A 228,931-nucleotide genomic window follows, 5' to 3' on the forward strand; every position below is an offset into this window, starting at 1 on the left:
CGCCGGGCTGGGCCAGATAGACAAATCGCTGGACGAAGCCTCGCTCAGCCTGCGCGCCGGCTCGCTGCGCACCATCACGCACATTCTGCTGCCGCTGCTGCGCCCGGCGATCCTGTCGGCGCTGATCTACAGCTTCGTGCGCGCCATCACCACCGTCAGCGCCATCGTCTTCCTGGTCACTCCCGATACCCGCGTGGCCACCGCCTACATCCTCAACCGCGTGGAAGACGGCGAATACGGCGTGGCGATCGCCTACGGTTCAATTCTGATCGTGGTGATGCTGGCGATTATTTTCCTCTTTGACTGGCTGATCGGTGAGGCACGCATCTCCCGTTCAAAAGCCAAAAACCAGGCGTAATGGAGCCCATGATGAGCCAGAAAAATTTCGTTGAACTGCGTAATGTCTCCAAACGGTTCGGCAGCAACACGGTAATCGATAACATCACGCTCACCATCCCACGGGGGCAGATGGTGACGCTGCTCGGCCCTTCCGGCTGCGGCAAGACCACCATTTTGCGCCTGGTCGCCGGGCTGGAGAAACCGAGCGACGGGCAGATATTCATTGATGGTGAAGACGTCACCCATCGTTCTATCCAGCAGCGTGATATCTGCATGGTATTCCAGTCTTATGCCCTGTTCCCGCACATGTCGCTGGGGGAGAACGTCGGCTATGGCCTGAAGATGCTCGGCATTCCGCGCGCCGAAGTGAAAGCGCGCGTGCAGGAAGCGCTGGCGATGGTGGATCTGGCGGGGTTCGACGATCGCTATGTCGATCAGATCTCCGGCGGCCAACAGCAGCGCGTGGCGCTGGCGCGCGCGCTGATCCTCAAGCCGAAAGTGCTGCTGTTCGACGAGCCGTTGAGCAATCTCGACGCCAACCTGCGCCGCAGCATGCGCGAAAAGATCCGCGAGCTGCAAAAGCAGTTTGATATCACGTCGCTGTACGTCACCCACGATCAGAGCGAGGCCTTTGCGGTCTCAGACACCGTGCTGGTGATGAACAAAGGGCATATCATGCAGATGGGTTCGCCGCAGGATCTCTATCGGCAGCCCGCTTCGCGCTTTATGGCGAGCTTTATGGGGGACGCCAACCTGTTCCCGGCCAGTTTCAGCGCGGAACATGTCGATATCAGCGGCTATCGCCTGCCGCGCCCCGCGCACTTTGCCGCCCAGGGCGCCGGCATGGTGGGCGTGCGCCCGGAGGCGATCACGCTGAGCGGGCATGGCGATGAAAGCCAGCGCTGCGTGATCGAACATGTCGCCTACATGGGGCCGCAGTATGAGGTGACGGTGGCATGGCACGGACAGCAGATTTTGCTGCAGGTTAACGCCACCCGCCTGCAGCCGAACGTCGGCGAGCAGTATTATCTGGAAATTCATCCCTACGGCATGTTTATGCTGGCGGATGCGGCATAATAAGCATCACTCTTAAGCGTTAGAATAACGGCCATCCCGAACGGGATGGCCGAAAATAATCGCCAAAAACACCGTATTTATCTATTTTTACAATTCCACCCAAGTCCTTGTTCAGCCGAAAAATAAACATAACCACACCCACTAAAAAATAACCACCCAGTTCACTCAGGGTGATATTTTTATTTAAATAGGGTAAGCTTAATCCCGCAGTCGAAATTATTTAACGGCCAACTCAAGGAGAAATTCATGAGCAACAATGCAAACGCACAGGCGCAGCTGGATAATTTACGCAACGTCGCTTCCCAGCTGAAGGAAATGCGCCACTATGCGCAGGCGAATACCGAGACGCTCTCCGCACACTGGCTGGCCTTCGATCAGGGGGAATGCAAAAATAAGGCATTCGCCGAAGCCATTAACGACCTGTTGAATAAACAGGGCGCCTGTCTGGAAGGACTGGAAAAAACCATTCAGGATATCGAGATAGAATTGAACCGTCTCGACAAAGCCGCCTGATAATACCATTTTAAATAAACCCGCCGCGCGCGGGTTTATTTTTAGCTGCGGCAGATGACGCGCGCAATATCCCCAGACGTCGTCAGCGCGCGTATTTCGCTGAACAGTTCGGTGGCTTCGTCATATTCTTTACGCAAATAACCCAGCCACTGTTTGATGCGCGCCACGTGATACAGACCGGTGTCGCCCTGCTTTTCCAGATGGACATATTTTTGCAGCAGCTCAACCACCTGCGGCCAGGGCATGCGCGGCTCGTTATACTTCACCACCCGGCTCAGGTTCGGCACGTTGAGCGCGCCGCGCCCCAGCATGACGGCGTCGCAGCCGGTCGCCTGCAGGCAATCCTGCGCGCTCTGGTGATCCCAGATCTCGCCGTTGGCGATCACCGGGATGCTCAGCCGCTGACGGATCTCGCCGATCGCCGCCCAATTGATGCGATCCGCTTTGTAGCCGTCCTCTTTGGTGCGGCCGTGCACCGTCAGCTCGCTGGCGCCGGCCTGCTGCACCGCATCGGCGATTTCAAAGCTGCGGCTGGAGGAATCCCAGCCCAGACGCACCTTCACCGTGACCGGCAGATGGGCCGGCACCGCCGCGCGCATCGCCTTGGCGCCCTGGTAGATCAATTCCGGATCTTTGAGCAGCGTCGCCCCGCCGCCGCTGCCGTTCACCAGCTTGGACGGGCAGCCGCAGTTGAGATCGACGCCGTAAGAGCCCAGCTCCACCGCACGCGCGGCGTTCTCCGCCAGCCATTGCGGGTACTGCCCCAGCAGCTGTACCCGCACCAGCGTGCCCGATGGCGTGCGGCTGGCGTGACGTAGCTCCGGGCACAGCCGGTAGAACGACTTGGCCGGCAGCAGTTGATCGACCACGCGCAAAAATTCGGTGATGCACAGATCGTAGTCGTTCACTTCGGTGAGCAACTCACGCACCAAAGAGTCGAGAACGCCCTCCATCGGAGCCAATAATACGCGCATGACCAATCCCAGCTAAAAAAAGACCCGCAATGATACGGGTGAATGCCCGCGCCAGACAAGCCTCTGCGGGCATTAAAAATGCCGTCAGCCCAGCCGGCGGATCGGTTGGCCGGCGAGGAACGCCGCAATGTCCTCGACCGCCTCGGTGAAGTAGGCGCGGTAGTTGTCGTCCGCCACATAACCCACATGCGGCGTCGCCAGCACGTTGGGCAGTTGGCGAAACACATCGTCGGCCGGCAGCGGCTCCGTCTCGAACACGTCCAGCCCGGCGCCGGCGATCTTCCGCTGTTGCAGCACGTCCACCAACGCCGCCCGATCGACGATGCCCGCGCGCGAGGTGTTGATCAGGTAAGCGGTGGGCTTCATTACCGCCAATTCATCACGCCCCACCAACCCGCGGCTGCGGTCGCTCAGCACCAGGTGAATGGAGACAAAATCGCTCTGCTCAAACAGCGCCCGTTTGGATGACGCCAGCTCAGCGCCCTCCTGCGCCGCCCGTTCCGCCGTCAGGTTCTGGCTCCAGGCCAGCACCCGCATGCCGAACGCCTGCGCCACCCGGGCCATCTGGCCGCCGATCTTGCCTAACCCCAGCAGCCCCAGCGTTTTCCCCTGCAGCGTGACGCCTAAGCCCAGCTGCCACGGACCGTTGTTTTGCAGCCCGACGCTTTCCGGTACGATATGCTTCGCCAGCCCGAGCAGCAGCGCCCAGGTCAACTCCATCGGCGCCGCCGACCCGCTGCGGGTGCCGCACACGACTACGCCACGCTCGGCGGCGGCGGCCAAATCGATAGCGGCGTTGCGCATGCCGGAGGTGATCAGCAGCTTCAGCTTCGGCAGCCGCGCCAGCAGCGAGGCGGTCATCGGCGTGCGCTCGCGCATGATGACCAAAATGTCGCACTCCTGCAGATGCACCGCCAGTTCCGCTTCATCGGTAAAGTGCGCGCTGATGGCGGACACCTCCACCCGATCGGCCAGCGCCGACCAATCCGCCATCTTGAGCGCCACCTGCTGGTAATCATCGAGAATTGCGCACTTCAATTTCATCTCCGTCTCCTGGAATGTAGGGGTAGCCACCGTCCAGCCTAGTACGAAAATGGCGTTCCGCCAGGCAAAAAAAAGCCGCCCGTATCGGCGGCTTACTCTTTGAGCAATCAGGCTTATTCAGCCGGTTTGCGATTGCGCGGGCGGCGCGAAGACGGCGCGCCGGAACGGCGCTGGCCGTCACCCTGCGGGCGAGCGTTGCCGTTACCGTTGCCACGGTTTTCACGCTGGCCGCCGTTGGCGTTACCGCTGCGCTGACCGCCGCCGTTACCGGAACGCTGGCCACCGCCGTTGCCGCGCGGCGCGCCGCGTCCGCCGCCCTGGCGGCCGTTGATGATCGGCTCGGCCTTGATGGTCGGATCCGGCTCGTAGCCCGGCAGCGCAATGCGCGGAATTTCACGCTTCAGCAGACGCTCGATGTCGCGCAGCAGCTTGTGTTCATCCACGCACACCAGCGAGATAGCTTCACCGGTGCGTTCCGCGCGGCCGGTACGGCCGATACGGTGCACATAGTCTTCCGGCACGTTAGGCAACTCATAGTTCACCACGTGCGGCAGCTGGTCGATATCCAGACCGCGCGCCGCGATATCGGTCGCCACCAGCACGCGGATGCGGCCATCTTTGAAATCGGCCAACGCACGGGTACGGGCGCCCTGGCTCTTGTTGCCGTGGATCGCCGCAGCGGTGATGCCGTCTTTGTTCAACTGTTCCGCCAGGTGGTTGGCGCCGTGCTTGGTGCGGGTAAACACCAGCACCTGTTTCCAGTCGCCTTCGCCGATCATCTGCGACAGCAGTTCCCGCTTACGCTTCTTGTCGACGAAGTGCACGCTCTGCTCGATCTGCTCGGACGCAGTGTTGCGGCGCGCCACTTCCACCGAGGCCGGGTTGTGCAGCAGCTTGTTGGCCAGCGCCTTGATGTCGTCGGAGAAGGTCGCGGAGAACAGCAGGTTCTGGCGCTTGGCCGGCAGCTTGGCCAGCACGCGGCGGATGTCGTGGATAAAGCCCATGTCCAGCATGCGGTCCGCTTCGTCCAACACCAGAATTTCGATTTTGGACAGGTCAACCGCGTTCTGATGTTCCAGATCCAGCAGACGGCCCGGCGTCGCCACCAGGATATCGACGCCGCCGCGCAGCTTCATCATCTGCGGGTTGATGCTCACGCCGCCAAACACCACCAGCGAACGCAGGCGCAGGTGTTTGCTGTAGGCTTCGACGTTTTCGCCGATCTGCGCCGCCAGCTCACGGGTTGGCGTCAGGATCAGCGCGCGCACCGGGCGACGGCCTTTGACCGGATGGTCATGCTTGCTCAGCAGCTGCAACAGCGGCAGGGTAAAACCGGCGGTTTTACCGGTGCCGGTCTGGGCGCTGGCCATCAGGTCACGACCTTCCAGCACGACAGGGATAGCCTGACGCTGGATTGGCGTCGGTTCGCGATAGCCCTGTTCTTCAACAGCGCGCACAATTTCAGCACTTAAGCCGAGGGTTTCAAATGACATAAAGAGAAAAACTCCAGATCCCCCCTAACCTAACGGTGTTCGGTGCAGTTTCCTGGGAGGATGATCAGACGGGGCATTAAGCATGACCACGAGGGATTGGCACAAACTGCAGTGCACCAGGCGCCGATTGTAACAGAAGTCGCGCAATAAAAAGCACTTTTACGCACCTAGAGCACAATCTGCCGTAAATTCAGCATTGTCTGAAGCCGATCATATAACTCATTGTGGTTAGCGGTTGCGTTTTAGACAATCTGGCATAAAGTTAATCATATGATTGATTAACTTCGAGCGTGACCCATGCCAGCTTCCGTCCCTCATCAGGCCGCCGGCCGGGCGCGCGGCGAGCAAACGCGCAGGCAGCTGCTCGCCGCGGCGACCGAACTGTTCGGTGAATTCGGCCTGCAGGGCGCCACCACGCGCGATATCGCCCAGCGCGCCGGCCAGAACATCGCCGCCATTACCTACTACTTCAGCTCCAAAGAGGGGCTGTATCTGGCCGTGGCGCAGTCGCTCGCCGATTTCATCCAGCAGGCGTTCGCCCCGTTGGCCGAAGAGGTCGATCGCTTTGGGCAAGAAGCGCCCGAACAACGCTCACCCGACGCGGCGCTACGCTTGCTGCAGCGTGGCCTGCTGGCCTTCAGCGAGCTGATGACCCAGCCGCACACGCTGAACCTGAGCAAAATCATGTCACGCGAACAGCTCGCCCCGACCGAGGCCTACCCGCTGATCCACCGCCAGGTAATCGCGCCGATGCACGAGCGGCTGTGCCGCCTGCTGTCGGCCGCCACCGGCATCGACGAACACGCTCCCCGCCTCGTATTGCATACCCATGCGCTGATCGGCGAGGTGCTGTCGTTCCGCGTGGCGCGCGAAACCATCCGCCGTCAGGCCGGCTGGCAAGAGATTGGCGAGGGCGAAGCGGCGCAAATCGCGGCGGTGCTGAGCGAACATATTGAAATTCTGGTTACTGGGCTGCGCCAACGTCATGGCGCGTAAATTCAGGCAGGGAGTGTTATGAACAAAAAACGCAGTGCCTTGATCGTGTTGTTAATTCTGCTGATCGCGGCCGCCGCTTACGGGGTCTGGCATTACCAACAGCAGCAGGATAAGCCGCTGACGCTGTACGGCAACGTCGATATCCGCACGGTCAACCTCGGCTTTCGCGTCGACGGCCGCCTGGCGTCGCTGACGGTGGATGAAGGCGATGCCGTTCAGCCGGGCCAGCTGCTCGGCAAGCTGGACGACGCCCCCTACCGCAACGCGCTGCAGCAGGCCGAAGCCAACGTCGGCAGCGCGCGCGCCAAACTGTCGCTGCTGCAGGCCGGCTATCGCAGCGAAGAGATAGCCCAGGTGCAGTCAGAAATGGCGCAGCGCCAGTCCGCCTTCACCTATGCCGACAGCTTCCTGAAACGCCAGCAGGGGCTGTGGGCGAAAAACGCCACCTCCGCCGACGCGCTGGAGGATGCGCGCACCGCCCGCAATCAGGCGCAGGCCAATCTGCAGGCGGCAAAGGACAAGCTGTCGCAATACCGCAGCGGCAATCGCCCGCAAGAGATTGAACAGGCCAAGGCCGACGTGGCGCAAAGCGAAGCGGCGCTGGCGCAGGCGCAGTTGAACCTGCAAGACGCCACGCTGATCTCCCCTTCCGCCGGCACGGTGCTGACCCGCGCGGTGGAGCCGGGCACCATGCTCGGCGCCGGCGGCACGGTATTCACCCTGTCGCTGACCCGGCCGGTGTGGGTGCGCGCCTACGTCAACGAAACCAGCCTGAATCAGGCGGTGCCCGGCACCGAGTTGGAAATTTACACCGACGGCCGCCCCGGCAAGCCTTACCACGGCAAGATCGGTTTCGTCTCGCCGACTGCAGAGTTCACGCCGAAAAGCGTTGAAACGCCGGATCTGCGCACCGATCTGGTGTATCGCCTGCGGGTGATCGTCACCGACGCCGACGACGCACTGCGCCAGGGCATGCCGGTCACCCTGCGCTTCGCCAAACCCTGAGGCCGGCCATGGAACAGGCGCACACCATCGAGCTGGAAGGGCTGGAAAAACGCTTCCCGTCGCTTGAGAAACCGGCGGTCGCCAGCCTGACCACCACCCTGCGCAGCGGCGCGGTGATCGGGCTGGTCGGCCCGGACGGCGCCGGCAAAACCACCCTGCTGCGCATGCTGGCCGGGCTGCTGCAGCCGAGCAGCGGCAAGCTGCGGGTCGCCGGGCTGGATCCGATCGGCCAGGATCGTCAACTGCACGCCATCCTCGGCTACATGCCGCAGAAGTTCGGACTGTATGAGGATCTGACGGTGATGGAGAACCTGACGCTGTACGCCGATCTGCGCGGCGTCACCGGCGATCTGCGGCGTCAGACCTTCGAACGGCTGCTGAAATTCACCGACCTGACCCGCTTCACCGAGCGCCTGGCGGGCAAGCTGTCCGGCGGCATGAAGCAAAAACTGGGACTGGCCTGCACGCTGGTGGGCGCCCCCCAGGTGCTGCTGCTGGATGAACCGGGCGTCGGCGTCGATCCTATCTCGCGCCGCGAACTGTGGCGCATGGTGCACGAGCTGGCCAACGACGGCATGTTGATCCTGTGGAGCACCTCTTATCTCGACGAAGCCGAGCAGTGCCGCGAAGTGCTGCTGCTCAACGAGGGCGAGCTGCTGTTCAGCGGCGCGCCGCAGGATCTGACTCGCCGTATGGCCGGGCGCACGGTGTTGATCGCCGCGCCGCCGGGCAGCCATCGATCGTTGCTGCAGCGGGCGATCTGCCTGCCGGCGGTCACCGACGGCGTGATCCAGGGCAAGTACCTGCGCCTGATCCTGAAAGAAGGCGAAGATCACCGGCAGCTGCTGCAGGCGCTGGATCTGCCGGACGCCGAACTGAACGAAGCGGATCCGCGCTTCGAGGATGCGTTTATCGATCTGCTCGGCGGCGGCCCCAACCATCGCTCGGCGCTGGCGGAGATCATGCCGACCGTCAACGGCGAAAGTGGCGAAACGGTGATCGAAGCGGTGCAGTTGACCAAGAAATTCGGCGATTTCGCCGCCACCGATCACGTCGATTTTCAGGTGCGGCGCGGCGAAATCTTCGGCCTGCTCGGCCCGAACGGCGCCGGCAAGTCCACCACCTTCAAAATGATGTGCGGCCTGCTGGTGCCGTCCGGCGGCAAGGCGCTGGTGCTGGGGATGGATCTGAAGACCAGTTCCGGCAAGGCGCGCCAACGCCTCGGCTACATGGCACAAAAATTCTCGCTGTACGGCAACCTGACGGTGGCGCAGAACCTGAAATTCTTCTCCGGCGTCTACGGCCTGAGCGGCAAGGCGCAGCGCGACAAAATCGACGAGATGTCGCGCGCCTTCAACTTCGCGCCGATCCTCGATCAGACGCCGGACGCGTTGCCGCTCGGCTTCAAACAGCGCCTGGCGCTGGCCTGCGCGCTGATGCACGAACCGGATATTCTGTTCCTCGACGAACCGACTTCCGGCGTCGATCCGCTGACGCGGCGCGAGTTCTGGCTGCACATCAACGGCATGGTCGACAAGGGCGTGACGGTGATGGTGACCACCCACTTTATGGACGAGGCGGAATACTGCGACCGCATCGGCCTGGTGTATCGCGGCAAGATCATCGCCGCCGGCACGCCGGACGATCTCAAACAGCAGGTGGCGCGCGACGACAATCCCAGCCCTTCGATGGAGCAGGCGTTTATTGAGTTGGTGCAAGGCTACGACGAGGAGGAAACGCGGTGAGCGATAACCGAACCCCAATCGACGAGAGCGGCTTCTCCTGGCGCCGGCTGCGCGCGCTGTGCCTGAAGGAAACGCGGCAGATACTGCGCGATCCCAGCAGCGGCCTGATCGCCTTCGTCATCCCGCTGATGCTGCTTTTCATCTTCGGCTACGGCATCAACCTGGACTCCAGCAAGCTGCATCTGGGCATTCTGATGGAGCAACAGAGCGAAGACGCGCGCGATCTGGCCCACGCCTTCGCCGGTTCGCCCTATATCGAACCGACCATCAGCGACAACCGCCAACAGCTGATCCAGCAGATGCAGGCCGGCACGATCCGCGGCCTGGTGGTGATCCCGGTGGATTTCGACCAGCGCATGGCGCGCCCGCACGACAGCGCCCCTATCCAGGTGATCACCGACGGCAGCGAGCCGAACACCGCCAACTTCGTGCAGGGCTATGCCCAGGGCGTATGGCAAATTTGGCAGCAGCAGCGCGCCGCCGATCGGGGGAACAACGACAAACCGCTGATTGACGTACAGATGCGCTACTGGTTCAACCCGGCGGCCATCAGCCGGCACTACATCATTCCCGGCGCCATCACCATCATCATGACGGTGATCGGCGCCATTCTCACCTCGCTGGTGATCGCCCGCGAATGGGAGCGCGGCACCATGGAGGCTCTGCTGTCCACCCAGGTGACGCGCAGCGAGCTGCTGCTCTCCAAACTGATCCCTTATTACTTCCTCGGCATGATCGCCATGGCGCTGTGCATGGCGGTGGCGGTGTGGGTGCTCGGCGTGCCCTATCGCGGTTCGCTGCCGATCCTGCTGCTGATCAGCAGCCTGTTCCTCGCCAGCACCCTCGGCATGGGCCTGCTGATCTCCACCCTCACCCGCAACCAGTTCAACGCGGCGATGGTGGCGCTTAACGCCGCCTTTCTGCCGTCGATCATGCTGTCCGGCTTCATTTTCCAGATCGACAGCATGCCGGCGATCGTGCGCGCGGTGACCTACATCATTCCGGCGCGTTACTTCGTCAGCACGCTGCAAACGCTGTTCCTGGCGGGCAACGTCGGCACCGTGCTAGCGATCAATCTGCTGTTCCTGATCGCTTCCGCCGTGGTGTTCATCGGCCTGACGGCCTGGAAAACCCAGCGTCGGCTGGATTGAGGAGAAAGAGCGATGTTTCATCGTCTGTTGACGCTCATCATCAAGGAAATGCAGGCGCTGCTGCGCGATCCGCAAACCCGCGCCATCCTGATCATGCCGGTGATCCTGCAGGTGCTGCTGTTCCCGTTCGCCGCGACGCTGGAGGTGACCAACGCCACCATCGCGGTCTACAGCGAGGACAGCGGCCAGGCTTCGGTGGAGCTGACCCAACGCTTCGCCAAGGCTAAAGCTTTCTCCCATGTGCTGCTGCTGCGCAACCCGCAGGAGATAAAGACCACCATTGATAACCAACGGGCGCTGCTGCTGATCCGCTTCCCGGCGCAGTTCTCGCGCGATATCGCCGCCAGCAATACCGCGCCGCTGCAGCTGCTGCTCGACGGGCGCAACTCCAACAGCGCGCAGATCGCCGCCAACTACGTGCAGCAGATCGTGCAGGAATATCAGAACGAGCTGCTCGGCAACCGCGCCAAACCCAACAACAGCGAACTGGTGGTGCGCAACTGGTATAACCCGAATCTGGACTACAAATGGTTCGTGGTGCCGTCGCTGATCGCCATGATCACCACCATCGGCGTGCTGATCGTCACCTCGCTGTCGGTGGCGCGCGAACGCGAACAGGGCACGCTGGAACAGCTGCTGGTCTCGCCGCTCACCACCTGGCAGATCTTTATCGGCAAGGCGGTGCCGGCGCTGATCGTCGCCAGTTTCCAGTCCAGCATCGTGCTGTTGATCGGCATCTTCCTGTACCAGATCCCGTTCGCCGGATCTCTGCTGCTGTTCTATGCCACCATGCTGCTCTACGGGCTGTCGCTGGTCGGTTTCGGCCTGCTGATCTCGTCGCTGTGCGCCACTCAGCAGCAGGCGTTTATCGGCGTGTTCGTGTTCATGATGCCGGCGATCCTGCTCTCGGGTTACGTCTCGCCGGTGGAGAATATGCCGGTGTGGCTGCAGGATCTGACCTGGGTGAACCCGATACGCCACTTCACCGACATCACCAAGCAGATCTACCTGAAGGACGCCAGCTTCAGCATCATCTGGCGCAGCCTGTGGCCGCTGCTGGTGATCACCGCCACCACCGGCAGCGCCGCCTACGCGCTGTTTCGCCGCAAAATCGCATAAAAAAAGCTCTGCATGTCACATGCAGAGCCTGTTAAGTCCTTTGGATTTCAAGCGACTGCTTGAAAGACGACGGATTTAGCGGCGGTTGCCGAAGATACGCAGCAACATCAGGAACAGGTTGATGAAGTCGAGATACAGCGTCAGCGCACCGACGATGGCGTACTTGCGGAAGCCGTCTTTATCATCGGCGTTCAGCTGCTCGCCCATCGCCTTGAGTTTTTGCGTGTCGTACGCGGTCAGACCGACGAACACCACCACCCCGATGTAGGTAATCGCCCACATCAGCGCGGTGCTTTTCAGCCAGATGTTCACCAACGAGGCAAGCACGATGCCGATCAGCGCCATGAACAGCATGCTGCCGAAGCCGCTCAGATCGCGCTTGGTGGTGTAGCCGTACAGGCTCATCGCGCCGAACATGCCGGCGGTGACCACGAAGGTGCTGGCGATCGAGCTGTAGGTATAAGCGATGAAGATGCTCGACAGCGTCAGCCCGGTCAGCGCCGAGTACAGCATGAACAGCGAGGTGGCCACCGCGCCGCTCAGGCGGTTGACCATGCCGGAAATCACGAACACCAGCGCCAACTGGGCGATGATCAGACCGAAGAAGGTGATCTGGCTGGAGAAGATGAAGTTGAGGATCGCGGGCGTATTGGCCGCATACCAGGAAACGAACGCCGTCAGCAGCAGACCGCAGGTCATCCAGCCGTAAACCTGCGCCATGTAGGCCTGAATGCCGCTGTTGGCACGTTCGACGATTGAACCATTAGAGCGTGGATATCGGTCCATGACGGTTACCTTTTGCGTTGTAAACAAGATTCCGAAGCCCCGCGAACGGGGCTTCGCCTGCTATAAGCGTACCACAGAATAGGCCGCGCGAAAGCGGCAAAGGTCTTGATTTGTTTCCGCTGTTGAGGCGTTATTTAGCCGCGTCGTGCCAGCGCTGCGCGGCCTGACGATCGCTGTCGCGAGCGTCCACCCAACGATCGCCCTGGCCGGTCGCTTCGCGCTTCCAGAACGGCGCCCGGGTCTTCAGGTAGTCCATGATGAACTCGCTGGCGGCGAACGCCATGCCGCGGTGCGCGCCGGTCACGCCGACGAACACGATCTCGTCGCCGGGATACAGCGCGCCGATGCGGTGGATCACCGTCACGCGCTGCAGCGGCCAACGGCTGCGCGCCTCGGCCACGATCTCCGCCAGCGCCTTCTCGGTCATGCCGGGATAGTGTTCCAGCGTCAGCGCGCTGACGTCGTCCCCGAGGTTATGGTTACGCACCTTGCCGGTGAAGGTCACCACCGCGCCGTCGGCGTCGCACTGCGCCAGCCACTGATACTCGTCGCCGACGTTGAACGGCGCTTCGCCCACGCGAATGCGGGTGTTTTCCATGCTTACCCCCCGGTAACCGGCGGGAAGAAGGCCACTTCATCACCGGCGCGCAGCGGGTGATCCGCCGCCACCAGCGACTGATTGACCGCCGCCAACAGCTTGCCGGACTCCAGCGCCAGCGCCCAGCGATCGCCGCGCGCGCACAACGCCTGGCGCAGCGCCTCGACGGTCGGGTAATCCGCCGGCATCGACAGCGCGCCGGTGCCCACCAGTTCGCGCACCTGCGCGAAGAAAAGAATATCGATCATGCGTTCACCTTAAAATCGCCGGATTTGCCGCCGCTTTTCGCCAGCAGGCGCACCGGGCCGATCACCATATCTTTCTGTACCGCTTTGCACATGTCATAGATGGTCAATGCCGCCACCGAGGCGGCGGTCAGCGCCTCCATCTCGACGCCGGTTTTGCCGGTCAGCCGGCAGCAGGTTTCGATGCGCACCCGGCTGTGCTGCGTCTGCGCCTCCAGCTGCACTTCGACTTTGCTCAGCATCAGCGGGTGGCACAGCGGGATCAGCTCCCAGGTGCGTTTGGCCGCCTGAATGCCGGCGATGCGCGCCGTGGCGAACACGTCGCCCTTGTGATGGCTGCCGTCGACGATCATCGCCAACGTGGCGGGCAGCATCTCGACGAAGGCTTCGGCGCGCGCCTCGCGCACCGTTTCGGCCTTGGCGGAAACGTCGACCATATGGGCTTCGCCGGCGGCGTTAATGTGGGTTAGCTGTGTCATGACTCAGGGCTTCTTCAAATGAGGTTGGAAGTTGCACGGGCGATGGCGCGCGTCCAACTGCTCTTCGATAATCCGCTCCCAGGCGGTGCGGCAGGCGCGGGTGGAACCCGGCATGGCGAAAATCACCGTGCGGTTGGCCAGGCCGGCCAGCGCGCGCGACTGGATCGTCGCGGTGCCGATCTCTTCGTACGACACCATGCGGAACAGTTCGCCGAACCCTTCCACCTCTCTGTCGAACAGCGGCAACAGCGCTTCCGGCGTGTTGTCGCGCGCGGTAAATCCGGTGCCGCCGGTGATCAGCACCGCCTGCACGTTGTCATCGGCAATCCACGCGGAAACCCGCGCGCGGATCTGGTAAATGTCATCTTTGACGATGGCGCGATCCACCACCTGATGGCCGGCTTCCCGCGCCGCGTCCTGCAGATATTGGCCGGAGGTGTCTTCCGCCTCGCCGCGGCTGTCGGACACGGTCAGGATGGCGATATGCGCCGGAATAAACTCGCTGCTCGCATGGCTCATGATTCAATAAGCTCCTATTGGCTGTCAGCCGCCGATAAACGACAGGTTCTGGGTGATCCCGCTGTTGCCCTGATGCAGGAAATGGGTCTGCTTCTTGCTCAGCAGCCCGCTCTGAATGCGCGCCTTCAGCGCGTCGAGCTGGCCGTCGTCCGCCAGCAGATCGCGCAGGGGCACCCCCTGCTCGCCGAACAGGCACAGATGCAGATTGCCGATGGAAGAAACGCGCAGCCGGTTGCAGCTGGCGCAGAAGTCTTTTTCATACGGCATGATAAGACCCACCTCACCCTGGTAGTCCGGGTGGCTGAACACCTGCGCCGGGCCGTCGCTGCGGCCACGCGCCTGGCGCTGCCAACCCTGCTGCTCCAGCTGCAGGCGAATCACTTCGCCGGAAACGTGGTGTTTGCGAAACAGTTCGCCCCCCTCGCCGGTTTCCATCAGTTCGATAAAACGCAGTTGGATCGGCCGATCCTTGATCCAGGCGAGAAACGCGCCGAGCTGCTGGTGATTGACGTCGCGCATCAGCACGGCGTTGACCTTGACCTTGCTGAAACCGGCGCTGAAGGCGGCGTCGATGCCGTCCATCACCTGGCGGAACTTGTCCTGACCGGTAATGGCGTGAAACTGACGGGGATCCAGGCTGTCGATGCTGACGTTGATCGCCGTCAGACCGGCGTCACGCCAGGCGGCGACGTCGCGCGCCAGACGGTAGCCGTTGGTGGTGACCGCCAGCGTGCGAATGGCCGGATTTTCCCGCACGGCGGCGATGATCTCGGTAAAATCACGGCGCAGCGAAGGCTCGCCGCCGGTCAGGCGCACCTTTTCGGTGCCCAGTTCGGCGAACGCGCGGCTGACGCGGCGGATTTCATCCAGCGACAGGAAGCTTTTCGGGCTGCCGCTCGGCTTGTAGCCGTCGGGCAGACAATAGGTGCAACGAAAGTTGCACACGTCGGTGATCGACAAGCGCAGGTAATAGAACTTGCGCTCATAAGCATCAATGAGTTGCGGTACCATAACACCTTTCCAAAGTCGGGAGATGCGAGCGTTTCCCCTCTGCACCCTGGTGGCTGACTTCGCCACGGCCCAGGCGCCATATCGTTCCGGATGAACAACGTAGGCGCAGGGGCTAGGAGTTTGATTTCTCTTCCCGCTACCTTGAGTAGCCGGAATGAAACCGTGGTTTTCAGCAGAATTCTAGCGCTAATCGGCAACGATAGCCAACGCGTTAATTCGCTATATAATTGTCTATACAGCGTTTTTAGACGCCGTCTATTCGGGTAAACCATGATAAACATCGCTTGCGTGGACGAATTGACCAGAATCACGCAAATGACACTCTTTATCGCGTTTTTATGCCGGATCCGCTACCTTATGCGGGCAGTTCAGCCCCTTTGTAAGGAAATTTATGCGTAATCGTACCCTGGCCGATCTCGACCGCGTGGTGGCGTTGGGCGGCGGACACGGCCTAGGCCGTGTGATGTCGGCCCTGTCGTCCTTAGGCTCCCGCCTGACCGGCATCGTCACCACCACCGACAACGGCGGTTCCACCGGCCGCATCCGCCGTTCGGAAGGCGGCATTGCCTGGGGCGATACCCGCAACTGTCTCAACCAGCTGATCACCGAACCGAGCGTCGCCTCGGCGATGTTCGAATACCGTTTCAGCGGCAACGGTGAGCTGGCCGGCCATAACCTGGGCAACCTGATGCTGAAAGCGCTGGATCACCTGAGCGTGCGCCCGCTGGAAGCGATCAATCTGGTGCGCAGCTTGCTGAAGGTGGATGCGGCGCTGATCCCGATGTCGGAGCAGCCGGTGGATTTGATGGCGCACGATCACGAAGGCAATCACGTTTACGGTGAAGTGAATGTCGATCAACTGGCCCACATGCCGCAGGAGCTGATGCTGTCGCCCCCGGTCAACGCCACGCGCGAAGCGCTGGACGCCATCGCGCAAGCCGACGTGATCCTGATCGGGCCGGGCAGCTTTCTCACCAGCCTGATGCCGCTGCTGCTGCTGGACGATCTCACCCAGGCGCTGCGCCGCAGCAGCGCCAGCATGATCTATATCGGCAACCTCGGCCGCGAGCTGAGCGTGGCCGCCGCGGCGCTGTCGTTAAAGGATAAGCTGACGCTGATGGAAGAGAAGATCGGCCGCCGGATGATCGATGCGCTGATCGTCGGCCCGGCGGTGGACACCAGTGAAGTGCAGGATCGGGTGGTGATTCAACAGCCGCTGGAAGCGAGCGACATCCCCTACCGCCACGATCGCCAACTGCTGCGCCAGGCGCTGGATCACGCGCTGGTGGGGCTGGCCGCCCGCCGCTGACCGAATTTAACCGTCTCGCCCGCGCAGCCAGGGATTATCGCTGGCCGGGGCGGGATGGCTGACCATATCGATATACAGATCTTCCACCTCTTTGCGCGCCCAGGGCGTGCGACGCAAAAACTTCAGGCTGGACTTGATGCTCGGATCGCTGCGGAAGCAGTTGATGCGAATGCGCGCGCCCAGTTCGGACCAACCGTAGTGATCCACCAGTTTATTCAGCAGTTGCTCCAGCGTCACGCCGTGCAGCGGGTCTTTAGACTGGTGTTGGCTCATGTTCGGTACTCTTCGTGGTCAAATCGGGCCGCACACCATAACAGCTTTGGCGCGGCCGACAAGGAATTTTGACGCCCACGGCGCGGGCGCCGTCCAACGGTCAGGAAATCGCGATGAACTGCTCGCGCAGCTGGTGGATCTCGTCGCGCAGCGCAGCCGCCTGCTCGAACTCCAGGTTTTGCGCGTGGGTGTACATCTGCGCTTCCAGATCGCGGATTTTCTGATCCAGCGCTTTCGGCGTGAGGTTCTGAAGCTGAGCGCCGCCGTCCACGGCCTTGCTCCTGCCTTTACCCTTGGCGCGGTTGACCGGCTGACCGATCTGCAGAATGTCGCCGATCTTCTTGTTCAGCCCCTGCGGCACGATGCCGTTGGCTTCGTTATAGGCCTGCTGCTTGGCGCGGCGCCGCTCGGTTTCACCGATCGCCTTGGCCATCGAATCGGTAATGCGATCGCCATACAGGATCGCCTTGCCGTTCAGGTTACGCGCCGCGCGGCCGATGGTCTGGATCAGCGAACGTTCGGAACGCAGGAAGCCTTCCTTGTCGGCGTCCAGAATCGCCACCAGCGACACCTCAGGCATGTCGAGCCCCTCACGCAACAGGTTGATGCCCACCAGCACGTCGAACTCGCCCAGACGCAGGTCACGAATGATTTCGACCCGTTCCACGGTATCGATATCCGAGTGCAGGTAGCGCACGCGCTCGCCATGCTCTTCCAGGTATTCGGTCAGGTCTTCCGCCATGCGTTTGGTCAGGGTGGTCACCAGCACGCGCTCGTTGATCGCCGCGCGCTTGCGGATCTCGGAGAGCAGATCGTCCACCTGGGTGGCGACCGGCCGCACTTCCACGATCGGATCCAGCAACCCGGTCGGCCGCACCACCTGATCGATCAGATCGCCGCCGGATTTCTCCAGCTCATATTTGCCCGGCGTGGCGGAAACATAGATGGTCTGCGGCGCCAGCGCCTCGAACTCCTCGAAGCGCAAGGGGCGGTTGTCCAGCGCCGACGGCAGACGAAAGCCGTACTCCACCAGCGTTTCCTTGCGCGCGCGGTCGCCCTTGAACATCGCGCCAATCTGCGGAATGGTCACGTGGGATTCGTCGACCACCAGCAGGCCGTCCGCCGGCAGGTAGTCGAACAGCGTCGGCGGCGGCTCGCCCTCGGCGCGCCCGGAAAGGTAGCGCGAGTAGTTTTCGATGCCCGAGCAGTAGCCCAGCTCGTTCATCATCTCCAGATCGAACTGGGTGCGCTGCGTCAGGCGCTGCTCTTCCAGCAGCTTGTTGTTGGCCAGCAGCACCTTGCGGCGGTCCGCCAGATCGACCTTGATCTCTTCCATCGCCTGCATGATCCGCTCGCGCGGCGTCACGTAGTGCGATTTCGGGTAGATGGTAAAACGCGGCACCACCTGTTCAATCTGGCCGGTCAGCGGATCGAACAGCGACAACCGCTCCACTTCTTCGTCGAACAGCTCGACGCGCAACGCCAGCTCGTCCGATTCCGCCGGGAAGATATCGATCACCTCACCGCGCACGCGGAAGGTGGCGCGCTGGAAAGCCTGATCGTTGCGGGAATACTGCAGCTCCGCCAGGCGGCGCAAAATGGAGCGCTGATCGATGATCATCCCCTGGGTCAGATGCAGCATCATCTTCAGGTAAAGATCCGGATCGCCCAGGCCGTAGATCGCCGACACCGACGCCACCACCACCACGTCGCGCCGCTCCAGCAGCGCCTTGGTGGCGGAAAGACGCATCTGCTCGATGTGCTCGTTCACCGAAGCGTCTTTTTCAATGAAGGTGTCGGAGCTGGGCACGTAGGCTTCCGGCTGGTAGTAGTCGTAGTAGGAGACGAAGTACTCCACCGCATTCTCCGGGAAAAACGCTTTCATCTCGCCGTACAGCTGCGCCGCCAGCGTCTTGTTCGGCGCCAGCACCATGGTCGGCCGATTCAGATCGGCTATCACGTTGGCGATGGTGAACGTCTTGCCCGAACCGGTGACCCCCAGCAGCGTCTGGTGCGCCAGGCCGTCTTCCAGCCCCTCTTCCAGCTTGCGGATGGCTTCCGGCTGATCGCCGGCCGGTTTGAACTCGGAATGCAGTTTGAAAAGTTTACTCATTGCTCGGCTACCCTGTGGAGATGCGCGCGCTCAGGCGGCCAGCCGGCTCTGCGCCGAACATGGCCCCTAATTATGGAAAGTGTCGGCGATTTGCGCCAGTGCCCATGATACTGGATATAAAACCAGCTTCAAGCGGATTCGTCGCCGCGCCCGGCACTGCGGCAATGCCGTTGCACCGTGACGTTACAGCGGGGTGACATTTTTATTGTCAATAACAGATTTATCCCCAGAACTTGCCGCGAATTAACTTATTGATAGCACCGCGTCGAAAAATCATACATAGAGACCTGATCAATACCCCTGCGTCTTGATTTTAATTAATCTATTGATATATAAAACATTTAATAAAAAGACGAGAATGCGGGCAAAGCGAACAGAACCCGCGTCCGCTCTCGCTTTACAGCGTTTTTCTAAATCTAATGCACAAGGTTATCCACAGGAATAGTGGATAACTCTCACCGCCCCGCCCGGGGCGGGAGTTACAGAAAGAAAGCTTTTCGCCCTTTACACTCGCCAAAATGGCTTTTTTAGTTATTTTTTCATAAAAATATCGCTTTGTTTATGCCGATTAATACTAAAAATCCCCATTGCCAAAATCGCATCGGCCCCTTTCTCGCGGATCACGCTTGACGGCGGCGCAATGCCTTGCACCATGCCCTCACCGAAGAGCACCACAAGAGTGCAAAAAACGTCCGGGTTAACTTCCCCGCGTATTTTCAGGCTGTCACGGCAGCGCACGTCAGGCCTGACCAGCGGTTAACAAGGCGATAACAATCCCCGTTTTCACCCGGCGGTAAAACTGGCCTGAGAGTTGCTTTATCTTCCTGCGTATAAATGCGGTTCGACAGCGTGATGCGCTGCCAGCCGCAGCGTGTACCCCTCGCGGTGCTATCGCCTGTAAAAGCGCAAGAACGACACCAAGTCGTCACAAGCGTCGTTTTTAACGACATATTGACTGTCATTCCGTCCACCGCAGACCTTGCTCTGGCTCATTGGACGGACGGCATCTTGTTCCAGACATTGCCACACTCGGGAAATTCGCCGCGCATGCGGCCTTTGCTGTCCCCCGCCAACGAGTGAAACGAGCGTCTATGAGGAGAATGCCAAATGCTGAGCCTGAGATCGGTCAATCAATTCTACGGTCAAAACCACACCCTGTGGGACATCAACCTGGAGCTGCCGCGCGGCCAGTGCACCGTGCTGCTCGGGCGCAACGGCGTGGGCAAGACCACGCTGGTCAACTGCATCATGGGGCATTTGCCGGTGGTGAGCGGCAGCATGACCTGGCAGCCGGCGGATCAACCGCCGCAAAACCTGCTGCTGCAACCGATGGAGCGCCGCGCGGCACTGGGCATCAGCCACGTCCCGCAAGGGCGGCAACTCTTCTCGCAGCTGAGCGTGGAAGAGAATCTGCAGGTGGCGCAGATGGCCGTGCGCGGCGCCCCTCGCCGCATTCCGCCGCTGATCTACAGCCTGTTTCCCAATTTGCGCCAGATGCGTACCCGCCGCGCCGGCGATCTGTGCGAAGGCGCCCAGCGCCAGTTGGCGATCGGTCGTGCGCTGGCGCAGGAGCCGGCGCTGCTGATCCTCGACGAACCCACGGCGGGCGTGCCTCCCTCGATCGCCGCCGACATCGGCAACGTGATCCGCAGGCTCAACTATGAGTTGGGCATGACCATTTTGCTGGTAGAGCATCAGTTGCCGTTCGTGCGCCGGGTGGCGGACCGCTTTTGCCTGTTGGATAGCGGGCGCACCGTGGCGCACGGCGCGCTGGCGCAGCTGGATGAGGCGCTGATCGGCGCCGGGCTGGCGGGACAGGAAGGAAGATGAGGGGGAATCCCCCTCATGGGGCGTTTGTTTATAGCAGGCTGATGTCCAGATACTGCCCCAACCGCGCCCGTTCGGCCTGCGGCAGGTGCGGGATTTCGCCCAGCAGCGGCGCCGGCAGCATGCGGCGCAGCGTGGCCAGGTATTCCTGATGCCGCCGCCCCGGCGGCGTCACGTCGTTGGCGATCCAACCGGCCAGCGTCAGCCCCGCCTGTTGCACCGCCTGCGCCGTCAGCACCGCGTGGTTGATGCACCCCAGTTTGATGCCCACCACCAGGATCACCGGCAGTTGCTCCTGACGTACCCAGTCGGCGAAGGTGTACTCCGCCGACAGCGGAGTAAACCACCCGCCGGCGCCCTCGACCAGCACCCAGTCGGCGCGCTGCTCCAGCCGGCGCAGGCCGTCGGACAGCCGCGCCGCGTCGATCGGCCGGCCTTCATCGGCGCTGACGATATGCGGCGAGGTCGGTTCGGCAAAAACGTAAGGGTTCACTTCGTCGTAATCCAGCGCCACGCCGCTGTTGGCCTGCAGCGCCAGCGCGTCGCCGTTGCGCAGCCCCTCGGCGGTCATCTCGCTGCCGGAGGCCACCGGCTTATAGCCGGCGCTGCGGTAGCCCGCCCGGTTGGCGGCCTGCAGCAAGGCGCTGCTGGCGACGGTTTTCCCCACTTCGGTGTCGGTGCCGGTCACGAACCAACGTTTAATCACGATAAATCACTCCATAAGCCAGATGATAGCTGAGCGGGAACTGCCCCTGCCGGCACGGGTAAGCCGCCTGCAACGCGGCGAGACGGCCGCGCGACATCAGGCCGCCCTCTCGCCCCTGATGCAAATGCGTCGCCCCGATGCCCTTGAGCGAACGCATCAGCGTCATCACGTCCGGGTAGTTCAGGGTGCGTAATTCCGTCACCAGCTCGTGTCGATAGGCAGCGCAGGCGGCGCGGATCTGCGTCAACGGCAAAAAGGCGTTCACGTGACGTTCGCCGTCCACCTGTTGCCAGGCGTCCCCCAATTCCTGCAGCGAGCCCGCCGCCAGCGTGGAAAACAGGATCACGCCGCCGGGACGGGTCACGCGATACAGCTCCGCCAGCGCGGCGGGCAGATCGCTGCACCACTGCACTACCAGGCTGCTGAAACAGATGTCCATCGCCCCGTCGGGCAGTGGCACCTGTTCGATATCGCCCAGCAGATAATGGTGCGCCGCCTGTTGCTGACGGGCGAACGCCAACATCCCCGGCGCCAGATCGAGCGCGGTCACCTGCTTGCCGCGCTCACGCCACATACGGCTGAAATAGCCTGTGCCGCAGCCGGCGTCCAGCAGCCGTTCGCCCGGGTGGGAACTCCCCATCCCCAGTAAGCGCTCGCCAACGTCACGCTGCAGCGCGGCGGCGGCGTCGTAGCTGCCGGCCGCGCGGCTGAAGGCCGAGGCGACCGCCTGTTTGTTCACCCTGTCATTGGCTGACGTCATGCAATACCTCCAGCAGGCGATCGATGTCCTGCGGCTGGTGCGCCGCCGTCAGGGTAATGCGCAGCCGCGCGCCGCCCGGCGGCACCGTCGGCGGACGGATGGCGCTCACCCACAGCCCCCGCTCGCGCAGGCGGGTCGCCAGATCGAGCGCGCGTTGATTGTCACCCACCAGCAGCGGCTGGATGGCGGTGTCGGAGTCCGTCAGGGTCAGCGCCAACGGCGCCGCGCCCTGGCGGAAACGGCGAATATTGTCCTGCAGCCGGGCGCGCAGTTCATCGCCCTCTTGAATGCAGGCCAGCGCCGCCTGCAGCGCGCAGGCCTGCGCCGGCGGCATCGCGGTGCTGTAAATCAGATGGCGGGCGAACTGCAGCAGATACTCGGCGGTCGCCTCATCGCACAGCACCGCCGCGCCGCTGACGCCGAACGCCTTGCCGAAGGTCGCCACCAGCAGTTCAGGGCGCACGCCCTGCTGCCAGCAGCTGCCGCGGCCTTGCTCGCCGCGCACGCCGACGCCGTGGGCATCGTCCACCATCAGCCAGGCGCCCGCCGCGCGGGTTAAGCGGTACAGTTCCGCCAATGGCGCGCCGTCGCCGTCCATGCTGAACACCCCTTCGGTCACCGCCAGCCGCTGCCCGTCGCAGGGTTTGGCCAGCAAATCCGCCAAAGCCTGCGGCTGATTGTGCTGGAACCGGCGCAGCTCGGCCGGCGACTGCGCCGCCGCCTCCAGCAGCGAAGCGTGGCTGAGGCGATCGGCCAAAATGCGATCGCCCTTCTGCATCAACGCCGCCAGCACCGCCTGGTTGGCGGCGTAACCGGAGATGAACAGCAGCGCGCGCGGATAGCCGAGCCACGCCGCCAGTTGCTCTTCCAGCGCCTGATGCGCCACGCTAAAGCCGGTGACGTGGCCCGAACCGCCGCTGCCGACGCCGTAACGCTGCGCGCCCTGCTGCCAGGCGGCGATCACCCGCGCATCCTGGCTCAGCCCCAGGTAGTCGTTGCCCGAGAAGTTCAGATAGAGACGATCGCCGAGCCGGATCTGGCGGCCGTTGCCGCCCTCGGTGGCCTGTCGCCGACGGTAGGCGGCGTTGAAGCGCCGCTCCGCCAGCGCCTGCTCGATGCGTTGTGGCCAGCTCATCACGGCGCCGCGTTGTAAAACTCGGCGGTATCGGCGTTCAGCAGTTGCTTGGCCAGCACCTGCTGTTGCTGGTTGTCGCCGTGTTCGGTGGCGGTCTGCTGCGGGTTCAATCCCAGCTTGCGGAACAGCTGCAGATCCTTATCTTCTTCCGGATTCGGCGTGGTCAGCAGCTTGCAACCGTAGAAGATGGAGTTGGCGCCGGCCATGAAGCACATCGCCTGCGTCTGTTCGTTCATCTGTTCACGGCCGGCGGAAAGGCGGACATAAGAGGATGGCATCATGATGCGCGCCACCGCGATGGTGCGGATGAAGTCAAACGGATCGACGTCGTCGTTATCCGCCAGCGGCGTGCCTTTCACCTTCACCAGCATGTTGATCGGCACGCTCTCCGGCGGTTTCGGCAGGTTGGCCAGCTGCACCAGCAGCCCAGCGCGGTCGCGCACCGTTTCACCCAGCCCGACGATGCCGCCGGAGCACACTTTGATGCCGGCGTCGCGCACCTTGTCGAGCGTATCCAGACGCTCCTGGTAGCTGCGGGTGGTGATGATGTTGCCGTAGAACTCCGGCGAGGTGTCGAGGTTATGGTTGTAGTAATCCAATCCGGCTTCCGCCAGCCGCTCGGCCTGAGTGCCGTCCAGCGTGCCCAGCGTCATGCAGGTTTCCATGCCCATCGCTTTCACGCCCTGCACCATCTGCTGCAAATAAGGCATATCGCGCTCGTGCGGGTTCTTCCAGGCCGCGCCCATGCAAAAACGGGTCGAGCCGTTCGCTTTGGCTTTGCGCGCCGATTCCAGCACCTGCTCGACCTGCATCAGTCGCTCCGACTCCAGGCCGGTCTTGTAGCGTGAGCTCTGCGGGCAGTATTTACAGTCTTCCGGGCAAGCGCCGGTTTTGATCGACAGCAGCGTACTGACCTGCACCTGACGCGGGTCGAAGTGCCGGCGGTGTACGGTTTGCGCTTCGAACAGCAGTTCAAGCAGCGGTTTATCAAACAGGGCCTGGGCTTGCCCTACTGTCCAGTGAATGCGATCGGCCATCATGGCGTCTCCAAAACGAAAAAGTGTCGCCAGTTTAAATATTGTGGATATACTGTCAACCAATCTTAATTCAATTCGGTTTACAAGTATGTCTGTCACCGCTTCCGACCTGGCGTTTGACCAACGCCATATCTGGCACCCCTACACCTCCATGAGCCGCCCGTTGCCCTGTTACCCGATCGAGTCGGCCAGCGGCGTCGAGCTGCAGCTGGCGGATGGCCGGCGTCTGGTGGACGGCATGTCCTCCTGGTGGGCGGCGATCCACGGGTACAACCATCCGAGTCTGAATCAGGCCGCCAGTCAGCAACTGGAGAAGATGTCGCACGTGATGTTCGGCGGCATCACCCATCCGGCCGCCATCTCGCTGTGCCGTCGGCTGGTGGCGATGACGCCGGAAGCACTGCAGTGCGTGTTCCTGGCGGATTCCGGTTCGGTGGCGGTGGAAGTGTCGCTGAAGATGGCGCTGCAGTATTGGCAGGCGCGCGGCGAGCGCCGGCAGCGCATCCTGACGCTGCGCCACGGCTATCACGGCGATACCTTCGGCGCGATGTCGGTCTGCGATCCGGACAACTCGATGCACAGCCTCTATCAGGGCTATCTGGCGCCGCACCTGTTCGCCACCGCGCCGCAGTGCCGCTTCGATGAGGAATGGCGCGAAGAGGACATTGCGCCGTTCGCCGCGCTGCTGGAGCAGCACGCCGGTGAAGTGGCGGCGGTGATCCTGGAACCGGTGGTGCAAGGCGCCGGCGGCATGCGCATCTACCACCCAACCTACCTCAAGCGGGTGCGCGAGCTGTGCGATCGCCATCAGGTGCTGCTGATCGCCGACGAGATCGCCACCGGCTTCGGCCGCACCGGCAAGCTGTTCGCCTGCGAACACGCGCAGGTGGTGCCGGACATTCTCTGCCTGGGCAAGGCGCTGACCGGCGGCTACATGACGCTGTCCGCTACCCTGACCACCCGCCACGTAGCGGAGACCATCAGCAACGGCGCGGCCGGCTGCTTTATGCACGGGCCGACCTTTATGGGCAACCCGCTGGCCTGTGCGGTGGCGGACGCCAGCCTGGCGCTGCTGGCGGAAAATCGCTGGCAGGCGCAGGTGAGCGCCATCGAAGCCCAGTTGAAGCGGGAACTGCTGCCGTTGGCGGCGCTGCCGAAGGTGGCGGACGTGCGGGTGCTGGGGGCGATTGGGGTGGTGGAGATGCGCGAACCGGTGAATGTCGCCGAGCTGCAGCGCGGGTTCGTCGAGCGCGGGGTGTGGATCCGGCCATTCGGCAAACTGATTTACCTGATGCCGCCTTACATCATCGAAGCGGAACAGCTCAGCCGCCTGACCGCCGCCGTGGCCGCCGCCGCGCGTTAATGCCTTACCAATGCTGGTCCAGATAGCGGGCCAGCAATCCCAGACACAGTAGCCAGAGTAAAATGATCATCACCGCCGCCATGCGGCCGGTGGGGTTATCGACGCGCTTTTGCGCCTTCTCGCGCAGCTCGGCCATCAGCGGTTTGGGGATCAGGCGCACCGCCAGCATGATGCCCAACGGCACGATGATCACATCGTCCAGATAGCCCAGCACCGGAATGAAATCCGGGATCAAATCGATTGGCGAGATCGCATAGCCGGCCACCAGCAGCGCGATCAACTTGGCGTACCACGGGGTGCGCTTATCACGGGCGGCCAGCCACAGCGCGTAGATATCGCGTTTGATGCCTTTGGCCCAACGGCGCAACCAGCCGAACCACGGCGTGCGTTTTTTCAGTGAAATCATGATTACTTCATATAAGAACGTAAAACGGTCATCAATTGCTCGATGTCCTGCTCACGCTGCTGCGGCGTAGCGTCCGCGGCAGCCAGATGTTCGCGCACATGCCCTTCCAGCACCTGCGCCATTAAACCGTTGACCGCGCCGCGCACCGCCGCGATCTGCTGCAGAACAGCAGAACATTCGCCGCCGCTCTCCAGCGCGCGCTCCAGCGCTTCGGCCTGCCCTTTAATGCGGCGCACCCGCGCCAACAGCTTCTTTTGATCTCTGAGGGTATGGCTCATTATTTCCGCCCGATTGTTATTTACTATACTGGGGTATAGTATATTCCAGCACACTGCCTTTTGCTGAGGAACTTCACCATGACGTCTCACGCGCCCGCTTTGCACCGCGAGCACAGCCACGTTTTTGACGATGGTAACCCATTGGCCGAAAGAAACACCAGATGGGCGGTGATACTCACCGCCAGCATGATGGTCATCGAGATCGCCGGCGGTTGGCTGTTTAACTCGATGGCATTGCTGGCCGACGGCTGGCACATGAGCTCGCATGCGCTGGCTCTGGGCTTGTCGCTGCTGGCTTACGGCGCCGCACGCCGGTTGGCCAAGGATCGCCGTTTCAGCCTCGGCACCTGGAAAATAGAAGTGCTGGCCGGTTACACCAGCGCGGTGTTGTTGGTGCTGGTGGCGGCGCTGATGCTGTTCCAGTCAGCGCAGCGGCTGCTGAATCCCAGCCCGATTCATTACAACGAAGCCATCACCATCGGTACGATCGGGCTGGCCGTCAATCTGCTTTGCGCCTGGCTGTTGCGCGGCGGCGGCCACCATCACCACCACGGGGATAACCACGATGACCCTCATCATGACCTCAACCTGCGCTCCGCCTATATCCACGTCATCGCCGACGCCGCCACCTCGGTGTTGGCCCTCGTCGCGCTGTTTGGCGGCAAGCTTTGGGGCGCCGCTTGGCTCGATCCGTTGATGGGCATCGTCGGCGCGATGATGGTGGCCGCCTGGGCCTATAGCCTGATGCGCGATAGCGGGAAGATTTTGCTGGATGCCGAAATGGACGCCCCCGTGGCGCAAGAGATTCGTCAGACCCTGGCCACTTCCGGCCACCCACTCACGCTGACCGATTTGCACGTAGGCCGCATCGGTAAAGGAAAATATCATTGCGTCATCGCCCTGAGCAGCGCCGATCGCGCCCTCACCGCCGATCGGGTGCGCCAACTGTTGGCCGCGCATCCCGAACTGGTGCATGTCACCGTCGAGATCAACCGTCCGCCGTTGGCGCAAGGGGTTGTATTGTTCCACCGAAAAGATCTAGCTTAGGGGTCCGCGTTTATCGATAACTGGGAGTCATTATGGCTTTTCGTTTGTACAGCAACGATCTGCAGGACGGCGGCACAATGCCGCAGACGCAGGTCTTCAACGGCATGGGCTACCACGGCGATAACCTGTCGCCGCACCTGGCCTGGGACAGCGTGCCCGAGGGCACCAAGAGCTTCGTCGTCACCCTGTACGATCCCGACGCCCCAACCGGCTCCGGCTGGTGGCACTGGGTGGTGGCCAATATTCCGGCCGACGTGCGTGAGCTGCCGCAGGGCGCAGGCTCCGGCAAAGCGCCGCTGCCGAGCGCCGCGCTGCAAACCCGTACCGACTTCGGTTCGGCCGGTTACGGCGGCGCCGCGCCGCCGAATGGCGAAAGCCACCGCTATCAGTTCACCGTGCACGCGCTGGACGTGGAAAGCATTGAGGTGGATGAAGGGTCCAGCGGCGCACTGGTGGGCTTTAACGTGCATTTCCACAGCCTCGGCAGCGCCACGCTGACGGTGATGTTCAACTGATCCCCCGCCCATAAAAAAGCGCGGCTCAACCGAACCGCGCTTTTTCCATACTCCTCTGACCGACGAATTACTTCGCCAGCACGCTGACCCACATCGGGCCTTTGCCCACCGGATAACGCGCCAGCGTGGTCAGCTCGCCGCTGGCCTGATCAATTTCATGCACCGCGATATGATCGGACTTCTGGCCGGACGAAATCACGAAGCGGCCGCTGTGATCGATATTGAAACCGCGCGGCTGCGTTTCGGTCGGATAATAGCCGACCACGCTCAACGTGCCGCCGTCTTCGGAGACGCTGAAGAGGGTCAGAATGCTGGCGGTGCGATCGCTGGTGTAGAGGAAACGGCCGTTCGGCGTGATATGAATGTCCGCCGCCCAGCGGGTGCCGTCGAAGTCGTCCGGCATGATATCCAGCGTTTGCGTCACGGTGTATTTGCCGCCGTTTTCCGAAATCGCCAGCACGTCCACCGTGCCGTTCAACTCATTGACGCAGTAGGCGAACTTGTCGTTATGGTGGAACGCCATATGGCGCGGGCCGGCGCCGGCGGCGATATCCACCGCCTCCTGCGCGTGCGGCGTCAGCTGGCCCGCCAGGCTCAGGTTGAACAGACGGATGCGGTCTTCTTTCAGACACGGCACCAGCACCAGCTGGTTGGTCGGATCGATGTTCGCCGAGTGCGGCGCGCTCAGGCCGTCGATCTGTTGGATCGGCGCCGTCACCACGCCGTCGTGGCCGATCGGGCTGATGCTGGCGCAGTTGCCGCTGTAGGAGGCGGAGAACAGATAACGCCCCTGCAAATCGGTGGAGATATGGGTCGGGCTGCCCGGCAGCGGCGCCATGCCGGCCTGCTGCAGCGTGCCGTCCGCCTCGATGCGGTAGCTAACGATGCCGAACGCCGGACGCACGCCGACGTACAGGTGGGTCTTGTCCGGATGAAGGGTCATCGGCTGTACCTGGCCCGGCACGTCAACGGTTTGCAGCAGCGCCAGCGCGCCGGCGTCGTCCAACTGCCAGACGTGGATCTGCTGGCTCTCCGGGCTGGCGACATAAACGATTTGCTTCATGTGTTCTCCTTGCAAAGGGTAAAAGAGGAACCGGTTTCAGGCCGTTCGATTGCTCCTAGCTTACCGCACATCCGTCGCATGGCAACCCTGCTTAGCACCGGAAGCTCACGCGGTTTTCTCCATAGGCTATCCGGTGTACCATCGGATTAATTTTATGGCTAACGATAACGAGAACCCTATGAGCTACCGCGTCATCGCCCTCGATCTTGACGGCACCCTGCTGGACAATCAAAAACGCATCTTACCGCAGTCGCTGGAAGCGCTGGCGCAGGCGCGCGCCGCCGGCGTCCAGGTGGTGGTGGTCACCGGCCGCCATCACGTCGCCATCCATCCGTTTTACCAGGCGCTGCAGATAGATACCCCGGCCATCTGCTGCAACGGCACCTACCTGTATGATTTTCAGCAGAAAAAGGTGCTGGCTGCCGATCCCTTGGCGAAGGAGCAAGCCAAGCAGGTGCTGCAGATGCTCAAACAGACCGACATTCACGGGCTGATGTACGTTGACGATGCCATGCTGTATCAAGAGCCGAGCGGCCATGTGATTCGCTCGCTGGCCTGGGCCGAAACCCTGCCGGCGTCGCAGCGCCCGACGCTGCTGCAGGTCGGCAGCCTGGCGCAGGCGGCCGACGACGCGCAGGCGATCTGGAAATTCGCCACCTCGCACGCCGATATTCCGGCGCTGCGCGAGTTTGCCGACACGGTGGAAAAAGAGCTGGGGTTGGCGTGCGAATGGTCCTGGCACGATCAGGTAGATATCGCCAAAGGCGGCAACAGCAAAGGCAAACGCCTGCGCCAATGGGTGGAGTCGCAGGGGCTGAGCATGGATCAGGTGGTGGCGTTCGGCGACAACTACAATGACATCAGCATGCTGGAAGCGGTCGGGTTGGGCGTGGCGATGGGCAACGCCGATGACGCGATCAAGGAATGCGCCGATCTGGTGATCGCCGATAACCTGCAGCCGGGCATCGCCGAGGTGATCCGCACCCGCATACTCTAGTTTTTTCGCCCTCCCGCCGGGAGGGCCTGCCTTAGCGGCTCTCGCGGCTGATCGACACGCTCTTCACCTGCGCGTACAGCCACTGCCCGGGGCGGATCGCCAGTTCATCGCGCGCCCACGGCGTGATCCGCGCCCACAGCACGTGTTCCCCGACCGCCAGCTTCACTTCCACCTGCCCGTCCACGTCCAGACACTCGCTGACCTTGGCCGGCAAGACGTTGCGAATGCTGCTGTTGACCGGCGGTTGCAGCACCAGCGAGACGTCGGCGGCGTTGATGCGAATGCGCAGTTGGGTGCCCAATTCGGCGTCGATGCCGCTGACCCACAGCCGTTGATCGCCGAGCGCCAGCGCGGTCATGGCATAGCGTTGATGATGCTCAATCACGCTGACGCGCAGCACGCTGCTCTGATCTTCACGTTGCAGCCACGGCCGCAGCGCGCTGCTGGCCCAGACGGCTTCCAGCCCGCCGAACGCGCGCACCTCACCGCGATCCAGCACCATCACCTGCTCGGCCAGCCGCAGGATCTCGTCCAGGCTATGGCTGACGTAGAGGATAGGGATGTTCACGTCCTGCGCCAACCGCTCCAGATACGGCAGCAGCTCGCGTTTGCGCGGCAGATCGAGCGAGGCCAACGGTTCGTCCATCAGCAGCAGTTCCGGCGCCGTCAGCAGCGCGCGGCCGATCGCCACCCGCTGTTTTTCACCGCCGGAGAGCGTCAACGGCAGCCGATTAAGCAGCGGCCCGATGCCCAGCAGCTCGACAATGGTATTGAACTGCGCGCGCATGCCGGCCGCCATGCCGTACTGCAGGTTGCCGCGCACCCGATAATGCGGGAACAGCCGCGCATCCTGAAACACGTAGCCGATTCGGCGCTTTTCCGGCGGCAGGCAGAGGCCCGCGGCGGTATCCACCAGCGTGCGGCCATTGAGCGCGATGCGCCCCTGCTGTAAACGGGTCAGGCCGCCGATGGCGTTGATCAGGGAGGTTTTTCCCGCGCCGGACAGGCCGAAAATCGCGGTGATGCCCTTCGCCGGCAAATCGGCGCGGACGTTGAGATTAAGGTCGCCCAGCTGCTGCGAGAAGTCCAGCTCCAGCATTTACGCCCCCATCCGTTTGCGGCCCCAGCGGGCCAGCCATTCGGACACCATCAGCGAAGCCAGCGACAGCACGATGGCGATCGCGCACAGACGCGCGGCGGCGGCCTCCGCCCCCGGCGTTTCAATCAGCGTATACATCGCCAGCGGAATGGTGCGGGTTTCACCGGGAATGTTGGAGACGAAGGTGATGGTGGCGCCGAACTCCCCCAGCGAGCGGGCGAAGGCCAGTACCACGCCGACAATGACGCCGGGCAGCGACAGCGGCAGCGTGATGGTGAAAAACACCCGCCATGGGTTGGCGCCCAGCGTGCGCGCCGCCAGCTCCAGCCGAGTGTCCACCGCCTCCAGCGCCAGCCGGATAGCGCGCACCATCAGCGGAAACGCCACCACCGCCGACGCCAGCGCGGCGCCGCGCCAGCTAAAGCTGAAGCTGAAGCCAAACCAGTCGTACAGCCGCTCGCCGATGACGCCGCGCCGCCCCATGGCGATCAGCAGCAAATAGCCGACCACCACCGGCGGCAGCACCAGCGGCAGGTGAATGACGCCATCCAGCAGCGCCTTGCCGGGAAAACGGCAACGCACCAGCACCCAGGCCATCAGAATGCCGAACGGCAGGCTGCAGACCACCGCCAAACCGGAGACTTTCAGGCTCAGCTCAACCGCCTGCCACTCATACTCGCTCAGAATCATTTACGCGGGGTGAATCCATAATGTTCGAAAATAGCGGCCGCTTCCGGACTCTTCAGATAGGTATAGAAAGCGCTGACCGTCGGAGTTTGACGATCTTTCACTATCGCCATCGGATATTCAACCGGTTTGTGGCTGTCTTCCGGGAACACGCCCACCACTTTCACCTTGTCGCTGGCGACCGCATCGGAGCCGTAGACGATGCCGAGCGGCGCTTCACCGCGCTCCACCAACGCCATCGCGCTGCGCACGTTGTTGGCGCGCGCCAGTTTCGGTTCCAGCGCGCGCCAGGCGCCCAGATGCTCCAGCGCCTCTTTGGCGTAGATGCCGGCCGGCACGTGATCCGGATCGCCCACCGCCAGGCGGCCGCCGCTGAGCAGCTTGGCCCAGTCGGTCTGCTTGTCGATGGCGATCTTGTCTTGTTTATCGTTCTTGGCGGCGATCAGCACCAGTTCGTTGCCCAGCAGCGTGTAACGGGTGTCTTTCACCATCTGCTGCTTGTCGATGGCGTAATCCATCCACTGCTGATCGGCGGAGATAAACAGATCGGCCGGAGCGCCCTGCTCAATTTGGCGCGCCAGCGTCGAGGACGACGCAAAGGAGGAAACCACCTGCACGTCCTTGCCTTTTTGATATTGGGTGGCGATGTCCTGCAGCGCGTTGGTCAGCGACGCGGCGGCGAACACGGTGATCTTTTCCGCCGCCGAAGCCTGAGCCACCAGGCCCGATGCCAGAACGATCCCGCCAACCCATTTGGTCCATTGCTGTTTCATTGTTTTTCTCCGCAAGTTAACGTGCATTATCACTCTTCGTTATATAAAAAATAATATAACGTTGCGCGAAAGCTTGTCATGCGGTTTATCGGCAAAGCGTGAGATAACTTGAGGAATGCCCGCCGGGGGATGCCGGCGGATATCGGGATGGGGAACGGTCAGTGCTGGGTGCGGTTTTCTTTCGAACGGCCAACTTTGGAGAAGACGTTGAACACTTCGCCAAAACCGTAGATCAGGCCGAGAATGAGCGCCATGACCACCGGCACCATCACCACGGCGAATAACAGACTTTTCAATAATTCCAACATGATAGCCTCGCTTAACTGCCCATTGAGCGGCAAATGCCTTTCACCGCATATCGGGTTATTCTAACCCAAAAAAATCGCTAAAACCGGAGTTATTTTAGCCAGCGAGGCGAAATTGTGATCGGCCAAACGTGCCCTTTCAGCCTCCCTCATCCCGGCGCGGGGTAATAGATCAATGGCGGCGCATAGCCGGCGGGCGCCGCCAGCTTGGCCTCCACACCATATACCGCGTGAATGTTCTCCGGCGTCAGCGCCTGCCGCGGCGCGCCCGCCGCACAGATCCCGCCCCGCTGCAGCAGCGCGATCCGATCGCAATAACAGGCCGCCAGATTCAGATCGTGCAGCGTCACCACCACGCTGAGTTTCAGCCGCCGCAGCAAGGCCATAAACTGCTGCTGATGGGCGATATCCAGATGATTGGCGGGTTCGTCCAGCAGCAGCCACGGCGTTTGCTGCGCCAGCGCGCGCGCCAGATGCACCCGCTGTCGTTCACCGCCGGACAGCCGCTGCCAATCGCGATCGGCCAGGTGGCTGATGCCCACTTGCTCCATCGCCAGCCCGGCGAGGCGGCGATCCTCGGAACCAAAACCACGCCAGCGGCCGACATGGGCCAGACGCCCCAACAATACCGCCTCCTTCACCGGCAGCGCGAAGGCGCCGGGGGCAGATTGCTCGAGAAAAGCGATGCGCCTGGCGCGTTCCCGCCCGGAAAATGCGGCGATTTCGCGCCCTTCCAGCCAAACGCGGCCGCCGGCGGCGGGCTGCAGCCCAGCCAGCAGCTTAAGCAGCGTCGATTTACCGCTGCCGTTGACGCCGAGCACGCCGGTGATCTCACCGGGCAAGGCGCAGAAACTGAGATTTTCCAGCACCGTGCGCGCCCCCGCTCGCCAGCTCACCGCTTCGGCGCACAGGCCGGATCGCGCTTTTTCAATCGTCATGCATTGACCTTTCGATACAGCAACAGCAGGAATATCGGCACCCCCAGCAGCGCCGTCAGCACGCCGACCGGCAGCTCGCGCGGCGCAAACAGCGTTCTGGCCAGCGTGTCTGCCGCCACGGCGAACAGGGCGCCGCACAGCGCGCTGGCCGGCAACAGCAGCCGATGCCGCGAGCCCACCAGCCGCCGGGCGACATGCGGCACCGTCAGCCCGATAAACCCCACCGCGCCGCTGAACGCGACGATCGCCGCCGTCAGCGCGGTGGTCACCACATACAGCAGCAGCTTCAGCGGGGCCACCGCCACCCCCAGCGAAGCGGCGGTCACGCCGCCAAACGCCAGCGCGTCCAGTTCGCCCGCCCGCAGCCAGCAAAGCAGCAGCGTCGCCGCCAGCGCCAGCCCGCACAGCCCGACCTGCGGCCAGCGCGCGTCGCTGAACGATCCCAGCAGCCAGAACATCACGCCGCGCGTGGTGTTGGCGTCCGCCTGCCAAAGTGTGATCAGCGAAGTCAGCGCGGAGAGCAGCTGCGTCACCGCCACCCCGGCCAGAATAAACAGCGTGGACTCCCCCTCCAGCGAACGTCCGGCCAGCAGCATCACCAATGCAAACGCCGCCAGCGCGCCGATAAACGCCCCGCCGGACACCGACAATAGGCCGCCCCCCAGCCCCAACACCAACACCGTCACCGCCCCCACGCCGGCGCCGGAGGAGATCCCCAGCACCCAGGGATCGGCCAGCGGGTTGCGGGTCAGCGACTGCAGCACGGTGCCCGCCAGCGCCAGCCCGGCGCCGGCCAGCGCCGCCAGCAGCGCGCGCGGCATCCGCAGCGACCAGATGATGCGCTGATACACCTCGGTATCGGTCTGCGCACCGCCGCTGACGCCGAGCACGATGCGCCAGGCGTCGTGCCACGCGATCGGCGCGGGCCCCGACAAGGTGGCGCCCAGCAGGGCCAGCGGCAGCGCCGCCGCCAGCAGCAACAACCCGCCGGCCTCACGGCCGGGCAGTAACCGCCGGCTCATGCTATTTCCAGCCTGCGATCACATAGTCGTCCAACAGTTGCCATACCGTCCCCGCCTCGCTGAAACCGGCTTGTCTGAGGGCCGCGAGCTGGAAATCCACCGGCGTCGGCGGCGGTACCGGCCGGCCGGCGAACAGCGCTTCGCGCTCGGCCTGATAAGCGGCCAAGGCCGGCGATTGCAGAGCGCCGGCGAACCAACGATCCCAATCCTCAACGCCGCTGTCCCAGGCGTGTTGTTGGGTCTGCTCGTCGTGCCGTTCGGCCAACGCTTTCAGCCGTGGCTGACGGTGGTCATAGCGCTGATGATCGGCATTGAGGAATACGCCGCCGGCGGCCAGCAGCCCGGCGACGTTACGGTACAACGCCAGCTGCTGCTCCGGCATCAGCCAGTGCAGCGCCGTGCTGGACACCGCCGCTTGCGGCGTGGGGCCGGACAGCACGGAAAAACAGGCAGGATCCGCCAGATCGGCCTGCAGAATGCGGATCCGATCGCCGTACGCCGCCAGCGCGCCGCGCGCCACCGCCAGCAGCAGCGGATCGAGATCGATGGCGGTCACCCTGGCCTGCGGAAAGCGCTGCAAAATACGCAGGCTCAGCGATCCCGGGCCACAGGCCAGATCCAGCACGTGAAAATCCTGGCCGACGGCCAGCGCCAGCACGTCCAGCTGGGCGTTAAAACGCGCTTCGCGTTCGGCGATGTAAGCCGCCTGCTGGCGATCCCAGGAGTCCAGCAGCGAAGAGAATGAAACGGCAGTCATATCAAGGTTCCTTGTTGGAAAGCGTCGGAGTCTGCGGCGGCAAGGCCGCCAGGCCCCGAATCAAACGGCCCAGCGCCGCCACGGTGCGGGCGGAAGGGTCCATGTCGTAACCGGGGAGGATCACGTAGCGCCGCTGACGTACGGCGCGCAGCGTAGCGGTCAGCGGGTGATGCTCCAGAAAGGCGATCTTGTCGGCCGCGCTGTCCCCGAAGCCACCGCGCGGCAGATCGCCAAGCACGATCGCATCCGGATCGCGGGCGGCGATAATCTCCCAGGATACCGTCGGCCACAGCTCGGGCAGATCGCCGAACAGGTTCTCGCTGCCGACGCTGCGGCTCAGCAAACCTGGCGCGCCGCAGCAACCCGCCACGTAGGGCGTCTGCGTGCCGGCATACCACCACAGCAGACGCCGATGCGGCAATGGCGCGCGCTGCGGTTCGAGCGCCTTCAGCTGCTCGCGCAGCCGCGCGATCAGCACTTCACCGGCGCGGCCAGCGTTAAAAATGCGCGCCAGCTCCCGCAGCTCGGTGAAAATGTCTTCGAACGTCAGCGCGGCGGCGATCGCGCTTTGCTGGCCGCTGCAGGCGCCGGGGGAGAGATAAGTGTCGATGCCCCATTCCGCCAACCGCGCCCGATCGGGCGTTTCCGGGCTGTGCAGCCAGTAATAGCTGGCCGAATAGACAAAATCCGGCCGCATCAGCAGCAACGCTTCCGCCGTGGGCGGCGCCGGGCCGGCGGGCGCCCGCAGCGTATCGGCCGACGCCGTCGGCGCGGGATCGCGCGTGCGGTCATACCCGACCACGCCGATCGCACGGCCAGCCAGCCCCAGCGCCAGCAGGTTTTCCAGCGCCGGATTGGCGTAGACCAGCACCCGCTGCGGCGGCTGCGGGTAATCGCGCATTGCCCCGCAATTGTGCAGGCTGACAGCATAGGCGTGCAGCGGCACGCCCCAGCCCAATCCCAGGGCGCACAACAACAGGTAAAGCGAACGTTTCACGACGTCAGAACCTGACCGACACGAAGGTTTCATAGCTGCGCGGCGGCGCGATCAGCGCCTGATCCGGGTAGGTGCGCTGATAGGCGTACAGCTGGTTGGTGGCGTTGCGAATGCGGAAACCGACATCGACGATCGGCGTCAGCTGATAATCCGCCGCCAGATCAAGCGTGGTGTACGCACGCATCTTGCGCTGGTTGGCGTCGTCGTTGTAACTGCTGCCGACATAGCGCAGCGAAGAAGCCAGCCCCAAACGTTCCGTCGCCTGATAATGCACGCTGAGGTTGGCGGTCCAGTCCGGGATATAGGCCGGGCGATTGCCGTTGTAGCTGCGCAGCGGGCTGCCGCCGCGATAGTCGTCGTAGCGGGCGTGCGTATAGGCGGCGTTGCCGGCCAGCTCCCAACGATCGTCGGGACGCAGCACCACGCCAAGCTCGATGCCGCGCGACGTCTGCCTGCCTACCGCGTTCAACGCATCCGGCCGCTGCGCATCGGGCACAAACAGGTTGTCCTTGCGCAGTTCATACAGCGCCAGCGTCGCCTCGCCCTTGTGATCCCAAAATTGCCCTTTGGCGCCGGCCTCCCACTGGCGCGCTCGCGTCAGCGGCAGATCGGTCTGCGTCGGGCTGAGGAAGAACAGATCGTTGCCCGGCTCCTGGCCGGTGGTGTAGTTGGCGTAAAGCGTGAGGTTATCGGTCAGCGCATAGCTGGGGCCCAGGCTCCAGGTGCTGAAAACATAGGTGCGCGCGCGGCTGTCTTCCTGCGGCCCCTGGAAGCGCCAGTCCATGTCCATATGGTTGTAGCGCAGTTGGCCCAGCAACGCTAAACGCTCGGTCAGGCTGAAGCGATCTTCAAGAAAAGCGGCGTACTGATTCTGAGTAACGTGGCGCACCGGCGCGCGTTGACTGGCGGTGCCCTGAGCGAACGGTTCTCTGGGCGGCGCGCCGAGCGGCACGTCCTCGGAGCCGGGGAAACCGTTGGAGTAGTACTGAAAATGCCGCTTGCTCAGATCGAAGCCGACCAGCAACCGGTTATCGAAACCGGCGATAACGCGATCGAACACCAGCGAACTGCGGTTGCCGATCAGATCGTCGTCGTGCGCCAGAGCGCCGAAAGAGTCGCGGTTGACGTCGCCGGGCCGAGCCGCCGCCGCGACGCGGAAACGTTCGACGTTGCGCCATTCGCGAAAGCCGCTGTAGTAATAGAATTGGTTATGCCACTCCACTTCGGGCGTCATAAACCAGTCCAGACTGGCCTGAAACGCGGTGGCGTTGCTCTGGATGCGGCTGTCGGTCAGGTTGTTGTAATTGATGTCGCGCAGCTCGCCGGCAATGCGCCCATTCAGCAGCGGCGTGCCGTAGTAAGGGTTGTTGGTGCGGTTGAGCATGCGGTCCAGGCTCAGCGTCAGCAACGCATCGTCCGTCAATTTAAACAGCAGCGAGCCGGAAACCCGCTTCTGCCGATCGCGTTCATACTGCACGTTGCTGCCGCTGTCGTTGCCACTGACGTCTAACCGGTACGCCACCGCATCGTCCACCAGCGCGCCGCCGGCCCCCAGATGCAGACGCTGGCTGCGGTAGCTGCCGAAGCCATAGTCGAGTTCAACCGGCTGGCGGCTGAAGGTCGGCCGCCGCGAGATCAGGTTGACGCTGCCGCCTGCGGCGCTCAGTCCGTTCAATGCCGACCCCGGCCCGCGCAGCACCTCGATGCTGTCGTAATGCGCCGGATCGCCCAGCTGCAGCGTGCTGCCGGGCATCTCTACGCCGTTATACAGCCAGGCGATCGGCCGAAAACCGCGCGCGGAAAAGTTGTTGGACAACGTTGGCGAAGCGACGCCGGACAGACCGGTGGCGTGCTCGACGGCGGCGGCCAGCGAGCGATCGCCCCGCTGTTGGATCGCCCGCGCGCGGATGATATCGACGCTGCGCGGCGTCTCCCGAGCGCTCAGCCCGAGCTGTGACGCGCTGCGGCTCAGGGCGTTCAACGCATCGTAACGCCCGGCGGAGGCCGCCGCCTCCACGGTGAGATGTTCTTCACATCCCGTGGCATTGCGGGCTTTATCGCAGTCGGCGGCGAAAGCCAGCGGCGCCGTCAGTGCGCCGCCGACCCAGGCGGCAAGGCATAAAGATTTTCTGGGCGTGCCAAGACGCCGGCGTGTCGTACTCATGTGGTGCATCCCTGTGGTGAAATAAAAACCGGCCGCAGCCGGCGTAAAGCCTTATTGTTTTTCTGTTATGTTATATTATAACAATAAAGCAATACCAGTCTTTATTACCCCCGCTCTCCAGCGCACTGCGTTTGGCGCTTTGTCGCCAAATCGGCGACAATAAGATTTTTGCCGCCGACAGGATGCGCTATGCAGGCCGAAATTCTTCTGACTCTCAAACTCCAGCAAAAGCTGTTCGCCGATCCGCGCCGCATCGCGCTGCTGAAACAGGTACAGCACACCGGCTCCATCAGCCAGGGCGCCAAACTGGCGGGCATCAGCTACAAAAGCGCCTGGGACGCCATCAATGAGATGAACCAACTGGCGGAACACACGGTGGTGGACCGCGCCACCGGCGGAAAAGGCGGCGGCGGCGCGCAGCTGACGCACTACGGCCAACGGCTGATCCAGCTGTATGACCTGCTGGGCCAGGTGCAGCAAAAGGCCTTCGATGTGTTGCAGCAGGACGATCTGCCGCTCGACAGTCTGCTGGCGGCCATCTCGCGCTTCTCGCTGCAAACCAGCGCGCGCAATCAATTTTTCGGCACCGTCATCGAGCGCGATCATCAGCAGGTGCAGCAGCATCTGGCGATCTTGTTGAACGACGGCAGCACTCGCCTGACGGCGGCCATCACCCAGCAAAGCGCCGACCGGCTGCAACTGACGCCGGGCAAAGAGGTGCTGGCGCTGATCAAGGCGCCCTGGGTGCGGTTAAGCGTCGAGACGGCGGAACATGCCGACGCGGATAACGCGCTGGCGGGCGTGGTGGCCGGCATTCAGCCGGGCGCCGAACACAGCGAGGTGCTGGTGACGCTGGCGGGGGGCGAAACCCTGTGCGCCACGCTGACGACGGCGGAGTTGCAGCGCCTGCAGCTGAGCGTCGGCGCCGCCGTACACGCCCTGTTCAACGCCGACCACGTGATTGTCGCCACGTTGTGTTAAGCGCAACGTAACGTTGCATTTTTGTTGATTGACATCCCCCTGCAATACGCCTATTTCTAAGGCAAATAATTGCAAAAAAAGGAACAGGTGATGTCGTCGTTGCATATTTCGCAAGGTTCATTCCGCTTAAGCGATACCCGCACCCTGACGCTGGACGCGCTGGAAATCCAGGCCGGCGACAGCTGGGCCTTCGTCGGCGCCAACGGCAGTGGCAAATCCGCCCTGGCGCGCGCGCTGGCCGACGAACTGGTTCTGTTGAGCGGCGAGCGCCGCAGCGACTTTCAGCACGCGGTGCGCATCTCCTTCGAACAGCTGCAAAAAATGGTCAGCGACGAGTGGCAACGCAACAATACAGATCTGCTCAGCGCGGACGAAGACGACACCGGCCGCACCGCGGCGGAGATCATTCAGGAAGAGGTGAAAGACGCCGCGCGCTGTGAGCGGCTGGCCGCGCAGTTCGGCATCACCGCCCTGCTGACGCGCCGCTTCAAATACCTCTCCACCGGCGAAACGCGCAAGACCCTGCTGTGCCGGGCGCTGATGCCCGAGCCCGACCTGCTGATCCTCGACGAACCCTTCGACGGGCTGGACGTGCACTCGCGCGCGCAGCTCGCCGCGTTGCTGAGCGAGCTTTCCGCCCAGGGCCAAACCGTGGTGCTGGTGCTCAACCGGTTCGACGAAATACCGGATTTTGTCCGCCAGGTGGGCGTGCTGGCGGACTGCACCCTGACCAGCCGCGGGCCGCGCAGCCAGGTAATGGCGGACGCGCTGGTGGCGCAGTTGGCGCACAGCGAAAACCTCAGCGGGCTGGCGCTGCCGGAAACCGAGGATCCGACGCAAAAAGTGGCCCTGCCGGCGGATAGGCCGCTGATCGTCCTGCGCGACGGCGTGGTCAGCTATAACGATCGGCCGATCCTCAATCATCTCGACTGGCAGGTTAACCCCGGCGAGCACTGGCAGATCGTCGGCCCGAACGGCGCCGGCAAATCCACGCTGCTCAGCTTGATCACCGGCGATCATCCACAGGGCTACAGCAACGATCTGACGCTGTTCGGCCGCCGCCGCGGCAGCGGGGAAACCATCTGGGAAATCAAACGCCATATCGGCTACGTCAGCAGCAGCCTGCATCTGGATTATCGCGTCAACACCAGCGTGCGCAACGTGGTGCTGTCAGGGTTCTTCGATTCGATCGGCATTTATCAGGCGGTCTCGGATCGTCAGCGGCAGCTGACAGAGCAATGGCTGGCGCTGCTCGGGCTCAACGGCGCGCGCGGTGACGCCCCGTTCCACAGCCTTTCCTGGGGCCAACAGCGGCTGGCGCTGATCGCCCGCGCGCTGGTGAAACACCCGGCGCTGCTGATCCTCGACGAGCCGCTGCAGGGGCTGGATCCGCTCAATCGCCAGCTGGTGCGCCGCTTTATCGACGTGCTGATCGGCCAGGGCGCCACCCAGTTGCTGTTTGTCTCGCACCATGCCGAAGATGCGCCGCAGTGCATCACTCACCGCCTCAGCTTCGTGCCCGACGGCGAAGGCGGCTATGGTTACCAACAGCAACGGCTGGAGGCGGCCTCCGCCTGAAACGCGGCGTAAACATATCCGGCAACACTTCACCGCAGCACATCACATTTGGCCTTTTATCATAGAAAGGAAGAAGGCCATTTTTGGAGACGCCATGTCCGCTGCGTTGATTATCATCGACCTGATCGAAGATCTGATCGGGCCCAAAGGGCGCGCCAACCACTGCCGCGAACAGGTGATGACGACCCACCTGCTTGCCAACGTCAATGCCGCCGCGGCCTATGCCCGGGTGCGAAAAATCCCGGTGATTTGGGTGCGGGTGGGATTCGCCGACGATTATCATGACATCCCGCCCCATTCGCCGCTGTTCAACCATCTCAAGCAGATCGGCGCGCTGCGGCTAAATGGCCCGGGCTGCCGCTGGATGCCCGAACTGCATCAGGAAGAGACCGATCTGCAGTTTGAAAAAACGGCAGTCAGCGCTTTCTCCGGTAACAATTTGTTAGCCTGGCTGCGGCAACATCGGTGCCACCATCTGCTGCTGGCGGGCATCAGCACGCCGCTCGCCATCGAGAGCACCGCGCGGCAGGCGCACGACGCCGGCTTTCAGGTGACCGTGCTGCACGATCTGTGCGCGGCCCCCACGCAGGAGATCCACCAGCAGAGCCTGGATACCCTGCAAAACCTGGCCGAAATCACCCGTTCGCAGGCATGGATGAAAGGCTAACCCTCCTCGCCGCCGGTCGTGTGGGCCGGCATCATGCACAAATGCATCACTGCCCCGACCTTTAGCGTCATCCTGGTGTGCTACTATCCGCTCTAGCGCTCAATTTTGCCATCATCGCACGCCGCAAAGGCGCTGAGCGCCGTGTACATATTTAAAGGGACATATCATGTGGGGCGTACTGGCTGCTTCGTTATTTTTCTTGCCGTTTAATCGGCTGATAGCCTGGGTGATCCTGGCCGCCTCGGCGGGCATGGGGCTTTATCATGGGGTACTGACGCCGCTCAGCCTGAGTTATCTGCTGGCGATCGTAGCGCTGGCGGGGTTGCGCCACCATTTTCGCGCGCAGCGTAATCTGGCGATTGCGCTCGAAGGGCTGGTGGTCGCCGGCTGCGTGGCGCTGTTCTTGCACCTGGTGCCCGGCATCCACAATCAACTGATGATCGACGGCGAAAAAGCCGGTCCGCTCAGCGCGCCGTTCACCATGTATTACAACTTCGATAAGGCGATGGTGCCCTTCCTGCTGTTCGCCTGCTTGCCCACGCTGTTTTCCGCCGAACGCGGCGGCAACGCCAGCAGAGCGGGCTGGATTGCGCTGCTGCTGGCCGTGCCGGCGCTGTTGCTGCTGGCCGTCGCGCTGGGCGGCTTAAAAATTGAGTGGCATGCGCCCGCCTGGATCCTGCCTTTCGTGATGGCGAACCTGTTCTTTGTCTGCATGGCCGAGGAAGCGCTGTTTCGCGGCTACCTGCAACAGCGCCTCAGCCAGTGGCTGGGCGCGTGGCCGGCGCTGATCGTCGCCTCCCTGGTGTTCGGCGCCGCGCATCTGGCGGGCGGTACGCTGATGGTGATCTTCGCGACCCTCGCCGGGGTGATCTACGGCCTGGCGTGGATGTGGAGCGGCCGTCTGTGGGTGCCGATTCTGTTCCATTTCGGGCTTAATCTGACCCATCTGCTGTTCTTCACCTATCCGCTGTACCAGCATTCTTAACGGCTGAAGCCGGCAGAGAGCCCCTCTCTGCCGGCTGGTCGGGTGAAAACGCTATCACCGGCACTTCACCGCAATGCCCTCAATCACGTTGCCGCCTGCTTTTCTTCGCCCCTCCTGCGCTTTGCAATGAAGTGTAAACGATTCCATTTTTCGCGTTAGATCACCTTTTTACCGCCGCGGGCGTGCTATCTTTCTGCGCAACAGCCTCTCCCTGTTCAGCAACGGGCGTCTCAAGACGGTAATTGGAAGCGATTACACTTTCGTCGGCGCCAAGAAAGGAACCGTATGACGGAATTTAACCCTATCGATCATCCGCACCGCCGCTACAATCCGCTGAGCGGCCAGTGGGTGCTGGTCTCACCGCACCGCGCCAAGCGCCCCTGGCAGGGCCAGCAGGAGGCCGTCCCCACAGAAACGCTGCCGGCGCACGATCCCGACTGTTTCCTGTGCCCGGGCAACGCGCGCGTCACCGGCGATCGCAATCCGGATTATCGCGGTACCTATGTTTTCACCAACGATTTCGCCGCGCTGATGAGCGATACGCCGCCGGCGCCCGACAGCCAGGATCCGCTGATGCGCAGCCAAAGCGCGCGCGGCGTCAGCCGGGTGATCTGCTTCTCTCCCGATCACAGCAAGACCCTGCCCGAACTGACGCTGCCGGCGCTGGAGCAGGTGGTTGCCGCCTGGCAGGCGCAAACCGATGAGCTGGGCAAGCACTACCCCTGGGTACAGCTGTTCGAAAACAAAGGCGCGGCGATGGGCTGCTCCAACCCGCACCCGCACGGGCAGGTCTGGGCCAACAGTTTTCTGCCGAACGAGGCCGAACGCGAAGATCGCCTGCAGCACGACTATTTCCGGGAATATGCCTCCCCGCTGCTGCTGGATTATGCACAGCGCGAGCTGGCCGCAGGCGAACGCATCGTGGTGAACACCGAACACTGGCTGGCGGTGGTGCCCTACTGGGCCGCCTGGCCGTTTGAAACGCTGCTGCTGCCGAAAACGGCGGTGCAGCGCATCACCGAACTCGGCGCGGCGCAGAGCCGCGATCTGGCGCTGGCGCTGAAGAAGCTGACCAGCCGCTACGACAACCTGTTCCAGTGCTCCTTCCCCTATTCGATGGGATGGCACGGCGCGCCGTTCAACGGCGCCGACAACCGGCACTGGCAGCTGCACGCCCATTTCTATCCGCCGCTGCTGCGTTCAGCCAGCGTGCGCAAATTTATGGTCGGTTACGAGATGCTGGCGGAAACCCAGCGCGACCTGACCGCCGAACAGGCCGCAGAGCGTCTGCGCGCCGTCAGCGATATTCATTACCGTGAAGCCGGAGCCCAAGCATGAGCCTGAAACCGCTTACCCATTCCCTGTTTACCGAGCACTTCGGCTACGCGCCGGCGTTGACCATCCAGGCGCCGGGGCGGGTGAACCTGATCGGCGAGCATACCGATTACAACGACGGCTTCGTGCTGCCCTGCGCCATCGATTACCAAACCGTCATCGCCTGCGCCAAGCGCGACGACCGCCAGATCCGCGTGCTGGCCGCCGATTATCAGAATCAGCAGGATCAATTCTCGCTCGACGAGCCGATCGTCAGCCACCCCGATCAGCGCTGGTCCGACTATGTGCGCGGCGTGGTGAAACATCTTCAGCGCCGCAACGCCGACTTCGGCGGCGCGGATCTGGTGATCGCCGGCAATGTGCCGCAAGGGGCGGGGCTCAGCTCCTCCGCCGCGCTGGAGGTGGCGGTGGGCCAGGCGCTGCAGGCGCTCTATCAGCTGCCGCTGGACGGCGTGGCGCTGGCGCTGAACGGCCAGGAGGCGGAGAACCAGTTCGTCGGCTGCAACTGCGGCATCATGGACCAGTTGATCTCCGCGCTCGGCCGGCGCGACAGCGCTCTGCTGATCGACTGCCGCTCGCTGGAGACCCGTGCGGTGCCGATGCCGGACAGCGTCGCGGTGGTGATCATCAACTCCAATGTGCAGCGCGGGCTGGTGGACAGCGAGTACAACACCCGCCGCACACAGTGCGAAGAAGCGGCGCGGTTCTTCGGCGTCAAGGCGCTGCGCGACGTCAGCCCGGAACAGTTTGCAGCGCGTCAACATCAGTTGGATCCGTTGGTGGCCAAACGCGCGCGCCATGTCATCAGCGAGAACGCCCGCACGCTGGCGGCGGCCGACGCGCTGGCGGCAGGCGACCTGCAGCGCATGGGCCGGCTGATGGCGGAGTCCCACGCCTCGATGCGCGATGATTTTGAAATCACCGTGCCGCCGATCGATCGGTTGGTCGAGATCGTCAAAGCGACGATCGGCCCGCGCGGTGGCGTGCGCATGACCGGCGGCGGCTTTGGCGGCTGCATCGTCGCGCTGATGCCGCAGGATCTCGTGGAGTCGGTGCGTGCCGCCGTGGCGCACGAGTATCCGCGGCAAACCGGCGGATTGCAGGAAACCTTCTATGTCTGCCAGGCTTCGCAGGGGGCCGGTACATGCTGACGGCAACCACGGCAGCGGCGCCCGATGGGCAGCCTTACCAGCTGACACAGCTGCAAAACGCCGACGGCATGACGGTGACGCTGATGGACTGGGGCGCCACCTGGCTGTCCGCCGTCTTGCCGCTCAAATCCGGTGAAAAACGCGAACTGCTGCTCGGCTGCCGCAGCCCGGCGGACTACCCGCATCAAGGCGCCTATCTGGGCGCCACCGTCGGCCGTTACGCCAACCGCATCGCCAACGCCAGTTTGCCCATCGACGGGAAACCCCATGCGCTGGCCGCCAATCAGGGTGCCCACCAGCTGCACGGCGGCCCCGACGGTTTCCATGCCCGCCGCTGGCGCCGGGTACAGCACGAGGCGCAACAGGTTTGCTATGCGCTGCACTCGGCGGAGGGCGATCAGGGTTTCCCCGGCAATCTCGACGTGCAGGTTTGTTACCGCCTGACCTCGGATAATCGTCTGGAAATCAACTACCTGGCGCAGGTCGATCGCCCCTGCCCGGTCAATCTGACCAACCACGCCTATTTCAATCTCGACGGCGCCGGCACCGACGCCCGCGCCCAACGGCTGCAGCTGTTCGCCGATCGCTATCTGCCCGTTGACGCCGAGGGCATTCCCTGCGCCGGGCTGACGCCCGTGGACGGCAGCGGCATGGATTTCCGCCAGCCGAAAACGCTGCTGCAGGATTTCCTGCGCGATTGCGATCAGCAGCGGGTAAAAGGCTACGATCACGCCTTTCTGCTGCATCGTACCTGCGGGGCGCTGGAGAGCCCGGCGGCGCATTTGTGGTCCGCCGATGGGCAAGTGCAAATGAGCGTGTTCACCGACGCGCCTGCGCTGCAGCTCTACAGCGGCAATTATCTGGCCGGCACGCCGGCGCGCGATGGCGGCAGCTACGCCAACCATGCCGGCGTGGCGCTGGAGAGCGAGTTTTTGCCGGACAGCCCGCACCATCCCGAGTGGCCGCAGCCGGACTGTTGGCTGCAACCGGGGAGGCGCTACCGCAGCGCCACGCATTATCAGTTTTATCCTATCTGACCCGCGACGCCCCTCGCCGTGCGGCCGGGGGCAATTTGTTATAAATGCTTACCTTTTAGCGCCATCCCCCCACCGGCGCCCACCTTCCCTTATTCCAAAGCGCGCACTACACTCAGGCTACCGTGATAAGCACAACGCCTTGTGCAACGTCACCATTTTCGGCCGATGGCGGCCAATCAATAGCTGAAGGAACACCTATGCGTCTGATTACTGCACTTCCATTGCTGGCGGGCTTAATGCTGAGCACCAATCTGATGGCGGCCGACGCGACGACGGCGACGAAAACGCCTTCGCCGGCGCAGGCGGCCCAACAGAAACGCATGACCGATTGCAACCAGCAGGCATCCACCAAGTCGCTGAAAGGCGCCGATCGCTCCACCTTTATGAGCACCTGTCTGAAGTCCGAAGGCGCCGCTGCGTCCGGCAAAACCCTGACGCCGCAGCAGCAGAAAATGAAAAGCTGCAATGCCGACGCCAAGACCAAGGATCTGAAGGGCGACGCGCGTAAAACCTTCATGAGCAACTGCCTGAAAAAATCGGCCTGATTTCCCCTCTGCCACGGCGCGTCCGGAGCGATTCCGACGTGCCGTTTCTCCCCCTTCCGCATCAGCCTGAACGATTCAGCTTTTTCCTTTCGCCAGCCCTTACTTTGCGGCAAGAAATTGGCTATGGTTAGACACTATCGATTGCCGAGCCCCGGCCCGCGGCAATATAATGATTTTCGTTATCATTGAAATGTCAGATTATTAAGGAGTTAAGCTATGGCTGTAACTAAGCTGGTTCTGGTGCGTCACGGCGAAAGCCAGTGGAACCAAGAAAACCGCTTCACCGGTTGGTATGATGTTGATCTGTCCGACAAGGGCCGCACCGAAGCGAAAGCAGCAGGCAAGCTGTTGAAAGAGGAAGGTTTCACTTTTGACTTCGCTTACACCTCCGTACTGAAGCGCGCGATCCACACCCTGTGGAACATCCTCGACGAGCTGGATCAAGCCTGGTTGCCAACCGAAAAATCCTGGAAGCTGAACGAACGTCACTACGGCGCGCTGCAGGGTCTGAACAAAGCGGAAACCGCGGAAAAATACGGCGACGAGCAGGTGAAACAATGGCGTCGCGGCTTCGCGGTGACCCCACCTGAGCTGACCAAAGAAGACGAACGTTACCCTGGCCACGATCCGCGCTACGCCTCGCTTAGCGAGCAAGAGCTGCCGCTGACCGAAAGCCTGGCGCTGACCATCGATCGCGTTATCCCTTACTGGGACGAAGAGATCCTGCCACGCATCAAGAGCGGCGAGCGCGTGATCGTTGCGGCGCACGGCAACTCCCTACGCGCGCTGGTGAAATACCTGGATAACCTGAGCGAAGATGAAATCCTCGAGCTGAACATCCCAACCGGCGTGCCGTTGGTGTATGAGTTCGACGAGAACTTCAAGCCAACCAAACGTTACTACCTGGGTAACGCCGACGAGATCGCAGCAAAAGCGGCGGCCGTAGCGAACCAGGGTAAAGCGAAGTAATTTCGCCCGTTCACGAAAAAGCCCCCGGTTTTCACCGGGGGCTTTTTTATTGCTGCTGCGCCATCGCCTCGTTCACCGCGTCCAGCCGTTCCTGCATCGCCGGATGGGTGCTGAGCCAGGCAGGCAGCGCCCAGTCATCGGCCTTTTCTCGTTCAGGCGCCTGCGCCAACGCGCGGTAGATCGCCGCCATTTCCGCCAACGAACGCCCCTGGCGCTGCATTTCCGCTATCGCAAACGCATCCGCCTCACGCTCCATCCCGCGAGAAAACTGCATCTCATTCACGAAGGATGCGGACTGCAGCAGCGTGTCGCCGATGCCGCTGACGTCACCCGTCATCCACATCAGCGTCAACGCCACCAGTGACGAACGCACCAACATGCGCATCGGGTGACGATGGGCGTGATGCCCCATCTCATGCAGCATCACCGCCGCCAAGCCATCGTCGTTTTTTGACAAGGTGACCAGGCTATCGCTGAGCACCAGCGTGCCGTCCGGCAACATAAAGGCGTTCGGCGCACCGGGCGCCGCCATCAGCTTCAGCGAGAGCGGCGTGCGCTCCTGGCGCATCTCGGCCGGCATCACCTGCCGGAACAACTGCTGCAGCGCCCGTTGCCGTTCGGCCGGCAGTGCGGAGGGCGCGAAGCCGCTCTGGTCCAAAAACGTCTGCGTATGTTCGCCCAGCGTCTGTTCCACCGAGGTGGGGATGCGCATGGCGATCTCGCTGCTCGCCCACGGCAGCACCACGTAAACGTAAGCCACTACCGCCAGCAGCGTCATCAGCAGCGCCAGGGCGACGCCGCGTTTATGGCGTTCCAGGCGATGCACCCACCCCGGCGAACGGCGTTGATAGAACCAGCGGCGAAAGGCCGCGTCGTCGTCAGGCACAAAGCGCCCGCCGCCCTTGAAGGTGAGCGTCAGCGGAATATTGCCCAGCGCGGCAGAAACGGTGATGTCCGTCAGCGGGATGTAACGCTGTTCATCCTGCCGCTGCAACGTCACGCCTTCGCCGCTTTCGTTCACCAGCAGACGAGCCGCCTCACGTGCGGCCCGTCCCGGCAACTGATAAGCGCCTTCAAGGATCATCGGCGCCTCAGAAGTTGCCGCCCAGATCCAGCGCCTGCAGCGCTTCTTCGGCCACCGCGCTGTTGGCGGTTTCCTGATGCGCCGTAATGTCCAGCAGCGCCAGATCGCCTTCAACCGCCGTGCAGGCCGCCAGATAACGGGCATGACGCACTTCCGCCACCGGCGCCGCCAAACCGAGCGAGAACAGGGTAATCAGGGTATTGGTGATCAACAGTCCCATATACGGCAGCGTTTTCATTGAGGAATGCAGCTTGATGTCGCCGTTCAGCCTTGCCTGGTTAAACAGATAGTTGCGCTGGGCAACGACCTGGTAGCTGCTGGCCACCAGCGCGCCAATTAGCAGCACCACCATCATCAGCAGAAGGCTGCTGATATTATCCAGCACCAGCACATCAATGGCTTCATTGGTTAACATGCCCATCAACACCATCTGATAGAGGGTAAGGAAGAACGAACCGATGCACACCAGCGCGACCAACATGAACGGCAGGAATATGAGCAGGCCAATCAAGGCAAATTTGATAAAGGCCGATTTCTTCAGTTCGGCAATAAACGGTGTCTTTCCGAAAAACAGGTTATTAACGTACAAATCATGCTGCAGTGCGCTAATAATGCCGTTTACCGCCGCAAATGCCGGCACGGCCAAAATCAGCGTCAGCACCAGCATAAAAGCGATGGCGTTGATGCTGCCAAGACCGCTGCCAATGCCGAGCAAGATGATCAGACCGACATACAGCCCGATAATCAGCAATAACGGGCAGAACAGTAAAGCCCAATAGGCGCGCCCGGTGCGGCAGACATAATTAAAACGCACGCCGCGATAGCTCGACATAATCGCATTGTAGCGCCAGCTGCGGATAACGATCCACGGCAGCAGGGCAAGCAACACCAGCAAAGCCAGCAGCCCCAGCAGGGGTGTTATCATCAGCAAGATATAAAACACGATGATGCCGCCGATCACCAACAGCCGCCCTTTCAGAATTTGCAGCGGTTGTGCATGGTAGTCGAAACGATCGCCGTCCAATTCCGTGTTGCCGTAAAAATAGCGGCGACGGCGCACCGTCGCCCAGGCGGAATAGATGCCCAGGGTCAGGGCGGTCAATAATGCATTGACTAACCAAATAGCGAAGTACTCACCACCTTTCCCATGGAATTTAATCCGGTGCAGCCCCAGCGGCTGCGAGGTATTGTTTGTCATAATTCTTTCATCCTGAAAGGAATAAGGTCATACCACTCCCCACTTATTAGGCCTGCGGGGTTTATGGAATAAAAAAAGCGTCTTATATAAGCACAATGCCGCGAGTAGTGACAATTATTCTTTTCTTAAATAGGAATAATGCGAAGAGGGTCGCTTAAGGACTTAATTGGCCTATTAACTGTAAGCCTTAAAGTCGTGGAATATAGAGAAGTGTAATGGCAAGGATAAAACAAGGGCCCGTTATCGGGCCCTTGTCATTGTTTGCGGTTATCCGCGGCGCGCTTTCACCGCCGCCGCCAGATCGCGCAGCACGGTTTCGGTGTCCTGCCAGCCGATGCAGCCGTCGGTCACGCTCTTGCCGTAAACCAGCGGTTCGCCGCTTTCGAGGTTCTGGTTACCTTCCACCAGGTGACTTTCGATCATCACGCCGATGATCGCTTTTTCACCGCCGCTAATCTGCCCGCAAACGTCAGCGCTCACGTCCATCTGCTTTTTGAACTGTTTGCTGCTGTTGGCGTGGCTGAAGTCGATCATCACCTGCGCAGGCAGCCCGGCTTTGCTCAGGCCGGCTTTGACGTCCTTCACGTGCGCCGCGCTGTAGTTCGGCTCTTTGCCGCCGCGCAGAATAATGTGGCAGTCGCCGTTGCCGCTGGTATTAACGATCGCCGAGTGACCCCACTTGGTCACCGACAGGAAGCAGTGAGGCGCGCCGGCGGCGTTGATGGCGTCGATCGCCACCTTGATGGTGCCGTCGGTGCCATTCTTGAAACCGACCGGGCACGAGAGGCCGGAGGCCAGCTCGCGGTGCACCTGCGATTCCGTGGTGCGCGCGCCGATGGCGCCCCAGCTCATCAGATCCGCCAGGTACTGCGGCGTGATCATGTCGAGGAATTCGCCGGCGGCCGGCAGACCGCTGTCGTTGATCTCCACCAGCAGTTTGCGCGCCAGGCGCAGGCCGTCGTTGATGTTGAAGCTGTTGTCCATCTGCGGATCGTTGATCAGGCCTTTCCAGCCCACGGTGGTGCGCGGTTTTTCGAAGTATACGCGCATCACCACTTCCAGCTCGCCGCTCAGTTCTTCACGCAGCGCCAGCAGGCGCCCCGCGTATTCTTTGGCGGCTTGGGTATCGTGGATGGAGCAAGGGCCAATCACCACCAGCAGGCGATCGTCGCTGCCGCGGAGGATATTGTGAATCGCGCTGCGGGCCTGGGACACCGTCTTTGCCGCGCGTTCGGTAGCCGGGAATTTCTCCAGCAGAGCCACCGGCGGCAGGAGTTCCTTAATATCATTAATGCGTAAATCGTCGTTTTGGTAATTCATAGCTTTTCCATTCGGTATCGAGGGGTATTTCGCAGTGCGTAACGGTGTAGATCCCAACAATCTAGCCTGTGGGAATGGCGCTGTAAATCACCTTTGCCCCCCTCCGCTGGAACCGCCAAATTAACAGCAGATTGTGCTGTTTCATCAGGGGAGCGCAGAGCCTCCTTTTTCGCTATGCTAGCGATCGGAATATAAAGCGACCCGAGTTGAACATGCCTTCTCTGTTATTAGTTGATGACCACCCGGTGGTTCATGTCGCACTGGAAGCGGCGCTAATGAAATCATCCCGCCCCTACCGCCTGCAGGCGGCGCAGGACGACGTCCAGGCGTTGGCTCTGCTGGCCGAGGCCGCTTTCGGCCTGGTGATCCTGGATATCGGCCTGCCGCAGGTCGATGGGCTGCAGCTGTTGAAAAAAATCCGCCGCCGCTACCCGCAACAAAAGATCCTGATCTATACCGCGCAAGAGGCCGATGTGTATGCGCGCATGGCGCATGCCGCCGGCGCCGACGGTTTCGTCAATAAAGGCAGCTCGCTGGCGGAGTTGGTGCTGGCGATCGAGCAGGTGCTGGACGGTGAAGCCAGTTTCCCCGCCGCCGCGCTGGCCGAAGAAGCGCCGACGGCGGACGGCGGGCTGCTCACGCCCAAGGAGCTCGAGGTGCTGGGTTTGCTGAGCCAGGGGCTGTCCAACCTGCAGATCGCCGACCGGCTGCACATCAGCAACAAGACCGTCAGCACGCATAAGAAAAACATCCAGCGCAAAACCGGCGCCGGTAATCTGCTGGAGCTGGTGGCGGTATTTAAAGAGCTGGCGCCATGATGCGCCGCGCCCTGCTGCTGCTGATCCTGTGGTGCGGCCTGGCGCAGGCGGGGGAGCCGGTGCGCTATCAGCTGGTCAGCAATCTGAATACCCCCGAGAACATGCTGATCGTCGGCGAGAAAAACCCCTGGCGCGACCACACGCTGCGCGTCGGCATCATCAGTGAGAACACCAGCCCGTACAACATCATTGTGGATGACGATCTGTATGGGCTGAACGCCGACTACCTCGGCTATATCCAGCAGGTAACCGGCATTCGCTTCGCCATTTACGGCTTCGCCGATCTGACGCAGCTGGAGCAGGCGCTGCACGACGGCAAAATCGATCTGCTGTATGGCATCCCGCAAAGTGAAGCGCTGCACGGATTGGCGATCTCTCAGCCCTATTACGTCAGCAACCTGCGCGTATTGCGCGACCGCAGCAACGATCGGCCGGTGATGCTCAACTCCGCCAATGCCCGCGTCGCGATCGGCGCGCTGACCGACATGCAGTCCGGCGGCGCCCTGCAGGCGGTGGCGTCGCAGATCCAGCGCTACGACAACAACCTGCAGGCGGTCTATTCGCTGCTCAACGGCAGCAGCGACTACTTTATCGCCGACGAGGCCAGCGCCAGCTTTATCATCGACCAGTTGCAGCTCGGCCAGCTCTATCAGATTGAAAGCAACGAGAACCTGGGCAACCTGTCCTTCGTGTTCGCCGCCGCCGACCCGCGGCTGATAGATACGCTGGACACCGCCATCGCCGACGCGCCGATGGAGCTGATGAATGCCCTGCAGAGCCGCTGGAGCAAAAAGATCCCCAGCTACCTCGATACCGGCAATGCCGATCTGACGACGATGGAGAAGAATTGGGTGGCGAGCCACCGCGTGGTTTACTACGCCGCCATCGAGAACAATTTCCCGTTCGCCTACCGCGGCTCCGACGGCCAGCCGCGCGGCTACGCCATCGATATTCTCAACATCATCGCGCAAAACACCGGGCTGCGTTTCGCGCCGCTGTGGGCGCGCAACGCCGAGCAGGCCGATCAGCTGGTGCAATCCGGCCAGGCCAGCTTCCGCGCCGCCCTGCCGCTGGCGCGCGGCGTCAAGGCGCGCTACAGCGCCAGCATGCCGATCCACCGTTCGCTGTGGGGCGTTTACGTCGGCCAGTATGCCAACGGCGTCTCGACCTGGGGCGATCTGGCCGGCAAGCGCATCGGCGTGCTGCAGGGCGATTTGGCGCAGGGGCTGGTGCCGGAGCAGGAACAGACCGTCAGCTTCGCCGACAGCAAGTCGATGTACGACGCGCTGGCCAACGGCCAGCTGGATGCGCTGGTGGATAACGTCATCTCCGCCAACTTTTTGGCGCTGTCGCGCTATTCCGGCGCCATCAAGCTGGCCTTCGCCGCCAACAACATCCCCTATCCGGTGGCTTTCGGCGTGCGCCGCGATCAGCCGCTGCTGCTGGCGATCCTCGATAAGAACCTGATGCAGATCCCGGCGGATACCCTGCAATCGCTGCGCGACGAGTGGATCGTCGATCGCAGCAACCTGATCGACGCGGTGAACGACAACCGCATGCCGCCGCAGACCACCTGGCTGCTGGCGCTGTTGGCCGCCGCTACCGTGCTGCTGTTGGCGCTGACTCTGCGCCGTTTCATGCTGCAGCGCCGTGAAAAACGCGAACGCGAAGAGCTCGAGCAGGCGCGCCGCCGCGCCGAAGCGGAAAATCGCATGAAGAGCAAATTCCTCGCCACCGTCAGCCATGAACTGCGCACGCCGATGCACGCCATCCTCGGCCTGCTGGAACTGGAGCTCAAACGCCAACCTGCGCCGGAAGGCCTGCCGGTGATTTACAGTTCGGCCTCATCGCTGCTCAACCTGCTCAACGACCTGCAGGATCACGCGCGGTTGGAAACCGGGTCGTTGACGTTGGCGCCAAAACCGGTGGCGCTGCGCCCCTGGGTCGCGCGCATCGACGCCCTTTACCGACCGCTGATCGGCGATCGGCCGTTGACGCTGAGCGTGGTGGCGGATCTGGCGCTGCCGGAGGCGGTGGTCATTGATGGTGAGCGTTTACTTCAGGTGGCTAACAACCTGATAAACAACGCGATAAAGTTCACGCCGCGCGGTGCCATTCAGGTCGAAGTCGGCTGGCGCGCGCAGGATGAACGGCAGGGGGAATTGCATCTGACAGTGAACGACAGCGGCTGCGGCATCGCCGCCGATGAGGTAGGCAAGCTGTTTCAACCGTTTTACCGCGCGCGCGGCGCGCAACGCATCTCGGTGCAAGGAACCGGTTTGGGCCTGTCGATCTGCAAAGAAATCGTCGAACAGATGGGCGGCCGCATCGCGTTGCACTCGCAGCCGGGCGTCGGTACACGCGTCGAGGTCGCGATACCGGTCGAGCTGAGCGGCGCGCCGCCGGCTGTCGCCCCGGCAGAGCGTAGCTTTGATCTGCCGTCTTCCGCCATGCGTACCGCGCTGATCGACGATCATCCCACCAATCTGTTGCTGCTGGAACGCCAGCTGCGCCACTTCGGGCTGCAGCCGGCCCGCTTTGAACAAGGCTATGCGCTGCTGCAGGCCCAGCGCCGGCAGCCGTTCGATCTGCTGTTTATCGACTATAACATGCCGCGCCCGGACGGACTGACGCTGGCCAGGCTGATCCGGCGCGACGAACAGCGGCTGCAGCGCCCGCCTTGCCGCATCGTGCTCTGCTCGGCAGACGTGCAGGAGTTTACCCGCATCCCGCCGGGCCTGGTGGCGATCGACCACTTCCTGACCAAGCCGATTTCACTGGCGGCAATCGGCCAGGTATTGACTCAGCAACCGCAGGCTCAGGAAGAAAAGTCAGTCCTTACTGACCTACGGCAAACGCTGGCTGAGATGGCGGGCGGCGATCGCGCCATGATGCAGCGGCTGGCGCAGACGCTCAACGACACGCTGCGGCAAGACCGGCAGCGGCTCGCGGATGCCGTCGCCGCGAGCGACTGGCCACGCCTGGAACAGGCGGCACACCGCATCAAGGGCAGCCTGCTGATGCTGCAGTTGCCGGAAGCCGCGCGGCTGTGCCAGCAACTGGTGGAAACCGCACGTCGGGGCGAACTTGCCGCCGCCGCTTATACTAAATTAAAGGCGTCAGTGGCGCAGATAGAACCGGAGCTGGACGCTCTGCTCGCCGCCGCCCCCACTTTCGCTATGCATAAGGATGAATAATGTCGGACACTCCACACGTACACCTGCCGAAAGACAGTAATAGTAAACGCCTACTGACCGCTTTTTTAGTCACCGCCGTCTTTATGGTGGCCGAAGTGGCCGGCGGCCTATTGTCCGGCTCGCTGGCGCTGTTGGCCGACGCCGGGCACATGCTGACCGATGCCGCCGCGCTGTTGGTGGCGCTGATGGCGGTGCACTTTTCCCAGCGCAAGCCCAACGCGCGCCACACCTTCGGCTATCTGCGCCTGACCACCCTGGCGGCCTTCCTCAACGCCGCGGCGCTACTGGTGATCGTGGTATTCATCCTGTGGGAGGCGATACGGCGTTTCTTCGAACCACAGCCGGTGATGGGTACTCCGATGCTGATCATCGCCATAGCGGGGCTGCTGGCGAACCTGTTCGCCTTCTGGCTGCTGCATCGCGGCAGCGAAGAGAAAAATATCAACGTGAGGGCGGCCGCGCTGCATGTGTTGGGCGACCTGCTCGGCTCGGTGGGCGCCATCGTCGCCGCCATCGTCATTCTCGCCACCGGCTGGACGCCGATTGACCCGATCCTGTCGGTGCTGGTCTCCTGTCTGGTGCTGCGCAGCGCCTGGCGGCTGCTGAAGGAGAGCTTCCACGAGCTGCTGGAAGGCACGCCGCAGGAGGTCGACATCGCCAAGCTGCAAAAAGACCTGTGCCTGAACATCCCGGAAGTGCGCAATATCCACCACGTACACGTCTGGCAGATCGGCGAACAGAAGCTGATGACGCTGCATGCGCAGGTGATCCCGCCGCATGACCACGATGGGCTGTTGCAACGTATCCAGGCTTATCTGTTGGAACACTACAAGATCGGCCACGTGACCATTCAGATGGAGTACCGGCACTGCGAGACGCCGGACTGCGGTATCAACCGGGCACCGGAGCCGAGTGAACACTCACATGCCGAAGCGCATTCCCATCTGGGGCATCACCACTAAGCCACGAGGGCGCCATCACGGCGCCCTCTGCGTTGTTACGGTGCGGAAGAGAGCGGATTGGAACGGTTGCGCCCGGCGCTCTTGATCCACAGCCAGGAGCCGTTCAGGGCGATCAGCGTCAGAATGACATACTCCAGCGCCATCGCGTACACGCCCTGGTAGGCGAAGATCGCCACGCTGATGACATCGATAACCACCCACAGCAGCCAGTTTTCCACGTACTTGCGCGTCATCAGGATCATCGCCACGATGGAGAGCACCATCATCGCCGAATCCCAGAACGGGAACGCGTCCGGCTGCAGCGTCGGCATCTGCACGTTCAGCCCCAGCCCTTGCATCACCGCCACCGCAATCTGCGTCAGCCAGGCGAACACGCGGTCGATGTTGAAGGTCATCAGGCCGATGCCGATGACGCAAACCGCCGCCCAGGCCAACGCTTTCGGCAGCGGCAGCCAGCGGATCTGCAGCTCGGCCTGATTATCCTGGGTTTGGCGGCTCCAGGCATACCAACCGTAAATATTGGCGCCGAAGAAAAACAGCTGCAGCAGCAGGCTGGCGTACAGCTGGATCTGGAAGAAAATCACCGCGAACAGCGTGACGTTGATCAGGCCGAACAGGTAGTTGATGATTTTTTCCTTGCTGGCGTACCAGATGCACAGCAACCCGAACAGTGTGCCGATGGCTTCGATCCACGACAGATCGTAACCGCCCGCGCCAAGCGGAATATGCACCAGAATATTGCTGGTACTGAAGAAGCTCATGAGGTCATCCTTTTAAACGGTTAAGCGTTGCCTTTAACCTGCATCTTAAGCTGAGCGGCGAAATCCAGCATGCGGTTCAGCGGCACCAGCGCCTTTTCACGCAGCGCGGCGTCCACGTGGATCTCATGCTGCGCGCCCCCCTGCTCCAGCCCTTCGGCAATCGCCTTCAGGCCATTCATCGCCATCCACGGGCAATGCGCGCAGCTGCGGCAGGTCGCGCCTTCCCCGGCGGTCGGCGCTTCGAACAGCTCCTTGTCCGGACAAGCCTGCTGCATCTTGTAAAAGATACCGCGATCGGTGGCGACGATCAGCTGTTGATGCGGCAATGTTTTCGCCGCCTGAATCAGTTGGCTGGTCGATCCCACCGCATCCGCCAGCTCGACCACCGCCTGAGGCGATTCGGGATGTACCAGGATGGCCGCCTGCGGATAGAGCGCCTTCATGCGCCGCAGCGCCTGGGTCTTAAACTCGTCATGGACAATGCAGGCGCCTTGCCAACACAACACGTCAGCGCCGGTCTGCTTCTGCACGTAGCTGCCGAGATGACGATCCGGCGCCCAGATAATTTTCTCGCCCAGGCTATCCAGATGCTCGATCAGTTCGACGGCGATGCTGGAGGTCACCACCCAGTCAGCGCGCGCTTTGACCGCCGCCGAGGTATTCGCATAGACCACCACAGTGCGATCGGGATGGCTGTCGCAAAACGCATGAAATTCCTCTTCCGGGCAGCCCAGATCCAGCGAACATTCGGCAAACAGCGTCGGCATCAGCACCTGCTTTTCCGGGCTGAGGATCTTGGCGGTTTCCCCCATGAAACGCACGCCGGCCACCAACAGCGTGGAAGCCGGATGCGCGCTGCCGAAGCGTGCCATTTCCAGCGAATCCGCCACGCAGCCGCCGGTTTCTTCCGCCAGCGCCTGGATTTCCGGATCGGTATAATAGTGGGCGACCATCACCGCGTTGCGCTGCTTGAGCAGGGTTTTGATCTTTTCGCGATAAAAGGCTTTTTCGGCTACGTCCAGCGGTACCGGTTTAGGCGGGAAGGGATACACCGCCGCATTGACATCAAACATTTCACTCATCGCTGCAATCTCATGCTAGGCTGGGCGCCTGCCGCTTGAATATTGCCTGCCGCAACGCCCTTCGTTTTATATACTAAACAAAATACCTAAATCAGCGCGAAAAGTCCGCTGATATTTTCAATTTTGCGCACCTATTGTTTAATAGATTAAAAACACAGGCATTGCCCGCGCAGTTCACAGCGGATAACCGCTTGGCGAGAACGTATAGCCGTTCAGAAAAGCGCGGGATGACGATCGGTGTGTTGTTGAAACGAGAAAGCAGCGGATTCAGATTGCGGTGATGCGGATGCGATAAAAGGCGCTTTTTCTGAATGGGTGGGTCGTGCAGGATTGATTCGGCCTGTGGCCTCACCCTGCGGGCAACGCTGCGCGTTGTCGTATCTCTGAACCTGAGCGCAGGATCTCACCCGCACGACTCGGTGACCATGTTAGCGAGAAGATGAGGTCAGGTTTGGATGTTACAGAAACGAAAAAAGCGCCCAAAGGCGCTTTTTTCTGAATTGGTGGGTCGTGCAGGATTCGAACCTGCGACCAATTGATTAAAAGTCAACTGCTCTACCAACTGAGCTAACGACCCGCAGTGTGGTGGGTGATGACGGGCTCGAACCGCCGACCCCCTCCGTGTAAAGGAGATGCTCTACCAACTGAGCTAATCACCCACTGCTGTGGTACTGCTATTTTTCACATCTTGTCCACTCAAAGCGTGGTGGATCGTGCAGGATAACTCGGCCTTTGGCCTCGCCCTTCGGGCCATCACCGGAGTGATGTTGTCTCGCTTCGCGAGACTCGAACCTTTACGGTTCTCATCCTGACGATTTAACACCTTGCTCTATTAAAGAGTGGTGGGTCGTGCAGGATTCGAACCTGCGACCAATTGATTAAAAGTCAACTGCTCTACCAACTGAGCTAACGACCCACTGATGTGGTTTACTGCTGATGGCGAATAGGTTATTGGAACCGACTCGCGGAAAACAAGGATGGGGATGTTCAGGACAACTCGACGGGTACTCGACTCGGACCTTTACTTTGCCACATCAAACCGATTCTGAAGCTGCCATTCTTAAAGAATGGTGGGTCGTGCAGGATAACTCGGCCTTTGGCCTCGCCCTTGCGGGCCATCACCGGAGTGATGTTGTCTCGCTTCGCGAGACTCGAACCTTTACGGTTCTCATCCTTTACGATTCTCTGTCGCAGCCATTCTTAAAGAATGGTGGGTCGTGCAGGATTCGAACCTGCGACCAATTGATTAAAAGTCAACTGCTCTACCAACTGAGCTAACGACCCATAACAGTGGTGGGTGATGACGGGCTCGAACCGCCGACCCCCTCCGTGTAAAGGAGATGCTCTACCAACTGAGCTAATCACCCACTGTTGTGGTTACTGCTACTTCAGAAATTGGTGGGTCGTGCAGGATGACTCGGCCTTTGGCCTCGCCCTGACGGGCCATCACTTCGTGATGTTATCCTTCCCGATTCCACTTCATTTCTTGCTTCAAAATTGGTGGGTCGTGCAGGATTCGAACCTGCGACCAATTGATTAAAAGTCAACTGCTCTACCAACTGAGCTAACGACCCAATTTCCCTGCCGCTTTAACATCTTGCAAGATGTCTTGGCAACGGCGGCATATATTACTAATTTATCTTGGCAGCGCAACCTAAATTTTTTACCGATGCGTTCAACTGCTTGTTCTTCACGCGAATGAGCCCAGAAATCGGTCAAATCGACTAACTTCTGGGCTCATTTTTCTAGCCGTTAACCGCCTACGCGACTTTTCGCCTGCTTGGCCGCCGCACTGGTTGGGTATTGTTTAATCACCTGCTGGAACACGGCCTTGGCTTTATCAGCCTGCCCTTTTTCCTGCATGATGATACCCACCTTGTACATGGCGTCCGGCGCCTTCGGTGATTTAGCATAATTCTTCACCACCACCGCAAAATAGTAGGCCGCATCGTCTTTTTTACCCTTGTTGTAGAACAACTGGCCCAGCCAATAGTTGGCATTGGGCTGGTAAGTAGACTTCGGGTACTGTTTTACGAAGGACTGAAAGGCGGAAATCGCCTGGTCATACTGTTTTTTTTCCAGCGCCAGAGAAACAGCGGCGTTGTAGTCGCTGTTCTCATCACCGCCGCTCGGCGTTGCAGAAGCGGCTGCAGGCGCGCTGCTGCCCGCATCGGAAGATGCGCCTGCGGCTGCCCCGCCGGCAGCGCCCGCTGCCGCAGAGGCGCTCTGAGCGCCGCCCTGGCTGAGGCTATCCATCTGTTGATAGATTTGCTTCTGGCGTTCAACGACCTGATTCAACTGATACTGGCTTTCCTGGATTTGCCCACGGAGAGAATCAATGTCGCGTTGATTGTCAGAGAGTTGCTGCTGGAGTTGGTTTAAAAGCTGGCCTTGAGCATTGCTGATGCGCTCAAGCGAGGTGACACGGTCTTCGACCGAGCCGGAGCCGACATTACTGATTGGCGCTTGGGCAGTAGCGGCCCAAGGGGCCGCTACGCCAACCAGTAACGACAGACTCAACAGGTGACGTCTGAAGTTACTGTTCATGCGATTCTCTTAGTAAACCAGAACGGCACGACGGTTTTTAGCATAAGCCGCTTCGTCGTGGCCCAGTACTGCTGGTTTTTCTTTACCGTAAGAAACGATAGAGATCTGGTCAGCGGAAACGCCTTTACCCTGCAGGTACATTTTAACGGCGTTAGCACGACGCTCACCCAGAGCGATGTTGTATTCCGGCGTGCCGCGTTCGTCAGCGTGGCCTTCAACGGTCACTTTGTAAGACGGGTTGTTACGCAGGAATGCAGCGTGCGCGTCCAGCATCTGAGCGAATTCGGAGCTTACGTCATACTTGTCCAGGCCGAAGTAAACGATGTTGTTCTTCTGCAGTTCTTGCATCTGCAGACGAGCTTGTTCTTCGGAAGACAGGTTGCTGCTGCCGTTTTCCATACCAGTGCCGGCGCCAGCGCCCATACCAGATTGGTCGTTGTTCGCGCTTTTGTTAGAACTACAAGCTGCTACAGCCAGAACTGGCAGTGCCAGCAGAAGCCCTTTCAGCACTTTGTTCAGTTGCATTTCTTTGATCCTTTTATAGTTTGCCATACATATTTACACATGCATCACAGATACGGCGACCAGGCAGGGAATTTGACCTGTCCATCAGTTGCCGGAAGACGCGCTTTGAAACGCCCATCAGTTGACACCAACTGCAGCACGGAGCCCATACCTTGCGTGGAGCTATAGATCACCATGGTGCCGTTTGGCGCAATACTAGGCGTTTCATCCAGGAAGGTGCCGGTCAAAACCTGAACGGCGCCCGATCCAAGATCTTGTTTGGCGATGTGTTGTGCACCACTGTTGGTGCTCACCATCACCAGGAATTTACCGTCGGAGCTGACTTCAGAATCCTGGTTCTGAGAGCCTTCCCATGTCAGACGCTGTGCGGCACCGCCGCTGGCGCTGATTTTATAAATCTGCGGACGCCCGCCCTGGTCGGAGGTAAACGCCAGAGACTGGCCATCCGGGAACCAGGTCGGTTCGGTGTTGTTGTTGCGGCCATCGGTCAGCTGCGTGATCTGGCCGGAGCCGAGGTTCATCACGTACAGGTTCAGGCTGCCGCTCTTGGACAGCGCGAAGGCCAGCTTGCTGCCGTCCGGCGAGAACGCCGGCGCACCGTTGTGGCGCGGGAACGAAGCGATCTGGCGGATGGCGCCGTTAGCCAGGGTTTGCACCACCAGCGCGGAACGGCCGCTCTCGAAGGTCACGTAAGCCAGTTTGCTGCCGTCCGGCGACCAGGCCGGCGACATCAGCGGCTCAGGCGAACGGTGCACCGTGAACTGGTTGTAACCGTCGTAATCCGCTACGCGCAGCTCGTACGGGAATTTCCCGCCGTTGGTCTGCACCACGTAGGCGATACGGGTGCGGAACGCGCCCTTGATGCCGGTCAGCTTCTCGAACACTTCGTCGCTGGCGGTATGCGCAGAATAACGCAACCACTGTTTGGTCACTTTATACTGGTTCTGCGCCAATACGGTGCCCGGCGAACCCGAGGTGTCCACCAACTGGTAGGAGATCAGGTAGCTGCCGTCGGCGCCAGGCTGAACCTGGCCGACAACCACGGCGTCGATGCCCAATGCAGTCCAGGCCGCCGGCGTCACTTCAGACGCGGAAGTCGGTTGCTGCGGCATGCGCGCCACGTCGATCGGGTTGAATTTGCCGCTGTTGCGCAGATCCGCGCCGACAATCTTGCCGATATCTTCCGGCGGCGTGCCTGGACCCGCCCACTTAAACGGCACCACGCCAATCGGACGAGCGGAGTCGACCCCTTGGGTGATTTCAATGCGAACTTCCGCGTGCAACACGGACGCCCACAGAATTAAAAAACCTAGCGCTACTCGAAATGCCTGCTTCATCTCATCTCCCTTATCCAGGCGGGATGCCTGCGATAAATTAGCAGAATTTTAACAAACCAACTCACGTAAAACTACATAATCCCTGTTGGTTACCTTAGTACATCCCTGTGATCTTACTCAGCTCAAACAACCATTATTCCGGCCTGAACGTAAGGGGAGCATTCTTAAACACCTCATACACCGCCTGGCTTGGCGGTTTCGGGATCTTCGCCTGTTTCGCCGCGGCTATCGCCGCCTGACACAGTGCCGGATCGCCCCCTTCAGATTTAACGTCTACCAGAAAACCGTCCGGCGCCAGCTTGATTCGCAGGTCACATTTACGGCCCTTGTACAGATCCGCATCGTAGAACTTGCTTTGAATCGCAGCGGTAATCTGGCCAAGATAGCCATTGATTTCCGCCCCGCTGGCGCCAGCCGTTTTGGCATTGCCCTGGCCAGCCGGTTTACCGTCACCCTTCTGCTTGCTGCCACCTTTCGGCGCGTTCTTGCCGTCCGCCAGGCCACCAAACAGGTCATCAACTTCCGCCGATTGCTTCGCAGCCTCGGCGGCGGCTTTTTTCTTCTCTGCAGCAGCTTTCTTGGCTGCCGCAGCTTTCTCAGCGGCGGCCGCTTTCTTCTCTGCCTCGGCGGCAGCCTTCTTCTCGGCTTCCGCTGCGGCTTTTTTCTCGGCTTCAGCAGCCGCTTTCTTCTCCGCAGCCTCTGCAGCTTTTTGCTCTGCGGCAGCGGCTGCGGCTTTCTTCGCCTCTTCCGCCTGTTTCTTGGCGGCGGCGGCAGCGGCCGCTTCTTTCTTGGCTTCCGCTTCGGCTTTCTTCTGCGCGTCCGCCTGCGCCTTGGCGACCTTGTCCGCTTCGGCCTTCGCCTTGGCGGCGGCGGCTTCGGCGACCTTCTGTTGCTCTTTGGCTTTCGCTGCAGCGGCTTCCGCCGCTTTTTGCTGCTCGGCGGCCTGCTTCTGCTGCTCCGCCGCCTTCTGCTGTTGCTCAGCCTGCGCTTTGGCGTCCTGCGCGGCTTTCTCCTGCGCCGCCAAACGCTCTTTCTCCAGCTCTTTCAGGCGCTGCTGTTGCTCCGCCTGCTTCTGCTGAAGCTCTTCGGCCTGTTGCTCCGCTTTTTTCTGGCGCTGCTTCTCGGCACGCTGCGCATCGTTGCTCTGCTGCTGCTGGCGGTTGTACTGCTCCACCACCGCGCCGGGATCGACCATTACCGCGCCCACTACAGAACCATCGCCGCCGCCGCCGGCGCTCATGTCGACCTTTTCCTGCAGCGATCCCCAAATCAGCAGGGCAATCAGTATGAAGTGCAGAACGACCGAAACAATAACGGCGCGGTTCAGCTTATCGTTTTGCTCAGTTGCCTTTACCAAAATAGATTCCCAAAAACTGGTGTTGCTTATACGGGGTTCCTGGGCCGCAGCGCAGGAACCGGGTTGCCGTTCGCCTTACGGTCAGATCGGCTGGGTCATCAGCCCCACGGAAGCTACGCCCGCCTGATGGAGAATATTCAATGCCTTGATAATCTCATCGTAAGGGACTTCCTTCGCACCGCCGATCAAAAAGACCGTTTTCGGGTTAGCCGCCAAACGCGACTTGGCTTCGGCCGCGACTTGTTCAGGCGGCAGCAGCTCCATACGGTTGTGATCCACCACCAGGGTGTATTGACCTACGCCGGAAACCTCAAGGATCACCGGCGGATTGTCATCGCTGGACACCGTTTTGGAATCGGTGGCGTCCGGCAGGTCAACCTCCACGCTCTGCGTGATGATTGGCGCGGTTGCCATAAAGATCAGCAGCAGCACCAGCAACACGTCGAGCAGCGGAACGATGTTAATTTCGGACTTCAGCTCGCGCCGACTACGTCCACGTACTCTCGCCATGCTACCTCCTACTTATTTGCTGTCGCTGGAGAAGGCCTGACGATGCAGAATAGCGGTGAACTCTTCCATAAAGTTGTCGTAATTCTGCTCAAGCTTGTTGACGCGCTGGTTGAGACGGTTATAGGCCATTACCGCCGGGATGGCGGCGAACAGACCGATCGCGGTGGCGATCAACGCTTCGGCGATACCCGGCGCCACCATCTGCAGCGTGGCTTGCTTCACCGCGCCCAGCGCGATAAAGGCGTGCATGATCCCCCACACGGTGCCGAACAGACCGATGTACGGACTGATCGAACCGACGGTGCCGAGGAACGGAATATGGGTTTCCAGCGTTTCCAGCTCGCGGTTCATCGAAATGCGCATCGCACGCGACGCCCCTTCGATCACCGACTCCGGCGCATGGTTGTTGGCGCGGTGCAGGCGGGCGAACTCTTTGAAACCGGAATGGAAGATCTGCTCGGAACCGGTCAGGCTATCGCGACGCGCCTGACTTTCCTGGTACAGACGGGAAAGCTCGATACCGGACCAGAATTTGTCTTCAAAGGCTTCGGCGTCGCGCGTCGCCGCATTGAGGATGCGGGTGCGCTGAATGATGATCGCCCAGGAGGCTACCGAGAAGCATATCAAAATCAACATGATAAGCTTAACCAGCAGGCTCGCCTTCAAGAATAAATCTAGGATGTTCATGTCAGTCACTGCTTAAACTCCGCGACAATAGACTTAGGAAGCGCTCTTGGCTTCATTTGGTGTGGATCAATACAGGCAATCAGGACATCTGCCTGGCTCAGTAGGGCCCCGTCAGAATTGACAATGCGTTGAGCAAACGTGAGAGAAGCCCCGCGCAGAGAGGTGATTTCACTCTGGACCTCCAGTTGCTCGTCGAGACGAGCCGGAGCCAGATAATCCACCGTCATGCGCCGGACGACAAAAGCGACTTGTTCACTGAGCAGCTGCTGTTGATGAAAGTTGTGCTGACGCAGCATCTCTGTGCGCGCTCTTTCAAAAAAGGCGACGTAGCGGGCGTGATAGACCACACCACTGGCATCGGTATCCTCGTAGTAAACGCGAACCGGCCATCGAAACAACGTATTACTCACTCTACTTCCCAGCAATGCAATTTAACGCTGCTACTATACGCAAGACGGATCGGGTTGGGAATGGGTTACAAGATGGGAATGAAAATAATTATGGGCCGTGAGGGCCCATAACGTGGGGACATCGGGGAGATTATAAAGAAACGTAAAGTAATCCTGCGCACAAGATCACAATTGCGGGAAGCGGCGCGAAAAAAGCGCGCCAGACGCTGCGCTGCGGGCGGAATCCGAAACCGTGGATCACCCCGGCGCATACGGCCCAAATCAGCAACAGCCCTTCCCAAATCTCCAGCGAGCTGGTTTTGGCGGCGAAACGCGTCGGATCCCAGAACACGCACCCCGCCAAAATCAACGCCAGCACCAGGGAAAGGGCCCGAACGGGGCCCTTGTCGGTGACAGCGTACAGCTTGTCAATCACGGACGAGCTCATCACTTACCGTCTTGCTGAGCTTTGGTCGCTTCGCTCTGCTCAAGCGCCAGCGCCGTGATGATGCCGAAGGCGCAGGCAAGAAGCGTTCCGAGAATCCAGGCAAAATACCACATGGTTTAGCTCCTTATCCTTAGTACAGCGAATGCTTGTTGTTTTCGATGTAATTCTTGTCGAGGCGACCGAACATTTTGTAGTACGACCAGCTGGTGTACGCCAAAACGATAGGCACGAAGATCGCCGCCACGACGGTCATCACTTTCAGCGTCAACAGGCTCGAGGTCGCGTCCCACATGGTCAGGCTGACGTTAGGCACGGTGCTGGACGGCATCACGAACGGGAACATGGTGACCCCGGCAGTGAGGATGACGCAGGCGATGGTCAGCGACGAGGTGACGAACGCCAGCGCGCCTTTCTCCAGACGCGAGAACAGGATGGTGAACAACGGCAGCACCACGCCCAGCGCAGGCAACGCCCACAGCAGCGGATACTTGTTGAAGTTGATCAGCCATGCGCCGGCCTGATGCGCCACTTCTTTACGCAGCGGGTTGGATTCCGCCATGGTGTCCAGCGCCGAAGTGATCACGTAGCCGTCGATGCCTTTCACCAGCCACACGCCCGCCAGCAGGAAGCATACCGCCATGATCAGCGTCGCGATCTGCGCTGCGGCGCGTGACCGCAGGTGGATCTCGCCGGTGGTGCGCATCTGCAGGTAAGTCGCGCCCTGAGTGACCAGCATGGTCAGACTGACCACGCCTGCCAACAGACCGAACGGATTCAGCAGTTGGAAGAAGTTGCCGGTGTAGAACAGACGCAGGTACTCGTCCACATGGAACGGCACGCCCTGCAGCAGGTTGCCGAACGCCACGCCGAACACCAATGCAGGCACGAAGGAACCGATGAAGATGCCCCAGTCCCACATGTTGCGCCAGCGGGTGCTCTCCAGCTTGGAACGGTAGTCAAAACCGACCGGGCGGAAGAACAAGGCCGCCAGCACCAGGATCATGGCGACGTAGAAGCCCGAGAAGGCCGCTGCGTAAACCATCGGCCAGGCGGCGAACAGCGCGCCGCCGGCGGTGATCAGCCACACCTGGTTACCGTCCCAGTGCGGAGCGATGGAGTTGATCATCACCCGGCGCTCTGTATCGGTTTTACCGATGATGCGCACCAGGATGCCGACGCCCATGTCGAAACCGTCGGTGACGGCGAAGCCGATCAGCAGTACGCCAACCAGCACCCACCAGATAAATCGCAGTACTTCATAGTCAAACATACGTGGACTCCTGTTTAGCGCGCTTCCTGCACGGCGGCAGTCGGTTGTTCAAAGTGGTAGCGGCCGGTTTTCAGGCTGCTTGGACCCAGACGCGCAAACTTGAACATCAGGTACATTTCAGCCACCAGGAACAGGGTGTACAAGCCGCAAATCAGCCCCATCGAGAACAGAATGTCGCCCGCGGTCAGCGAAGAGTTGGCGACTGCGGTCGGCAGCACCTCACCAATCGCCCACGGTTGACGGCCGTATTCCGCCACGAACCAGCCAGCTTCCACCGCGATCCACGGCAGCGGCAGGCCATACAGCGCCGCACGCAACAGCCATTTTTTCTGGCCGATGCGGCCGCGCACCACGCTCAGGAAGGACAGGCCGATAATCAGCAGCATCAGCACGCCACAGGCCACCATGATGCGGAAGGCGAAGTACAGCGGCGCCACGCGTGGAATGGAGTCCTTGGTCGCCTGCTGGATCTGCGCTTCCGTCGCGTCGCTGACGTTCGGGGTATAACGCTTCAGCAGCATGCCGTAGCCCAGGTCTTGCTTGGTTTTGTTGAATTCCGCACGCACCGCAGGATCGGTATTGCCGCCGCGCAGCTCTTCCAGCAGCTGGTAGGCTTTCATGCCGTTGCGGATGCGCACTTCATGTTGCGCCAGCAGATCTTTCAGGCCGGTGACCTGCGTGTCGGTGGAACGCGTGGCGATCAGGCCAAGCGCATACGGGATCTGAATAGAGAAGGAGTTTTCCATCTTGTCCTGATCGGGAATGCCGAACAGGGTGAAGGACGCCGGCGCCGGCTGGGTATCCCACTCCGCTTCAATGGCGGCCAGTTTGGTTTTCTGTACGTCGCCCATTTCGTAACCGGATTCGTCACCCAGCACGATCACCGACAGCACCGCAGCCATGCCGAAGCTGGCGGCGATGGCGAAGGAGCGCTTGGCGAAAGCGATGTCGCGGCCCTTCAGCAGATAGTAGGAGCTGATGCCCAGCACGAACATGGCGCCGGTGGTGTAACCTGCAGCCACGGTGTGAACGAATTTCACCTGCGCAACCGGGTTAAGCACCAGCTCGGAGAAGCTGACCATCTCCATGCGCATGGTTTCGAAGTTGAAATCCGACGCGATCGGGTTCTGCATCCAGCCGTTGGCGACCAGGATCCACAGCGCGGACAGGTTGGAGCCGAGGGCCACGAACCAGGTTACCGCCATGTGCTGCACCTTGCTCAGACGATCCCAGCCGAAGAAGAACAGGCCGACCAGCGTCGATTCAAGGAAGAACGCCATCAGACCTTCGATAGCCAGTGGGGCCCCGAAGATATCGCCGACGTAATGAGAGAAATACGACCAGTTGGTCCCGAACTGGAACTCCATGGTCAAACCGGTGGCCACACCCAGAGCAAAGTTAATCGCAAATAACTTTCCCCAGAATTTGGTCATGTCTTTATAGATTTGTTTGCCAGACAGGACATATACCGTTTCCATAATTGCCAGCAAGAACGCCATACCGAGCGTTAATGGGACAAATAAGAAATGGTACATCGCCGTTAAAGCAAACTGTAAGCGCGACAGTTCGACAATATCAAACATCTTGACTCCTTGCTCCTCGCAGGAAGACTCCGACACGCGGTTATCGGCATGCTTCTTTCAAAGCCGCCAGTAACGCCCCGCAGTGAATGCCCTTAAACACAACAAATTTGATCCAGCTTCTCCGCTTTCAACCGCACACTCGCCAATAGCCTCTCGGGCCGTCGACAAGCACGCCACTGAAAACCGACAACGGGTAACAAATGCAACAAGATCAACCATCCATAATCACAACATGGATGATACTCGCCCAATCCCACACAATAAATAGGTTTTTACGTGACGTGGGTTGGACTTTTGGTTACAGGTCAAATCTTAGCCGAAAGAGGTACTTCGGGCTAATTTGATCTGAGACAATTTAAGCCTATCCGCATATTATTTCCATATTCATCAGCACATTTCGCCTATTTTTCTTGAGGGCATGTTGCGCAATGGTTTAATTGTTTTTTAATGATATTTTTGTGTTAAATAAATGTAATTTAAAAGAGCCGCCATTGTATTATTACGCGCTTATTCTGCGACATAATTAACCTTTTATTTCCATTAAGCCGTGACAGTGATTGCAGTCACAAAACAACAAATCTCTCTCCAATATTAGTCTATTTCTCGCGATGGGATCGTAAAGGTTGCGATTTTGTAGCAAAATGACCACTTATGTTAAAATTGCATTGAGTGACAATAAGTTATGAAAAAAATCATCTTTGCCTCTGTCTTGGGACTCTCGGGAAACGCCATGGCCGCCGAAACGGTAAACATCACCCTGCTGGGCACCTCCGATCTGCACGGTACCTTCGTGCCTTGGGACTACGCCAGCGACACGGAAAACCTGGCGGGCAGCCTGAGCCAGATAGCCACTCAGGTCAAAAAGGTACGCGCCGAGCAGCCTAACCTGATCCTGGTGGACGCCGGCGACACTATTCAGGGCAACTTCGTTGAAACCTTCAAGCATGAGGCCGTCAGCCCGATGATGCTGGGCCTCAACGCGCTCAACTACGACGTCTGGGTGATGGGCAATCACGAGTTCGACTTCGGCCTGCCGGTGCTGGGCACCCCGCTCAAACAGTTCAAGGGCGCGGCGCTGGCGGGCAACATCGTCTGGGACAACGGCAAGCCTTATCTGCCGGCCTACACCACCCTCGAACGCCAGGGCGTGAAGATCGGCATTATCGGCATGGACACGCCGATGACCGCTGAATTCGCCAAGGGCACCGATCGTATCAAAGGACTGAACTTCACCGATCCGGTGCAGGCGGTGAAACAGGTCATCAAACAAATCGACGGTCAGGTCGATGCCATCGTGCTGGTGGCGCATATGGGCATCGACAACGAGAACCAGCGCCCGGGCACCGGCGTGGCCGACATTGCCAACGCCAACCCGGAACTGGCGGCGATCGTCGCCGGCCACATGCATGTGAAGATCGACAAGGCGGTGGTCAACGGCGTCATCATCACCGAACCGGACAAATACGGCCGCGCGCTGTCACGCATCGATCTGCAATTTGAACGCCGCGACGGCAAATTCACGCTGATCGACAAAAACAGCTACACCTACCCGATCAAAGGGCTGACGCCGGACAGCGCCATGCAGGCTCTCTACCAGCCGTATCATGACATTTTGCGCGCCAACGCCAACCGGGTGGTGGCGAAGCTGAGCGGCAGCGATCTGGTGCCTGCCGACGAGTTCCGCGGCATTCCTCAGGTGCACGTGCAGGATACCGGCATCAGCGCGCTGTTCCAGCAGGCCGCCCGTCACTACGCACCGCTGGCGCAGGTGATCGCTCTGCAGATCGACAACGATCGCGCCAAACTGGACGTCGGCGACATCAAGGCCAAGGACATCGCCTTCAACTACCAATACGCCGGCGGCGAGATCACCGTTTATCAGCTTACCGGTAAAGCGCTTAAACGCTATATGGAGTGGTCCGCCGGCTACTTCAATCAGCTGCAGCCGGGCGACGTCACCTACAGCTTTAACCCGGCGCGGCGTTCGTCCAAATATTCCACCAACGATTTCTTCGATGGCGTCACCTATACCATCGATCTGCGCCAACCCGCCGGTTCGCGCATCGTCGATCTGCGCCTGGCAGACGGCACGCCGGTCACCGACGACATGCCGATCCGTCTGGGCATGAACAGTTACCGCATGGGCCACCTGACGCAAAAGGGCGGCGCGCTGGAAGGGCAATCCTTCCCGGTGCTGTTCGACAGCAAAGCGCAATACGGTGAAGAAGAAGGCACCATTCGCCACCTGGCCCTGCGCTACCTGACGGAAGTGAAACACGGCCAATACCAGGGCGTGCCGCCGCAGCGCTGGAAACTGGTTGGCATGGAAGGATACGAACCGCAGCGGGCGATCGTCAAACGGCTGCTTAATGAAGGCGTTATCCAGGTACCGACCACCGACGACGGGCGCTACACCAACGTCGCCTCGATCAACGTCAAAGACGCGCTGTTCAGCAACGCCGACGATTACCGCGCCGCCCTCACCTCGCTGGATCAACAGCGGCAAACTGCCGTGGATCCGGTACAACAGCGCCGCCTGCAGGATCGGATCGCGCTGATCAAAGCACTCAACGATTTCTGATCTTCGCCCATAAAAAAGGCCACCCAATGGGTGGCCAAACATGTCGAGATATTATTATTTCGTACTAAGATCTTAGCGCTTCAGCACCGCTTTTACCGCGTCGCCGATGTCCGCCAGGCTGCGAACGGTTTTCACGCCCGCCGCTTCCAGCGCAGCAAACTTCTCGTCCGCCGTGCCCTTGCCGCCTGCGATGATGGCGCCCGCGTGGCCCATACGCTTGCCTTTCGGCGCGGTCACGCCGGCGATGTAACCGACAACCGGTTTGGTGACGTGTTCTTTGATGTAAGCTGCCGCTTCTTCTTCAGCGCTGCCGCCGATCTCACCGATCATCACGATCGCTTCGGTCTGCGGATCCTGCTGGAACATCTTCAGGATATCGATGAAGTTGGAGCCCGGGATCGGGTCGCCGCCGATGCCCACACAGGTGGACTGGCCCAGACCGGCATCGGTGGTTTGTTTCACCGCTTCATAGGTCAGGGTACCGGAACGGGAAACGATGCCCACTTTGCCCGGCAGGTGGATGTGGCCAGGCATGATGCCGATTTTGCACTCGCCCGGGGTGATCACGCCAGGGCAGTTCGGCCCAATCATGCGCACGCCGGCTTCATCCAGCTTCACTTTCACGGTCAGCATGTCCAGGGTCGGGATGCCTTCGGTGATGGTGATGATCAATTTGATGCCGGCATCGATCGCTTCCAGAATGGAGTCTTTGCAGAACGGCGCTGGAACGTAAATGACGGAGGCCGTCGCGCCGGTCGCTTCAACCGCTTCGCGCACGGTGTTGAACACCGGCAGACCCAGGTGCTGAGTGCCGCCTTTGCCTGGGGTGACGCCGCCAACCATTTTGGTGCCGTAAGCGATAGCTTGTTCGGAGTGGAAAGTCCCCTGGCTACCGGTGAAGCCCTGGCAAATTACTTTGGTGTTTTTATCGATTAAGATGGACATTATTTACCCTCCACTGCTGCAACAACTTGCTGAGCCGCATCAGTCAGGCTGGTCGCAGCAATGATATTCAGGCCGCTGTCCGCCAGTTTCTTGGCGCCCAGTTCGGCGTTGTTCCCTTCCAGGCGCACCACGACCGGGACGTTAACGCCCACTTCAGCCACTGCGCCGATGATGCCGTCGGCGATCAGATCGCAACGAACGATACCACCGAAGATGTTAACCAGAACCGCTTTCACCTTGTCGTCGGACAGGATGATTTTGAACGCTTCGGTCACGCGCTCTTTGGTCGCGCCGCCGCCTACGTCCAGGAAGTTGGCCGGCTCGCCGCCGTGCAGTTTAACGATGTCCATGGTGCCCATCGCCAGACCTGCGCCGTTCACCATGCAGCCGATGTTGCCGTCGAGGGCAACGTAGTTCAGCTCCCACTGGGCCGCACGGGATTCACGCTCATCTTCCTGAGAAGGGTCACGCATTTCACGCAGTTCAGGCTGACGGAACAGGGCGTTGCCGTCGGCGCCCAGTTTGCCGTCCAGGCACACCAGATCGCCCTGCTTGGTGATCACCAGCGGGTTGATCTCAACCATCGCCAGGTCGCGCTCCAGGAACAGCGTCGCCAGGCCCATGAAGATCTTGGCGAACTGGCTGACTTGCTTGCCGGTCAGGCCCAGTTTGAAAGCCAGCTCACGGCCCTGATAAGGCTGTGGACCCGCCAGCGGATCGATGGTCATTTTGTGGATCAGTTCAGGGGTTTCTTCCGCCACTTTCTCGATTTCCACGCCGCCTTCGGTAGACGCCATGAATACGATGCGACGGGTCGCGCGGTCTACGACGGCGCCCAGGTACAGTTCTTTATCGATGTCGGTCGCCGCTTCAACCAGGATCTGGTTAACCGGCTGGCCCAGCGCGTCAGTCTGGTAAGTCACCAGACGCTTGCCCAACCAGGCTTCCGCGAAAGCACGGATATCTTCTTTGCTGTTGACGACTTTAACGCCGCCCGCTTTACCGCGGCCGCCAGCATGAACCTGACATTTCACCACCCACGGGCCGGAGCCGATTTTGGATGCGGCTTCTTCTGCTTCACGCGGAGTGGTACAGGCGTAACCGGTCGGTGCCGGCATGCCATACCGAGCAAACAGCTGTTTTGCCTGATATTCGTGTAAATTCATGATGTTCTATCCATTCAGTTCTGAAGGTTTTTAGCCGGACCATTATTACGCGGTAAACCGCATGGTTTTCCGGCCACATAGCACAGAGTGCGGGCGCGGCACGCCGCGCCCGGCAAGGGTTACTAGACGTCCAGCAGCAGACGAGCCGGATCTTCCAGCATCTCTTTGACCGTCACCAGATAACCGACGGATTCTTTACCGTCGATCAGGCGGTGGTCATAAGACAGCGCCAGATACATCATCGGCTGGATCACCACCTGACCATTGACCGCCATTGGGCGATCTTTGATGGCGTGCATGCCCAGGATGGCGCTCTGCGGCGGGTTGATGATCGGAGTGGACATCAGGGAGCCGAATACGCCGCCGTTGGTAATGGTGAAGTTACCGCCGGTCAGCTCTTCCACGGTCAGTTTGCCGTCGCGGCCCTTAACGGCCAGCTCTTTGATTTTCTTCTCGATGTCAGCCATGCTCATGGCGTCCACATCGCGCAGTACCGGCGTCACCAGGCCGCGCGGGGTAGAAACCGCGATGCTGATGTCGAAGTAGTTGTGGTAAACCACGTCGGAACCGTCGATCGACGCGTTCACTTCCGGGAAGCGCTTCAGCGCTTCAACCACCGCCTTAATGTAGAAGGACATGAAGCCCAGACGCACGCCGTGACGCTTCTCGAAGGCTTCGCCGTACTGCTTGCGCAGATCCATGATCGGCTGCATGTTGATTTCGTTGAAGGTGGTCAGCATCGCGGTGCTGTTCTTCGCTTCCAGCAGACGCTCAGCGACGCGTTTGCGCAGGCGAGTCATCGGCACGCGTTTTTCGCTACGGCCGGCCAGAGCAGGCTGCGGTGCGGCTTCAGCGGCGGCGGCCGGTTTGGCGGCGGCGCCGCCTTTGGCCAGGTGCGCTTCCACGTCTTCACGCGTGATGCGGCCACCCACGCCGGTGCCTTTGATGGCGCCGGCATCGAGGTCGTGTTCGGCGATCAGGCGGCGAATCGCCGGGCTGAGCGCGTCATTGCTTTCTTCTTCCAGGCTCGCGGTCGCGCGCTGTGCAGGCGTGGACTCTTTCTCCTGGCTCTTCTCGGCGGTCGGTTTGCCGGAGCTGTCGCCTGGGCGGATGCGGCCGAGCAGCTGGCGAGACAGTACGGTCGCGCCCTCTTCTTCCACGATAGCATCGAGAATGCCCGCTTCACTGGCCGGCACTTCCAACACCACTTTGTCGGTTTCGATTTCAACCAGGACTTCATCACGCTGCACGCTGTCGCCCGGCTTTTTGTGCCAGGTGGCTACGGTCGCATCGGCAACCGATTCAGGAAGGTCAGGAACCAGAATATCTACGCTACTCATTTAGCTTTCCCTTAAGTTTTTTATCATCTGCTTGCCGGCCCCACGGCCGGCAAGCGAGCGAACATTAGTCAATATTCAGCGCGTCGTTCACCAGAGCCTGCTGCTGCTTCTGGTGTACGGACATATAGCCCACCGCCGGAGAGGCGGAGGCCGGACGTCCTGCGTAACGTAAAGAAGCCCCGAACGGCACCACTTCACGGAAGTTGTGCTGGCTGCAGTACCAGGCGCCCTGGTTCAGCGGCTCTTCCTGACACCAGACGAAATCATGCACGTGCGAGTATTGCTCCAGCACGGCCTGCACGGCCTGATGCGGGAACGGATACAGCTGCTCGATGCGCACGATGGCCACGTCTTTCTGCTCGTTCTTGCGACGCTGTTCCAGCAGGTCGTAGTAGACCTTGCCGGAGCACAGCACGACGCGCTTGACCGCTTTCGGATCCAAGTCGTCGATCTCGCCGATCGCCGGCAGGAAGGTGCCGTTGGCCAGCTCGTCCAGCGAAGAAATCGCCAGCGGATGACGCAGCAGCGACTTCGGCGACATCACCACCAACGGACGGCGCATACCGCGCAGCGCCTGACGACGCAGCATATGGTAAACCTGCGCCGGCGTAGACGGGACGCACACCTGCATGTTCTGCTCTGCGCACAGCTGCAGATAGCGTTCCAGACGCGCGGAAGAGTGCTCAGGGCCCTGGCCTTCATAGCCGTGCGGCAGCAGCATCACCAGGCCGCACATACGGCCCCATTTTTGCTCGCCGGAGCTGATGAACTGGTCGATAACGACCTGCGCGCCGTTGGCGAAGTCGCCGAACTGCGCTTCCCAGATGGTCAGCGTACGCGGTTCCGCCGTGGCGTAGCCGTATTCGAACGCCAGCACCGCTTCTTCAGACAGCACGGAGTCCCAAACCTTGAATTCGCCCTGGCCGCTGTGGATATTCGCCAGCGGAACGTAGACCGAACCGTTTTTCTGGTTGTGCACCACCGCGTGACGGTGGAAGAAGGTGCCGCGGCCGGCGTCTTCGCCGGAGATGCGGATTGGAATGCCTTCATCCGCCATGGTGGCGTAGGCCAGCGTTTCGGCGGCGCCCCAGTCGAACGGCTTGTTGCCTGCGGCCATCTCGGCGCGGTCAGCGTAGATTTTCGCCACGCGCGACTGCATTTCGATCGCTTCCGGCACGGTGCTGATGCGGCGTGCCAGCTCCTGCAGGCGCTTCATCTCAACCTTGCTCGGGTACTCTTCGTCCCACTCGTGGTTCAGGTACGGTGACCAGGTGAAGGAGTGCAGGTTCATCGGACGCCACTCTTCAACCACGCAATCGCCGCGGTCGAGCGCGTCGCGGTACAGGTTGACCATTTCCGTGGCATCTTCCAGGCTGGCCACTTTCTGCTCGGTCAGCACGTCAGCATAGATTTTGCGCGGCGTAGGGTGTTTCTTGATCTTCTGATACATCACCGGCTGGGTGGCGCTCGGCTCGTCGGCCTCGTTGTGCCCATGGCGACGGTAGCAGACCAGATCGATCATCACGTCACGCTTAAAGGTGTTACGGAAATCCAACGCCAGGCGGGTGACGAAGGCCACGGCCTCCGGATCGTCCGCATTAACGTGGAAGATCGGCGACTGAACCATTTTGGCGATGTCGGTGCAGTATTCGGTAGAGCGCGCATCCAGCGGGTTGGAGGTGGTGAAGCCAACCTGGTTGTTGATGACGATACGCACGGTGCCGCCCACTTCGTAGCCGCGGGCCTGAGACATGTTCAGGGTTTCCTGAACCACGCCCTGGCCGGTGATGGCGGCGTCGCCGTGGATGGTGATCGGCAGCACCATGTTGCTGCGCGCTTCGTCCAGACGATCGCGACGGGCGCGAACCGACCCCATGACCACCGGGCTGACGATCTCCAGGTGCGACGGGTTGAACGCCAGCGCCAGGTGAACCATGCCGCCTTCGGTTTCCACGTCGGAAGAGAAGCCCTGGTGATATTTCACGTCACCGGTGCCGAGGTGTTCTTTATGCTTGCCGGCGAATTCGTCGAACAGATCGGCCGGCTTTTTGCCCAGCACGTTGATCAGCACGTTCAGACGGCCGCGGTGGGCCATGCCCAACACCACTTCGCGCGTGCCGTTCTTGCCGGCGTGGCGCACCATCTCTTTCAGCATCGGCACCAGCGCGTCGCCGCCTTCCAGCGAGAAGCGTTTGGCGCCCGGGAATTTGGCGCCCAGGTAACGTTCCAGACCTTCCGCTGCGGTCAGCTCGTTCAGGAAACGGCGTTTTTCGTCGGCGGTAAAGCTGGCGCGCCCCACCACCGACTCGATACGCTGCTGGATCCAGCGTTTCTCTTCGGTGTTGGTGATGTGCATGTACTCAGCACCGATCGACCCGCAATAGGTCTGCTTCAGCGCGGCGTACAGATCGCCCAGCTTCATGGTTTCTTTGCCGATGGCGAAAGAGCCCACGTTGAAGGTTTCCTGGAAATCGGCTTCGGTCAGGTTGTGGTAAGCGGGATCAAGGTCAGGAACTTGCTCGCGCTGCCACAGGCCAAGCGGATCGAGGTTGGCATGCTGATGCCCGCGGAAGCGGAAGGCGTTGATCAGCTGCAGTACCTTGACCTGTTTGGCGTCGGTTTCCGGATCGGTGATGGTGGTGTTGTAGCGCGCGGAGTCTTTCGCCAAGCGGCGGAAGTAATCGCGCGTTTGAGAGTGAAGCTGATCGGGTTTGACACCCGCGGTTGGTAGCTGTTGAAAAATGGAACGCCAGCTATCTTCAACGGAACCCGGATCGGTTAAGAAGTCTTCATAGAGCTGCTCTATGTAAGACTGGTTCGCGCCCGCCAGATAGGAGGAATCCAGCCAGGCCTTCATTGCGCCGTTCTGCATCATGATCCCTTAAGCTTTGAAGCTTTAGTTTTCGCCGTGGTTAACATAATTACCGTGATGAATACGGTTTGCCGTAAAACGGTTCACTCGACGTACTTGCGGCCATGACGGCCCGATACGTTCTGTTATGGACCTTGCGGTCCCTTACAAGGAACCTCTAAAAACCGGCGGAAGAACCAGGCTGCATAGCGCCGCAGCCGCGGGTCAGTTTTTAGAGGTTCCCTCCCCTATGGGATGTGCGCCGGAAAAGAGCCCGGCGCAGCATCTCATTCCGTTTATGCGCCGCGTTGCAGCAGCATGGACTTGATATGCCCGATCGCACGCGTCGGGTTCAAGCCTTTAGGGCATACACTGACACAATTCATAATGCTATGGCAGCGGAAAACACTAAAAGCGTCGTCCAGATCATCTAAACGTTCTTGCGTTTCCGTGTCACGGCTGTCGATCAGGAAGCGATACGCCGCCAACAGACCGGCTGGGCCGATGAACTTGTCCGGGTTCCACCAGAACGATGGGCAAGAGGTTGAACAGCAGGCGCACAGGATGCACTCGTACAGACCGTCCAACTTGGCGCGCTGCTCCGGCGATTGCAGGTGCTCGCGCGCCGGCGGGTTCTTGCCGTCGTTCAGCAGGTATGGCTTGATCTTTTCATATTGGGTATAGAACTGGCCCATATCCACCACCAGATCGCGCACCACCGGCAGGCCCGGCAGCGGACGGATCACGATCTTGCCGTTGCCTTTGCGCAGCGACGAAACCGGAGTGATGCACGCGAGGCCGTTTTTACCGTTCATGTTCAGGCCGTCGGAACCGCACACGCCTTCGCGGCATGAGCGACGGAACGACAGGGTCGGGTCTTTTTCTTTCAGCTGGATCAACGCATCCAGCAGCATCATGTCGCGACCTTCTTCCGCTTCCAGGGTGTAATCCTGCATGTGCGGCGCGTCGTCGACATCCGGATTGTAGCGATAAATGGAAAATTCGAGTTTCATCTGTCGATCTCCGCAATTAGTAAGAACGCACTTTCGGCGGGAATGCCGGGCGCAGCTTCGGTTGCATGTTCACTTCACGACGCGTCATGCTTTCCGATTGCGGCAGATACAGCGAATGGCACAGCCAGTTGGCGTCATCGCGTTCCGGATAGTCGAAGCGGCTGTGCGCGCCACGGCTCTCGGTACGGAAGTTGGCCGACACGGCGGTGGAATACGCGGTCTCCATCAGGTTATCCAACTCCAGACATTCGATGCGCTGGGTGTTGAACTCGCTGGAGGTATCGTCCAGGCGTGCGTTCTTCAGACGTTCACGGATCACTTTCAGTTCTTCCAGGCCCTTGGCCATCGCATCGCCTTCGCGGAATACCGAGAAGTTGTGCTGCATGCAAGACTGCAGCGCTTTGCGAATTTCGACCGGGTCTTCGCCGGAACGGGTGTTGTTCCAACGATTCAGACGGTCCAGCGAGGCTTCCACGTCGGAGTCGCTGGCGTCACGGCTCACGCCCTGCTCTTCCAGCGATTCCTGCAGGTGCATGCCGGCGGAACGGCCGAACACCACCAGGTCGAGCAGCGAGTTGCCGCCCAGGCGGTTGGCGCCGTGCACCGATACGCAGGCGATTTCGCCCACGGCGAACAGCCCCGGGATCACCACGTCTTCGCCCTTCTCGTTCACGGTCAGCGCCTGGCCGGTCACCTTGGTCGGAATGCCGCCCATCATATAGTGACAGGTTGGGATAACCGGGATCGGCTCTTTCACCGGATCGACGTGCGCGAAGGTGCGGGACAGTTCCAGAATGCCCGGCAGACGGGATTCCAGCACCTCTTTGCCCAGGTGATCCAGCTTCAGCTTGGCGTGCGGGCCCCAAGGACCGTCGCAGCCGCGGCCTTCGCGGATTTCGATCATGATCGAACGGGCAACCACGTCGCGGCCCGCCAGATCTTTGGCGTTCGGCGCATAACGCTCCATGAAGCGCTCGCCGTGCTTGTTCAGCAGGTAACCGCCTTCGCCGCGGCAGCCTTCGGTCACCAGCACGCCCGCGCCGGCGATGCCGGTCGGGTGGAACTGCCACATTTCCATGTCCTGCACCGGCACGCCGGCGCGCAGCGCCATGCCGACACCGTCGCCGGTGTTGATGTGGGCGTTGGTGGTGGACTGGTAAATGCGGCCTGCGCCGCCGGTCGCCAGCACGGTGGCCTTGGCTTTGAAGTAAACCACTTCACCGGTTTCGATGCAGATAGCCGTGGTGCCGACCACCGCGCCGTCCTGGTTTTTCACCAGATCAAGCGCATACCACTCGGAGAAGATGGTGGTGTGGTTTTTCAGGTTCTGTTGGTACAGGGTATGCAGCAGCGCATGGCCGGTACGGTCGGCTGCGGCTGCGGTACGCGCCGCCTGCTCGCCGCCGAAGTTCAGCGACTGGCCGCCGAACGGGCGCTGATAAATGCGGCCGTCGTCCAGACGAGAGAACGGCAGGCCCATGTGTTCCAGTTCCAGAATCGCTTCCGGGCCGGTTTTACACATATATTCGATGGCGTCCTGGTCACCGATATAGTCGGAACCTTTCACCGTGTCGTACATATGCCATTCCCAGTTGTCCTCGTGGCTGTTGCCAAGCGCGACGGTAATGCCGCCCTGTGCGGACACGGTATGGGAACGGGTCGGGAAAACTTTGGACAGCAGGGCACAGGTCGAGCCCGCTTGGGAAATTTGCAGCGCGGCACGCATGCCCGCACCGCCGGCGCCGATTACGACGGCATCAAACTCTCTGACTGGCAGTTTCATTTAAGCACCCCACACTACGATTGTTCCGTACAGTAAATAGACCAGCAACGCGACCACGACAGCCAGCTGCAACACCAGGCGAACCGCCAGCGGCTTGACGTAGTCCGTCAGCACCTGCCACAGCCCGATCCAGGCGTGCACCAGAATCGACAGCAAGGTCAGCAGAGTGAACACTTTCGTAATGGAAGTGGCGAAGAAACCGCGCCAGATGTCATAAGTGAGTTCCGGAGCCGTGACGAAAAAGCCCAGGATATACAGGACGTACAGGGTGATGATGATCGCGGAAGCACGCAGCAGCAGCCAATCGTGCACGCCGTTGCGCCCTAATGCAGAAACGTTGTTTACCATACGAGGACTCCAGCCAGAACTGACAGCACGACGGTCAGACCGATCGCCACCTGGGCGGAACGGGTGCCGGCGGCCAAACTCTCTTCGATGTAGCCAAAATCCATTAACAAGTGACGGATGCCACCGCAAATGTGATAGGCCAGCGCCGTAAGGATGCCCCAGAATATGAATTTGACGATGAAGCTATTCATGATGGCGGCCGCCTGCAGGAACCCCTCTTGGGAAGAGAGTGACAGGCCCAGCAGCCAGAGGAGGATACCCACGGCAACGAAGGTAATTACGCCAGAGACTCGGTGTAAGATAGACGCTATCGCAGTTACGGGGAACCGGATCGTTTGCAGATCCAAGTTGACAGGTCGTTGTTTTTTCACGTATTTGCCCACACAGCTCTTATTATTTTCCTTCCTCCGGGCCTGGGCGGGGATCAGACAGCGTTAAGAGCCTAAAACCCTTACACGTCACGCGCTCAAACATCAACATCCTCTGTGCTCAAACGGCGCGCATTTATAACGCTGGGTGCTCCTACTTCAGGGTAATCCGGAGACCTGGCGGCAGTATAGGAGGATCACATTCTGATTACAATTCTCATACAACCGCTTTGATAACATTTCCCCCGAACAGTGATTCAGATCACGGATTTCACAATTAGTGCAAAATTAATTATCTGATTTGACAAGAGATCAACATTTCCATTACATATAGGGGCACAAACGGTCCTATGATGCGCTATGGGTCAGCAGATACACTTCCTCCCGGGTTCGAGTTATGCAACAGTGTATTTGGCGAACCTATCCCAATAGCCGTTGTTTCCCGCTCGAGTTTGCCGGCGTCAAAAGCAAATAAAGCACATAAAAAACAGATTATTGGGATAGGTTCACATCTCTTCGAACAGCTCATAGGTAAGATTAACAGACTATAACGAATTACTCTGAATCGTTAACAACTGGTCACCCGTCTCGTTCGCCTGGTCAGCACTCTGTACCCTACCCGCGCACAGTTGCGCAGTCGCTCACAGAGTTAGCGTCCGCACCATTTTTTGCGGGCAACCTGCAGAGATTTAAGGTATTTCAGTTGTTAGTGGTTTTTAAAATAAGGCGCTAAGGAGACAGTAAATGACTGATAAGAAAGCGACGCTAACCATTAACGACAGCGAAGCTCCGATCGAACTGGGCGTATTGACACCGACACTGGGCCCTGATGTCCTCGATGTCCGCGCCCTGGGTTCCAAAGGTTATTTCACATTTGATCCCGGCTTTACCTCCACCGCTTCTTGCGAATCCAAGATTACCTTCATCGACGGCGACAAAGGCGTGCTGCTGCACCGCGGCTTCCCTATCGAGCAGCTGGCGAAAGAATCTTCCTACCTGGAAGTGTGCTACATCCTGCTGTACGGCGAGACCCCAACGCCGGAAGAATTCGAAACCTTCAAGACCACCGTAACCCGCCATACCATGATCCACGACCAGATCACCCATCTGTTCCGTGGCTTCCGCCGCGACTCGCACCCGATGGCGGTGCTGTGCGGCGTGACCGGCGCGCTGGCGGCGTTCTACCACGATGCGCTGGACGTCAACAACGAGCGTCACCGTGAAATCACCGCGTTCCGCCTGCTGTCCAAAATGCCGACCGTGGCCGCGATGTGCTACAAATACTCCCTGGGCCAGCCGTTCGTTTATCCGCGCAACGATCTGTCCTACGCCGGCAACTTCCTGCACATGATGTTCGCCACTCCGTGCGAAGAATACGTGGTGAACCCGGTGCTGGAACGCGCCATGGACCGCATCCTGATCCTGCACGCCGACCATGAGCAGAACGCCTCTACCTCAACCGTGCGCACCGCCGGCTCTTCCGGCGCCAACCCGTTCGCCTGCATCGCGGCCGGCATCGCCTCCCTGTGGGGGCCGGCGCACGGCGGCGCCAACGAAGCGGCGCTGAAAATGCTGGAAGAGATCAAGACCGTCGAGCACATTCCGGAATTCATCAAGCGCGCCAAGGACAAGAACGACTCCTTCCGCCTGATGGGCTTCGGCCACCGCGTGTACAAGAACTACGATCCGCGCGCCACCGTGATGCGCGAAACCTGTCACGAAGTGCTGAAAGAGCTGAACAAGAAGGACGACAACCTGCTGCAAGTGGCGATGGAGCTGGAACACATCGCGCTGAACGACCCGTACTTCATCGAGAAGAAACTGTACCCGAACGTCGACTTCTACTCCGGCATCATCCTGAAGGCGATGGGCATTCCTTCTTCCATGTTCACCGTGATCTTCGCCATCGCGCGCACCATCGGCTGGATCGCCCACTGGAACGAAATGCACGACGAAGGCATCAAAATTGCCCGTCCGCGTCAGCTGTACACCGGCTATGCCGAGCGTGATTTCAAATCCCAGCTGAAAAACAAGTAAGCCACTTTCCTGGCTGAAACCGTACAGCGCCGCCCCTTCGGGCGGCGTTTTTTTTTGGTTATTTCTGGCAGCCCGGGCACCAATAAAACGGCCGCGACGACAGGTCCGTACGCACGATCATCCCACCGCAGCGTTCGCACGGCTCACCGCTGCGATGAAACACCTTGAAGCGAAACAGCGCGCCGTGATGCCGGTTGTCATCCGCCTGCCCGCGCGTCTGGTAGGAAAGGCGCGGCACCGCCAGCGACGCCTCCGCCAGGCGCCGCAGCGCCTCTGGCGCCAGATCCTGCGGTTTGTGCTGCGGCACCAACTCGGCCTGCCACAGGATTTCGGCGCGCAGATAGTTGCCCAATCCGGCAAGAAACGCCTGGTCGAGCAGCATGCCGCCCAGCTGCCGGCGGCGAAAACGCGGCGTCAGCAAACGCTCCTGCACCTCATCCACCGTCAGCGACATGTCCAACACGTCGGGACCGATGCGTTGCAAAAACGGGTGTTGTTCTATTTCCTCGCGCGGCCCGAGGGTAATGTCGGAAGCGCTGTAGAGCAATATCGCGCTGCGGGCGGTTTCCAGCCGCACCCGCAGTTCGCGTTTGGTCTCCGGCGTCTCCCCCGCCGCCGCCACTTTCCACACGCCATACAGCTGGTTATGGCTGTACATCGTCAGCCCGTTGGAGAAATGGGTCAGCAGCGCCTTGCCGCGCGGCTCGATGGCGACGATGCGCTCGCCGAGCAAACGCTGGCGGTAGTGCTTCAACTGGGGAAAAGTGAAATCGACGGCGGTCAGCGGCTGATCGATCACCGCCGCCGCCAGTTTGTCCGCCGCCCGGCGGATCTCCGGTCCTTCCGGCATAGACCACTCCTTGCGTAGACCCGGCGCAACCCGGTGCGCCGGGAGTGTTCTTGATTAATGCGTCGCGCCGCCCACCACTTTCAGATCGTGTTCCACCTGCAAAGCGATGGAAACGGCCAGCTCCAGCGCAAACAGCACCGTCGAAGCCGCCATGCTCGGCGCGCCGGGGTGCGCCGCCGCCTGCTCAGGCAAATACGGGATATGGATAAAACCGCCCTTCACCTCGCGTTGGCCGCTCAAACGGTGCAGCAGCCCATACATCACATGGTTGCACACGTAGGTGCCGGCAGTCTGCGAAACGGCGGCCGGAATGCCGGCCTCGCGCATCGAACTCACCATCGCTTTGATCGGCAAAGTGCTGAAATAGGCCGCCGGACCGCCGGCGACGATCGGTTCGTCCACCGGCTGCTGCCCCTGATTGTCGGGGATACGCGCGTCGTCGACGTTGATCGCCACCCGTTCAATCGTGATGTCGGTGCGGCCGCCGGCCTGGCCGATAGCCAGTACCATCACCGGCTGCACCTCGTCGATCGCCGCGTTGAGCGCCTCCAGCGCCGCGCCGAACACGCACGGCAGCTGGCGCGCCACAATGCGCGTGCCGACCAGTTCCATATCGTTGAGCTGCTTCACCACTTCCCAGGAGGGATTGAGGCGCTCACCACCAAACGGCTCGAAGCCGGTGATCAATACTTTTTGCATCCTTACTCCTACAGGAACATCAGGAAATACAGCAGGAACACGTTAACCAACAGCAGCAGCACACCGGTCGGCACCTGCGCCTTGATCACCGCATTCTTGTCCGGCAACTCCAGCAGCGCCGCCGGCACAATGTTGAAGTTCGCCGCCATCGGCGTCATCAGGGTGCCGCAATAGCCGGAGAACATGCCGATCGCCGCCATCACCGCCGGGTTGCCGCCGTGTTGCAGCACCAGAATCGGAATGCCGATGCCTGCGGTGACGATCGGGAACGCGGCGAAGGCGTTGCCCATCACCATGGTCAGCACCGCCATACCGATAGCGTAGACCGCCACGGCGATAAAGCGGTTATCCACCGCCAGATACTCCTGGGTCAAATGCGAGATTGCGGTGCCGACGCCGGCGACGGTAAACAGCAACCCCAGCGTGGCGAGGATCTGCGGCAGAATGAACGCCCAGCCGATCGAATCCAGCAGGCGCCGCGCTTCCTGTATCGGCTGCAGGGCCTTCTCACGGGTCATTTTCACCGCGATCGCCAGACCGATCAGGCAGCCGACGGTCATCGAGAACAGGGTGATCAGCGTCGCGTGGTTACCGCTGCCGAACACCGCGCTTTGCAACGCCGGCACGTTGTTGAACAGTAGCACGCCGATCACCGTCACGACCGGGATCGCCAACGCGGGGATAAACAGCTTGTTGCCCAAACGCTTGGCGCTGGCCTCGCGCTCCTGCGGCGTTCGCTGATGATAGCTGCCGAGGCGCACGCCGCCGAAGCCGGCGATCAGGGCCATCACCACCACCACCCCGCCAACGATGATATGCAGCATGCGTTTCTCGTTGCTGCCTTCGCCGAGCACATCGCCCAGCAGGCGGTAAGTCCAGTCGCCGACCAGGAATACCAGGCCGTACAGCCCCCAAAACAGCCCGGTGGTGATGCGGCGCGGGTTGGCGCGATCGCGGAAGGACATCACCGCCACAATCAGCAGCACCGCGCCGGCCAGCCAGTAGAGATATTGTTGCTGGAAGTTCATCGCGCCTCCCCCTTCGCCTGCAGCGCCGCCTGATTCAGCTGCGCCAGCTCGGCGCTCAGCTGTTTATCCATCCGATACAGCCGGAACGCGTGGATCAGGAAAGCGAAAATGGCGGTCGGAATGCCCCACAGCGCGATATGCAGCGGCTCGGTCTGAATGCCGCCGGACTCCAGCATAAAGTTATGCATGAAGATGATCGCGCCGAAGGCCACGAAAATATCCTCGCCGAAGAACAGCCCGACGTTGTCGGTCGCGGCCGACATGGCGCGCAGGCGGTGGCGGGTGCGCTCTGGCAGCTCGCCGTAGCGGTTTTCCGTCGCCCCTTCCGCCATCGGCGCCAGCAGCGGCCGCACCATCTGCGGGTGCCCACCCAGGCTGGTCAGCCCCATCGCCGCGGTGATCTCGCGCACGAACAGGTACACAATCAGCAAACGGCCGGCGGTGGCGCTTTTGATCTTGGCGATCCACGCCTGCGCCCGCTCTTTCAGCCCGTGTCGTTCCAGCAGGCCGATCACCGCCAGCGGCAACAGCAGGATCAGCGGCAGGTTGCGGGTATTGAGAAAGCCCTCGCCGAGCTTTTCCAGAATGACGTCCAGCGGCATTAGCGCCGCCAGACCGGTGATGATGCCGGCGGCGATCACCACCAGCACCGGATTGAAACGCAATACAAACCCGACCACGATCGCAGCGATGCCGATCAGTGGCCAGAGATTCACGGCCTGTTCCATAGTCTTCCCTCAATATTTTCTAATAGTTTTTTGCTTGTGATGTTGTGTCTTGCTTTATTGCTCCGCGCTGACGCGGATGCCCTGCTGAACAAAACTGTCCCGCAGCTTGCGCGCATACGCCAGCGCATGCTCGCCGTCCCCGTGCAGGCAGACGGTTTCCGCCTGTACGGCGGCCCAGACGCCATCCACGCTGCGAACCCGGTGATGGCGCACCATCTCCAGCGTTTGCGCCAGCGCCTGTTCGTCGTCCTCGATCAGCGCCCCCGGCAAACCGCGCGGCACCAGCGTGCCGTCGGCCTGATAGCCGCGATCGGCGAATACCTCTTGCCGGGTGGTCAGGCCAAGTTGTTCCCCGGCGCGGATCAGCGCGCTGCCGGCCAGCCCCACCAGCCGCAGCGCCGGATCGACCGCCTGCACCGCCCGAGCGATCGCTTCCGCCAGCGCCGGCTCAACCGCCGCCTGGTTGTACAGCATGCCGTGCGGCTTAACGTGCACCATCACTCCGCCCTCGGCGCGGGCGATGGCCGCCAGCGCCCCGAGCTGATACACCACCTGCGCGTAGACCGTTTCCGGCGGCAGCTGCATGCGGGTCCGGCCGAAGTTCTCCCGATCGGGAAAACTCGGGTGGGCGCCAATCGCCACGCCGTACTGCAATGCCCAGCGCACCGACTGACGCATGGTCTGCGCATCGCCGGCGTGGAAGCCGCAGGCGATGTTGGCCGAACTCACCAATTGCAGCAGCGCCTGGTCGTTGGCGCAGCCTTCGCCGAGATCGGCGTTCAAATCAACGATCATGTAACCCCCAGGCAATCTGTCGAAGGAAGAGATCCTGCTCGGCCTTGGCGCGCTGCGCCTCGGCCAATGAGCAGAGAACGAAGTGGATCGGTTCGCCGAGACGGACCTGCGCCAGATGGTAGAGATCGGCTTCGATCACGCAGGCGATGCGCGGGTAACCGCCGGTGGTTTGCGCATCAGCCATCAGCACGATCGGCTGGCCGTTGTGCGGCACCTGCACCACGCCGGGCATCAGGCCGTGCGACAGCATCTCTCTCTCAGTGGTGCGCGCCAGCGGCGTGCCGCCATGCAGGCGGTAGCCCATGCGGTTGCTCTGCGGGCTGAGCTGCCAGGCGGAGCGCCAGAACGTGTCCTGCGCCTCTTCGCTGAACTCGGCGTACTCCGGCCCCGGCAAAGCACGGATGCGGTTGGTGAACAGCAGCTGTTTCACGCCGCAGGAATGTTGCGGTTGAGCGGCAGAGTTGCCCAGCGGCAGCCGATCGCCGTCCTTCAGGTTACGGCCTTCGTGGCCGCCAAAGGCGGCTTTCATGTCGGTGCTGCACGATCCCAGCATTTCCGGCACGGCGATACCGCCCGAGATCGCCAGGTAGCTGCGCATGCCGCGTTTCGGCGTGCCCAGCGCCAGCCGCTGCCCCTTTTTCACCGGATAGCGCCAGCCGGTCCACAGCGGCTTGCCGTCCAACTGCGCGTCGCAGCCGGCGCCGGTCAGAGCGATCCAGCCTGCGCGGGTAAACTCGGCGCTGAACTGGCCGAGCGTGATCTCCAGCCCGGCGGCCTCCGGCGCATTGCCCACCAGCAGGTTGGCGATCTTCAGCGCCGGTTGATCCAGCGCTCCGCCGGTGCTGATGCCCAGACGGCGGAATCCCTCGCGGCCCAAATCCTGCACCGTGGTATAGATGCCGGCGCGCAGAATAATCAGCATACGCCCTCCTTCTGCGGCACAAAGCGTACGTTATCGCCCGGACGCAGCAGCGTCGGCGGCATTTCATGCGGATTGAACAACGCCAACGGCGTGCGGCCGATCAGCTGCCAGCCGCCGGGCGTCACCAGCGGATAGATGCCGGTCTGGCCGCCGCCGATGCCGACGGAGCCGGCCGCCACCGCCAGACGCGGTTCAGCGCGGCGCGGCGTCGCCAGTTGTTCCGGCATGCCGCCCAAATAGGAGAAGCCCGGCTGAAAGCCGAGAAAATAGACCACATAAGCTGCCGCCGCGTGGCATTCCACCACCTGTTGCGGCGTCATGCCGGTATGGCGCGCCACCTCATCCAGGTCGGGGCCCTGTTCCCCGCCGTAGACAACCGGAATATCCACCTGGCGCGACTCCGGCGCCAGGCGCTCTTTGCTTTCCCAGCCCTGCTGCAGCAACGCCAGCATCGCTTCGGCGTCGGCCTGCGGCGTATGCAGCAACAGCGTCAGGTTGTTCATCCCCGGCACCACTTCCCGCACGTCGGGATGGTGATTCAGCTTTTCCGCCAGCGCCCAGATGCGCTGCTGGCTCGGCAACGTCACCGGCGGCGACAGTTCAAGCACTACCGCTCTTTCACCCAACAGGTAATAACGCGCTTGTTGCACCCTTATTCTCCTTATTATTATCGCGCTGAAAAACACACCAGTTATGCGTGACGCGGCCCCGGCTGTCAATAGAGCGCAACCATAAGGAAAATAAGGAAATAGCGCGATAAAAGGATTCAGCCGGCGCACAGGCCGGGCTGGATCCGGGGAAGAAAAAAATCAGGCGGGATTCGGGATATCGATAAAGGTCACATCAAAGCCGTGGTGCTGGGCCAGCCACTCACCCAACGCTTTCACGCCGCCGCGCTCGGTGGCGTGGTGACCGGCGGCGAAGAAATGTACGCCCATTTCACGCGCGCTGTGAATGGTCTGCTCAGACACTTCACCGCTGATGAACGCATCGACGCCGAAACGCGCCGCGCTGTCGATAAAGCCCTGGCCGCCGCCGGTGCACCAGGCCACCCGGCGAATATGTTCAGGCGCGTTATCGCCGCAGTGCAGCACCGCGCGCCCCAGTCGGCTTTCGATACGCTGCTGCAGCGCTTCACCGGTCAGCGGCTGTTCAAATTCGCCGTGCGGCACCAGCGGCTCGACGTCGCCAATCACCCGGATGCCCAGCGCCTGCGCCAGCTGCGCGTTGTTGCCCAGCACCGGATGCGCGTCCAGCGGCAGGTGGTAGCCGTACAGATTGATATCGTGGGTCAGCAGCGTTTTCAGGCGATTGCGTTTCATGCCGCGCACCGCCGGCGCCTCGTTTTTCCAGAAATAGCCGTGGTGTACGATAATCGCGTCGGCCTGATGCGCCACCGCGGCGTCCAGCAGCGCCTGACAGGCGGTGACGCCGGTCACGATGCGCTGCACGTGCGGGCGGCCTTCTACCTGCAAACCGTTGGGGGCGTAGTCCTGAAACGCCGCGGCGTTCAGTTCCGTGTTGATCAGTTGTTCCAGATCGAGGTTACGCATTCTCTTCTCTCTTCATAGTCAAAATGTCTGCCGGTCGCCCTGCGCCATCAGGATGAATTTCACCCCCAGATCGTTGCCCTGCGTCAGCTGCTGCGCAATGGCGGCGCGCGCGTCTTCGCCCTGCTTCAGGCTGGGCTTGATGTGGCTGATGACCACCGGCAGACCCTTCAGCGAGCCTTCGCCGCCGCTGTACTGCGTCAGGTTCTTCAGCTCCTTCAGCAGCCAGGCCGGCGTCAAATGACCGTACAGATGTTTGTCCTCCATCCCGTTGGGGTAAGAGGTTTCGATAATCATGCCTTTGAGCTTTTTCTGCTCGACAAGCGGCCCCAGCGCGCGCCAGACGGTATCGAGATCGCGCGACTGCTCCACCTTATCCGGCCCGGTATCGCCGAAGTAGGCGAAGAACTCGTTACCGTTGGAAATCAGCAGCATCGACGACGGGTAGCGATCGTGGCTGAGCGGGTACATCACGCCGGTCAACCCGGTCAGCCCGAGGGTAAACCGCTGCTGCGGCCGCACCGTTTGCAGCCGGTAGGTGCCCAGCCGCGCACCGTTGCCGGCGTCGGTAAAGTTCGGCCAGGCCTTCCAGTTAAAGTAGTGATTACGCAGGGTCAGCACGGTGTCAGCCTGGGCGTAAACGGTTTTTTTATTGTCCTCGGGCGAGCCGACGATCAGCCCCGCCACGTGGTCCAGATGGCCGTGGCTGATGAAATAGCCGCCGATCAACTGCCGGAACACATGGCCCTGCGGCGTGTAAGGCGCGGCCAACTCGGCGGTCACCTGCGGGAAGCTGCCCTTCTCCAGCCCTTTGGCGATGCCCGGCAGCAGCGAACCGGCGTCCAGCGCCACATACTGCGGCTGATTGTCGCTGCGGATCAGGTAGGAAGTCAGGTTGCCGTCGCTGACGCCGCCGTCGACGCCCAGCGCCACCACGTCAAAGCCGGCGATCGCCAGCGCGGAATAGCCGCTCAGGCACAGGGCCAACACCTTTTTCATCATTGCGTCGCTCCTTGCAGTTGCCTCAAGACTCTCCCCGTTTCGCCGCCTCGAACGCCGCCAGCGTCTCCAGGCGGGCTTGCTTATGATCGACGATCGGCAGCGGGTAATTCAGCACGCATGGCTGCTTTTCCGCCCAACGGTGAGGATGATGGATGTCATTGTCGGGCACATCCGCCAGTTCCGGCAACCATTTACGGATAAAAGTGCCTTGTGGATCAAAACGTTCACCCTGCGTCGTCGGGTTGAAGATGCGGAAATACGGCGCGGCGTCGGTGCCGGTGGACGCCGCCCACTGCCAGCCGCCGTTGTTGGCCGCCAGATCGCCGTCCAGCAGTTGCGACATGAAGTAGCGCTCCCCGGCCCGCCAGTCGATCAGCAGATCCTTCACCAGGAAACTGGCGCTGATCATGCGCAGCCGGTTATGCATCCAGCCGGTGGCGTTCAGTTGGCGCATGGCGGCATCGACGATCGGGTAGCCGGTCTCGCCCCGCTGCCAGGCCTGCAGCTTCGCCGCGTCATCGCGCCAGCGCACTTTGTCCGTCCAGGCGATAAACGGCCGATGGCGGCACAGCTCGGGATAGGCCACCAGCAGATGGCGGTAGAACTCGCGCCAAATCAGCTCGTTCAGCCAGGCGAAAGCGCCGCTCTCACGATCTTCCAGCAACCGTGGGCATTCGGCGCGCAGGCGATTGAAGCACTGGCGCGGCGACAGCGCGCCAATCGCCAGATAGGGCGACAGGCTGCTGGTGCCGGCGATGGCGGGCAGATCGCGCTGGCGAAGGTAATCCTGCACTTGCTCACGGCAAAAGGCGCGCAGGCGTTGCAGTGCGGCCTCCTCGCCGGCGGGATAGCCATCCCCAACCTCCGCCGCGGGGTAATCGAACGCCGCCGGCACCTCAGGCGCAGGCAACGCGCCACCGGCACGGGTTTTAGGCGCCGGCAGGCAGCTGAGATCGGACTCGGTCAGGCGCTGAATGAAAGCGTTGCGAAACGGCGTATAGACCTTGTACATCTCGCCGCCGCCGGTTTGCACGCTGCCCGGCGGCAACAGCAGGCTGTCATCGAAACCGCGGCACGCCACCCGGTCGCTCAATCGCTGTTCCAACCGCGCATCGCGGCGCCGTTCATTCAGTTCGTACTGGCGATTGTAAAACAGCGCATCTACCTGCTCTCGCTCGCAATAGTCCGCCAGCCAGTCGATCGACGAGGCAAAGTCCGTGCCAGCATGGCAATGCAGCGCAATGCCTTTTTGCGCCAACGCCTGCTGCACCGCCCGCAGGCTGGCGTGGATCAGCGCCGCCTGCCGCGGCGCCATCTCATGTTGCCGCCACTGCTGCGGGGTGGCGATAAACACCGCCAGCACCCGGGCTTCGGGATCGCTGCAGGCGGCGTGCAGCGCTTTGTTGTCGGTGATACGCAGATCGTTACGCAACCAGACCAGATGCGTGGTCATAAAACTCCTTGTCAATCAATGGCCGTAACGCAAATGCAGCGCCTCCGGGTAAGGTTCGAAATAACGTTGTTCCGCCAGATAGCGGTCGGGGTATTCCGCCATGTAATGCTTAAGCAGCGCGATCGGCGCCAGCAGCGGCTGCATGCCCTGCCGATAACGGTCGATCAGGTGCGCCAGTTCCTGACGCTGCGCCGCGCTGAGCTGACGGCGGAAGTAGCCCTGCACGTGCATCAGCACGTTGGTGTGGTTGCGCCGCGTTGCTTTGTGCGCCAACAGCGCCATCAGGCGGCTGCGGTATTCCACGGCGAAGGCCTCCAGCGAGTCCCAGCGGTGAATATCGGCGACGAAGCGCCCCAGCTCGCGATAAGCCGGCTGCGAATGCGCCAACAGTGAAAGCTTGTAGCGGCTGTGAAACGCGATCAACCCGCCGCGGGTCAGCCCCTGGCGCCACAGCATATTCAGCTCATACAGCGCGTACACCCGTTCAATGAAGTTTTCCCGCAATGCCGCATCCTGCAATCGTCCGTCTTCTTCCACCGGCAGCCACGGCATCTGACGCAGCAGTTCAGCGGTAAACAGCCCGACGCCGTTTTTACGCGAGTCTTTGCCGTTCTCGCTGTAGACCCGCACCCGCTCCAGTCCGCAGCTCGGCGACTTGGCGCAGACGATATAACCGCACAGGTGCTGCAACGCGGCCACGCGCTGCGAGGAGAAACTGCGCATCTCCTCAGTCAGATCCACGCCGGCGTCATTGCTGTAACGCATCGCCGGCCACGGCTGCGCCTGTTTCACCAGGCGCAGCGCCGGGCGCGGCGTAGGCAGACCAATCGCCATTTCCGGGCAAACGGGCTCAAAGCGCACATAGGGCGCCAACTGTTCCACCGCAAAGGCCAGCCGCTTGTGGCCACCGTCGAAACGCACCGCATCGCCCAGTAAACAGGCGCTGATGCCGATAGGGATCTTGTCACTCATACCGCTCTCCCGCGTTGTTAGCCGATTGAGGAAAGTGTAGAAGAATGGCTTGCCGAATACGACCTTGCGCTTGATAGGGGCGGCTATAGGCATAAAAAAACCCCCGCCGCAGGGCGAGGGTTTTTCGTGAATCAGTAGTGGCTCAGTAGAAATCGCAGGACGCCAGTTCCGCCTGCTGCAGCCAGACCGGCTTATCGCTGGTTTTTGACCAGACGCGGTGCAGGTAGCTGTAAAAACGCCCGCGATCGCTGCGGAACAGCATCACCGGCAGGGCCAAAATGCCCGCGATCACCACTGCGCTGCGGCGCAGGAGAATCCGATGCAATGAATAAGCGTGATAGGTCGTAGACATGCGAACCTCCTTAAAAACGCCTGCCGTTGATTTGTCAGGGAAAACGGCGTCGGCGTATCAAATGAACAATCGGTAATTTGGTAACTGGACAAAATTTTAGCGCACTTGATGAAAGTTTACTACTCATCCGACCACTAAATCGCACAAAAAATCGCTAATCACCATGCTGATTCGTAATTTTGTTACAATCAAGTTAATTTTTAACTAAACATTGGTTACATTGTGGTTATTATTCGGTTCTTCATCCCACGCCTCAGCCCCTGCTTATTCACACATCAGGCGCAATCTCGCCGCAAGCAGGCTGCCTGAAATGGCCAATTTCCGCTGAAATTTCAGTCATTTTTATACTTTTTTTACACCCGCCGGCGCGATTTTTTCATCTTCTTTCTACCCCTCTCCCTACACTGCCTCTATCAAAAACAACACCTCTGGAGGTGTCCCGTGAGTTTCAGCGTTATTGGTGGTGCGCTGTTGGTTCTGCTGCTGTTGGCCTATCTGGTCTACGCCCTGTTTAACGCGGAGGATTTCTGATGGCGGCTTCAGCCTTTTTACTGATCGCCAGTTTCCTGCTGGTGCTTCTGCTGCTGGCACGGCCGCTGGGCGGCTTTATGGCGCGCCTGATCGAGGGTGAGCCGCTGCCTGCGCTGCGCGGGGTGGAAGCCGGGGTCTGGCGCGCCTGCGGCATCCGCGCCACCGAAATGAACTGGTGGCAGTACGCGCTAGCGATCCTGGCGTTTAACCTGCTCGGCCTGGCGCTGCTGTTCGCCCTGCTGATGACGCAGGGCTCGCTGCCGCTCAACCCGCAAGGCTTCCCGGGCCTCTCCTGGGATCTGGCGCTCAACACCGCCGTCAGCTTCGTCACCAACACCAACTGGCAGGCCTACAGCGGTGAAAGCGCCCTCAGCTATTTCAGCCAGATGGCCGGACTGGCGGTGCAGAACTTCGTCTCCGCCTCCACCGGCATCGCCGTGGCCTTTGCGCTGATCCGCGCCTTCACCCGCCGCGCCGGCACGACCGTCGGCAACGCCTGGGCCGATCTGTTCCGCATCACGCTGTATGTGCTGCTGCCGATCGCGCTGGCGATCGCCCTGTTCTTCGTCAGCCAGGGCACGCTGCAAAACTTCCTGCCTTACCTGCACGTCACCACGCTCGAAGGCGCGCAGCAGACGCTGCCGATGGGGCCGGTGGCCTCGCAGGAAGCGATCAAAATGCTCGGCACCAACGGCGGCGGCTTCTTCGGCGCCAACTCGGCGCACCCGTTCGAGAACCCAACCGTGCTGACCAACTTCGTACAAATGCTGGCCATCTTCCTGATCCCCTGCGCGCTGTGCTTCTCCTTCGGCCAGTTGGCCGGTGAAAACCGCCAGGGCCATGCGCTGATCTGGGCGATGGCGCTGATCTTCGTGGTGGCGGTGGTGGTGGTGATGGTCGCCGAGCTGTCGGGCAACCCGCACCTGAGCGCGCTGGGCGCCGACAGCAACATCAATATGGAAGGCAAAGAGTCGCGCTTCGGCATTCTCGCCACCAGCCTGTTCTCGGTGGTGACCACCGCAGCGTCCTGCGGGGCGGTCAACGCCATGCACGACTCTTTCACCGCGCTGGGCGGCATGGTGCCGATGTGGCTGATGCAGATCGGTGAAGTGGTGTTCGGCGGCGTCGGCTCCGGCCTGTACGGCATGCTGCTGTTCGTGCTGCTGACGGTGTTTATCGCCGGCCTGATGATCGGCCGCACCCCGGAATACCTGGGCAAGAAGATCGACGTTTACGACATGAAGATGACCGCGCTGGCGATCCTGGTCACGCCGACGCTGGTGTTGCTGGGCAGCGCGCTGGCCATCGGCACCGACGCGGGCCGCGCCGGCATCCTCAACCCGGGCGCCCACGGCTTCAGCGAAGTGCTGTACGCCCTGTCTTCCGCCGCCAACAACAACGGCAGCGCCTTCGCCGGGTTGAGCGTCAATACGCCGTTCTACAACCTGCTGCTGGCCTTCGCCATGTTCGTCGGCCGCTTCGGGGTGATCCTGCCGGTGCTGGCGATCGCCGGTTCGCTGAGCGCCAAGCAGCGTCAGCCGGCGGGCAACGGCACCCTGCCGACCTATGGGCCGCTGTTTATCGGCCTGCTGATCGGCACCGTGCTGCTGGTGGGTGCGCTGACCTTCGTGCCGGCGCTGGCGCTGGGCCCGGTGGCCGAGCATTTGCAGCTTTGGTTGGCAAACTAACCGACGTCACAGAGAGAGAATAAGAGATGACTCGCAAACAACGCGCGCTGTTTGAACCGGCCCTGGTGCGCACCGCGCTGATCGATGCGGTGAAAAAACTGGACCCTCGCGTTCAATGGCGCAACCCGGTGATGTTCGTGGTGTATATCGGCAGCCTGCTGACCACCGCCATCTGGCTGGCTATCCTCGCCGGCCAAACCGACGGCGCCGCCGCCTTTACCGGCAGCGTCGCCCTGTGGCTGTGGTTCACCGTACTGTTCGCCAACTTCGCGGAAGCGCTGGCCGAAGGGCGCAGCAAGGCCCAGGCGGAAAGCCTGAAAGGCACCAAGAAAACCAGCTGGGCGAAAAAGCTGGCCGGCCCGCGCCGCGACGGCGCCACGGAGAAAGTGGCCGCCGAAAGCCTGCGCAAGGGCGATATCGTGCTGGTGGAAGCCGGCGACACCATCCCGTGCGACGGCGAGGTGCTGGAAGGCGGCGCTTCGGTGGATGAAAGCGCCATCACCGGCGAATCCGCCCCGGTGATCCGCGAATCCGGCGGCGACTTCTCCTCGGTCACCGGCGGCACCCGCGTGCTGTCTGACTGGCTGGTGGTGCAGTGCAGCGTCAACCCGGGGGAAACCTTCCTCGATCGCATGATCGCCATGGTGGAAGGCGCCAAGCGCCGCAAAACGCCGAACGAGATCGCGCTGACCATCCTGCTGGTGGCGCTGACCATCGTGTTCGTGTTGGCCACCGCCACCCTGTTCCCGTTCTCGCAATACAGCGTCGAGGCGGCCGGCAGCGGCAGCGTGGTCACCATCACCGTGCTGGTCGCATTGCTGGTTTGCCTGATCCCCACCACCATCGGCGGCCTGCTGTCCGCCATCGGCGTGGCCGGGATGAGCCGCATGCTCGGCGCCAACGTGATCGCCACCAGCGGCCGCGCGGTGGAAGCCGCCGGCGACGTGGACGTGCTGCTGCTGGATAAAACCGGCACTATCACGCTGGGCAACCGCCAGGCGTCGGAGTTCCTGCCGGCGCCGGGCGTGAAAGAGCAAGAGCTGGCGGACGCCGCGCAGCTGGCCTCGCTGGCGGACGAAACGCCGGAAGGCCGCAGCATCGTGGTGTTGGCCAAACAGCGCTTTAACCTGCGCGAGCGCGATCTGCAGGCGCTGAACGCCACCTTCGTGCCCTTCTCCGCCCAGACCCGCATGAGCGGCGTCAACGTGCAGGAACGCATGATCCGCAAAGGCGCAGTGGATGCCATTCGCCGTCACGTCGAATCCAATCAGGGCCACTTCCCGCGGGCGGTGGACGACCTGGTGGAAAGCGTGGCGCGCACCGGCGGCACGCCGCTGGTGGTGGCGGAAGGCGCCCGGGTGCTGGGCGTGGTGGCGCTGAAGGATATCGTCAAAGGCGGCATCAAAGAGCGCTTCAATGAGCTGCGCAAGATGGGCATCAAAACGGTGATGATCACCGGCGATAACCCACTGACCGCGGCGGCGATCGCCGCCGAAGCCGGAGTGGACGACTTCCTGTCGGAAGCCACGCCGGAAGCCAAGCTGGCGCTGATCCGCCAGTATCAGGCGGAAGGCCGTCTGGTGGCGATGACCGGCGACGGCACCAACGACGCCCCGGCGCTGGCGCAGGCCGATGTGGCGGTGGCGATGAACTCCGGCACCCAGGCCGCCAAAGAGGCGGGCAACATGGTCGATCTGGATTCCAACCCGACCAAGCTGATCGAAGTGGTGCACATCGGCAAACAGATGCTGATGACGCGCGGCTCGCTGACCACCTTCAGCATCGCCAACGACGTGGCCAAATACTTCGCCATCATTCCGGCGGCGTTCGCGGCCACCTATCCGCAGCTGAACGCGCTGAACGTGATGCATCTGCATTCCCCGGCCTCCGCCATCATGTCGGCGGTGATCTTCAACGCCCTGGTGATCGTGTTCCTGATCCCGCTGGCGCTGAAAGGGGTGAGCTACAAACCGATGAGCGCCGCGGCCCTGCTGCGCCGCAACCTGTGGCTGTACGGAGTCGGCGGCCTGCTGGTGCCGTTCGTCGGCATCAAACTGATCGACCTGATCCTGGTCGCGCTGCACGTCGCCGGTTAACCATTGAGGGAAATGAACATGACGTATTTACGACCTGCGCTGGTGATGGTGATCCTGCTGACGCTAATCACCGGCATCGCCTATCCGCTGCTGACCACCGGGCTGGCGCAGCTGCTGTTTTCGGGCTCGGCTAACGGTTCGCTGCTGTACCAGGGCGACAAGGCGGTCGGCTCCGCGCTGATCGGCCAAAACTTCACGCGCGCCGACTATTTCTGGGGCCGCCCGTCGGCCACCGGCGATTCGGCCTATAATCCACTGGCCTCCGCCGGCAGCAACCTGGCGGCCACCAACCCGGCGCTGGATAAGGCTATCGCCGAGCGCGCAGCGCAGCTGCGCCAGGCCAATCCTGCGATGCGCGGCCCGATCCCGGTGGATCTGCTGACCGCCTCCGGCAGCGGGCTGGATCCGCAGATCTCGATCGCCGCGGCGCGGTATCAGCTGGCGCGGGTCGCGGCGGCGCGTCATCTGCCGCCGGAACAGATCGCCAAACTGATCGAAGACAACACCGATCGGGCCACGCCCAACTTCATGGGCGAATCGGTGGTGAACGTGTTGAAGCTGAACCTGGCGCTGGATGCGTTGAAGTAACGCGCCGTATTCAGCATAGTGATAGGGTTCGGCGTGCCGAACCCCTTTTTGCTTGGTAACACAAGGAATTGCCATGGTCGAAGAAGAACAGCAGCGTCCCGATCCCGATAGCCTGCTGGCGCTGGCCAATGAAAAACCGCGCGGCCGGTTGAAGGTATTCTTCGGCGCCTGCGCCGGCGTGGGCAAAACCTACGCCATGCTGCAGGAAGCCCAGCGCTTGCGCGCTCAGGGGCTGGATGTGCTGGTCGGCGTGGTGGAAACCCACGGCCGCAACGAGACCGCCGCCCTGCTCGACGGCCTGGCGCTGCTGCCGCAAAAACGCATCCAGCACCGCGGGCGACTGGTGCATGAATTCGATCTCGACGCCGCGCTGGCGCGCCACCCGGCGCTGATCCTGATGGACGAACTGGCGCACAGCAACGCCCACGGTTCGCGCCACCCCAAACGCTGGCAGGATGTGGAAGAGCTGCTGGACGCCGGCATCGACGTGCTGACGACCGTCAACGTGCAACATCTGGAAAGTCTGAACGACGTGGTGGGCGGCGTGACCGGCGTGCGGGTGCGCGAAACGGTGCCCGACCACGTGTTTGACGAGGCCAGCGAAGTGGTGCTGGTCGATCTGCCGCCGGACGATCTGCGCCGACGGCTGCACGAAGGCAAAGTGTATATTCCCGGCCAGGCCGAGCGCGCCATCGAGCATTTTTTCCGTAAAGGCAACCTGATCGCTCTGCGCGAGTTGGCGCTGCGCCGCACCGCCGATCGGGTCGATGATCAGATGCGCGAGTTTCGCGACACCCAGGGGCGCGAGAAAGTGTGGCACACCCGCGACAGCATTCTGCTGTGCGTCGGCCACAGCAGTGGCAACGAAAAGCTGGTGCGCATCGCCGCCCGGCTGGCGGCGCGGCTTGGCTGCCACTGGCATGCAGTCTACGTGGAAACCCCCAAGCTGCACCGGCTGCCGGAAAACCAGCGCCGCGCCATTCTGCGCGCGCTGCGGCTGGCGCAGGAGCTGGGCGCCGAAACCGCCACCCTGGCCGATCCGTCCGAAGAGCGTGCGGTGCTGCGCTACGCCCGCGAGCATAACCTCGGCAAAATCATCATCGGCCGCCGCAGCGAGCAGCGCTGGAAACTGCGCGGCAGCTTCGCCGATCGCCTCGGCCGGCTGGGCCCGGATCTCGATCTGGTGATCGTGGCGCTGGACAGCGACGCCGCGCAGCCCCCGCCGGGCAAGGAGCACGACGGCCGCAGCTTCAATGAGAAATGGCGCATGCAGCTGCGCGGCTGCGCGGTGGCGATAGCGCTGTGTGCGCTGATTACCCTGCTCTCGCAGTGGCTGCTGCCGGGCTTCGATCAGGCCAACCTGGTGATGGTCTACCTGCTCGGCGTGGCGATCGTCGCGCTGTTCTTCGGCCGCTGGCCGTCGGTGCTGGCGGCGGTGATCAACGTCGCCAGCTTCGATCTGTTCTTCGTCCAGCCCGAATGGTCGTTCGCCGTCAGCGATATGCAGTATCTGCTGACCTTCGGCGTGATGCTCGCCGTCGGCATCATCATCGGCAACCTGACCGCCGGGGTGCGTTATCAGGCCCGGGTGGCGCGCTATCGCGAGCAGCGGGCGCGTCATCTGTACGAAATGTCGCGCGGGCTGAGCCGCGCGCTGACCGTGGCCGACATCGCCAACACCAGCCGTCATTTCCTCTCCAGCAGCTTCCAGGCGAAAACCGTGCTGCTGCTGCCGCAGGAAGACGGCCGGCTGCAGCAAATGATCGGCGAGGAAGGCGGACTGCTGTCGGTAGACGAAGCCATCGCGCGCTGGAGTTTCGACAAAGGCTTGCCGGCCGGCGCGGGTACCGACACCCTGCCCGGCGTGCCTTACCAACTGCTGCCGCTCAATACCCCCAAACAGACCTTCGGCCTGTTGGCGATCGAACCCAACAACCTGCGCCAGCTGATGGTGCCGGAACAACAGCGGCTGCTGCAAACCTTCGCAGTGCTGATCGCCAGCGCGCTGGAACGGCTGCACCTGGCGCGCAGCGCCGAAGAAGCCAAGCTGGACGCCGAACGCGAACAGCTGCGCAACTCGCTGCTGGCGGCGCTGTCGCACGATCTGCGCACCCCGCTGACCGTGTTGTTCGGCCAGGCGGAAATTCTCACGCTGGACCTGGCGGCCGAAGGCTCCAATCACGCCACCCAGGCCAGCCAGATCCGCCAGCAGGTGCTGAGCACCACCCGGCTGGTGAACAACCTGCTGGATATGGCGCGCATCCAGTCCGGCGGTTTCAGCCTGCGTAAAGAGTGGCAGTCGCTGGAAGAGATCGTCGGCGCCTCGCTGCACATGCTGGAGCCGCTGCTCAGCCAGCATCCGATCGAGGTCGAGCTGCCGCCGGAACAGATCCTGGTCAACTGCGACGGCAGCCTGCTGGAACGGGTGTTCACCAACCTGTTGGAAAACGCCAATAAATACGCCGGCGCCGAGGCCACCATCGGCATTCGCGCCCGCACGCTGCCCGAGTGGCTGGAAGTCGAGGTCTGGGATAACGGCCCCGGCATCCCCGCCGATCAGCTGCAGCTGATTTTCGACAAGTTTTCACGCGGCAATAAAGAGTCGGCGATCCCCGGCGTAGGCTTGGGGTTAGCGATTTGTCGTGCCATTATTGAAGTGCATGATGGCCGCATCTGGGCGGAAAACGGCGCCAACGGCGGCGCCAGCTTCCGCTTCGTGCTGCCGCTGGAAAAACCGCCCGAGATCGACGGCGACGCCTTCGATCTGTAATCAACGCAGGGGAAACGTGAGCATAACGCCAACCAACATTCTGATTGTTGAAGATGAAAAAGAAATCCGCCGCTTCGTGCGCACCGCGCTGGAGAGCGAAGGCCTGCGGGTGTTTGAAAGTGAAACGCTGCAGCGCGGGCTGATTGAGGCCGGCACGCGCAAACCGGATCTGATCATCCTGGATTTGGGGTTGCCGGATGGCGACGGGCTGAGCTACATCCGCGATCTGCGGCAGTGGAGCGCCATTCCGGTGATCGTACTGTCGGCGCGCAACGCCGAAGAGGACAAAATCGCCGCGCTGGACGCCGGCGCCGACGACTATCTCAGCAAACCGTTCGGCATCGGTGAGCTGTTGGCGCGGGTGCGGGTCGCGCTGCGCCGCCACTCCGCCAACCAACAGGAAAGCCCGCTGGTGAGCTTTTCGGCGATCACCGTCGATCTGGTGAATCGCCGGGTGCTGCGCAACGACGAAGATCTGCACCTGACGCCGATAGAATTTCGCCTGTTGGCGGAGCTGCTGGCCAACGCCGGCAAGGTGATTACCCAACGCCAGCTGTTGAGCCACGTCTGGGGGCCGAACTACGTGGAACACAGCCACTACCTGCGCATCTACATGGGCCATTTGCGGCAGAAGCTCGAAGCCGATCCGGCCCGGCCCAAACACCTGCTGACCGAAACCGGCGTCGGCTACCGTTTCATGCCTTAACCCCGGCGAGCGCGGTGTGCCGCGCCTTTACGCCGCCGGGCCTTTCTTCAATCCGACCATAAATTCCTTAAACGCCTCGCGCAGCGGAGCGAACACCGGGTGTTTGCGGTTTTCGATCATCACTTCGGAGAACAGTTTCAACCCCACGGCGAAGGCCGCGCTCTGCTCGGGGCCGAAGTTCAGATCGTCACGCGCCCGAATGCGCTCGACGATCTCGAGAATATCGTCATGATTGGTCACCTCAAAACTCAGCGGTGCCTTCTCGACGGGGTTGCCCTGGCGGTCGCTCAGGGCTTCAACGGTAATGTTAAAACGGTGGCCGGGCATCAGTTATCCTCCTGCTGCGTGGGTTGAATGTGCATTTCGCTTTCGATCGCCGCCACGGCGGTCAGCAACGCGGCGTTGATGCGCTCCACCTGCTGCGGCGTGAGATCGGCGCGCATCACGTTGCCGCGCAGCAGGCTGCGCAGACGGTTCATGGCGTCGTAAATGCCTTCCGCCAGGTTGCCGTGCCGATGATGCTCGCGGCCGGCGCCCGCCAGACGCGCCAGAATGATGTCAACCACCTGTTGATGCTTTTGCAGCTCGCCCTCACCCGCCGTGGTGATGCGGTAGCTTTTTCGGCCGTTGCCGGTGGTGAGCGGTTCGAGAAAATCCTGTTCTTCCAGCAGCGTCAGCGTGGGGTAAATCACCCCCGGGCTCGGCACATACAGGCCGGAAGAGGCTTCCTCGATCGCCTTGATCAATTCGTATCCGTGGCTGGGCTTGCGCGCCACCAGCGCCAGCAACACCAGGCGCAGATCGCCGTGTTCGAACAGACGATGACGCCCGCCCCGGCCGCCGCGCCCACCTCGGCCGTGCTCTTCGCCTTCGCCGCCGAAGTGATGACGCCCGCCGCGATGACGGCGCCCCTCTTCGCACGCATGAGGGTGGTGGTGATGCCGGTGTAAACCTAATCGATGAAACATAGGGTGATACCTCGCTTTAACAGTGAACATCAATACGAGGTTGTTTAGATATATCTAAACAGCGTCGATAACGCTAATCTAGATCGATATATCTAAATGCGCAAGCGCGTGCCGTGAAAAAGATATATCTAAATTACAGGCATAAAAAAAGCGCTGTAAAAACAGCGCTTTTTATCCATCAAGAAAAGCGATTACTTGGCGGAAGCCAGCACTTCGCTGACGATCTCGACCGCTTCGTGCTCAATCTTCTCGCGGTGTTCCGCCCCGAGGAAGCTCTCGCAGTAGATCTTGTAAGCCTCTTCGGTGCCGGAAGGACGGGCCGCGAACCAGCCGTTGTCGGTCATGACTTTCAGGCCGCCGATCGACGCGCCGTTGCCCGGCGCCGCAGTCAGACGTGCGGTGATCGGATCCCCGCCCAGCGTACTGGCCTTGACCATCTCCGGCGACAGCTTGGACAGCGCCGCTTTCTGCGCATGGGTTGCCGGCGCCTGGATACGGTTGTAGCTCGGCGCGCCGAAGCGCTTGGCCAGATCGTCATAATGATGCTGCGGGTTCTCACCGGTTACCGCGGTGATTTCAGCCGCCAGCAGGCACATGATGATGCCGTCTTTGTCGGTCGACCACGGCTGGCCGTTGAAACGCAGGAACGAGGCCCCGGCGCTCTCTTCACCGCCGAAGCCCAGGCTGCCGTCAAACAGGCCGTCCACGAACCATTTGAAACCGACCGGCACTTCCACCAGCTTGCGGCCCAGGTCAGCCACCACGCGGTCGATCATCGCGCTGGACACCAGCGTTTTACCTACCGCCACATCGGCGCCCCACTGCGGGCGATGTTGGAACAGGTAGTTGATGGCTACCGCCAGATAGTGGTTCGGGTTCATCAGGCCTTTCGGCGTGACGATGCCGTGGCGGTCGTAATCCGGATCGTTGGCGAACGCCAGATCGAATTTGTCGCGCAGCGCCAGCAGGCCGGCCATCGCCGACTCGGACGAGCAATCCATGCGGATGATGCCGTCGTGGTCCAGGTGCATGAAGCGGAAGGTCTGATCGATGGAGTCGTTCACCAGCGTCAGATCCAGCTTGTAGTGTTCCGCTACCCGCTGCCAATAGGCGATGCCGGAGCCGCCGAGCGGATCCACGCCCAGCTTCAGGCCGGCGCGTTGAATGGCCGGCATGTCGACCACGTCAACCAGCCCTTCGACATAAGGCTGCACCAAATCTTTGGCGTGCAGGTGGCCGCTGTTCCAGGCCTTGTCCAGCGACTGGCGCTGAACGCCTTTCAGCTGCTGCGCCAGCAGTTCGTTGGCGCGCTTTTCGATCACCGACGTCAGGTTGGTGTCAGCCGGGCCGCCGTTCGGCGGGTTGTATTTGATGCCGCCGTCTTCCGGCGGGTTGTGGGACGGCGTAATGACGATGCCGTCAGCCTGCGCGCCGCCGCGGCGGTTGTGGCACAGAATGGCGTGCGATACCGCCGGCGTTGGCGTGAAGCCGTTGTTTTCCTGCACGATCACATCGACGCCGTTGGCGGTCAGCACTTCCAGCACGGAAATAAAGGCCGGCTCGGACAGCGCATGGGTGTCTTTGCCCACGTAGCACGGGCCGTTGGTGCCCTGCTGATGACGAACTTCGGCGATCGCCTGAGCGATGGCGAGGATGTGCGCCTCATTGAAGCTGTGGCGCTGCGCGCTGCCGCGGTGGCCGGAAGTGCCAAACTTCACCGCATGTGCGGCATTGCCGGCTTCCGGTTGCAGCACATAGTACTGCGACGTCAGCTGGGCTACGTTGATCAGATCGCTTTGACGGGCGGGCTGCCCGGCACGTGGATTATTCGCCATCGACATATCTCCCTCATCCCTGTCGGTGACCGGGCAAATACGTCGCGCACGGCCATCATGACGGGCTGTTCGCTAAATTAGACGGTACCGCAAACTTTCTCGATCAGTTCCGCCGGGAACTGCATCGCCTGCATGATGTGTTCGATCATGCTGCGCTTGCGGCCGGTATTGGTATTGGTGATCACCCAGTAAGGGGTGCCCGGCACATGCTTCGGCTTGGTGTGCGTGCCGTTGGCCAGCAGGGTCTGCTGATCGCCGGCGAAATAGGTGCGGGTGCGGCCGGTCAACGCCTCGGTGGCGGCGGCGAAACCGGCGGCATCGAGGGTGTACAGCGTGGACAGCACCAGCATGAAACGGTTGACCGCTTTGTTCTGCTCGGCGTATTCATCCGACAGCAGCAGTTCACGCACGGCGCGTACGCGATCGCGCGGGCGCTGAACCGGCGCCGCTTTTTCCAGTTCGACGGACGACGACGCACTGGCGGCAGGCAACGCGCGCACCGGCTGACCGGCGGTGAATTTCAACATGCGGCGTAAAATATCGGACGCGCTTTCACCGATGTGTTGCGTGTGGCTGGCAATATAACGGTAAAGCTCTTCGTCGACTTCAATAGTTTTCATCTTTATCCAATACTGTTTTTTCTACTTAGAACCTGAAGCCAGATCCTGCATTCAAGCCATGGGATTATAAGGTTAAAAGCGCTGGGGCGAACACAACAATGTGCCTCCGGACGGCAAATGCAGACTAATACCTATAGCCGGCACTGCCAAGCCCGCGCCGCGAAAATTCCGCATGATTCATCGTGCGATTCAATCATGATACCCTAATCTGAATCTCTCTCAGTATGAACTTCGCCATGAAATTACATTATCAACTGCTGGCCGCCGAGTCAGACGCGCTGCCGGTGCTGCTGATCCACGGCCTGTTCGGCAATCTCGACAACCTGGGCGTGCTGGCGCGCGATCTCCATAAACAGCACAGTGTGATCAAGGTCGATCTGCGCAACCATGGCCTCTCCCCGCGCGCCGACGACATGAACTACCCCGCCATGGCGCAGGATCTGCTGGCGCTGCTCGACGAACTGCAGCTGGAGAAAGCGATCGTCATCGGCCACTCGATGGGCGGCAAAGCGGCGATGGCGCTGACCGCCATCGCGCCCGAGCGCATCGCCAAGCTGATCGTCATCGACGTCGCGCCGGTGGATTACCAGACCCGACGTCATGACGAGATCTTCACCGCGCTGAAGGCCGTCAGCGCCGCCGGCATCACCCAGCGCCAGGCGGCCGCCCAGTTGATGCGCGACTACCTGCAGGAAGAAGGCGTGATCCAGTTCCTGCTGAAGTCCTTCCATAACGGTGAATGGCGCTTCAACCTGCCGGTGCTGATCGAACGCTACGAAGACATCACCGGCTGGCAGGAAGTCCCGGCCTGGCCACACCCGACCCTGTTCATTCGCGGCGGCCTGTCGCCGTACGTGCAGGACAGCTACCGTGCAGACATCGCCCGCCAGTTCCCGCAGGCCCGCGCGCACGTCGTCGCCGGCACCGGCCATTGGGTGCACGCCGAAAAACCGGAAGCGGTGCTGCGCGCCATCCACCGTTTCCTCGGCGAAGCCTGAAAAATACGTTAATCTGGCGAAAAAACGCGCTAAAGATAACGGCTTAGCGCGTTTAGCCCGCAGTTAGGCATTGTCGCCGCTCCATCTGCTGGGGTAATATGGCGCGCTATAATTTTGCCGCCGCGCCAGCGCGTTCGCGAACGCCGGTTCGGGGGTAAATTTGGGTTAGGGTTTATTGGCCCGAAGTGTGTTAATCGATGCCTCCGGAAGCGTGCGAGCGCTTTTTGATGCAAACTCCCTTGCAGTACCGCTACCTATGGCAAAAGAACAAACGGATCGCACGACGCTGGATCTGTTCGCAGATGAACGCCGTCCGGGGCGCCCGAAAACCAACCCGCTTTCCCGCGATGAACAGCTTAGAATCAATAAGCGCAATCAGTTACGGCGCGATAAAGTGCGCGGATTGCGGCGCGTAGAGCTGAAAATCAACGCGGATGCGGTGGACGCCCTGAACAAACTGGCGGAACAGCGCAACATCAGCCGCAGCGAACTCATCGAGCAGATGCTGTTGGCGCAACTGGCGGAAGAACAGCCGGAACATTGATCTCTTCGGCCGCACGCGCGGCGCGGCGTTAAGGACAACGCCGGATCGACCACGCTTTTCTTCATCCTTCGGCATCGCATAAATGCGATAAAACCCCGGCGCCACTTTCTGGCATGATACGCATTTACCGGTAAGAGACTGCGCCTGTCGGCGCCCGCCACCATGGCGAAAGGCTCTTGTCATGGCATCATTTTAATCGGCGGCAGTGCCGGCGCCGAGTAATGCAATTAATTGAATTTAAAGGTTATACGCGATATGGCTACTGTAGGCATTTTCTTTGGCAGCGACACTGGCAATACCGAAAACATTGCCAAAATGATCCAGAAAATTCTTCAGAAACAGTTTGGCGACGATGTCTCAGAAGTGCATGACATCGCCAAAAGCAGCAAAGAAGACCTGGAAGGGTTCGATATCCTGCTGCTGGGTATCCCGACCTGGTACTACGGTGAAGCGCAGTGTGACTGGGATGATTTCTTCCCGACGCTGGAAGAAGTCGATTTCAACGGCAAACTGGTGGCGCTGTTCGGCTGCGGCGACCAGGAAGACTACGCGGAATATTTCTGTGACGCGATGGGCACCATCCGCGACATCATCGAACCGCGCGGCGCGGCCATCGTGGGCCACTGGCCGACCAAAGGCTACCACTTCGAAGCATCCAAAGGCCTGGCGGACGACAACCACTTCATCGGTCTGGCGATCGACGAAGACCGTCAGCCGGAGCTGACCAATGAGCGCGTGGACGCCTGGGTCAAACAGATCGTCGAAGAGCTGAGCCTGGCCGATATCGTCGGCTAAACGCCGGTACTGGCGAAAGGTTGAACAAAGGCCCTGTAAAGTGCATAGTGTGCCGACAGGGCCGTCATCGGCAACAGGGATTGCTGCGATAGAAGCTACAGATTTGTAACTTCCCACCCCGTCACGGTAGACTGAGATATCGGTTTATCCCATCCATCAAGGCGTTGCATGCAAAACATGCAATAGTGCAATTATATCTTTGTTAACAACCGGCGGTTTCCATTTAGTACAACCGGTTCTATAATGAGACGCATTAACTCTTTGTGCCGACCGATGCCACAGGCGAGTACGCCTCAACTTGATTAGCATAGTAACAGGACTGAATTCGCATGACCGACAACAACATCGCATTGAAGAAGGCCGGCTTAAAAGTCACGCTTCCGCGACTCAAAATCCTGGAAGTACTGCAAAATCCGGAATGCCATCACGTCAGTGCGGAAGATTTGTACAAAAAACTGATTGATATGGGCGAAGAGATCGGCCTGGCGACGGTTTATCGCGTACTGAACCAGTTTGACGATGCGGGCATTGTGACACGTCACAATTTCGAAGGCGGCAAGTCCGTGTTCGAGCTGACCCAACAACATCACCACGATCACCTGATTTGCCTGGACTGCGGCAAAGTGATCGAATTCAGTGATGAATCCATCGAAGTGCGCCAGCGTGATATCGCCAAGCAGCACGGCATCAAGCTCACCAACCACAGTCTGTACCTGTACGGCCACTGTGAAACCGGTGACTGCCGCGAAGACGAATCGCTGCACGACAAGAAATAAGCCTGACCGGCTATGAAAAACCGCCTCACATTGGGGCGGTTTTTTTATGCCCGCCGTACAACGGGCAAAAAAATCCCCGGACAAGCCGGGGGAAGATCATGTCATGAAATACTACAATTGCAGCGGCACTGCGACTCCACGTACTGCTCTCACTTCAACATCCGCCCCACGCCGGCACGCGCGGGGGCGAACGCATTCCCCCTTCATTATGATGCGGCCCACCGCCAGAACCACGGGCCCCGGAGCCAGACCTAGACCTTCTCGGCGCGGCTGTAGCGTTTACCGTCCGGGCTGACCGAACGCACCTGCACTTCACCGGAGACCGCCGGCTTGGCCTTGGCGTCATAGCGCTGCCACTGCTTGCCGCCGTCGGTGGAATACTCGATGCCCAATCCCGGCAGCGCGATATTCGCTTCCAGCTTGCCGCCCGCCACGCGGGCGCCCGGCACCGGCAGACGATAAGCGACGCCGCCTTTGTCCAGCTTGGCCAGTTCACGTTGGCCCAGGATATTGGCGAAGCGCAGCCAGTCTTTCTCCAGCGCCTGGGTATCGACAAAGTGGGTTTCCCCGCCTTTGTATTCGCGGCCGGCGCGATAGTCCTGCTCCCAACCGGCGCGGTGCCAGGCGCGTTCCGCCACCGAAAGCGCGCGCGGGAAGATCATGTATTCCATCTGCGGATCGGTGCGCTGGGTTTCGCTCCACAGCTGAGCGGACAGACCGTAGGCGCCCGGCCACGGCTTGTCGCTTTTGGCGTTGAAGTGGTTGCCGTCGCGGTCGACCGAGGTTTCCGCGTTCTGCGGCATGTTGTCCGGCGCGAAGCTGAACACCTTGCGCTCGTCGCTGAAGCGGGTGCCCCAGTAGTAACCGCGCTCGTCCGGATTCACCTCGTAAGGGAAGTCCATGTAGACGTAGTCCGGGTTGGAAACCACCACTTCATACCCTTTATTGGCCCAGTCGTTAACGCTGTCGAAACCGCCCCAATACAGGGTGTCCCAGAAGTTGACGCCCACGCGCGAGGTGGCGAACGCCTTCGAACTTTCGGCGTCTTTCAGGCCGTCTTGCCAGGCCTGCATTCTGTCGATGCCGTGCGCCTTCACCAGCTTGCTGACCTCCTGGCCGAAGTAGCTCGGCAGGTGCTCCATGTCGGCTACTTTGCCCTCTTTGATCATCGTCTGGCACACCTGCGACTTGGCCCACGGCTTGTCTTCATTACTCTGGTCAATGATGCCTTTACCCGGTTCCGGTTTCGCCTTGTCGGTATAGCCGGCGCCCAGGCGGATGTTTTTCGCCTCATCGCCGCCAAAGTGCCAGGTCTTGATCGGCTGCCCGGCTTCTTTATGCATCTGGGCAATCTCGCCGATCACCTTGTCGACAAAGCGCTGGGAGGAATCCAGGCACGGGTTCAGGTAGCTCTGGCGGTTAAAGAACTGCACGGAGGTGGTGTTGGAGGTATCGGTCGGATCCACCAGACGGAATTCGTTGGCCTCCTGCTCTTTGCCAGCGGCATGCAGCTTTTTATAGCGCGCTTCCATCGAAACCACCGCGGCGCGGGCGTGCGCCGGCATGTCGATCTCCGGGATCACCTCAATCTGGCGCGCCTGGGCGTATTTGATGATGTCGATGTAGTCCTGACGGCTGAAGAAGCCGCCGTAGACGTCCGGCCCCTGGCCATACTGCGGCAGCAGGCAGGTGGTTTCGCTCAGATCGTGGCAGCGCTGGCCGCCGACTTCCGTCAACTCAGGCAAGCCGGGGATCTCGATGCGCCAGCCTTCGTCATCGCTCAGGTGGAAGTGGAATTTATTGAGCTTGTAAGCCGCCATCTGATCCAGCAGACGCAGCACCGCGTCCTTCTTATGGAAGTTGCGCGCCACGTCGAGGAAAATGCCGCGATACGGGAAGCGTGGCGCATCGCTGGCGTCCAGCGTGGCGATCTTGCCGCTGCCGTCGCTCGGCACTAACGACAGGATCGACTGCAGCCCGTAGAACACCCCGGCCTGATCGAAGCCGATCACTTGCGCCTCTTTCTTGCCGATTTTCAGCTCATAGGCGCCCGATACCGCCATCGCGCCTTTAAACTTGCCCGGCTGGATATCGGTCTTGATCGGGTAACCGTTGGTCTGAACCGGCACGCCCAGCAGCGCGAAACGCTGACTGACGACGTCCGCCGCCGGCTTGACCAGCGTGCTCAGATCCAGCGCCACCCCTTTGCGCAGGTCGGCGTCCTGTGCGTGGACCTTCACCTGCATCGGCGTCGGCACGATCTTGCCGCGCAGCGCGCCGGCGGGCAGCGTCTGCAGATCGGCATTGCTGACAAAGCGCGAAGCCGGCGTCATCAGAATGTTTTTGTCGTCCTTGGTGCGCTTCCACTGGTCGCCGGTGAACGGCGCCACAAACTGATCCAGGTTTTCGGTGTCGGTATTCGCCAGCATTTTCGGCTTGGCGTCGCCGGAGGTGGCATACCAACGCGGCAGGAAGTCGTTTCTGAACAGCTGCCAGTATTCGGCGACCACCGGGATTTCCACCGCCTTACCGGCCGGGAAACCGCTGAATTTGGCGGTCGGCTCCAGCTTGTACAGATCGCCGGTCAGATGCGCGATCTTGAACTGGTCGTTGTCCACCCGCAAGGTCTGCCGCGGGCTGTGGAAATAGATGACCCAGTCTTTGCCGTCGATCGCCTGGCCGTCGTTGCTGAGGGTGAACAACACCCGGTTGCAAGAAGCCCAGTCAGCGCCCAGCGCCGCGCAATCCACGCCGTTTTCGCCGGCGCGGTTATCCAGCATTTTCACGTTCAGCTTCAGCTGGCTCAGTTGATCCACCAGCTGTTGATCGGCCATGGCGCTCCCCATACCGCCCAGGAATCCCATCGTTGCCGTCAAGGCGGCAAGCGCGCTCAGTTTGAATGCGTTCATCTTCTCATCCTTCTTAATTATTGTTATCGCGAATTTCTTGCCACAGCTTGCCGCACTTGGCGTCATAAGCCTGACCGTTACCGCTGTGAACCGCCATAATGCAGTTCTGATAATCCATCACCCGCACCGTTTCCTGCTCAGCAAACTGCTGGTGCTGTTTTTCTTGTTTCAGCACGTTCAGCACCGACTTGCAGGGCTGCAGACGCTCCGGCGAACCTTCGGCGGTGTTGATGCAGGCGCTGTAAGCCTGCTTCAATTTGGCGTCTTCCGGCGGTGCGGCGGGTTGCGCACAGGCGCTCAAGGCCGCGGCGGCCGCCAACATCAGCATGATTTTTTTCATCGTTGAATTCCCTTAACTGCCCCCGGCGGCGAGGCCGGGGAACGCATCAGAAGATGGTGAATGGCGCGATGACCATGAACTTGACGTCTTTCTCGTCCTGGAAGATGTTGCCGTAACCGCCGCCCCAGCTCGGGATGTTGGTGTGGTTGTCATACTGGGTATAGTGCAGCTTGATCAGGGTGCCCTTGGCGCGCCCTTCCTGGATGGTGTACATCGCGTCCAGGCTCCAGGCGCTCTCTTTCAGGCGCTGGCTCTGATCGTAGATTGGGTTGGTGCTCGGCTTGGCGTCCCAGGCGTAAACGTAGGAGCCGCCGACCGCCATGCCCGGCAGGTTCCAGTTGCTGAGGTCGTACATCACGCCGGCGTACACCGCTTTCTCGCCGTTGGCGTTAAAGTCGGAGCGGTTGTCCCACCACACGTCCAGACGGCCGTTGGATGAGGCGTAGGTCGGGGTCATACGCTGCAGGAAGAAGCCCTGGTTGCCTTCCGCCTTGACCATGGTGCCTTCCAGACGCCAGTTGAACTGGCCGGTGGTGTAACCGAAGGTCAGCGCCTGCAGCCAGGCCAGGCCGTCGTAGATGCTGTTCGGATCGTTCTTGTCGCTGATGCGGTCTTCCGCGCCGTAGAACTGGTAACTGGTGGTCAGCGGGTTGCCCAGCAGATCGAATTTGTAAGACGCCTTGGTGAAGTACTGATTCACGTAACCCTGGGCTTGGCCGAAAGCGGCTTCCAGCACCAGATCGTTTTTGAAATCGTACTTGGCGCCCAGCGAGTGCAGATAGGAGACGCGGGTTTTCTTATCATTCTGGCGGAAGTCGTCCACCTCGATATGCCACGGCGCCTTGTATTTGTCGGCCCACATGTAGGAGAAGCTCAACGCGCCGGCATCGCCGTAGTCGAACTTGGCGCCGGCCTCGGCGCCCTGATAGGTGCCCGGCATAAAGCTCCAGTGCGGCGCCAGCAGGGTTTGGCCGCTCGGCTGAATGTAGCCGGCGCGCGCCCAGACCGGGCCGTATTTGAATTTGGCGGCGGCTTTGTACAGGCTGATACCGCCTTTATCACCGGAGTAGTCTTCGTCGTAGGTACGGTTCTTCGAGGAGAACGCGATTTCGTTCGGGTGACCGCTGGCGCTGGATTCAGCCAGTTCGATGGCGGTAAAAGTGCCGACGTCCAGACCGAACATGTCCCAGGCGTAGCCCGACGCGAAATCCAGGCTCAGGTTGGCGGTGGAATGCGACAGGTTGGTGGTGTATTGGTTGTAATCCTTGCTGTCCGGATTGAGATCTTTACGGTCACGCTCACGTTGCCAGTAATAGATGCCGCCGGTCAGCGTGGAATCATCGATAAACCCTGCGGCTTTCGCCTCAGGCGCCATGGCAAACCCTGTTCCCAACAGCGCGCCCGCGACTGCGAGCGCCAGCGTTTTACGCTGAGCACCGTGCGTACCCATAGTGAAATTCCTCTTTGACTTAACTTAAAAGTTGCAGCCGCCTGTGTTCACCACTGCCCTGCACGACTGCCAATAAAAAACCCGAACGGGTAAAAAAAATTGCCGACGAGATGTTATTCCCACAGCACTAATTGCTACAGACAGACTATTTTTCGCGACGCGAATTATCAAACAAAAAATGCGGGAGATTTGTCAAAGTATGACAAGCAGCACATATCAGTGATATTTTGTTACGCCGGTGTTCATGGAAGGTGTCGAATAAAAAATTCAATTAAATCAGAATAAATTGAGATACAAGGTCAACCAGAGACGATTAATGGTTTCAGCCTGGCCGAATTCGTCAGCCAGAAGATAAAATCTGAGAGCGCTCTCTAAATGAAATTAATTCGCATCACGAATATATAAGCAAAAATTAAGAATATTAAACCCAATATCAGAAAACTTATTGATTAACGCACCGCGGTTAATTAAACACGGCCCGGAATAACTCGGCAGGAATAGATGATTTGCTCAATGGCAGACATAAAAAAAGCGCGGTCTAAGCCGCGCTGATTCATTAATTTTCGAGGCGAATAAGATTAGCCTTCGATTTTCGCCCAGGTATCACGCAGGCCGACGGTGCGGTTAAACACCAGATGATCGGCCGACGAGTAACGGTTGTCGGCGCAGAAGTAGCCTTCACGCTCGAACTGGTAGGCCTTCTCCGGCTGTGCGGCCGCCAGACTCGGCTCGACGAAGCCGTGCTTGATGACCAGCGATTCCGGGTTGATGGTGGAGAGGAAATCCTCCGCCGCGCCTGGGTTAGGCACGCTGAACAGGCGATCGTACAGGCGAATTTCCGCCGGCAGCGCGTGCGCCGCGGACACCCAGTGGATCACGCCCTTCACCTTGCGGCCGTCGGCAGGATCTTTGCTCAGCGTTTCCGCATCGTAGCTGCAGAAAATGGTGGTGATCTCGCCCGCTTCGTCCTTCTCGACGCGCTCGGCCTTGATCACGTACGCATTGCGCAGACGCACTTCCTTGCCCAGCACCAGACGCTTGTACTGCTTGTTGGCTTCTTCGCGGAAGTCGGCGCGATCGATATAGATCTCGCGGCTGAACGGCACATCGCGGCTGCCCATTTCCGGCTTGTTCGGGTGGTTAGGCATGGTGACCATTTCCACCGCATCGCCCATGTTCTCGATGACGACTTTCACCGGATCCAGCACCGCCATAGCGCGCGGGGCGTTCTCGTTAAGATCGTCGCGAATGCAGGACTCCAGCGCCACCATCTCGACGTTGTTGTCTTGCTTGGTCACGCCGATGCGCAGGCAAAACTCGCGAATCGAGGCGGCGGTATAACCGCGACGGCGCAGGCCGGAGACGGTCGGCATGCGCGGGTCATCCCAACCTTCGACGATCTTCTCGGCCACCAGCTGGTGCAGCTTGCGCTTCGACATGATGGCGTATTCGAGGTTGAGACGCGAAAACTCGTACTGCCGCGGGTGGCAAGGAATGGTGATGTTATCCAGCACCCAGTCATACAGACGGCGGTTATCCTGGAATTCCAGAGTACACAGCGAATGGGTGATCCCTTCCAGCGCATCGGAAATGCAGTGGGTGAAATCGTACATCGGGTAGATGCACCATTTGTTGCCGGTCTGGTGGTGTTCGGCGAACTTGATGCGGTACAGCACCGGATCGCGCATCACGATAAACGGCGAAGCCATATCGATCTTGGCGCGCAGGCAGGCGGCGCCTTCGGCGAACTCGCCGTTGCGCATCTTCTCGAACAGCGCCAGGTTCTCTTCCACGCTGCGGTCGCGGTACGGGCTGTCTTTGCCCGGCGCGGTCAGGGTGCCGCGATATTCACGGATCTGCTCCGGCGACAGCTCATCGACGTAGGCCAGCCCCTTGGTGATCAGCTCAACCGCATACTGGTGCAGCTGATCGAAATAGTCTGAGGAGTAATGAACGTTGCCGCTCCACTCAAAGCCCAGCCACTCCACGTCGTGCTTGATTGACTCCACGAACTCGATGTCTTCTTTCACCGGGTTGGTGTCATCGAAACGCAGGTTGCACTGGCCCTGATAGTCCTTGGCGATGCCGAAGTTCAGGCAGATGGACTTGGCGTGGCCGATATGCAGATAGCCGTTAGGCTCCGGCGGGAAACGGGTATGTACCGACGTGTGTTTCCCCGACGCCAGATCTTCATCGACGATCTGACGGATAAAATTGGTTGGGCGGGCTTCAGCCTCACTCATTTCACTGTTCCTCAATGCAAAGCGCTACACATAACCGCCTATGATCCAACAAGCCACGTCTGGAAACAACCGTTTGTTTCACGAAAAATGCGGCATATTGCACCCTCGGCGCGCAGCGCGCCGCCGTGGCGCGAAACGGGATAAAAAAAGCGGGAAGAGATCGCTCTCTTCCCGCCAAGTCGGGGCAAACTCCGCCATGATGCGTGACCGGCCCCGGGTACTACTCAGGTAAAAACGGCCTTACTTTTGGATCTCGTACAGCTTGGTCTGACCGGCGACCACTGAGCCGCTGGCCAGCGCCGCCAGGCCGGCATAGTCGTCAGAGTTGCTGACCACCACCGGGCTGATCATCGAACGCGCATTGGCGTTCAGGTAATCCAAATCCAGTTCCAGAATCGGTTGACCGGCTTTCACTTCCGCGCCCTCTTCCACCAGGCGTTTGAAGCCCTGGCCTTCCAGCGCGACGGTGTCGATCCCCATGTGCACCACAATCTCAGCGCCCTTGTCGGTTTCCAGGCAGAAGGCGTGGTTGGTATTGAAGATTTTCACCACGGTGCCGTCAGCCGGCGACACGACGATGTTGTCGGTCGGGCGAATCGCCAGGCCGTCGCCTACCGCCTTGCTGGCGAAGGCTTCGTCCGGCACCTGATCGAGCGCCACCACTTCACCGGTTACCGGCGCCACCAGCGTTTCAAACGCGGCTTTCGGTGCGTTCGGCACCGCCTGCGGTTTGGCTTCCGCAGCAGGAGCCGCCGCCGGAGCCGCCGCAGCCGCCACCGGGCCGGCCGCAATTACGTTGCGCATTGCGCTGGCAATCAGCTCGGCACGGGTGCCGACGATCACTTGCACGCTCTGCTTGTTCAGACGGATAACGCCCGACGCGCCGAGGCGCTTCGCCAATGCGTCGTTCACCAGCGCAGAGTCCTTCACGTTCAAACGCAGTCGGGTGATGCAGGCGTCGATGCCGGTCAGGTTGTCGGAACCGCCGATCGCGCCGACGTAGCGACGGGCCAGCGTGGTGGTTTCATTCTCGTCTTTACCGGCGCTGCTGTTGACGTTGACGTCATAACCGTCGGTTTCGTCACCGGCAACCGCCAGCTCGCGACCTGGGGTCATCAGGTTGAACTTGTTGATGGTGAAGCGGAACACCACATAGTAGATAACGAAGAACACCAGGCCCTGCGGGATCAGCATATACCAGTGGGTCGCCAGCGGGTTACGCACCCACAGCATCATATCCACCAGGCCGGCGCTGAAACCGAAACCTGAAATCCAATGCATGTTAGCGGCGATGAACACCGAGATACCGGTCAGTACGGCGTGGATCACGTACAGCACCGGTGCCACGAACATGAAGGAGAACTCCAGCGGTTCGGTGATGCCGGTAAAGAAGGCAGCGAATGCCCCCGCCATCATGATCCCCAGTACCTTCGCCTTATTCTCAGGACGCGCGCAGTGATAGATGGCCAGCGCCGCGCCCGGCAGACCGAACATCATGATCGGGAAGAAGCCCGCCTGATAACGGCCGGTGATGCCAACAACCGCTTTGCCCGCGTCGATCGACTGCTGGCCGCCGAGGAAGTTAGGGATATCGTTGATGCCGGCCACGTCGAACCAGAACACCGAGTTCAGCGCGTGGTGCAAGCCGACCGGGATCAGCAGGCGGTTGAAGAAGGCATAGATGCCCGCGCCGACGGAGCCCAATTTTTGGATGTGTTCGCCGAAGCTCACCAGAGCGCCGAACACGACTGGCCAGACGAACATCAGGATGTAAGCGACCAGGATCATCAGGAAGGAAATGAGGATCGGCACCAAACGGCGGCCGCTGAAGAACGACAGCGCCTTAGGCAGCTCAACGCCGCTGAAGCGGTTGTACACTTCGGCGGAGATGATACCCACCAGAATACCGACGAACTGGTTCTCAATCTTGCCGAACGCGGCAGGCACCTGATCGAGCGGGATCTTCTGAATCATCGACACGGCGGCCGGTGAACAGAGGGTAGTCAGCACCAGGAAACCGACGAAGCCGGTCAGTGCGGCAGAGCCGTCCTTGTCTTTGGACATGCCGTAGGCGACACCAACGGCGAACAACACCGCCATATGATCGATAATCGCAGAGCCAGACTTAATCAATAAGGCAGCGAAAGCGTTGTCGCCGCCCCAACCAACAGGGTCAATCCAGTACCCGACGCCCATCAAGATGGCGGCGGCGGGCAGCGTGGCGACCGGCACCATCAGCGCCCGTCCCACCTTTTGCAAATAACTAAGAATGTTCACCTTTTCCCCCTATGTTGTCCGCGGACGGACCCTATTAGTAGTTTATTTGAAGCTCTCACTACCTTTTTAGAAACAATGCTTGGCACGTATCACTCATGCCGAGTGTAAAAAATTTATTTTGTATCGCAAATTAAAACCTCCCTTTTTGTGATAAATATCACCAAAAAGTAGTCTTCACCTCCCAGATTGCTGGCCATCACACAAAACTTATTTTATCATTCAAAAAATCAACCGAACGGACGATTCACGCGAGAATCATAAAGCTGGGTTACGCTTAGGACTCCCGCAGGCCCGTACAGTATAGCTTTAGTTTACTTATCCCAAGAGGTGTTAGATGAGACTTATCCCACTGAAAGATACCGCACAAGTCGGCAAATGGGCCGCGCGTCATATCGTTCAACGCATCAACGCATTCAAGCCAACCGCAGAGCGCCCGTTTGTACTCGGCCTGCCTACCGGCGGCACGCCGCTGGAAGCCTACAAACATCTGATTGCGATGCACAAAGCAGGTGAAGTAAGCTTTAAGCATGTTGTGACTTTCAACATGGACGAGTACGTTGGCCTGCCGCAGGAACACCCGGAAAGCTACCACACCTTCATGTACCGCAACTTCTTTGACCACATTGATATTCCTCGTGAAAATATCAATCTGCTGAACGGCAACGCCGCGGATGTCGACGCCGAGTGCCGCCAGTACGAAGAGAAGATCAAGTCTTACGGCAAAATTAACCTGTTCATGGGCGGCGTGGGTATCGACGGCCATATCGCGTTCAACGAGCCGGCTTCGTCCCTGGCTTCGCGCACCCGCATCAAAACGCTGACCGAAGACACCCGCATCGCCAACTCGCGCTTCTTCGGCGGCGACGTCAGCTTGGTGCCGAAATATGCGCTGACCGTCGGCGTGGGTACGCTGCTGGACGCGGAAGAGGTGATGATCCTGGTGACCGGCCACGCCAAGGCGCAGGCGCTGGAAGCCGCTGTGGAAGGCAACATCAACCACATGTGGACCATCAGCTGCCTGCAGCTGCACGCCAAAGCGGTGGTGGTGTGCGACGAACCGGCCACCATGGAACTGAAAGTCAAAACCGTCAAATATTTCCGCGAGTTAGAAGCGGAAAGCGTGAAAAGTCTTTAATCTTTGCAGGGGGCTACGATGTTCGCTTTAACCCACGGCCGAATCTATACCGGCCACGACGTACTTGATGACCATGCAGTCATTATCGCTGATGGGCTGATTGAGAAAGTCTGCCCGGTGGCTGAATTGCCCGCCGGCATCGAAACGCGCGACCTGGGTGGCGCCATCCTGGCCCCCGGGCTTATCGACGTGCAGCTGAACGGCTGCGGCGGCGTCCAGTTCAACGATTCGCTGGAAGCCATCTCGGAAGAAACGCTGGAGATCATGCAGCGCGCCAACGAGAAATCCGGCTGCACCAGCTATCTGCCGACGCTGATCACCAGCAGCGACGAATTCATGAAGCACAGCGTCGACGTGATGCGCGCTTATCTGAAAAAGCACCAAAACCAGGCGTTGGGCCTGCACCTGGAAGGGCCGTACCTCAGCCCGGTGAAAAAAGGCACCCACAACCCGGCGTTCATTCGCAAGCCGTCCCAAGACATGATCGATTACCTGTGCGCCAACGCCGACGTGATCACCAAGGTGACGCTGGCGCCGGAAATGGTTGAGCCGCACTTTATCAAGCAGCTGACCGAGGCCGGCATCGTGGTCTCCGCCGGCCACTCGAACGCCACCTACGATCAGGCGCGCACCGGCTTCGCCGCCGGCATCAGCTTCGCCACCCACCTGTACAACGCCATGCCGTATATCACCGGCCGCGAACCGGGGCTGATGGGGGCTATCTTCGATACGCCGGAGGTCTATACCGGCATCATCGCCGACGGCCATCACGTAGCCTGGGCGAGTATCCGTAACGCCAAACGCCTGAAAGGTGATAAATTGGTCTTGGTCACCGACGCGACCGCACCGGCGGGTGCAGATATTGACCAATTTATTTTCGCCGGTAAAACAATATACTATCGGGATGGGCTGTGCGTGGATGAGAACGGCACCCTGAGCGGTTCCGCGCTGACCATGATCGAAGCGGTGCAAAACAGCGTCGAGCATATCGGCATCGCGCTGGACGAAGCGCTGCGCATGGCGACGCTGTACCCGGCGCGCGCGATCGGCGTCGATCACCGCCTGGGCACCCTCGAAGCCGGCAAGGTGGCTAACCTGACCGCCTTCACCCGTGATTTCAAGATCACCAAAACGCTCGTTAACGGTAACGAGGTTTAATTCAATGAACAGCGAGTAACATTATTGATGAGCACTGGCGGACAAGCACAAATAGGGAACGTTGACTTAGTCAAACAACTTAACGGCGCGGCAGTTTATCGCCTGATCGACCAACAGGGCCCGATCTCGCGCATTCAAATCGCCGAACTCAGCCAGCTCGCCCCCGCCAGCGTCACTAAGATTACTCGCCAGCTGCTGGAGCGCGGGTTGATCAAAGAAGTCGATCAGCAAGCCTCCACCGGCGGCCGCCGCGCGATCTCCATCGTGTCGGAAACCCGTCATTTCCATACCGTCGCGGTGCGCCTCGGCCGCCACGACGCCACCATCACGCTGTATGACATGAGCGGTAAATCGCTCAGTGAAGAACACTATCCGCTGCCGGAACGCACCCAGGAAACGCTGGAGAATGCGCTGTTCGCCGCCATCACTCAATTCATCGAAGCGAACCAGCGCCGCCTGCGCGAGCTGATCGCCATCGCGGTGATCCTGCCCGGCCTGGTGGATCCGGCGCTGGGCGTGGTGCGCTATATGCCGCACATCAGCGTCAGCAACTGGGCGCTGGTGGACAACCTGCAGCAGCGCTTTAACGTCACCAGCTTCGTCGGCCACGATATCCGCAGCCTGGCGCTGGCGGAGCACTACTTCGGCGCCACCCGCGACTGCGAAGACTCGATATTGGTGCGCCTGCACCGCGGCACCGGCGCCGGCATCATCGTCAACGGGCAGATTTTTCTCGGCAACAACGGCAACGTCGGCGAGATCGGCCATATCCAGATCGATCCGCTCGGCGAACGCTGCCACTGCGGCAACTTCGGCTGCCTGGAAACGGTGGCCGCCAACGCGGCGATCGAACAGCGCGTGCGCCAGCTGCTGAGCCAGGGCTACCCGAGCAAACTGACGCTGGAAGACTGCGGCATCAACGCCATCTGCAAGGCCGCCAACCGCGGCGATCTGCTGGCCAGCGAAGTGATCGAACACGTCGGCCGCTATCTGGGCAAGGCGGTGGCCATCGCCATCAACCTGTTCAATCCGCAGAAGGTGGTGATCGCCGGTGAGATCACCGAAGCGGACAAGGTGTTGCTGCCGGCGATCCAAAGCTGCATCAATACCCAGGTGCTGAAGGACTTCCGCAAAAATCTGCCGGTGGTGACCTCCGAACTCAATCATCGCTCGGCGATCGGCGCTTTCGCCCTGGCCAAACGCGCGATGCTCAACGGCGTGCTCTTGCAGCGATTGCTGGAAAGCTGATCCGCCGCTTCTGGCAGGTGTGTTATCGTCACTTCTTGCCTGCCGTAATCATGAGAAACAGCGACAAATGAAAATCAAAAACGTTATATGCGATATCGACGGCGTGCTGCTGCATGACAATACGCCGGTGCCCGGCGCCGATCTGTTCCTGGCGCGCATCCAGGAACAAGGCATGCCGCTGGTGGTGCTGACCAACTACCCGTCACAGACCGCACAGGATCTGGCGAACCGCTTCGCCGCCGCCGGGCTGGAAGTGCCGGAGAGCGCGTTCTATACCTCGGCGATGGCCACCGCCGACTTCCTGCGCCGTCAGGAAGGCAAAAAAGCCTATGTGGTCGGCGAAGGTGCGCTGATCCATGAGCTGTACAAAGCCGGTTTCACCATCACCGACATCAACCCGGATTTTGTGATCGTCGGTGAAACCCGCTCTTACAACTGGGACATGATGCACAAAGCCGCCTACTTCGTCAGTAACGGCGCGCGCTTTATCGCGACCAATCCGGATAGCCACGGCCACGGCTTCTCGCCGGCCTGCGGCGCCCTGTGCGCGCCCATCGAGAAGATCACCGGCCGCAAGCCGTTTTATGTCGGCAAGCCCAGCCCGTGGATCATTCGCGCCGCACTGAACAAAATGCAGGCGCACTCGGAAGAAACGGTGATCGTCGGCGACAACCTGCGCACCGACATTCTGGCGGGCTTCCAGGCCGGCCTGGAAACCGTGCTGGTGCTGTCCGGCGTCTCCACGCTGAGCGACATCGAAACCATGCCGTTCCGCCCGAGCTACGTCTACCCTTCCGTCGCCGATATCACCATCTTCTGATCCATCGATGGCGGCTGCCCGGCCGCCATTATTTCCCTCTTCCTGACCGCAGTTTGAATTTAATTCGTTCATGGCCGCAAAAGGTTTCAGCCTGCCTGCGCTAAAAATCCTCATTATAAGTTTACGCCCCGCCAATAGCTGATATTGCCGGCGAGCGAAAAACTCTCCCCCCTAATGAATGAGGCTACCATGAGCACAAATAACATTATTAATGCCGTCGCCGCCGATGACGCGGCCATTATGCCATCTATCGCCAATAAAAAGATCCTGATGGGTTTCTGGCACAACTGGGCCGCCGGCGCCAGTGACGGTTATCAACAAGGCCAGTTCGCCAATATGAATCTGACCGACATTCCCGCCGAGTACAACGTAGTGGCCGTCGCCTTTATGAAAGGCCAGGGCATCCCGACCTTCAAACCTTACAACCTGTCCGACGCCGAGTTTCGCCGCCAGGTGGGCGTGCTGAACAGCCAGGGCCGCGCGGTGCTGATCTCCCTCGGCGGCGCAGACGCGCATATCGAGCTGAAGACCGGCGACGAAGACAAGCTGAAAGACGAGATTATTCGCCTGGTGGAAGTCTATGGCTTCGACGGCCTGGATATCGATCTGGAACAGGCGGCGATCGGCGCCGCCAATAATAAAACTGTCTTGCCTGCGGCATTGAAAAAAGTAAAAGACCATTACGCCGCGCAGGGGAAAAACTTTATTATCAGCATGGCGCCGGAATTTCCGTATTTGCGCACCAACGGCACCTATCTGGATTATATCAACGCCCTTGAAGGCTATTACGACTTTATTGCGCCGCAATATTACAACCAGGGCGGCGACGGTATTTGGGTGGATGAACTCAACGCCTGGATCACGCAGAATAACGACGCCATGAAAGAGGACTTCCTCTACTATCTGACGGAAAGCCTGGTCACCGGCACCCGCGGCTATGCGAAAATCCCGGCGGCGAAATTCGTCATCGGCCTGCCGAGCAACAACGATGCCGCCGCCACCGGCTACGTGATCGACAAACAGGCGGTGTATAACGCCTTCGCGCGTCTCGACGCCAAAAGCCTGTCGATCAAGGGCCTGATGACCTGGTCGATCAACTGGGACAACGGCAAGAGCAAAGCCGGCGTGGCCTACAACTGGGAATTCAAAACCCGCTATGCGCCGCTGATTCAGGGCGGCGTCACCCCGCCGCCGGGAAAGCCTAATGCGCCGACGGCGCTGACGGTCGCCGAGCTGGGCGCCACCTCGCTGAAACTGAGCTGGGCCGCCGCCACCGGCGCGTTACCGATCGCCAGCTACACCGTCTACCGCAACGGCAACCCGATCGGCCAGACCGCCGGCCTGTCGCTGACCGACAGCGGCCTGACCCCGGCCACCCAGTACAACTACTTCGTTACCGCAACCGACAGCCAGGGCAATACCTCGCTGCCGAGCAGCGCGCTGGCGGTCAAAACCGCCAACGACGGCACGCCGCCCGATCCGGGTGCGCCCGAGTGGCAGAACAACCACAGCTACAAAGCCGGCGACGTGGTGAGCTATAAAGGCAAGAAATACACCTGTATCCAGGCGCACACTTCCAACGCCGGCTGGACGCCGGACGCCGCCTTCACCCTGTGGCAGCTCATCGCCTAATCGCTAATCGATTGCCGGTCAAACTGGCCGGCAATCTCGCCATCACGCTAAAAATTGCATAATCGATAATTTTTCACGCCGATAACTGAACATCCGTTAAAAACCGCACCTAAGCAAACAACTATTTCTCAACGCATGGCTAAAACGCTTGCATCTCCCGCAGCTTTTGGCGCATTTTCATAACCACAGCGCAGCAAAACTGGGTTATCGCTGATAAATCGGCAATGCTGCCCATAAGAGTAAAAAACAACATCACAGTCATAAAAGCCCGTTAGGAGAGTTGTATGTGTTCTATTTTCGGTGTGCTCGATCTGAAGTCCGATCCCGTTGAACTGCGTAAGAAAGCGCTGGAGCTGTCACGTCTGATGCGCCACCGCGGCCCGGATTGGTCCGGCGTTTACGCCAGCGACAAAGCCATTCTGGCTCACGAACGCCTGTCGATCGTCGACGTCAACAACGGCGCTCAACCGCTGTACAACGCTGCGCACACCCACGTTCTGGCGGTCAACGGCGAAATTTACAACCATCAGACGCTGCGCCAACGGCTGAGCGACCGCTACGCGTTCCAGACCGGTTCCGACTGTGAAGTGATCCTGGCGCTGTACCAGGAGAAAGGCCCGGACTTCCTCGACGATCTGCAAGGCATGTTCGCCTTCGCCCTGTATGACACCGAAAAAGACGCCTACCTGATCGGCCGCGATCACCTGGGCATCATTCCGCTATACATGGGCCACGACGAGCACGGCAACCTGTACGTCGCCTCGGAAATGAAAGCGCTGGTGCCGGTGTGCCGCACCATCAAGGAATTCCCGGCCGGCAGCTATCTGTGGAGCCAGGACGGTGAGATCCGTGAATATTATCGCCGCGACTGGTTCGATTACGACAGCGTCAAGGACAACGTGACCGACGCCGCCGCCCTGCGCACCGCGCTGGAAGAGTCGGTGAAAAGCCACCTGATGTCCGACGTGCCCTACGGCGTGCTGCTGTCGGGCGGGCTGGATTCCTCGGTCATCTCGGCGATCACCAAGAAATACGCCGCGCGCCGCGTGGAGGATCAGGAACGCAGCGAGGCCTGGTGGCCGCAGCTGCACTCCTTCGCCGTCGGCCTGGAAGGCTCGCCGGATCTGCGCGCCGCGCAAGAGGTGGCCAACCATCTGGGCACCGTGCACCATGAAATCCACTTCACCGTGCAGGAAGGCCTGGACGCCATCCGCGACGTGATTTATCACATCGAAACCTACGACGTCACCACCATTCGCGCCTCGACGCCGATGTACCTGATGTCGCGCAAAATAAAGGCGATGGGCATCAAGATGGTGCTCTCCGGCGAAGGCGCGGACGAAGTGTTCGGCGGCTACCTGTACTTCCATAAGGCGCCGGACGCCCGCGAATTCCACGAAGAGACCGTGCGTAAACTGCTGGCGCTGCACATGTTCGACTGCGCGCGCGCCAACAAGGCGATGTCCGCCTGGGGCGTCGAAGCCCGCGTGCCGTTCCTGGACAAGAAATTCCTCGACGTGGCGATGCGCATCAACCCGAAAGATAAAATGTGCGGCAACGGCAAAATGGAAAAACACATCGTTCGCGAATGTTTCGAGTCCTATTTGCCGGCCAGCGTGGCCTGGCGCCAGAAAGAGCAGTTCTCCGACGGCGTTGGCTACAGTTGGATCGACACGCTAAAAGAGGTCGCTGCGCAGCAAATCAGCGATCAACAGCTCGAAACCGCGCGTTTCCGCTTCCCGTACAACACGCCGACCTCTAAAGAAGGCTACCTGTACCGCGAAATCTTCGAGGAGTTGTTCCCGCTACCGAGCGCCGCCGAATGCGTGCCGGGCGGCCCGTCCGTCGCCTGCTCGTCCGCCAAGGCCATCGAATGGGACGAATCGTTCAAGAAGATGGACGATCCTTCCGGCCGCGCCGTCGGCGTGCATCAGGCCGCCTATAAATAATCGCGCGGCGTTTTCCTTTGGGGCGGGCCTTTTGGCCCGCCTTTTTGTTGCCTTTTTCCTCCGCCAACTGCCTGAATTGCCGATTTTATCGCCATAATGTTCACAACCCAGACAAACGGCGCTTCCGGGCGCTTTTTCGGGAAAAAACTTGTTGACGCAAATCGGTCATATACGCATAATGCGCCCCGCAACGCCGATGAAGGCAAAGCAAAAAAAGAGGGCTACGTAGCTCAGCTGGTTAGAGCACATCACTCATAATGATGGGGTCACAGGTTCGAATCCCGTCGTAGCCACCATCTCTTTTTTGCATTTGCGGGAGTGGCGAAATTGGTAGACGCACCAGATTTAGGTTCTGGCGCCGCAAGGTGTGCGAGTTCAAGTCTCGCCTCCCGCACCATTTCTCTTCATCGTCGGCGCAGTATGTTGATGGGGTATCGCCAAGCGGTAAGGCACCGGTTTTTGATACCGGCATTCCCTGGTTCGAATCCAGGTACCCCAGCCATATTCTTTCGGGAACGGGGTTTCAACATAAGATTTGTTTGCAGGTGGGGTATCGCCAAGCGGTAAGGCACCGGTTTTTGATACCGGCATTCCCTGGTTCGAATCCAGGTACCCCAGCCATAACAAACTGCTTGCAAATCAAAGAAGTAAAAAGTAACATCGGCTACGTAGCTCAGCTGGTTAGAGCACATCACTCATAATGATGGGGTCACAGGTTCAAATCCCGTCGTAGCCACCATAATTGGGGTGTCGCCAAGCGGTAAGGCTCTGGTTTCTGATACCAGCATACCCAGGTTCGAATCCTGGCACCCCAGCCATATTTAGAAAAGCCCGCTTCGGCGGGCTTTTTGCTGTCTGGCGTTCAGCCAATCCTAACGGGCCCAGCCGCCGCTGAGCCCTACCGGTTACAATCCCAACGCGTACTTCAACGCATGCTCTTTCAGCTTGCCCGCCCGCTGCGCGGCCATCAGCGCCAGATTGCGCGCCACGTTCAGCGGCGCTAGGTTATTGCTGAAGGCGGTATAAAACAGATCCATGCCGCTCTGCATCAGCAGATTGTCGGTGCGACGGCGACGCTGATAACGCAACAGCACCGCCTCGCTGCTCCAGTCCTCTCCCTGATCCCGCGCCTCGCTCAACACATTCAACAAGGCATCCACATCGCGATACCCCAGATTGACGCCCTGCCCGGCCAGCGGGTTGATGGTATGCGCGGCATCCCCCAGCAGCGCCAGCCCCGGCAGCACGTAACGCTGCGCATGACGCCGCGTCAACGGGAACGATCCGGCGGCGTGCACCTTGACCGGGCCCAGTCGCGCTGGAAAAGCGGCGGCGATCTCGCGCTCCAGCTGCGCCGGCGGCATCGCCTGCAGTTGGCGAATGCGCTGCGGGCTGTCATACCACACCAGCGATGCCCAGCTGTCGTACAGCGGCAGGAAGGCGCGCGGCCCGGACGGGAAGAAGCGCTGCCAGGTCACATCCTGCTGCGGCGCGCCGGTATCGACGGTGATCAACATGCATGCCTGACGATACTGCCAACCGTTGGTGCCGATCGCCGCCAGCTTGCGCACCTGCGAGTTGGCACCATCGGCGCCGATAACCAGCCGCGCCTGCAGCGTTTCACCGCTGTCCAGCGTCAACTGCCAGGCCTTGTCCGCCCGCTGCAGCGATTGCAGCCTGGCGGGGCACAGCAACGTCAGATTGGCGCACTGCGCGAACTGCTGCCACAGCGCCAGCTGCAGAATACGGTTTTCCACCATAAAGCCCAGCTCCGGCAGCCCCAGGGACACCGCATCGAACGCCACCCGCGACGATGCCCATTCCCAGGTCTCCAGCCGGCGATACGGCGCCGTGCGCATCGCCGTCACGGCCGGCCAGGCGCCGAGCTGTTTCAGCAGCCCCACCGAGGTGCAGCCGATAGCGGAAATGCGCAGGTCCGGCGGGCTTTGCGCCTCGAACGCCTGCGGCGCCTGATGTTCCAGCAACGCCACCGACCAGCCCGCCTGCGCCAGCCCGAGGGTCGCCGCCGCGCCGACCATGCCGCCGCCCACCACCACCGCGTCATACCGATTTTGAGATGTCTTCATATTGGCTATGTTTTCTGTGTGAATGCTCGCCATCCCACCCGGGATGGCGTTTTGCGCAGTGTACCGGATTTTCGCTTCGGCTTCAGGTTGCGTGCCATTTTCCCCCGCGCTGGTCACAACGGCGGCAAATGATTACAATACGCGCCCTGCATGTCGCGTAACGCAACTTTCGCTCCGCACTGAGTAATGGCAAGTCAATGACGAAAAAACTACATATCAAAACCTGGGGCTGCCAGATGAATGAGTACGATTCATCGAAAATGGCCGACCTGTTGAACAGCACGCACGGCTTCGAGTGGACCGACAACGCCGAAGAAGCGGACGTGCTGTTGCTGAACACCTGCTCGATCCGCGAAAAAGCGCAGGAGAAAGTTTTTGCCATGCTGGGGCGCTGGCGCTTGCTGAAAGAAAAGAACCCGTCTGTCATCATCGGGGTCGGCGGTTGCGTGGCCTCGCAAGAAGGGGAGCTTATCCGCAGCCGCGCGCCCTGCGTCGACGTGGTATTCGGCCCGCAGACCCTGCACCGCCTGCCGGAAATGATCAACCACGTTCAGGGCACCCGCAGCCCGGTGGTCGATATCAGCTTCCCGGAGATCGAAAAGTTCGACCGCCTGCCGGAGCCGCGCGCCGAAGGCCCGACCGCATTCGTGTCGATCATGGAAGGCTGCAACAAATACTGCACTTTCTGCGTGGTGCCTTACACCCGCGGCGAGGAAGTGAGCCGCCCGAGCGACGACGTGCTGTTCGAAATCGCCCAGTTGGCGGCGCAGGGCGTGCGCGAGGTCAACCTGCTCGGCCAAAACGTCAACGCTTATCGCGGCGCCACGCATGACGGCGATATCTGCTCGTTCGCCGAACTGCTGCGCCTGGTGGCCGCCATCGACGGCATCGATCGCATTCGCTTCACCACCAGCCACCCTATCGAGTTCACCGACGATATCATCGCGGTGTACGAAGACACGCCGGAGCTGGTCAGCTTCCTGCATCTGCCGGTGCAGAGCGGTTCGGATCGCATCCTGACCATGATGAAACGCGCGCACACCGCGCTGGAGTACAAGGCGATTATCCGCAAGCTGCGCAAGGCGCGCCCGAACATTCAGCTCAGCTCCGATTTCATCGTCGGTTTCCCGGGCGAGAGCCAGGCCGACTTCGAACAGACCATGAACCTGATCGCCGACGTCAACTTCGACGTCAGCTTCAGCTTCATCTATTCGTCGCGCCCCGGTACGCCGGCGGCGGACATGGTTGACGACGTCAGCGAAGAAGAGAAAAAGCAGCGGCTGTACATTCTGCAGGATCGCATCAACCAGCAGGCGCTGCAGTTCAGCCGCCGCATGCTCGGCACCGTCCAGCGTATTCTGGTGGAAGGCACCTCGCGCAAAAGCGTGATGGAACTGGCCGGGCGCACGGAATGCAACCGTGTGGTAAACTTCGAAGGCACGCCTGACATGATCGGCCAGTTTGTCGACGTGGAAATTACCGAGGTGCTGACCAACACCCTGCGTGGCGCAGTGGTGCGCACCGAACAGCAGATGGATCTGCGCGTACATGAATCCCCGCAGTCGGTGATCGCCCGTACCCGCAAAGAAAACGCGCTGGGCGTCGGCATTTACCAGCCCTGACGCCGCGGCGGCCGCCTTATCGCCGCCCATTCACGCTATTCCTTACCGTTTCTCCGCCGGGCGTCCGCGCCCGGTGATGTTCTTTTTTCTATTTTTTATTGTTGAAGAGGCGACATAACATGCAACTCCCACACTGCCCGAAGTGCAACTCCGAATACACCTACCAGGACAATGCCCTGTTCATCTGCCCTGAGTGCGCCCACGAGTGGAGCGACAGCGCCCCGGCGGAAGATCAGGATGCGCTGATCGTCAAAGACGCCAACGGCAACCTGCTGGCGGACGGCGATGCGGTCACCGTGGTCAAAGACCTGAAGGTCAAAGGCAGCTCCTCGATGCTGAAGATCGGCACCAAGGTGAAAAACATTCGTCTGGTGGAAGGCGATCACAACATCGACTGCAAAATCGACGGTTTCGGCCCGATGAAACTGAAGTCCGAATTCGTGAAAAAGAACTGATTCCCAGCGGTCTCGTCCTGTGATGACGCGGCGGGCTTTGCGCCCCGCCGCGTTTTTTCCTGATCTTCCCTTGAATTCCGCCGACGGCGCACAGATAGATCAGCGGTAAACTTGCGCCGTTGCGGCGCACCATGAATAATTCAAGAAAGAGAGTATTCAGGCTCGCCCTGAACGCGCGCGTCCCGGACGCGCTATGTGACATCAACCAGGCCCGATGTGACCTAGAGGAATAGTTTGAACGTCGCAACACAAGAAATTTTGTTAGAGCCCGCAGACAACAAGCGTTTGCTCAGCCTGTGCGGCCCGTTTGATGACAACATCAAACAACTCGAGCGCCGATTGGGCATCGAAATCAATCGCCGCGACAACCGTTTCAAGCTGGTCGGCAAGAACCTGTGCGTGGTCGCCGCCGCCGATATCCTGCGCCATCTTTACGTGGATACCGCGCCGATTCGCGGCGTGATCCCGGATATCGATCCGGAGCAAATCCATCTGGCGATCAAAGAGAGCCGGGTGCTGGAACAGGTGGCCGACAGCGTGCCGGATTACGGCAAGGCGGTCACCATTAAAACCAAGCGCGGCATGGTGAAACCGCGCACGCCTAACCAGGCGCAGTACATCGCCAACATTCTCGATCACGACATCACCTTCGGCATCGGCCCGGCGGGCACCGGCAAAACCTACCTGGCGGTCGCCGCTGCGGTGGATGCGCTGGAACGCCAGGAAATTCGCCGCATACTGCTGACCCGCCCCGCGGTCGAAGCCGGCGAAAAGCTGGGCTTCCTGCCGGGCGATCTGAGCCAGAAGGTCGATCCTTATCTGCGCCCGTTGTACGACGCCCTGTTCGAAATGCTGGGCTTCGAGCGCGTGGAGAAGCTCATTGAGCGCAACGTGATCGAAGTCGCGCCGCTGGCCTATATGCGCGGCCGCACGCTGAACGACGCCTTTATCATCCTGGATGAGAGCCAGAACACCACCATCGAGCAGATGAAGATGTTCCTGACGCGCATCGGCTTCAACTCGAAGGCGGTCATCACCGGCGACGTCACCCAGATCGACCTGCCGCGCAACCAGAAATCCGGCCTGCGCCACGCGGTGGAAGTGCTGTCGGACGTGGAGGAGCTGAGCTTCAACTTCTTCCACAGCGAAGACGTAGTGCGCCACCCGGTGGTGGCCCGCGTGGTCATCGCCTATGAGGCCTGGGAAGCGGCCGAACAGAAACGCAAAGACGCGATTGCCGAACAACGTAAGCGCGAGGCGCTCGCCGCCTCCGAGCAGGAGACACCATGAGCCAGGTGATTTTGGATTTGCAGATTGCCTGTGAAAGCAGCGACGGCCTGCCGGATGAGGCCACCTTCCAACGCTGGCTGGAAGGCGTGCTGCCGCAATTTCAGGAAGAGGCCGAGGTGACCGTGCGTCTGGTGGACGAAGCGGAAAGCCACGAGCTGAACCTGATCTACCGCGGCAAAGACAAGCCGACCAACGTGCTCTCTTTCCCGTTCGAAGCCCCGCCGGGCATCGAGCTGCCGCTGCTCGGCGATCTGATCATCTGCCGTCAGGTGGTTGAGCAGGAAGCGATTGAGCAAGGCAAAACGCTGGAAGCCCACTGGGCGCATATGGTTGTCCACGGCAGCCTCCATCTGCTAGGGTATGACCACATCGAAGACGATGAAGCCGAAGAAATGGAGTCTTTGGAAACCGAAATCATGCACGGGCTGGGCTATCCTGATCCGTACCTGGCGGAAAAAGACCCCGTCTGACGTCAGCCGTTTACCCTACAGCCCCTTTGCGGGGCTGTCGCTGACGCCCCTTAACTCTGACATGAGTGACAGTAACTAAAACGCCATGAGCGACGACCATTCACAAAGCAATGACAGCCCCAGTCCCAAGAAGGGGTTCTTTACTCTTATCCTTAACCAGCTGTTCCACGGCGAGCCCAAAAACCGTGGCGATCTGGTCGAGCTGATCCGCGATTCCGAACAAAACGACCTGATCGATCCCGATACCCGCGACATGCTGGAAGGCGTGATGGATATCGCCGAACAGCGCGTGCGCGACATCATGATCCCCCGCTCCCAGATGGTGACGCTCAAGCGCAACCAGACGCTGGAAGAGTGCCTGGACGTGATTATCGACTCCGCACACTCGCGCTTCCCGGTGATCAGCGAAGACAAAGATCACATCGAAGGCATCCTGATGGCCAAGGATCTGCTGCCGTTCATGCGCGCAGACTCCGAGCCGTTCAGCATCGACAAGGTGCTGCGCACCGCAGTGGTGGTGCCGGAAAGCAAGCGCGTCGACCGGATGCTGAAAGAGTTCCGCTCCCAGCGCTATCACATGGCGATTGTCATTGACGAATTCGGCGGCGTGTCCGGCCTAGTCACCATCGAAGATATCCTGGAACTGATCGTCGGCGAGATCGAAGACGAATACGACGACGAAGACGATCTGGATATCCGTCAGCTCAGCCGCCACATGTACACCGTGCGCGCGCTGGCGCCGATCGAAGACTTCAACGAAGCCTTCGGCACCCACTTCAGCGACGACGAGGTCGATACCATCGGCGGTCTGGTGATGCAGGCCTTCGGCCACCTGCCGGCGCGCGGGGAAACCATTGAAATCGAAGGTTACCTATTTAAAGTTGCCATGGCCGACAGTCGACGTATCATCCAGGTTCATGTAAAAATTCCGGACGATTCTCCACCACCGAAACTGGAAGATTAAATCCAACATGGCTAAAGCCTCATTACTTGAACGCCAGCGGGTTCGCGCCCTGCTGGCGCTGTTGTCAGGTGCCGGCGGGACGCTGGCGTTCTCGCCCTACGACTTCTGGCCCGCGGCCATCGTTTCCCTGTTCGGCCTGCTGGCCGTTACCCTCAATCGCACCACCAAACAGTCCGCCCTGCTCGGCTTTGTCTGGGGCTTCGGGCTGTTCGGCAGCGGCATCAACTGGGTGTATGTCAGCATCGCCGATTTCGGCGGCATGCCCTTCGCCGTCAACGTCTTCCTGGTGGTACTGCTCGCCGCTTACCTGTCGCTGTATACCGGGCTGTTCGCCGGGCTGTTGACGCGCTTGTGGCCGGCCACCCGCTGGTGGCGGCTGGCCATCGCCGCGCCGGCGCTGTGGCAGGTGACCGAATTCCTGCGCGGCTGGGTGCTGACCGGCTTCCCGTGGCTGCAGTTCGGCTACAGCCAGATCAATGGCCCGCTGAAGGGCATCGCGCCACTGCTGGGCGTCGACGCCATCACCTTTGTGCTGATGGCCATCGCCGGCCTGCTGGTGTACGCCGTCAATCAGCGCCGTCTCTCGGCAGCCGTGATTGCCGCCGCGCTGCTGCTGTTGCCGTGGCCGCTGCGCCAGCTGCAGTGGTTTACCCCGCAGCCGGAGAAAGCGGTGAACGTCGCCATGGTGCAAGGCAACATTCCCCAGTCGATGAAGTGGGATCCGAGCATTCTGCTCAGCACGCTGCAAACCTATCTGGACGAAACCCGCCCCTACATGGGCAAAGCGCCGATCATCATCTGGCCGGAGTCCGCCATCCCTGACTTCGAGCCGCGTCAGAACGGCTTCCTGACCATGATGGATGACCTGATGCGGGCGAAGAACAGCAGCCTGATCACGGGGATCGTCGATGCGCGCGCCACCCCACAAGGCGTGCAGGAATACAACAGCGCCATCGTGCTGGGCGAACCGACGCCGTACAGCTACCCGGCCAAGGATCGCTACAACAAGCACCACCTGGTGCCGTTCGGCGAGTTCGTGCCGCTGGGTGAACTGTTGCGCCCTATCGCGCCGTTCTTCAATCTGCCGATGTCCGGTTTCAGCCGCGGCGACTACGTGCAGCCGCAGCTCAGCGTACGCGGCTACAACCTGACGGCGGCTATCTGTTACGAAATCGTGCTGGGCCAGCAGGTGCGCGATAACTTCCGCCCGGACACCAACTTCCTGCTGACCATCTCCAACGATGCCTGGTTCGGTCACTCCATCGGCCCGTGGCAGCACTTCCAGATGGCGCGCATGCGGGCGCTGGAGCTCGGCCGGCCGCTGCTGCGCAGCACCAATAACGGCGTTACCGCCGCAGTGGATGCGAACGGCGAGGTGATCGCCGAGATCCCGCAGTTTACCCGCCAGGTGCTCGAAGTGAAGGTCACGCCGACCACCGGCGTCACGCCTTATGCGCGCTTCGGCGCCACACCGCTGTGGGTGATTACCCTGCTGCTGGGCGGCTGGGCGCTGATGTTGGGCTTGCGCCGCAAATAATCCTCTTCGCCGGGGCGCGCCCGCCGCGCCCCGCGTTCCCGTCAATATCCCCACCTCAGTCAGAAAACGTCGTTAAATCAACGCGGCTGGCACACTCCTTGCTTTTATCTATGGCGACAACGCGCGCCGGTTTACTTTTGCTGACGTTTTGTCGCACCTGCGCACATTTTGGGTGCATTAAGCGCACCACGCGGGGGCGCCGACGTTTTGTTGCATTGATTTGGTGCGCGCGGCGTCTCAAAAAATGAAACATTTTAGTTTCAATGTGTTCACAATCGGTTATTTTTTAACAGCGTTCAGTTCATAAGACTATCTTTATAACTTGAGCAATAAACAGTCGATTTAACCTGACGCTCTTTAGTCAGAGCCACAACAACAGCAAAGGAGTTGGACCATGCAAATGCGTAAATTGGCGTTATCGTTACTGCTGCTCGGTGCGGCAGGTAGCGTGGCGCATGCGGAAGACCTGACCGGTACGCTGAAGAAAATCAAAGACAATGGCGTGATCGTTGTCGGCCACCGCGAATCGTCAGTGCCGTTCTCCTACTACGACAACCAACAAAAAGTTGTGGGCTACTCTCAGGACTACTCCAACCAAATCGTTGAAGCCGTTAAGAAAAAGCTGAATGCGCCGAATCTGCAGGTGAAAATGCTGCCGATTACCTCGCAGAACCGCATCCCGCTGCTGCAAAACGGCACCTATGATTTCGAGTGCGGCTCCACCACCAATAACCTCGAGCGCCAGAAACAGGCCGCCTTCTCCGACACCATTTTCGTGGTCGGCACCCGCTTGCTGGTGAAAAAAGGATCCGACATCAAAGACTTTAAGGACCTGGCCGGCAAACCGGTGGTGGTCACCTCCGGCACCACCTCCGAAGTGCTGCTGAACAAACTGAACGACAGCGACAAAATGAACATGCGCATCATCAGCGCCAAAGACCACGGCGACTCCTTCCGTACCCTGGAAAGCGGCCGCGCGGTGGCCTTCATGATGGACGACGCCCTGCTGGCGGGCGAACGCGCCAAGGCCAAGAAACCGGATCAGTGGGAAATCATCGGCACGCCGCAGTCGAAAGAAGCCTACGGCTGCATGCTGCGCAAAGACGATCCTGAGTTTAAAAAGCTGGTCGATGACACCATCGCCCAGGCGCAAACTTCCGGTGAAGCGGCCAAGTGGTTTGAGAAATGGTTCAAGCAGCCTATTCCACCGAAAAACCTCAACATGAACTTCGAACTGTCGGACGACATGAAGCAGCTGTTCAAAGAGCCTAACGACAAAGCGTTGAACTAAATAGAACAAAAGCCGGGGCGGCCGCCAGGCCAAACCGGCCCAGTTGATGACTGGGACAGACAGGAATGAGGGGGGCCGTTCCCCTCCCTCATTTTCCCCAAGGCGCATCACCGACACCCGTACACAACAAGCCAGCCAGACTGGCCGCGCGGCGATCGGCGCTCATCAAGTCATCAATCTTCGGCGCCCTGCGCCCGTTTATCGGAGTTTGTTATGTCAATAGATTGGAACTGGGGTATCTTCCTGCAGCAGGCCCCGTTTGGGAACACCACTTACCTCGGCTGGATCTGGTCCGGCTTTCAGGTCACGGTGGCCCTCTCCGTCTGTGCCTGGATTATCGCTTTCTTCGTCGGTTCACTGTTCGGTATCTTGCGTACCGTGCCCAACCGCTTTCTTTCCACCCTCGGCACCTGTTACGTCGAACTGTTCCGCAACGTGCCGCTGATCGTGCAATTCTTTACCTGGTATCTGGTGATCCCCGAGCTGCTGCCGGCCAATATCGGCACCTGGTTCAAAACCGAGCTGGATCCCAACGTGCAGTTCTTCGTCTCTTCCATGCTCTGCCTGGGGCTGTTTACCGCCGCCCGCGTTTGCGAACAGGTGCGCGCCGCCATTCAGTCCCTGCCGCGCGGCCAGAAAGCCGCCGGGTTGGCGATGGGCCTGACGCTGCCGCAAACCTACCGCTACGTGCTGCTGCCGAACGCCTACCGGGTGATCGTGCCGCCGATGACCTCGGAAATGCTCAACCTGGTCAAAAACTCCGCCATTGCCTCCACCATCGGGCTGGTGGACATGGCCGCGCAGGCCGGTAAGCTGTTGGATTACTCCGCACACGCCTATGAATCCTTTACCGCCATCACGCTGGCTTATATCGGCATCAACGCCGTTATCATGCTGTTTATGCGTCTGGTCGAAAAGAAAGTGCAGTTGCCTGGCAACCTGGGGAGTAAATAATGTACGAATTTGACTGGGCGTCGATCGTCCCAAGCTTCCCTTATCTGCTGCAAGGCATGGTGATCACGCTGAAGATCACCGTGACCGCCATCGTGCTCGGCATCCTGTGGGGCACCGTGTTGGCGGTCATGCGTCTGTCGCCGTTCAAACCGATAAGCTGGTTCGCCACCCTGTACGTCAACCTGTTCCGCTCGGTGCCGTTGGTGATGGTGCTGCTGTGGTTCTATCTGGTGGTTCCAAGCTTATTACAACAGGTTCTAGGGCTGTCGCCGAAAACCGATATTCGCCTGATCTCGGCTATGGTAGCCTTTTCCCTGTTTGAAGCGGCCTATTATTCGGAAATCATCCGCGCCGGTATCATCAGCATCTCGCGCGGCCAATCCTCCGCCGCGCTGGCGCTGGGCATGACCCACTGGCAGTCCATGCGGCTGGTGATCCTGCCGCAGGCGTTCCGCGCCATGGTGCCGCTGCTGCTGACTCAGGGCATCGTACTGTTCCAGGATACCTCGCTGGTTTACGTACTGAGCCTGGCCGACTTCTTCCGCACCGCGTCGACCATTGGCGAACGCGACGGCACCCAGGTTGAAATGATCCTGTTCGCCGGTTTTGTCTATTTTGTTATCAGCCTCGCCGCCTCGGCGCTGGTAAGCTATTTGAAGAAAAGGACTGTTTGATGATATCCCTGAAAAATGTTTCCAAGTGGTACGGTCACTTCCAAGTGTTGACCGATTGCACCACCGAAGTGAAAAAAGGCGAAGTGGTCGTCGTCTGCGGTCCTTCAGGTTCCGGCAAGTCCACCCTGATCAAAACCGTCAACGGCCTCGAGCCGATCCAGCAGGGAAGCATCCTGGTGAACGGCACGCCGGTCAACGACAAGAAAACCAACCTGGCGCAGCTGCGTGCCAAAGTCGGCATGGTGTTCCAACACTTTGAGCTGTTCCCGCACCTGTCTATCATCGACAACCTGACGCTGGCGCAGGTGAAAGTGCTCAAGCGCGATAAGACCGCCTCACGCGAGAAGGGCCTGAAGCTGCTGGAACGCGTCGGCCTGTCCGCCCATGCCAACAAGTTCCCCGGTCAGCTCTCCGGCGGCCAGCAACAGCGCGTCGCCATCGCCCGCGCGCTGTGCATGGATCCGATCGCCATGCTGTTCGACGAACCGACCTCGGCGCTCGATCCGGAAATGATCAACGAAGTGCTGGACGTGATGGTCGAGCTGGCGAACGAAGGCATGACCATGATGGTGGTGACCCACGAAATGGGCTTCGCCCGCAAGGTGGCGAATCGGGTGATCTTTATGGACGAAGGCAAAATCGTCGAAGACCGCAACAAAGACGATTTCTTCAACAACCCCGAGTCCGATCGCGCCAAGGACTTCCTGGCCAAGATCCTGCACTAAACTCTCTCGATGCGCCCCGCCAGGGGCGCATCTTTTCTCCCGGCACTAAAAGCGCTTGTTTCTCCCCGGTTTTGATCCGATGCTCGCCGGATAACAAACAGAGGAGAAAGAACATGCCCCGCCCTATTATCATCGATTGCGATCCCGGCCTCGACGACGCCATCGCGCTGGCCATGGCGCTGCGTTCGCCGGAGCTGGACGTCAAAGCCATTACCACCTCCGCCGGCAACCAGACGCCGGAGAAAACCCTGCATAACGCGCTGGGCCTGCTGACCCTGATGCAGCGCGAGGACATCCCGGTTGCCGCCGGCGCCGGCGGCCCGCTGATGCGCGAGCTGGTGATCGCCGACTATGTCCACGGCAAAACCGGCATGGGCAACACCCACCTGCCGACGCCGACCCTCAAACCCGATCCCCGCGGCGCCGTTGAGCTGATCGCCGACCTGCTGCGCGCCAGCCCGCAGCCGATCACCCTGGTGGTGACCGGCCCGATGACCAACATCGCCCTGCTGCTGGCCCAGCACGCCGAGCTGAAAAGCCGCATCGAGCGCATCGTATTCATGGGCGGCGGCATGAACGCCGGCAATACCACGCCGGTGGCGGAGTTCAACATCTTCGTCGATCCCGAAGCCGCCGAAATGGTGCTGAAATCCGGGGTGCCGCTGACCATGGCCGGGCTGAACGTCACCCATCAGGCGCTGGTGTTGCCGCAGGATATCGAGCGCATTCGCCAGATAGACAATCCGGTCGCGCAGGCGGTTGCGGAGATGCTCGATTTTTACCTGCCGCTGTACCTCAGCCATCCGCGCGGCCTGCCCGGCGCAGCGATGCACGATCCCTGCACCATCGCCTGGCTGCTGGCGCCGCAGCTGTTCACCGGCGTAGAACGCTGGGTCGGCGTGGAAACCAAAGGGGACTACACCGTCGGCATGACGGTGGTGGACTATTTCCAGCAAACCGGCAACGCGGCCAACGTGGAAGTGTTGACCGGCATCAACCGCGAGGGCTTTATCGATCTGCTGGCCGAGCGCGTAGCGCGTTATTGATCCTATCGGGGCGCGCTCGCGCCCCTTATTCAACTTTTTTGATTTAACTCAGCGAATTTTTGCGCTATCACTGTTCATGGCTTGCCTCTACCATGCGTTTACACCGACTGACATCGTTACCGATTAGCCTTCGCCTGGAGATAAGCCAATGAGCCGCGTACTGGTCCTGAAATCAAGCATTCTGGGTGAATATTCCCAGTCTGGAAAATTAGTCGATTTTTTTGTTGAACAATGGCGTGAAACTCACCCTGAAGACACGTTCACCGTGCGCGATTTGGCCAACCCAACGCTGCCGGAGCTGGATGGTGAAGTGATGGCAGGCTTTACCGCCGGCGACAAACCGCTGACGCCGCATCAGCAAAGCACCCTGGCGCTGTCCGATGAGCTGATTGCCGAGCTGAAGTCGCACGACACGCTGATTATCAGCGCCCCGATGTACAACTTCAACATCCCGACGCAGCTGAAGATCTACTTCGATCTTATCGCCCGCGCCGGCCAGACGTTCCGCTATACCTCCGCCGGCGCCGAAGGGCTGGTGACGGGCAAGAAAGCGATCGTCATCTCCAGCCGCGGCGGCGTCCACGCCGACACGCCGACGGATCTGATCACGCCGTACGTGAAGTTGTTCCTGGGCTTTATCGGCATCACCGACGTTGAATTCGTGCTGGCGGAAGGCTTCGCCTACGGCCCGGAAGCGGCGGAGAAAGCCGCCCAGGACAGCCGCATCGCGATCGCGCAGAAAATCCCGGCCGGCGTCGCCGTACCGGCCAGCGCACCGGCGCAGGCGGAAGTTGCCCCGGCAACCGTCAGCGGCGGTTTCCTGAGCAATCTGCTGAAGAAACTGTTCCGTTAAACGCCGGCCTTAGCGTTCCCCGCCCTGCCGGGGAACGTCATCACGGTTCAAACGGCCGGCGCTGGAACTGGTCGTGACCGCATTTCGGGCAGAGCGGCAGCACCTCCGGCGTGTAAAACGCCAGATGGTAGTGACACTGCTCGCACACCAGGTTGCCCAGCCCCACCACTTCACCGCTGTGGTAAACGCCGTGGTGGCTGACATCCTTGAATACCTCGCGCCACTCCAGCTGGGTTTTGTCGGTGATATCCGCCAGTTCCTGCCACAGGCTCTCTTTGATCACGCGCATAAACACGCTGTCGGTAAACTCGTCCCGGCTCTCCTGATAGCTGCGCGCGAACTCTTCCAGATCGCGCCGCACCGCCTGCGTCACCTGCCGCACTTCGTCGCGGGTCAAATCTTCGGCCTCGTTCAAGCGCCGCTCCGCGCTGGCCACCAGTTCATCGATATCGCGTTCGCCGTTTTTCAGGCGTTCGCTCAACGATGCCACCAATTCGCGGTAATACTGAGCAACCTTGTTCATAGACTCTCCTCGATAAACGCTGCGCCGGACTTGGCTGTAGGGATCCCCCCCTAAGCTACTTGTTCTTATTTTAGCCGTAAATGACTGATGCCACTTGGCAAGACGCGGGATCCGCAGGTTGTGAGCCGCGTCATGACGGCGTTTTTTTTAAATGCGCCGAGTCAGGCGCTTGGAGTTGTTGCCGGGAGGTCTTATCAGCTATGCTATGCGGATCTACGAATACTAAATGTTCATTGCGTTGCCTCTGACCGGGGCAACGGTTTACACCTACAGGACCACCGGCCGCCATGCAAGAGCAATACCGTCCAGAAGACATAGAATCGAACGTACAGCTTCACTGGCAAGAGAAGCAGACTTTCAAAGTTACCGAAGACGACAGCAAGGAAAAGTACTACTGCCTATCCATGCTGCCTTACCCGTCCGGCCGACTGCACATGGGCCACGTTCGTAACTACACTATCGGCGACGTGATCTCGCGCTATCAGCGCATGCTGGGCAAAAACGTACTGCAGCCGATCGGCTGGGATGCGTTCGGCCTGCCGGCGGAAGGCGCGGCGGTGAAAAACAACACCGCGCCGGCCCCGTGGACCTACGACAACATCGAATACATGAAGAACCAGTTGAAACTGCTGGGCTTCGGCTACGACTGGGATCGCGAAATCGCCACCTGCCAGCCGGAATACTATCGCTGGGAACAGTGGTTCTTCACCAAACTGTATGAAAAAGGCCTGGTCTACAAGAAGACTTCGGCGGTGAACTGGTGTCCGCACGATCTGACCGTGCTGGCCAACGAACAGGTTATCGACGGCTGCTGCTGGCGCTGCGACACCAAGGTCGAGCGTAAAGAGATCCCGCAGTGGTTCATCAAAATCACCGCTTACGCCGATCAGCTGCTGAACGATCTGGACACGCTGGAAAGCTGGCCGGAGCAGGTGAAAACCATGCAGCGCAACTGGATTGGCCGCTCCGAAGGCGTGGAAATCACCTTCGACGTGGCGGACAGCGAAGAGAAGTTGACGGTTTACACCACCCGCCCGGACACCTTCATGGGCGCCACCTACGTGGCGGTCGCCGCGGGCCACCCGCTGGCGCAACAGGGCGCGCGCAATAATCCGGCGCTGACCGAGTTCATCGACGAATGCCGCAACACCAAAGTTGCCGAAGCCGAAATGGCAACGATGGAGAAGAAAGGCATGCCGACCGGCCTGTTCGTTGTCCACCCGCTGAGCGGCGAGAAGCTGCCGGTGTGGGTCGCCAACTTCGTGCTGATGGAATACGGCACCGGCGCCGTGATGGCGGTACCGGCGCACGACCAGCGCGACTGGGAATTCGCCACCAAATATGATTTGCCGATCAAACCGGTGATCCTGAACCTCGACGGCAGCCAGCCTGACGTAAGCGCCGAAGCGATGACCGACAAAGGCGCGCTGTTCAACTCCGGCGAGTTCGACGGTCTGGACAATGAAGCCGGCTTCAACGCCATCGCCGACAAACTGGTCGCCAAAGGCGTCGGCCAACGCAAGGTCAACTACCGTCTGCGCGACTGGGGCGTTTCCCGCCAGCGTTACTGGGGCGCGCCAATCCCGATGGTGACGCTGGAAGACGGCACCGTGATGCCGACGCCGGAAGACCAACTGCCGGTGATCCTGCCGGAAGACGTGGTCATGGACGGCATCACCAGCCCGATCAAGGCCGACCCTGAGTGGGCGAAGACCACCGTCGACGGCCAGCCGGCGCTGCGCGAAACCGACACTTTCGACACCTTTATGGAGTCTTCCTGGTACTACGCGCGCTACACCTGCCCGCAGTATGACCAGGGCATGCTGGATCCGGCCGCCGCCAACTACTGGCTGCCGGTCGATCAATATATCGGCGGCATCGAACACGCCATCATGCACCTGATGTACTTCCGCTTCTTCCACAAGCTGATGCGCGATGCGGGCCTGGTGGATTCCGACGAGCCGGCCAAGCGCCTGCTGTGTCAGGGCATGGTGCTGGCCGACGCCTTCTACTACACCGGCAACAGCGGCGAACGCGTCTGGGTATCCCCGGTTGACGCCACCGTCGAGCGCGACGACAAAGGCCGCATCATTAAAGCCACCGATCCGCAAGGCCGTGAACTGGTCTATGCTGGCATGAGCAAAATGTCGAAGTCGAAGAACAACGGCATCGACCCGCAGGAGATGGTGGAAAAATACGGCGCGGACACCGTGCGTCTGTTCATGATGTTCGCTTCACCGGCAGAAATGACGCTGGAGTGGCAGGAATCCGGCGTGGAAGGGGCTAACCGCTTCCTGAAACGCGTGTGGAAACTGGCCTACGATCACGTGGAAAAAGGCGCGGTGCAGCCGCTGGACGTGGCGGCGCTGAACGAAGATCAGAAAGCGCTGCGCCGCGATCTGCACAAAACCATCGCCAAGGTGACCGACGATATCGGCCGCCGTCAGACCTTCAACACCGCGATCGCCGCCGTGATGGAGCTGATGAACAAGCTGGCCCGCGCGCCGCAGGAGAGCGAGCAGGATCGCGCGCTGCTGCAGGAAGCGCTGCTGGCCGTGGTTCGCATGCTGTATCCGTTCACCCCGCACGTGTGCTTCACCCTGTGGCAGGCGTTGGGTGGCGAAGGCGACGTGGACACCGCGCCATGGCCGGTTGCCGACGATCAGGCGATGGTCGAGGACTCCAAGCTGGTGGTGGTGCAGGTGAACGGCAAGGTTCGCGCTAAAATCACCGTATCTGCCGATGCGACCGAAGAGCAAGTGCGCGCACGCGCTGCCGAAGAGCATCTGGTGGCTAAATATCTGGACGGCGTCACGATTCGTAAAGTGATCTACGTTCCGGGCAAACTGCTTAACCTGGTTGTGGGTTAACACAAGGAGGAGTTGTGCGACAACGTATTCTGACGCTGTTGCTGGGGTTGGCGGTGCTGGTCACCGCCGGCTGCGGTTTTCACCTGCGTGGCACCACGCAGGTGCCTAATGAAATGAAAACGCTGATCCTCGACAGCGCCGACCCTTATGGTCCGTTGACGCGCGCGGTGCGTGAGCAGTTGCGTCTGAACGACGTGACCATCGTCAGCGATCCGAAGCGTAAAGACGTGCCTTCCCTGCGCATCATCGGCGCGACGGAAAGCCAGGATACCGCCTCGATCTTCCAGGACGGTAAAACCGCCGAGTACCAGCTGGTGCTGACCGTGCAGGCGCAGGTGCTGCTCCCGGGCCACGACCTGTATCCGCTGTCGGTGAAAGTGTTCCGTTCGTTCTTCGACAACCCGCTGACCGCGCTGGCCAAAGACTCCGAGCAGGAGATCATTCGCCAGGAAATGCGTGAGCAGGCGGCGCAACAGCTGGTGCGCAAACTGCTGACCGTGCATGCGGCGGAAGAAGAGAACCGGCAGAAAGCCGCTGCCGCCGGCGAACGAGCGGCAAGCCAAACCGCACAATGATCCGTATTTATCCGGAACAACTTGCCGCGCAGCTCCGAGAGGGGCTGCGCGCTTGTTATTTATTGAGCGGCAATGAACCGCTGCTGCTGCAGGAAAGCCAGGATCTGCTCCGGCAGGCTGCGCAACAGCAGCAGTTCAGCGAGCACTACAGCATTTCCCTCGACGCCCATACCGACTGGGACGCCATCTTCGGCATCTGCCAGGCGATGAGCCTGTTCGCCAGCCGCCAGACGCTGCTGCTGATCTTCCCGGAAAACGGCCCGACGGCGCCGATCGGCGAACAGCTGACCAAGCTGGCCACGCTGCTGCACGAGGATATTCTGCTGATCCTGCGCGGCCCGCGCCTCACCAAAGCGCAGGAAAACAGCGCCTGGTTCAAGGCGCTCAGCCCGCACGGCGCTCTCGTCAGCTGCCAGACGCCGGAACAGGCGCAGCTGCCGCGCTGGGTCGCCGCACGCGCCAAGGCGATGAAGCTGGAGTTGGACGACGCCGCCAACCAGTTACTGTGCTACTGCTACGAAGGCAACCTGCTGGCGCTGTCGCAAGCACTGGAGCGGCTGTCCCTGCTGCACCCGGACGGCAAGCTCACCCTGCCGCGCGTCGAGCAGGCGGTGAACGACGCCGCCCACTTCACGCCGTTCCACTGGCTGGACGCCTTGCTGGCCGGCAAGAGCAAGCGCGCCTGGCATATCTTGCAGCAGCTGCAGCAAGAGGATGTCGAGCCGGTGATCCTGCTGCGCACCCTGCAGCGCGAACTGCTGCTGTTGCTGACGCTGCAGCGCCGCATGGCTTCCGCGCCGCTGCGCACGCTGTTCGACCAGCATAAGGTCTGGCAGAACCGCCGCCCGCTGGTGACCCAGGCGTTGCAACGCCTGTCCGGCCCCCAGCTGCAGCAGGCGGTGCAGCTGCTGACGCAAATCGAGCTGACGCTCAAGCAGGACTATGGTCAGTCGGTCTGGCCGGAACTGGAAACCCTGTCGATGCTGCTGTGCGGCAAACCCCTGGCCACGAGTTTTAGCGATGCCCACTAATCCGGAACACCCCACCGTATTGCACGCGCTGTTCGGCGGCACCTTTGACCCGATCCACTACGGCCACCTGCGGCCGGTGGAGGCGCTGGCCGCCGAAGTGGGCCTGAATCGCGTCACGCTGCTGCCTAACCACGTGCCGCCGCACCGCCCGCAGCCGGAGGCCAATGCGCAGCAGCGCCTGAAGATGGTCGAGCTGGCGATCGCCGGCAATCCGCTGTTTGCGGTCGACGATCGCGAACTGCACCGCACCACCCCCTCCTACACCATCGAGACGTTGGAAACGATTCGTAAAGAGCGTGGCGCCGCCCAGCCGCTGGCGTTTATTATTGGCCAGGACTCGCTGCTGACGCTGCATAAGTGGCACCGCTGGCAGGCGCTGTTGGACGTCTGCCACCTGCTGGTGCTGGCGCGCCCGGGCTATAACGATCGCATGGACACGCCGGAACTGCAGCAGTGGCTGGAACGCCATCGCACCGCCGACCCGGCGCTGCTCAGCCGTCGCCCGCACGGCCGCATCTATTTGGCCGATACGCCGGAGCTGGAAATTTCCGCCACCGAGATCCGCCAGCGTCGCCATCAGGGCCTCAACTGCGACGACCTGCTGCCGCGCCCGGTGCAGCGCTATATCGAGTTGCAGGGTTTATATCGCTAGCGAAAGGTGCGTGATATACTGCGCCGCTATTTTTCAGGTATCCGCTGAAAACCCCGGAAACCTTAGCTGGCCGGGCAGTCACCAGTTAGCTGGCTTTCAGCGGCAGCCTGCCGAAACCATTATCCGGTTACGCCGCGGCGCGCGCATTTTGCCCGCCGCAGCCGACTGAACAGAACACACCCGAGGGGGAACCTTTGCAAGGTAAAGCGCTCCAAGATTTCGTCATCGATAAAATCGATGATCTGAAAGGCCAAGACATTATCGCTCTGGACGTTCAGGGCAAATCCAGCATCACCGATTGCATGATCATCTGCACCGGCACCTCGACGCGCCACGTGATGTCGATCGCCAGCCACGTGGTGCAGGAATCCCGCGCCGCGGGCATGGAGCTGTACGGCATGAAAGGCCAGGAAGCCTCCGACTGGATCGTGGTCGATCTGGGCGAAGTGATCGTGCACGTGATGCAGGAAGAAAGCCGTCGCCTGTACGAGCTGGAAAAACTCTGGAGCTAAGCGGTGAAACTGCAATTGGTGGCGGTCGGCACCAAAATGCCAGACTGGGTGCAAACCGGCTTTATGGATTACCTGCACCGCTTTCCCAAAGATATGCCGTTTGAGCTGACCGAGATCCCGGCGGGCAAACGCGGCAAAAACGCCGACATCAAGCGCATTCTGGACAAGGAAGGCGAACAGATGCTGGCGGCGGTGGGCAAAGGCAACCGCATCGTTACGCTGGATATCCCAGGCACGCCGTGGGAAACGCCGCAGCTGGCGCAGCAGCTTGAGCGCTGGAAGCAGGATGGCCGCAACGTCAGCTTGCTGATCGGCGGCCCGGAAGGGCTGGCGCCCGCCTGCAAAGCCGCTGCCGAGCAGAGCTGGTCGCTTTCTCCGTTGACGCTGCCGCATCCTTTGGTGCGCGTCCTGGTGGCCGAAAGCCTCTACCGCGCCTGGAGTATTACAACAAATCATCCTTACCACCGGGAATAGCCGGTGGTGACCGTGACAGAGTGAAATAAAGCAGCGGGATGAAAATAGAACGTAACCCTTTTCGCGACTATACGGCTGAATCCGCCCTGTTTGTACGCCGCGCCCTGGTGGCGTTCCTGGTCATCCTGGTGCTGTCCGGCATCCTGATCGCCAACCTGTATAATCTGCAAGTGGTCCGCGTCGAGGATTACCGCACCCGCTCCAACGAAAACCGCATCAAGCTGGTGCCCATCGCGCCCAGCCGAGGCATTATCTACGATCGCAACGGCACCCCGCTGGCGCTCAACCGCACCATTTATCAGCTGGAGCTGATGCCGGAGAAGGTCGACGATCTCAAAGCCACGCTACAGGCGCTGCGCACGGTGGTCGATCTGACCGACGACGACATCGCCAATTTCGAAAAAGAGCGCAAGCGCTCACGCCGTTTCGTCTCCATTCCGGTGAAAACCGCGCTAACCGAGGTGCAGGTCGCCCGCTTTGCGGTCAATCAGTTCCGCTTCCCCGGCGTGGAAGTGAAAGGCTATCAACGCCGCTACTACCCCTATGGTTCCGCCCTCACCCACGTCACCGGCTATGTGTCGAAGATCAACGACCGCGACGTCGAACGTTTGGACAAAGACGGCAAGCTGGCCAACTACGCCGCCACCCACGATATCGGCAAGCTGGGCATCGAACGCTATTACGAAGACACGCTGCACGGCAAAACAGGCTATGAAGAGGTCGAGGTCAACAACCGCGGCCGGGTGATCCGCCAATTGCACGAGCAACCGCCTTCCGCCGGTCAGGACGTTTACCTGACGCTCGATCTTGATCTGCAGCGCTATATCGAGCAGCTGCTGGTCGGCAGCCGCGCCGCGGTGGTGGTGAGCGATCCGCGCACCGGCGCCATCCTGGCGATGGTGTCCAATCCGAGTTACGACCCGAACCTGTTCGTGGACGGCATTTCCAGCAAGGACTATCAGGGCCTGCTGAACGATCCGAATCGCCCACTGATCAACCGCGCTACGCAGGGGGTCTATCCGCCCGCGTCAACGGTGAAGCCTTACATCGCGGTGTCGGCGCTGAGCGCCGGGGTGATCACCAAAAACACCGTGGTGTTCGATCCCGGCTGGTGGCAACTGCCCGGCTCGGAAAAACGCTTCCGCGACTGGAAAAAATGGGGCCACGGCCGCCTGAACGTCACCAAAGCGCTGGAAGAATCCGCGGATACCTACTTCTATCAGGTCGCCTATGACATGGGGATCGATCGGCTGTCGAGCTGGCTGACCAAATTCGGTTACGGCCAGTACACCGGCATCGATCTGTCCGAAGAACGATCCGGCCTGATGCCGACGCGCGAGTGGAAGCTGAAACGCTATAAAAAGCCGTGGTATCAGGGCGACACCATTCCGGTGGGCATCGGCCAGGGTTACTGGACCGCCACGCCGATCCAGATGGCCAAAGCGCTGAACACCCTGATCAACGACGGCACCGTCAAAACGCCGCACCTGCTGCAGAGCACCCGCGTCAACGGCGCGCTGGTGCCGTTCAAACAGGAAGAGAGCACGCAAATCGGCGATATTCACTCCGGCTTCTGGGAAATCGCCAAAGACGGCATGTATGGTGTGGCCAACCGTCCGAACGGGACGGCGCGCAAGTACTTTGCGGACGCACCTTATAAAGCCGCGGCGAAATCGGGTACCGCACAGGTATTCGGCTACGAAACCTACAACGCCCACAAACTGGCGGAGCACCTGCGCGATCACAAGCTGATGACCGCCTTCGCGCCGTTCAACAACCCGACGGTGTCGGTCGCCATCATTCTGGAAAACGGCGGCTCCGGTCCGGCGGTGGGCACCATCACCCGCCAGATCCTCGACCATATTCTGCTGGGCGACAACAATACGCAATTGCCAAGCGAGGCCCCGCTGCCGCCTGGCGTAGAAGGTGACTAAGGTAGAACATGACTGAAAGCCAACAAAAAGGCTCGATCTGGACCAAAATCCACATCGATCCGACGTTCCTGCTGCTGATCCTGGCCCTGCTGGTCTACAGCGCCTTCGTGATGTGGAGCGCCAGCGGCCAGGACATCGGCATGATGGAGCGCAAGATCGGGCAGATCGTCATGGGGCTGATCGTGATGGCCGTCATGGCGCAAATCCCGCCGCGCGTCTACGAAAGCTGGGCGCCCTATCTGTATATTTTCTGCGTGATTTTGCTGATCCTGGTGGACGCCTTCGGCCAGATCAGTAAAGGCGCGCAGCGCTGGCTGGATCTCGGCGTGGTGCGCTTCCAGCCGTCGGAAATCGCCAAGATCGCCGTGCCGCTGATGGTGGCGCGCTTTATGAACCGCGACGTTTGCCCGCCTTCGCTGAAAAACACCGCCATCGCGCTGGTGCTGATCTTCCTGCCGACGCTGCTGGTGGCCGCGCAGCCGGATCTCGGCACCTCGATCCTGATCGCCGCCTCCGGCCTGTTCGTGCTGTTCCTGTCGGGCATGAGCTGGAAACTGATCGCCGTCGCCGCCGTCGCGCTGGCGGCCTTTATCCCGGTGCTGTGGTTCTTCCTGATGCACGGTTATCAACGCGACCGCGTGATGATGCTGCTCGATCCGGAAAGCGATCCGCTCGGCGCCGGTTATCACATCATTCAATCCAAGATCGCCATCGGCTCCGGCGGCCTGTCCGGCAAGGGCTGGCTGCACGGCACCCAGTCGCAGCTGGAGTTCCTGCCGGAGCGCCATACCGACTTTATCTTCGCCGTATTGGCCGAAGAGCTGGGGCTGATCGGGGTGTTGGTGCTGCTGGCGCTCTACCTGCTGGTGATCATTCGCGGGCTGATGATCGCCGCCAAGGCGCAAACCACCTTCGGCCGCGTGATGGTCGGCGGCTTGATGCTGATTTTGTTCGTTTATGTGTTTGTTAACATCGGTATGGTCAGTGGCATTTTGCCGGTAGTTGGCGTACCTTTGCCTCTGGTCAGTTACGGGGGTTCGGCGCTGATAGTGTTGATGGCCGGTTTCGGCATCATCATGTCGATCCACACGCATCGGAAAATGCTGTCTAAAAGTTTATAAGAGGTGAGTAATGCGTAAGGAATGGCTTTGGATCGGCGTCGCGGCGGTGTTGCTCTCTGCCTGTACCGCCCCGACCACGGAACAGCAAGCCCCTCCGCAGCCGTACAACGGCCCGGTGGTGGAAATCGGCGGCGTCGAGCCTCAATATGAACCCTATAACCCTAATAACATGCAGGATTATAAGGTTAATGGCGATACTTACCGCATCGTAAAAGATCCGCAGAACTTCTCGCAGACCGGCCTGGCGGCCTGGTATGGCGAAGAGGCCAACGGCAACACCACGGCGCTGGGCGAGCAGTTTGACCCCAACGGCCTGACGGCGGCGCACCCAACGCTGCCGATCCCAAGCTATGTGCGCGTCACCAACCTGGCCAACGGCCGTCAGTTGGTGGTGCGCGTCAACGATCGCGGGCCATACACCAAGGGCCGCATCATCGATCTGTCGAAAGCCGCCGCCGATCGCCTCAACCTGTCCAACAACACCAAGGTCAAAGTCGATTTCATCAACGTGGCGCCGGATGGCACGCTGAGCGGCCCCGGCACCATCGGCACCATCGTGGCGAAACAGAGCTACGCCCTGCCGGCGCGCCCGGATCTCGGCTCCAGCGGCATGGGCACCCCTATTCAACAGGAGGCGCCGATCGCCAGCGGCGCGGCGGTGCGCCCGATCGATAACAGCACCCTGCGCACCGACGACAACAGCGCCCCTGCTGCCGGCGGCAATGCCGCCAACGGCCGCAGCGGTTTCCTCGGCGCGCCAAGCGCATTACCGGCCGGCGTGCTGGAAGGTTCCGAACCTGAAGTCGCAGCAGTGGCCGCACCGGTCGCGGCCGGCGCAGCGGCTGTCGGTACGGCTGCCGCCGCCTCTTCCGGCGGCTATGTGGTGCAGGTCGGCGCGCTGAGCAGCGCCGAACGCGCCCAGAGCTGGCAACAGAGCCTGAGCCAACAGTTTGGCGTCCCGGGCAAAGTAGCGGCCAACGGCAACGTTTATCGCGTTCAGCTCGGCCCGTTCAGCAGCCGTCAGCAGGCGGCTCAGCTGCAGCAACGCCTGGCGAGCGAAGCGCAACAACAGTCTTTCGTTACTGCTGCACCCTGAGCGTTAAGCCCGGCGGGCATTCACGGCCGATAAGCGGTTATTTAGCTGAAACATTTTCTTGCAGCTAAAAGGGCACTAACCGCAATTAGTCAGATGAATGGGTAATGCCTGCCGGGATCGCATCTGCTATAGTGTGGCTCGTTTTTTAACTTTACTTTCACGGATGTTGTAGTCCCGATCATGAAACAAGTAACTTCTTTTCGCTTAATCAAAAGCATCGCCCTCGGCACCGTTATCGCAATGAGCGCAGCCTCCGTTGCGCACGCCGATGACGTTAACATCAAAACCATGATCCCAGGTGTCCCGCAGATCGATGCGGAAGCGTACATCCTGATTGATTACAACTCCGGCAAGGTGCTGGCCGAGATGAACGCCGATGCGCGTCGCGATCCGGCCAGCTTGACCAAAATGATGACCAGCTACGTCATCGGCCAGGCGCTGAAAGCGGGTAAAATCGGCCAGGACGATCTGGTGACCGTCGGCCAGGACGCCTGGGCGACCGGCAACCCGGTGTTCAAAGGCTCCTCGCTGATGTTCCTGAAGCCGGGCGATCGCGTGCCGGTCTCCAAACTGACCCGCGGCATCAACCTGCAGTCCGGTAACGACGCCTGCGTGGCGATGGCCGACTACGTCGCCGGCAGCCAGGACGCATTCGTTAACCTGATGAACACCTACGTCAGCAAACTGGGCCTGCAGAACACTCACTTCCAGACGGTACACGGCCTGGATGCCCAGGGCCAGTACAGTTCGGCGCGCGACATGGCGCTGATCGGCCAGGCGCTGATCCGCGACGTGCCGGAAGAGTACGCGATCTATAAAGAAAAAGAGTTCACCTTCAACAATATCCGCCAGATGAACCGTAATGGTCTGCTGTGGGATAACAGCCTGAACGTCGACGGCATCAAAACCGGTCATACCGACGCAGCGGGTTACAACCTGGTGGCTTCGGCGACCGAAGGCCAGATGCGTCTGATCTCCGCCGTGATGGGCGGCCGCACCTACAAAGGCCGCGAAGCCGAGAGCAAGAAACTGCTGACCTGGGGCTTCCGCTTCTTCGAAACCGTGGCACCGCTGAAAGTCGGTAAAGAGTTCGCCTCCGAGCCGGTCTGGTTCGGCGATGCCGACCGCGTTGAGCTGGGCGTGGATAAAGACGTCTACCTGACCATCCCGCGCGGCCGCATGAAAGATCTGAAGGCCAGCTATGTGCTGAACACGCCGGAAATTCACGCGCCGCTGGCGAAAAACCAGGTGGTGGGCAGCATCAACTTCCAGCTGGACGGCAAAACCATCGACCAGCGTCCGCTGGTGGTGATGAACGAAGTGAAAGAAGGCGGTTTCTTCAGCCGCATCGTGGACTACATCAAACTGATGTTCCACCACTGGTTCGGTTAACGGTTGAAACGGGCGAAATTGCCCCCATATACTGAATAACATTAACTCCCGCCCCGGCGGGAGTTATAATTTATAGATTAGCTAGCACTCTGGAGCGCACGCACATGCAAAAAACTAAACTGAACGAACTGCTCGAATTCCCTTGCTCGTTTACCTACAAGGTGATGGGCCTGGCGCAGCCTGAGCTGGTTGACCAGGTAGTTGAAGTGGTGCAGCGCCATGCGCCGGGCGATTACAACCCGCAGGTTAAGCCGAGCAGCAAAGGCAACTACCACTCGGTTTCCATCACCATCAACGCCACTCACATCGAGCAGGTCGAAACCCTGTACGAAGAGTTGGGCAACATTGAAATTGTTCGCATGGTGCTGTAATTCCAGCATAAACCCCTGCTTATCAACCCGGGATGGCGCAGCGTCTTCCCGGGTTGCGCATTTTTGGTCAGCGAAAGGCTGGCCGCCAGCCGGAGCGCCCGGTATAATGGCTTTACCACTTCTGTAACCTGACGATGACTCTTTTGCAACCAGACAAGATCATTTTGCGTCAGCTGGGGTTGCAGCCCTACGCGCCTGTATCCCAAGCCATGCATAACTTCACCGACAGTCGTACCGAGACTACGCCGGACGAGCTGTGGCTGGTGCAGCATCACCCGGTATTCACCCAGGGCCAGGCCGGCAAAGCCGAACACGTGCTGATGCCCGGCGATATCCCGGTTGTCCAGAGCGATCGCGGCGGCCAGGTGACCTACCACGGGCCGGGCCAGCAGGTGATGTACGTGATGGTCGATCTGAAGCGCAACAAGGTCGGCGTACGCCAATTGGTCACGGCGATAGAAGATACGGTTATCAACACCCTCGCCCACTTCCGCCTCGCATCGCGCGCCCGTCCGGATGCGCCCGGCGTGTACGTGGGGGAGCAGAAAATCTGTTCGTTGGGTTTGCGGATCCGCAAAGGCAGCTCATTCCACGGCCTGGCCCTGAATGTGGCGATGGATCTCAGCCCCTTCCAACGCATCAACCCTTGCGGTTACGCCGGCATGCAGATGACGCAGGTCAGCGCGCTGGCGCCCGGCGTTGGCATTGAAGACATACACCCAATCCTGGTACAGGAATTTGTTCATTTACTCGGCTACCAGACGGTCGAGCTTCGTAACTGGAACCTGCACGATTATGAGTAAACCAATTCAGATGGAACGCGGCGTCAAATACCGCGATGCTGACAAAATGGCGCTGATCCCGGTCAAAACGGTGGTCACCGAACGGCAGGAGCTGTTGCGTAAACCCGAGTGGATGAAGATCAAACTGCCTGCCGACTCAACGCGCATTCAGGGCATCAAAGCCGCCATGCGCAAGAACGGTCTGCACTCCGTCTGTGAGGAAGCTTCGTGCCCTAACCTGTCCGAGTGTTTCAACCACGGTACCGCCACCTTTATGATCCTCGGTGCTATCTGCACCCGTCGTTGCCCGTTCTGCGACGTGGCCCACGGCCGCCCGATCGCGCCAGACGCCAACGAGCCGGAAAAGCTGGCGCAAACCATCGCCGACATGGCGCTGCGTTACGTGGTGATCACCTCGGTTGACCGTGACGACCTGCGCGACGGCGGTGCTCAACACTTTGCCGACTGCATCTCGGCCATCCGCGCCAAGAGCCCGAACATCAAAATTGAAACGCTGGTTCCGGACTTCCGCGGCCGTATGGATCGCGCGCTGGAGATCCTCACCGCCACGCCGCCGGACGTGTTCAACCACAACCTGGAAAACGTGCCGCGCGTCTACCGCCAGGTGCGTCCGGGCGCCAACTACGAGTGGTCGTTGAAGCTGCTGGAGCGCTTTAAAGAAGCGCACCCGGATATCCCGACCAAATCCGGCCTGATGGTTGGCCTGGGCGAAACCAACGCGGAAATCATTGAAGTGATGCGCGATCTGCGTCGCCACGGCGTGACCATGCTGACGCTGGGCCAGTACCTACAGCCGAGCCGTCACCACCTACCGGTGCAGCGCTACGTCAGCCCGGCCGAGTTTGACGAGATGAAAGAAGAAGCGATGGCGATGGGCTTCACCCATGCCGCCTGCGGCCCGTTCGTGCGTTCGTCTTACCACGCCGATCTGCAGGCCAAAGGGATGGAAGTGAAATAACGCGTAATAGTTTGTTACGCTAAAGACGGCGGAAACGCCAAAAAACGGATGTCCGCAAGGCATCCGTTTTTTATTGCGCGCCATCAGACGGAATTAAACGTCTTTCTTTTCGACGCTCTGCTGAGCGGACTGGCTCTCGGCGCCATTGTTGCCGGCGGCCGGCGGCGTGCTGTCATCGCCCACCGCTTTTTTAAAGCCTTTCAGCGCCGCGCCAAGATCGGCGCCGAGCGTGCGCAGTTTGCTGGTGCCGAACAGTAAAATCACCAACACCGCAATCACCAGAAGTTTGGTAATGCTGATACCTTCCATACTCACCTTCTTATCATAGAGCGCTGCGTGAACAGCGAGAAAAACTGACCTTGCCTGCGAATATTTAGCGACTTTCCTTCGGCTCGCACAACCGCAACATGTAACAGAGTGAGATCCGTCGCAGGAATGCCACGCGCCCCCGCGGTGTGAATCCAAGACTATTCTTACTTTATCACCCGCATGCTACGCTGCCGTGATGCCTATCAGGGAGATGCCGGATGTATATTGCTCCACCCATTTTCGATGCCCGAAAATCCGGCCTCAGCTTCGCCAAACGCACCTATCTGCCCCGCGTCGCCGGTCTGGGGCTCGGCTTTATCTGCGTTTGCGCCGCGCTCTACCCCTTGGCTCCGCCCACGGCGGTCTGGCTATTGCTGGCCTTTCACGGCTTTCTCTGGCCGCATCTCGCCTATCGGCTGGCCTGCCGCGCCAAAGAACCGTTCAAAGCCGAGATCCGCAACCTCTTGATCGACTCCGCCTTCGGCGGCTTCTGGGCGGCGATGATGGCGTTCAACGCGCTGCCCGCCATCGTCATCCTGTCGATGATGAGCATGAACAACATCGCTTCGGCCGGCAAAGCGCTGTTTGTGAAAGGATTGGCCATTCAACTGACCACGGCGATGCTCACCGCCGCGCTGCTCGGCTTCCCGTTTCACCCGCACAGCACGGCGCTGCAAATCTATCTGTGCCTGCCGATGATCTACCTGTATCCGACGCTGCTTGGGCTGGTGACCTACCGCACCGCCAAACGACTGGCGGAAAAGAAACAGGAGCTGCAACGCATCAGCACCCGCGATGGGCTGACCGGCTTATATAACCGCCGCCACTGGGAGCACCTGCTGCATCGCCAGTTCGACAGTTGCCGCCGCTACCAGGATAACGCCACGCTGATTCTGATGGATATCGATCGCTTCAAAACCATCAACGACACCTTCGGCCATGCTTTGGGGGATGAGGCCCTGGCGGCGTTGGCGGAAGAGTTGCTGATCGGCATGCGCAACGTGGATATCGTCGGGCGCTACGGCGGCGACGAGTTTGGCGCGGTGCTGCCGAACACTAACGCTGAACAGGCGGGAATCGTTCTGCGCCGCATCCAGCAGCGGCTGGACGCGGTCAGCTTCAAGGAGGCGCCGCAGCTGCGGCTGCAGATCAGCGCCGGTATCGCTGACTACCACCCCGCGCTGGGCGGCTATCTTGACTGGCTGAAAGCGGCCGACGGCGCGCTCTATCGGGCGAAGCAGAATGGCCGCAACCGGCTGGAAACGGCGGCGCCGCCAGGGGAGTAACTTACTGACTTAATAACTTGGCAAAATACTTCGGCGCTTCGACAAAGCCTTCGCGCCGGTAAAAAGCATGCGCCCGCTCGCGGCGGCTGTGGCAATGGACTTCCAGCCGATCGCAGCCGCGACGGTGCGCCAGCGCCTCGCCTGCCGCCAGCAGCCGCCGCCCTACGCCCGCGCCGCGCGCCCGATCGTCGACGCAAAAATAGCTGATGCGGCCAATGTCGCCGGCCAACGCCAGCTGCGGCAGGAAATGCAGCGACAACACGCCCAACACCTGCTCCCCGTCCGCCGCCACCAGCAGCGCCTCATCCGGATGCGCCAACAATTGCTGCATTCGCTGCGTCAGAAACGCCTCGGTGCCGGGATAATCCAGCGCCGTCATTAATTCAGCGATAGCGTGCCGGTCGCTCAGACGCGCCGTTCTGATTTCCATCCGTTTTACCTCGCAGAGTGTCGATACTACAAAATAGGCGGCGTTAGGTGTAACATCCACCGGGTGCGGCGAAAAAGGCCGTGCGGCACGCTGGAGATGACATTCCTCCCTAACCGCCTTCACAGGCTGATGATGTCTACGTAACCTCTCGGAGAGAGGCGCGTAGCGTTACGCCTGTCCCTTTCCGAGCCTCGTGAATTTCTCTGATTGAAAGGTAGTTGCCCCATGTTGAGCTCTTTACTGGCCGTATTTATCGGCGGCGGCGTCGGCAGCGTTTTGCGCTGGGCGGTAAGCATGAAAATGAATCCGCTGAACGCCCACATTCCGCTCGGTACGCTGATGGTCAATCTGATCGGCGGTTTTATCATCGGCCTGGCGATGGCGATTTTCACCCGCATGACGCATCTGGATCCCACCTGGAAATTACTGATCACCACCGGGTTCTGCGGCGGCCTGACCACCTTCTCCACCTTTTCGCTGGAGGTGGTATACCTGATGCAGGATGGCCGCTTCGGCTGGGCGCTGGCCAACATGCTGCTCAACCTGGCCGGCTCGCTGGCGATGACGCTGCTGGCCTTTATGCTGGTGATGTGGCTCAACGGGCGCTAAGCCCTTAATGTTTCCTTAATCTTGCATGCGCATAATCTCATCCAGTACCCCTGACTGGATGAGAAACCGCTATGTTTAGCCTGCCGAAAACCGCCGCCGAAGCGATTGCCGTTGCGCTGTGCGTCCTGATCGTCGCCGCCTTTATCAAATCCTACCTGTTCACATAAGCGCCTTTTCCCCGCAGCACGCGTTCATCTTGCGTCTTTCCGGCCGTTTACACTACAATTGAGAATGAACGTTCACACTCAAAAATGTGAACCCGGCTCACGCGTAGCAAAGGATCGGGCAGATGCTCCCCCCCAACGACAGTAAACAGGCCAAAGTGCAGGCTCGCCGCGATCAGATCGTCGAAGCGGCGAAAACCAGCTTTCGCCGCCACGGCTTCCACGCCGCCAGCATGGCGGAGATCGCCCAGGGCTCGCAGCTCAGCGTCGGGCAAATCTATCGCTATTTCGCCAATAAAGACGCGATTATCGAAGAGATCGTCAACCGCATCATCACCAACAAGATGCAGCGGCTGGAAAACCTTGGCGATCACATCAACCTGATCGCCGGCACGTTGGCCGAGCGCACGCTGTTTCAGCAGCCGGGCGAGAGCGAAACCGATCACATGCTGATGCTGGAAGTGACCGCCGAGGCCACGCGCAACCCGGTGGTGGCCAAAATGCTCAGCGATGCGGAAGCGCGGCTGTTTCGCCACGTGTGCCATAATCTGCAGCGGCTGTATCCCCATTTCAGCGCGGAGGAGATCGCCGCGCGGGTGGAGTTTATCGCCGTCATGAGCGAAGGCACCGGTTACCGTATCCTTACCACGCAAAAAGCCGATGCGTCCCTGCTGCGCGATCTGTATCAGCAGGCCATTTCTCACCTGTTCAGGAAATTTTAATCTCCCATGACCAAACACTTAGCCAGACAACGTCTGGTGTACGCCGTCGTGCTTGGCCTGCTGGCCGCGCTGGGGCCGCTGTGCACCGATCTCTATCTGCCCGCCCTGCCGGAAATGGCGGGCGAGCTGAATACCTCTACCGCCGCCGCACAGCTCAGTCTGACCGCCGGGCTGCTCGGCCTGGGCGTCGGCCAGCTGATTTTTGGCCCTTACAGCGACAAGCTGGGCCGTATGCGCCCGCTGTTGCTGTCGCTGATCCTGCTGCTCGGCGCTTCGCTGTGGTGCGCGCTGGCGCCCACCATCGACCAGCTGCTGATCGCCCGCCTGCTGCAGGGCATCGCCGGCGCCGGCGGCGCGGTGATTTCCCGCGCCATTGCCCGCGATCTGTACGCCGGCCATGAACTGACCCGCTTCTTCGCCCTGCTGATGCTGGTCAACGGCCTGGCGCCGATCGTCGCGCCGGTGCTGGGCGGCGTCATGCTGCAGGTGATGAACTGGCGCGGTATCTTCGGCGTGCTGGCGGCCATCGCCGTACTGCTGTTCAGCCTGTCGGCGTTGAAGCTGCGCGAATCCCTGCCGGTCGAGCGCCGCAGCCAGGGCGGTATCCTGGCGATGCTGATGTCGCTCGGCGGGTTGCTGACCCAGCGCTATTTCATGGGCCTGTGCCTGACACAGGGCTTCGTGATGGCCGGCATGTTCGCCTATATCGGCGCTTCGCCTTTCGTCTTGCAGCAGATCTACGGCCTCAGCCCGCAGATGTTCAGCCTGTGCTTCGCCATTAACGGCGTCGGGCTGATCATTGCGGCGCAACTGGCCAGCCGTCTCAGTTCACGTTGGGGGGAACGCCGGGTATTGAGGGGCGGGTTAACGCTGGCGGCCGTCGCGTCGTTGTTGCTGCTGTTGGCCGCCGCGCTGCATGCGCCGCTGGCCGTGTTGCTGGTGCCGCTGTTCTTCTCGGTGGCGGTGATCGGCATCGTCGGCCCGACCGCCTCTTCACTGGCGATGCAAAGCCAGGGGGACAAAGCGGGCAGCGCCTCGGCCTTGATCGGCGTGTGCATGTTCGCCCTTGGGGCCTGCGCCGTGCCGCTCACCGGGCTGGGCGGCACTTCGGGCCTGTCGATGGCGCTGACCATCGTCGGCTGTTACGCCATCGCCATCCTGCTGTTCAACCTGTTGGCCCGCCGCAGCGACGCATAACGCGCCCAATAAAAAACCCGCTCAATGAGCGGGTTTTAAGAAATTCAGCTACGCAGCTTAGATAGCAGTAACGTTAGCGGCAGATGGGCCTTTGGCACCGTTCGTGATTTCAAACTCTACACGCTGGCCTTCAGCAAGCGTTTTGAAACCATTGCTAACGATGGCAGAAAAGTGAACGAAAACGTCCTTGCTACCATCTTCCGGAGTAATGAAACCGAAGCCTTTGGATTCATTAAACCACTTAACGCTACCTTTAATCTTAGACATCAAACTTACCTTTAACGTGAATGAAAGACACAAAACCTGTGTCGATTACAGTACAGCAAGCAGGCAGGATTTTGTCCACCACCGCGATCACAGAAATCCGATAAAGAGTGAAAAAATCCGTGTTGCCCGGTGTAAATGCATTGCACCGGTTGCGATACGTTACCGTTCCAGGCCAATCCTCTCCCTGCGCCGGCGAACAACGCGCGAACGCCCAAACCCGCCCGCTGACCCCAGCGTTGACGCCCCCATGCAGACGCAATCGCTATGAAATATAACCAGATGGTCTTTTTGCTTCTGCGCCCCCTGCACTAGGGTTAGGGTTTATTTCCCACTGTGAGCCAAGCCTATGACCAGCCAGTTGGCAGAAAAGATCATCGCCTATCGGCGTGAGCTGCACCAAAACCCGGAGCTTTCCAATCACGAATTCGCCACCACCGCCCGGCTGACCCGCTGGCTGCAAGAGGCGGGCATTCGTATTCTGCCGTTGGCGCTGAAAACCGGCGTCGTGGCGGAGATCGGCAGCGGCAAAGGGCCGATCATCGCCCTGCGCGGCGACATTGACGCCCTGCCGATCGACGAAATCGCCGACGTGCCCTTCAGCTCGCAAAACAGCGGCGTGATGCACGCCTGCGGCCACGACTTTCACACCTCGGTGATGCTCGGCGCCGCGTACCTGCTCAAAGCGCGTGAGGCCGAGCTGCCCGGCACGGTGCGCATCTTCTTCCAACCGGCGGAAGAGACCTTCAACGGCGCCCGGCACCTGATCGACGCCGGCGCGCTGGATAACGTCGCGGCGGTATTTGGCCTGCATAACGCGCCGGAGCTGCCCACCGGCACCTTCGCCACCCGCGCCGGGCCGTTCTATGCCAACGTCGATCGCTTCCAGATCAGCATCACCGGCAAAGGCGCCCACGCCGCCAAACCGGAACAGGGCGTCGATACCATCGTCACCGCCAGCCAGATCGTCGGCGCGCTGCAGACGCTGCCCAGCCGCAGCTTCAGCTCGCTGGAATCGCTGGTGGTGAGCGTGACGCGCATCGAAGGCGGCAATACCTGGAACGTGCTGCCGCAAACCGTCGAGCTTGAAGGCACGGTGCGCACCCACAGCGACGCGGTGCGCCGCCAGGTGCCGGACAAAATTCGCCAGGTGATCGACGGCGTTGCCGCCGCGCTGGGCGCGCAGGCAGAACTCCACTGGCAGCCGGGGCCGCCGGCGGTGATCAACGACGCCCATTGGGCGGCGTTCAGCAAAACCGTCGCCGCCGAGGCCGGCTACCGGGTCGAAGAGGCGGAGCTGCAAATGGGGGGTGAAGATTTCGCGCTGTATCTGCATCATGTGCCGGGCGTATTCGTCAGCATCGGCTCCGCCAGCGAATTCGGCCTGCATCATCCGCGTTTCAACCCCGATGAACGCGCCCTGTTCCCCGCCGCACAATATTTCACACTGCTGGCGGAACGCACGCTGCAACAGCTCACTACCGCGCCAGAAAAAGCCCTCAGCAACGCCTGAATAACGTGAAAGAGTATTTCCCCGACGCCGCAGATGCCGCGCCGGGGATTATTATTTTCGCTCGCCGTGATATTTGCAGTTTTCAACATTTGAATATGCTGTTTTGTTGTTTTACATCCCGTTGCCGCTCATCAATAGTGGACACATCAGACACCGCGCGCCTTTGCGGCGCATGACAGGATAATCACGATGAGCGACAACGCGAATAATCAACGGCAATTACGGCTGGGCGCCATTCTGCACGGCGCATCGGGAAATATGTCCGCCTGGCGCCACCCGGATGCCACCGCCGACGCCAGCATCAACCTCGAATTTAATATCACCTCGGCGAAAAAAGCCGAACAGGGGAAATTCGATTTCGTGTTTGTCGCCGATGGGTTATATATCAACGAAAAGTCCATTCCCCATTTTCTTAATCGTTTCGAACCGCTCACCCTGCTGGCCGCGCTGTCCGCCGCCACCGATAAAATCGGCCTGGTGGGCACCCTTTCCACCTCTTACAGCGATCCGTTCACCGTCGCCCGTCAGTTCGCCAGCCTCGACCACCTGAGCAACGGCCGAGCCGGCTGGAACGTGGTGACGTCGCCGCTGGAAGGCTCGGCCAAAAACTTCTCGCGCAAAGAACACCCAGAACACAGCCTGCGTTACCGCATTGCCGGTGAGTTTCTCGACGTCGCCAAAGGGCTGTGGGACTCCTGGGAAGACGATGCCTTCGTGCGCAATAAAGCCAGCGGCGAATTTTTCAGGGCCGGGAAGCTGCACACCCTCAATCACCAGGGGGAGTTCTTCTCGGTGCAGGGGCCGTTGAACATCGGTCGCACGCCGCAGGGCCGCCCGATCCTGTTCCAGGCCGGCGCCTCTGAAGACGGCAAACGGCTGGCGGCCCAACACGCCGATGCGATCTTCACCCATCACGACACGCTGGAGCAGGCGCAGGATTTTTATCAGGACGTGAAGCGGCAACTGGTGGAACAGGGGCGCGAGCCGGACGACCTGCGCATCTTCCAGGGCGTCAGCGTGATCGTCGGCGACGACGACGCGGACGTCGAGCGCCAATACCAGGAGACCGCCCGCCTGGTCAGCATCGAGAACGCCCTCAACTATCTTGGCCGCTACTTCGAACATTACGACTTTTCCCGCCACCCATTGGACGCCCCCTTCCCGGACATCGGCGATCTGGGGCAAAACAGCTTCCGCAGCACCACCGACGCCATCAAGCGCAATGCCCGCGAGCGGAACCTCACGCTGCGCCAGGTGGCGCTGGAAGCCGCTTCGCCGCGCCCGGCGTTCAGCGGCACGCCGGAAGCGGTGGCGGACGGCCTGCAACGCTGGTTCGACGGCGAAGCCGCCGACGGCTTCATCATCAGCGGCGGCACGCCCAACGCCTTCGGCCACTTCGTCGATCGGGTGGTGCCCATCCTGCAACAACGTGGCCTGTTCCGCCGGGCGTACCATGGCGACACGCTGCGCGAGCACCTGGGCCTGACGCGCCCGTTGAACAGATTCACCCAATAATAAGAACGCTGTCAGGGATACCCGCTATGCAAAAAACCGTTACCGCCGCCCTCGTGGCGGCCTTGCTGAGCCTGACCGGCGCCGCGCAAGCGGGCACCGGCATCGATTTACAGGCCAATGAAACCCCGATCCACGCGCCGAAAAACCCGCAGGCGATCGCCAAATTGCCGGCCGATTTCCACTTCGTGAAGCCGGGCCAATTCACCGTTGCAATCGCCGCGCTCAACACGCCGCCGCTGGCGCTGTTCGCCGCCGACAACCGGCGGCTTATCGGCAGTGAAGTGGATATCGCGCAACTGGTGGCCGACAGCCTGGGCCTGGAGCTGAACGTAGTGCAAACCTCGTGGGAAGACTGGCCGCTGGGGGTAGTTTCCGGCAAGTATGACGCGGCCATCACCAACGTCACCGTGACCAAAGAACGCAAAACCCGCTTCGACTTCGCCACCTACCGCATCGACTCGCTCGGCTTTTACGTCAAAACCGGCGGCAAGATCGCAACGATCAAACAGCCTGCCGATATCGCCGGATTAAAGATCATCGTCGGCTCCGGCACCAATCAGGAAGCAATTTTGCTGGCGTGGGACAAACAGAATCGGCAACAGGGGCTCAAACCCTTCCAGCCGATCTACGTGACCGACGATGCGGCCGCCACGCTGGCGATCCAGTCCGGCCGGGCCGATGCCTACTTCGGGCCGAACGTGCTGGGCGCCTATAAGGCGGCGTTGAACGGCCGCACCCGGCTGGCGGGCACGGTGGAAGGCGGCTGGCCCAAGGCGGCGCACATCGCCGTCACCACCCGTAAAGGCAATGGCCTGGTGCAGGCGGTGAATGAAGCGCTGAACGGCGCGATCCGCGGCGGACAGTACGATCAGGTGCTCAACCGCTGGGGCGAGAGCGTCGAACGCCTTGCGCAGTCGGAAATCAACCCGCCCGGCCTGGGCGATTAGGAGCGTGCGATGACGCAAGACACTTTCATTCAGACGCTGCCGACCGATCCGCTGATCGCCCCGGTGATCGAGGGGCTGTTCGGCGAATATCGTCAGCGCTACGGCGACTATTTTGGTGACCAGGAACCGGAACCGCTGGACCTGTACGCGCCGCCGCAGGGCGCCTTCATCGTGCTGCTGCGCGCCGGTGCGCCGATCGCCATGGGCGCCTTCAAACGCTATGACGGGCAAACCGCCGAGCTGAAGCGCATCTGGACCCGGGGCGATCTGCGCCGCCAGGGCCTGGCGCAGCGGGTGTTGCAGCAGTTGGAAACGCTGGCGCTGGCGCAGGGGTATCGCCGGCTCTACCTGACCACCGGCTTTCGCCAGCCCGAAGCGGTGGGCCTGTACCTGAGCAACGGTTACCAGCCGCAGTTCGATCCCACCGTTGACAGCGAGGTTTACAGCCGCCCGCCCTACGATGGCCGCCTGCCGTTCCGCAAAAGCCTGATTGCAGAGGACGCGTGTTGTTGCGCGTCAGAAAGGAAAATCGCCTAAACCCCCTTTATCTGTAGTCAGGAGACATGACATGTCCAAACAAGAAGTCTTGAAAGTGGTGCCCGCCCGCTATCCGCTGCGGCTGATCGGCGCCCTGTTCTCGCTGTTTATTCTGGCCGCCATCGTGCAATCGGTGGCGGGCAACGCGCGCTGGGAATGGGGCGTGTTCGCCGAGTGGTTCTTCGCCCCGGCGGTGCTGGCGGGGCTGGGACAGACCCTGCTGCTGACGCTGCTCGGCACGTTGTTCAGCATCCTGTTCGGCACCCTGCTGGCGCTGGCGCGGCTGTCGCGCTCTTACCTGTTGGCGTCGCTGGCCTGGGGGTATATCTGGCTGTTTCGCTCGCTGCCGCTGATCCTGGTGCTGATCATCCTGTATAACTTTTCCTATCTGTACGACGCCATCTCGCTGGGCATTCCCTTTACCTCGGTGGTGTTCGCCAGTTACCCGACCATCGACATCCTCGGCCAGTTCGCCGTGGCGGTGCTGGGCCTGACGCTGGTGCAGTCCGCCTACACCGCCGAGATCATCCGCGGCGGTATTCTGGGCGTGGATTACGGCCAGCACGAGGCGGCGGCGGCTCTGGGCCTGCCGGGCTATCGCCGCACCTTCCGCATTATTCTGCCGCAGGCGCTGCGCTCCATTATTCCGACCGGCTTCAACGAGATCATCAGCCTGGCGAAAGGCACCTCGATCGTTTACGTGCTGGCGCTGCCGGAGCTGTTTTACACCATCCAGGTGATCTATAACCGCACTCAGCAGGTGATACCGCTGCTGATGGTCGCCACCGTCTGGTATCTGTTCATCACCACCGCGCTGTCGGTGATCCAATACTACATCGAGCGCTATTTTGCTCGGGGCGCGGTGCGCGAACTGCCGCCGACGCCCTGGCAGAAACTGGCCGGCTGGCTAAAACGTTAGGAGACCCGCATGTCTGAAGCCATTGATTATTACGCCTTGCCCGAACAGCCGGCGCGCAATCTCACCCCGGTGCCGGCGCGCGGCCTGATCGAAATCAGCAACGTCAGCAAGTTTTTCGGCAAACACAAGGCGCTGGACGACGTCAGCCTGACGCTGCAGCCGGGCACCGTAACCGTGATCCTCGGGCCTTCCGGCTCCGGCAAATCGACGCTGCTGCGGGCGATCAACCATCTGGAGCGCGTGGACGAAGGCTTTATCCGCATCGACGGCGACTACGTCGGTTACCGCCGCAAGGGCAACCGGCTGTACGAGCTGAAGGAAAAGGCCATTCTCCGGCAGCGCATCAACGTCGGCTACGTGTTCCAAAACTTCAACCTGTTCCCGCACCTGACGGTGCTGGAAAACATCATCGAAGCGCCGGTGGTGCACAAAATTCACTCCCGCGAACGGGCGAAGGCGGTGGCCTATGAACTTCTGGATACCGTCGGGCTGCGCCACAAGGCGGATGCCTACCCGCGCCACCTCTCCGGTGGCCAGCAGCAGCGCATCGCCATCGCGCGCGCGCTGGCGCTGAACCCGAAGGTGATCCTGTTCGATGAGCCGACCTCCGCGCTCGATCCCGAGCTGGTCGGCGAAGTGCTGGACGTGATTAAGGGATTGGCGGATCTGGGCGTCACGCTGGTGGTAGTCACGCATGAAATCGGCTTTGCGCGCGAAGCGGCGGATCGGGTGGTGTTTATGGTCGACGGGCAGATCGTCGAACAGGGCGACGCCAGGCAGGTGCTGGCTCAGCCGCAGCACCCGCGCACCGTTAACTTCCTCAACAAAGTGCTGTGATCGTCGGGGCGCCGCGGCGCCCCGCACCTGATCCGCTTACAGGCCGGCGAAACGCCGCTTCTCGGCGGCGAAATCCAGCGGGCGAATTCCCTGCCGGTTTTTATCCTCTTCGGTCAGCAGCGCCGGCGGAATAAACCAGGTCACCTCAAACAGCAGTCCGTCCGGATCGTGGCCATAAATGCTTTTGTGTACGCCGTGATCCTCTTCCAGCCCGAGAATGCCGCGTTCGGCCAGCTGGTGACGAATGCGCTCCAGCTCTTCCAGACTGTCCACTTCCCAGGCCAGATGGTACAGCCCGGCCGGTGGCTCATGCTCTGCCGGCGGCTCGTTGTTGGCGCGAAACACCCCGGCGCGCTGCTGGCCCAGATTCTTGCTGAACAGCGCCAAATCGTGATCGTTGTCCGAATCGGCGGCCTGGGTAAATACCGCCCGGTCGGGGCTGTCGGACGGCTTCAGCTTGAAGCCCAAGACCTGATGATAAAAGTCGGCGCTCTGCCGCACGTCGCTGACATACAGCACGGCGTGATTGAGACGTTTGATGCCCATCGATATTCCTTTTTCGCATTGAATGAAGTCAGCATGAACATAGCATGTGGGGAGAAAGCCGCTAAATGCCGTTATCGCATGACTAAATGCCGCCCGCGCAATCTGTCGCTGCAAGGCATTCCGCGCTATCATAAGCGCTGTATTGATCCCTTTTGTGAGAATAGCGATGAACGGCAAGATAACGACTTTTTTTGAAGACAAAGGCTTCGGCTTTATTACCGACGAGAACGGAGAAAATCGTTATTTTCACGTGATTAAAGTGCAGAATCCGGAGCTGATTAAGAAAAACGCGGCGGTGACCTTCGAACCGACCAATAACACCAAAGGTCCGTCGGCTTATGCGGTCAAAGTGTTGGCGCCCAGCAAATACATCATCATCGCCAATGAAAGAATCAAGATCACCAGCATCAAGTCTTTCAATACCTTCACCAAGGAAGTGCCGGTCAAAGCCGATGTGGATAAAGAGAACACCGTGCTGTCGGTCGGCCTGCTGATGAATCGCATTCGCCCGCAGTCAGAAGAGCAGGCACAGGCCATGCAAACGCTGCGCATGCTGACCATCACCACTTTCCAGAACACCACCCATACCTTCTCCGAGCACGAGATCGACATGGATGAAACCATCAAGGCGCTGAAAAGCCTGTAAGCAACGGTTGCCCGGCGTCGAGCCCTAACGGAACAGGATATGCTCGACGCTGTTGCCGTTCACCACGTTGAACGACTCCACCCGATTACGCCCCTGCGATTTGGCGCGATACAGCGCGATATCCGCCATGTTCATCAGTTGCTCCAGCGATTTCACTTCGTTCATCGCCAGGCTGGCGACGCCGACGCTGATGGTGATTTTCAACGTCTGCTTGCCTTCCACCTGCAGCGCCGTCTGCTCCACCAGCCGGCGCAAATGTTCCCCCAACGCCACGCCCTGCGCCGCCAACGCGCGCGGCAGCATGATGGCGAACTCTTCCCCGCCCAGGCGGCCGAACAGCTGATCGTGCCGCAGCTCGCGCCGCACGATGTGCGCAAACGACGCCAAAACCTGATCGCCGGCGCTGTGGCCGTGCGTATCGTTGATCTGCTTGAAATGATCAATGTCGATCAGCAACAGCGACACCGCCTCTTTGGAGCGATGTTTATGCTCCAGCAGCTCGCCCGCTTTACGCGTCATCGCGCTGCGCGCCAGCACGCCGGTCAAAAAATCGTGGTTGGCGCTGTGCTCCAGACGCCGCATCAGCTTGCGGTTGGCGGCGATAGAGCTGGCGAGGATCAGCGGCCCCATCACCAGCATGGCGATGCCCAGTCGGGCGGACATCAGCGTATCGAGGAAGGCGTTGTGGTTGTTCGGCGTTTCATACAGCATCAGGTTGGCGGAAATGCTGCTGATCTCGGTCATGCCGGTCAATAGCGTCAGCAACGTCACGGGGAACAGCTGGTAGCGCACCGCGCACCACAGCAGCGCCGGGATCGGGAAGGCGATAGCACCCGGCCCGCCGATATAGACGCTGAACACCAGCGACAGCAGCAGCGCCAGCAGCGGCAGGCAACCTTGCAAACGCCAACGCACCTGCATGCGCAACAGTTGCTTCAGCCGCGGCGCCGCCATCAGCACCGGCAACAGCAGCAAGGTCGTCGAGAACTGCTCACTGAACCAGGCCAGCCAGGCGATCACCACCGTGTTGTTATAGAGGCTGTCATTACGCAGCACCGACAGCGTCGACGCCACCGCCGCGCCGGCCAAACTGGCGCTGAACATATAGAGTATCGCCTGGGGCTTGCCCATGCGCCGTTGAGATTGGGGCAGCATCAGCATGATGCCGTAACCGACGGCGATCAGCGACATGTTGCAGGCGTTCAGCCACAGCGCCAAGGACCAGCCTTCGCCGGTAATGAGATCGGCGACTATCATGCCCAGATAGGTGGTAAGCCAGCCGAGCGGCGTGGCGTAAATGGGTTTGCGCAGCAGCAGACCGAGCAGAATCGCATTCACCGGCCAAAATAAGGAAAGCGAGCCAATTGGCCGGCTAAGAATACCCACCAGGGAAAGTAAAAAGGCCAGCATGAAAAGATTGATCAGCTGAACCGTTAGCGGCAGGCCATGCCTGGCGTTTATTCTGGCGTTCATCGCCTCGCCCATATTTTGCTAATAACCAGAATAATAATGTGCATACTCGCTCGCCCGGCCAGTGAGGGATAGTCAATCCGAATTTCAACCAAAAAAGCCAGACAAATCAATAATAAAAAACATTAACATTTAATTAACAGACTTTTCTTAGCCTGAGGCGGCCGCGGCGGGCCCCCCCGCATAGCGTCAGCAAATAATACCTACTCTGCTGTCAGCATAGCGCATGGCGTAATAGGCCGCCGACAGCGTTAATTACATTAATAAGTTTATGGTTATTGGTCATTAAATGATGTTTGAATCACTGCGCGATTATTTTCCTGCAACTGGGCCGCCTGTGCAATAACAACCCAAAAAAAGCCCGCATGAAGCGGGCTTGCTTGAACAACAGCAAATCGACAGTTACGACACGGCCATGCATTGCATGACCATGCTGACGCGCAGTATAGCGGCGAAAGCTTAAGCAGACCTTAGCAACAAAAAACCCGGCCTAGGAACCGGGAATATTTGTACGAAATGCAGTGTTAGCCCAAGCAGGCTAATAACATTTCGCAGATTACACGCCAATTGTGCAGAGAAAATGAACGCGGCATCCGTTCAACCGCACCGCCGTCCCATCTACGCGATAGGTATTACGCCAGTTTGGCGGCAAAGCCCGCCACGCGCTGACCATAGAGCTTGGCGGTCGCCAGATCGCCCGACAGCATCTCATCCACGCCGGCATCCGCCGGGGTCTGCACCAGCAGCCCCACCGAACCGCCCAGGTTATTGACGTCGGTGCGCTGCGCCGATTTGGTGTTGGCCGGCAGCAGCCCCAGGCTGACCCACAGGCCGCCATGTTGCGAAGCCAGCGTCTGCAGTGCGATCAGCGTCACCTGCTTGTCGCCGTTCAGGCTGGCGCTGTTGGTAAAGCCGCCGAACACTTTGTCTTGCCACTTGCGGCCGAACCAGGCTTTGGAGCTGGCGTCGGCGAATTTCTTGAACTGCCAGGATGGGCCGCCCATATAGGTCGGCGAGCCAAAGATGATGGCGTCCGCCTCATCCAGCGTCTGCCAGGCTTCGTCGCTGATATCGCCGTTCTGATCGATGGCGATCAATTCCGCCCCGGCGCCTTCCGCCACCACTTTCGCCAAACGCTCGGTATGGCCGTAGCCGGAATGAAACACCACTACTGTCTTCGCCATAGAAATTCTCCACTCATTGCACAAAGGCGCCGACGGCGCCCCTCTCGCGTTCAATCTAATCAAGCGCGCAGCGACTGAATACCGAATAAAACTGACGGTGTTATTCAAAAAAATCGCGTTACCCCGCCAGGCATGCGCAGATAAAAAAAATCCCGCACAAGGCGGGATAAACTTAACAGGGATGGGGTAATACACTACAGGGAATGGATAACACACAACATCATCGGGTAGAGCTACAGTACCAATCTCAATGTATAGAACTGTCATCCCCGCGTAAGTTTGCTCAGCCAGATGTAACGCCGAATGGGAAATATGACATTTTACTCAACGCACCACGAACAGGCGCGACTCAAAACCGCCGCTCTTGAAGGTAGCGGTGTTGACCCAACCCGGCGGCGAACGGCCGAAGTCCTGGTTGAAATCGCCGCCGCTGACCAGCCAAATCCGGCGATGGCCTTTCGATAAGGCGCTGAGCTTATCGACGTAGGTCTGCGCCGCCCGATCGTGGAAAAAGGTACCGAAACCATAGGCATTGGGCTTACCCGAGATGCCGTTGGGCCTGGCCGGCGTGTACAGCAAGGCGCGATAACCCTTCTTGTTGTAATACACATAACTCAGGTAGTTGAACATGTTGCTGACCACCACCGCATCGTTGAGCTGATAGTGGCTGTTGATGTAGTGCACCATCACCTTGAACTCATCTTTCTCGACCGGGTAATCGTTACGCACACCGCAACCGAACAACAAACTGAAGAACAGCAGCAAAGAGATCCCGCGCACTCGGCTTTTCGTTCTGGCGATCAGCACACCCAACACCAACGGGATGCCGAGCGCGGCCGAATAGAGGTAGCGATCGACAAACAGCGGCGAGCGCCAGGAAATGGCGAAGACCAGCGTCACCGGGATCAGAATCCCGCCAAGCAACAACAGAGAGAATGTTCTCGGCGTCTCCCGCCGCCACAGCAGCAATGAACACAACGCGACAAACATCGCCGGCAACAGCCAGAGAATGGCCATGGGATAGTTGCTGCCATCATGCCCAGTGAGAAAACGCCAATACATCGCGGGCAGATCGCCCCAGGAAACCCGAGGGATCCAACCGACGTCGCCGCCGACCCGCAGTTCGGCGATATGCGCCAGCAGATTGAACAGCGCCAGCAGCCAGGGAATGTAGGCCATCCCGATCGCCGCATTGGCCAACCACCACGCCGGCCGTTTGATGTAACGTTCGCCTTCGCGGCGGCACGACAGCGCCAGCAGCACCATCCAGTGAGCGATCAGCGTGAAAATCGTGAAGTAATGGGTATAAAAGCTTAGCGTCATCACTAACGCATACAGCGCCAGATAACGGCGGTTATCCGGCGTTTTCAGCCACTTCGCCAACGCCATGGCGGCGGCGATCGCCAGCAGCCCCATCAGCGCATACATGCGCGCCTCCTGGCTGTAGCGCACCGCCATCGGCATGATCGCCATCAGCCATCCCGCGATCAGCGCCGCCCGCTCATTGGCCAGCCAACGGGTAAAGCGCATCGCCAGCGCCACCGTCATCACGCCGAACACCAGACTCAGCGAGCGGGCCGCCAGAATGCCGTCGCCAAACAGCGCCATCCAGCCATGCAGCAGCAGGTAATAAAACGGCGGGTGAACATCGAAGGAAGCGTGATAGAGCAAAGCGCCCACATCGTAACGGCTGGTCAGCACGCTGGAGGCTTCATCGCACCAAAAATACCTGTCCGTTAAGGAAATAGACCGTACGAGCGCCGAAAACGCCACGATCGCCAACGCATAATGTTTGTAACCGATGCCCTTTAAGCCGTTGTTGCTCAAAGAAACATTCGATGCCTGCTGCAGTGACATAACCGCATTCCGCCCAAAAGAACCACACAATGTGGAGACGCAGCGTCATCATTGCCGACGGCGGGTAAATGGCGGGTAAATCAGTGCGAAAAATTCGGCGCAGTCCCCTTCAGGGCGCACGGCCCTCAGCGAATTTCAACGCTGATATCCGGGTAGGCCTTCTCGCCGTCGCTGAGGTAATGCCCCAGTGCCCGATATGCCATAACGTACAGCACGGCGGCGGCGCACAGGCACAGCAAGGTCACGAGCAGGAATCTGGATTTGCGCACGATAGGCTCCATGGGGAAATTTTCACCTATTGTAGCGTGACAAACTAAACGAAGGTTCAATGCCGCTTGCCGTTTCCTGTGACCGCGTTCGGTGCCTGGCAAAGACCCGTCACTTAAACCCCACTGTCCCCGCAGTGAACAGTAACCAGCCGCCCGTCCTCTTTATGAACAAAAAGAGAAAAGTGAATTGCCCGCCGGTCCCTTTTTCCACCGATGCGCCCTCTCTACTATTTATTGGCCCTATCCAGCCGCTTAACACTCAGTTGGCTGACCTCACTCCCGTCTTAGGCACGAGTGATTCGGGATAGCAGCGTGCTTCACCGACGCTTTTACGACACATTAAAGGAGTTGCGACAATGGCTGTAAAATTTCCTTATGCCGGTCAATCTTTTACCATCAAGATGGACAATGGTCTCGAAGTTAAAAACGCCTACCATGCCAGTGAAAACACCATTACCGTTGAGTTTCTAAACGGAGAACTTCGCGGAACCATTATGAATGTGCCTTTCCAGTGGCGTTCATTGGCTGACGGCTATTTCATGATTTCCTGGCAAGAGTCCGATAAAAATACCGTTGTTCACTGCGATAATTTCGAAAAAAACATTTCTTATGCTTACTACACAACGATGAGTGGAGATTTTTACGTAATGGAAGGGAAAATGATTTAATTTACTTCAGCGCCTTTAATCCTTTACGCATATTAATTGCCGCTCTATCAAATAGCCTATCCTTTAGCGTGGCCATTTTTATGACTTTCTCATATCGCTCCCACATGACGCAAAAAACAGCGGCATACGTGGGCAAGCAAATTGCTTCAGACCGGTGTGCCACTTTCGGTACTGCAAGAAATGGGCGACTGGGAGAGCATAGGAATGGTACAGCGATACGCTCACCTTGCACACTGAGCATGCGAGGCAAATTGATGCGATTTTCGAAGGTTTAGTCCCAAATCTGTCCTATGATGAAATTGGAAAGACGGGATGAAATGCGTAACTCATTGATACTTAATGGCACGCCCTATAGGATTCGAACCTATGACCTACGGCTTAGAAGGCCGTTGCTCTATCCAACTGAGCTAAGGGCGCATTGAGATGCGGCAACCTGCGGCTGCGGGTTGGGATTATACGGTCAGAGGTTAGCGAGTCAATGCCTTTTCATGACGTTACGACGGCGGCCGTGCTTTATGGCGTTTTTTCCGCCAGCGCCCGCGCGGCGAGGGTTCTCGTCAACCGGCGCCGTTATGCTGAACCAGGCCAACGCCTACGTAAATCGGCGTGCGCTCAGCCTCTTGCCGCCCACCGCCCCGCCGCAGACAAAGGCGCGTAGACTGCACCACTGCGGCAATGTCCCCCCAATCGGCATGCTCAATCACCCGTGTGTTGCAAGTCGCCGTCACGCTTTCAACCCATGCGGCGTCAGGGCGCGCGCTGTTTAAAGAAGCCTGGCTCCATGGCGCCCAAAGCAGCCATAGCGTGCAGCCTACCCATGCGCAGCCGTTCATGCGCACAGCTTCCGCCACAGCGCGCTCAGGCGTACCCGCCACGACGGCGCCGCTTCGCGCCGGCCGAGCTGATGCAACGCTGTCAGCTGCGCGCCGTCCGCCGGGTGCAGCGAAGAATCGAACACCGTTTCGCCAACGTGCTTAGGCTGCGCCGGTTGCTGATCAGGCTGATGATGCAACGGATAAAGCCGGGTTATCGCTCTCATGATCCTGCCCTCTTTCGCCCTGTGTATGGCCCCAGCGTATGCAAATGCCGGTAAAAATGGCGTAGAGGTTCCTGAAGTCGGCATAAAAAAAGCGTAAATCGGTCTCGCTAACGGCGGCGAGGGTGATTCTGCGCCTGACAGCGCGCTCAGCTTCTGACAGAATAGCGGCATCCCCGCTTTTCTTAATTGATGGATTTCCACACTGATGTCAGCAAAGATTATTGATGGTAAAACGATTGCGCAGCAGGTTAGAAACGAAGTGGCTGAGCAAGTGAAACAACGTCTGGCGGCCGGCAAGCGCGCCCCAGGGCTGGCGGTTGTGCTGGTCGGCGAGAATCCGGCTTCGCAAATTTACGTCGCCAGCAAGCGCCGCGCCTGCGATGAAGTCGGCTTCCTCTCCCGCTCCTACGACCTGCCCGCTGCCACCAGTGAAGCCGAGCTGTTGGCGTTGATCGACCAGCTGAACGCCGACGCGGAAATCGACGGCATTCTGGTGCAGCTGCCGCTGCCGGCCGGCATCGATAACGTCAAGGTGCTGGAGCGCATCCATCCGGACAAAGACGTCGACGGCTTCCACCCCTACAACGTCGGTCGCCTGTGCCAACGCGCACCCAAGCTGCGCCCGTGCACGCCGCGCGGCATCGTCACCCTGCTGGAGCGTTATAACATCGATACCTACGGCCTGAATGCCGTGGTGGTCGGCGCGTCCAACATCGTCGGTCGCCCGATGAGCATGGAGCTGCTGCTGGCCGGCTGCACCACCACCGTCACCCACCGCTTCACCAAGAATCTGCGTCATCACGTCGAGAACGCCGATCTGCTGGTGGTGGCGGTCGGCAAACCGGGCTTCATTCCGGGCGACTGGATCAAACCGGGCGCCATCGTAGTGGACGTCGGCATCAACCGCCTGGAAAGCGGTAAAGTGGTCGGCGATGTCGATTTCGACGCCGCCAGCGAGCGCGCTGCCTACATCACCCCGGTGCCGGGTGGCGTTGGCCCGATGACCGTTGCTACACTGATCCAAAATACCTTGCAGGCCTGCGAGGAATATCACGACGTTCAACCTAAATAAGTAAGGCAGTATGGAAATTTTCAATCTGGACAATCATCCCCACGTCGAACTGTGCGATCTGCTGAAGTTCCAGGGCTGGTGTGAAAGCGGCGGCGCCGCCAAAGAAGTCATCGCCGAAGGGCTGGTGAAAGTCGACGGCAAGGTCGAAACCCGCAAGCGCTGCAAGATCGTCGCCGATCAGGTGGTGGAGTTCAACGGCGGCAAGGTCATGGTTAAACCCTAACCCGCAGCCATAGAAAAAGGCGCTGAATTCAGCGCCTTTTTTGTTTCCTTCTGCCGGCTTACTTACGGCGCCAGGTGGTGCCCTGCGGGCCGTCTTCCAGCACGATGTTAATCTCGTTCAACCGATCGCGAGCGGCGTCCGCCAGCGCCCAGTCCTTGGCGGCGCGCGCTTCGTTACGCTGTTTGATCAGCGCTTCAATCTCCGCCACTTCGCCGTCGTCAACCTGTGCGCCCCCTTGCAGGAACTGCTCCGGCTCCTGCTGCAGCAGGCCGAGCACTTTCGCCAGCTTGCGCAGTTCCGCCGCCATGCCGTTGGCCGCCGCCATGTCTTCGCTCTTCAGGCGGTTAACCTCACGGGCCAGATCGAACAGCGCCGAGTAGGCTTCCGGAGTGTTGAAGTCGTCGTCCATCGCTTCGCGGAAGCGGGCTTCGAACGCTTCGCCGCCGGCCGGCACGGCATCGGCGTCGGTGCCACGCAGCGCGGTATAGAGGCGCTCCAGCGCGGTGCGCGCCTGCTTGAGGTTCTCTTCGCTGTAGTTCAGCTGGCTGCGATAGTGGCCGGACATCAGGAAGTAACGCACCGTCTCCGCATCGTAATGGCCGAGCACGTCGCGGATGGTGAAGAAGTTATCGAGCGATTTGGACATCTTCTCTTTGTCGATCATCACCATGCCGGAGTGCATCCAGTAATTGACGTACGGGCCATCGTGGGCGCAGCTCGACTGCGCGATCTCGTTCTCGTGGTGCGGGAACATCAGATCGGAACCGCCGCCGTGGATGTCGAAGTGGGTGCCCAGCTGTTTGCAGTTCATGGCGGAGCATTCGATGTGCCAGCCCGGACGGCCCGGCCCCCACGGCGACTGCCAGCTCGGCTCGCCCGGCTTGGACATTTTCCACAGCACGAAGTCCATCGGGTTGCGCTTCACGTCGTCGATCTCCACGCGCGCGCCGGCCTGCAGCTGATCCAGATCCTGACGCGACAGCAGGCCGTATTGCGGATCGCTGTCGATGGAGAACATCACGTCGCCGTTGCTGGCCACGTAAGCGTGATCGCGATCGATAAGACGCTGCGTGATCTCGATGATCTCGGCGATGTGCTGGGTCGCGCGCGGCTCTTGATCCGGACGATCGATCAGCAGCGCGTCGAAGTCGGCGTGCATTTCCGCCAGCATGCGTTCGGTCAGTTGGTCGCAAGTCTCATGATTTTCCGCCGCGCGGCGAATGATTTTGTCGTCTACGTCGGTGACGTTGCGCACGTAGTTCAGCGAATAGCCGAGATAGCGCAGATAACGCGCCACCACGTCGAAAGCGACAAAGGTACGACCGTGGCCGATGTGACACAGGTCATAGATGGTTACCCCGCACACGTACATGCCCACTTTCCCGGCATGAATGGGTTTGAATTCCTCTTTTTGACGACTCAGGGTATTAAAAATCTTTAGCATCGGGAGATTCCGTGGTGTGCGTGATAACAAAAAAGATAACCGGGCTTCAGGTTTTACGCCCGGTAGCGTATTGAAACCTGAAGCCTGATCTATTGCAAGGTTAAGGCCAAGCTTTGCTGATTTCACGCGAAGAAAACGCGTAAAATCCGGCCGCCGGCATAATTGTTATAATATAACAATAAAGCAATTACCACAGACAGTGCGCGGTTGACCCGCTGCTGACTCGCCGGGGCGGATATGTTATAAGGGCGGTCTGAATGTTCACTCGCTTTACGTGGCGTCTCACTTCATCTTGTTAGGATTAAAACTATGGTTACTTTCCACACCAATCACGGCGATATCGTCATCAAGACCTTTGCTGACAAAGCGCCGGTTACCGTTGAAAACTTCCTGAACTACTGCCGCGCCGGTTTCTACGACAACACCATCTTCCACCGTGTGATCAACGGCTTCATGATCCAGGGCGGCGGTTTCGAGCCGGGCATGAACCAGAAAGCGACCAATGCGGCTATCAAGAACGAAGCCAACAACGGTCTGAAAAACACCATCGGCACCCTGGCAATGGCGCGTACCAACGATCCGCACTCCGCCACCGCACAGTTCTTCATCAACGTGGCTGACAACGACTTCCTGAACTTCCGCGGCGAAAACGTGCAGGGCTGGGGCTACTGCGTGTTCGCTGAAGTGGTTGAAGGCATGGACGTGGTCAACAAGATCAAAGGCGTGAAAACCGGCCGCAGCGGCATGCACCAGGACGTACCGGTAGAAGACGTCGTCATCAACAGCGTGACCGTCAGCGAGTAATCGCAGCTGCATGAGTACGCTGTTCATCGCAGATCTGCACTTGTGCGCACAGGAACCGGCAATCACTGCCGGTTTTCTGCGTTTTTTACGGCGCGAAGCGATGCACGCCGACGCGCTGTACATCCTCGGCGACCTGTTTGAGGCCTGGATCGGCGACGACGATCCCGAGCCGCTGCACGCGGAGATCGCCGCGGCGCTGAAAGCGCTGCAACAGGCCGGCGTGCCCTGCTATTTCATCCACGGCAACCGCGATTTTCTGCTCGGCAAGCGCTTCGCCCGCGCCAGCGGCATGCAGCTGCTGCCGGAAGAAAAAGTGCTGGAGCTGTACGGCCGCAGGATCCTGATCCTGCACGGCGACACCCTGTGCACCGACGATCAAGCCTATCAGCAATTTCGCCGTAAAGTGCACAACCCGCTGATTCAAAAACTGTTCCTCGCGATGCCGCTGCGCTGGCGACTGAAAATCGCCGCCAAGATGCGCGCCCGCAGCCAGCAATCCAACCAGTACAAGTCGGACGCCATCATGGACGTCAACCCGCAGGCGGTCGAACAAACCATGCTGCGCCACGACGTGCACTGGATGATCCACGGCCATACCCATCGCCCGGCGGTGCACCGGCTGGCGCTGAGCAATGGCGAAGCCCATCGCGCGGTGCTGGGCGCCTGGCACGTCGAAGGATCGATGATCAAAGTCAGCGCCGACGCCGTCGAGCTGATCTCATTCCCATTCTGAATTCCGCACTGGCGCGAGAGTGAAAATTCGCGCTTTCGACGGTGAAAACCGGCGACGCAACCGTTTTCCTCGCCGTGCGCTCATGGTATGCTCTACGCCCTCATTCGGCCCTCAGCCGACGCCAGACAAATCACAGGAGCCTTACACCCATGGGAGCCAACGCCGCTTCAGCCGCCAATACCGGGGCGAAAATCGCAATTGTAATGGGATCGAAAAGTGACTGGGCCACCATGCAGTTCGCTGCCGAAGTCCTGACCCAGCTCGACGTCCCCTTCCATGTCGAAGTCGTTTCCGCTCACCGCACGCCGGACAAGCTGTTCAGCTTCGCCGAGCAGGCTGCCGCCAACGGCTTTGACGTGATCATCGCCGGCGCCGGCGGTGCGGCGCATCTGCCGGGCATGCTGGCGGCGAAAACCCTGGTGCCGGTGTTGGGCGTGCCGGTGCAAAGCGCCGCGCTGAGCGGCGTGGACAGCCTCTACTCCATCGTGCAGATGCCGCGCGGCATTCCGGTGGGCACGCTGGCGATCGGCAAAGCCGGCGCCGCCAACGCCGGGTTGCTGGCGATGCAGATCCTGGCGCTGCACGACGCCGCGCTGGCGCAGCGTTTGGCGGACTGGCGTCAGGCGCAGACCGAAGACGTCTTGAACCACCCCGACCCGCGGGAGGACGCATGAAGCCGGTTTGCGTACTGGGCAACGGCCAACTGGGGCGCATGCTGCGCCAGGCCGGCGAACCGCTGGGCATCGCCGTCTACCCTGTCGGCATCGATGCCGAACCTGAAGCGGTGCCGTATCAGAACAGCGTCATTACCGCCGAGATAGAACGCTGGCCGGAAACCGCGCTGACGCGCGAGCTGGCGACCCACAGCGCCTTCGTCAACCGCGACATCTTCCCGCGTCTGGCGGATCGCCTGACGCAAAAACAGCTGCTCGACCAGCTCGGCCTGGCGACCGCGCCGTGGCAGCTGCTGGCGAGCGCCGCCGAATGGCCGCAGGTATTCGCTGCGCTGGGCGAACTGGCGATCGTCAAACGCCGGGTCGGCGGCTATGACGGCCGCGGCCAGTGGCGCTTGCGTCCGGGCCAGGAAGCCGAACTGCCGGCCGACGCCTATGGCGAGTGCATCGTCGAGCAAGGCATCAATTTCTCCGGCGAAGTGTCGCTGGTGGGCGCGCGCGGCCACGACGGCCGTTCGGTATTCTACCCGCTGACCCATAACCTGCATGAAGACGGCATCCTGCGCGCCAGCGTGGCGCTGCCGCAGCCCAATCCAGCGCTGCAGCAACAGGCCGAGCAGATGCTGGCGGCGATCCTGAACGAGCTGAACTATGTCGGCGTGATGGCGATGGAGTGCTTTATCGTCGGCGATCGGCTGCTGATCAACGAACTGGCGCCGCGCGTGCACAACAGCGGCCACTGGACGCAAAACGGCGCCTCCATCAGCCAGTTCGAGCTGCACCTGCGCGCCATCCTCGGCCTGCCGCTGCCGCAGCCGGTGGTGAGCACGCCGTCGGTGATGGTCAACCTGATCGGCACCGCCGTCAACGAACAGTGGCTGTCGCTGCCGCTGGTGCATCTGCACTGGTATGAGAAAGAGGTGCGCCCGGGCCGCAAGGTCGGCCACCTCAATCTGAACGACCCGAGCGCCGCCGATCTGCGCCAGGCGCTGCAGGCGCTGGCGCCGCTGCTGCCGGGCGAATACCAAAGCGGGCTGGGCTGGGCGCAGCAGAAGCTGGCCTAAGGCTCACGCCGCCGAAAGTAAAAGGGGTTAGCCCAAGGCTAACCCCTTTTTTATGACGACAATTTTAAACCGCTGCGCTTAATCAGAAAAAATATTCTTATTTTTCCTTAGCATACTTCTTATCATCAGATTCACACCCAAAAAACCGCTGATGCCATATCCAAGCGCTGTGACGATATGATTGCGCAAGAAAGGGTAATTAAGGGTCAGATCGTTAGCGATAAGAATCGAAAACCACGGCAACAATGCAACCAGCAATATGCCCGTTCCGTTAAAGAATCCCGCTGAAGCAAGGCCACGCTGCCAACGTCCGAGACGTTCGCGCAAAGGCAAATTTTTTAATTCCGGGATACTTTTAAGTGACCAGTAGATTTTCATTCCCTTCGTTCCTGGTGGTAACCCGCAGATCACACATTATAAAACACGAAAATAATACAGTTTAAAGACGACGCCTCTCTTTTCTGCCAAGCCGGGTGCTTATCACATCCGGCGTTATAAATAGCCGCATCAACCCTCATAACTGCGGAACAGCGCCTTGCCGCGCAGCAGGCGCACGCCCAGCCAGCCGCCGCACAGCGACAGCAGCAGCGCGCTGGCCAGCGGCAGCGCCCACCACAGCACCGGCGTCGGCGTCCACGGGAAGTCAAACACCCGGCTCTGCAGCAGCCACAGCGCCGCCTCGGCGCCCACCGCCGCCGCGATGCCCGCCACCAGCCCCAGCAAAGCAAACTCGCACCACAGCGTGCGGCGCAGCAGCCGTTTACCGGCACCCAGCGTGCGATAGACCACCAGCTCCTGCCGCCGCTGACGCATGCCGACCTGCACCTGCGCCAGCAGCAGCAGGCCGCCGCACAGCACCACCAGCACCACCATCACCTCCAGCGCGCGGCTGACCTGTTGCAGCACGCCGCCGACCTGTTTCAGGATCGCGCCGATGTCCAGCAGGCTGAGCGTCGGGAACTGGCGATTGAGCTGAGTCAGCATCTGGCCGTCGCCGTCGTAGCGAAAGCTGGTGAGCCAGGTCTGCGGCTGGTCGTCCAGCGCGCCCGGCGGGAAGATAAAGTAAAAGTTCGGCTTCAGACTTTCCCAATCCACCTGGCGCAGGCTGGTGACTTTGGCGCTGAACGCCTGGGTATCGCCGCTGAAGGTCAGCGTATCGCCCAGCGTGATCTTCAGCCGCCCGGCGATGCCTTCATCCATCGAAACCTCACCGGTTTTCGGCGGCCAATTGCCCGCCACCAGCGGATTGTGATCCGGCAGATCGGCCAACCAGGTCAGGTTCAGCTCGCGGTTCACCGCCTCGCCGCCCGGATCGTCTTCATGCACCCGCTCGGTCGCCAGCTGCTGGTTTATCTCGGTCAGGCGCACCCGGACGATCGGATAATAGGTTTCCGGCTTGATCTGGTGCTGCTGCAGGAAGGCTTTCACCTGCGGCACCTGTGCCTCGGTCATGTTGAGCAGGAAATAGTTCGGACTGTCCGGCGGCAGCTGTTGCTGCCAGCGTTCGAGCAGATCGCCGCGCAACACCAACAGCAGCGCCAGCAGCATGAACGACAGCGAAAACGCCGCCAGTTGGCTGATGGTCACCCAGGGCTGGTGCAGCAGGCGGTTGACCGCCAGCCGCAGCGCCAGGCTCTTGAGCGTGATGCGGCGCAGCAACAGCAGGCTGCCCCAGCCGATGCCGCCCAGCAGCAGCGCCAGCACCGCCATGCCAGCCAGGATCGCCCACAGCAGCGTGCTGGCCCCCATCAGCGCCACCAACAGCGCCACCACGATCGCCGCCGTCACCGGCAGGAAGTAGCGCAGCGGCCAGACGTTGGCCGTCACGTCGCGGCGCAGCACCCGCAGCGGCTGGGTGGCCAGCAGCTGGCGATACGGCCGCAGCCCGACCAGCAGCGAGATCAGCACCAGCGCGCCGAGCGCCCACAGCCACGGCCAGGCGCCGGCGGCAGGCAACGCAGCCGGTAATACCGGCTTCAGCAGGCGGATCAGCAACGCTTCAAACGCCAGCCCGATCGCCCCGCCGCACGCCGCCGCCAGCGCCATCACCGCCAGCCACTGGCCGACGATCAATTTACGCAGCGCGCCACGCCCGGCGCCGAGGGTTTTCAGCACCGCGATCAGATCGTAACGGCTGCGGCAATAGTGGCTCATCGCCACCGCCACGGCGGCGATCGACAACAGCAGCGTCAGCAGAGCCGACAGCAGCAGGAACTGTTGGGATCGCTGCAGCGACTTGCCGAGCGCGCTGCCGGACTCCTGCAGCCCGAACCAGCGCTGATCCGGCGTCAACTGCGGCGCCAGCCGTTCCTCGTAACGCTGAATATCCGGCTCGGCGCCGGCGAACATGTAGCGGTAGGTCAGGCGGCTGCCCGGCTGCACCGCACCGGTCTTCTCGACGTCCGCCAGGTTGATCATGATGCGCGGCGCGGTCTGGAATGGATTGAAGCCGGCGTCCGGCTCCTGAATGATTTCACCGGCGATACGCAGCGTAGTGTCGCCCACCTCCAGCGAATCCCCCACTTTCACGTTCAGCAGCGCCAGCAAACGCGGCGCCACCAGCACGCTACCCGGTTCGGGCTTGATGTTGGCCGGGCGCGTTTCCAGCTTGCCGTACAGCGGATAGGTCAGATCGGTGGCTTTCACGTCCGCCAGCTGCGGCCGCTCGCCGGCATAGGTCATAGTGGTGAACGACAGCTGGCGGCTCACCTTCAGCCCCTGCTGCTGCGCGTCCAATAGCCAGCCTTCCGGCACCGGATGCGCGCTGCGCAGCACCCGATCGCCGGCGATAAAATCGCGGCTCTGCTGGCTGAGCCCTTTGTCCATGCGATCGCTGATGCTGCCCAGCGCCAGCACGCAGGCGACAGAGAGCGTCAGCGCCAGCCACACGATCAGCAGCGACGGCGAGCGCCATTCGCGCCAGAACCAGCGCCAGATCATGCTTCCTCCCACAGCTTGCCTTCACGCAGCCGCAACCGCCGCTGGCAGCGCGCCGCCAGGGTTTCGTCATGGGTCACCAGGATCAGGGTGGTGTCAAAATCGCGGTTGAGAGAGAACAGCAGGTCGGCGATGCGATCGCCGGTCTGACGATCGAGGTTGCCGGTCGGTTCATCGGCGAACAGCACCCGCGGCCGGCCGCTGAAGGCGCGCGCCAGCGCCACGCGCTGCTGCTCGCCGCCGGACAGCTGCGCCGGCAGGTGATCGAGACGTTTGCCCAGTCCCAGCTGTTCCAGTAACTGCACCGCCTGCTCGCGACTCTGCCTGTCGCTCTCGCCGCGCAGCAGCGCCGGCAGTTGCACGTTCTCCAGCGCGTTCAGCGTCGGCACCAACATGAACGACTGAAACACGAAACCGACGTTCCTGGCGCGCAGCGCGGCGCGGCCTTCTTCGTCCAACGCGGTCAGCGACTCGCCGAGCAAACGCACCTCGCCCTCGCTGCCGTCGTCCAGCCCGGCCAAAATGCCCAGCAAGGTCGATTTCCCCGATCCGGATTCGCCGATCAGGGCGATCGTCTGCGCGGGTTTGACAAGCAGCTCGACTCCGGTAAGGATGGTGAGCTGATGCTCACCCTGACCAACGTGTTTACTAAGATGATGAACTTCAAGAACGTTTTCCGCTGGCATCTTCCCTTCCTTTTGCTGTTGGGATTATTCAGTTTACGCGCTGCCGCCGCCGATACCTTATTGATTTTGGGCGACAGTTTAAGCGCCGGCTACCGCCTGCCGATCGAGCGGGCCTGGCCGACGCTGTTGGCCGAACAGTGGCAGAAAAAACCGGGCGCGCCGCAGCTGGTCAACGCCAGCATCAGCGGCGACACCGCCGCGCAGGGGCTGGCGCGTCTGCCCGCGCTGCTGAAACAGCATCAGCCGCGCTGGGTGCTGATCGAGCTGGGCGCCAACGACGGCCTGCGCGGCTTCCCGGCGCAGGACGTACAGCGCGATCTCGGCCAAATCATCACGCGGGTGCAGCAGGCCGGCGCGCAGCCGCTGCTGATGCAGATCCGCATCCCGCCGAACTACGGCCGCCGCTACACCGAGGCGTTCAGCGCCGTCTACCCGGCGCTGGCCAAGCAGTTCAACATTCCGCTGCTGCCGTTCTATATGGAACAGGTGGTGGTGAAGCCGGAATGGATGCAGGATGACGGATTGCACCCCAATGGGGACGCTCAGCCGTTTATCGCCACCTGGATGGCGGAGCGCCTGGAACCGCTAGTAAAGCATGAGTCTCACTAAATTAGGGTCGTACACTAGGTAAAGTTATGCAAAAAGCGGTATTGATAACCGGCTGTTCCAGCGGGATTGGATTGATTGCGGCGCAGGATCTGCGCAACCGCGGCTACCGGGTGCTGGCCGCCTGCCGTAAGCCGCAGGACGTGGAAAACATGCGCCAGCTGGGGCTGGAAGGCATTGAGCTGGATCTGGACGACAGCGCCAGCGTCGAGCGCGCCGCCGCCGAGGTGATCGCGCTGACCGACGGCCGCCTGTACGGCCTGTTCAATAACGGGGGGTTCGGCGTTTACGGCCCGCTTAGCCGCATTTCGCGCCGCCAGCTGGAGCGGCAGTTCGCCACCAACCTGTTCGGCACCCACCAACTGACCCAGCTGCTGTTGCCGGCGATGTTGCCGCACGGCGAAGGGCGCATCATTCAGACCAGCTCGGTGATGGGGCTGGTCTCCAGCGCCGGGCGCGGCGCCTACGCCGCCAGCAAGTTCGCGCTGGAAGCCTGGTCGGACGCGCTGCGCATGGAGCTGCACGGCAGCGGCATTCAGGTCAGCCTGATCGAACCGGGGCCGATCGCCACCCACTTTAGCCAGAACGTCAACCAGGCGCAGAGCGACAAACCGGTGCACAATCCCGGCATCGCCAAGCGCCTGACGCTGCCGCCGGAGGCCATTCTGCCCAAACTGCGCCACGCGCTGGAAAGCCCGCGCGCCAAACTGCGCTATCCGGTCACCCTGCTGGCGCACGCGATGAGCGTGCTGCGCCGCATTTTGCCGGGCCGCTGTCTGGATTGGCTGCTGCGCAGCAACGCTTAATTCGCCCGACGGGGTTGAAGAATGGCGGCGCGCCCCCATCTACACCCCATGGCTCCGCACGATCAGAGAGAAAAAAGATGCTAGCTCAAGCTGTTGTTGATATTAACGAAACTAACCTGCACCAGACGCTGGAACAGTCGATGTCCATTCCGGTGCTGTTCTACTTCTGGTCCGAGCGCAGCCAACACTGCCTGCAGCTCACGCCGGTGCTGGACAAGCTGGCGGCGGAATACGCCGGTCAGTTCATTCTGGCCAAGGTGGACTGCGACGCCGAACAGATGATCGCCTCCCAATTCGGGCTGCGTTCCATTCCGACGGTCTACCTGTTTAAAGACGGCCAACCGGTCGACGGCTTCCAGGGCCCGCAGCCGGAAGAAGCGATCCGCGACTTGCTGCAGCGTTTCCTGCCGAAGGAAGAAGATCTGAAACTGGCGCAGGCGCAAGAATTGCTGGCCGCCGGCAACGCCGCCGAAGCGCTGCCGCTGCTGAAAGACGCCTGGCAGAGCAGCCAGCAGCGCAGCGACATCGGCCTGACGCTGGCCGAAACGCAGATCGCCCTCAGCCGCAGCGAAGATGCCGAAGCGGTGCTGGCGACCATCCCGTTGCAGGATCGTGATACGCGCTATCAAGGCCTGGTGGCGCAGATTGAACTGTTGAAACAGGCGGCGGACACGCCGGAAATCCAACAGCTGCAACAGCAGGTGCAGCAGCAGCCGGACAACGTCGAGCTGGCGGTGCAGCTGGCGCTGCAGCTGCATCAGGTCGGGCGTAACGAAGAAGCGCTGGAACTGCTGATGGGGCATCTGAAGAAGGATCTGGCCGCCGCCAACGGCAACGCGCGCAAGACGCTGATGGACATTCTGGCCGCACTCGGCACCGGCGACGCGCTGGCCGCTAAATATCGCCGCCAGCTGTACTCACTGCTGTACTGATACTCGTCATGCTTGAAGCTGCATCCAGGCGGCAAAGGTGAGAAGCCCTGGGAGCTTAGATAACTAAGCGACCAGGGCTCGAACGTGCAGTCAGCTTGAAATATGGCGGGGATATCAGCGATAGACCCGCACCCCGCCCTCCACGCCCGCCGGGCTGAACAACACCTGCCACAGCTGAATGTTGCGCGAACGGAACGCGCCGGCGCAGGCGTTCAGGTAATAAGTGAACATGCGCTCGAAGCGCTCGGAATAACCGCCCGCCAATTCCGGCCACGCCCGTTTGAAATTCTCCAGCCAGGCCATCAGCGTGCGATCGTAATCGGCGCCGAAGTTGTGCCAATCCTCCATCACGAAACGCCCTTCGCTGGCCTCGGCGATATGCCGCACCGAAGGCAGGCAGCCGTTGGGGAAGATGTATTTGTCTATCCAGGCATCGACGTTAAGGTCGGTTTGATTGGAACCGATGGTGTGCAGCAAAAACAGGCCGTCCGGCTTCAGGTTGCGTGCCGCGACGCTGAAATAGGTCTCGTAGTTTTTCGGCCCGACGTGCTCGAACATGCCGACCGACACGATGCGATCGAACTGACGATCCAGATCGCGGTAATCCTGCAGCAAGATCTCGACGTCCAGCCCTGCGCAGCGTGCCTGCGCCAGCTTCTGCTGCTCGGCCGAAATGGTCACGCCGTGCACCGCGACGCCGTAGTTTTGCGCCGCAAACTGCGCCAGCCCGCCCCAGCCGCAGCCGATATCCAGCAGCGTCATGCCCGGTTTCAGCTGCAGCTTCTCGCAGATCATCCGCAGCTTGGCCTGCTGCGCCTGCTCCAGCGTCTGCGCCTCTTTCCAGTAGCCGCAGGAGTATTGCATGTAAGGATCGAGCATCGCCCGGAACAGGTCGTTGCCGATGTCGTAATGCTCTTTGCCCACCTGCCAGGCGCGCTTGCGCGATTGGCGGTTGAACAGCCGGGCATAGGCGATGCGCGCGATGTCGCTCAGGCTTTTCGGCAGGCGCTCATCGACGCCGGCCTGCAGAATGCGGGTAAACAGCATGTCCAGCCGTTCGCATTCCCACCAGCCGTCCATATAGCTCTCGCCGAAGCCGAGCGAGCCTTCCTGCAAAATGCGTTTGAACAGGGCCGGGTTGTGCACCCGAATATCCCAGGCGCGCGGGCCGTTGATGGCGACGCCGGCTTCGGCCAGCATCTCCTCTACAATGCGATACCAGCGGTCTTTCTTCTGGGCGAGTTCATCAACACTGAGCGAATCCATAACAATCCTTGGCCGAAATGTCATTTCAAAAAGCATAGTCGCAAATAAAAATGACAAATTTTTGACGGTAAACACGGGGGTGTTTTTACTCTAGCCAAGGCGAGCAACATCATGAAATGAATAAAAATTATTGAAATCATGCCATTTAGGCATACTTATCCGCCAACTGTGCCAGACTTATTTCAATAACGTTTTTCTCCCTGTTCGGAACAGCGGTTCCGCTTATGGCGGAGTCGCCAATGTCCTGGATTAAGTCGCGGTATCGGTAGGCATTTTTCCGGCGCTGACGTAATATCTGTTTACATATGTCTGACAGGAGGTTTGCATGCTTACTTTTATTCCCATCGTGATCGTCGTCGCGCTGATTGTGGTGTTCGCCGGCGTCAAAATTGTGCCGCAGGGGTTCCAATGGACGGTAGAACGCTTCGGCCGCTATACCAAGACGCTGATGCCGGGCCTGAACCTGGTGGTGCCGTTCATGGACCGCATCGGCCGCAAAATCAACATGATGGAGCAGGTGCTGGATATCCCCTCGCAGGAAGTGATTTCCCGCGATAACGCCAACGTCGCCATCGACGCGGTGTGCTTTATCCAGGTGGTCGACCCGGCGCGCGCCGCCTACGAGGTCAGCAACCTCGAACAGGCGATCGTCAACCTGACCATGACCAACTTCCGCACCGTGCTCGGCTCGATGGAGCTGGACGAAATGCTGTCGCAGCGCGACAGCATCAACAGCCGCCTGTTGCACATCGTCGATGAAGCGACCAACCCTTGGGGGGTGAAGATCACCCGTATCGAGATCCGCGACGTGCGGCCGCCGGCGGAGCTGATCGCCTCGATGAACGCCCAGATGAAGGCTGAGCGCACCAAGCGCGCCGACATCCTGGAGGCGGAAGGGGTGCGTCAGGCGGCCATTCTGCGCGCCGAGGGTGAGAAACAATCGCAGATCCTGAAGGCTGAGGGCGAACGCCAGTCGGCATTCCTGCAGGCGGAAGCGCGTGAACGCGCCGCCGAGGCCGAGGCGCGCGCCACCCAGTTGGTGTCCGACGCCATCGCCAGCGGCAACATTCAGGCGGTGAACTACTTCGTGGCGCAGAAATACACCGACGCGCTGCAAAAGATCGGTTCTTCCAACAACAGCAAAGTGGTGATGATGCCGCTGGACGCCAGCAGCCTGCTCGGCTCGATCGGCGGCATTACCGAACTGCTGAAAGAAAGCAAAGGCAAATAATCATGCTCGAACTGATCGCGGCGAATCCGCTGTGGTTTTGGCTCTCCCTCGGGGGCGTGTTGCTGGCGGCGGAAATGCTCGGCGCCGGCGGCTACCTGCTGTGGAGCGGCGTGGCGGCGCTGTTGGTCGGCGTCCTGATCTGGCTGCTTCCGCAACTTTCCTGGGCGTGGCAAAGCGCGACCTTCGCCGTCCTGACCGTCGTCGTCGCTTACCTGTGGTGGTACTGGCTGCGCCGGCGCCCGGCGGCCGCATCCGGCGGGTCGCCGGTGCTCAACCAGCGCAACCGCCAGCTGATCGGCACCCGCGCCACGCTGACGGAACCGATGCACAACGGCATGGGCCGCATCAATATCGGCGACAGCAGCTGGCGCGCGCAGGCGGCGGAAGATCTGCCTGCCGGCACTGAAGTGGAAGTGGTGGCGGTGGAAGGGGTCACGCTGGTGATCCGCGCCATCAGCCGTTAATTCGAACGACAGCATCCCGCCAGATTATTGATGATGGGGCACTCCGCCCCCTCGTCGCCCGGACATTGTTCCGCCAGCGTCAACAGGCGTTGGCGCATTTCTCCCAGTTCGCTGATGTGCCTTTCGATCTCCGCCACCTTCTGCAGCGTGCGCGCCTTCACGTCGGCGCTGTGGCGGGCCGGATCGTTGAATAACGCCACCAGCTCACGGCACTCGTCCAGGTTGAAGCCCACCTGCCGCGCCTGGCGCAGCAGCGTCAGCTCTTCAACGTGCCTGGCGGAATAATGGCGATAACCGTTATCGCTGCGGATCGGGGCGGTAATCAGCGCTTTCTCCTCGTAAAAACGAATCGTCTTGCTGGTTAACCCGGTCTTTTTCGCGACGTCGCTAATATTCATTTTTTCCTCCGGAATGCTCCTGCTCATCTCCTATCTTAAGCCGCTTTCCGCCACTCACCAAGCCTCAACGCCCTACCGTCGATATCGATGAGAAACCGATAACCACATCCAAAAGATAGATACTTCACCTGCAAAGTATTCACCAAAAAACAATAGATAATCTAACCTATTAAAATTTGATCAAATTAAGATTTTTATTATATGTAAATTTTTGTGTATAAATAACACAAAATAAAACACAATTAAAACAACAAAATAAAAACACAAATTAACAAAATTGTAATAATAGACCACACAAATAAACATTTATTTACATTTACCATTACTTTGCCTGTTTGAGTTTTGGCCACCTCCAAACTAGAAATATTAGCTAATTTAATCTCTCAACCCAATGGCGGAGTTCGTCATGGATTTTAACTTATCAAGTGAGCAGCAGGCTCTAAGCGAATCCGCTCAGCGTTTTGCCCGCGAGGTGCTGGATCAGGATGCGCATGCTCGGCTTTCACGGCAGGTATTAAGCCTGGATTTGTGGCGACAAGCCGCCGCCTATGGTTTTACCCGAGCCCCCGTGACGACCGCGTTCGGCGGATTGGGCATGAATGCGCTCGATACTGCACTGATGATTGAGGCGCTGGGTAAAGGCAGCCGCGACATCGGCATGTCCTTCTCGCTCTGCGCCCATCTGTGCGCCTGCGTGATCCCGCTTTCCCGCTTCGGTTCCGAGGCATTAAAAGCGCGCTATCTCGAAGCGTTGGCGGCCGGAAAACTGATCGCGGCGAATGCGGCGACAGAGCCGGACGCCGGTTCCGATATTTATGCCATGAAATCAACCGCTCAACCCTGTGAAGGCGGCTACCGGCTCAACGGAAACAAAATTTTCATCACCAACGCGCCGATTGCCGACATCTTCATCGTCTATGCGAAAACCCATCCCGAACATGGCTTTATGGGCGTGTCCGCATTTGTGCTCGAGAAAGGGATGCCAGGCTTAAACGTAGGCGCCGTCAGCCCGAAAGATTGCCTCTCCAACTGCCCGTGGAGCGAACTGACCTTCAACGACGTCTTCATCCCAGAGGCCCAACGGCTCGGTATGCCGGGCGCCGGCGGCGCCATCTTCCACGATTCAATGATCTGGGAAAAGGGCTGCCTGTCGGCTCTGTTTATCGGCGCAATGGAGCGCGTGTTCGACAGCGCGCTGGACTATGCCAAACAACGCCGACAATTCGGCAAAGCGATCGGCCAATTTCAGTCCGTCTCCAACCGCATCATCGAGATGAAACTGCGTCTGGAACAGTGTCGGCTAATGCTCTACCGCGCCTGTTGGAAGCACGATCGGGGCCAGGATGCCGAGATCGACATCGCCATGAGCAAACTGTTGATTTCCGAATATGCCGTGCAGTCCGCGCTGGACGCGATTCAAATCTTCGGCGGAGCCGGCATGGATCAAGAACTCGGTCTGGTGCGCCACTTGCTGAACGTGATCCCCAGCCGGATCTTCTCCGGCACCAACGAGATACAAAAAGAAATTGTCGCCCGCAAGCTGGGTCTGCGGGGAGGCGCATGATGATCGTTCAACGCGTTTTTGCCGTGCTCTATATGTTGGCCGGCCTGGCGAAAGCCTTCCCTCAGTTGGAAAACGTCGCCGATATTCTGCAGCAGGCGGCCGTGGCGAACCAGGGCACCTGGTACGCCGGGGCGACGGCTTGGTTGGCGGCGCAGGGTACGGTGGTTAACGCGCTGATCGGCGTGGCGCTGTTTGCCTCCGGTGCGGTCTTGATGTTCAACCCGCGTTGGACGCCATTGATCATCTACTGCCAGCTGCTGATGATGGCGGGATTTGTCACGATCCTGCACCGCGCCCAGCCGCAGGTCATGTTGCTCGATGCGATTTTCGCGCTGGCGGCGCTGTACATGCTGCGTCAGCAGCACCACCGCAAACCCAAGCCGCGCACGTTCCCCACGCGCGACTTTTCCACGCCCACGCCGGCGGCAGGCGGCCCGGTAACCCCCGCGCTGGACGGCGAGTATGACGTGGTGATCATCGGCGGCGGCGTCTCCGGTTTGGCCGCGGCCAGCGAACTGACCGATCGCCGGGTTTTGGTTCTGGAAAAAAGCGCCTCCTTCGGCGGCAACGCCCGCTACAGTACGGTGAACCGCCTGAAATTTCCTATCGCCGGCGTCTGCTTCCAGGAACCGCTGCCGAATTCTTTCATGGCGCAACTGCTGAAGAAAATCGGTCTGAGCGGCGTATATAAATCCAATGAAAAGGACACGCTGGTATTTTTCGACACCGTCTTGCTGCTCCGCTGCCTGGGTGAAGTCGTCGTCGGTTTTATCAAACAACCGGTCTACCTGCTTAAACCGGCCGTCTGGCGCCTGACGGGACAACTATTCCTGCATGCCTTGATCGGTAAACCTTATGTTATCGCGGCAAAACAGCTGGGCGATCCGATCTTTGCCGATCTGTACGCCTTCCTGGATACCTTCTCGCCGCGCGGCGAGCGGTATCCCAGCCTGCCCTGGACGCCGCAGAGCGCCTGGAGCAAAACGAATATGGCGCTGCTCGACACTATCCCGCTGTACACTTATCTGTTCGAACCGCACAAACTGGATCAGATACCGACGGATCTGCGGCCACCGAGAAAATTCGGCAAGCTGGTAGAGAATGCCGTCAGCACCACGCTGCGCGTGGAATGTCTCGATATTCGCGAAGTCTCCGCCTATGTCGGATTGCACTTCCTGGTGGGGTATTTACGCGGCAATCTGGTCACGCTGCCGGGCGGTAACGGCAGCATCAGCGCCGGGCTGCTCGACTATCTTGAGGAACAAAACAACGTCAGGCTGCAAAGCCGCGTACAGCTTCAAAGCATCACGCCCGGCGGCGACGAAACGGTGATCCGGTTCAGCGTCAATGGTGCGACCAGCGAAATCAGAGCCAAACAAGTGATCTGGGCCGCCCCCAAAACGCATGTGCCCACCTGGTTGCCCACCCTGCCCAAAGAGCAATTGGCGGCGATCCGCCAGATCCGCCATGAAGATTACTACCTGGCTAACGTGCTGTTGAAAAAACCGATCCTCGAACGCTCGTTCGGCGGCTATCTGATCGAGCCGGAAAACACCCGCACACCTTACTATTGGAGCAAAGCCGGCACCTGCCTGGTCGCCAATTGGATGGACAATCACCTCAGCGCGGAAGCCGGGGTATTAACCCTGCTCAAACCGACCACTCGCCCAGAGCGGCAAGGTCGCACCGCGCAAAACGAGTTCCCGGCGCTGCAGCAACAGACCTATGTCGAAATCGCCAAAGTGCTGGGCAACATGGGCATTGACGCCGACATCATTGAAGACATTCAAATCTGGTTCTGGCCCGCGGGTCTGGTGACCTCGGTCGCCGGGCAACAGGCCCAGGGCGTGTTTCACCAGGCCAGCAGGCCGTTTGAGAATATTCACTTCGCCAATCAGGACAGCGTGGGCATCGGTAATATCGAAAGCGCGGTGTTAGCCGGACTGAACGCCGCCAAAGCGGTGAGAGAACGCCTCGCAATGCCCGTTACGCCTGCGGAGGTGATGTCATGAATCCTACCCTGGTGGTTGAACTTTCCGGCGATAAAACGCTGGAACCCCATCGCCTGGGCGGCAAAGCCCATTCGTTGAATCATTTGATTCAGGCGGGCTTGCCGGTGCCGCCGGCGTTTTGCATCACCGCGCAGGCTTACCGGCAGTTTATCGAATTCGCCGTGCCGGGAGCGCTGCTCGACACGGGCGCACCGGGCAACGTGCGCGATATGATTTTGAGCGCCGCTATCCCCGCCCCGCTCGATCTGGCGATCCGTCACGCCTGCAAACAGTTGGGCGACGGCGCCTCGCTCGCCGTGCGCTCTTCGGCGCTGGAAGAAGACGGCCTGACCCACTCTTTCGCCGGGCAATACGACACTTACCTGCACGTGCGCGGGGATGACGAGGTGGTGCGCAAGGTGCAATCCTGCTGGGCGTCGCTCTGGGCGGAACGCGCCGCCCAGTATAGCCGGACATCGGCGGCGCAGAGCGATATCGCCGTCGTCTTGCAAATCATGGTGGATGCAGACGCCGCCGGCGTCATGTTTACCCAAGATCCGCTGACAGGCGATGCCAACCACATCGTCATCGACAGCTGCTGGGGGCTGGGGGAAGGCGTGGTATCCGGACAAGTCACCACCGACAGCTTCATTTTGGATAAGGCGAGCGGCGAGATCCGCGAGCGGCAAATTCGTCACAAACCGCACTATTGCCAACGCGATCCGCAGGGACGGGTCACGCTGCTGCAAACGCCCGAAGCCAGGCGAGACGCCCCCAGCTTAACCCCGGAACAGCTGCAACAGCTTGCCAGGCTGGCCCGGCAAACGCGGATGATTTACGGCACGGAACTGGATATCGAATGGGCGGTGAAAGACGATCGCGTGTGGCTCCTGCAGGCGCGGCCGATCACCACGCAGGCCAAACCGGTTCAGATGCTTTACGCCAACCCGTGGGAAAGCGATCCGACGATCAAGGAACGGGCCTTTTTCTCCCGAATGGACACCGGCGAGATCGTCACCGGCTTGATGACGCCGCTGGGGCTGTCGTTTTGCCAGTTCTACCAAAAGCATATTCATGGCCCGGCGATCAAAACCATGGGGCTGGCGGATATCGGCGATTGGCAGATTTATATGGGGTATTTGCAAGGCTACGTCTATCTGAATATCTCCGGATCGGCCTACATGCTCCGCCAATGCCCGCCCACCCGCGACGAAATGAAGTTCACGACCCGCTACGCCACCGCCGATATCGATTTCAGCGGGTACAAAAACCCCTATGGCCCCGGCGTACAGGGATGGGCTTATCTCAAGAGCGCCTGGCATTGGCTGAAACAGCAGAGGCATAACCTGCGCAGCGCCGGCGCGACCGTCGATGCCATGATCGCCCTGCGCCAGCGCGAGACGCGCCGCTTTCTGGCGCTGGATCTGACGACCATGACACATCAGGAACTGGAGCGAGAACTCAGCCGCATCGACGGTTACTTCCTCGACAGCTGCGCCGCCTATATGCCCTTCTTCCTTCAGTCGTTCGCGCTCTACGATGCGCTGGCGCTGACCTGCGAACGTTATCTCAAAGGCCGCGGCAACGGATTGCAAAATCGCATCAAGGCGTCGATGAACAACCTACGCACCATCGAAGTCACGCTGGGCATTCTCAGCCTGGTGGAGACGGTCAATCGTCAACCGGCGTTGAAGGCCCTGTTCGAGCGACACAGCGCACAGGAACTGGTCACCGTCCTGCCCACCGCTCCCGAATCGCGCGCCTTCTGGCAAAGCGACTTCAGCGCCTTCCTGTTCGAGTTCGGCGCCCGTGGCCGCCAGGAGTTCGAATTGAGTCTTCCGCGCTGGAACGACGATCCCAGCTACCTGCTGCAAGTGATGAAAATGTATCTGCAACATCCGGTGGATCTGCACACGAAACTGCGGGAAACAGAGCGGCTGCGCCATGAAGACAGCGCGACGCTGCTTAAAGCGATGCCCTGGTTTGGCCGGATGAAGCTGAAGTTCATCACCAAACTGTATGGCGTGATGGCCGAACGCCGCGAAGCGACCCGACCAACCTTCGTCACCGAAACCTGGTTCTACCGCCGCATCATGCTGGAAGTGCTGCGGCGCCTGGAGGCGCAAGGCCTGGTCAAACCGGCCGATCTGCCCTATGTGGACTTCGAGCGCTTCCGCGCGTTTATGGCGGGGGAACAGTCGGCGCAGGAAGCGTTCGCCGCCGATCTGATCGAGCGCAATCGCCACCAGCATCTGCTGAACCTGCATGCGGAAGAGCCGCCGATGGCGATCGTCGGGGGGTATCAGCCCAGGATGAAAGCCCCCACGGCGGAAAACGCCGCCGGCATGCTGTCCGGCCTGGCGGCCAGCCCCGGCAAAGTGGTGGCGAAAGCGCGCGTCATCACCGACCTGCTGGCGCAGGCCGGCGAGCTGCAGCCCAACGAAATCCTGGTGGCGCGCTTTACCGACGCCAGCTGGACCCCGCTCTTCGCGCTGGCGGCGGGCATCGTCACCGATATCGGCTCTGCGCTGTCCCACAGCTGCATCGTCGCACGCGAATTCGGCATCCCCGCGGCGGTCAATCTCAAGAACGCCACCCAGTTGATCAACAGCGGCGACACCTTGATTCTCGACGGCGACAGCGGGACGGTCATTATTCAACGCGGAGAACGTGCCGATGGCTAGTCAGCACCACATCCGGCGAAGGTAAACCATCCGCCTGAACACAGCACAATTCAACGAAGGTGATGCGCGCGGCAACCGCCGCCTGCAGAGACCGTCGCGGGCTTTGTCGTGCCGAATTTGCCCGCCTGGCTGAAGCCGTCACTCCATTTTGGCTGCACAAGGAACTCATCATGACGACCCTGACAGGACAAGCAAGACTCACCAACTCCGCCGCCTACGAGCAAGTGTGGCAAGCGGAGCGCCAGGCCTGCCGCACCGACGCGGATCCCGACACCCTGACGGTCGGCGTGGTGGTGGTGACGCGCAACCCGGCGTTTTTCCAAACCGGGCTTAGCGTACTGAACGATATCCGCGATTATGTTTTCAACCGCGTGCATATCCAGTCCGAGATGCCGCTGAAACTGTTGGATCTGGCGGCGGACTCGCTTTATCTGGCCGCGCGCGAAAAGGCGCTGCACTTTCTCAAAGGCCAAAACAAGGCTATCAACGTTCGCATCATCCAATGCGCCAGCCTGGCCGAGGCCACCGGCAAGATCATCTATACGCATGCGCTGGAACAGCGTCCCGAATTTCATTTGGGCATGCTGTTCTACGATCAGACCACGCCGGCCGGCGTCGATGACAGCATCGAACAGATCGATCGCGATCTGGACGCCTTTTATAGCGCCTTGCAGCGCAGCGGCATTCCCGCGTTTTACACCACCTTCTCCACCGTTGCGTTCATTCGCCAGCTGCGATCGCCCTTCCGCTACCTGCCGCAGCAATACCGCGAAATCGTGCGCAGCGAAGATCCGGCGATCTTCCAAACCGAGCTGTTGTGCCTGTGGATGGACTTCTTCGAGATGAACTACACCAACCGCCGGGTCAAGCCGATCGGCGCGCTGGCGCTGCACAACACGCTGGGTGAGCAGCTGATTCAATTTTTCGAGCGTACCGCCGCCGAACGCTGGCTGGTGTCCTATTACACCGGGTCGATCATCTCCAATCTGATCGGCTATCTGGATCGGCATGCGGAGGCGCGCGGCGCGCTGATCCTGCGCGGCCCTAACGAACACGCCATCGCCTGCGGCGCCATGGCCAACTGGCAGCTGTATCGCATGCCGTTCCTCGGCGTAGTGACCTCCGGGATGATGGATGAATTCAAGGGTACGCTGGCCAACCTCAAGGAAACCGCCGCCCAGGGCATCATCGTCGCGGCGGAAAACCGTGGCAATCAGTGGTACAGCTTCCAGGGAACGCTGACGCCGACGGAGGACATGCGCGAAGTGCTTATCGCCCGCCGCATCCCGTTCGTTTATATCGATGACGTCGAAATGATCGGCGCCGGCTTGACGGAAGCCTTCCGCCTTTATCATCAAGGCCAGGGGCCGGTGGTGATTCTGGCGACGCAAAACGTGCTGGAGTCGACCCTGTCGCTGGAGGGCGCCGTCTGCGATCCCTCGCCGATCCCGGTTCTGTCGGCGGACGATCCGCTGCCGATGAGCGAAAGCCTGGCACAGGCGATAGCGCTGATCAACCGCGGGCCGGAACGGCTGGTGTGGCAGTTGGGCCCGGTCAGCGACGACGAATACGCCCTGATCCATGACATCGCCGACGCCGCCGGCATCGCCCTGGTGGACTCGTTGGCCCATCCCGGCTCGGCGCCGAAATATTATCAGGGCCGGCGCAATCCCCACTACCTGGGCACCCTGGCGATTTACGGCTATAGCCCGCGCGTCTACAACTTCCTGCACACCAATGACAAGCTCAACGCCATGAGCGAGCAGAGCCTGTTTATGATCAAAAGCCGCGTCGCTCAGATCACCACCCCCTTCTCCGACGGCAGGCTGGAGCGCAAGGTTCATCTGGTGCAGCTCACGCACGATGATCGCCATCTGTCGCCCTATGCCGATCTGCACCTGCACATGAACTGTCTGGCGTTCCTGCGCACGGTGAAAGCGCATCTCGACGTCGATCCGGCATTGCGGGAAAGACGCCGCGCGTTGATCGCCGCCTATCTCGATTCGCCTTCCGACGTGGTCAGCCAGCTTCCCAGTCTGCCCATGTCGGCCAACTACTTCTTCTGCCAGTTGAACCGAGTGATTGAAGAGTTGATCGAAACGGAGGGCTTCGATTTTACCGGCGTATATGACGTCGGCCGGTGCGGCATCTCCGCCGCGCGCAACGTCGCCAAAACGCGCCGCGGCTTTTCCGGCTGGTATGGTCGCGCCCTGATGGGCGACGCTCTGCTGGCCACCGGCTACCTGGCTTACACCAGCCCAAGCCACGTGATGGCGTTTATCGGCGACGGCGCTAAAGGGATCGTACCGGACATCCTGCCGGCTTTTATCGACAACATTCTCACCCATCCGCAGTTGCTGAATAAAAGCATCACCGTCTTCTATTTATGCAACGGCGGTCTGTCCGTCATCAATACCTATCAGGAACGCATTCTGTTCAATCGCACCTCGCGGCAAATGCGGTTGGTGAACGTCGAACAGCCGGACGTCGAACAAACGGTCAATAACTTCCATATCCAGAGCAAAACGCTTACGCATTTCGACGAAGACGTCATTCGCCAGGCGCTGACCACCCCGCACCGACTCAATCTGTTCTCCGTGGTGCTGGGACACAACAATGAAGGCGACGGTATCTCGCTGGCCACCGCCAAAGGCTGGCAGCGCGATCCGAGCGACCACGACGCCCTGCAGGAGCGCAAAGCCTGGGCAGCCCAACAGCCCGAATCGACCAGCACCGCCTTCGACCAAGATCCTACACAGGAAGCCACCTCATGAAATTCGGATTCATCGCTCATCCCACCTCGCTGGGGTTGAAACGTTACGTCAAAATGCTCGATCTGCTGCAACGCAACTCGACCGAGCAGCACAGCGGCTATACGCGTGAACTGTGGGAACGACAAAACCTGGTTCCCTTTATGAACTTCGCCAGGATCACCTCGGCGACCGGCGCCACTTGCGAAGGGGTGATCAAATACATGCCGCTGGTGGCGGATGAGATGCTGGCCGACGCACGCGGTATCGCCGCCAGGGTGGTCCAAGGCATCGAAGAGCTGGCCGGCGATGGCGCCGAACTGGTCGGTCTCGGCGGTTTTACCTCTATCGTTGGGCGACGCGGCGAAGCCACCGCGGAAAAGTCGCCGGTGCCGGTCACCTCCGGCAACTCGCTGACCACCTACGCCGGCTACAAGGCCTTGATGCAGATCCAGTCCTGGCTGGAAATTCGCCCGGAGGAGGAACCCGTCGCCATCGTCGGCTATCCGGGGTCGATCTGCCTGGCGCTAAGCCGTCTGCTGCTGGCGCACGGTTTCTCTCTCCATTTGCTGCACCGCGCCGGCAACCATGATCGCAGCGAACTGCTCAGCCATTTGCCCGAGGAGTATCACTCGCGCGTCACCCTGACCAGCGATCCCGAAGATCTCTACCCGCGCTGCAAACTGTTTGCCGCCGCGACCTCCGCCGGCGGCGTGATCGACCCCGCCAGACTGCAACCCGGTTCGATCTTCATCGACGTGGCGCTGCCGCGCGATATCGCTTCGGAAACGCGCCCGGCGCGGGATGACATTCTGATCATCGACGGCGGCTGCGTCACCGCCACCGATGCGGTCAAGTTAGGTGGAGAATCGCTCAACGTCACCATCAAGCAACAATTGAACGGCTGCATGGCGGAAACCATTGTGCTGGCGCTGGAAAACCGGCGGGAAAACTTTTCGCTGGGCCGCTATCTGGCGCCGGAAAAAGTGCTGGAGATCGGTGAAATCGCCGAGCGCCACGGGTTCTTCGCCTATCCGCTGGCCTCGTACGGCGAGCGCATCGATCGGCAGAGCGTGACCAATCTCAAGCGCTACTACCACCATGACATCTATGCCGGGGAACCGGCTGATGCGGCGCTACCCGCATCGCGCCTGGCGTTTATCGATGCGGTCATCGCCCAAACGCCGGCCAGGGAAGACACCCTCGACCGCTATCATCAATACATCAACCCCATGATGGTGGACTTCCTCAAGTTGCAGCGCTGCGACAACGTTTTCCGCAGCGCCGCCGGCACCCAGTTGTATGACGATGCGGGCGAGGCTTTCCTGGACATGGTGGCGGGCTACGGGTGCCTAAACCTGGGCCACAACCCGCAGCCAGTGGTCAACGCGCTGAAAAACTACCTCGACGCTCAAGGCCCCAACTTCATTCAATACATTTCCATTCCCGAACAGACCGCCAAGCTGGCCGAAGTGCTCTGTCGTCTGGCGCCGGGCAACATGGGCCGGGTGTTCTTCAGCAACTCCGGCACCGAAGCCGTCGAGGCCGCGATGAAGATCGCCAAGGCCTCGACGGGCAAGCCGGGCATCGCCTATCTGCGCAACAGTTACCACGGTAAAACGCTGGGCGCGTTGTCCATCACCGGACGAGACAAACACCGCCGCTATTTCACACCGCTGCTGGACGCGATGGTGGAAGTGCCGTTCGGCGATCTCGCCGCGCTGCGGGAAGCGCTGAACCGTGAAGACGTCGGCGCGCTGATGATCGAACCGATCCAGGGCGAAGGCGGCGTACATATCCCGCCCGCCGGTTACCTGCAGGCGGTGCAGCAGCTCTGCCGCGAGACCGGCGTGCTGCTGATGGTGGACGAAGTGCAAACCGGGCTTGGGCGCACCGGCAAACTTTTCGCCTGCGAATGGGACGGTATCGAGCCGGACGTGCTGATGCTGTCGAAATCCCTGTCCGGCGGCCTGATCCCCATCGGCGCCACGCTGTGCCGAACCGATCTTTGGCAAAAAGCCTATGGCACGGCGGACCGCTTCCTGGTGCACAGCTCCACCTACGGCGGCGGCAACCTCGCCTCGGTCGTCGCCCTCAGCGCGCTGCGCGAGATCCTGGCGCAGGATTTGGTCGGCCATGCCGAACGGATGGGCGCCTACTTTAAGCAGGCACTGAGCGAGATCGCCGCCCGCTATCCGTTCGTCAGCGAAGTGCGCGGCCGCGGCCTGATGCTGGGGATCCAGTTCGATCAGGCGTTCACCGGCGCGGTCAACGCCTCCGCCCGCGAATTCGCCACCCGGCTGCCGGGCGATTGGCACACCACCTGGAAATTCTTGCCCGATCCGGTGCAAGCCCATCTGCGGGCGGCGATGGATCGCATGGAACAGGCGCTCGGCGAAATGTTCTGCATGAAATTCGTCACCAAGCTGTGCCAGGACCACAAGATCCTGACCTTCATTACCGCCAACAGCTCGACGGTGATCCGTATTCAACCCCCGCTCATCATCAGCAAAGCCGAGATCGACCGTTTCGTCGGCGCCTTTGCCACGGTGTGCGAGGAACTCTCCACCTTTTTAGACTAGGGAGCCAGCAATGCCTTTAACCAAGCAAGATGCCGTCAATCAGATGATGGGCTTTTTCCAGGCCAAGGCGCTGACCGCCGCGCTGGCGCTGAAGCTGTTCGATCAGCTGCGCGATCGGGACGCCGACGCGGCGCACATCGCCGCGCGGCTTGACTGCCCGGCGCGTTCCACCGAGCAGTTGCTCATCGCGCTGCGGGCCATGGGGTATCTCGACCAACGAGACGGCCTTTATCATTTGCCCGCCGCCCACCGGGCTTTTCTGTTGAGCGACGAACCCCAGTGGCTGGGATGGCTGGGCCGCCACATCGATACCTTCCTGTATCCGCTGTGGGGCGAGCTGAAAACGGCGGTGCGAAACGATGCCCACCAGCGCCGCACGGTCTTCGGCGATGACCGCAGTTGGTTCGACATCCTGTACCAAAATCCGGACGACGTGGCGGACTTCCAGGAATTTCTCGGTAAATTCGCCGCGCCCTTTATCGCCGGCTTTGTTCGCGATTACGACTTCTCGCAACACCGTGCGTTTTTGGACATCGGCAGCGGGATCGGCAGCCTGCCGATGGCGATCGCCGACGCTTATCCGGGGATCGCACTCGCGATCTGCGAACTGCCGCAGGCCTCGGCGTTCTTGCGCGACAAGCTGACGCTGCAAGGCTATGGCGAACGCATTGACGTCGTGGAGGGCGATGTCATCAGCGGCGATCTGCCGATCGGCGGCTATGACCTGATCCACCTGGGATGGATGCTGCACGACTACGCCCCGGAAACTCAACTGACCATCCTGCGCAACATCTATCGGGCGATGCCGGCCGGCGGCCGCTTCATCGCTTCCGAAACGCCGCTGAACGAAGACAAATCAGGGCCGGAATTTACTGCCCTGCTGTCGCTGAACATGCTGGTCTCCACCGACGGCGGCATAGAGAGCAGCGCGCAGGAATACCTGGACAGATTCCGTCTGGCGGGATTCAGCAACGCGCGCATCATGAAAATAGCCGGCCCACGCACCCTGATCGTCGGCGAAAAATAACCAGTTAGCAACGGGAGCTCGCAATGTTAGAAAGCAAATTGATCCAGCATATCGCCACCCAGTATCTGGATGGCGATCACGACGGCCTGAATGCTCAAACCCCGCTGTTTGAACTGAACGTCGTCGATTCCGCCTCCATTTTCGATCTGGTGGATTTTCTGCGTCAGGAGTCTCATGTCGCCATCGGCATGCATGAGATCCATCCGGCGAACTTCGCCTCGGTGCAGGCGATGGTCGCGCTGGTGCAACGGTTGCAAGCGCAAGTCGCCGCAGGGGGTGTCGCATGAGCGTTCACGCCGTCGATAGCGCCGCAAACGCGCATGAAGCCGTCCGGCAGTCGGTGCTGCACACCTTCGCCCGGCTGACCGAGTACGAACCGTCGGCACTGGCCCTGACCAGCCATCTGGAAAACGATTTGGGCGTCGACTCCATCGCGCTGGCGGAAATTGCCATGGTGCTGAACCGTCAGTTCCAATTAAATACGCCGCTGGCGATCCAGGAGATCAAAACCATTCAGGATGCGCTCGACGGTATTTTGCAGCGCGGTTTCACGCTGCCGACGCCGAACGCCGCCGCGCAACCTGCCCCCGAGACGCCTCAGGCCTGGTTGAGCGCTCTCGTGCGCCAGGTGTTCGCCACCCACAGCGGATATGAAGTGCGTGATCTGTCCCCCGACGCCGCCATCGAAGGCGACCTGGGCATCGACTCCGTAGCGGTGGTGATGGCGCGCAACGAGTTGCTCAAAACGCTGGGCCTGGACGATAACGCAGCGCTGGCGGAGTGCCGCACGCTGGCTGAGCTGGAGCACAACCTGGCGGCGCGGCTGGTTCAGGAACAGGGTGAAGCGTGGTTCAGCCGCTTTGGCCAGCACACCGCCGCGTCCGCCGCGCCGCAGCCCACCAAGGCGCCCGCATCGCCGGACGCGCGCGATGAGCTCGGCGATCCGCGCACCATGCGGGACTTCGTCGGCATCGAGCACCCGGATTTGTTCCATAAAACGCGTGAATTCGGCGCTTTTTATCGCGATAAAAAACAGCGTCAGCTTTACTGGTACGGCATGCCGCTTGAAACGCCGTGCAAAAACCGCGCGGTCATGTTCGACGAGGTCACCGGCAAAAGCCGCGAATTTCTGATGTTCGGCTCCAACAGCTATCTGGGATTGTCGAACCATCCGGAAGTGATCCACGCCATCCAGGACGCCGCTGGCCTGTACGGCGCCACCAACACCGGGTGCCGCATCATCGCCGGCAGCAACGTGCTGCATCTGGAATTGGAGCGCAAACTGGCCAAGCTCAAAGGGCGCGAAGATTGCATCGTCTATCCGTCCGGCTACTCGGCCAACCTGGGATGCATCTCGGCTCTGACCAGCCGACACGACCTGGTGTTCACCGACGCCATCAACCACATGAGCATCCAGGACGGCTGCAAGTTGGCGGGCGCGCAGCGGAAAATTTATGACCACTCTTTGACCAGCCTTGAGAAATCGCTGGCCAAATACGCCGATCACCCCGGCGGCAAGCTGATCGTCACCGATGGCGTTTTCAGCATGCACGGCGATATCGTCGATCTGCCACGCCTGATGAAGCTGGCCGAACGCTACGGCGCACGCGTATTGGTCGACGACGCGCACGCGACCGGCGTCTTGGGCAAAACCGGCTCGGGCACGGCGGAACACTTCAATATGAAAGGCCAGGTGGATCTCGAACTGGGCACCATGAGCAAGGCGCTGTCGGGGTTAGGCGGCTTCGTTTGCGCCGATGGCGAAGTGGTCGAATACCTGCGTTTCTACTCCAACTCCTATGTTTTCGCCGCCACCATCCCCGCCGCAGTCGCCGCCGGCGTGATCGCCTCCATCGACGTGATGCTGCGTGAACCCGAGCGGCTGACCAAGCTGTGGGACAACATCTACTACTTCCGCACGCTGCTGCTTAACGCCGGTTTTGACCTTGAGCATTCCGACTCGGCCATCATTCCGGTGGTGGTGGGCGACGACGCCAAAACGCTGCTGTTCGGCCGCGCCGTCCGGGCGCGCGGGCTATTCTGTCAGACCGTGGTCTTCCCGGGCGTCAGCGTGGGTGACGCCCGCTTACGCATCAGCGTGACCAGTGAACACACGCGTGAAGATCTGGATGAAGCCTACGCCATTTTGGTGGCGGCGGCGCTGGAGACCGGCGTGCCGGTCAACGGCGATGTCCGACGGGAAGAGCGCGCACGCGCCGCCGAGGTCTGACATCATGGCAACCTTCATTTCACCGATACTGGAGGCCCTGTTCCGGCACGCCCGCCAAGCGCCGGAAAGCACCGCTCTGCTGTGCGACGATCGGCGCTGGAGCTATCGTCGCCTGGCCGATCGCGCCTGCACGATGGCGGCGGCGCTGCGACATACCGGGTTGAAGCAGCAGGCCGTGCTGCTCAACCTGCAGAAAGGGCCCGACGCCGTCGCCGCCATGTACGCGTGTTGGCTGAGCGACAACCACTATGTCCCTATCGATTTCAGCCAACCGACGGCGCGCATCGAACGCATTATCGCCGCCGCCTCACCCGCGCTGATCGTCGATGAGGGCTGGTTGAGCGCGCTCGATGACCGCACCGATCTCGATGGCGCCTGGCCGGAAGCGATCGCCGCGCTCGGCTCTCCCCTCGCCGCCATTCTCTATACTTCAGGCTCCACAGGCACCCCGAAAGGGGTGCAAATCACCCATGACATGCTGACGTTTTTCATCGGCTGGGCCGTCAGCGATACACAACTGACGGCGCGCGACGTGCTGGCCAACCATGCCAGTTTCGCCTTTGATCTGAGCACCTTCGATCTGTTCGCCGGCGTTTGTGCCGGCGCCGCGACCTGGATCGTGCGCGAAGATGAACAGAAAGATTGCCAGGCTCTCGTTCGCGGATTGCAAACGCACGGCGTCACCCTGTGGTATAGCGTGCCTTCGATTTTAGCCATGCTGGAAAAGAGCGCGTTGCTGGCGCCGTCGACGGTGAAAACGCTGCGCCAGGTCACGTTCGCCGGAGAACCTTATCCGGCCGCCGCGCTGAGGCGCCTGGTTGCGCATCTGCCGGCTCGCTGCCGCGTCAGCAATTGGTATGGCCCGACGGAAACCAATGTCTGCACCGCCTACGCGCTGGATCGAACGCAGTTGGCGACGCTGGAGCAGATCCCCATCGGCCATCCGCTGCCCGGCTTGACGGCGCAGTTGGTCGATGAGCAGGGGCGTCTGCAGCCGATTGACGGTACGCCGGGCCGACGCGGAGAATTGCTGATCGGCGGGCGGTGCGTTACCCCCGGCTACAGCAACGTCGCCTCATCGCGGCAAGCGCAATGGCATCCGCGCCAATGCCACGCGACCGGCGACTGGGTGGAGACGACGGCGGATGGGCTGGTCTACCGCGGCCGGCTGGACGACATGGTGAAAATCAACGGCTACCGGGTGGAATTGGGGGAGATAGAATCGATCCTTCATCACCATCCCTCGGTCTGCCAGGCCGCACTGTATGTCGAGCTCGGCGAGCTGAAGCAAAAACTGATCGCCGTGATCACCCTCCATCCCGGCGCGCTCCGCCCTAACCTGCTGGAGCTCAAGCAGTTCCTGCAGCCCAGGCTGCCCGCCTATATGCTCCCCAGCCAACTGGTGGTCGCCGACAGCCTGCCCACCAACGCGAACGGCAAGGTGGACAGAGGACGTTTGTCCGAGGTGAATGCGCGATGAACCAGGAAATTCATGCCGCGCCGCTGGCGCTGGTCGGCATCGGCTGCGCACTGCCCGGCATCGATCGTATCGATCTGTCCAACGGCGCCGCCTGGTCGGCGCTGTTCGACGCCCCGCCGCCGATGCCGTGGAGCGATGCGGCCGCGCCGATCCGCGGCCGCCAGATCGACGACGCCGCGTTTGATTTCAAAAAATTCGCCATCCCGCCGCTGTTTCGACTGGCGGTCAGCCGCGAGACCCGCCTGGCGCTGCAGGCCGCCTCCGCCGCCATGCAGCATCTGACGTTATCCGACGCGTTGCGCGACCGCTGCGATCAATTTTGCGCCACCCATTTGGGCAGTGATGCGGCCTATCGCAACGCCACCAAAATCGGCGCGCTGCGCAGGCTGGCCGAACGGCTTGACGTTCAGGGGCTCTCACCGGCGGCGGTCATGCGCCGGATTGACGATTACAAACAGCCGCTGGCCCAGGCGTTCGGCAGTTCATCCCACGATCGCGTGGGGGAAATGGCCTCCAGCATTCCCGCGCGCATCGCCCATTTCGCCCGCACGCGCGGTAAATGCCAAACCCTCGACGGCGCCGATCTGGGCGGCCTGCGCTTGCTGCAGCTGGCGCAAGACTGTTTTCGCCATGCCGACAGCCGCATGGCGGTGCTGACCGCCGTACAATGCTTCCACCATCAACCTCAGGCGGACATGCTGTTGGCGCAGGGCGTTTCCTCTTCGGCCTGTTGGCTGGAGGGCGCGATCAGCCTGGTCGTTTGCCCGCTGGACGTCGCTCAGGAACAGGGATGGCCAGCGATCGCACATTTGTCGACCCTGATCGCCGAACGGCAGGATGCCGCGCCGAGCGCCGGCTATTTTGCCGGCGCCAATCAGGTTTTCTGCCATCTCCTCGACATGCTGTTGCAACGGCAACAGGCGTGCGCCGGCCACTCGTTCACCGGCTACCGCTGGCGGATCGACGCGGCGTCTCCCCCCTCATTAAAACCGACGGCTTCGCCACGCATCAGCATCATCGACTATCAGCCCATCACCGCGCAGGGGCTGGATAAAGCGCGTTTCTGGCAGGCCTTGCGCAACGGGGAGGACGCCCTGCGCGATCACAGCCCCGAGCAGCTGCACCCCGGCGCCTTCGTGCGACCCACGCCGCAAAAGCTCAGCACCTACACCGCTCACGCCATGTGCTTCCCAACGCACGATCCGGTGCGGCTTGAGCTGACGCGGCCTATGATGCCGGCCAAAAAACAGCGCCTCGACGTCACACAACTGCACGCCCTCAACGGCTGCGCGGCGTGGCCCGACAGCCTGCGACGCTTTGAACGCATCGCCATTATCGTCGCCAGCAACCTGTCTTTGAGCGCCGATCGACAACAGGCCATGCGCGCCCTGTGGCCGGCGTTGCCTCCCGCCGGCGTCGCCCTTTCGCCACCGCCCCAACCCGCGATCAACCGCTGGAGCTGGCATGGCGCCTGCGGCCTCGGCACCGCGCAGCTGTTGGCGCAACAGCTCGGCGTCGAGGCGGACTGCTACGCGGTCGAGGCGGCCTGCGCCAGTTCGCTGGCCGCCTTGCACAATGCGGTCAGGGCGTTACAGGCCGGCCGCTACGATGCGGTGCTCGTCGGCGGCATAGAAACGGCGACGCTCGAACGCGATATGGTGCTGTGCAGCGCGCAGATGATGCTTTCCGCTTCGCGTATGCGACCTTTCGCCCGACAAGCCGACGGTTTTACTCCCGGCGACGGTGGCGGCTTCTTCATTCTGACCGGCCAGGCGACATCGCGGGCCATCGCCACCATCGAAGCGATATCGGGATCTTGCGACAGCTATTCCATGACCGCGCCCGATCCCGAGGGTCAGGCGTTGGCAATCGAAAAAACCCAGAGCCTGAGCGCCGTCGAAGCGCGCCAGATACAGTATCTCGAAGCGCACGGCACCGGCACCGAACTGGGCGATCGGGCAGAAGTCGCGTCATTGCATCAGGGGTATCGCCGCGCCGCGCACGCCCCTTTGTACATCGGTTCGGTGAAGTACAACTTCGGCCACTGTTTCGCCGGCGCCGGCGCGCTTAGCCTGTGCAAAGTGCTGAGCGCTTTCGAACACGGTCAAATCCCGCCCACGCCGGTGGCGACATTGAATGCCGAACTGCCGCTGGCGGCGATCCCGGCCGAAATCCCGCAAGTCGCGCTCGACTGGCCACACGGTGAAGGCGGACGTCGGGCGGCGATCAACGGCTTTGGCACCGGTGGCATCAATTACCATTTGCTTATCCATCAACCCGTTTAAAAAGGCCGCCCAGATGCACATTATCGTCCATAAGATTCGGCTAAAAGACATCGCCCACCGCGCCGCGTTTCGCGACTGGGTGGAGACGACCGATTACCAGGCTTGCCGCCACCTCGATGCGGTACGCGCCTTCGATGTCATCGAAGTCAGCCCTTCGGCGGAGGCGCCGTTTCACTTTATCGAAATCATTCAGCTGAACTCGCTGAAAATGTTCGAGCGCGAGATGCAAACCCCGCTGTTTCAAAGCCTGGTTGAACGCTTTAATCAGTTGGCGGAAGTCGTTGACGAAATCAGCGGAGAACGCATCGCCGATGGTTATCGAGCTTAGCGTGGCGCCGCGTATCGTCATCGCCCTGGGCGGCACCCACCGCTGCGCCGCCGTTCGGGGATTGCGGCATCTGTCGGCGGTGAAAAACCTCGCGCGGGCGCAGGCCGTCGCGCTGCTGAACCGGACATGGTGCCAGGGGCACGCGACCGGCTTTACGCTGCGCCATGAGACGAGTGGACAACCGTTCGGCGAACACCTCCTGCTGGGACGCCGCCACGTTTCCCTCAGCCATTCGCATGCCTGGTACGCCAGCGCCACCGGCGATATCCCGCTCGGCATCGATCTGCAGCATTATCGCCCCTTCTCCGGCGCGGCGCTGCGCTGGGCCTTTAGCGAGGCGGAGCAGCGATTGGGACGCATACAGGCCTGCGCCGTCTGGGCCATTCGCGAAGCATTTTTAAAAAGCCACGGCTGCGGTCTGCCCTACGAATTGCGGACGATCGGCATCGACTGGCGCACCGGGTTGGTCTCAAGCGCCGACGGCAGTTTGGCGAGCAGACGCTTCTGGCTGTGGCGCAGCCTGGACTGGGCATGCGCACTCTGCTTTCCGGCGGAGGAGAGCATGTTGTTCAGAGCGAACGTTACCGTATTTTCCCTGCCCGCCCCTTCCGCTTTCGGAGCCTTATCATGACCCAAGACCTTTTCGCCGCGGCGCTGCAACAGGCCGTGGACATCGCGCGGCAGGCGCCCTCTTCACACAACTGTCAACCCTGGTCTCTCCACTATGACGCCGACGCCCGATGTGGCCGGTTGGCTATCGACCGCCGTCGCGCCTTGCAAAGCCTGCCTTCGCTGGAACGCGAGATGCTGATGAGCTGCGGGATTTTCTTCGAGTACCTCAGCGCGCTGCTCAACTGTGCAGGCTCGCCTCTCGCCTGGCGTTGGGAGAATGGCCCCACGCATTTACTGAGCTTTGCTCCCGCCGCGCCTGCCGCGCCCGATCGCGCCGCCCATCGCCAATTGGCGCAGCTGATCGGCGAGCGGCATACCGCACGGGCGGCCTATCAGCCTACGCCAATCAATGAAGCGCAGCGGATGCAGCTGCAGACCTTGTTCGACGGAACGGCAAGTTCACTCAGTATCGCAGGTGACGAACGCGCTCGCCGTCGGGTCGCGCAGCTCACCGCTCGTCACGCCGCGCTCGATTTCTCGGATCGCCAAGCCTGGCGGGAAACCTATCAATACATCCGCTTCAACGAACGGCAGCCTACCGACGACGGTTTTCACCTGTACCACCTGTTTGGCCCGGTATCCCCAGCATTCAAGCGCTTCTTTCAAGTGGCGTTTCATCCTCGCTTAAGCCGGCTGGCGACCGGGCTGCGCCTGCCGGCTTATATGGCGCAAGGGCTGGCGCAACGCGTCGCGGAAGGCCCGCAATACCTGGCGCTGTGTCTGAACGACGAAAGTGCCGAGCACCTGTTCGCCACCGGCATGCGGCTTGGGCGTCTGTGGCTCACGCTGCAACACTGGGGTTGGGGATTGCATCCGATCAGCGTTCTGGTGCAACACGCCGAGGCACGTCGCGAGCTCGCAGCAACCCTGGCGCTCAGCGCTCCCCCGGTGTTTTTTGCCCGCTTCGGCCACCTGCAACAATGGGGCAGCGCAGCGCCCAGACGCAGTTGGCAAAGCATTTTGACCGCGCCGCCATCCGGCGAATGCGCGCACCCGGGGAACGATTCCCCCTAATCCGCTGAGGAGAACACAATGAATGTATGGATTGCTTTGGCCGTTGTTTTGTTGATCCTTGCCCTGCTGGCGTTTATTACCAGCCGCGGCGCCCAGGACACTCGCCCGATGTTCCTGTGGGGGTTCAACGCCATGGGGCCGGTTACCCTGGTCTATTGCTATTTCGGCGAGGGCGATCTGAGCCACAAAGCCCTGATCCTTCTCATGGTCGGCCTGTACCTGCTGCGCATGAACATCGTGCTGACACGTTGGTACGGCAACACCGCCGCGGCCAAACTCAAGGACGTGATGCCCACGCAGCAGGTGCCCTGGCTGGCGGTGATGATGGTCATGATCTTCGGCGGCCTGTACTGCCTGCCCTTTTACTGGGCCAGCCAACTGCAGGGGACGTGGGGCGCGCTGCAATGGCTGGCCATTGGGGTCTACCTGATAGGCACGCTGTTCCACTTCGGCAGCGATTATCAAAAACGGCGCTTCAAACAGGATCCGAACAATAAAGGCCGGTTGCTGAACAGTGGCTTTTGGGGATTGGCGCGCCATCCGAATTATTTCGGCGACTTTCTTATTTTCGTCAGCTTCGGGCTGCTTGCCGGCAACCTGTTTGGCCTGATCGCACCGCTGACTAACCTGGTGCAGTATTTCGCCGACGCCATTCCCAAAAGCGAGAAAATGGCCGAGAAGCGCTACGGCGAGGTCTGGCGCAACTATAAACGTCAGGTTAAGTGTTTCATTCCTTTCGTGCTGTAACCCCAACGCGGCAGCGCGGTTCGGGTAAGCCGACCGCGCTGCCGCCGATAAAACGCCTTGTCATACAACACAAAACGACCGTCACGCCCGCGCAAGTAAAAACCGCCTTGACCTTACCCTTGCTGGAAGGTTTAAGATCCCTTCTTAGTGAAAACAGGTCAGGCGGTCAACCTTTAAACACCGCCTTCTAAGCAAGGAGTCCAATCATGTCACACACCACTATGCTGGCATTGCAGGGGCTGTCCTGCATGAACTGCGCGCAGCGGGTGAAAAAAGCCCTGGAAAGCCGCAGCGATGTCGAACAGGCGGACGTTAACGTGCATTACGCCAAAGTGACCGGCGACGCACCGGACAGCGCGCTGATCGACAGCGTGATCGCCGCCGGTTATCAGGCCGAAGTCGCGCCGCACGCCGATACCGAACTGCAGCTGAGCGGCCTGAGCTGCATGCACTGCGTCGGCACCACCCGCAAGGCTCTGGAAGCGGTGCCGGGCGTGTTCGCCGCCGAGGTCGAGATCGACAGCGCGAAAGTGTACGGCGATGCCGATTCGCAGGCGCTGATCGCCGCGGTGGAAGATGCCGGTTATCACGCCAGCGTAGCGGGCGCCGCCGCCCCAAAAACTGAGCCGTTGGCTGACGCAACACCTTCGTTGCCGGACGTTCAGCCAGCGGCGCAACCTTCCCTTCCGGCAACCGACAGCGCGGACGACAGCGTACAGCTGCTGCTCAGCGGCATGACCTGCGCCAGCTGCGTCAATAAAGTGCAGCAGGCGCTGCAAAGCGTACCCGGCGTAGAACACGCGCGCGTCAACCTGGCGGAACGCAGCGCGCTGGTGACCGGCGCCGCCGATGCGCAAGCGCTGGTGGCGGCGGTGGAAAAAGCCGGCTACGGCGCCGAGATGATTCAGGACGAGACCGAACGCCGCGAGCGCCAGCAGCAGACCGCACGCACCAACATGAAGCGCTTTAGCTGGCAGGCGGCGCTCGGTCTGGCGTTGGGTATCCCGCTGATGGCCTGGGGGCTGTTCGGCGGCAGCATGACGCTGACGCCGGAAACCCAGCGCCCCTGGCTGCTGGTCGGCGTCATCACCCTGGCGGTGATGGTGTTCGCCGGCGGGCACTTCTACCGCAACGCCTGGCGCGCGCTGATGAACGGCAGCGCCACCATGGACACCCTGGTGGCACTCGGCACCGGCGCCGCCTGGCTTTACTCGATCGCCGTCAACATTTGGCCCGATTTCTTCCCGATGGCGGCGCGCCACCTCTATTACGAGGCCAGCGCGATGATCATCGGTTTGATCAACCTCGGCCATGCGCTGGAGCAGCGCGCCCGTCAGCGTTCTTCACAGGCGCTGGAGCGGCTGCTGGATCTGACGCCGCCCACCGCGCGCCTGGTGACCGACGACGGCGAGCGCGATATCCCGCTGGCGGAGGTGCAGCTCGGCATGACGCTGCGGCTGACCACCGGCGATCGCGTGCCGGTCGACGGTGAAATCGAGCAGGGCGAAGTCTGGCTCGATGAAGCGATGCTGACCGGCGAAGCGGTGCCGCAGCAGAAAGGCCCCGGCGATACGGTGCATGCCGGGACGGTGGTCGACGACGGCAGCGTGCTGTTCCGCGCCGCCGCCATCGGCAGCCAAACCACGCTGGCGCGCATCATCAAACTGGTGCGTCAGGCGCAGAGCAGTAAACCGGCGATCGGCCAACTGGCCGACCGCGTCTCGGCGGTGTTCGTGCCGGCGGTGGTGGCGATCGCGCTGTTCAGCGCGGCGATGTGGTACTTCTTCGGCCCGCAGCCGCAGCTGGTCTATACGCTGGTGATCGCCACCACGGTGCTGATCATCGCCTGCCCGTGCGCATTGGGCCTGGCAACGCCGATGTCGATCATCTCCGGCGTCGGCCGCGCGGCAGAGTTCGGCGTGCTGGTGCGCGACGCCGACGCCCTGCAGCAGGCCAGCCAGCTGGACACCCTGGTGTTCGACAAAACCGGCACCCTGACCGAAGGGAAACCGCAGGTGGTGGAGATCCTCACCTTCAATCAGGTCAGCGAACAGCAGGCGATCGGCTGGGCCGCCGCGCTGGAACAAGGCTCCAACCACCCGCTGGCGCGCGCCATCATGGAACGCGCCGCCGGGCAAACGCTGCCGCAGGTAGCGCAGTTCCGCACCCTGCGCGGCGCCGGCGTCAGCGGGGAGATCGACGGCGTGCAGGTGCTGTTGGGCAACGCCGCGCTGCTGGAGCAGCATCAGGTCGCGACCGCCGAACTGGAAGCGCCGATGCGCGCACAGGCCGAACGCGGCGTGACGCCGGTGCTGCTGGCCGTGGACGGTAAACCGGCCGCGCTGTTCGCCATTCGCGATCCGCTGCGCGAGGACAGCGTCGCGGCGCTGCAGCGCCTGCACCAACAGGGATATCAGTTGGTGATGCTGACCGGCGACAACCCGGTAACCGCCAACGCCATCGCCAAAGAGGCCGGTATCGATCGGGTGATTGCCGGCGTGCTGCCGGACGGCAAAGCGGCGGCGATCAAGCAGCTGCAGGCGCAGGGCCAGCGCGTGGCGATGGTCGGCGACGGCATCAACGACGCCCCGGCGCTGGCGCAGGCCGACGTGGGCATCGCGATGGGCGGCGGCAGCGACATCGCCATCGAGACCGCCGCCATCACCCTGATGCGCCACAGCCTGCACGGCGTGGCGGATGCGGTGGAACTGTCGAAGGCCACGCTGCGCAACATGAAGCAGAACCTGTTCGGCGCCTTTATCTACAATACGCTGGGCATCCCGATCGCCGCCGGCGTGCTCTACCCGCTGACCGGCACGCTGCTCAGCCCGGTGGTGGCGGGCGCGGCGATGGCGCTGTCGTCCATTACCGTGGTCAGCAACGCCAACCGGCTGCTGCGTTTTAAACCCAGGAAGTAAGCTCCGGGGCGCCGTCAAGGCGCCCCGCCGTTTTCCGGGCTTTCCTGCGCGGCGGATAGCGTTTAGCATGAATGACGATTTTCCCCTCGCCTTTCATGCTGAAACGCGCACCCGTTATTCAGGAGCCACGCCGTATGGGTCAACTGTTACGCCGCCTCGCCGCCTTTCTCGGCCTGATTTCCCCCAAACGTTACGCTTATCCGGCGCTGGACATCACTCTGCCAGGCGATCGTCGGCTGCATCTGGTGGGCAGCATCCATATGGGCACCGTCGATATGTCGCCGTTGCCGCCCCGGCTGGCCGCCCGGCTGCAGCAGGCCGACGCGCTGATCGTCGAAGCCGATATCACCGACTCCGCCTCCCCTTTCGACCACGCCGAACTGCAGCCGGCGCTGGAACAGCGCCTGTCCGCCGAAGATTATCAACGGTTGTTGGCGCTGTGCCATGAGTTAGGCGCCGACCCGCACACCTTCGCCACCCTGCCCGGCTGGCAGGTGGCGCTGATGATGCAGGCGCGCCAGGCTCAGCGTCTGGGGCTGCGCGCGGAATATGGCGTGGACTATCAGCTGCTGCAGGCTGCCCGGGCGCAGGACAAACCGGTAATCGAACTGGAAGGCGCGCAGCAGCAGCTGGCGATGCTGGAACAATTGCCGGAAGGCGGCATCGCGCTGCTGCGCGATACGCTGGAACACTGGCATACCAACGCGCGGCTGCTGCAAACCATGGTGAGCTGGTGGCTGGACGCCAAACCGCGCGGCACGCTGGACACGCTGCCGGCCACCTTCAGCGCCGGGCTGTACGACGTGCTGATGCATCAGCGCAATCGCGACTGGCGGCGTCAGTTGGAGGCGCTGCCGGCCGGTGACTATGTGGTGGCGGTTGGCGCATTGCACCTGTACGGCGAGGATAACCTGCCGGCGATGCTGCAGCCGCAGGGGTAAAAAAGTGGCCAATATCGCTATTGGCCAGTCAAAGAGGAATTTCTTGTATTCTAGTTATACGCATAGCAACCGTGTTAACGGTTACAGTAAACAGGGTAGCAACCCGGTGAATATCTTGGCAACCCGCTTTATGTAACAGCCGCTCAGGTTGCCGGGCAGGTTGGATTTTTGTATTTTTAAGGCTGGTTATCACCCTTTCCCCGCTGGGGACATTTTGGACAACACATCATGACGCCCGCAGTCGTTCTGCTTGAGAAACAAAAGGTCGCCTTCACCCTTCATCCTTATCACCACGACAGTGACGAAACCAACTTCGGTGACGAAGCGGTGAAAAAGCTGGGGCTGGATGCCGATCGGGTTTACAAAACCTTGCTGGTGGCGCTGAACGGCGACGCCAAACACCTGGCGGTGGCGGTCACGCCGGTCGCAACCCAGTTGGATCTGAAAAAGGTCGCCCGCGCCCTCGGCGCCAAAAAGGCCGAGATGGCCGATCCGCAGCTGGCGCAGCGCGTGACCGGGTATCTGGTGGGCGGCATCAGCCCGCTGGGGCAGAAAAAACGGCTGCCGACGGTGATCGACAGCCCGGCGCAAGCGTTCACCACCATCTATGTTTCCGGCGGCAAACGCGGGCTGGACATCGAGTTGGCCGCCGCCGATCTGTGCCGCCTGCTGGCCGGCAGCTTCGCCGACATCGCCAAACGCGACTGACGCCGCGCGCTCAGCGGCACGCCACCGTGGCGTCACAGGCCGCCAGCGTTTCCACCAGGCGGTCCTCCAGCGCCTTCACCTTCGCGCCGGGCACCAAATAGTTATTGCTGATGATGGCGAATGCCAGCGGCCGACCGGTCGCCGAATCGACATAGCCGCTGAGCGACGATACGCCGGTCATGGAACCGCTCTTGGCGTGGGCGCGCCCTGCCGCCGCGCTGTTCACCATGCGGTTACGCAGCGTGCCGCCCACCAGCAATCCCGGCTCGCCTGCAACGGGCAAGGCGTGATACCAGTCGGCGAACCACGGCTGTTTTCTGGCCGCCAGCAGCAGCGTCGTCAGCTGTTGCGGCGTGATCTGGTTCATGCGCGACAGCCCTGAACCGTCCACCTGGCGATAGGAGTCAGCCGCGATGCCCTGGCTTTGCACAAATCCGTTTATCGCCTGAAGGCCGGCGGCCCAATCCCCTTTACCCTGCGTCTTACGGCCCATCGCCTTGGTCAATATCTCGCCGTAGCCGTTATTGGAGACTTTCAGGAAGGTGACGACCAGGCGGGAGAGCGGCGGCGAGGTTTTTTCCGCCAGCAGCTGTGCGCCGGCCGGCGTCACGCCCTCGTCAACCTTGCCACGCAGGGTGATGCCGTGCGCGCGCAGGGCATGTTGCAATAAGGCGCCGACGACGAGGGACGGTTGATCGACGGTAATCAATCGCGAGCTGGCCTCCGCCTGCGCGGCGATGGTGCCGCTGACCACGATCCGGTTGCTGCCCGGCCGGCGCTCGTACGTCAGCGCGGTGTCACTGCCGGTGGTGGTGCGGTTGACCAGCGTCACCGCGTCATTGGCGGGATAGAAGCTCGCCCGTCCCGGCGCGCCGGCGCGGGCGCCCGGCCGCACCGCCACCTGCACCACGTTGATATCGCCGCCGGGAGTAAAGGCGTAGTTCAGCGCCGAGATCGGCGCAGCGAAGGCGAAAGGTTCATCGTCCCAGCTCCAACCGGCGCCGAATGGCGTCTGATCGAAGGCGCCGGCATCCAGCAACAACCGCCCCTGTATATGACGGACGCCGCGCTGCGCCAGCGCCGCGGCGAAGGTGTCGAGATCGTCCGGATGCAGCGTCGGATCGCCGCTGCCCTGCAGATAGAGATCCCCTTGCAAGGTGTCGCCGCGCTGTTTACCGGCGGTCAGCAGCCGGGTTTCAAAGCGGTAATCGGCCCCCAGCACGCCGAACGCCGCCAGAGAGGTGAACATCTTCATGTTGGAAGCCGGTGCCAAACGCTGATCCGCGTGCGCCTGATACAGCACCTTGCCGCTGTTGGCGTCGCGCACCATCACGCCGCTCGACGCCCCGGCCAACGCCTTGTCCTGGCCGATGGCCGCCAGCGCCTGGCTGAGGGTTTGTTCGTGACGTGGGCCGGATGACGAACACCCCGCCAGCGCCACGATGGCGGGCAGCAGCCAGCCTGCGGTTTTCAACATGTCATCTTCCTGTTTGCGTTATCAAAACCAAATTGTCGCTCAGGCTATCATTGGAAGGCGGCGGCGGCGACTTTTGCGTGCGTTTGAGGCGGGGTTTTCGGCGGGAAAACAGGCGGCCCGCCCATGGGGGCAGGCCGCGGCGGTGGCGATTAGCGATAAACGATTTCGCCCTTCGGTTCGTAAGCCGCCGCATCCAGCGGCGAGTGTTTCTCGATGTATTGCTTCAGCACCTCGGCGTCGATAAAGCCGGTGTTGACATAGCTCGGCAGCCCGTCCAGCTTCGGATAGCCGTCGCCGCCCAGCGCGTTGAAGTTCAGCGTCGCCATGCGGTAAGTTTTATCCGCCTGCAGCGGCTGGCCATTGATCTTCACCTCGCTGACGCCCTTGCCGTCCGCCACCAGGCTGACGTTGGCGAACTGGGCGTAGGCGCCGGAATCCGGCTTCATGTTGGCCACCACCGCCAGGTACTGCTCAACCTCGCGGCCTTTCATATCGACATGCACCAGGGTGTTGCCGAACGGCTGCACCTTGAGCACATTCTTGTAGGTGATATCGCCGCTTTCAATTGAATCGCGCACCCCGCCGCCGCTCATCACGGCGAAGTCGGCGTCGGCGCGCTCCTTCTGCGCGGCCAGCATCACCCGCGCCAGGTTGGTCTGCACGAAGCGCACCTTGCTGCGGTCGCCTTCAAGCTTGCCGTTGACGCTGCCGATCTTCACTTCCAACTGCGCCTTGCCCTTATCCTGGAATGGCGTCAGCAACTTCATCATGGTCGGATCTTCCGCAATCTGCTGGGTGTAGTACACCCGCTCGCTGGTGCCGTCCGCTTTCTCCACTTTCTTCTTCAGGTTCACCGGAATCAGCTGATAATGCACCAGCTTCAGCTCGCCGTTGCGGAATTCGAAATCGGCGCGCCCGACGTATTTGCCCCACTCGTGCGCCTGCACGATCCAGGTGCCGTTCTGGCGATCCGGCGAGCACGGCGTGCCCGGCACATAATCCGCCTGCTTGCGGTTGTCGCCGGCCATGCACACCGGATCCTGCGAGTGGCCGCCGACGATCATGTCGAGATATCCGGCCGGCAGGCTGCGCGCCATCTCCACGTCGCCCGGCGCGTTCGAGCCGTGTTCGCCGTTGTCATAGTGCCCCATGTGGGTGGCGGCGATAATCACGTCCGGCTTCTCGTCCTTACGCAGTTGCTCCACCACCTGCTTCGCTTCCTGCGCCGGCACGCGGAATTCCATGTCGGTGAAGTACTCCGGGTTGCCGATCTTGGCGGTGTCGTCGGTCGTCAGGCCGATCACGGCAATCTTGATGCCCTGCTTGTCGAACAAGGCGTAAGGCTTGAACAGGCGCTGGCCGGTGCTTTTCTGATAGATATTGGCGGACAGCAGCGGGAAGGTCGCCCACTTCTCCTGCTGGCGCAGCACGCTCAGCGGGTTGTCGAATTCGTGGTTGCCGATCGCCATCGCGTCGTAACCCACCAGGTTCATGCCGCGGAAGTCCGGCTCGGCGTCCTGCAGATCCGATTCCGGCACGCCGGTGTTGATATCGCCGCCGGACAACAACAGCAAGCTGCCGCCCTGCGCCGCCACTTCCTGACGAATGCCGTCCACCAGCGTTTTCTGCGCGCCCAGGCCATATTCACCGTGATCGTTCTGCCAGAAGTGACCGTGATGATCGTTGGTGTGCAGAATGGTAATGGCGTAGGTCTTATCCTTTTCCCAGGCACTGGCGGCCCCCGACAGCAACGTCAGGGAAACGGCCAACGCGCATGCGGTGGTTTTCAGCGAAAAACGCATGGCGGATCTCCGTGTATTAAATGGCTTTTATGATGAGGCCGAAATTGTAGCGCGAATTAATGACAGCTGATTTCAAATTTTTGCGATGTGAGTCTGATTATTTCAGATATGGTAAAAATTGAACGTCCTGCCTAAGATGTCATCTCTGTGCTCAACAACTTATCAGGCTAATAATAATATGACCGACAGTAGCCAAAGCGCGATGCCGCCCGCCAAGGGCAGTGCGGTGAAGGGAACCGCCTTCTCCATCCTTGGCGCCATCAGCGTGTCTCACCTGCTCAACGATATGATCCAGTCGCTGATCCTGGCGATTTACCCGATCCTGCAAGCCGATTTCCACCTCAGCTTCGTGCAGATCGGCATGATTACCCTGACCTATCAGCTAACGGCCTCGCTGCTGCAACCATTGATCGGGTATTACACCGATAAACACCCGCAGCCTTACTCGCTGCCGATCGGCATGGGCTTTACCCTGTCCGGCCTGCTGCTGCTGTCGGTGGCGAGCACCTTCCCGCTGGTGCTGCTGGCGGCGGCGCTGGTGGGCACCGGCTCATCGGTCTTCCACCCGGAATCCTCGCGCGTGGCGCGCATGGCCTCCGGCGGGCGGCACGGCCTGGCGCAGTCGCTGTTCCAGGTCGGCGGCAACTTCGGCAGCTCGCTCGGCCCGCTGCTGGCGGCGCTGATCATCGCGCCTTACGGCAAGGGCAACGTCGCCTGGTTCTCGCTGGCGGCGCTGCTGGCGATCGTGGTGTTGCTGCAGGTCAGCAAGTGGTATCAACATCAGCATCGGGCAACTAAAGGGCAGCCGAAAAGCCCGTCGCTGCTGAAACCGCTGCCAAAACGTACCGTCGCCTACTCGCTGGGCATCCTGCTGGTGCTGATTTTCTCCAAATACTTCTATCTGGCCAGCATCAGCAGCTATTACACCTTTTATCTGATACATAAGTTCGGCGTTTCGGTGCAGAATGCCCAAATTCATCTGTTCGCTTTCCTGTTCGCGGTAGCGGCTGGCACCATTATCGGCGGGCCTCTTGGCGACAAGATAGGACGTAAATACGTGATTTGGGGCTCTATTCTCGGTGCTGCGCCGTTTACCCTTGTTTTACCCTATGCATCCCTCTATTGGACCGGCATTTTAACGGTGATCATCGGGGTTATTCTCGCCTCGGCGTTCTCCGCCATTCTGGTCTACGCTCAGGAGCTGATCCCCGGTAAAGTGGGCATGGTTTCCGGCTTATTCTTCGGTTTTGCTTTCGGTATGGGCGGGTTAGGTGCGGCAGTTCTTGGTTATGTCGCCGATTTGACCAGTATCGAACTGGTCTACCAAATCTGTGCTTTCCTGCCGCTGATCGGCATTATCACCGCATTACTGCCCAATATGGAGCATAAACCGCAATAACCCCGCGAACCGCCCGGATGAAATTATTTATTCATCCGGGTTATCCTACGGATAAATCAATGTTATTTGATTTATCTGGCCCAAAACCCCCTCATTGCCGCGCCTTAAGTGAGATCCTCTGTTTTTTTACAGAAAAGGCCAAATTAGCCAAGCAAGCCGCGAACAAATGCAATAAACTAAATGTATCTTTTCGTAACTTTGTTGCGATTCTCCCGTGCCGCGATGCATAGCCAGAAGGAGTATGGATGCATAATTCAACACCGCTCATCACCACCATCGTCGGAGGGTTAGTACTCGCCTTCCTCCTCGGCATGCTGGCGAACCGCCTGCGCATTTCCCCTCTAGTGGGGTATCTGGCCGCAGGGGTGCTCGCCGGCCCGTTCACCCCCGGTTTCGTCGCCGACACCTCACTGGCGCCGGAACTGGCGGAAATCGGCGTTATCCTGTTGATGTTCGGTGTTGGCCTGCACTTCTCTTTGAAAGACCTCCTCGCAGTAAAATCTATCGCCATTCCCGGCGCCGTGGCGCAGATAGCCGTCGCTACCCTGCTCGGCATGGGGCTGTCCAAGCTGCTCGGCTGGGATCTGATCTCCGGTCTGGTGTTCGGCCTCTGCCTCTCCACCGCCAGCACCGTGGTGCTGCTGCGCGCCCTGGAGGAACGGCAACTGATCGACAGCCAGCGCGGGCAAATCGCCATCGGCTGGCTGATCGTCGAAGATTTGGCGATGGTGCTGACGCTGGTATTGCTGCCGGCCTTCGGCAATATGCTGGGCAACGACAACGCCAGCAGCAGCCAGCTGCTGATGGAGCTGGCGCTGACCATCGGTAAAGTCATCGCCTTCATCGCGCTGATGATCGTGGTCGGCCGCCGCCTGGTGCCATGGATCCTGTCGAAAACCGCCAGCACCGGCTCGCGCGAACTGTTCACCCTGGCGGTATTGGCGCTGGCGCTCGGCATCGCCTACGGCGCGGTGAAGCTGTTCGACGTCTCCTTCGCGCTGGGCGCCTTCTTTGCCGGCATGGTGCTGAACGAGTCCGAACTGAGCCATCGCGCGGCGCACGACACCCTGCCGCTGCGCGATGCGTTCGCGGTGCTGTTCTTCGTCTCGGTCGGCATGCTGTTCGATCCGATGATCGTGATTAACGAACCGCTGGCGGTGCTGGCGACGCTGGCGATCATCGTGTTCGGCAAATCCGCCGCCGCGTTCCTGCTGGTGAAAATGTTCGGTCACTCCAAGCGCACCGCGCTGACCATTTCCGCCAGCCTGGCGCAGATCGGCGAGTTCGCCTTTATTCTGGCGGGCCTCGGCATCGCGCTCGGCATGATGTCGGAGCACGGCCGCAATCTGGTGCTGGCCGGCGCCATCCTGTCCATCATGCTCAACCCGCTGTTGTTCACCCTGCTGGAACGCTATCTGGCCAAAACCGAAACCATCGAAGAGCAAATCCTCGAAGAGGCGGTGGAAGAAGAGAAACAGATCCCGGTGGATATGTGCAATCACGCGCTGGTGGTCGGCTACGGCCGCGTCGGCAGCCTGCTGGGCGGCAAACTGGCCGAGGCGGGCATTCCGCTGGTGGTGATCGAGAATTCCCGCCCACGGGTGGAAGCGCTGCGCGAACAGGGTATCAAGACGGTGCTGGGCAACGCCGCCAATCCGGAAGTGATGGATCTGGCGCGGCTCGACTGCGCGCGCTGGCTGCTGCTGACCATCCCGAATGGCTACGAGGCCGGCGAAATCGTCGCCTCGGCGCGCGCCAAGCGGCCGAATATCGAGATCATCGCCCGTGCCCACTACGACGATGAAGTGGCCTACATCACCGATCGCGGCGCCAATCAGGTGGTGATGGGCGAACGGGAGATCGCCAACAGCATGCTGAACATCCTGCAGTTGGACACCCTGAGCGAAGAAGAAAAAATGGGCGGCTGCCCGATCTGAGGCACCGCGCATAAAAAAAGGTCCGGCATGCCGGACCTTTTCTTTTTCAGCGGGTTAACGCTCCCAGTAGGACTCTTCCAGGCTGTCTTCGCGCTCCGGCAGGCCGCGCGTGAGGCGCGGCGAATGCTGGTTCAATACCTGGTAGCTGACGCGGTTGGCGTATTTGCACACCTGCGCCAGGGAGGAGTAGGTCAGGTAACTGCGCACGTGCTTGCTCGAGTTCGGCACGTTGTGGCGGTGATAACCGTTGGCGGCGATATCGTGCAGCAACGCCGACAGCGCGCCGTCGCCGGCGCCGTTGGTGTTCATGATCTTCTCCGGCCCGCCCATATACGGCGCGATGTGCGAATAAACGCGCAGCGGATTTTCACAGTGCTCGCGGCGCATGGCGCGGCTGAACTCGTAGCGGTTGAACTCGGCGATATGCCCCGGCAACAGCGGGTGCTGGGTCTGGCGCTTATTGGCTTCTTCGGTGTAGCCCGCCATATACAGGCCATTCGGCCCGGCGGTGCACAGCACCAGATCCACCCACTCCAGCGCCATGTCCGACGCGGTCAGCGGATCGCTCAGCCCGGTCAGCTCCAGCGCTTCGTCTTCGTTCATCGCCAGAATCGTCACATTTTCCTTCAGGAAGTCGCGCCACCACTGCGGGTTGTCGGCGATCACGTACTTGGTGCCCAGCGTCAGCACCACCGGCACATCGTGTTTTTTGGCGTACTCGATCGCCTGCAGGGTCGCGTCCTTTATCGGCTCCCCTTCCTTGCAGCGCACCAGATAAGAGCTCAGCACCAGCGCCGACGCGCCGGCGATCACCTCTTCAGGAATGCTTTCCGGGCGCAGCTGGTTCATCTGGCCAGGGTTGATGGCGAAGGTGCGCTCGCCGCTTTCGCCGATCAGCGTGAAACAGCGGCCGATGGCGCCATCAACACCCTGCAAATAGTTAAGATCGGTGCGGCTGGAGGTATTGCACAGATAACGGTAGGCGTAGCTGCCGATTTTCACGTTGCTGCACATCACGCCGAGCAGTACCGAACGATCGTCCGCCAGCACCGAATAGTTGTGCATGGTATTGCCGATGGTGCCGCCGGCGAACTGATGGGTGACCAGGTTGTTTTCATTCAGTTCCTGATACAGCGCCTCGGCGACGTCGTCTTCGATCACCAGAGAGTGGCCCAGGCTCAGGCCGTAACGCTGGACAAAAGCATCGTCCACTTTTGCCTCGATATCCACCAGCGTCTGGTCGATGCCGACAATATACGAGGTGCTGATTTCACTTTCGGGCTGGGCCTGCTGCAGAAGCGGATCGCGGGCGCTCACCGGGAAATAGTGTTTGGACTTGCGTTTACCAGGAAATTTCATGTGATTGGTGGTGGTGGCGGTTTAACAAGCGGAGAATGTTAACACATCCCCGCCCGATCACGATGCATCTAATAGACAGATTATGGATGATTACAGACGCTGCGCCACCAGTTGCTGCATCATGTCAATATGCGCCGGCTCGTCGTTCAACGCAGAGATGTATTCAAATTTCTCGCCGCCGGCCTTAAGGAAGATCTCGCGGTTCTGCTCTTTGATCTCTTCCAGCGTTTCCAGGCAGTCTGCCGAGAAGCCGGGGCAAATCAGTTGAATGTGCTTCACGCCCTGCGCCGGCAACCCTTTTAGGGTCTCATCGGTATACGGCGTCAGCCAAGGCTCGCGGCCGAAGCGCGATTGGTACGTCATCATCACTCGCTCCGGCGCCAGCGGCAGCGTGGCGCTCAGCGCACGCAGCGTATCCTCGCAGCGTTGCGGGTAGTCGTCGCCCAGCCGCGCATAACGTTTGGGGATGCCGTGGAAAGACAGCACCAGCCGGTCCGGCTGGCCGTGCTCGGCGAACGAGCGCTCCACGCTTTGTTGCAGCGCGGCGATATAGGCCGGGTGTTCGGCGTAATCGCGAATGAAGGCCACAGAAGGCAAGCGGCGATAGCCTTTCAGCACCCGCGCTATGCCGTCCCATACCGCCGCGCTGGTGGAACAGGAATATTGCGGATAGAGCGGCAGCACCACCAGGTTGGTCACGCCCTGCGCCAGCAGCTTGTCGATGGCTTCCGCCAGGCTCGGCGAACCGTAGCTCATGCCCAGCTCCACCGGCGTATTCGGCATGCGCGCCGCCAGCGCCCGCTGTTGGCGGCGGCTGTACACCAGCAGCGGCGAGCCTTCTTCCATCCACACCGACTGATAGAGTTTCGCCACGCGCGGCGAACGGATCGGCAAGATCGCGCCGTTGAGGATCGGCCACCAGATCAGCGGCGCCGTGTCGACCACGCGATCGTCACTGAGGAATTCCTTCAGATAGCGTTTGACCGCCGACGAGGTCGGCGCATCTGGCGTGCCCAGGTTCACCAGCAATACGCCGTGTTTCTCTTGCTTCATCTCAGTTCCCCTCATTTCCTTTCCGGCCGGCATTCCGTTCTGGGTCGGGATGTCAGCAGCCATTAATGCCGGCTATTGTAACGGAAAAGTCCTGCATCGAAACCGATAACAGCAACAGGCTATGCCTGTGGGCTTCTTCCTTGCGCCAGCTGCCATACCGCCGCCACGTTGCGCGCCGTCACCTGCAGATTGCGATCGGCGCCCGCCAGCGCTTCTTCCAGCGTCACAATGCGATCGAGCACCGAAAACGCCGCATCGATGCCGTGTTGATGCACCACCGAATAATCCGGCGTCAGGCTGCCGGCGATGGCGATCACCGGCACGCCGTAACGCTTGGCCACCCGCGCCACGCCGATCGGCGTTTTGCCGTGAATCGACTGGCTGTCCAGCCGCCCTTCGCCGGTGATCACCAGATCGGCATCGCGCACCGCCTCATCCAGGCGCAGGGTTTCAGTGACGATCTCTATGCCCGGCCGCAAACGCGCGTCGAGCATGCCAAGCAGCGCCGCCCCCATGCCGCCCGCCGCACCCGCCCCTGGCTGGGTCAGCACGGCGCGGCCGGTTTCCCGTTCCAGCAGTTCGCCATAGTGATGCAGCGCCGCATCGAGCTGCGCCACCATCTCCGGCGTCGCCCCCTTCTGCGGCCCGAATACCGCCGACGCGCCCTTTTCGCCGCACAGCGGGTTATCGACGTCGCAGGCGGCGGTCACGCTCACCCGTTGCCAACGCGCATCCAGCCCGGCGAGATCGAGGTGCGCCAGCTGCGCCAGCGCCGCGCCGCCCACCGGCAGCGGGCGACCATCCTTATCCAGCAATTTAACGCCCAGCGCCTGCATCATCCCAGCGCCGCCGTCGTTGGTGGCGCTGCCGCCGATGCCGAGAATGATCGCCTTCACGCCGCGTTCCAGCGCCGCCAGCATCAGTTCGCCGGTGCCGTAACTGGTGGTGATGCGCGGATCGCGCCGGTTGGGCGGCGCCAAATGCAGTCCGGAGGCGGCGGCCATTTCAATCACCGCGGTTTCGCCGTCGCCCAGCAGACCATAGAATCCCTGTACCGGCTCCCCCAGCGGCCCGGTGACCGTTACCTGGACGATCTCGCCGCCGGTGGCCGCCACCATCGACTCCACCGTGCCTTCGCCGCCGTCCGCCATCGGCAGCTTCACGTAGTGCGCCTGCGGATAAATCTGACGGAATCCCCGTTCGATGGCGTCGGCGACGCCGAGCGCGCTCAGGCTCTCTTTGAAAGAATCCGGAGCAATAACCACTTTTTTCAGCGCTTTCATCACTGTTCCTTATCCCGCCAGGTTAAATACGCCAAACATCAGCGCCGAGATTGCCGCGATGGTGAACCCCACCAACGTTTCATACGGCAGCAGCTTGAGCCGCTCGTGCACCGCCATATTGACGCTGCCGCCGGTGGCGTGGAAGAAACTGCCATGCGGCAGGTGATCCAGCACCGTGGCGCCCGCGTGGATCATCGCCGCGCCGGCCAACCCGCTCACCCCCAGTTCCAGCAGCGTGGAGCTGAACACCCCGGAGGCGACGGCGGTGCCGGCGGTGGTCGAGGCGGTCGCCATCGACATCAGCGCGCCGGACAGCGGCGCCAGCAGCCAGGCCGGCAGCCCGGTGTGCGTTAAGCCGTTAATCAAGACATCCTTCAGCGCCGAATTGGCGATGATGCCCGCCAATGTGCCGGTGCCGAGCAGCATGATCGCCACCGGCGCCATGCGCGACAGGCCGGAAACCATAAACTGATTGCACTGACGAATGCGCCCCATCAGCAGCGCACCCGCCAACCCGCCGGCCGGCAGCGCGATCAGCGGATCGACGGCGATCCCGGCGATCGGCCGCAGCGACAGCAGCAGGATCGCCACCAGCGGCGCGCTGATCGCCGCAGCAAAACCCGGCCGCGCTCCTTCGGCATGCTGAGTCAGCTCTTCGGCCATCACCCTGCTGCCTTTATCGCTCAGGCGACGCGCCAGCAGATAGGCCACCACCAGGCCGCACAGGCCCGGCACGATGCCGGCCATCATCACCGAAGTGAGCGGCACATGGAAGTTGTCCGCCGCCGCAATGGTGTTCGGGTTAGGCGACATCACGTTGCCGGCCTTGCCGCCGCCGATCATCGCCAGCAGGATCGCCGCGCGTGAAATGCCGGCCTTCTGGGCGATCGACAGCGCGATCGGCGCGACGGTGATCACCGCCACATCGATAAACACCCCCACCGCCGTCAGGATAAGTGTAGCCACCGCCAGCGCCAGCAACGCGCGGGTTTCGCCCACCTTGCGCACGATGGTTTCGGCGATGGTGTGCGCCGCGCCGGATTCGATCAGCACCCCGGCCAATACCCCCGCCGCCAAAATGCGCATCACGGCGTTGGTGATGCCCTGCGCCCCGCCGATCATCAGCGTCACGGTCTGCACCAGGTCGGCGCCGCCGCACAGCCCGCCCGCCAGCGCGCCGGCGATCATGCCGTAAGCCGGCGGCACCTTGCGTAGAATCAGGACGATGGCGACGGCTAACGCCACCAGCGCCCCCAGAGTGGATACGGTTGTCATTGTTGTTTTCTCCGTGGTTGATGTGCAGGCCAACATATCGCGCGCGTCCGGCGTTGACCTGAGGGGAAACAACAAAAAAGCGCCGGGGGAACGGCGCGGAATTTGTGGGTTGGCACAACTCAGTCGTGCATCAGCATGCCGATAAACAACCGCAGAGAGTCAGTTAATTGATTGATTTTCATGCCGGTTATCGCTTCAATGCGCTGCAGGCGATAACGCAGGGTATTGACGTGAATATGCAGCTGCGCGGCGGTCTGCGTCTGATCACAATTCTGCGAAAAATAGTGGCGCAGCGTACTGCGCAGCACGCCTTTTTCATCCTGTTCGCCCAGCGTCCGCCAGGGGCGCCCCAGCTCTTGCGCGCGCCAGTCCTCTCCCAGATCGCACAGCAGCGACGGCAACGGATAGTCGTGGTAGAACAGCGTGGCGTGACGCAGTTTCAGGCGCTGCGCCATTGCCTGGGTGGCGCGCGCCGTCAGGCTGGAACGGTAGGCGCTTTGCGGATCGTCATAAAAACCGCCGACGATCAGCCGCACCCGAAAGCGGTGTTTAAGCTGATTTTGCAAACGCTGCGCCTGCTGGCGCTCCAGCTTCAAACTCCATTCGCCCTGAGCCATGCAGGCCGGGCGCAACAGGGTCATTTCATTGAAGCCGGTAATGGCGATCAACGCGTCGCGCTGGGTGGCCTCCAACTCCGCCAACAGCTCGCGCAACAGGTGCGGCTGCGCCTCTTGCAGTTCGACGATCCACACGATGCGCGTCTGGCGCAGATCCAATCCCAGATACGCCGCCATCGCTTCCAGCGACGCCGTGTTCGGCTGCGGCTGCAACAGCTGGTTCGCCAGCTCTTCCCGGTAGCGCTTTTCCCACTGGTGCTGATCCAGCAGCGCCGCCTGCTCTACCATCATCTCCGCCGCCATCTTGACCAACTCGGCGTAGGCGCGCACCTCGGCCGGTTCGCCGGAAATGCCAATCACCCCCACCCGCTGGTTACGAAAGCTGAACGGCAGGTTGATGCCGGGCCGCACGCCCTTCAGGTGCTCGGCGGTGGCGCGGTCGATTTCCACCACCCGATTCTCCGCCAGCGCCAGCACCGCGCCTTCATGGCGCTGGAACAGGCGCTGCGGGTTGCCGGAGGCGATGATCACGCCGTTGCTGTCCATCACGTTGACGGAATGGCTGATGATGCCCATCGCCCGCTGGACGATCTGGCGCGCGGTGGCTTCCGCCAGAAGATTGGTTTGTCTGAGCATGCCCGGCTCCCTGCTGAGGGTGAAAACGCAGGCTTGTTATACGCCATTTGGCGTGGGCGATTAACGGGCACGGTTGCAACAAGCCGCCGCGATCACAATTTGGCGGCAAAACGGCAAAAAAAACGCCGGGCCACGGGCCCGGCGTCATGCACAATGCGCTTGCGATCAACCGAGGATGGTCGCCAGCTCTGCGCTCACTTCGGCCACCTTGCGGGTGCCGTCGATTTTGCGGTATTGGGTGTTGCCCGCTGCCGCTTCTTTGCTGTAGTAAGAGATCAGCGGCGCGGTCATCTGATGGTATTCCACCAGACGCTTGCGTACGGTCTCTTCCTGATCGTCCTTGCGCGTGGTCAGCTCTTCGCCGGTCACGTCGTCTTTGCCTTCCACCTGCGGCGGATTGAACTTCACGTGGTATACGCGGCCAGACGGCGCGTGCACGCGGCGGCCAACGATGCGGTCAACGATCAGCTCGTCCGGCACGTCGAACTCCAGCACGAAGTCCACGTTGATGCCGGCTTCTTTCATCGCGTCAGCCTGCGGAATGGTGCGTGGGAAACCGTCCAGCAGGAAGCCCTTGCGGCAATCTTCCTGAGCGATGCGCTCTTTGACCAGCGCGATCACCAGCTCATCGGTCACCAGCTTGCCGGCGTCCATGATCTCTTTCGCCTGCTTGCCCAGTTCACTGCCGGCCTTCACGGCTGCGCGCAACATATCACCGGTGGAGATTTGCGGAATGCCGTATTTCTCCATGATGAATTGAGCCTGAGTACCTTTACCAGCGCCCGGAGCGCCCAGCAGAATGATACGCATTGCGTAAATCCCCTTGCTATGTAGTTTTTATAAAATTGCGAAAACGCTCAACGATACCATTTCAGGGGGGGCAGGCTCAAGGCGCGCGAAGGAAATCGATTGCGGAATGTGCAAAAAAACCGACGAACAAAAGGCGAGAAAAGGTGGGGAAAAACCGAAAATGCGCCCCTAACGGTGCCGTTAAGGGCGCATATCTTCAACTTTAGGCGGACAGCAACTTATTCATGCGGCGTATGAACAGGTTCGGATCCTCCAACGTGCCGCGTTCAGCCAACAGCGCCTGATCCAATAGCAGGTCGATCCATTCGGCAAAATGTTCGTTATCGCCCACGTCGGATGCGCGTTTGACCAGAGCATGTTCCGGATTAAGCTCGAAAATGTACTTCACTTCCGGCGCCTGCTGGCCGGCGGCGGCGAACAGCTTGGCCATCTGGGTGCTCATTTCGTCGGCGTCGGTCACGACGATCGCCGGCGTATCGGTCAGGCGGTGCGTCAGGCGCACATCCTTCACGCGATCGCCCAGCAGGGTTTTCACGCGTTCGATGAATGGTTCCAGTTGCTTCTCGGCGGCCTTCTGCTCTTCGGTTTCATCCGCCAGTTTATCCAGCGCTTCATCCGCCTTGCTGACCGACTGGAACGGCTTGCCGTCGAACTCGGTCAGGTAGCTCATCATCCACTCGTCGATGCGATCGGACAGCAGCAGCACTTCGATGCCTTTCTTGCGGAACAGCTCCAGGTGCGGGCTGCTCTTGGCCGCGGCGTAGCTGTCGGCGGTGATGTAGTAAATCTTCTCCTGGCCTTCCGCCATGCGGCCGACGTACTCTTCCAGCGATACGGTCTGCGCCGAGCTGTCGCCGTGGGTGGTCGCGAAGCGCAGCAATTTGGCGATCGCTTCCTGGTTGCCGTTGTCTTCCGCCGGGCCCTCTTTCAGCACCAGACCGAATTGCTGCCAGAATTTCTGGTAGCC

210 protein-coding genes, 13 tRNA genes, 3 other RNA genes, 1 pseudogene and 2 riboswitches (2 of these 229 only partly in view) are annotated in these 228,931 nt (G+C 60.8%); of the genes and pseudogenes, 118 read left to right on the forward strand and 109 right to left on the reverse strand.

Going from position 1 to position 228,931, the window contains the following annotated elements; genetic code table 11:
• The 3 genes from ACJ8KE_RS11475 to ACJ8KE_RS11485 form a co-directional block, all read left to right on the forward strand.
• A protein-coding gene (locus ACJ8KE_RS11475; protein ID WP_028127657.1) for an ABC transporter permease crosses the window boundary here: on the forward strand, nt 1-358 show its end. Its footprint begins 1,721 nt before the window's first position; the window shows 358 of its 2,079 coding nt (coding positions 1,722-2,079); its start codon lies off the left edge, out of view; it ends in the stop codon at nt 356-358.
• 11 nt (nt 359-369) lie between these two features.
• Nucleotides 370-1,416 carry a ferric ABC transporter ATP-binding protein gene (fbpC, locus tag ACJ8KE_RS11480; protein WP_115435710.1) on the forward strand — a complete coding sequence of 349 codons (1,047 nt, stop codon included), beginning with the start codon at nt 370-372 and terminating at the stop codon, nt 1,414-1,416.
• A gap of 246 nt (nt 1,417-1,662) precedes the next feature.
• Nucleotides 1,663-1,929, forward strand: coding sequence for a hypothetical protein (locus ACJ8KE_RS11485; protein WP_004939738.1), 267 nt, complete (start codon nt 1,663-1,665; stop codon nt 1,927-1,929).
• Between the two features lie 41 nt (nt 1,930-1,970).
• Here ACJ8KE_RS11485 and dusC read toward each other — a convergent pair whose 3' ends face one another.
• The 3 genes from dusC to rhlE all read right to left on the reverse strand — a co-directional run bounded on the left by dusC (nt 1,971) and on the right by rhlE (nt 5,440).
• Entirely contained in the window at nt 1,971-2,903 is a 933-nt protein-coding gene (dusC, locus tag ACJ8KE_RS11490) for a tRNA dihydrouridine(16) synthase DusC (protein WP_028127658.1), read from the reverse strand.
• Nucleotides 2,904-2,987: 84 nt separating this feature from the next.
• Nucleotides 2,988-3,947 (reverse strand): D-2-hydroxyacid dehydrogenase family protein, encoded by a 960-nt coding sequence (locus tag ACJ8KE_RS11495; protein WP_079449547.1) that lies wholly within the window; start codon nt 3,945-3,947, stop codon nt 2,988-2,990.
• A gap of 113 nt (nt 3,948-4,060) precedes the next feature.
• The gene (rhlE, locus tag ACJ8KE_RS11500; RefSeq protein ID WP_079449548.1) at nt 4,061-5,440 is read right to left on the reverse strand and encodes an ATP-dependent RNA helicase RhlE; all 1,380 of its coding nucleotides are present in this window, start codon (nt 5,438-5,440) and stop codon (nt 4,061-4,063) included.
• A gap of 297 nt (nt 5,441-5,737) precedes the next feature.
• Here rhlE and cecR point away from each other — a divergent pair, with 297 nt between their 5' ends.
• From cecR to ACJ8KE_RS11525, 5 genes are read left to right on the forward strand one after another with little or no spacing between them, the layout of a single operon-like run.
• Nucleotides 5,738-6,436 (forward strand): transcriptional regulator CecR, encoded by a 699-nt coding sequence (cecR, locus tag ACJ8KE_RS11505; RefSeq protein ID WP_016928673.1) that lies wholly within the window; start codon nt 5,738-5,740, stop codon nt 6,434-6,436.
• An 18-nt stretch (nt 6,437-6,454) separates the two neighbouring features.
• Nucleotides 6,455-7,441: a secretion protein HlyD gene (gene hlyD, locus ACJ8KE_RS11510; protein WP_016928674.1), complete on the forward strand. Its 987-nt coding sequence runs from the start codon at nt 6,455-6,457 to the stop codon at nt 7,439-7,441.
• A gap of 8 nt (nt 7,442-7,449) precedes the next feature.
• The gene (locus ACJ8KE_RS11515) at nt 7,450-9,186 is read left to right on the forward strand and encodes an ATP-binding cassette domain-containing protein (RefSeq protein WP_016928675.1); all 1,737 of its coding nucleotides are present in this window, start codon (nt 7,450-7,452) and stop codon (nt 9,184-9,186) included.
• Nucleotides 9,183-10,337, forward strand: a complete 1,155-nt coding sequence (locus ACJ8KE_RS11520; RefSeq protein ID WP_016928676.1) for an ABC transporter permease — start codon at nt 9,183-9,185, stop codon at nt 10,335-10,337. The genes ACJ8KE_RS11515 and ACJ8KE_RS11520 overlap by 4 nt, the downstream gene beginning before the upstream one ends.
• A gap of 12 nt (nt 10,338-10,349) precedes the next feature.
• Nucleotides 10,350-11,456 carry an ABC transporter permease gene (locus ACJ8KE_RS11525; protein ID WP_306376660.1) on the forward strand — a complete coding sequence of 369 codons (1,107 nt, stop codon included), beginning with the start codon at nt 10,350-10,352 and terminating at the stop codon, nt 11,454-11,456.
• A gap of 75 nt (nt 11,457-11,531) precedes the next feature.
• Here the strand turns inward: ACJ8KE_RS11525 and ACJ8KE_RS11530 are convergent, their stop codons facing one another.
• The 6 genes from ACJ8KE_RS11530 to moaA form a co-directional block, all read right to left on the reverse strand.
• Nucleotides 11,532-12,242, reverse strand: coding sequence for a Bax inhibitor-1/YccA family protein (locus ACJ8KE_RS11530; RefSeq protein WP_004939761.1), 711 nt, complete (start codon nt 12,240-12,242; stop codon nt 11,532-11,534).
• Between the two features lie 130 nt (nt 12,243-12,372).
• The gene (gene moaE / locus ACJ8KE_RS11535) at nt 12,373-12,840 is read right to left on the reverse strand and encodes a molybdopterin synthase catalytic subunit MoaE (RefSeq protein ID WP_016928678.1); all 468 of its coding nucleotides are present in this window, start codon (nt 12,838-12,840) and stop codon (nt 12,373-12,375) included.
• 2 nt (nt 12,841-12,842) lie between these two features.
• The gene (gene moaD, locus ACJ8KE_RS11540) at nt 12,843-13,088 is read right to left on the reverse strand and encodes a molybdopterin synthase sulfur carrier subunit (protein ID WP_004939768.1); all 246 of its coding nucleotides are present in this window, start codon (nt 13,086-13,088) and stop codon (nt 12,843-12,845) included.
• Nucleotides 13,085-13,564 carry a cyclic pyranopterin monophosphate synthase MoaC gene (gene moaC / locus ACJ8KE_RS11545; protein ID WP_048794855.1) on the reverse strand — a complete coding sequence of 160 codons (480 nt, stop codon included), beginning with the start codon at nt 13,562-13,564 and terminating at the stop codon, nt 13,085-13,087. The genes moaD and moaC overlap by 4 nt, the downstream gene beginning before the upstream one ends.
• A gap of 3 nt (nt 13,565-13,567) precedes the next feature.
• Complete coding sequence (gene moaB, locus ACJ8KE_RS11550) at nt 13,568-14,083, reverse strand: molybdenum cofactor biosynthesis protein B (protein WP_033633872.1); 516 nt, start codon at nt 14,081-14,083, stop codon at nt 13,568-13,570.
• A gap of 24 nt (nt 14,084-14,107) precedes the next feature.
• Entirely contained in the window at nt 14,108-15,094 is a 987-nt protein-coding gene (moaA, locus tag ACJ8KE_RS11555) for a GTP 3',8-cyclase MoaA (RefSeq protein WP_016928681.1), read from the reverse strand.
• A riboswitch (molybdenum cofactor riboswitch) is annotated at nt 15,081-15,225 on the reverse strand. It overlaps the preceding gene by 14 nt.
• Nucleotides 15,226-15,485: 260 nt before the next feature.
• Between moaA and ACJ8KE_RS11560 the strand changes: the two genes are divergently transcribed.
• Nucleotides 15,486-16,403 carry a gluconeogenesis factor YvcK family protein gene (locus ACJ8KE_RS11560; RefSeq protein WP_016928682.1) on the forward strand — a complete coding sequence of 306 codons (918 nt, stop codon included), beginning with the start codon at nt 15,486-15,488 and terminating at the stop codon, nt 16,401-16,403.
• Between the two features lie 6 nt (nt 16,404-16,409).
• Here ACJ8KE_RS11560 and ACJ8KE_RS11565 read toward each other — a convergent pair whose 3' ends face one another.
• From ACJ8KE_RS11565 to ACJ8KE_RS11575, 3 genes are all read right to left on the reverse strand, one after another.
• Nucleotides 16,410-16,676: a VF530 family DNA-binding protein gene (locus ACJ8KE_RS11565; protein WP_004939783.1), complete on the reverse strand. Its 267-nt coding sequence runs from the start codon at nt 16,674-16,676 to the stop codon at nt 16,410-16,412.
• Nucleotides 16,677-16,776: 100 nt separating this feature from the next.
• Nucleotides 16,777-18,789 (reverse strand): excinuclease ABC subunit UvrB, encoded by a 2,013-nt coding sequence (gene uvrB, locus ACJ8KE_RS11570; protein WP_016928683.1) that lies wholly within the window; start codon nt 18,787-18,789, stop codon nt 16,777-16,779.
• Nucleotides 18,790-19,320: 531 nt separating this feature from the next.
• Complete coding sequence (locus ACJ8KE_RS11575) at nt 19,321-19,527, reverse strand: hypothetical protein (RefSeq protein WP_306376659.1); 207 nt, start codon at nt 19,525-19,527, stop codon at nt 19,321-19,323.
• A 369-nt stretch (nt 19,528-19,896) separates the two neighbouring features.
• Between ACJ8KE_RS11575 and ACJ8KE_RS11580 the strand changes: the two genes are divergently transcribed.
• Nucleotides 19,897-20,619 carry an ATP-binding cassette domain-containing protein gene (locus ACJ8KE_RS11580; RefSeq protein WP_016928685.1) on the forward strand — a complete coding sequence of 241 codons (723 nt, stop codon included), beginning with the start codon at nt 19,897-19,899 and terminating at the stop codon, nt 20,617-20,619.
• 28 nt (nt 20,620-20,647) lie between these two features.
• Here the strand turns inward: ACJ8KE_RS11580 and bioD are convergent, their stop codons facing one another.
• The 4 genes from bioD to bioB are packed head-to-tail and all read right to left on the reverse strand — an operon-like array spanning nt 20,648 to nt 24,254.
• Nucleotides 20,648-21,322, reverse strand: coding sequence for a dethiobiotin synthase (gene bioD / locus ACJ8KE_RS11585; protein WP_033641046.1), 675 nt, complete (start codon nt 21,320-21,322; stop codon nt 20,648-20,650).
• Nucleotides 21,315-22,082, reverse strand: a complete 768-nt coding sequence (gene bioC, locus ACJ8KE_RS11590) for a malonyl-ACP O-methyltransferase BioC (RefSeq protein ID WP_117287033.1) — start codon at nt 22,080-22,082, stop codon at nt 21,315-21,317. Before bioC ends, bioD begins: the two co-directional genes overlap by 8 nt.
• Entirely contained in the window at nt 22,066-23,217 is a 1,152-nt protein-coding gene (bioF, locus tag ACJ8KE_RS11595; protein ID WP_016928688.1) for an 8-amino-7-oxononanoate synthase, read from the reverse strand. Before bioF ends, bioC begins: the two co-directional genes overlap by 17 nt.
• Entirely contained in the window at nt 23,217-24,254 is a 1,038-nt protein-coding gene (gene bioB, locus ACJ8KE_RS11600; RefSeq protein WP_028127661.1) for a biotin synthase BioB, read from the reverse strand. The genes bioF and bioB overlap by 1 nt, the downstream gene beginning before the upstream one ends.
• Nucleotides 24,255-24,342: 88 nt before the next feature.
• On the opposite strand from bioB, the gene bioA reads away from it, so the two are divergent.
• Nucleotides 24,343-25,617 carry an adenosylmethionine--8-amino-7-oxononanoate transaminase gene (bioA, locus tag ACJ8KE_RS11605; protein ID WP_016928690.1) on the forward strand — a complete coding sequence of 425 codons (1,275 nt, stop codon included), beginning with the start codon at nt 24,343-24,345 and terminating at the stop codon, nt 25,615-25,617.
• A gap of 4 nt (nt 25,618-25,621) precedes the next feature.
• Here bioA and ACJ8KE_RS11610 read toward each other — a convergent pair whose 3' ends face one another.
• On the reverse strand, nt 25,622-26,023 hold the full coding sequence (locus tag ACJ8KE_RS11610) for a YkvA family protein (RefSeq protein WP_016928691.1): 402 nt from the start codon (nt 26,021-26,023) through the stop codon (nt 25,622-25,624).
• A gap of 2 nt (nt 26,024-26,025) precedes the next feature.
• The gene (locus ACJ8KE_RS11615; RefSeq protein WP_004939805.1) at nt 26,026-26,301 is read right to left on the reverse strand and encodes a metal/formaldehyde-sensitive transcriptional repressor; all 276 of its coding nucleotides are present in this window, start codon (nt 26,299-26,301) and stop codon (nt 26,026-26,028) included.
• A 78-nt stretch (nt 26,302-26,379) separates the two neighbouring features.
• On the opposite strand from ACJ8KE_RS11615, the gene dmeF reads away from it, so the two are divergent.
• The gene (gene dmeF, locus ACJ8KE_RS11620; protein ID WP_239441694.1) at nt 26,380-27,348 is read left to right on the forward strand and encodes a CDF family Co(II)/Ni(II) efflux transporter DmeF; all 969 of its coding nucleotides are present in this window, start codon (nt 26,380-26,382) and stop codon (nt 27,346-27,348) included.
• Between the two features lie 32 nt (nt 27,349-27,380).
• A complete protein-coding gene (locus ACJ8KE_RS11625) occupies nt 27,381-27,863 on the forward strand; it encodes a kinase inhibitor (protein WP_239441693.1) in 483 nt (160 codons plus the stop codon).
• Nucleotides 27,864-27,930: 67 nt separating this feature from the next.
• Here the strand turns inward: ACJ8KE_RS11625 and pgl are convergent, their stop codons facing one another.
• Entirely contained in the window at nt 27,931-28,926 is a 996-nt protein-coding gene (pgl, locus tag ACJ8KE_RS11630) for a 6-phosphogluconolactonase (RefSeq protein ID WP_016928695.1), read from the reverse strand.
• 178 nt (nt 28,927-29,104) lie between these two features.
• On the opposite strand from pgl, the gene ACJ8KE_RS11635 reads away from it, so the two are divergent.
• The gene (locus ACJ8KE_RS11635) at nt 29,105-29,923 is read left to right on the forward strand and encodes a pyridoxal phosphatase (RefSeq protein WP_240294077.1); all 819 of its coding nucleotides are present in this window, start codon (nt 29,105-29,107) and stop codon (nt 29,921-29,923) included.
• Between the two features lie 31 nt (nt 29,924-29,954).
• Here ACJ8KE_RS11635 and modC read toward each other — a convergent pair whose 3' ends face one another.
• The 9 genes from modC to ACJ8KE_RS11680 all read right to left on the reverse strand — a co-directional run bounded on the left by modC (nt 29,955) and on the right by ACJ8KE_RS11680 (nt 38,665).
• On the reverse strand, nt 29,955-31,022 hold the full coding sequence (gene modC / locus ACJ8KE_RS11640; RefSeq protein ID WP_240293925.1) for a molybdenum ABC transporter ATP-binding protein ModC: 1,068 nt from the start codon (nt 31,020-31,022) through the stop codon (nt 29,955-29,957).
• On the reverse strand, nt 31,023-31,712 hold the full coding sequence (gene modB, locus ACJ8KE_RS11645; RefSeq protein ID WP_016928698.1) for a molybdate ABC transporter permease subunit: 690 nt from the start codon (nt 31,710-31,712) through the stop codon (nt 31,023-31,025). It abuts the gene before it with no gap.
• Nucleotides 31,709-32,482 (reverse strand): molybdate ABC transporter substrate-binding protein, encoded by a 774-nt coding sequence (modA, locus tag ACJ8KE_RS11650; RefSeq protein ID WP_079450912.1) that lies wholly within the window; start codon nt 32,480-32,482, stop codon nt 31,709-31,711. Before modA ends, modB begins: the two co-directional genes overlap by 4 nt.
• A 158-nt stretch (nt 32,483-32,640) precedes the next feature.
• Entirely contained in the window at nt 32,641-32,790 is a 150-nt protein-coding gene (locus ACJ8KE_RS11655) for an AcrZ family multidrug efflux pump-associated protein (RefSeq protein ID WP_004939813.1), read from the reverse strand.
• 146 nt (nt 32,791-32,936) lie between these two features.
• Nucleotides 32,937-33,725, reverse strand: a complete 789-nt coding sequence (locus ACJ8KE_RS11660; protein WP_079450911.1) for an ABC transporter ATP-binding protein — start codon at nt 33,723-33,725, stop codon at nt 32,937-32,939.
• Nucleotides 33,722-34,747, reverse strand: a complete 1,026-nt coding sequence (locus ACJ8KE_RS11665; protein ID WP_079450910.1) for a FecCD family ABC transporter permease — start codon at nt 34,745-34,747, stop codon at nt 33,722-33,724. The genes ACJ8KE_RS11660 and ACJ8KE_RS11665 overlap by 4 nt, the downstream gene beginning before the upstream one ends.
• A 1-nt stretch (nt 34,748) precedes the next feature.
• Nucleotides 34,749-35,504, reverse strand: coding sequence for a class I SAM-dependent methyltransferase (locus tag ACJ8KE_RS11670; RefSeq protein ID WP_049299445.1), 756 nt, complete (start codon nt 35,502-35,504; stop codon nt 34,749-34,751).
• A 1-nt stretch (nt 35,505) separates the two neighbouring features.
• The gene (locus ACJ8KE_RS11675; RefSeq protein ID WP_016928704.1) at nt 35,506-36,501 is read right to left on the reverse strand and encodes an ABC transporter substrate-binding protein; all 996 of its coding nucleotides are present in this window, start codon (nt 36,499-36,501) and stop codon (nt 35,506-35,508) included.
• 4 nt (nt 36,502-36,505) lie between these two features.
• Nucleotides 36,506-38,665 (reverse strand): TonB-dependent receptor, encoded by a 2,160-nt coding sequence (locus ACJ8KE_RS11680; protein WP_306376657.1) that lies wholly within the window; start codon nt 38,663-38,665, stop codon nt 36,506-36,508.
• A gap of 189 nt (nt 38,666-38,854) precedes the next feature.
• On the opposite strand from ACJ8KE_RS11680, the gene modE reads away from it, so the two are divergent.
• The 9 genes from modE (at nt 38,855) to gpmA (ending at nt 47,913) form a co-directional block, all read left to right on the forward strand.
• The gene (modE, locus tag ACJ8KE_RS11685; protein ID WP_033641058.1) at nt 38,855-39,646 is read left to right on the forward strand and encodes a molybdenum-dependent transcriptional regulator; all 792 of its coding nucleotides are present in this window, start codon (nt 38,855-38,857) and stop codon (nt 39,644-39,646) included.
• A 90-nt stretch (nt 39,647-39,736) separates the two neighbouring features.
• The gene (modF, locus tag ACJ8KE_RS11690; protein ID WP_028127664.1) at nt 39,737-41,224 is read left to right on the forward strand and encodes a molybdate ABC transporter ATP-binding protein ModF; all 1,488 of its coding nucleotides are present in this window, start codon (nt 39,737-39,739) and stop codon (nt 41,222-41,224) included.
• A gap of 94 nt (nt 41,225-41,318) precedes the next feature.
• Complete coding sequence (locus tag ACJ8KE_RS11695) at nt 41,319-41,891, forward strand: cysteine hydrolase family protein (RefSeq protein WP_016928708.1); 573 nt, start codon at nt 41,319-41,321, stop codon at nt 41,889-41,891.
• A 166-nt stretch (nt 41,892-42,057) separates the two neighbouring features.
• Nucleotides 42,058-42,876, forward strand: coding sequence for a CPBP family intramembrane glutamic endopeptidase (locus ACJ8KE_RS11700; protein ID WP_110146762.1), 819 nt, complete (start codon nt 42,058-42,060; stop codon nt 42,874-42,876).
• Nucleotides 42,877-43,161: 285 nt separating this feature from the next.
• On the forward strand, nt 43,162-44,214 hold the full coding sequence (galT, locus tag ACJ8KE_RS11705; RefSeq protein WP_097102591.1) for a galactose-1-phosphate uridylyltransferase: 1,053 nt from the start codon (nt 43,162-43,164) through the stop codon (nt 44,212-44,214).
• Complete coding sequence (galK, locus tag ACJ8KE_RS11710) at nt 44,211-45,362, forward strand: galactokinase (RefSeq protein WP_079449565.1); 1,152 nt, start codon at nt 44,211-44,213, stop codon at nt 45,360-45,362. The genes galT and galK overlap by 4 nt, the downstream gene beginning before the upstream one ends.
• Complete coding sequence (galM, locus tag ACJ8KE_RS11715) at nt 45,356-46,399, forward strand: galactose-1-epimerase (RefSeq protein ID WP_116403657.1); 1,044 nt, start codon at nt 45,356-45,358, stop codon at nt 46,397-46,399. Before galK ends, galM begins: the two co-directional genes overlap by 7 nt.
• A gap of 197 nt (nt 46,400-46,596) precedes the next feature.
• Complete coding sequence (locus ACJ8KE_RS11720; protein ID WP_028127665.1) at nt 46,597-46,944, forward strand: PsiF family protein; 348 nt, start codon at nt 46,597-46,599, stop codon at nt 46,942-46,944.
• Between the two features lie 216 nt (nt 46,945-47,160).
• Nucleotides 47,161-47,913: a 2,3-diphosphoglycerate-dependent phosphoglycerate mutase gene (gene gpmA / locus ACJ8KE_RS11725; RefSeq protein WP_016928714.1), complete on the forward strand. Its 753-nt coding sequence runs from the start codon at nt 47,161-47,163 to the stop codon at nt 47,911-47,913.
• A 46-nt stretch (nt 47,914-47,959) separates the two neighbouring features.
• Here gpmA and ACJ8KE_RS11730 read toward each other — a convergent pair whose 3' ends face one another.
• The 3 genes from ACJ8KE_RS11730 to aroG form a co-directional block, all read right to left on the reverse strand.
• Nucleotides 47,960-48,997, reverse strand: coding sequence for a M48 family metallopeptidase (locus tag ACJ8KE_RS11730; RefSeq protein ID WP_016928715.1), 1,038 nt, complete (start codon nt 48,995-48,997; stop codon nt 47,960-47,962).
• Nucleotides 48,998-49,004: 7 nt separating this feature from the next.
• The gene (locus tag ACJ8KE_RS11735) at nt 49,005-50,195 is read right to left on the reverse strand and encodes a YjgN family protein (RefSeq protein WP_016928716.1); all 1,191 of its coding nucleotides are present in this window, start codon (nt 50,193-50,195) and stop codon (nt 49,005-49,007) included.
• A gap of 267 nt (nt 50,196-50,462) precedes the next feature.
• On the reverse strand, nt 50,463-51,515 hold the full coding sequence (gene aroG / locus ACJ8KE_RS11740; protein ID WP_016928717.1) for a 3-deoxy-7-phosphoheptulonate synthase AroG: 1,053 nt from the start codon (nt 51,513-51,515) through the stop codon (nt 50,463-50,465).
• A 212-nt stretch (nt 51,516-51,727) separates the two neighbouring features.
• Between aroG and ACJ8KE_RS11745 the strand changes: the two genes are divergently transcribed.
• Genes ACJ8KE_RS11745 through zitB form a run of 3 tightly spaced genes read left to right on the forward strand, consistent with a single transcriptional unit; the run spans nt 51,728 to nt 56,492 of the window.
• Nucleotides 51,728-52,333 (forward strand): response regulator, encoded by a 606-nt coding sequence (locus tag ACJ8KE_RS11745; protein WP_028127666.1) that lies wholly within the window; start codon nt 51,728-51,730, stop codon nt 52,331-52,333.
• Nucleotides 52,330-55,530 (forward strand): ATP-binding protein, encoded by a 3,201-nt coding sequence (locus ACJ8KE_RS11750; RefSeq protein ID WP_116403653.1) that lies wholly within the window; start codon nt 52,330-52,332, stop codon nt 55,528-55,530. The genes ACJ8KE_RS11745 and ACJ8KE_RS11750 overlap by 4 nt, the downstream gene beginning before the upstream one ends.
• Nucleotides 55,530-56,492, forward strand: coding sequence for a CDF family zinc transporter ZitB (zitB, locus tag ACJ8KE_RS11755; RefSeq protein ID WP_028127667.1), 963 nt, complete (start codon nt 55,530-55,532; stop codon nt 56,490-56,492). The genes ACJ8KE_RS11750 and zitB overlap by 1 nt, the downstream gene beginning before the upstream one ends.
• 35 nt (nt 56,493-56,527) lie before the next feature.
• Here the strand turns inward: zitB and pnuC are convergent, their stop codons facing one another.
• The 22 genes from pnuC to cydA all read right to left on the reverse strand — a co-directional run bounded on the left by pnuC (nt 56,528) and on the right by cydA (nt 68,988).
• Nucleotides 56,528-57,253 carry a nicotinamide riboside transporter PnuC gene (gene pnuC, locus ACJ8KE_RS11760; RefSeq protein WP_016928721.1) on the reverse strand — a complete coding sequence of 242 codons (726 nt, stop codon included), beginning with the start codon at nt 57,251-57,253 and terminating at the stop codon, nt 56,528-56,530.
• A gap of 20 nt (nt 57,254-57,273) precedes the next feature.
• Nucleotides 57,274-58,335, reverse strand: coding sequence for a quinolinate synthase NadA (nadA, locus tag ACJ8KE_RS11765; protein WP_015376982.1), 1,062 nt, complete (start codon nt 58,333-58,335; stop codon nt 57,274-57,276).
• Between the two features lie 313 nt (nt 58,336-58,648).
• Nucleotides 58,649-58,762: non-coding RNA, RtT sRNA (locus ACJ8KE_RS11770), on the reverse strand.
• 74 nt (nt 58,763-58,836) lie between these two features.
• A tRNA-Lys gene (locus ACJ8KE_RS11775) sits at nt 58,837-58,912 on the reverse strand.
• Between the two features lie 6 nt (nt 58,913-58,918).
• Nucleotides 58,919-58,994, reverse strand: a tRNA-Val gene (locus ACJ8KE_RS11780).
• 45 nt (nt 58,995-59,039) lie between these two features.
• Nucleotides 59,040-59,162: non-coding RNA, RtT sRNA (locus ACJ8KE_RS11785), on the reverse strand.
• 13 nt (nt 59,163-59,175) lie between these two features.
• A tRNA-Lys gene (locus tag ACJ8KE_RS11790) sits at nt 59,176-59,251 on the reverse strand.
• A 152-nt stretch (nt 59,252-59,403) separates the two neighbouring features.
• Nucleotides 59,404-59,528, reverse strand: a non-coding RNA gene (locus ACJ8KE_RS11795) — RtT sRNA.
• 15 nt (nt 59,529-59,543) lie between these two features.
• Nucleotides 59,544-59,619 (reverse strand) — tRNA-Lys (locus tag ACJ8KE_RS11800).
• Between the two features lie 7 nt (nt 59,620-59,626).
• Nucleotides 59,627-59,702, reverse strand: a tRNA-Val gene (locus ACJ8KE_RS11805).
• Nucleotides 59,703-59,833: 131 nt separating this feature from the next.
• Nucleotides 59,834-59,909: transfer RNA gene (locus ACJ8KE_RS11810), tRNA-Lys, on the reverse strand.
• A gap of 178 nt (nt 59,910-60,087) precedes the next feature.
• Nucleotides 60,088-60,882, reverse strand: coding sequence for a cell division protein CpoB (gene cpoB / locus ACJ8KE_RS11815; protein ID WP_004939852.1), 795 nt, complete (start codon nt 60,880-60,882; stop codon nt 60,088-60,090).
• Between the two features lie 9 nt (nt 60,883-60,891).
• Nucleotides 60,892-61,407: a peptidoglycan-associated lipoprotein Pal gene (pal, locus tag ACJ8KE_RS11820; protein WP_004939853.1), complete on the reverse strand. Its 516-nt coding sequence runs from the start codon at nt 61,405-61,407 to the stop codon at nt 60,892-60,894.
• Between the two features lie 44 nt (nt 61,408-61,451).
• Nucleotides 61,452-62,744 carry a Tol-Pal system beta propeller repeat protein TolB gene (gene tolB / locus ACJ8KE_RS11825; protein ID WP_004939856.1) on the reverse strand — a complete coding sequence of 431 codons (1,293 nt, stop codon included), beginning with the start codon at nt 62,742-62,744 and terminating at the stop codon, nt 61,452-61,454.
• 133 nt (nt 62,745-62,877) lie between these two features.
• Nucleotides 62,878-64,101: a cell envelope integrity protein TolA gene (gene tolA / locus ACJ8KE_RS11830; RefSeq protein WP_442517246.1), complete on the reverse strand. Its 1,224-nt coding sequence runs from the start codon at nt 64,099-64,101 to the stop codon at nt 62,878-62,880.
• An 81-nt stretch (nt 64,102-64,182) separates the two neighbouring features.
• Nucleotides 64,183-64,611, reverse strand: a complete 429-nt coding sequence (gene tolR / locus ACJ8KE_RS11835) for a colicin uptake protein TolR (RefSeq protein WP_004939859.1) — start codon at nt 64,609-64,611, stop codon at nt 64,183-64,185.
• A 12-nt stretch (nt 64,612-64,623) separates the two neighbouring features.
• On the reverse strand, nt 64,624-65,307 hold the full coding sequence (gene tolQ, locus ACJ8KE_RS11840) for a Tol-Pal system protein TolQ (RefSeq protein ID WP_004939862.1): 684 nt from the start codon (nt 65,305-65,307) through the stop codon (nt 64,624-64,626).
• Nucleotides 65,304-65,708: a tol-pal system-associated acyl-CoA thioesterase gene (ybgC, locus tag ACJ8KE_RS11845; RefSeq protein WP_004939863.1), complete on the reverse strand. Its 405-nt coding sequence runs from the start codon at nt 65,706-65,708 to the stop codon at nt 65,304-65,306. Before ybgC ends, tolQ begins: the two co-directional genes overlap by 4 nt.
• Before the next feature lie 130 nt (nt 65,709-65,838).
• A complete protein-coding gene (ybgE, locus tag ACJ8KE_RS11850) occupies nt 65,839-66,135 on the reverse strand; it encodes a cyd operon protein YbgE (protein ID WP_004939866.1) in 297 nt (98 codons plus the stop codon).
• Entirely contained in the window at nt 66,135-66,248 is a 114-nt protein-coding gene (cydX, locus tag ACJ8KE_RS11855) for a cytochrome bd-I oxidase subunit CydX (RefSeq protein ID WP_004939868.1), read from the reverse strand. The genes ybgE and cydX overlap by 1 nt, the downstream gene beginning before the upstream one ends.
• Nucleotides 66,249-66,265: 17 nt before the next feature.
• Nucleotides 66,266-67,405 (reverse strand): cytochrome d ubiquinol oxidase subunit II, encoded by a 1,140-nt coding sequence (gene cydB, locus ACJ8KE_RS11860; RefSeq protein ID WP_016928727.1) that lies wholly within the window; start codon nt 67,403-67,405, stop codon nt 66,266-66,268.
• 14 nt (nt 67,406-67,419) lie between these two features.
• The gene (gene cydA, locus ACJ8KE_RS11865; protein WP_049300326.1) at nt 67,420-68,988 is read right to left on the reverse strand and encodes a cytochrome ubiquinol oxidase subunit I; all 1,569 of its coding nucleotides are present in this window, start codon (nt 68,986-68,988) and stop codon (nt 67,420-67,422) included.
• A 682-nt stretch (nt 68,989-69,670) separates the two neighbouring features.
• On the opposite strand from cydA, the gene ACJ8KE_RS11870 reads away from it, so the two are divergent.
• Nucleotides 69,671-71,569 (forward strand): bifunctional metallophosphatase/5'-nucleotidase, encoded by a 1,899-nt coding sequence (locus ACJ8KE_RS11870; protein WP_442517247.1) that lies wholly within the window; start codon nt 69,671-69,673, stop codon nt 71,567-71,569.
• Between the two features lie 72 nt (nt 71,570-71,641).
• Here the strand turns inward: ACJ8KE_RS11870 and sucD are convergent, their stop codons facing one another.
• From sucD to sdhC, 8 genes are all read right to left on the reverse strand, one after another.
• Entirely contained in the window at nt 71,642-72,514 is an 873-nt protein-coding gene (gene sucD / locus ACJ8KE_RS11875; protein ID WP_004939878.1) for a succinate--CoA ligase subunit alpha, read from the reverse strand.
• Complete coding sequence (sucC, locus tag ACJ8KE_RS11880; protein WP_015376978.1) at nt 72,514-73,680, reverse strand: ADP-forming succinate--CoA ligase subunit beta; 1,167 nt, start codon at nt 73,678-73,680, stop codon at nt 72,514-72,516. Before sucC ends, sucD begins: the two co-directional genes overlap by 1 nt.
• Before the next feature lie 122 nt (nt 73,681-73,802).
• Complete coding sequence (gene odhB, locus ACJ8KE_RS11885) at nt 73,803-75,020, reverse strand: 2-oxoglutarate dehydrogenase complex dihydrolipoyllysine-residue succinyltransferase (RefSeq protein WP_015376977.1); 1,218 nt, start codon at nt 75,018-75,020, stop codon at nt 73,803-73,805.
• 64 nt (nt 75,021-75,084) lie between these two features.
• Entirely contained in the window at nt 75,085-77,892 is a 2,808-nt protein-coding gene (gene sucA, locus ACJ8KE_RS11890; RefSeq protein WP_025301881.1) for a 2-oxoglutarate dehydrogenase E1 component, read from the reverse strand.
• A 275-nt stretch (nt 77,893-78,167) separates the two neighbouring features.
• Entirely contained in the window at nt 78,168-78,884 is a 717-nt protein-coding gene (locus tag ACJ8KE_RS11895) for a succinate dehydrogenase iron-sulfur subunit (protein ID WP_015376975.1), read from the reverse strand.
• A gap of 16 nt (nt 78,885-78,900) precedes the next feature.
• Nucleotides 78,901-80,667, reverse strand: coding sequence for a succinate dehydrogenase flavoprotein subunit (gene sdhA / locus ACJ8KE_RS11900; RefSeq protein WP_015376974.1), 1,767 nt, complete (start codon nt 80,665-80,667; stop codon nt 78,901-78,903).
• Entirely contained in the window at nt 80,668-81,015 is a 348-nt protein-coding gene (gene sdhD, locus ACJ8KE_RS11905; RefSeq protein WP_004939891.1) for a succinate dehydrogenase membrane anchor subunit, read from the reverse strand.
• Entirely contained in the window at nt 81,009-81,398 is a 390-nt protein-coding gene (gene sdhC, locus ACJ8KE_RS11910; RefSeq protein WP_004939893.1) for a succinate dehydrogenase cytochrome b556 subunit, read from the reverse strand. The genes sdhD and sdhC overlap by 7 nt, the downstream gene beginning before the upstream one ends.
• A gap of 729 nt (nt 81,399-82,127) precedes the next feature.
• Between sdhC and ACJ8KE_RS11915 the strand changes: the two genes are divergently transcribed.
• Complete coding sequence (locus ACJ8KE_RS11915; RefSeq protein ID WP_016928730.1) at nt 82,128-83,420, forward strand: citrate synthase; 1,293 nt, start codon at nt 82,128-82,130, stop codon at nt 83,418-83,420.
• Between the two features lie 58 nt (nt 83,421-83,478).
• On the opposite strand, the gene nei is transcribed toward ACJ8KE_RS11915, so the two are convergent.
• From nei to ACJ8KE_RS11975, 12 genes are all read right to left on the reverse strand, one after another.
• A complete protein-coding gene (nei, locus tag ACJ8KE_RS11920; RefSeq protein WP_306376653.1) occupies nt 83,479-84,270 on the reverse strand; it encodes an endonuclease VIII in 792 nt (263 codons plus the stop codon).
• Between the two features lie 54 nt (nt 84,271-84,324).
• A complete protein-coding gene (gene pcp / locus ACJ8KE_RS11925; protein WP_016928732.1) occupies nt 84,325-84,969 on the reverse strand; it encodes a pyroglutamyl-peptidase I in 645 nt (214 codons plus the stop codon).
• A gap of 8 nt (nt 84,970-84,977) precedes the next feature.
• Nucleotides 84,978-85,997, reverse strand: a complete 1,020-nt coding sequence (locus ACJ8KE_RS11930; RefSeq protein ID WP_174137945.1) for a DUF979 domain-containing protein — start codon at nt 85,995-85,997, stop codon at nt 84,978-84,980.
• Nucleotides 85,994-86,725 carry a DUF969 domain-containing protein gene (locus ACJ8KE_RS11935; RefSeq protein ID WP_016928734.1) on the reverse strand — a complete coding sequence of 244 codons (732 nt, stop codon included), beginning with the start codon at nt 86,723-86,725 and terminating at the stop codon, nt 85,994-85,996. The genes ACJ8KE_RS11930 and ACJ8KE_RS11935 overlap by 4 nt, the downstream gene beginning before the upstream one ends.
• Before the next feature lie 54 nt (nt 86,726-86,779).
• A complete protein-coding gene (pxpA, locus tag ACJ8KE_RS11940) occupies nt 86,780-87,520 on the reverse strand; it encodes a 5-oxoprolinase subunit PxpA (RefSeq protein ID WP_016928735.1) in 741 nt (246 codons plus the stop codon).
• The gene (pxpC, locus tag ACJ8KE_RS11945) at nt 87,510-88,442 is read right to left on the reverse strand and encodes a 5-oxoprolinase subunit PxpC (RefSeq protein WP_306376652.1); all 933 of its coding nucleotides are present in this window, start codon (nt 88,440-88,442) and stop codon (nt 87,510-87,512) included. The genes pxpA and pxpC overlap by 11 nt, the downstream gene beginning before the upstream one ends.
• Entirely contained in the window at nt 88,436-89,092 is a 657-nt protein-coding gene (gene pxpB / locus ACJ8KE_RS11950; RefSeq protein WP_282676597.1) for a 5-oxoprolinase subunit PxpB, read from the reverse strand. Before pxpB ends, pxpC begins: the two co-directional genes overlap by 7 nt.
• Before the next feature lie 159 nt (nt 89,093-89,251).
• On the reverse strand, nt 89,252-89,995 hold the full coding sequence (locus tag ACJ8KE_RS11955) for a type 2 GTP cyclohydrolase I (protein ID WP_016928738.1): 744 nt from the start codon (nt 89,993-89,995) through the stop codon (nt 89,252-89,254).
• An 18-nt stretch (nt 89,996-90,013) separates the two neighbouring features.
• Complete coding sequence (locus ACJ8KE_RS11960) at nt 90,014-90,994, reverse strand: MBL fold metallo-hydrolase (RefSeq protein ID WP_016928739.1); 981 nt, start codon at nt 90,992-90,994, stop codon at nt 90,014-90,016.
• A gap of 22 nt (nt 90,995-91,016) precedes the next feature.
• On the reverse strand, nt 91,017-92,447 hold the full coding sequence (phrB, locus tag ACJ8KE_RS11965) for a deoxyribodipyrimidine photo-lyase (protein ID WP_442517248.1): 1,431 nt from the start codon (nt 92,445-92,447) through the stop codon (nt 91,017-91,019).
• 15 nt (nt 92,448-92,462) lie between these two features.
• Nucleotides 92,463-93,419 carry a YbgA family protein gene (locus ACJ8KE_RS11970; RefSeq protein WP_442517249.1) on the reverse strand — a complete coding sequence of 319 codons (957 nt, stop codon included), beginning with the start codon at nt 93,417-93,419 and terminating at the stop codon, nt 92,463-92,465.
• Between the two features lie 142 nt (nt 93,420-93,561).
• The gene (locus ACJ8KE_RS11975; RefSeq protein ID WP_004939916.1) at nt 93,562-93,771 is read right to left on the reverse strand and encodes a YbfA family protein; all 210 of its coding nucleotides are present in this window, start codon (nt 93,769-93,771) and stop codon (nt 93,562-93,564) included.
• A 441-nt stretch (nt 93,772-94,212) separates the two neighbouring features.
• Here ACJ8KE_RS11975 and ACJ8KE_RS11980 point away from each other — a divergent pair, with 441 nt between their 5' ends.
• From ACJ8KE_RS11980 to kdpE, 6 genes are all read left to right on the forward strand, one after another.
• Nucleotides 94,213-94,302, forward strand: coding sequence for a K(+)-transporting ATPase subunit F (locus ACJ8KE_RS11980; protein ID WP_016928742.1), 90 nt, complete (start codon nt 94,213-94,215; stop codon nt 94,300-94,302).
• Complete coding sequence (gene kdpA / locus ACJ8KE_RS11985; RefSeq protein ID WP_117287042.1) at nt 94,302-95,990, forward strand: potassium-transporting ATPase subunit KdpA; 1,689 nt, start codon at nt 94,302-94,304, stop codon at nt 95,988-95,990. The genes ACJ8KE_RS11980 and kdpA overlap by 1 nt, the downstream gene beginning before the upstream one ends.
• A 26-nt stretch (nt 95,991-96,016) precedes the next feature.
• Nucleotides 96,017-98,086, forward strand: coding sequence for a potassium-transporting ATPase subunit KdpB (kdpB, locus tag ACJ8KE_RS11990; protein WP_016928744.1), 2,070 nt, complete (start codon nt 96,017-96,019; stop codon nt 98,084-98,086).
• A gap of 18 nt (nt 98,087-98,104) precedes the next feature.
• Nucleotides 98,105-98,674 carry a potassium-transporting ATPase subunit KdpC gene (gene kdpC, locus ACJ8KE_RS11995; RefSeq protein WP_049300339.1) on the forward strand — a complete coding sequence of 190 codons (570 nt, stop codon included), beginning with the start codon at nt 98,105-98,107 and terminating at the stop codon, nt 98,672-98,674.
• Between the two features lie 73 nt (nt 98,675-98,747).
• On the forward strand, nt 98,748-101,444 hold the full coding sequence (gene kdpD, locus ACJ8KE_RS12000; protein ID WP_049300333.1) for a two-component system sensor histidine kinase KdpD: 2,697 nt from the start codon (nt 98,748-98,750) through the stop codon (nt 101,442-101,444).
• 16 nt (nt 101,445-101,460) lie between these two features.
• On the forward strand, nt 101,461-102,150 hold the full coding sequence (gene kdpE, locus ACJ8KE_RS12005; protein WP_016928747.1) for a two-component system response regulator KdpE: 690 nt from the start codon (nt 101,461-101,463) through the stop codon (nt 102,148-102,150).
• A 27-nt stretch (nt 102,151-102,177) separates the two neighbouring features.
• Here kdpE and ACJ8KE_RS12010 read toward each other — a convergent pair whose 3' ends face one another.
• The 4 genes from ACJ8KE_RS12010 to seqA all read right to left on the reverse strand — a co-directional run bounded on the left by ACJ8KE_RS12010 (nt 102,178) and on the right by seqA (nt 105,573).
• On the reverse strand, nt 102,178-102,477 hold the full coding sequence (locus ACJ8KE_RS12010) for a DUF3861 domain-containing protein (RefSeq protein WP_004939927.1): 300 nt from the start codon (nt 102,475-102,477) through the stop codon (nt 102,178-102,180).
• Nucleotides 102,477-103,118, reverse strand: a complete 642-nt coding sequence (locus tag ACJ8KE_RS12015) for a PadR family transcriptional regulator (protein ID WP_097102610.1) — start codon at nt 103,116-103,118, stop codon at nt 102,477-102,479. The genes ACJ8KE_RS12010 and ACJ8KE_RS12015 overlap by 1 nt, the downstream gene beginning before the upstream one ends.
• A 191-nt stretch (nt 103,119-103,309) precedes the next feature.
• A complete protein-coding gene (gene pgm / locus ACJ8KE_RS12020; protein ID WP_261105756.1) occupies nt 103,310-104,953 on the reverse strand; it encodes a phosphoglucomutase (alpha-D-glucose-1,6-bisphosphate-dependent) in 1,644 nt (547 codons plus the stop codon).
• Between the two features lie 77 nt (nt 104,954-105,030).
• Nucleotides 105,031-105,573, reverse strand: a complete 543-nt coding sequence (gene seqA / locus ACJ8KE_RS12025) for a replication initiation negative regulator SeqA (protein WP_016928751.1) — start codon at nt 105,571-105,573, stop codon at nt 105,031-105,033.
• A 224-nt stretch (nt 105,574-105,797) separates the two neighbouring features.
• Here seqA and ybfF point away from each other — a divergent pair, with 224 nt between their 5' ends.
• From ybfF to fur, 4 genes are all read left to right on the forward strand, one after another.
• Nucleotides 105,798-106,571, forward strand: a complete 774-nt coding sequence (ybfF, locus tag ACJ8KE_RS12030; protein ID WP_016928752.1) for an esterase — start codon at nt 105,798-105,800, stop codon at nt 106,569-106,571.
• 256 nt (nt 106,572-106,827) lie between these two features.
• Nucleotides 106,828-107,115 carry a LexA regulated protein gene (gene ybfE / locus ACJ8KE_RS12035; RefSeq protein ID WP_004939936.1) on the forward strand — a complete coding sequence of 96 codons (288 nt, stop codon included), beginning with the start codon at nt 106,828-106,830 and terminating at the stop codon, nt 107,113-107,115.
• A gap of 255 nt (nt 107,116-107,370) precedes the next feature.
• Nucleotides 107,371-107,910, forward strand: coding sequence for a flavodoxin FldA (fldA, locus tag ACJ8KE_RS12040; protein WP_004939938.1), 540 nt, complete (start codon nt 107,371-107,373; stop codon nt 107,908-107,910).
• Nucleotides 107,911-108,239: 329 nt separating this feature from the next.
• A complete protein-coding gene (gene fur, locus ACJ8KE_RS12045; RefSeq protein WP_004939939.1) occupies nt 108,240-108,686 on the forward strand; it encodes a ferric iron uptake transcriptional regulator in 447 nt (148 codons plus the stop codon).
• A gap of 251 nt (nt 108,687-108,937) precedes the next feature.
• On the opposite strand, the gene ACJ8KE_RS12050 is transcribed toward fur, so the two are convergent.
• The 5 genes from ACJ8KE_RS12050 to nagE all read right to left on the reverse strand — a co-directional run bounded on the left by ACJ8KE_RS12050 (nt 108,938) and on the right by nagE (nt 117,905).
• Nucleotides 108,938-111,595 (reverse strand): beta-N-acetylhexosaminidase, encoded by a 2,658-nt coding sequence (locus tag ACJ8KE_RS12050; RefSeq protein ID WP_016928753.1) that lies wholly within the window; start codon nt 111,593-111,595, stop codon nt 108,938-108,940.
• A gap of 13 nt (nt 111,596-111,608) precedes the next feature.
• Nucleotides 111,609-111,935: a ChiQ/YbfN family lipoprotein gene (gene chiQ, locus ACJ8KE_RS12055; protein WP_016928754.1), complete on the reverse strand. Its 327-nt coding sequence runs from the start codon at nt 111,933-111,935 to the stop codon at nt 111,609-111,611.
• A 46-nt stretch (nt 111,936-111,981) separates the two neighbouring features.
• Nucleotides 111,982-113,385: a chitoporin ChiP gene (gene chiP / locus ACJ8KE_RS12060; RefSeq protein ID WP_016928755.1), complete on the reverse strand. Its 1,404-nt coding sequence runs from the start codon at nt 113,383-113,385 to the stop codon at nt 111,982-111,984.
• A gap of 578 nt (nt 113,386-113,963) precedes the next feature.
• Nucleotides 113,964-115,628, reverse strand: a complete 1,665-nt coding sequence (gene glnS, locus ACJ8KE_RS12065) for a glutamine--tRNA ligase (protein ID WP_016928756.1) — start codon at nt 115,626-115,628, stop codon at nt 113,964-113,966.
• Nucleotides 115,629-115,868: 240 nt separating this feature from the next.
• A complete protein-coding gene (nagE, locus tag ACJ8KE_RS12070) occupies nt 115,869-117,905 on the reverse strand; it encodes an N-acetylglucosamine-specific PTS transporter subunit IIBC (protein WP_028127712.1) in 2,037 nt (678 codons plus the stop codon).
• A gap of 334 nt (nt 117,906-118,239) precedes the next feature.
• Between nagE and nagB the strand changes: the two genes are divergently transcribed.
• From nagB to ACJ8KE_RS12130, 12 genes are all read left to right on the forward strand, one after another.
• Nucleotides 118,240-119,040 carry a glucosamine-6-phosphate deaminase gene (nagB, locus tag ACJ8KE_RS12075; protein WP_016928758.1) on the forward strand — a complete coding sequence of 267 codons (801 nt, stop codon included), beginning with the start codon at nt 118,240-118,242 and terminating at the stop codon, nt 119,038-119,040.
• Between the two features lie 18 nt (nt 119,041-119,058).
• On the forward strand, nt 119,059-120,198 hold the full coding sequence (nagA, locus tag ACJ8KE_RS12080; protein WP_016928759.1) for an N-acetylglucosamine-6-phosphate deacetylase: 1,140 nt from the start codon (nt 119,059-119,061) through the stop codon (nt 120,196-120,198).
• Between the two features lie 27 nt (nt 120,199-120,225).
• Nucleotides 120,226-121,446 (forward strand): DNA-binding transcriptional regulator NagC, encoded by a 1,221-nt coding sequence (nagC, locus tag ACJ8KE_RS12085; protein WP_016928760.1) that lies wholly within the window; start codon nt 120,226-120,228, stop codon nt 121,444-121,446.
• A gap of 67 nt (nt 121,447-121,513) precedes the next feature.
• Nucleotides 121,514-122,266: an HAD-IIA family hydrolase gene (locus tag ACJ8KE_RS12090; RefSeq protein WP_004939957.1), complete on the forward strand. Its 753-nt coding sequence runs from the start codon at nt 121,514-121,516 to the stop codon at nt 122,264-122,266.
• 189 nt (nt 122,267-122,455) lie between these two features.
• The gene (locus tag ACJ8KE_RS12095; RefSeq protein WP_239441681.1) at nt 122,456-123,898 is read left to right on the forward strand and encodes a carbohydrate-binding protein; all 1,443 of its coding nucleotides are present in this window, start codon (nt 122,456-122,458) and stop codon (nt 123,896-123,898) included.
• A gap of 284 nt (nt 123,899-124,182) precedes the next feature.
• Nucleotides 124,183-125,847, forward strand: a complete 1,665-nt coding sequence (gene asnB / locus ACJ8KE_RS12100; protein ID WP_079449578.1) for an asparagine synthase B — start codon at nt 124,183-124,185, stop codon at nt 125,845-125,847.
• Nucleotides 125,848-126,066: 219 nt separating this feature from the next.
• Nucleotides 126,067-126,143, forward strand: a tRNA-Met gene (locus tag ACJ8KE_RS12105).
• Nucleotides 126,144-126,159: 16 nt separating this feature from the next.
• Nucleotides 126,160-126,244 (forward strand) — tRNA-Leu (locus ACJ8KE_RS12110).
• A 30-nt stretch (nt 126,245-126,274) separates the two neighbouring features.
• Nucleotides 126,275-126,349, forward strand: a tRNA-Gln gene (locus tag ACJ8KE_RS12115).
• 44 nt (nt 126,350-126,393) lie between these two features.
• Nucleotides 126,394-126,468: transfer RNA gene (locus tag ACJ8KE_RS12120), tRNA-Gln, on the forward strand.
• A gap of 41 nt (nt 126,469-126,509) precedes the next feature.
• A tRNA-Met gene (locus ACJ8KE_RS12125) sits at nt 126,510-126,586 on the forward strand.
• Between the two features lie 4 nt (nt 126,587-126,590).
• A tRNA-Gln gene (locus ACJ8KE_RS12130) sits at nt 126,591-126,665 on the forward strand.
• A gap of 87 nt (nt 126,666-126,752) precedes the next feature.
• Here ACJ8KE_RS12130 and ubiF read toward each other — a convergent pair.
• Nucleotides 126,753-127,934: a 3-demethoxyubiquinol 3-hydroxylase gene (ubiF, locus tag ACJ8KE_RS12135; RefSeq protein ID WP_116403957.1), complete on the reverse strand. Its 1,182-nt coding sequence runs from the start codon at nt 127,932-127,934 to the stop codon at nt 126,753-126,755.
• Nucleotides 127,935-128,131: 197 nt separating this feature from the next.
• Between ubiF and miaB the strand changes: the two genes are divergently transcribed.
• The 12 genes from miaB to ACJ8KE_RS12195 all read left to right on the forward strand — a co-directional run bounded on the left by miaB (nt 128,132) and on the right by ACJ8KE_RS12195 (nt 139,815).
• Nucleotides 128,132-129,556: a tRNA (N6-isopentenyl adenosine(37)-C2)-methylthiotransferase MiaB gene (gene miaB / locus ACJ8KE_RS12140; protein WP_004939964.1), complete on the forward strand. Its 1,425-nt coding sequence runs from the start codon at nt 128,132-128,134 to the stop codon at nt 129,554-129,556.
• 119 nt (nt 129,557-129,675) lie between these two features.
• Complete coding sequence (locus ACJ8KE_RS12145) at nt 129,676-130,011, forward strand: zinc ribbon domain-containing protein YjdM (RefSeq protein ID WP_016928764.1); 336 nt, start codon at nt 129,676-129,678, stop codon at nt 130,009-130,011.
• Between the two features lie 234 nt (nt 130,012-130,245).
• Nucleotides 130,246-131,301 (forward strand): PhoH family protein, encoded by a 1,056-nt coding sequence (locus tag ACJ8KE_RS12150; protein WP_025301852.1) that lies wholly within the window; start codon nt 130,246-130,248, stop codon nt 131,299-131,301.
• Nucleotides 131,298-131,771, forward strand: coding sequence for an rRNA maturation RNase YbeY (gene ybeY / locus ACJ8KE_RS12155; protein ID WP_116403956.1), 474 nt, complete (start codon nt 131,298-131,300; stop codon nt 131,769-131,771). Before ACJ8KE_RS12150 ends, ybeY begins: the two co-directional genes overlap by 4 nt.
• Nucleotides 131,772-131,856: 85 nt before the next feature.
• Nucleotides 131,857-132,735 (forward strand): CNNM family magnesium/cobalt transport protein CorC, encoded by an 879-nt coding sequence (corC, locus tag ACJ8KE_RS12160; protein WP_004939973.1) that lies wholly within the window; start codon nt 131,857-131,859, stop codon nt 132,733-132,735.
• A gap of 7 nt (nt 132,736-132,742) precedes the next feature.
• Entirely contained in the window at nt 132,743-134,272 is a 1,530-nt protein-coding gene (gene lnt / locus ACJ8KE_RS12165; protein WP_016928767.1) for an apolipoprotein N-acyltransferase, read from the forward strand.
• 394 nt (nt 134,273-134,666) lie between these two features.
• A complete protein-coding gene (locus ACJ8KE_RS12170; protein WP_004939976.1) occupies nt 134,667-135,563 on the forward strand; it encodes an amino acid ABC transporter substrate-binding protein in 897 nt (298 codons plus the stop codon).
• 213 nt (nt 135,564-135,776) lie between these two features.
• The gene (locus ACJ8KE_RS12175) at nt 135,777-136,517 is read left to right on the forward strand and encodes an amino acid ABC transporter permease (RefSeq protein ID WP_004939979.1); all 741 of its coding nucleotides are present in this window, start codon (nt 135,777-135,779) and stop codon (nt 136,515-136,517) included.
• Nucleotides 136,517-137,191, forward strand: a complete 675-nt coding sequence (gene gltK / locus ACJ8KE_RS12180) for a glutamate/aspartate ABC transporter permease GltK (protein WP_261420007.1) — start codon at nt 136,517-136,519, stop codon at nt 137,189-137,191. The genes ACJ8KE_RS12175 and gltK overlap by 1 nt, the downstream gene beginning before the upstream one ends.
• Nucleotides 137,191-137,916, forward strand: coding sequence for an amino acid ABC transporter ATP-binding protein (locus ACJ8KE_RS12185; protein WP_004939983.1), 726 nt, complete (start codon nt 137,191-137,193; stop codon nt 137,914-137,916). Before gltK ends, ACJ8KE_RS12185 begins: the two co-directional genes overlap by 1 nt.
• 113 nt (nt 137,917-138,029) lie before the next feature.
• Nucleotides 138,030-138,962: a pyrimidine-specific ribonucleoside hydrolase RihA gene (gene rihA / locus ACJ8KE_RS12190; RefSeq protein WP_016928768.1), complete on the forward strand. Its 933-nt coding sequence runs from the start codon at nt 138,030-138,032 to the stop codon at nt 138,960-138,962.
• Nucleotides 138,963-139,110: 148 nt separating this feature from the next.
• Nucleotides 139,111-139,815, forward strand: coding sequence for an FMN-dependent NADH-azoreductase (locus tag ACJ8KE_RS12195; protein ID WP_016928769.1), 705 nt, complete (start codon nt 139,111-139,113; stop codon nt 139,813-139,815).
• Between the two features lie 40 nt (nt 139,816-139,855).
• On the opposite strand, the gene ACJ8KE_RS12200 is transcribed toward ACJ8KE_RS12195, so the two are convergent.
• Nucleotides 139,856-140,338, reverse strand: a complete 483-nt coding sequence (locus ACJ8KE_RS12200) for a zinc ribbon-containing protein (protein ID WP_004939988.1) — start codon at nt 140,336-140,338, stop codon at nt 139,856-139,858.
• A gap of 287 nt (nt 140,339-140,625) precedes the next feature.
• Here ACJ8KE_RS12200 and leuS point away from each other — a divergent pair, with 287 nt between their 5' ends.
• From leuS to lipA, 13 genes are all read left to right on the forward strand, one after another.
• Nucleotides 140,626-143,208: a leucine--tRNA ligase gene (leuS, locus tag ACJ8KE_RS12205; protein ID WP_239441679.1), complete on the forward strand. Its 2,583-nt coding sequence runs from the start codon at nt 140,626-140,628 to the stop codon at nt 143,206-143,208.
• Nucleotides 143,209-143,222: 14 nt separating this feature from the next.
• Nucleotides 143,223-143,783 (forward strand): LPS assembly lipoprotein LptE, encoded by a 561-nt coding sequence (gene lptE, locus ACJ8KE_RS12210; RefSeq protein ID WP_016928771.1) that lies wholly within the window; start codon nt 143,223-143,225, stop codon nt 143,781-143,783.
• Nucleotides 143,780-144,814, forward strand: coding sequence for a DNA polymerase III subunit delta (gene holA / locus ACJ8KE_RS12215; protein WP_016928772.1), 1,035 nt, complete (start codon nt 143,780-143,782; stop codon nt 144,812-144,814). The genes lptE and holA overlap by 4 nt, the downstream gene beginning before the upstream one ends.
• Entirely contained in the window at nt 144,804-145,466 is a 663-nt protein-coding gene (gene nadD, locus ACJ8KE_RS12220; protein ID WP_306376650.1) for a nicotinate-nucleotide adenylyltransferase, read from the forward strand. Before holA ends, nadD begins: the two co-directional genes overlap by 11 nt.
• Before the next feature lie 194 nt (nt 145,467-145,660).
• A complete protein-coding gene (gene rsfS, locus ACJ8KE_RS12225; RefSeq protein ID WP_016928774.1) occupies nt 145,661-145,978 on the forward strand; it encodes a ribosome silencing factor in 318 nt (105 codons plus the stop codon).
• A gap of 3 nt (nt 145,979-145,981) precedes the next feature.
• Nucleotides 145,982-146,452, forward strand: coding sequence for a 23S rRNA (pseudouridine(1915)-N(3))-methyltransferase RlmH (rlmH, locus tag ACJ8KE_RS12230; protein WP_004940002.1), 471 nt, complete (start codon nt 145,982-145,984; stop codon nt 146,450-146,452).
• 38 nt (nt 146,453-146,490) lie between these two features.
• Entirely contained in the window at nt 146,491-148,386 is a 1,896-nt protein-coding gene (mrdA, locus tag ACJ8KE_RS12235) for a peptidoglycan DD-transpeptidase MrdA (protein WP_016928775.1), read from the forward strand.
• Between the two features lie 8 nt (nt 148,387-148,394).
• Entirely contained in the window at nt 148,395-149,507 is a 1,113-nt protein-coding gene (mrdB, locus tag ACJ8KE_RS12240; RefSeq protein ID WP_004940006.1) for a peptidoglycan glycosyltransferase MrdB, read from the forward strand.
• A gap of 10 nt (nt 149,508-149,517) precedes the next feature.
• Nucleotides 149,518-150,603, forward strand: coding sequence for an endolytic peptidoglycan transglycosylase RlpA (gene rlpA / locus ACJ8KE_RS12245; protein ID WP_089184324.1), 1,086 nt, complete (start codon nt 149,518-149,520; stop codon nt 150,601-150,603).
• A gap of 180 nt (nt 150,604-150,783) precedes the next feature.
• A complete protein-coding gene (gene dacA, locus ACJ8KE_RS12250) occupies nt 150,784-151,995 on the forward strand; it encodes a D-alanyl-D-alanine carboxypeptidase DacA (protein WP_004940010.1) in 1,212 nt (403 codons plus the stop codon).
• Nucleotides 151,996-152,099: 104 nt separating this feature from the next.
• Entirely contained in the window at nt 152,100-152,366 is a 267-nt protein-coding gene (gene ybeD / locus ACJ8KE_RS12255; protein ID WP_004940012.1) for a DUF493 family protein YbeD, read from the forward strand.
• A 134-nt stretch (nt 152,367-152,500) separates the two neighbouring features.
• A complete protein-coding gene (gene lipB, locus ACJ8KE_RS12260) occupies nt 152,501-153,169 on the forward strand; it encodes a lipoyl(octanoyl) transferase LipB (RefSeq protein WP_015376934.1) in 669 nt (222 codons plus the stop codon).
• Nucleotides 153,162-154,127 (forward strand): lipoyl synthase, encoded by a 966-nt coding sequence (lipA, locus tag ACJ8KE_RS12265; protein ID WP_004940018.1) that lies wholly within the window; start codon nt 153,162-153,164, stop codon nt 154,125-154,127. Before lipB ends, lipA begins: the two co-directional genes overlap by 8 nt.
• Nucleotides 154,128-154,220: 93 nt before the next feature.
• Here lipA and tatA read toward each other — a convergent pair whose 3' ends face one another.
• Nucleotides 154,221-154,436 carry a Sec-independent protein translocase subunit TatA gene (gene tatA, locus ACJ8KE_RS12270; protein WP_016928779.1) on the reverse strand — a complete coding sequence of 72 codons (216 nt, stop codon included), beginning with the start codon at nt 154,434-154,436 and terminating at the stop codon, nt 154,221-154,223.
• Between the two features lie 218 nt (nt 154,437-154,654).
• Between tatA and ACJ8KE_RS12275 the strand changes: the two genes are divergently transcribed.
• Entirely contained in the window at nt 154,655-155,722 is a 1,068-nt protein-coding gene (locus ACJ8KE_RS12275; protein WP_079450890.1) for a diguanylate cyclase, read from the forward strand.
• 1 nt (nt 155,723) lies between these two features.
• Here ACJ8KE_RS12275 and ACJ8KE_RS12280 read toward each other — a convergent pair whose 3' ends face one another.
• Nucleotides 155,724-156,152 carry a GNAT family N-acetyltransferase gene (locus tag ACJ8KE_RS12280; protein WP_079449585.1) on the reverse strand — a complete coding sequence of 143 codons (429 nt, stop codon included), beginning with the start codon at nt 156,150-156,152 and terminating at the stop codon, nt 155,724-155,726.
• Between the two features lie 83 nt (nt 156,153-156,235).
• Nucleotides 156,236-156,298: riboswitch (Fluoride riboswitch) on the forward strand.
• Between the two features lie 79 nt (nt 156,299-156,377).
• Between ACJ8KE_RS12280 and crcB the strand changes: the two genes are divergently transcribed.
• From crcB to ACJ8KE_RS12295, 3 genes are all read left to right on the forward strand, one after another.
• Nucleotides 156,378-156,761 (forward strand): fluoride efflux transporter CrcB, encoded by a 384-nt coding sequence (gene crcB / locus ACJ8KE_RS12285; protein WP_016928782.1) that lies wholly within the window; start codon nt 156,378-156,380, stop codon nt 156,759-156,761.
• Between the two features lie 289 nt (nt 156,762-157,050).
• Nucleotides 157,051-157,647: a TetR/AcrR family transcriptional regulator gene (locus tag ACJ8KE_RS12290; RefSeq protein ID WP_306376649.1), complete on the forward strand. Its 597-nt coding sequence runs from the start codon at nt 157,051-157,053 to the stop codon at nt 157,645-157,647.
• A gap of 6 nt (nt 157,648-157,653) precedes the next feature.
• Nucleotides 157,654-158,844: a multidrug effflux MFS transporter gene (locus ACJ8KE_RS12295; protein ID WP_016928785.1), complete on the forward strand. Its 1,191-nt coding sequence runs from the start codon at nt 157,654-157,656 to the stop codon at nt 158,842-158,844.
• Between the two features lie 57 nt (nt 158,845-158,901).
• Here the strand turns inward: ACJ8KE_RS12295 and cspE are convergent, their stop codons facing one another.
• On the reverse strand, nt 158,902-159,111 hold the full coding sequence (gene cspE, locus ACJ8KE_RS12300) for a transcription antiterminator/RNA stability regulator CspE (RefSeq protein WP_004940030.1): 210 nt from the start codon (nt 159,109-159,111) through the stop codon (nt 158,902-158,904).
• 346 nt (nt 159,112-159,457) lie between these two features.
• On the opposite strand from cspE, the gene ACJ8KE_RS12305 reads away from it, so the two are divergent.
• The 6 genes from ACJ8KE_RS12305 (at nt 159,458) to ACJ8KE_RS12330 (ending at nt 165,376) form a co-directional block, all read left to right on the forward strand.
• Nucleotides 159,458-160,621: a M20 peptidase aminoacylase family protein gene (locus tag ACJ8KE_RS12305; RefSeq protein ID WP_016928786.1), complete on the forward strand. Its 1,164-nt coding sequence runs from the start codon at nt 159,458-159,460 to the stop codon at nt 160,619-160,621.
• 189 nt (nt 160,622-160,810) lie between these two features.
• Nucleotides 160,811-162,136, forward strand: a complete 1,326-nt coding sequence (locus ACJ8KE_RS12310) for an LLM class flavin-dependent oxidoreductase (RefSeq protein WP_416170446.1) — start codon at nt 160,811-160,813, stop codon at nt 162,134-162,136.
• Between the two features lie 26 nt (nt 162,137-162,162).
• The gene (locus ACJ8KE_RS12315; RefSeq protein WP_004940036.1) at nt 162,163-163,083 is read left to right on the forward strand and encodes an ABC transporter substrate-binding protein; all 921 of its coding nucleotides are present in this window, start codon (nt 162,163-162,165) and stop codon (nt 163,081-163,083) included.
• Between the two features lie 9 nt (nt 163,084-163,092).
• On the forward strand, nt 163,093-163,620 hold the full coding sequence (locus ACJ8KE_RS12320; RefSeq protein WP_016928789.1) for a GNAT family N-acetyltransferase: 528 nt from the start codon (nt 163,093-163,095) through the stop codon (nt 163,618-163,620).
• 31 nt (nt 163,621-163,651) lie between these two features.
• Nucleotides 163,652-164,539 carry an amino acid ABC transporter permease gene (locus ACJ8KE_RS12325; RefSeq protein WP_004940038.1) on the forward strand — a complete coding sequence of 296 codons (888 nt, stop codon included), beginning with the start codon at nt 163,652-163,654 and terminating at the stop codon, nt 164,537-164,539.
• A 9-nt stretch (nt 164,540-164,548) separates the two neighbouring features.
• Entirely contained in the window at nt 164,549-165,376 is an 828-nt protein-coding gene (locus ACJ8KE_RS12330; protein ID WP_015376924.1) for an amino acid ABC transporter ATP-binding protein, read from the forward strand.
• Between the two features lie 36 nt (nt 165,377-165,412).
• Here the strand turns inward: ACJ8KE_RS12330 and ACJ8KE_RS12335 are convergent, their stop codons facing one another.
• Nucleotides 165,413-165,922, reverse strand: coding sequence for a VOC family protein (locus ACJ8KE_RS12335; protein WP_016928790.1), 510 nt, complete (start codon nt 165,920-165,922; stop codon nt 165,413-165,415).
• Nucleotides 165,923-166,088: 166 nt separating this feature from the next.
• Here ACJ8KE_RS12335 and ACJ8KE_RS12340 point away from each other — a divergent pair, with 166 nt between their 5' ends.
• The gene (locus ACJ8KE_RS12340; protein WP_016928791.1) at nt 166,089-166,568 is read left to right on the forward strand and encodes a cold-shock protein; all 480 of its coding nucleotides are present in this window, start codon (nt 166,089-166,091) and stop codon (nt 166,566-166,568) included.
• A 24-nt stretch (nt 166,569-166,592) separates the two neighbouring features.
• Here the strand turns inward: ACJ8KE_RS12340 and ACJ8KE_RS12345 are convergent, their stop codons facing one another.
• The 4 genes from ACJ8KE_RS12345 to ACJ8KE_RS12360 form a co-directional block, all read right to left on the reverse strand.
• Entirely contained in the window at nt 166,593-168,041 is a 1,449-nt protein-coding gene (locus tag ACJ8KE_RS12345) for a sensor domain-containing diguanylate cyclase (protein ID WP_033634293.1), read from the reverse strand.
• A 629-nt stretch (nt 168,042-168,670) separates the two neighbouring features.
• Nucleotides 168,671-169,222, reverse strand: coding sequence for a flavodoxin family protein (locus ACJ8KE_RS12350; protein ID WP_004940045.1), 552 nt, complete (start codon nt 169,220-169,222; stop codon nt 168,671-168,673).
• Between the two features lie 324 nt (nt 169,223-169,546).
• Complete coding sequence (locus ACJ8KE_RS12355; RefSeq protein ID WP_016928794.1) at nt 169,547-171,079, reverse strand: glycosyltransferase family 39 protein; 1,533 nt, start codon at nt 171,077-171,079, stop codon at nt 169,547-169,549.
• A gap of 125 nt (nt 171,080-171,204) precedes the next feature.
• Nucleotides 171,205-171,348 (reverse strand): hypothetical protein, encoded by a 144-nt coding sequence (locus ACJ8KE_RS12360; RefSeq protein WP_016928795.1) that lies wholly within the window; start codon nt 171,346-171,348, stop codon nt 171,205-171,207.
• Between the two features lie 356 nt (nt 171,349-171,704).
• Here ACJ8KE_RS12360 and ACJ8KE_RS12365 point away from each other — a divergent pair, with 356 nt between their 5' ends.
• Nucleotides 171,705-172,016 carry a MoaF-related domain-containing protein gene (locus ACJ8KE_RS12365; RefSeq protein ID WP_016928796.1) on the forward strand — a complete coding sequence of 104 codons (312 nt, stop codon included), beginning with the start codon at nt 171,705-171,707 and terminating at the stop codon, nt 172,014-172,016.
• A 120-nt stretch (nt 172,017-172,136) separates the two neighbouring features.
• A pseudogene (locus ACJ8KE_RS12370) lies at nt 172,137-172,332 on the forward strand (tyrosine-type recombinase/integrase); the annotation flags it as partial.
• Between the two features lie 24 nt (nt 172,333-172,356).
• Here the strand turns inward: ACJ8KE_RS12370 and ACJ8KE_RS12375 are convergent.
• Nucleotides 172,357-172,433: transfer RNA gene (locus ACJ8KE_RS12375), tRNA-Arg, on the reverse strand.
• A 412-nt stretch (nt 172,434-172,845) separates the two neighbouring features.
• On the reverse strand, nt 172,846-173,055 hold the full coding sequence (locus ACJ8KE_RS12380) for a hypothetical protein (RefSeq protein ID WP_028128232.1): 210 nt from the start codon (nt 173,053-173,055) through the stop codon (nt 172,846-172,848).
• 205 nt (nt 173,056-173,260) lie between these two features.
• On the opposite strand from ACJ8KE_RS12380, the gene folD reads away from it, so the two are divergent.
• A complete protein-coding gene (gene folD, locus ACJ8KE_RS12385) occupies nt 173,261-174,127 on the forward strand; it encodes a bifunctional methylenetetrahydrofolate dehydrogenase/methenyltetrahydrofolate cyclohydrolase FolD (protein ID WP_016928798.1) in 867 nt (288 codons plus the stop codon).
• A 10-nt stretch (nt 174,128-174,137) separates the two neighbouring features.
• Entirely contained in the window at nt 174,138-174,350 is a 213-nt protein-coding gene (gene ybcJ, locus ACJ8KE_RS12390) for a ribosome-associated protein YbcJ (RefSeq protein ID WP_015376914.1), read from the forward strand.
• 58 nt (nt 174,351-174,408) lie between these two features.
• Here the strand turns inward: ybcJ and cysS are convergent, their stop codons facing one another.
• Nucleotides 174,409-175,794 (reverse strand): cysteine--tRNA ligase, encoded by a 1,386-nt coding sequence (gene cysS / locus ACJ8KE_RS12395; protein WP_261420015.1) that lies wholly within the window; start codon nt 175,792-175,794, stop codon nt 174,409-174,411.
• A gap of 309 nt (nt 175,795-176,103) precedes the next feature.
• Here cysS and ppiB point away from each other — a divergent pair, with 309 nt between their 5' ends.
• The 4 genes from ppiB to purK all read left to right on the forward strand — a co-directional run bounded on the left by ppiB (nt 176,104) and on the right by purK (nt 179,069).
• On the forward strand, nt 176,104-176,598 hold the full coding sequence (gene ppiB / locus ACJ8KE_RS12400) for a peptidylprolyl isomerase B (protein ID WP_016928800.1): 495 nt from the start codon (nt 176,104-176,106) through the stop codon (nt 176,596-176,598).
• A 10-nt stretch (nt 176,599-176,608) separates the two neighbouring features.
• On the forward strand, nt 176,609-177,331 hold the full coding sequence (locus ACJ8KE_RS12405; protein WP_016928801.1) for a UDP-2,3-diacylglucosamine diphosphatase: 723 nt from the start codon (nt 176,609-176,611) through the stop codon (nt 177,329-177,331).
• Between the two features lie 149 nt (nt 177,332-177,480).
• The gene (gene purE, locus ACJ8KE_RS12410; protein ID WP_016928802.1) at nt 177,481-178,005 is read left to right on the forward strand and encodes a 5-(carboxyamino)imidazole ribonucleotide mutase; all 525 of its coding nucleotides are present in this window, start codon (nt 177,481-177,483) and stop codon (nt 178,003-178,005) included.
• Complete coding sequence (gene purK / locus ACJ8KE_RS12415; protein WP_442517250.1) at nt 178,002-179,069, forward strand: 5-(carboxyamino)imidazole ribonucleotide synthase; 1,068 nt, start codon at nt 178,002-178,004, stop codon at nt 179,067-179,069. The genes purE and purK overlap by 4 nt, the downstream gene beginning before the upstream one ends.
• A gap of 78 nt (nt 179,070-179,147) precedes the next feature.
• Here the strand turns inward: purK and ACJ8KE_RS12420 are convergent, their stop codons facing one another.
• From ACJ8KE_RS12420 to ybbA, 3 genes are all read right to left on the reverse strand, one after another.
• A complete protein-coding gene (locus ACJ8KE_RS12420) occupies nt 179,148-179,447 on the reverse strand; it encodes a hypothetical protein (RefSeq protein WP_016928804.1) in 300 nt (99 codons plus the stop codon).
• 129 nt (nt 179,448-179,576) lie between these two features.
• Entirely contained in the window at nt 179,577-182,009 is a 2,433-nt protein-coding gene (ybbP, locus tag ACJ8KE_RS12425) for a putative ABC transporter permease subunit YbbP (RefSeq protein WP_016928805.1), read from the reverse strand.
• A complete protein-coding gene (gene ybbA, locus ACJ8KE_RS12430; RefSeq protein ID WP_004940192.1) occupies nt 182,006-182,692 on the reverse strand; it encodes a putative ABC transporter ATP-binding protein YbbA in 687 nt (228 codons plus the stop codon). Before ybbA ends, ybbP begins: the two co-directional genes overlap by 4 nt.
• Between ybbA and tesA the strand changes: the two genes are divergently transcribed.
• The 3 genes from tesA (at nt 182,663) to ACJ8KE_RS12445 (ending at nt 185,036) form a co-directional block, all read left to right on the forward strand.
• A complete protein-coding gene (gene tesA, locus ACJ8KE_RS12435; RefSeq protein ID WP_161545168.1) occupies nt 182,663-183,301 on the forward strand; it encodes a multifunctional acyl-CoA thioesterase I/protease I/lysophospholipase L1 in 639 nt (212 codons plus the stop codon). The two genes, ybbA and tesA, sit on opposite strands and share 30 nt — an antisense overlap.
• A 26-nt stretch (nt 183,302-183,327) precedes the next feature.
• Complete coding sequence (locus ACJ8KE_RS12440; protein WP_097102630.1) at nt 183,328-184,104, forward strand: SDR family oxidoreductase; 777 nt, start codon at nt 183,328-183,330, stop codon at nt 184,102-184,104.
• A 77-nt stretch (nt 184,105-184,181) separates the two neighbouring features.
• On the forward strand, nt 184,182-185,036 hold the full coding sequence (locus ACJ8KE_RS12445) for a co-chaperone YbbN (protein ID WP_025160052.1): 855 nt from the start codon (nt 184,182-184,184) through the stop codon (nt 185,034-185,036).
• Nucleotides 185,037-185,150: 114 nt separating this feature from the next.
• Here the strand turns inward: ACJ8KE_RS12445 and cfa are convergent, their stop codons facing one another.
• Complete coding sequence (cfa, locus tag ACJ8KE_RS12450) at nt 185,151-186,302, reverse strand: cyclopropane fatty acyl phospholipid synthase (protein WP_048795093.1); 1,152 nt, start codon at nt 186,300-186,302, stop codon at nt 185,151-185,153.
• A gap of 325 nt (nt 186,303-186,627) precedes the next feature.
• Here cfa and ACJ8KE_RS12455 point away from each other — a divergent pair, with 325 nt between their 5' ends.
• Nucleotides 186,628-187,533 (forward strand): SPFH domain-containing protein, encoded by a 906-nt coding sequence (locus ACJ8KE_RS12455; RefSeq protein ID WP_004940203.1) that lies wholly within the window; start codon nt 186,628-186,630, stop codon nt 187,531-187,533.
• A 2-nt stretch (nt 187,534-187,535) separates the two neighbouring features.
• Complete coding sequence (locus ACJ8KE_RS12460) at nt 187,536-187,997, forward strand: NfeD family protein (RefSeq protein ID WP_442517251.1); 462 nt, start codon at nt 187,536-187,538, stop codon at nt 187,995-187,997.
• Here ACJ8KE_RS12460 and cueR read toward each other — a convergent pair.
• Nucleotides 187,994-188,395, reverse strand: a complete 402-nt coding sequence (cueR, locus tag ACJ8KE_RS12465) for a Cu(I)-responsive transcriptional regulator (RefSeq protein WP_015376888.1) — start codon at nt 188,393-188,395, stop codon at nt 187,994-187,996. The genes ACJ8KE_RS12460 and cueR overlap by 4 nt on opposite strands.
• Nucleotides 188,396-188,801: 406 nt before the next feature.
• On the opposite strand from cueR, the gene ACJ8KE_RS12470 reads away from it, so the two are divergent.
• The 17 genes from ACJ8KE_RS12470 (at nt 188,802) to ybaK (ending at nt 214,316) form a co-directional block, all read left to right on the forward strand.
• A complete protein-coding gene (locus ACJ8KE_RS12470) occupies nt 188,802-189,959 on the forward strand; it encodes an acyl-CoA dehydrogenase family protein (RefSeq protein WP_028128231.1) in 1,158 nt (385 codons plus the stop codon).
• The gene (locus ACJ8KE_RS12475; protein WP_228988480.1) at nt 189,956-191,971 is read left to right on the forward strand and encodes a DUF6041 domain-containing protein; all 2,016 of its coding nucleotides are present in this window, start codon (nt 189,956-189,958) and stop codon (nt 191,969-191,971) included. The genes ACJ8KE_RS12470 and ACJ8KE_RS12475 overlap by 4 nt, the downstream gene beginning before the upstream one ends.
• Nucleotides 191,968-194,634 carry a PEP/pyruvate-binding domain-containing protein gene (locus ACJ8KE_RS12480; RefSeq protein WP_016928814.1) on the forward strand — a complete coding sequence of 889 codons (2,667 nt, stop codon included), beginning with the start codon at nt 191,968-191,970 and terminating at the stop codon, nt 194,632-194,634. The genes ACJ8KE_RS12475 and ACJ8KE_RS12480 overlap by 4 nt, the downstream gene beginning before the upstream one ends.
• Nucleotides 194,635-194,804: 170 nt before the next feature.
• A complete protein-coding gene (locus ACJ8KE_RS12485; RefSeq protein WP_028128230.1) occupies nt 194,805-197,408 on the forward strand; it encodes a hypothetical protein in 2,604 nt (867 codons plus the stop codon).
• The gene (locus tag ACJ8KE_RS12490; RefSeq protein ID WP_016928816.1) at nt 197,405-199,966 is read left to right on the forward strand and encodes an aminotransferase class III-fold pyridoxal phosphate-dependent enzyme; all 2,562 of its coding nucleotides are present in this window, start codon (nt 197,405-197,407) and stop codon (nt 199,964-199,966) included. Before ACJ8KE_RS12485 ends, ACJ8KE_RS12490 begins: the two co-directional genes overlap by 4 nt.
• 10 nt (nt 199,967-199,976) lie before the next feature.
• A complete protein-coding gene (locus tag ACJ8KE_RS12495) occupies nt 199,977-200,993 on the forward strand; it encodes a methyltransferase (protein ID WP_004940222.1) in 1,017 nt (338 codons plus the stop codon).
• Between the two features lie 23 nt (nt 200,994-201,016).
• Entirely contained in the window at nt 201,017-201,280 is a 264-nt protein-coding gene (locus tag ACJ8KE_RS12500; protein ID WP_004940224.1) for an acyl carrier protein, read from the forward strand.
• Nucleotides 201,277-203,223 carry an aminotransferase class I/II-fold pyridoxal phosphate-dependent enzyme gene (locus ACJ8KE_RS12505; RefSeq protein WP_143778562.1) on the forward strand — a complete coding sequence of 649 codons (1,947 nt, stop codon included), beginning with the start codon at nt 201,277-201,279 and terminating at the stop codon, nt 203,221-203,223. Before ACJ8KE_RS12500 ends, ACJ8KE_RS12505 begins: the two co-directional genes overlap by 4 nt.
• A 4-nt stretch (nt 203,224-203,227) precedes the next feature.
• The gene (gene pigI, locus ACJ8KE_RS12510) at nt 203,228-204,703 is read left to right on the forward strand and encodes an L-proline--[L-prolyl-carrier protein] ligase PigI (RefSeq protein ID WP_442517252.1); all 1,476 of its coding nucleotides are present in this window, start codon (nt 203,228-203,230) and stop codon (nt 204,701-204,703) included.
• On the forward strand, nt 204,700-206,988 hold the full coding sequence (locus tag ACJ8KE_RS12515; RefSeq protein WP_016928819.1) for a polyketide synthase: 2,289 nt from the start codon (nt 204,700-204,702) through the stop codon (nt 206,986-206,988). Before pigI ends, ACJ8KE_RS12515 begins: the two co-directional genes overlap by 4 nt.
• Nucleotides 206,989-207,001: 13 nt before the next feature.
• Nucleotides 207,002-207,316 carry a RedY-like protein gene (locus ACJ8KE_RS12520; protein WP_004940233.1) on the forward strand — a complete coding sequence of 105 codons (315 nt, stop codon included), beginning with the start codon at nt 207,002-207,004 and terminating at the stop codon, nt 207,314-207,316.
• Complete coding sequence (locus tag ACJ8KE_RS12525; protein ID WP_116403947.1) at nt 207,300-207,947, forward strand: 4'-phosphopantetheinyl transferase family protein; 648 nt, start codon at nt 207,300-207,302, stop codon at nt 207,945-207,947. Before ACJ8KE_RS12520 ends, ACJ8KE_RS12525 begins: the two co-directional genes overlap by 17 nt.
• A complete protein-coding gene (locus ACJ8KE_RS12530; protein WP_442517253.1) occupies nt 207,944-209,002 on the forward strand; it encodes a prodigiosin biosynthesis protein PigM in 1,059 nt (352 codons plus the stop codon). The genes ACJ8KE_RS12525 and ACJ8KE_RS12530 overlap by 4 nt, the downstream gene beginning before the upstream one ends.
• An 18-nt stretch (nt 209,003-209,020) precedes the next feature.
• The gene (locus tag ACJ8KE_RS12535; RefSeq protein WP_016928822.1) at nt 209,021-209,749 is read left to right on the forward strand and encodes a DUF1295 domain-containing protein; all 729 of its coding nucleotides are present in this window, start codon (nt 209,021-209,023) and stop codon (nt 209,747-209,749) included.
• 206 nt (nt 209,750-209,955) lie between these two features.
• Complete coding sequence (gene copA / locus ACJ8KE_RS12540; RefSeq protein WP_234213859.1) at nt 209,956-212,667, forward strand: copper-exporting P-type ATPase CopA; 2,712 nt, start codon at nt 209,956-209,958, stop codon at nt 212,665-212,667.
• Nucleotides 212,668-212,801: 134 nt separating this feature from the next.
• Entirely contained in the window at nt 212,802-213,608 is an 807-nt protein-coding gene (locus ACJ8KE_RS12545) for a TraB/GumN family protein (RefSeq protein WP_016928824.1), read from the forward strand.
• 228 nt (nt 213,609-213,836) lie between these two features.
• Nucleotides 213,837-214,316, forward strand: a complete 480-nt coding sequence (gene ybaK, locus ACJ8KE_RS12550) for a Cys-tRNA(Pro)/Cys-tRNA(Cys) deacylase YbaK (RefSeq protein ID WP_016928825.1) — start codon at nt 213,837-213,839, stop codon at nt 214,314-214,316.
• A gap of 10 nt (nt 214,317-214,326) precedes the next feature.
• Here the strand turns inward: ybaK and dacB are convergent, their stop codons facing one another.
• A complete protein-coding gene (gene dacB / locus ACJ8KE_RS12555; RefSeq protein ID WP_147827482.1) occupies nt 214,327-215,793 on the reverse strand; it encodes a D-alanyl-D-alanine carboxypeptidase/D-alanyl-D-alanine endopeptidase in 1,467 nt (488 codons plus the stop codon).
• Nucleotides 215,794-215,942: 149 nt separating this feature from the next.
• A complete protein-coding gene (gene ushA, locus ACJ8KE_RS12560) occupies nt 215,943-217,595 on the reverse strand; it encodes a bifunctional UDP-sugar hydrolase/5'-nucleotidase UshA (RefSeq protein WP_016928827.1) in 1,653 nt (550 codons plus the stop codon).
• 178 nt (nt 217,596-217,773) lie between these two features.
• On the opposite strand from ushA, the gene ACJ8KE_RS12565 reads away from it, so the two are divergent.
• Both ACJ8KE_RS12565 and ybaL read left to right on the forward strand, forming a co-directional pair.
• Nucleotides 217,774-218,994, forward strand: coding sequence for an MFS transporter (locus ACJ8KE_RS12565; RefSeq protein ID WP_048795904.1), 1,221 nt, complete (start codon nt 217,774-217,776; stop codon nt 218,992-218,994).
• Nucleotides 218,995-219,239: 245 nt separating this feature from the next.
• Nucleotides 219,240-220,931 (forward strand): YbaL family putative K(+) efflux transporter, encoded by a 1,692-nt coding sequence (gene ybaL, locus ACJ8KE_RS12570; protein ID WP_004940247.1) that lies wholly within the window; start codon nt 219,240-219,242, stop codon nt 220,929-220,931.
• A 54-nt stretch (nt 220,932-220,985) separates the two neighbouring features.
• On the opposite strand, the gene ACJ8KE_RS12575 is transcribed toward ybaL, so the two are convergent.
• The 7 genes from ACJ8KE_RS12575 to htpG all read right to left on the reverse strand — a co-directional run.
• Nucleotides 220,986-222,290: an inosine/guanosine kinase gene (locus ACJ8KE_RS12575; protein WP_004940249.1), complete on the reverse strand. Its 1,305-nt coding sequence runs from the start codon at nt 222,288-222,290 to the stop codon at nt 220,986-220,988.
• 90 nt (nt 222,291-222,380) lie between these two features.
• The gene (gene hemH, locus ACJ8KE_RS12580; protein ID WP_139375535.1) at nt 222,381-223,343 is read right to left on the reverse strand and encodes a ferrochelatase; all 963 of its coding nucleotides are present in this window, start codon (nt 223,341-223,343) and stop codon (nt 222,381-222,383) included.
• Nucleotides 223,344-223,462: 119 nt separating this feature from the next.
• The gene (locus ACJ8KE_RS12585; RefSeq protein WP_079449600.1) at nt 223,463-224,626 is read right to left on the reverse strand and encodes a glycerate kinase; all 1,164 of its coding nucleotides are present in this window, start codon (nt 224,624-224,626) and stop codon (nt 223,463-223,465) included.
• Between the two features lie 9 nt (nt 224,627-224,635).
• Nucleotides 224,636-225,901 carry a GntP family permease gene (locus tag ACJ8KE_RS12590; RefSeq protein WP_016928831.1) on the reverse strand — a complete coding sequence of 422 codons (1,266 nt, stop codon included), beginning with the start codon at nt 225,899-225,901 and terminating at the stop codon, nt 224,636-224,638.
• Nucleotides 225,902-226,020: 119 nt separating this feature from the next.
• On the reverse strand, nt 226,021-227,154 hold the full coding sequence (locus tag ACJ8KE_RS12595; protein WP_016928832.1) for a sugar diacid recognition domain-containing protein: 1,134 nt from the start codon (nt 227,152-227,154) through the stop codon (nt 226,021-226,023).
• Nucleotides 227,155-227,319: 165 nt separating this feature from the next.
• A complete protein-coding gene (adk, locus tag ACJ8KE_RS12600) occupies nt 227,320-227,964 on the reverse strand; it encodes an adenylate kinase (protein ID WP_004940261.1) in 645 nt (214 codons plus the stop codon).
• Nucleotides 227,965-228,166: 202 nt separating this feature from the next.
• Nucleotides 228,167-228,931, reverse strand: partial view of a molecular chaperone HtpG gene (gene htpG, locus ACJ8KE_RS12605; RefSeq protein WP_016928833.1) — the final stretch only. Its footprint extends 1,101 nt past the window's final position; only the last 765 of its 1,866 coding nucleotides appear in the window; its start codon lies beyond the right edge, outside the window; the stop codon is at nt 228,167-228,169.

The sequence above is a fragment of the Serratia sp. CY56464 genome, assembly GCF_052168435.1.
GTDB lineage: Bacteria > Pseudomonadota > Gammaproteobacteria > Enterobacterales > Enterobacteriaceae > Serratia > Serratia marcescens.

Bases quoted from the DNA above. Each gene is read 5' to 3' on its own strand.
- ACJ8KE_RS11615 (WP_004939805.1), bottom strand. From the start codon at position 26,301: ATGAGCCATACCCTCAGAGATCAAAAGAAGCTGTTGGCGCGGGTGCGC.
- ACJ8KE_RS11610 (WP_016928691.1), bottom strand. From the start codon at position 26,023: ATGATTTCACTGAAAAAACGCACGCCGTGGTTCGGCTGGTTGCGCCGT.
- moaC (WP_048794855.1), bottom strand. From the start codon at position 13,564: ATGACACAGCTAACCCACATTAACGCCGCCGGCGAAGCCCATATGGTC.
- seqA (WP_016928751.1), bottom strand. From the start codon at position 105,573: ATGAAAACTATTGAAGTCGACGAAGAGCTTTACCGTTATATTGCCAGC.
- ybeD (WP_004940012.1), top strand. From the start codon at position 152,100: ATGCAAAAAACTAAACTGAACGAACTGCTCGAATTCCCTTGCTCGTTT.
- tatA (WP_016928779.1), bottom strand. From the start codon at position 154,436: ATGGAAGGTATCAGCATTACCAAACTTCTGGTGATTGCGGTGTTGGTG.
- galT (WP_097102591.1), top strand. From the start codon at position 43,162: ATGACGGAATTTAACCCTATCGATCATCCGCACCGCCGCTACAATCCG.
- ACJ8KE_RS12520 (WP_004940233.1), top strand. From the start codon at position 207,002: ATGCACATTATCGTCCATAAGATTCGGCTAAAAGACATCGCCCACCGC.
- phrB (WP_442517248.1), bottom strand. From the start codon at position 92,447: ATGACCACGCATCTGGTCTGGTTGCGTAACGATCTGCGTATCACCGAC.
- ACJ8KE_RS12530 (WP_442517253.1), top strand. From the start codon at position 207,944: ATGACCCAAGACCTTTTCGCCGCGGCGCTGCAACAGGCCGTGGACATC.
- gpmA (WP_016928714.1), top strand. From the start codon at position 47,161: ATGGCTGTAACTAAGCTGGTTCTGGTGCGTCACGGCGAAAGCCAGTGG.
- galK (WP_079449565.1), top strand. From the start codon at position 44,211: ATGAGCCTGAAACCGCTTACCCATTCCCTGTTTACCGAGCACTTCGGC.
- ACJ8KE_RS11625 (WP_239441693.1), top strand. From the start codon at position 27,381: ATGGCTTTTCGTTTGTACAGCAACGATCTGCAGGACGGCGGCACAATG.
- ACJ8KE_RS12310 (WP_416170446.1), top strand. From the start codon at position 160,811: ATGAGCGACAACGCGAATAATCAACGGCAATTACGGCTGGGCGCCATT.
- ybfF (WP_016928752.1), top strand. From the start codon at position 105,798: ATGAACTTCGCCATGAAATTACATTATCAACTGCTGGCCGCCGAGTCA.
- ybfE (WP_004939936.1), top strand. From the start codon at position 106,828: ATGGCAAAAGAACAAACGGATCGCACGACGCTGGATCTGTTCGCAGAT.
- ACJ8KE_RS11485 (WP_004939738.1), top strand. From the start codon at position 1,663: ATGAGCAACAATGCAAACGCACAGGCGCAGCTGGATAATTTACGCAAC.
- galM (WP_116403657.1), top strand. From the start codon at position 45,356: ATGCTGACGGCAACCACGGCAGCGGCGCCCGATGGGCAGCCTTACCAG.
- ACJ8KE_RS11515 (WP_016928675.1), top strand. From the start codon at position 7,450: ATGGAACAGGCGCACACCATCGAGCTGGAAGGGCTGGAAAAACGCTTC.
- tesA (WP_161545168.1), top strand. From the start codon at position 182,663: ATGAACTTCAAGAACGTTTTCCGCTGGCATCTTCCCTTCCTTTTGCTG.
- ACJ8KE_RS12195 (WP_016928769.1), top strand. From the start codon at position 139,111: ATGAGCCGCGTACTGGTCCTGAAATCAAGCATTCTGGGTGAATATTCC.
- ppiB (WP_016928800.1), top strand. From the start codon at position 176,104: ATGGTTACTTTCCACACCAATCACGGCGATATCGTCATCAAGACCTTT.
- miaB (WP_004939964.1), top strand. From the start codon at position 128,132: ATGACGAAAAAACTACATATCAAAACCTGGGGCTGCCAGATGAATGAG.
- ybcJ (WP_015376914.1), top strand. From the start codon at position 174,138: ATGGAAATTTTCAATCTGGACAATCATCCCCACGTCGAACTGTGCGAT.
- pgl (WP_016928695.1), bottom strand. From the start codon at position 28,926: ATGAAGCAAATCGTTTATGTCGCCAGCCCGGAGAGCCAGCAGATCCAC.
- nagA (WP_016928759.1), top strand. From the start codon at position 119,059: ATGTTCGCTTTAACCCACGGCCGAATCTATACCGGCCACGACGTACTT.
- ACJ8KE_RS11525 (WP_306376660.1), top strand. From the start codon at position 10,350: ATGTTTCATCGTCTGTTGACGCTCATCATCAAGGAAATGCAGGCGCTG.
- cydA (WP_049300326.1), bottom strand. From the start codon at position 68,988: ATGTTTGATATTGTCGAACTGTCGCGCTTACAGTTTGCTTTAACGGCG.
- ACJ8KE_RS12565 (WP_048795904.1), top strand. From the start codon at position 217,774: ATGACCGACAGTAGCCAAAGCGCGATGCCGCCCGCCAAGGGCAGTGCG.
- bioA (WP_016928690.1), top strand. From the start codon at position 24,343: ATGTCTGTCACCGCTTCCGACCTGGCGTTTGACCAACGCCATATCTGG.
- ACJ8KE_RS12175 (WP_004939979.1), top strand. From the start codon at position 135,777: ATGTCAATAGATTGGAACTGGGGTATCTTCCTGCAGCAGGCCCCGTTT.
- ACJ8KE_RS12380 (WP_028128232.1), bottom strand. From the start codon at position 173,055: ATGAGAGCGATAACCCGGCTTTATCCGTTGCATCATCAGCCTGATCAG.
- ACJ8KE_RS11915 (WP_016928730.1), top strand. From the start codon at position 82,128: ATGACTGATAAGAAAGCGACGCTAACCATTAACGACAGCGAAGCTCCG.
- pnuC (WP_016928721.1), bottom strand. From the start codon at position 57,253: ATGAGCTTCTTCAGTACCAGCAATATTCTGGTGCATATTCCGCTTGGC.
- ACJ8KE_RS12145 (WP_016928764.1), top strand. From the start codon at position 129,676: ATGCAACTCCCACACTGCCCGAAGTGCAACTCCGAATACACCTACCAG.
- pxpA (WP_016928735.1), bottom strand. From the start codon at position 87,520: ATGATCGTTGATTTGAACGCCGATCTCGGCGAAGGCTGCGCCAACGAC.
- ACJ8KE_RS12490 (WP_016928816.1), top strand. From the start codon at position 197,405: ATGAAATTCGGATTCATCGCTCATCCCACCTCGCTGGGGTTGAAACGT.
- rihA (WP_016928768.1), top strand. From the start codon at position 138,030: ATGCCCCGCCCTATTATCATCGATTGCGATCCCGGCCTCGACGACGCC.
- sucC (WP_015376978.1), bottom strand. From the start codon at position 73,680: ATGAATTTACACGAATATCAGGCAAAACAGCTGTTTGCTCGGTATGGC.
- ACJ8KE_RS12185 (WP_004939983.1), top strand. From the start codon at position 137,191: ATGATATCCCTGAAAAATGTTTCCAAGTGGTACGGTCACTTCCAAGTG.
- ACJ8KE_RS12350 (WP_004940045.1), bottom strand. From the start codon at position 169,222: ATGGCGAAGACAGTAGTGGTGTTTCATTCCGGCTACGGCCATACCGAG.
- copA (WP_234213859.1), top strand. From the start codon at position 209,956: ATGTCACACACCACTATGCTGGCATTGCAGGGGCTGTCCTGCATGAAC.
- ACJ8KE_RS12170 (WP_004939976.1), top strand. From the start codon at position 134,667: ATGCAAATGCGTAAATTGGCGTTATCGTTACTGCTGCTCGGTGCGGCA.
- ACJ8KE_RS12290 (WP_306376649.1), top strand. From the start codon at position 157,051: ATGCTCCCCCCCAACGACAGTAAACAGGCCAAAGTGCAGGCTCGCCGC.
- ACJ8KE_RS11635 (WP_240294077.1), top strand. From the start codon at position 29,105: ATGAGCTACCGCGTCATCGCCCTCGATCTTGACGGCACCCTGCTGGAC.
- ACJ8KE_RS12365 (WP_016928796.1), top strand. From the start codon at position 171,705: ATGGCTGTAAAATTTCCTTATGCCGGTCAATCTTTTACCATCAAGATG.
- ACJ8KE_RS11695 (WP_016928708.1), top strand. From the start codon at position 41,319: ATGTCCGCTGCGTTGATTATCATCGACCTGATCGAAGATCTGATCGGG.
- ACJ8KE_RS12315 (WP_004940036.1), top strand. From the start codon at position 162,163: ATGCAAAAAACCGTTACCGCCGCCCTCGTGGCGGCCTTGCTGAGCCTG.
- kdpD (WP_049300333.1), top strand. From the start codon at position 98,748: ATGGTCGAAGAAGAACAGCAGCGTCCCGATCCCGATAGCCTGCTGGCG.
- ACJ8KE_RS11975 (WP_004939916.1), bottom strand. From the start codon at position 93,771: ATGTCTACGACCTATCACGCTTATTCATTGCATCGGATTCTCCTGCGC.
- ACJ8KE_RS11495 (WP_079449547.1), bottom strand. From the start codon at position 3,947: ATGAAATTGAAGTGCGCAATTCTCGATGATTACCAGCAGGTGGCGCTC.
- purK (WP_442517250.1), top strand. From the start codon at position 178,002: ATGAAGCCGGTTTGCGTACTGGGCAACGGCCAACTGGGGCGCATGCTG.
- ACJ8KE_RS12480 (WP_016928814.1), top strand. From the start codon at position 191,968: ATGAATCCTACCCTGGTGGTTGAACTTTCCGGCGATAAAACGCTGGAA.
- dacA (WP_004940010.1), top strand. From the start codon at position 150,784: ATGAAACAAGTAACTTCTTTTCGCTTAATCAAAAGCATCGCCCTCGGC.
- tolB (WP_004939856.1), bottom strand. From the start codon at position 62,744: ATGAAGCAGGCATTTCGAGTAGCGCTAGGTTTTTTAATTCTGTGGGCG.
- chiQ (WP_016928754.1), bottom strand. From the start codon at position 111,935: ATGAAAAAAATCATGCTGATGTTGGCGGCCGCCGCGGCCTTGAGCGCC.
- ACJ8KE_RS11580 (WP_016928685.1), top strand. From the start codon at position 19,897: ATGCTGAGCCTGAGATCGGTCAATCAATTCTACGGTCAAAACCACACC.
- ACJ8KE_RS12595 (WP_016928832.1), bottom strand. From the start codon at position 227,154: ATGCTCAGACAAACCAATCTTCTGGCGGAAGCCACCGCGCGCCAGATC.
- fbpC (WP_115435710.1), top strand. From the start codon at position 370: ATGAGCCAGAAAAATTTCGTTGAACTGCGTAATGTCTCCAAACGGTTC.
- ACJ8KE_RS12545 (WP_016928824.1), top strand. From the start codon at position 212,802: ATGGGTCAACTGTTACGCCGCCTCGCCGCCTTTCTCGGCCTGATTTCC.
- pgm (WP_261105756.1), bottom strand. From the start codon at position 104,953: ATGGCGAATAATCCACGTGCCGGGCAGCCCGCCCGTCAAAGCGATCTG.
- moaE (WP_016928678.1), bottom strand. From the start codon at position 12,840: ATGGAAAACACCCGCATTCGCGTGGGCGAAGCGCCGTTCAACGTCGGC.
- ACJ8KE_RS12445 (WP_025160052.1), top strand. From the start codon at position 184,182: ATGCTAGCTCAAGCTGTTGTTGATATTAACGAAACTAACCTGCACCAG.
- cecR (WP_016928673.1), top strand. From the start codon at position 5,738: ATGCCAGCTTCCGTCCCTCATCAGGCCGCCGGCCGGGCGCGCGGCGAG.
- ACJ8KE_RS12590 (WP_016928831.1), bottom strand. From the start codon at position 225,901: ATGACAACCGTATCCACTCTGGGGGCGCTGGTGGCGTTAGCCGTCGCC.
- modC (WP_240293925.1), bottom strand. From the start codon at position 31,022: ATGCTGGAGCTGGACTTCTCGCAGCAGCTGGGCGACCTTAATCTCAAC.
- ACJ8KE_RS12405 (WP_016928801.1), top strand. From the start codon at position 176,609: ATGAGTACGCTGTTCATCGCAGATCTGCACTTGTGCGCACAGGAACCG.
- folD (WP_016928798.1), top strand. From the start codon at position 173,261: ATGTCAGCAAAGATTATTGATGGTAAAACGATTGCGCAGCAGGTTAGA.
- lnt (WP_016928767.1), top strand. From the start codon at position 132,743: ATGGCTAAAGCCTCATTACTTGAACGCCAGCGGGTTCGCGCCCTGCTG.
- ACJ8KE_RS12010 (WP_004939927.1), bottom strand. From the start codon at position 102,477: ATGCCCGGCCACCGTTTTAACATTACCGTTGAAGCCCTGAGCGACCGC.
- ACJ8KE_RS12275 (WP_079450890.1), top strand. From the start codon at position 154,655: ATGTATATTGCTCCACCCATTTTCGATGCCCGAAAATCCGGCCTCAGC.
- nadD (WP_306376650.1), top strand. From the start codon at position 144,804: ATGCCCACTAATCCGGAACACCCCACCGTATTGCACGCGCTGTTCGGC.
- modE (WP_033641058.1), top strand. From the start codon at position 38,855: ATGCAGGCCGAAATTCTTCTGACTCTCAAACTCCAGCAAAAGCTGTTC.
- nei (WP_306376653.1), bottom strand. From the start codon at position 84,270: ATGCCGGAAGGACCGGAGATCCGCCGGGCGGCGGACAAACTGGCGGCG.
- ACJ8KE_RS12495 (WP_004940222.1), top strand. From the start codon at position 199,977: ATGCCTTTAACCAAGCAAGATGCCGTCAATCAGATGATGGGCTTTTTC.
- ACJ8KE_RS12535 (WP_016928822.1), top strand. From the start codon at position 209,021: ATGAATGTATGGATTGCTTTGGCCGTTGTTTTGTTGATCCTTGCCCTG.
- ACJ8KE_RS12340 (WP_016928791.1), top strand. From the start codon at position 166,089: ATGAACGGCAAGATAACGACTTTTTTTGAAGACAAAGGCTTCGGCTTT.
- cydB (WP_016928727.1), bottom strand. From the start codon at position 67,405: ATGTTTGACTATGAAGTACTGCGATTTATCTGGTGGGTGCTGGTTGGC.
- gltK (WP_261420007.1), top strand. From the start codon at position 136,517: ATGTACGAATTTGACTGGGCGTCGATCGTCCCAAGCTTCCCTTATCTG.
- ybeY (WP_116403956.1), top strand. From the start codon at position 131,298: ATGAGCCAGGTGATTTTGGATTTGCAGATTGCCTGTGAAAGCAGCGAC.
- ACJ8KE_RS12200 (WP_004939988.1), bottom strand. From the start codon at position 140,338: ATGAACAAGGTTGCTCAGTATTACCGCGAATTGGTGGCATCGTTGAGC.
- uvrB (WP_016928683.1), bottom strand. From the start codon at position 18,789: ATGAGTAAACTTTTCAAACTGCATTCCGAGTTCAAACCGGCCGGCGAT.
- nadA (WP_015376982.1), bottom strand. From the start codon at position 58,335: ATGAGTGAAATGTTTGATGTCAATGCGGCGGTGTATCCCTTCCCGCCT.
- ybaL (WP_004940247.1), top strand. From the start codon at position 219,240: ATGCATAATTCAACACCGCTCATCACCACCATCGTCGGAGGGTTAGTA.
- modB (WP_016928698.1), bottom strand. From the start codon at position 31,712: ATGATTCTGAGCGAGTATGAGTGGCAGGCGGTTGAGCTGAGCCTGAAA.
- ACJ8KE_RS11565 (WP_004939783.1), bottom strand. From the start codon at position 16,676: ATGAGCCAACACCAGTCTAAAGACCCGCTGCACGGCGTGACGCTGGAG.
- ACJ8KE_RS11735 (WP_016928716.1), bottom strand. From the start codon at position 50,195: ATGACAAACAATACCTCGCAGCCGCTGGGGCTGCACCGGATTAAATTC.
- lipB (WP_015376934.1), top strand. From the start codon at position 152,501: ATGACTCTTTTGCAACCAGACAAGATCATTTTGCGTCAGCTGGGGTTG.
- ACJ8KE_RS12585 (WP_079449600.1), bottom strand. From the start codon at position 224,626: ATGAAAGCGCTGAAAAAAGTGGTTATTGCTCCGGATTCTTTCAAAGAG.
- bioC (WP_117287033.1), bottom strand. From the start codon at position 22,082: ATGACGTCAGCCAATGACAGGGTGAACAAACAGGCGGTCGCCTCGGCC.
- modA (WP_079450912.1), bottom strand. From the start codon at position 32,482: ATGAAACAGCAATGGACCAAATGGGTTGGCGGGATCGTTCTGGCATCG.
- ACJ8KE_RS11530 (WP_004939761.1), bottom strand. From the start codon at position 12,242: ATGGACCGATATCCACGCTCTAATGGTTCAATCGTCGAACGTGCCAAC.
- ACJ8KE_RS11660 (WP_079450911.1), bottom strand. From the start codon at position 33,725: ATGACGATTGAAAAAGCGCGATCCGGCCTGTGCGCCGAAGCGGTGAGC.
- ACJ8KE_RS11700 (WP_110146762.1), top strand. From the start codon at position 42,058: ATGTGGGGCGTACTGGCTGCTTCGTTATTTTTCTTGCCGTTTAATCGG.
- ACJ8KE_RS12330 (WP_015376924.1), top strand. From the start codon at position 164,549: ATGTCTGAAGCCATTGATTATTACGCCTTGCCCGAACAGCCGGCGCGC.
- glnS (WP_016928756.1), bottom strand. From the start codon at position 115,628: ATGAGTGAGGCTGAAGCCCGCCCAACCAATTTTATCCGTCAGATCGTC.
- ACJ8KE_RS12325 (WP_004940038.1), top strand. From the start codon at position 163,652: ATGTCCAAACAAGAAGTCTTGAAAGTGGTGCCCGCCCGCTATCCGCTG.
- ACJ8KE_RS12525 (WP_116403947.1), top strand. From the start codon at position 207,300: ATGGTTATCGAGCTTAGCGTGGCGCCGCGTATCGTCATCGCCCTGGGC.
- ACJ8KE_RS12345 (WP_033634293.1), bottom strand. From the start codon at position 168,041: ATGAACGCCAGAATAAACGCCAGGCATGGCCTGCCGCTAACGGTTCAG.
- ACJ8KE_RS11730 (WP_016928715.1), bottom strand. From the start codon at position 48,997: ATGATCCTTGAAGGCGCTTATCAGTTGCCGGGACGGGCCGCACGTGAG.
- ACJ8KE_RS12505 (WP_143778562.1), top strand. From the start codon at position 201,277: ATGAGCGTTCACGCCGTCGATAGCGCCGCAAACGCGCATGAAGCCGTC.
- ACJ8KE_RS11955 (WP_016928738.1), bottom strand. From the start codon at position 89,995: ATGCGTAACCTCGATCTGGAACAACTGATCAACACGGAACTGAACGCC.
- rhlE (WP_079449548.1), bottom strand. From the start codon at position 5,440: ATGTCATTTGAAACCCTCGGCTTAAGTGCTGAAATTGTGCGCGCTGTT.
- mrdB (WP_004940006.1), top strand. From the start codon at position 148,395: ATGACTGAAAGCCAACAAAAAGGCTCGATCTGGACCAAAATCCACATC.
- ACJ8KE_RS12015 (WP_097102610.1), bottom strand. From the start codon at position 103,118: ATGTTTCATCGATTAGGTTTACACCGGCATCACCACCACCCTCATGCG.
- ubiF (WP_116403957.1), bottom strand. From the start codon at position 127,934: ATGAAGACATCTCAAAATCGGTATGACGCGGTGGTGGTGGGCGGCGGC.
- hemH (WP_139375535.1), bottom strand. From the start codon at position 223,343: ATGAAGCAAGAGAAACACGGCGTATTGCTGGTGAACCTGGGCACGCCA.
- ACJ8KE_RS12090 (WP_004939957.1), top strand. From the start codon at position 121,514: ATGAAAATCAAAAACGTTATATGCGATATCGACGGCGTGCTGCTGCAT.
- ACJ8KE_RS12095 (WP_239441681.1), top strand. From the start codon at position 122,456: ATGAGCACAAATAACATTATTAATGCCGTCGCCGCCGATGACGCGGCC.
- cfa (WP_048795093.1), bottom strand. From the start codon at position 186,302: ATGGATTCGCTCAGTGTTGATGAACTCGCCCAGAAGAAAGACCGCTGG.
- ACJ8KE_RS11895 (WP_015376975.1), bottom strand. From the start codon at position 78,884: ATGAAACTCGAATTTTCCATTTATCGCTACAATCCGGATGTCGACGAC.
- kdpC (WP_049300339.1), top strand. From the start codon at position 98,105: ATGACGTATTTACGACCTGCGCTGGTGATGGTGATCCTGCTGACGCTA.
- pxpC (WP_306376652.1), bottom strand. From the start codon at position 88,442: ATGCTGATTATTCTGCGCGCCGGCATCTATACCACGGTGCAGGATTTG.
- dmeF (WP_239441694.1), top strand. From the start codon at position 26,380: ATGACGTCTCACGCGCCCGCTTTGCACCGCGAGCACAGCCACGTTTTT.
- ACJ8KE_RS12460 (WP_442517251.1), top strand. From the start codon at position 187,536: ATGCTCGAACTGATCGCGGCGAATCCGCTGTGGTTTTGGCTCTCCCTC.
- aroG (WP_016928717.1), bottom strand. From the start codon at position 51,515: ATGAATTACCAAAACGACGATTTACGCATTAATGATATTAAGGAACTC.
- ACJ8KE_RS12440 (WP_097102630.1), top strand. From the start codon at position 183,328: ATGCAAAAAGCGGTATTGATAACCGGCTGTTCCAGCGGGATTGGATTG.
- chiP (WP_016928755.1), bottom strand. From the start codon at position 113,385: ATGGGTACGCACGGTGCTCAGCGTAAAACGCTGGCGCTCGCAGTCGCG.
- ushA (WP_016928827.1), bottom strand. From the start codon at position 217,595: ATGCGTTTTTCGCTGAAAACCACCGCATGCGCGTTGGCCGTTTCCCTG.
- pal (WP_004939853.1), bottom strand. From the start codon at position 61,407: ATGCAACTGAACAAAGTGCTGAAAGGGCTTCTGCTGGCACTGCCAGTT.
- ACJ8KE_RS11680 (WP_306376657.1), bottom strand. From the start codon at position 38,665: ATGAGTACGACACGCCGGCGTCTTGGCACGCCCAGAAAATCTTTATGC.
- cysS (WP_261420015.1), bottom strand. From the start codon at position 175,794: ATGCTAAAGATTTTTAATACCCTGAGTCGTCAAAAAGAGGAATTCAAA.
- ACJ8KE_RS12320 (WP_016928789.1), top strand. From the start codon at position 163,093: ATGACGCAAGACACTTTCATTCAGACGCTGCCGACCGATCCGCTGATC.
- ACJ8KE_RS12050 (WP_016928753.1), bottom strand. From the start codon at position 111,595: ATGAACGCATTCAAACTGAGCGCGCTTGCCGCCTTGACGGCAACGATG.
- crcB (WP_016928782.1), top strand. From the start codon at position 156,378: ATGTTGAGCTCTTTACTGGCCGTATTTATCGGCGGCGGCGTCGGCAGC.
- ACJ8KE_RS11720 (WP_028127665.1), top strand. From the start codon at position 46,597: ATGCGTCTGATTACTGCACTTCCATTGCTGGCGGGCTTAATGCTGAGC.
- ACJ8KE_RS11560 (WP_016928682.1), top strand. From the start codon at position 15,486: ATGCGTAATCGTACCCTGGCCGATCTCGACCGCGTGGTGGCGTTGGGC.
- ACJ8KE_RS12485 (WP_028128230.1), top strand. From the start codon at position 194,805: ATGACGACCCTGACAGGACAAGCAAGACTCACCAACTCCGCCGCCTAC.
- ACJ8KE_RS12420 (WP_016928804.1), bottom strand. From the start codon at position 179,447: ATGAAAATCTACTGGTCACTTAAAAGTATCCCGGAATTAAAAAATTTG.
- moaA (WP_016928681.1), bottom strand. From the start codon at position 15,094: ATGGTACCGCAACTCATTGATGCTTATGAGCGCAAGTTCTATTACCTG.
- holA (WP_016928772.1), top strand. From the start codon at position 143,780: ATGATCCGTATTTATCCGGAACAACTTGCCGCGCAGCTCCGAGAGGGG.
- ACJ8KE_RS12305 (WP_016928786.1), top strand. From the start codon at position 159,458: ATGACCAGCCAGTTGGCAGAAAAGATCATCGCCTATCGGCGTGAGCTG.
- dusC (WP_028127658.1), bottom strand. From the start codon at position 2,903: ATGCGCGTATTATTGGCTCCGATGGAGGGCGTTCTCGACTCTTTGGTG.
- tolR (WP_004939859.1), bottom strand. From the start codon at position 64,611: ATGGCGAGAGTACGTGGACGTAGTCGGCGCGAGCTGAAGTCCGAAATT.
- ACJ8KE_RS11970 (WP_442517249.1), bottom strand. From the start codon at position 93,419: ATGAGTGACAAGATCCCTATCGGCATCAGCGCCTGTTTACTGGGCGAT.
- ACJ8KE_RS11870 (WP_442517247.1), top strand. From the start codon at position 69,671: ATGAAAAAAATCATCTTTGCCTCTGTCTTGGGACTCTCGGGAAACGCC.
- hlyD (WP_016928674.1), top strand. From the start codon at position 6,455: ATGAACAAAAAACGCAGTGCCTTGATCGTGTTGTTAATTCTGCTGATC.
- ybaK (WP_016928825.1), top strand. From the start codon at position 213,837: ATGACGCCCGCAGTCGTTCTGCTTGAGAAACAAAAGGTCGCCTTCACC.
- ACJ8KE_RS11960 (WP_016928739.1), bottom strand. From the start codon at position 90,994: ATGATGAAAAAGGTGTTGGCCCTGTGCCTGAGCGGCTATTCCGCGCTG.
- leuS (WP_239441679.1), top strand. From the start codon at position 140,626: ATGCAAGAGCAATACCGTCCAGAAGACATAGAATCGAACGTACAGCTT.
- ybbP (WP_016928805.1), bottom strand. From the start codon at position 182,009: ATGATCTGGCGCTGGTTCTGGCGCGAATGGCGCTCGCCGTCGCTGCTG.
- pcp (WP_016928732.1), bottom strand. From the start codon at position 84,969: ATGCAAAAAGTATTGATCACCGGCTTCGAGCCGTTTGGTGGTGAGCGC.
- ACJ8KE_RS12295 (WP_016928785.1), top strand. From the start codon at position 157,654: ATGACCAAACACTTAGCCAGACAACGTCTGGTGTACGCCGTCGTGCTT.
- ACJ8KE_RS12280 (WP_079449585.1), bottom strand. From the start codon at position 156,152: ATGGAAATCAGAACGGCGCGTCTGAGCGACCGGCACGCTATCGCTGAA.
- ACJ8KE_RS12515 (WP_016928819.1), top strand. From the start codon at position 204,700: ATGAACCAGGAAATTCATGCCGCGCCGCTGGCGCTGGTCGGCATCGGC.
- kdpB (WP_016928744.1), top strand. From the start codon at position 96,017: ATGACTCGCAAACAACGCGCGCTGTTTGAACCGGCCCTGGTGCGCACC.
- odhB (WP_015376977.1), bottom strand. From the start codon at position 75,020: ATGAGTAGCGTAGATATTCTGGTTCCTGACCTTCCTGAATCGGTTGCC.
- pigI (WP_442517252.1), top strand. From the start codon at position 203,228: ATGGCAACCTTCATTTCACCGATACTGGAGGCCCTGTTCCGGCACGCC.
- sdhD (WP_004939891.1), bottom strand. From the start codon at position 81,015: ATGGTAAACAACGTTTCTGCATTAGGGCGCAACGGCGTGCACGATTGG.
- ACJ8KE_RS11935 (WP_016928734.1), bottom strand. From the start codon at position 86,725: ATGGAACAGGCCGTGAATCTCTGGCCACTGATCGGCATCGCTGCGATC.
- fur (WP_004939939.1), top strand. From the start codon at position 108,240: ATGACCGACAACAACATCGCATTGAAGAAGGCCGGCTTAAAAGTCACG.
- ACJ8KE_RS12355 (WP_016928794.1), bottom strand. From the start codon at position 171,079: ATGTCACTGCAGCAGGCATCGAATGTTTCTTTGAGCAACAACGGCTTA.
- cpoB (WP_004939852.1), bottom strand. From the start codon at position 60,882: ATGAACAGTAACTTCAGACGTCACCTGTTGAGTCTGTCGTTACTGGTT.
- fldA (WP_004939938.1), top strand. From the start codon at position 107,371: ATGGCTACTGTAGGCATTTTCTTTGGCAGCGACACTGGCAATACCGAA.
- lipA (WP_004940018.1), top strand. From the start codon at position 153,162: ATGAGTAAACCAATTCAGATGGAACGCGGCGTCAAATACCGCGATGCT.
- sucD (WP_004939878.1), bottom strand. From the start codon at position 72,514: ATGTCCATCTTAATCGATAAAAACACCAAAGTAATTTGCCAGGGCTTC.
- ACJ8KE_RS11750 (WP_116403653.1), top strand. From the start codon at position 52,330: ATGATGCGCCGCGCCCTGCTGCTGCTGATCCTGTGGTGCGGCCTGGCG.
- ACJ8KE_RS11665 (WP_079450910.1), bottom strand. From the start codon at position 34,747: ATGAGCCGGCGGTTACTGCCCGGCCGTGAGGCCGGCGGGTTGTTGCTG.
- ACJ8KE_RS11930 (WP_174137945.1), bottom strand. From the start codon at position 85,997: ATGAACTTCCAGCAACAATATCTCTACTGGCTGGCCGGCGCGGTGCTG.
- ACJ8KE_RS11655 (WP_004939813.1), bottom strand. From the start codon at position 32,790: ATGTTGGAATTATTGAAAAGTCTGTTATTCGCCGTGGTGATGGTGCCG.
- sdhA (WP_015376974.1), bottom strand. From the start codon at position 80,667: ATGAAACTGCCAGTCAGAGAGTTTGATGCCGTCGTAATCGGCGCCGGC.
- bioF (WP_016928688.1), bottom strand. From the start codon at position 23,217: ATGAGCTGGCCACAACGCATCGAGCAGGCGCTGGCGGAGCGGCGCTTC.
- mrdA (WP_016928775.1), top strand. From the start codon at position 146,491: ATGAAAATAGAACGTAACCCTTTTCGCGACTATACGGCTGAATCCGCC.
- adk (WP_004940261.1), bottom strand. From the start codon at position 227,964: ATGCGTATCATTCTGCTGGGCGCTCCGGGCGCTGGTAAAGGTACTCAG.
- corC (WP_004939973.1), top strand. From the start codon at position 131,857: ATGAGCGACGACCATTCACAAAGCAATGACAGCCCCAGTCCCAAGAAG.
- kdpA (WP_117287042.1), top strand. From the start codon at position 94,302: ATGGCGGCTTCAGCCTTTTTACTGATCGCCAGTTTCCTGCTGGTGCTT.
- cspE (WP_004940030.1), bottom strand. From the start codon at position 159,111: ATGTCTAAGATTAAAGGTAGCGTTAAGTGGTTTAATGAATCCAAAGGC.
- cueR (WP_015376888.1), bottom strand. From the start codon at position 188,395: ATGAATATTAGCGACGTCGCGAAAAAGACCGGGTTAACCAGCAAGACG.
- ACJ8KE_RS12335 (WP_016928790.1), bottom strand. From the start codon at position 165,922: ATGGGCATCAAACGTCTCAATCACGCCGTGCTGTATGTCAGCGACGTG.
- ACJ8KE_RS12470 (WP_028128231.1), top strand. From the start codon at position 188,802: ATGGATTTTAACTTATCAAGTGAGCAGCAGGCTCTAAGCGAATCCGCT.
- bioB (WP_028127661.1), bottom strand. From the start codon at position 24,254: ATGGCCGATCGCATTCACTGGACAGTAGGGCAAGCCCAGGCCCTGTTT.
- ACJ8KE_RS12475 (WP_228988480.1), top strand. From the start codon at position 189,956: ATGATGATCGTTCAACGCGTTTTTGCCGTGCTCTATATGTTGGCCGGC.
- moaB (WP_033633872.1), bottom strand. From the start codon at position 14,083: ATGAGCCATGCGAGCAGCGAGTTTATTCCGGCGCATATCGCCATCCTG.
- ACJ8KE_RS12500 (WP_004940224.1), top strand. From the start codon at position 201,017: ATGTTAGAAAGCAAATTGATCCAGCATATCGCCACCCAGTATCTGGAT.
- cydX (WP_004939868.1), bottom strand. From the start codon at position 66,248: ATGTGGTATTTTGCCTGGATTCTCGGAACGCTTCTTGCCTGCGCCTTC.
- nagB (WP_016928758.1), top strand. From the start codon at position 118,240: ATGAGACTTATCCCACTGAAAGATACCGCACAAGTCGGCAAATGGGCC.
- ybgE (WP_004939866.1), bottom strand. From the start codon at position 66,135: ATGAGCTCGTCCGTGATTGACAAGCTGTACGCTGTCACCGACAAGGGC.
- ACJ8KE_RS11745 (WP_028127666.1), top strand. From the start codon at position 51,728: ATGCCTTCTCTGTTATTAGTTGATGACCACCCGGTGGTTCATGTCGCA.
- purE (WP_016928802.1), top strand. From the start codon at position 177,481: ATGGGAGCCAACGCCGCTTCAGCCGCCAATACCGGGGCGAAAATCGCA.
- asnB (WP_079449578.1), top strand. From the start codon at position 124,183: ATGTGTTCTATTTTCGGTGTGCTCGATCTGAAGTCCGATCCCGTTGAA.
- dacB (WP_147827482.1), bottom strand. From the start codon at position 215,793: ATGTTGAAAACCGCAGGCTGGCTGCTGCCCGCCATCGTGGCGCTGGCG.
- sucA (WP_025301881.1), bottom strand. From the start codon at position 77,892: ATGCAGAACGGCGCAATGAAGGCCTGGCTGGATTCCTCCTATCTGGCG.
- rlpA (WP_089184324.1), top strand. From the start codon at position 149,518: ATGCGTAAGGAATGGCTTTGGATCGGCGTCGCGGCGGTGTTGCTCTCT.
- ybbA (WP_004940192.1), bottom strand. From the start codon at position 182,692: ATGCCAGCGGAAAACGTTCTTGAAGTTCATCATCTTAGTAAACACGTT.
- ACJ8KE_RS12455 (WP_004940203.1), top strand. From the start codon at position 186,628: ATGCTTACTTTTATTCCCATCGTGATCGTCGTCGCGCTGATTGTGGTG.
- moaD (WP_004939768.1), bottom strand. From the start codon at position 13,088: ATGATCGATATTCTTTTCTTCGCGCAGGTGCGCGAACTGGTGGGCACC.
- nagC (WP_016928760.1), top strand. From the start codon at position 120,226: ATGAGCACTGGCGGACAAGCACAAATAGGGAACGTTGACTTAGTCAAA.
- zitB (WP_028127667.1), top strand. From the start codon at position 55,530: ATGTCGGACACTCCACACGTACACCTGCCGAAAGACAGTAATAGTAAA.
- ACJ8KE_RS11670 (WP_049299445.1), bottom strand. From the start codon at position 35,504: ATGACTGCCGTTTCATTCTCTTCGCTGCTGGACTCCTGGGATCGCCAG.
- ACJ8KE_RS12575 (WP_004940249.1), bottom strand. From the start codon at position 222,290: ATGAAATTTCCTGGTAAACGCAAGTCCAAACACTATTTCCCGGTGAGC.
- modF (WP_028127664.1), top strand. From the start codon at position 39,737: ATGTCGTCGTTGCATATTTCGCAAGGTTCATTCCGCTTAAGCGATACC.